This is a genomic window from Magnetospirillum sp. UT-4 (assembly GCF_902729435.1).
Lineage (GTDB): Bacteria > Pseudomonadota > Alphaproteobacteria > Rhodospirillales > Magnetospirillaceae > Magnetospirillum.
In genome coordinates, this window is the sequence record NZ_CACVCG010000046.1 from 1 (window position 1) to 221,049 (window position 221,049).

At 69.2% G+C, this 221,049-nt stretch carries 213 protein-coding genes, 5 tRNA genes, 1 other RNA gene and 1 riboswitch; of the genes, 95 read left to right on the forward strand and 124 right to left on the reverse strand.

The window, feature by feature from the left end:
* Window positions 1–65: 65 nt before the first annotated feature.
* From MTBUT4_RS05920 to MTBUT4_RS05940, 5 genes are all read right to left on the reverse strand, one after another.
* Window positions 66–2,243 carry a tetratricopeptide repeat protein gene (locus MTBUT4_RS05920; protein ID WP_173978748.1) on the reverse strand — a complete coding sequence of 726 codons (2,178 nt, stop codon included), beginning with the start codon at window positions 2,241–2,243 and terminating at the stop codon, window positions 66–68.
* Window positions 2,240–3,229: a hypothetical protein gene (locus tag MTBUT4_RS05925; RefSeq protein WP_173978749.1), complete on the reverse strand. Its 990-nt coding sequence runs from the start codon at window positions 3,227–3,229 to the stop codon at window positions 2,240–2,242. The genes MTBUT4_RS05920 and MTBUT4_RS05925 overlap by 4 nt, the downstream gene beginning before the upstream one ends.
* Before the next feature lie 102 nt (window positions 3,230–3,331).
* Complete coding sequence (locus MTBUT4_RS05930) at window positions 3,332–3,778, reverse strand: helix-turn-helix domain-containing protein (protein ID WP_173978750.1); 447 nt, start codon at window positions 3,776–3,778, stop codon at window positions 3,332–3,334.
* Between the two features lie 79 nt (window positions 3,779–3,857).
* Entirely contained in the window at window positions 3,858–4,517 is a 660-nt protein-coding gene (locus tag MTBUT4_RS05935; protein WP_371737607.1) for an RluA family pseudouridine synthase, read from the reverse strand.
* A 23-nt stretch (window positions 4,518–4,540) separates the two neighbouring features.
* Complete coding sequence (locus MTBUT4_RS05940; RefSeq protein ID WP_173978752.1) at window positions 4,541–5,665, reverse strand: SPOR domain-containing protein; 1,125 nt, start codon at window positions 5,663–5,665, stop codon at window positions 4,541–4,543.
* A 230-nt stretch (window positions 5,666–5,895) separates the two neighbouring features.
* Between MTBUT4_RS05940 and MTBUT4_RS05945 the strand changes: the two genes are divergently transcribed.
* Together MTBUT4_RS05945 and MTBUT4_RS05950 are read left to right on the forward strand one after the other, a co-directional pair.
* A complete protein-coding gene (locus MTBUT4_RS05945) occupies window positions 5,896–7,008 on the forward strand; it encodes a class I SAM-dependent methyltransferase (RefSeq protein WP_254434760.1) in 1,113 nt (370 codons plus the stop codon).
* A gap of 48 nt (window positions 7,009–7,056) precedes the next feature.
* On the forward strand, window positions 7,057–8,553 hold the full coding sequence (locus tag MTBUT4_RS05950; protein WP_173978753.1) for an ATP-binding protein: 1,497 nt from the start codon (window positions 7,057–7,059) through the stop codon (window positions 8,551–8,553).
* Between the two features lie 421 nt (window positions 8,554–8,974).
* On the opposite strand, the gene arsA is transcribed toward MTBUT4_RS05950, so the two are convergent.
* The 10 genes from arsA to carA form a co-directional block, all read right to left on the reverse strand.
* A complete protein-coding gene (gene arsA, locus MTBUT4_RS05960; RefSeq protein ID WP_254434761.1) occupies window positions 8,975–11,500 on the reverse strand; it encodes an arsenical pump-driving ATPase in 2,526 nt (841 codons plus the stop codon).
* 7 nt (window positions 11,501–11,507) lie between these two features.
* Window positions 11,508–11,873, reverse strand: coding sequence for an arsenite efflux transporter metallochaperone ArsD (arsD, locus tag MTBUT4_RS05965; protein ID WP_173978754.1), 366 nt, complete (start codon window positions 11,871–11,873; stop codon window positions 11,508–11,510).
* The gene (gene arsB, locus MTBUT4_RS05970; protein WP_173978755.1) at window positions 11,870–12,952 is read right to left on the reverse strand and encodes an ACR3 family arsenite efflux transporter; all 1,083 of its coding nucleotides are present in this window, start codon (window positions 12,950–12,952) and stop codon (window positions 11,870–11,872) included. Before arsB ends, arsD begins: the two co-directional genes overlap by 4 nt.
* Window positions 12,952–13,410 (reverse strand): arsenate reductase ArsC, encoded by a 459-nt coding sequence (locus MTBUT4_RS05975; protein ID WP_173978756.1) that lies wholly within the window; start codon window positions 13,408–13,410, stop codon window positions 12,952–12,954. Before MTBUT4_RS05975 ends, arsB begins: the two co-directional genes overlap by 1 nt.
* Window positions 13,411–13,414: 4 nt before the next feature.
* Window positions 13,415–13,915 (reverse strand): arsenate reductase ArsC, encoded by a 501-nt coding sequence (locus MTBUT4_RS05980; protein ID WP_173978757.1) that lies wholly within the window; start codon window positions 13,913–13,915, stop codon window positions 13,415–13,417.
* Window positions 13,912–14,337 carry a helix-turn-helix transcriptional regulator gene (locus MTBUT4_RS05985; protein ID WP_173978758.1) on the reverse strand — a complete coding sequence of 142 codons (426 nt, stop codon included), beginning with the start codon at window positions 14,335–14,337 and terminating at the stop codon, window positions 13,912–13,914. Before MTBUT4_RS05985 ends, MTBUT4_RS05980 begins: the two co-directional genes overlap by 4 nt.
* A 489-nt stretch (window positions 14,338–14,826) precedes the next feature.
* Window positions 14,827–15,300 (reverse strand): transcription elongation factor GreA, encoded by a 474-nt coding sequence (gene greA, locus MTBUT4_RS05990; RefSeq protein WP_173978759.1) that lies wholly within the window; start codon window positions 15,298–15,300, stop codon window positions 14,827–14,829.
* Window positions 15,301–15,350: 50 nt separating this feature from the next.
* Entirely contained in the window at window positions 15,351–18,602 is a 3,252-nt protein-coding gene (gene carB / locus MTBUT4_RS05995; protein ID WP_173978760.1) for a carbamoyl-phosphate synthase large subunit, read from the reverse strand.
* Window positions 18,603–18,675: 73 nt separating this feature from the next.
* Complete coding sequence (locus tag MTBUT4_RS06000) at window positions 18,676–19,053, reverse strand: GxxExxY protein (RefSeq protein ID WP_173978761.1); 378 nt, start codon at window positions 19,051–19,053, stop codon at window positions 18,676–18,678.
* A gap of 223 nt (window positions 19,054–19,276) precedes the next feature.
* Entirely contained in the window at window positions 19,277–20,461 is a 1,185-nt protein-coding gene (gene carA, locus MTBUT4_RS06005) for a glutamine-hydrolyzing carbamoyl-phosphate synthase small subunit (RefSeq protein WP_173978762.1), read from the reverse strand.
* 315 nt (window positions 20,462–20,776) lie between these two features.
* Between carA and MTBUT4_RS06010 the strand changes: the two genes are divergently transcribed.
* The 6 genes from MTBUT4_RS06010 to MTBUT4_RS06035 all read left to right on the forward strand — a co-directional run bounded on the left by MTBUT4_RS06010 (window position 20,777) and on the right by MTBUT4_RS06035 (window position 26,080).
* Window positions 20,777–21,235 (forward strand): GatB/YqeY domain-containing protein, encoded by a 459-nt coding sequence (locus tag MTBUT4_RS06010; protein WP_173978763.1) that lies wholly within the window; start codon window positions 20,777–20,779, stop codon window positions 21,233–21,235.
* 27 nt (window positions 21,236–21,262) lie between these two features.
* Entirely contained in the window at window positions 21,263–23,101 is a 1,839-nt protein-coding gene (gene dnaG, locus MTBUT4_RS06015; RefSeq protein ID WP_173978764.1) for a DNA primase, read from the forward strand.
* Window positions 23,102–23,203: 102 nt separating this feature from the next.
* A complete protein-coding gene (gene rpoD, locus MTBUT4_RS06020; RefSeq protein WP_173978765.1) occupies window positions 23,204–25,180 on the forward strand; it encodes an RNA polymerase sigma factor RpoD in 1,977 nt (658 codons plus the stop codon).
* Window positions 25,181–25,253: 73 nt separating this feature from the next.
* A tRNA-Ile gene (locus MTBUT4_RS06025) sits at window positions 25,254–25,329 on the forward strand.
* 62 nt (window positions 25,330–25,391) lie between these two features.
* Window positions 25,392–25,465, forward strand: a tRNA-Gly gene (locus MTBUT4_RS06030).
* Between the two features lie 165 nt (window positions 25,466–25,630).
* Window positions 25,631–26,080 carry a hypothetical protein gene (locus tag MTBUT4_RS06035; protein WP_173978766.1) on the forward strand — a complete coding sequence of 150 codons (450 nt, stop codon included), beginning with the start codon at window positions 25,631–25,633 and terminating at the stop codon, window positions 26,078–26,080.
* A 96-nt stretch (window positions 26,081–26,176) separates the two neighbouring features.
* Here MTBUT4_RS06035 and MTBUT4_RS06040 read toward each other — a convergent pair whose 3' ends face one another.
* From MTBUT4_RS06040 to MTBUT4_RS06050, 3 genes are all read right to left on the reverse strand, one after another.
* Window positions 26,177–27,457: a type II toxin-antitoxin system HipA family toxin gene (locus MTBUT4_RS06040; RefSeq protein WP_173978767.1), complete on the reverse strand. Its 1,281-nt coding sequence runs from the start codon at window positions 27,455–27,457 to the stop codon at window positions 26,177–26,179.
* Window positions 27,411–27,731, reverse strand: a complete 321-nt coding sequence (locus MTBUT4_RS06045) for a helix-turn-helix transcriptional regulator (protein WP_173978768.1) — start codon at window positions 27,729–27,731, stop codon at window positions 27,411–27,413. The genes MTBUT4_RS06040 and MTBUT4_RS06045 overlap by 47 nt, the downstream gene beginning before the upstream one ends.
* A 135-nt stretch (window positions 27,732–27,866) precedes the next feature.
* A complete protein-coding gene (locus tag MTBUT4_RS06050) occupies window positions 27,867–28,016 on the reverse strand; it encodes a hypothetical protein (protein WP_173978769.1) in 150 nt (49 codons plus the stop codon).
* Window positions 28,017–28,097: 81 nt separating this feature from the next.
* Between MTBUT4_RS06050 and MTBUT4_RS19680 the strand changes: the two genes are divergently transcribed.
* Together MTBUT4_RS19680 and MTBUT4_RS06055 are read left to right on the forward strand one after the other, a co-directional pair.
* Entirely contained in the window at window positions 28,098–28,229 is a 132-nt protein-coding gene (locus tag MTBUT4_RS19680) for a hypothetical protein (RefSeq protein WP_256367221.1), read from the forward strand.
* Window positions 28,230–28,315: 86 nt separating this feature from the next.
* A complete protein-coding gene (locus MTBUT4_RS06055; RefSeq protein WP_254434762.1) occupies window positions 28,316–28,678 on the forward strand; it encodes a nucleotidyltransferase family protein in 363 nt (120 codons plus the stop codon).
* Here the strand turns inward: MTBUT4_RS06055 and MTBUT4_RS06060 are convergent.
* Window positions 28,663–30,201: a hypothetical protein gene (locus MTBUT4_RS06060; protein ID WP_173978770.1), complete on the reverse strand. Its 1,539-nt coding sequence runs from the start codon at window positions 30,199–30,201 to the stop codon at window positions 28,663–28,665. The two genes, MTBUT4_RS06055 and MTBUT4_RS06060, sit on opposite strands and share 16 nt — an antisense overlap.
* Window positions 30,202–30,520: 319 nt before the next feature.
* Window positions 30,521–30,597 (reverse strand) — tRNA-Pro (locus MTBUT4_RS06065).
* A 94-nt stretch (window positions 30,598–30,691) separates the two neighbouring features.
* Here MTBUT4_RS06065 and MTBUT4_RS06070 point away from each other — a divergent pair.
* Window positions 30,692–30,910, forward strand: coding sequence for a GDCCVxC domain-containing (seleno)protein (locus MTBUT4_RS06070; RefSeq protein ID WP_173978771.1), 219 nt, complete (start codon window positions 30,692–30,694; stop codon window positions 30,908–30,910).
* 9 nt (window positions 30,911–30,919) lie between these two features.
* On the opposite strand, the gene MTBUT4_RS06075 is transcribed toward MTBUT4_RS06070, so the two are convergent.
* From MTBUT4_RS06075 to MTBUT4_RS06085, 3 genes are all read right to left on the reverse strand, one after another.
* Entirely contained in the window at window positions 30,920–31,750 is an 831-nt protein-coding gene (locus tag MTBUT4_RS06075) for a hypothetical protein (protein ID WP_173978772.1), read from the reverse strand.
* A 108-nt stretch (window positions 31,751–31,858) separates the two neighbouring features.
* The gene (gene glnA, locus MTBUT4_RS06080) at window positions 31,859–33,271 is read right to left on the reverse strand and encodes a type I glutamate--ammonia ligase (RefSeq protein WP_173978773.1); all 1,413 of its coding nucleotides are present in this window, start codon (window positions 33,269–33,271) and stop codon (window positions 31,859–31,861) included.
* A gap of 67 nt (window positions 33,272–33,338) precedes the next feature.
* Window positions 33,339–33,677, reverse strand: a complete 339-nt coding sequence (locus MTBUT4_RS06085) for a P-II family nitrogen regulator (protein WP_173978774.1) — start codon at window positions 33,675–33,677, stop codon at window positions 33,339–33,341.
* 201 nt (window positions 33,678–33,878) lie between these two features.
* Here MTBUT4_RS06085 and MTBUT4_RS06090 point away from each other — a divergent pair, with 201 nt between their 5' ends.
* Window positions 33,879–35,045 (forward strand): aminotransferase, encoded by a 1,167-nt coding sequence (locus MTBUT4_RS06090; RefSeq protein WP_173978775.1) that lies wholly within the window; start codon window positions 33,879–33,881, stop codon window positions 35,043–35,045.
* Between the two features lie 543 nt (window positions 35,046–35,588).
* On the opposite strand, the gene MTBUT4_RS06095 is transcribed toward MTBUT4_RS06090, so the two are convergent.
* The gene (locus MTBUT4_RS06095; protein ID WP_173978776.1) at window positions 35,589–36,482 is read right to left on the reverse strand and encodes a phosphoribulokinase; all 894 of its coding nucleotides are present in this window, start codon (window positions 36,480–36,482) and stop codon (window positions 35,589–35,591) included.
* A 184-nt stretch (window positions 36,483–36,666) separates the two neighbouring features.
* Here MTBUT4_RS06095 and MTBUT4_RS06100 point away from each other — a divergent pair.
* Together MTBUT4_RS06100 and MTBUT4_RS06105 are read left to right on the forward strand one after the other, a co-directional pair.
* Window positions 36,667–36,743 (forward strand) — tRNA-His (locus tag MTBUT4_RS06100).
* 307 nt (window positions 36,744–37,050) lie between these two features.
* Window positions 37,051–37,764 carry a response regulator transcription factor gene (locus tag MTBUT4_RS06105; protein WP_173978777.1) on the forward strand — a complete coding sequence of 238 codons (714 nt, stop codon included), beginning with the start codon at window positions 37,051–37,053 and terminating at the stop codon, window positions 37,762–37,764.
* Window positions 37,765–37,803: 39 nt separating this feature from the next.
* On the opposite strand, the gene MTBUT4_RS06110 is transcribed toward MTBUT4_RS06105, so the two are convergent.
* From MTBUT4_RS06110 to MTBUT4_RS06120, 3 genes are read right to left on the reverse strand one after another with little or no spacing between them, the layout of a single operon-like run.
* On the reverse strand, window positions 37,804–38,181 hold the full coding sequence (locus MTBUT4_RS06110) for a hypothetical protein (RefSeq protein ID WP_173978778.1): 378 nt from the start codon (window positions 38,179–38,181) through the stop codon (window positions 37,804–37,806).
* Between the two features lie 60 nt (window positions 38,182–38,241).
* Window positions 38,242–38,964, reverse strand: coding sequence for a helix-turn-helix transcriptional regulator (locus MTBUT4_RS06115; RefSeq protein WP_173978779.1), 723 nt, complete (start codon window positions 38,962–38,964; stop codon window positions 38,242–38,244).
* Window positions 38,961–39,266: a hypothetical protein gene (locus MTBUT4_RS06120; RefSeq protein WP_173978780.1), complete on the reverse strand. Its 306-nt coding sequence runs from the start codon at window positions 39,264–39,266 to the stop codon at window positions 38,961–38,963. The genes MTBUT4_RS06115 and MTBUT4_RS06120 overlap by 4 nt, the downstream gene beginning before the upstream one ends.
* A 310-nt stretch (window positions 39,267–39,576) precedes the next feature.
* On the opposite strand from MTBUT4_RS06120, the gene MTBUT4_RS06125 reads away from it, so the two are divergent.
* Complete coding sequence (locus tag MTBUT4_RS06125) at window positions 39,577–41,463, forward strand: PAS domain-containing protein (RefSeq protein WP_173978781.1); 1,887 nt, start codon at window positions 39,577–39,579, stop codon at window positions 41,461–41,463.
* On the opposite strand, the gene cobD is transcribed toward MTBUT4_RS06125, so the two are convergent.
* From cobD to MTBUT4_RS06170, 9 genes are all read right to left on the reverse strand, one after another.
* Window positions 41,444–42,424, reverse strand: a complete 981-nt coding sequence (gene cobD, locus MTBUT4_RS06130; protein WP_173978782.1) for a threonine-phosphate decarboxylase CobD — start codon at window positions 42,422–42,424, stop codon at window positions 41,444–41,446. The genes MTBUT4_RS06125 and cobD overlap by 20 nt on opposite strands.
* Window positions 42,415–43,527 carry a CaiB/BaiF CoA-transferase family protein gene (locus MTBUT4_RS06135; protein WP_173978783.1) on the reverse strand — a complete coding sequence of 371 codons (1,113 nt, stop codon included), beginning with the start codon at window positions 43,525–43,527 and terminating at the stop codon, window positions 42,415–42,417. Before MTBUT4_RS06135 ends, cobD begins: the two co-directional genes overlap by 10 nt.
* Window positions 43,528–43,588: 61 nt before the next feature.
* Window positions 43,589–44,380 (reverse strand): enoyl-CoA hydratase-related protein, encoded by a 792-nt coding sequence (locus tag MTBUT4_RS06140; RefSeq protein ID WP_173978784.1) that lies wholly within the window; start codon window positions 44,378–44,380, stop codon window positions 43,589–43,591.
* 74 nt (window positions 44,381–44,454) lie between these two features.
* Window positions 44,455–45,129 carry a response regulator transcription factor gene (locus MTBUT4_RS06145; RefSeq protein ID WP_173978785.1) on the reverse strand — a complete coding sequence of 225 codons (675 nt, stop codon included), beginning with the start codon at window positions 45,127–45,129 and terminating at the stop codon, window positions 44,455–44,457.
* 261 nt (window positions 45,130–45,390) lie between these two features.
* Entirely contained in the window at window positions 45,391–46,164 is a 774-nt protein-coding gene (locus MTBUT4_RS06150) for an endonuclease/exonuclease/phosphatase family protein (protein ID WP_217424116.1), read from the reverse strand.
* Window positions 46,165–46,173: 9 nt separating this feature from the next.
* Window positions 46,174–48,312 carry a VTT domain-containing protein gene (locus tag MTBUT4_RS06155; protein WP_173978786.1) on the reverse strand — a complete coding sequence of 713 codons (2,139 nt, stop codon included), beginning with the start codon at window positions 48,310–48,312 and terminating at the stop codon, window positions 46,174–46,176.
* 61 nt (window positions 48,313–48,373) lie between these two features.
* Entirely contained in the window at window positions 48,374–49,066 is a 693-nt protein-coding gene (locus MTBUT4_RS06160) for a peptidoglycan-binding protein (protein WP_173978787.1), read from the reverse strand.
* 80 nt (window positions 49,067–49,146) lie between these two features.
* Window positions 49,147–49,923, reverse strand: a complete 777-nt coding sequence (locus MTBUT4_RS06165) for a DUF2189 domain-containing protein (protein ID WP_254434763.1) — start codon at window positions 49,921–49,923, stop codon at window positions 49,147–49,149.
* Between the two features lie 286 nt (window positions 49,924–50,209).
* On the reverse strand, window positions 50,210–50,482 hold the full coding sequence (locus tag MTBUT4_RS06170) for a hypothetical protein (protein WP_173978789.1): 273 nt from the start codon (window positions 50,480–50,482) through the stop codon (window positions 50,210–50,212).
* A 176-nt stretch (window positions 50,483–50,658) separates the two neighbouring features.
* Between MTBUT4_RS06170 and MTBUT4_RS06175 the strand changes: the two genes are divergently transcribed.
* Window positions 50,659–52,866, forward strand: coding sequence for a M10 family metallopeptidase (locus MTBUT4_RS06175; protein WP_173978790.1), 2,208 nt, complete (start codon window positions 50,659–50,661; stop codon window positions 52,864–52,866).
* Between the two features lie 61 nt (window positions 52,867–52,927).
* Here the strand turns inward: MTBUT4_RS06175 and MTBUT4_RS06180 are convergent, their stop codons facing one another.
* The 6 genes from MTBUT4_RS06180 to MTBUT4_RS06205 all read right to left on the reverse strand — a co-directional run bounded on the left by MTBUT4_RS06180 (window position 52,928) and on the right by MTBUT4_RS06205 (window position 57,419).
* Window positions 52,928–53,263, reverse strand: a complete 336-nt coding sequence (locus tag MTBUT4_RS06180) for a flagellar biosynthesis regulator FlaF (protein WP_173978791.1) — start codon at window positions 53,261–53,263, stop codon at window positions 52,928–52,930.
* A gap of 66 nt (window positions 53,264–53,329) precedes the next feature.
* Window positions 53,330–54,343 (reverse strand): GDP-mannose 4,6-dehydratase, encoded by a 1,014-nt coding sequence (locus MTBUT4_RS06185; protein ID WP_173978792.1) that lies wholly within the window; start codon window positions 54,341–54,343, stop codon window positions 53,330–53,332.
* A complete protein-coding gene (locus MTBUT4_RS06190; protein ID WP_173978793.1) occupies window positions 54,340–55,071 on the reverse strand; it encodes a nucleotidyltransferase family protein in 732 nt (243 codons plus the stop codon). Before MTBUT4_RS06190 ends, MTBUT4_RS06185 begins: the two co-directional genes overlap by 4 nt.
* Window positions 55,072–55,073: 2 nt before the next feature.
* Window positions 55,074–55,598 (reverse strand): dTDP-4-dehydrorhamnose 3,5-epimerase family protein, encoded by a 525-nt coding sequence (locus MTBUT4_RS06195; protein ID WP_173978794.1) that lies wholly within the window; start codon window positions 55,596–55,598, stop codon window positions 55,074–55,076.
* A 12-nt stretch (window positions 55,599–55,610) separates the two neighbouring features.
* Window positions 55,611–56,888 (reverse strand): DegT/DnrJ/EryC1/StrS aminotransferase family protein, encoded by a 1,278-nt coding sequence (locus tag MTBUT4_RS06200; protein WP_173978795.1) that lies wholly within the window; start codon window positions 56,886–56,888, stop codon window positions 55,611–55,613.
* 3 nt (window positions 56,889–56,891) lie between these two features.
* Window positions 56,892–57,419, reverse strand: coding sequence for an NUDIX hydrolase (locus MTBUT4_RS06205; RefSeq protein ID WP_173978796.1), 528 nt, complete (start codon window positions 57,417–57,419; stop codon window positions 56,892–56,894).
* 139 nt (window positions 57,420–57,558) lie between these two features.
* On the opposite strand from MTBUT4_RS06205, the gene MTBUT4_RS06210 reads away from it, so the two are divergent.
* The 15 genes from MTBUT4_RS06210 (at window position 57,559) to MTBUT4_RS06280 (ending at window position 76,953) form a co-directional block, all read left to right on the forward strand.
* Window positions 57,559–58,548: a kinase gene (locus MTBUT4_RS06210; protein ID WP_217424117.1), complete on the forward strand. Its 990-nt coding sequence runs from the start codon at window positions 57,559–57,561 to the stop codon at window positions 58,546–58,548.
* Window positions 58,549–58,563: 15 nt separating this feature from the next.
* On the forward strand, window positions 58,564–59,724 hold the full coding sequence (locus MTBUT4_RS06215; protein WP_173978798.1) for a 2-isopropylmalate synthase: 1,161 nt from the start codon (window positions 58,564–58,566) through the stop codon (window positions 59,722–59,724).
* Between the two features lie 10 nt (window positions 59,725–59,734).
* A complete protein-coding gene (locus tag MTBUT4_RS06220; protein WP_173978799.1) occupies window positions 59,735–60,637 on the forward strand; it encodes a thiamine pyrophosphate-dependent enzyme in 903 nt (300 codons plus the stop codon).
* A complete protein-coding gene (locus tag MTBUT4_RS06225; protein WP_173978800.1) occupies window positions 60,601–61,506 on the forward strand; it encodes a transketolase C-terminal domain-containing protein in 906 nt (301 codons plus the stop codon). The genes MTBUT4_RS06220 and MTBUT4_RS06225 overlap by 37 nt, the downstream gene beginning before the upstream one ends.
* A gap of 8 nt (window positions 61,507–61,514) precedes the next feature.
* Window positions 61,515–62,480, forward strand: a complete 966-nt coding sequence (locus MTBUT4_RS06230) for an NAD(P)-dependent oxidoreductase (protein WP_173978801.1) — start codon at window positions 61,515–61,517, stop codon at window positions 62,478–62,480.
* Entirely contained in the window at window positions 62,477–63,226 is a 750-nt protein-coding gene (locus tag MTBUT4_RS06235; protein ID WP_173978802.1) for an SDR family NAD(P)-dependent oxidoreductase, read from the forward strand. Before MTBUT4_RS06230 ends, MTBUT4_RS06235 begins: the two co-directional genes overlap by 4 nt.
* Before the next feature lie 137 nt (window positions 63,227–63,363).
* Window positions 63,364–64,740, forward strand: a complete 1,377-nt coding sequence (locus MTBUT4_RS06240) for a radical SAM protein (protein WP_173978803.1) — start codon at window positions 63,364–63,366, stop codon at window positions 64,738–64,740.
* A 2-nt stretch (window positions 64,741–64,742) separates the two neighbouring features.
* Window positions 64,743–66,581, forward strand: a complete 1,839-nt coding sequence (locus tag MTBUT4_RS06245) for a B12-binding domain-containing radical SAM protein (RefSeq protein ID WP_173978804.1) — start codon at window positions 64,743–64,745, stop codon at window positions 66,579–66,581.
* An 11-nt stretch (window positions 66,582–66,592) separates the two neighbouring features.
* Window positions 66,593–68,005 carry an oxygen-independent coproporphyrinogen III oxidase gene (gene hemN / locus MTBUT4_RS06250; protein WP_173978805.1) on the forward strand — a complete coding sequence of 471 codons (1,413 nt, stop codon included), beginning with the start codon at window positions 66,593–66,595 and terminating at the stop codon, window positions 68,003–68,005.
* Entirely contained in the window at window positions 68,002–69,981 is a 1,980-nt protein-coding gene (locus tag MTBUT4_RS06255) for a B12-binding domain-containing radical SAM protein (protein ID WP_173978806.1), read from the forward strand. Before hemN ends, MTBUT4_RS06255 begins: the two co-directional genes overlap by 4 nt.
* Before the next feature lie 8 nt (window positions 69,982–69,989).
* Window positions 69,990–70,970, forward strand: coding sequence for an aldo/keto reductase (locus MTBUT4_RS06260; protein ID WP_173978807.1), 981 nt, complete (start codon window positions 69,990–69,992; stop codon window positions 70,968–70,970).
* Complete coding sequence (locus MTBUT4_RS06265) at window positions 70,967–72,163, forward strand: pyridoxal phosphate-dependent aminotransferase (protein ID WP_173978808.1); 1,197 nt, start codon at window positions 70,967–70,969, stop codon at window positions 72,161–72,163. The genes MTBUT4_RS06260 and MTBUT4_RS06265 overlap by 4 nt, the downstream gene beginning before the upstream one ends.
* Complete coding sequence (locus tag MTBUT4_RS06270; protein ID WP_173978809.1) at window positions 72,160–74,187, forward strand: sulfotransferase domain-containing protein; 2,028 nt, start codon at window positions 72,160–72,162, stop codon at window positions 74,185–74,187. Before MTBUT4_RS06265 ends, MTBUT4_RS06270 begins: the two co-directional genes overlap by 4 nt.
* Before the next feature lie 3 nt (window positions 74,188–74,190).
* Entirely contained in the window at window positions 74,191–75,846 is a 1,656-nt protein-coding gene (locus MTBUT4_RS06275) for a hypothetical protein (RefSeq protein WP_173978810.1), read from the forward strand.
* Between the two features lie 123 nt (window positions 75,847–75,969).
* Entirely contained in the window at window positions 75,970–76,953 is a 984-nt protein-coding gene (locus MTBUT4_RS06280) for a TauD/TfdA family dioxygenase (protein WP_173978811.1), read from the forward strand.
* A 21-nt stretch (window positions 76,954–76,974) separates the two neighbouring features.
* Here the strand turns inward: MTBUT4_RS06280 and MTBUT4_RS06285 are convergent, their stop codons facing one another.
* From MTBUT4_RS06285 to MTBUT4_RS06400, 24 genes are all read right to left on the reverse strand, one after another.
* Window positions 76,975–78,165 carry a hypothetical protein gene (locus MTBUT4_RS06285; RefSeq protein ID WP_173978812.1) on the reverse strand — a complete coding sequence of 397 codons (1,191 nt, stop codon included), beginning with the start codon at window positions 78,163–78,165 and terminating at the stop codon, window positions 76,975–76,977.
* Window positions 78,162–79,391: a tetratricopeptide repeat protein gene (locus MTBUT4_RS06290; RefSeq protein WP_173978813.1), complete on the reverse strand. Its 1,230-nt coding sequence runs from the start codon at window positions 79,389–79,391 to the stop codon at window positions 78,162–78,164. The genes MTBUT4_RS06285 and MTBUT4_RS06290 overlap by 4 nt, the downstream gene beginning before the upstream one ends.
* A gap of 2 nt (window positions 79,392–79,393) precedes the next feature.
* Window positions 79,394–79,741 (reverse strand): flagellar biosynthesis regulator FlaF, encoded by a 348-nt coding sequence (locus MTBUT4_RS06295; RefSeq protein ID WP_173978814.1) that lies wholly within the window; start codon window positions 79,739–79,741, stop codon window positions 79,394–79,396.
* A gap of 172 nt (window positions 79,742–79,913) precedes the next feature.
* Complete coding sequence (gene lpxC, locus MTBUT4_RS06300; RefSeq protein ID WP_217424122.1) at window positions 79,914–80,843, reverse strand: UDP-3-O-acyl-N-acetylglucosamine deacetylase; 930 nt, start codon at window positions 80,841–80,843, stop codon at window positions 79,914–79,916.
* A gap of 300 nt (window positions 80,844–81,143) precedes the next feature.
* Window positions 81,144–82,931: a cell division protein FtsZ gene (gene ftsZ / locus MTBUT4_RS06305; RefSeq protein ID WP_173978816.1), complete on the reverse strand. Its 1,788-nt coding sequence runs from the start codon at window positions 82,929–82,931 to the stop codon at window positions 81,144–81,146.
* 56 nt (window positions 82,932–82,987) lie between these two features.
* Window positions 82,988–84,226, reverse strand: coding sequence for a cell division protein FtsA (ftsA, locus tag MTBUT4_RS06310; protein WP_173978817.1), 1,239 nt, complete (start codon window positions 84,224–84,226; stop codon window positions 82,988–82,990).
* Window positions 84,227–84,243: 17 nt separating this feature from the next.
* On the reverse strand, window positions 84,244–85,218 hold the full coding sequence (locus MTBUT4_RS06315) for a cell division protein FtsQ/DivIB (RefSeq protein ID WP_173978818.1): 975 nt from the start codon (window positions 85,216–85,218) through the stop codon (window positions 84,244–84,246).
* Window positions 85,206–86,120, reverse strand: coding sequence for a D-alanine--D-alanine ligase (locus tag MTBUT4_RS06320; protein WP_173978819.1), 915 nt, complete (start codon window positions 86,118–86,120; stop codon window positions 85,206–85,208). The genes MTBUT4_RS06315 and MTBUT4_RS06320 overlap by 13 nt, the downstream gene beginning before the upstream one ends.
* Before the next feature lie 139 nt (window positions 86,121–86,259).
* Window positions 86,260–87,180 (reverse strand): UDP-N-acetylmuramate dehydrogenase, encoded by a 921-nt coding sequence (gene murB, locus MTBUT4_RS06325; RefSeq protein WP_173978820.1) that lies wholly within the window; start codon window positions 87,178–87,180, stop codon window positions 86,260–86,262.
* A 142-nt stretch (window positions 87,181–87,322) separates the two neighbouring features.
* Window positions 87,323–88,747 carry a UDP-N-acetylmuramate--L-alanine ligase gene (gene murC / locus MTBUT4_RS06330; protein ID WP_173978821.1) on the reverse strand — a complete coding sequence of 475 codons (1,425 nt, stop codon included), beginning with the start codon at window positions 88,745–88,747 and terminating at the stop codon, window positions 87,323–87,325.
* Window positions 88,744–89,853 carry an undecaprenyldiphospho-muramoylpentapeptide beta-N-acetylglucosaminyltransferase gene (gene murG, locus MTBUT4_RS06335; protein ID WP_173978822.1) on the reverse strand — a complete coding sequence of 370 codons (1,110 nt, stop codon included), beginning with the start codon at window positions 89,851–89,853 and terminating at the stop codon, window positions 88,744–88,746. Before murG ends, murC begins: the two co-directional genes overlap by 4 nt.
* Entirely contained in the window at window positions 89,850–90,974 is a 1,125-nt protein-coding gene (gene ftsW, locus MTBUT4_RS06340) for a putative lipid II flippase FtsW (RefSeq protein WP_173978823.1), read from the reverse strand. Before ftsW ends, murG begins: the two co-directional genes overlap by 4 nt.
* Complete coding sequence (gene murD, locus MTBUT4_RS06345; protein WP_173978824.1) at window positions 90,971–92,314, reverse strand: UDP-N-acetylmuramoyl-L-alanine--D-glutamate ligase; 1,344 nt, start codon at window positions 92,312–92,314, stop codon at window positions 90,971–90,973. Before murD ends, ftsW begins: the two co-directional genes overlap by 4 nt.
* A 4-nt stretch (window positions 92,315–92,318) precedes the next feature.
* The gene (mraY, locus tag MTBUT4_RS06350) at window positions 92,319–93,407 is read right to left on the reverse strand and encodes a phospho-N-acetylmuramoyl-pentapeptide-transferase (RefSeq protein ID WP_173978825.1); all 1,089 of its coding nucleotides are present in this window, start codon (window positions 93,405–93,407) and stop codon (window positions 92,319–92,321) included.
* A 5-nt stretch (window positions 93,408–93,412) separates the two neighbouring features.
* Window positions 93,413–94,804 carry a UDP-N-acetylmuramoylalanyl-D-glutamyl-2,6-diaminopimelate--D-alanyl-D-alanine ligase gene (locus MTBUT4_RS06355; protein ID WP_173978826.1) on the reverse strand — a complete coding sequence of 464 codons (1,392 nt, stop codon included), beginning with the start codon at window positions 94,802–94,804 and terminating at the stop codon, window positions 93,413–93,415.
* Window positions 94,801–96,246, reverse strand: coding sequence for a UDP-N-acetylmuramoyl-L-alanyl-D-glutamate--2,6-diaminopimelate ligase (locus tag MTBUT4_RS06360; protein WP_173978827.1), 1,446 nt, complete (start codon window positions 96,244–96,246; stop codon window positions 94,801–94,803). Before MTBUT4_RS06360 ends, MTBUT4_RS06355 begins: the two co-directional genes overlap by 4 nt.
* Window positions 96,227–97,978, reverse strand: coding sequence for a penicillin-binding protein 2 (locus MTBUT4_RS06365; RefSeq protein ID WP_173978828.1), 1,752 nt, complete (start codon window positions 97,976–97,978; stop codon window positions 96,227–96,229). Before MTBUT4_RS06365 ends, MTBUT4_RS06360 begins: the two co-directional genes overlap by 20 nt.
* The gene (locus MTBUT4_RS06370; RefSeq protein ID WP_173978829.1) at window positions 97,975–98,598 is read right to left on the reverse strand and encodes an energy transducer TonB; all 624 of its coding nucleotides are present in this window, start codon (window positions 98,596–98,598) and stop codon (window positions 97,975–97,977) included. Before MTBUT4_RS06370 ends, MTBUT4_RS06365 begins: the two co-directional genes overlap by 4 nt.
* On the reverse strand, window positions 98,595–99,557 hold the full coding sequence (gene rsmH, locus MTBUT4_RS06375; protein WP_173978830.1) for a 16S rRNA (cytosine(1402)-N(4))-methyltransferase RsmH: 963 nt from the start codon (window positions 99,555–99,557) through the stop codon (window positions 98,595–98,597). Before rsmH ends, MTBUT4_RS06370 begins: the two co-directional genes overlap by 4 nt.
* Complete coding sequence (locus MTBUT4_RS06380; protein WP_173978831.1) at window positions 99,554–100,021, reverse strand: division/cell wall cluster transcriptional repressor MraZ; 468 nt, start codon at window positions 100,019–100,021, stop codon at window positions 99,554–99,556. The genes rsmH and MTBUT4_RS06380 overlap by 4 nt, the downstream gene beginning before the upstream one ends.
* 356 nt (window positions 100,022–100,377) lie before the next feature.
* An RNA gene (gene rnpB / locus MTBUT4_RS06385) (RNase P RNA component class A) lies at window positions 100,378–100,791 on the reverse strand.
* A gap of 158 nt (window positions 100,792–100,949) precedes the next feature.
* Window positions 100,950–101,288, reverse strand: a complete 339-nt coding sequence (locus MTBUT4_RS06390; RefSeq protein WP_173978832.1) for a phasin family protein — start codon at window positions 101,286–101,288, stop codon at window positions 100,950–100,952.
* 170 nt (window positions 101,289–101,458) lie between these two features.
* Window positions 101,459–102,214, reverse strand: coding sequence for a protein phosphatase CheZ (locus MTBUT4_RS06395; protein WP_173978833.1), 756 nt, complete (start codon window positions 102,212–102,214; stop codon window positions 101,459–101,461).
* 25 nt (window positions 102,215–102,239) lie between these two features.
* Window positions 102,240–102,656 carry a bacteriohemerythrin gene (locus MTBUT4_RS06400; protein WP_173978834.1) on the reverse strand — a complete coding sequence of 139 codons (417 nt, stop codon included), beginning with the start codon at window positions 102,654–102,656 and terminating at the stop codon, window positions 102,240–102,242.
* 173 nt (window positions 102,657–102,829) lie between these two features.
* Here MTBUT4_RS06400 and MTBUT4_RS06405 point away from each other — a divergent pair, with 173 nt between their 5' ends.
* A complete protein-coding gene (locus tag MTBUT4_RS06405) occupies window positions 102,830–103,825 on the forward strand; it encodes an endonuclease/exonuclease/phosphatase family protein (protein ID WP_254434765.1) in 996 nt (331 codons plus the stop codon).
* A gap of 271 nt (window positions 103,826–104,096) precedes the next feature.
* On the opposite strand, the gene MTBUT4_RS06410 is transcribed toward MTBUT4_RS06405, so the two are convergent.
* Window positions 104,097–104,783, reverse strand: a complete 687-nt coding sequence (locus MTBUT4_RS06410) for a pirin family protein (RefSeq protein WP_173978836.1) — start codon at window positions 104,781–104,783, stop codon at window positions 104,097–104,099.
* Window position 104,784: 1 nt separating this feature from the next.
* Entirely contained in the window at window positions 104,785–105,387 is a 603-nt protein-coding gene (wrbA, locus tag MTBUT4_RS06415; RefSeq protein WP_173978837.1) for an NAD(P)H:quinone oxidoreductase, read from the reverse strand.
* Between the two features lie 314 nt (window positions 105,388–105,701).
* Here wrbA and MTBUT4_RS06420 point away from each other — a divergent pair, with 314 nt between their 5' ends.
* The gene (locus MTBUT4_RS06420) at window positions 105,702–106,046 is read left to right on the forward strand and encodes a DUF1491 family protein (protein WP_173978838.1); all 345 of its coding nucleotides are present in this window, start codon (window positions 105,702–105,704) and stop codon (window positions 106,044–106,046) included.
* A 55-nt stretch (window positions 106,047–106,101) separates the two neighbouring features.
* Here MTBUT4_RS06420 and MTBUT4_RS06425 read toward each other — a convergent pair whose 3' ends face one another.
* Window positions 106,102–106,734, reverse strand: coding sequence for a cation transporter (locus tag MTBUT4_RS06425; RefSeq protein ID WP_173978839.1), 633 nt, complete (start codon window positions 106,732–106,734; stop codon window positions 106,102–106,104).
* 108 nt (window positions 106,735–106,842) lie between these two features.
* Between MTBUT4_RS06425 and MTBUT4_RS06430 the strand changes: the two genes are divergently transcribed.
* Entirely contained in the window at window positions 106,843–107,220 is a 378-nt protein-coding gene (locus MTBUT4_RS06430) for a RidA family protein (protein ID WP_173978840.1), read from the forward strand.
* Window positions 107,221–107,290: 70 nt separating this feature from the next.
* On the opposite strand, the gene MTBUT4_RS06435 is transcribed toward MTBUT4_RS06430, so the two are convergent.
* Window positions 107,291–109,126 (reverse strand): sensor histidine kinase, encoded by a 1,836-nt coding sequence (locus MTBUT4_RS06435; protein WP_173978841.1) that lies wholly within the window; start codon window positions 109,124–109,126, stop codon window positions 107,291–107,293.
* Between the two features lie 103 nt (window positions 109,127–109,229).
* Complete coding sequence (locus MTBUT4_RS06440) at window positions 109,230–110,000, reverse strand: class I SAM-dependent methyltransferase (protein WP_173978842.1); 771 nt, start codon at window positions 109,998–110,000, stop codon at window positions 109,230–109,232.
* Between the two features lie 107 nt (window positions 110,001–110,107).
* Between MTBUT4_RS06440 and MTBUT4_RS06445 the strand changes: the two genes are divergently transcribed.
* From MTBUT4_RS06445 to MTBUT4_RS06455, 3 genes are all read left to right on the forward strand, one after another.
* Window positions 110,108–110,776, forward strand: coding sequence for an SDR family oxidoreductase (locus MTBUT4_RS06445; RefSeq protein WP_173978843.1), 669 nt, complete (start codon window positions 110,108–110,110; stop codon window positions 110,774–110,776).
* A 20-nt stretch (window positions 110,777–110,796) separates the two neighbouring features.
* Window positions 110,797–111,399 carry a 2-hydroxychromene-2-carboxylate isomerase gene (locus MTBUT4_RS06450; RefSeq protein WP_173978844.1) on the forward strand — a complete coding sequence of 201 codons (603 nt, stop codon included), beginning with the start codon at window positions 110,797–110,799 and terminating at the stop codon, window positions 111,397–111,399.
* 81 nt (window positions 111,400–111,480) lie between these two features.
* Window positions 111,481–111,921, forward strand: a complete 441-nt coding sequence (locus tag MTBUT4_RS06455; protein WP_173978845.1) for a flagellar biosynthesis repressor FlbT — start codon at window positions 111,481–111,483, stop codon at window positions 111,919–111,921.
* 10 nt (window positions 111,922–111,931) lie between these two features.
* On the opposite strand, the gene MTBUT4_RS06460 is transcribed toward MTBUT4_RS06455, so the two are convergent.
* Genes MTBUT4_RS06460 through MTBUT4_RS06480 form a run of 5 tightly spaced genes read right to left on the reverse strand, consistent with a single transcriptional unit; the run spans window position 111,932 to window position 118,279 of the window.
* On the reverse strand, window positions 111,932–113,479 hold the full coding sequence (locus tag MTBUT4_RS06460; RefSeq protein WP_173978846.1) for a flagellin: 1,548 nt from the start codon (window positions 113,477–113,479) through the stop codon (window positions 111,932–111,934).
* A gap of 13 nt (window positions 113,480–113,492) precedes the next feature.
* Window positions 113,493–116,309 carry a flagellar hook-associated protein FlgK gene (gene flgK, locus MTBUT4_RS06465; RefSeq protein WP_173978847.1) on the reverse strand — a complete coding sequence of 939 codons (2,817 nt, stop codon included), beginning with the start codon at window positions 116,307–116,309 and terminating at the stop codon, window positions 113,493–113,495.
* Between the two features lie 24 nt (window positions 116,310–116,333).
* A complete protein-coding gene (locus tag MTBUT4_RS06470; protein WP_173978848.1) occupies window positions 116,334–116,771 on the reverse strand; it encodes a flagellar protein FlgN in 438 nt (145 codons plus the stop codon).
* Between the two features lie 3 nt (window positions 116,772–116,774).
* Complete coding sequence (locus MTBUT4_RS06475) at window positions 116,775–117,092, reverse strand: rod-binding protein (RefSeq protein ID WP_173978849.1); 318 nt, start codon at window positions 117,090–117,092, stop codon at window positions 116,775–116,777.
* Window positions 117,092–118,279, reverse strand: a complete 1,188-nt coding sequence (locus MTBUT4_RS06480; protein WP_173978850.1) for a flagellar basal body P-ring protein FlgI — start codon at window positions 118,277–118,279, stop codon at window positions 117,092–117,094. The genes MTBUT4_RS06475 and MTBUT4_RS06480 overlap by 1 nt, the downstream gene beginning before the upstream one ends.
* A 254-nt stretch (window positions 118,280–118,533) precedes the next feature.
* Between MTBUT4_RS06480 and MTBUT4_RS06485 the strand changes: the two genes are divergently transcribed.
* From MTBUT4_RS06485 to MTBUT4_RS19785, 3 genes are all read left to right on the forward strand, one after another.
* The gene (locus MTBUT4_RS06485; protein ID WP_173978851.1) at window positions 118,534–118,968 is read left to right on the forward strand and encodes a flagellar assembly protein FliX; all 435 of its coding nucleotides are present in this window, start codon (window positions 118,534–118,536) and stop codon (window positions 118,966–118,968) included.
* A gap of 127 nt (window positions 118,969–119,095) precedes the next feature.
* Window positions 119,096–119,512, forward strand: a complete 417-nt coding sequence (gene dksA / locus MTBUT4_RS06490) for an RNA polymerase-binding protein DksA (protein WP_173978852.1) — start codon at window positions 119,096–119,098, stop codon at window positions 119,510–119,512.
* 308 nt (window positions 119,513–119,820) lie between these two features.
* Window positions 119,821–120,864 (forward strand): methyl-accepting chemotaxis protein, encoded by a 1,044-nt coding sequence (locus MTBUT4_RS19785; protein ID WP_173978853.1) that lies wholly within the window; start codon window positions 119,821–119,823, stop codon window positions 120,862–120,864.
* 75 nt (window positions 120,865–120,939) lie between these two features.
* Here MTBUT4_RS19785 and MTBUT4_RS06500 read toward each other — a convergent pair whose 3' ends face one another.
* From MTBUT4_RS06500 to MTBUT4_RS06515, 4 genes are read right to left on the reverse strand one after another with little or no spacing between them, the layout of a single operon-like run.
* Entirely contained in the window at window positions 120,940–121,740 is an 801-nt protein-coding gene (locus tag MTBUT4_RS06500; protein ID WP_173978854.1) for a division plane positioning ATPase MipZ, read from the reverse strand.
* Entirely contained in the window at window positions 121,737–123,806 is a 2,070-nt protein-coding gene (locus MTBUT4_RS06505) for a molybdopterin-dependent oxidoreductase (protein WP_173978855.1), read from the reverse strand. The genes MTBUT4_RS06500 and MTBUT4_RS06505 overlap by 4 nt, the downstream gene beginning before the upstream one ends.
* 39 nt (window positions 123,807–123,845) lie before the next feature.
* Window positions 123,846–124,229, reverse strand: a complete 384-nt coding sequence (locus tag MTBUT4_RS06510) for a type II toxin-antitoxin system VapC family toxin (RefSeq protein ID WP_173978856.1) — start codon at window positions 124,227–124,229, stop codon at window positions 123,846–123,848.
* Complete coding sequence (locus tag MTBUT4_RS06515; RefSeq protein WP_173978857.1) at window positions 124,226–124,453, reverse strand: type II toxin-antitoxin system Phd/YefM family antitoxin; 228 nt, start codon at window positions 124,451–124,453, stop codon at window positions 124,226–124,228. The genes MTBUT4_RS06510 and MTBUT4_RS06515 overlap by 4 nt, the downstream gene beginning before the upstream one ends.
* Window positions 124,454–124,604: 151 nt before the next feature.
* Between MTBUT4_RS06515 and MTBUT4_RS06520 the strand changes: the two genes are divergently transcribed.
* Window positions 124,605–125,711 (forward strand): NAD(P)/FAD-dependent oxidoreductase, encoded by a 1,107-nt coding sequence (locus MTBUT4_RS06520; RefSeq protein ID WP_254434766.1) that lies wholly within the window; start codon window positions 124,605–124,607, stop codon window positions 125,709–125,711.
* A gap of 14 nt (window positions 125,712–125,725) precedes the next feature.
* Here the strand turns inward: MTBUT4_RS06520 and MTBUT4_RS06525 are convergent, their stop codons facing one another.
* Complete coding sequence (locus tag MTBUT4_RS06525) at window positions 125,726–126,106, reverse strand: type II toxin-antitoxin system HicB family antitoxin (protein WP_173978859.1); 381 nt, start codon at window positions 126,104–126,106, stop codon at window positions 125,726–125,728.
* A gap of 12 nt (window positions 126,107–126,118) precedes the next feature.
* The gene (locus MTBUT4_RS06530; protein WP_173978860.1) at window positions 126,119–126,235 is read right to left on the reverse strand and encodes a type II toxin-antitoxin system HicA family toxin; all 117 of its coding nucleotides are present in this window, start codon (window positions 126,233–126,235) and stop codon (window positions 126,119–126,121) included.
* Window positions 126,236–126,311: 76 nt separating this feature from the next.
* Between MTBUT4_RS06530 and MTBUT4_RS06535 the strand changes: the two genes are divergently transcribed.
* The gene (locus MTBUT4_RS06535) at window positions 126,312–127,550 is read left to right on the forward strand and encodes a hypothetical protein (RefSeq protein WP_173978861.1); all 1,239 of its coding nucleotides are present in this window, start codon (window positions 126,312–126,314) and stop codon (window positions 127,548–127,550) included.
* Between the two features lie 2 nt (window positions 127,551–127,552).
* On the forward strand, window positions 127,553–129,205 hold the full coding sequence (locus MTBUT4_RS06540) for an AMP-binding protein (protein ID WP_173978862.1): 1,653 nt from the start codon (window positions 127,553–127,555) through the stop codon (window positions 129,203–129,205).
* 4 nt (window positions 129,206–129,209) lie between these two features.
* On the opposite strand, the gene infA is transcribed toward MTBUT4_RS06540, so the two are convergent.
* The 7 genes from infA to MTBUT4_RS06575 form a co-directional block, all read right to left on the reverse strand.
* Window positions 129,210–129,485, reverse strand: coding sequence for a translation initiation factor IF-1 (gene infA / locus MTBUT4_RS06545; RefSeq protein WP_173978863.1), 276 nt, complete (start codon window positions 129,483–129,485; stop codon window positions 129,210–129,212).
* Between the two features lie 194 nt (window positions 129,486–129,679).
* On the reverse strand, window positions 129,680–129,886 hold the full coding sequence (locus MTBUT4_RS06550; protein WP_173978864.1) for a cold-shock protein: 207 nt from the start codon (window positions 129,884–129,886) through the stop codon (window positions 129,680–129,682).
* Window positions 129,887–130,051: 165 nt separating this feature from the next.
* Window positions 130,052–132,877: a tetratricopeptide repeat protein gene (locus tag MTBUT4_RS06555; protein WP_173978865.1), complete on the reverse strand. Its 2,826-nt coding sequence runs from the start codon at window positions 132,875–132,877 to the stop codon at window positions 130,052–130,054.
* The gene (locus tag MTBUT4_RS06560; RefSeq protein WP_173978866.1) at window positions 132,874–134,232 is read right to left on the reverse strand and encodes an amidase; all 1,359 of its coding nucleotides are present in this window, start codon (window positions 134,230–134,232) and stop codon (window positions 132,874–132,876) included. Before MTBUT4_RS06560 ends, MTBUT4_RS06555 begins: the two co-directional genes overlap by 4 nt.
* A gap of 19 nt (window positions 134,233–134,251) precedes the next feature.
* Window positions 134,252–135,439, reverse strand: coding sequence for an N-acetyl sugar amidotransferase (locus MTBUT4_RS06565; protein ID WP_173978867.1), 1,188 nt, complete (start codon window positions 135,437–135,439; stop codon window positions 134,252–134,254).
* A 2-nt stretch (window positions 135,440–135,441) separates the two neighbouring features.
* Window positions 135,442–135,999, reverse strand: a complete 558-nt coding sequence (locus MTBUT4_RS06570) for a GNAT family N-acetyltransferase (protein ID WP_173978868.1) — start codon at window positions 135,997–135,999, stop codon at window positions 135,442–135,444.
* Window positions 135,996–137,045, reverse strand: coding sequence for a hypothetical protein (locus MTBUT4_RS06575; RefSeq protein ID WP_173978869.1), 1,050 nt, complete (start codon window positions 137,043–137,045; stop codon window positions 135,996–135,998). Before MTBUT4_RS06575 ends, MTBUT4_RS06570 begins: the two co-directional genes overlap by 4 nt.
* Window positions 137,046–137,213: 168 nt before the next feature.
* Here MTBUT4_RS06575 and MTBUT4_RS06580 point away from each other — a divergent pair, with 168 nt between their 5' ends.
* From MTBUT4_RS06580 to recN, 16 genes are all read left to right on the forward strand, one after another.
* Window positions 137,214–138,119, forward strand: coding sequence for a hypothetical protein (locus MTBUT4_RS06580; RefSeq protein ID WP_173978870.1), 906 nt, complete (start codon window positions 137,214–137,216; stop codon window positions 138,117–138,119).
* 80 nt (window positions 138,120–138,199) lie between these two features.
* The gene (locus MTBUT4_RS06585) at window positions 138,200–139,114 is read left to right on the forward strand and encodes a flagellin (protein WP_173978871.1); all 915 of its coding nucleotides are present in this window, start codon (window positions 138,200–138,202) and stop codon (window positions 139,112–139,114) included.
* Window positions 139,115–139,379: 265 nt separating this feature from the next.
* Window positions 139,380–139,793, forward strand: coding sequence for a flagellar biosynthesis regulator FlaF (locus tag MTBUT4_RS06590; protein ID WP_173978872.1), 414 nt, complete (start codon window positions 139,380–139,382; stop codon window positions 139,791–139,793).
* 57 nt (window positions 139,794–139,850) lie between these two features.
* Window positions 139,851–141,755 carry a glycosyltransferase family 41 protein gene (locus MTBUT4_RS06595; protein ID WP_173978873.1) on the forward strand — a complete coding sequence of 635 codons (1,905 nt, stop codon included), beginning with the start codon at window positions 139,851–139,853 and terminating at the stop codon, window positions 141,753–141,755.
* 13 nt (window positions 141,756–141,768) lie between these two features.
* Window positions 141,769–143,745 carry a motility associated factor glycosyltransferase family protein gene (locus tag MTBUT4_RS06600; RefSeq protein WP_173978874.1) on the forward strand — a complete coding sequence of 659 codons (1,977 nt, stop codon included), beginning with the start codon at window positions 141,769–141,771 and terminating at the stop codon, window positions 143,743–143,745.
* Window positions 143,746–143,763: 18 nt separating this feature from the next.
* Window positions 143,764–144,777 carry a UDP-N-acetylglucosamine 4,6-dehydratase (inverting) gene (gene pseB / locus MTBUT4_RS06605; protein ID WP_173978875.1) on the forward strand — a complete coding sequence of 338 codons (1,014 nt, stop codon included), beginning with the start codon at window positions 143,764–143,766 and terminating at the stop codon, window positions 144,775–144,777.
* Entirely contained in the window at window positions 144,774–145,964 is a 1,191-nt protein-coding gene (gene pseC, locus MTBUT4_RS06610; RefSeq protein WP_173978876.1) for a UDP-4-amino-4,6-dideoxy-N-acetyl-beta-L-altrosamine transaminase, read from the forward strand. The genes pseB and pseC overlap by 4 nt, the downstream gene beginning before the upstream one ends.
* On the forward strand, window positions 145,961–146,695 hold the full coding sequence (locus MTBUT4_RS06615) for a cytidylyltransferase domain-containing protein (protein ID WP_173978877.1): 735 nt from the start codon (window positions 145,961–145,963) through the stop codon (window positions 146,693–146,695). The genes pseC and MTBUT4_RS06615 overlap by 4 nt, the downstream gene beginning before the upstream one ends.
* A gap of 20 nt (window positions 146,696–146,715) precedes the next feature.
* The gene (gene pseG / locus MTBUT4_RS06620; RefSeq protein WP_254434767.1) at window positions 146,716–148,125 is read left to right on the forward strand and encodes a UDP-2,4-diacetamido-2,4,6-trideoxy-beta-L-altropyranose hydrolase; all 1,410 of its coding nucleotides are present in this window, start codon (window positions 146,716–146,718) and stop codon (window positions 148,123–148,125) included.
* Window positions 148,122–149,201, forward strand: a complete 1,080-nt coding sequence (gene pseI, locus MTBUT4_RS06625) for a pseudaminic acid synthase (RefSeq protein ID WP_254434768.1) — start codon at window positions 148,122–148,124, stop codon at window positions 149,199–149,201. The genes pseG and pseI overlap by 4 nt, the downstream gene beginning before the upstream one ends.
* A gap of 2 nt (window positions 149,202–149,203) precedes the next feature.
* A complete protein-coding gene (locus MTBUT4_RS06630) occupies window positions 149,204–149,935 on the forward strand; it encodes a cytidylyltransferase domain-containing protein (RefSeq protein ID WP_173978879.1) in 732 nt (243 codons plus the stop codon).
* Window positions 149,913–151,025 carry a Gfo/Idh/MocA family protein gene (locus tag MTBUT4_RS06635; RefSeq protein ID WP_173978880.1) on the forward strand — a complete coding sequence of 371 codons (1,113 nt, stop codon included), beginning with the start codon at window positions 149,913–149,915 and terminating at the stop codon, window positions 151,023–151,025. Before MTBUT4_RS06630 ends, MTBUT4_RS06635 begins: the two co-directional genes overlap by 23 nt.
* Window positions 151,022–152,347 carry a DegT/DnrJ/EryC1/StrS aminotransferase family protein gene (locus tag MTBUT4_RS06640; RefSeq protein ID WP_173978881.1) on the forward strand — a complete coding sequence of 442 codons (1,326 nt, stop codon included), beginning with the start codon at window positions 151,022–151,024 and terminating at the stop codon, window positions 152,345–152,347. Before MTBUT4_RS06635 ends, MTBUT4_RS06640 begins: the two co-directional genes overlap by 4 nt.
* Window positions 152,347–153,297 (forward strand): hypothetical protein, encoded by a 951-nt coding sequence (locus tag MTBUT4_RS06645; RefSeq protein WP_173978882.1) that lies wholly within the window; start codon window positions 152,347–152,349, stop codon window positions 153,295–153,297. The genes MTBUT4_RS06640 and MTBUT4_RS06645 overlap by 1 nt, the downstream gene beginning before the upstream one ends.
* Before the next feature lie 133 nt (window positions 153,298–153,430).
* Window positions 153,431–154,261, forward strand: a complete 831-nt coding sequence (locus MTBUT4_RS06650) for an outer membrane protein assembly factor BamD (RefSeq protein ID WP_173978883.1) — start codon at window positions 153,431–153,433, stop codon at window positions 154,259–154,261.
* 10 nt (window positions 154,262–154,271) lie between these two features.
* The gene (gene recN, locus MTBUT4_RS06655) at window positions 154,272–155,936 is read left to right on the forward strand and encodes a DNA repair protein RecN (protein WP_173978884.1); all 1,665 of its coding nucleotides are present in this window, start codon (window positions 154,272–154,274) and stop codon (window positions 155,934–155,936) included.
* Window positions 155,937–155,985: 49 nt separating this feature from the next.
* Here the strand turns inward: recN and MTBUT4_RS06660 are convergent, their stop codons facing one another.
* The 3 genes from MTBUT4_RS06660 to MTBUT4_RS06670 form a co-directional block, all read right to left on the reverse strand.
* Complete coding sequence (locus MTBUT4_RS06660) at window positions 155,986–156,642, reverse strand: STAS domain-containing protein (RefSeq protein WP_173978885.1); 657 nt, start codon at window positions 156,640–156,642, stop codon at window positions 155,986–155,988.
* On the reverse strand, window positions 156,623–157,882 hold the full coding sequence (locus MTBUT4_RS06665; RefSeq protein ID WP_173978886.1) for a PP2C family protein-serine/threonine phosphatase: 1,260 nt from the start codon (window positions 157,880–157,882) through the stop codon (window positions 156,623–156,625). Before MTBUT4_RS06665 ends, MTBUT4_RS06660 begins: the two co-directional genes overlap by 20 nt.
* 104 nt (window positions 157,883–157,986) lie before the next feature.
* The gene (locus MTBUT4_RS06670; RefSeq protein WP_173978887.1) at window positions 157,987–158,397 is read right to left on the reverse strand and encodes a bacteriohemerythrin; all 411 of its coding nucleotides are present in this window, start codon (window positions 158,395–158,397) and stop codon (window positions 157,987–157,989) included.
* 139 nt (window positions 158,398–158,536) lie between these two features.
* Between MTBUT4_RS06670 and MTBUT4_RS19685 the strand changes: the two genes are divergently transcribed.
* Genes MTBUT4_RS19685 through cyoE form a run of 3 tightly spaced genes read left to right on the forward strand, consistent with a single transcriptional unit; the run spans window position 158,537 to window position 159,955 of the window.
* Window positions 158,537–158,671: a hypothetical protein gene (locus tag MTBUT4_RS19685; protein WP_256367225.1), complete on the forward strand. Its 135-nt coding sequence runs from the start codon at window positions 158,537–158,539 to the stop codon at window positions 158,669–158,671.
* Window positions 158,672–158,674: 3 nt separating this feature from the next.
* Window positions 158,675–159,094 carry a DUF420 domain-containing protein gene (locus tag MTBUT4_RS06675; protein WP_173978888.1) on the forward strand — a complete coding sequence of 140 codons (420 nt, stop codon included), beginning with the start codon at window positions 158,675–158,677 and terminating at the stop codon, window positions 159,092–159,094.
* A gap of 9 nt (window positions 159,095–159,103) precedes the next feature.
* Complete coding sequence (gene cyoE, locus MTBUT4_RS06680) at window positions 159,104–159,955, forward strand: heme o synthase (protein ID WP_173978889.1); 852 nt, start codon at window positions 159,104–159,106, stop codon at window positions 159,953–159,955.
* A gap of 4 nt (window positions 159,956–159,959) precedes the next feature.
* On the opposite strand, the gene MTBUT4_RS06685 is transcribed toward cyoE, so the two are convergent.
* The 5 genes from MTBUT4_RS06685 to MTBUT4_RS06705 are packed head-to-tail and all read right to left on the reverse strand — an operon-like array spanning window position 159,960 to window position 164,937.
* On the reverse strand, window positions 159,960–160,430 hold the full coding sequence (locus tag MTBUT4_RS06685) for a hypothetical protein (protein WP_173978890.1): 471 nt from the start codon (window positions 160,428–160,430) through the stop codon (window positions 159,960–159,962).
* A 58-nt stretch (window positions 160,431–160,488) separates the two neighbouring features.
* Complete coding sequence (locus MTBUT4_RS06690) at window positions 160,489–161,403, reverse strand: site-specific tyrosine recombinase XerD (RefSeq protein WP_173978891.1); 915 nt, start codon at window positions 161,401–161,403, stop codon at window positions 160,489–160,491.
* Complete coding sequence (locus tag MTBUT4_RS06695) at window positions 161,400–163,073, reverse strand: tetratricopeptide repeat protein (protein WP_173978892.1); 1,674 nt, start codon at window positions 163,071–163,073, stop codon at window positions 161,400–161,402. Before MTBUT4_RS06695 ends, MTBUT4_RS06690 begins: the two co-directional genes overlap by 4 nt.
* Window positions 163,074–163,079: 6 nt before the next feature.
* Window positions 163,080–164,816, reverse strand: coding sequence for an antifreeze protein (locus MTBUT4_RS06700; protein ID WP_173978893.1), 1,737 nt, complete (start codon window positions 164,814–164,816; stop codon window positions 163,080–163,082).
* Window positions 164,797–164,937, reverse strand: a complete 141-nt coding sequence (locus MTBUT4_RS06705) for a hypothetical protein (RefSeq protein ID WP_173978894.1) — start codon at window positions 164,935–164,937, stop codon at window positions 164,797–164,799. The genes MTBUT4_RS06700 and MTBUT4_RS06705 overlap by 20 nt, the downstream gene beginning before the upstream one ends.
* 169 nt (window positions 164,938–165,106) lie before the next feature.
* Here MTBUT4_RS06705 and MTBUT4_RS06710 point away from each other — a divergent pair, with 169 nt between their 5' ends.
* The 5 genes from MTBUT4_RS06710 (at window position 165,107) to MTBUT4_RS06730 (ending at window position 168,738) form a co-directional block, all read left to right on the forward strand.
* Window positions 165,107–165,667, forward strand: a complete 561-nt coding sequence (locus MTBUT4_RS06710; RefSeq protein ID WP_173978895.1) for a shikimate kinase — start codon at window positions 165,107–165,109, stop codon at window positions 165,665–165,667.
* Entirely contained in the window at window positions 165,664–166,767 is a 1,104-nt protein-coding gene (gene aroB, locus MTBUT4_RS06715; protein ID WP_173978896.1) for a 3-dehydroquinate synthase, read from the forward strand. The genes MTBUT4_RS06710 and aroB overlap by 4 nt, the downstream gene beginning before the upstream one ends.
* A gap of 3 nt (window positions 166,768–166,770) precedes the next feature.
* Window positions 166,771–168,051, forward strand: a complete 1,281-nt coding sequence (locus MTBUT4_RS06720; RefSeq protein WP_173978897.1) for an HlyC/CorC family transporter — start codon at window positions 166,771–166,773, stop codon at window positions 168,049–168,051.
* Window positions 168,052–168,097: 46 nt separating this feature from the next.
* On the forward strand, window positions 168,098–168,391 hold the full coding sequence (locus tag MTBUT4_RS06725; protein WP_173978898.1) for a nucleotidyltransferase family protein: 294 nt from the start codon (window positions 168,098–168,100) through the stop codon (window positions 168,389–168,391).
* Window positions 168,392–168,462: 71 nt separating this feature from the next.
* Window positions 168,463–168,738 (forward strand): DUF86 domain-containing protein, encoded by a 276-nt coding sequence (locus MTBUT4_RS06730; RefSeq protein WP_256367227.1) that lies wholly within the window; start codon window positions 168,463–168,465, stop codon window positions 168,736–168,738.
* Between the two features lies 1 nt (window position 168,739).
* Here the strand turns inward: MTBUT4_RS06730 and MTBUT4_RS06735 are convergent, their stop codons facing one another.
* The gene (locus tag MTBUT4_RS06735; protein ID WP_173978900.1) at window positions 168,740–169,015 is read right to left on the reverse strand and encodes a BolA family transcriptional regulator; all 276 of its coding nucleotides are present in this window, start codon (window positions 169,013–169,015) and stop codon (window positions 168,740–168,742) included.
* 129 nt (window positions 169,016–169,144) lie between these two features.
* Here MTBUT4_RS06735 and MTBUT4_RS06740 point away from each other — a divergent pair, with 129 nt between their 5' ends.
* From MTBUT4_RS06740 to cobT, 3 genes are read left to right on the forward strand one after another with little or no spacing between them, the layout of a single operon-like run.
* Complete coding sequence (locus tag MTBUT4_RS06740; protein ID WP_173978901.1) at window positions 169,145–169,717, forward strand: J domain-containing protein; 573 nt, start codon at window positions 169,145–169,147, stop codon at window positions 169,715–169,717.
* A gap of 36 nt (window positions 169,718–169,753) precedes the next feature.
* Window positions 169,754–170,755, forward strand: a complete 1,002-nt coding sequence (gene cobS / locus MTBUT4_RS06745) for a cobaltochelatase subunit CobS (protein ID WP_173978902.1) — start codon at window positions 169,754–169,756, stop codon at window positions 170,753–170,755.
* Between the two features lie 10 nt (window positions 170,756–170,765).
* On the forward strand, window positions 170,766–172,652 hold the full coding sequence (cobT, locus tag MTBUT4_RS06750) for a cobaltochelatase subunit CobT (RefSeq protein WP_173978903.1): 1,887 nt from the start codon (window positions 170,766–170,768) through the stop codon (window positions 172,650–172,652).
* Window positions 172,653–173,258: 606 nt separating this feature from the next.
* On the opposite strand, the gene MTBUT4_RS19885 is transcribed toward cobT, so the two are convergent.
* From MTBUT4_RS19885 to MTBUT4_RS06765, 3 genes are all read right to left on the reverse strand, one after another.
* Window positions 173,259–173,480, reverse strand: a complete 222-nt coding sequence (locus MTBUT4_RS19885) for a helix-turn-helix domain-containing protein (protein ID WP_173978904.1) — start codon at window positions 173,478–173,480, stop codon at window positions 173,259–173,261.
* A gap of 98 nt (window positions 173,481–173,578) precedes the next feature.
* The gene (locus MTBUT4_RS06760) at window positions 173,579–174,295 is read right to left on the reverse strand and encodes a hypothetical protein (protein ID WP_173978905.1); all 717 of its coding nucleotides are present in this window, start codon (window positions 174,293–174,295) and stop codon (window positions 173,579–173,581) included.
* A gap of 152 nt (window positions 174,296–174,447) precedes the next feature.
* Complete coding sequence (locus MTBUT4_RS06765) at window positions 174,448–176,427, reverse strand: protein meaA (RefSeq protein WP_173978906.1); 1,980 nt, start codon at window positions 176,425–176,427, stop codon at window positions 174,448–174,450.
* 232 nt (window positions 176,428–176,659) lie between these two features.
* Here MTBUT4_RS06765 and ccrA point away from each other — a divergent pair, with 232 nt between their 5' ends.
* The 3 genes from ccrA to MTBUT4_RS06780 all read left to right on the forward strand — a co-directional run bounded on the left by ccrA (window position 176,660) and on the right by MTBUT4_RS06780 (window position 181,181).
* A complete protein-coding gene (ccrA, locus tag MTBUT4_RS06770) occupies window positions 176,660–177,949 on the forward strand; it encodes a crotonyl-CoA carboxylase/reductase (protein ID WP_173978907.1) in 1,290 nt (429 codons plus the stop codon).
* A 91-nt stretch (window positions 177,950–178,040) separates the two neighbouring features.
* Window positions 178,041–179,519, forward strand: a complete 1,479-nt coding sequence (locus MTBUT4_RS06775) for an ATP-binding protein (RefSeq protein ID WP_173978908.1) — start codon at window positions 178,041–178,043, stop codon at window positions 179,517–179,519.
* 3 nt (window positions 179,520–179,522) lie between these two features.
* Window positions 179,523–181,181 carry an acyl-CoA dehydrogenase family protein gene (locus MTBUT4_RS06780; RefSeq protein WP_173978909.1) on the forward strand — a complete coding sequence of 553 codons (1,659 nt, stop codon included), beginning with the start codon at window positions 179,523–179,525 and terminating at the stop codon, window positions 181,179–181,181.
* 756 nt (window positions 181,182–181,937) lie between these two features.
* On the opposite strand, the gene MTBUT4_RS06785 is transcribed toward MTBUT4_RS06780, so the two are convergent.
* The 11 genes from MTBUT4_RS06785 to MTBUT4_RS06835 all read right to left on the reverse strand — a co-directional run bounded on the left by MTBUT4_RS06785 (window position 181,938) and on the right by MTBUT4_RS06835 (window position 189,380).
* Complete coding sequence (locus tag MTBUT4_RS06785; RefSeq protein ID WP_173978910.1) at window positions 181,938–182,207, reverse strand: hypothetical protein; 270 nt, start codon at window positions 182,205–182,207, stop codon at window positions 181,938–181,940.
* A 29-nt stretch (window positions 182,208–182,236) separates the two neighbouring features.
* Window positions 182,237–182,743, reverse strand: a complete 507-nt coding sequence (locus MTBUT4_RS06790) for a hypothetical protein (RefSeq protein ID WP_173978911.1) — start codon at window positions 182,741–182,743, stop codon at window positions 182,237–182,239.
* Between the two features lie 85 nt (window positions 182,744–182,828).
* Window positions 182,829–183,287, reverse strand: coding sequence for a 23S rRNA (pseudouridine(1915)-N(3))-methyltransferase RlmH (rlmH, locus tag MTBUT4_RS06795; protein WP_173978912.1), 459 nt, complete (start codon window positions 183,285–183,287; stop codon window positions 182,829–182,831).
* A 1-nt stretch (window position 183,288) separates the two neighbouring features.
* Window positions 183,289–183,657, reverse strand: coding sequence for a ribosome silencing factor (rsfS, locus tag MTBUT4_RS06800; RefSeq protein WP_173978913.1), 369 nt, complete (start codon window positions 183,655–183,657; stop codon window positions 183,289–183,291).
* Between the two features lie 38 nt (window positions 183,658–183,695).
* Complete coding sequence (locus MTBUT4_RS06805; protein WP_173978914.1) at window positions 183,696–184,322, reverse strand: nicotinate-nucleotide adenylyltransferase; 627 nt, start codon at window positions 184,320–184,322, stop codon at window positions 183,696–183,698.
* 123 nt (window positions 184,323–184,445) lie between these two features.
* Window positions 184,446–185,708 carry a glutamate-5-semialdehyde dehydrogenase gene (locus tag MTBUT4_RS06810; RefSeq protein ID WP_173978915.1) on the reverse strand — a complete coding sequence of 421 codons (1,263 nt, stop codon included), beginning with the start codon at window positions 185,706–185,708 and terminating at the stop codon, window positions 184,446–184,448.
* Complete coding sequence (gene proB, locus MTBUT4_RS06815; protein WP_173978916.1) at window positions 185,705–186,811, reverse strand: glutamate 5-kinase; 1,107 nt, start codon at window positions 186,809–186,811, stop codon at window positions 185,705–185,707. The genes MTBUT4_RS06810 and proB overlap by 4 nt, the downstream gene beginning before the upstream one ends.
* A complete protein-coding gene (gene obgE / locus MTBUT4_RS06820) occupies window positions 186,801–187,979 on the reverse strand; it encodes a GTPase ObgE (RefSeq protein WP_173978917.1) in 1,179 nt (392 codons plus the stop codon). Before obgE ends, proB begins: the two co-directional genes overlap by 11 nt.
* A gap of 252 nt (window positions 187,980–188,231) precedes the next feature.
* Complete coding sequence (rpmA, locus tag MTBUT4_RS06825) at window positions 188,232–188,498, reverse strand: 50S ribosomal protein L27 (RefSeq protein WP_173978918.1); 267 nt, start codon at window positions 188,496–188,498, stop codon at window positions 188,232–188,234.
* A 25-nt stretch (window positions 188,499–188,523) separates the two neighbouring features.
* A complete protein-coding gene (rplU, locus tag MTBUT4_RS06830; protein ID WP_173978919.1) occupies window positions 188,524–188,826 on the reverse strand; it encodes a 50S ribosomal protein L21 in 303 nt (100 codons plus the stop codon).
* Between the two features lie 107 nt (window positions 188,827–188,933).
* The gene (locus tag MTBUT4_RS06835) at window positions 188,934–189,380 is read right to left on the reverse strand and encodes a host attachment protein (RefSeq protein WP_173978920.1); all 447 of its coding nucleotides are present in this window, start codon (window positions 189,378–189,380) and stop codon (window positions 188,934–188,936) included.
* Between the two features lie 193 nt (window positions 189,381–189,573).
* Here MTBUT4_RS06835 and MTBUT4_RS06840 point away from each other — a divergent pair, with 193 nt between their 5' ends.
* Window positions 189,574–189,849 carry a hypothetical protein gene (locus MTBUT4_RS06840; protein ID WP_173978921.1) on the forward strand — a complete coding sequence of 92 codons (276 nt, stop codon included), beginning with the start codon at window positions 189,574–189,576 and terminating at the stop codon, window positions 189,847–189,849.
* On the opposite strand, the gene MTBUT4_RS06845 is transcribed toward MTBUT4_RS06840, so the two are convergent.
* Window positions 189,818–191,323 (reverse strand): PAS domain-containing sensor histidine kinase, encoded by a 1,506-nt coding sequence (locus MTBUT4_RS06845; protein WP_173978922.1) that lies wholly within the window; start codon window positions 191,321–191,323, stop codon window positions 189,818–189,820. The genes MTBUT4_RS06840 and MTBUT4_RS06845 overlap by 32 nt on opposite strands.
* A 242-nt stretch (window positions 191,324–191,565) precedes the next feature.
* Window positions 191,566–192,366, reverse strand: a complete 801-nt coding sequence (fabI, locus tag MTBUT4_RS06850; protein ID WP_254434769.1) for an enoyl-ACP reductase FabI — start codon at window positions 192,364–192,366, stop codon at window positions 191,566–191,568.
* A 167-nt stretch (window positions 192,367–192,533) separates the two neighbouring features.
* A riboswitch (SAM riboswitch) is annotated at window positions 192,534–192,612 on the forward strand.
* 55 nt (window positions 192,613–192,667) lie between these two features.
* On the opposite strand from fabI, the gene metZ reads away from it, so the two are divergent.
* From metZ to MTBUT4_RS06875, 5 genes are all read left to right on the forward strand, one after another.
* A complete protein-coding gene (gene metZ / locus MTBUT4_RS06855; protein ID WP_173978923.1) occupies window positions 192,668–193,864 on the forward strand; it encodes an O-succinylhomoserine sulfhydrylase in 1,197 nt (398 codons plus the stop codon).
* A gap of 101 nt (window positions 193,865–193,965) precedes the next feature.
* A complete protein-coding gene (gene apaG / locus MTBUT4_RS06860) occupies window positions 193,966–194,358 on the forward strand; it encodes a Co2+/Mg2+ efflux protein ApaG (protein WP_173978924.1) in 393 nt (130 codons plus the stop codon).
* Between the two features lie 59 nt (window positions 194,359–194,417).
* Window positions 194,418–195,092, forward strand: a complete 675-nt coding sequence (gene folE, locus MTBUT4_RS06865) for a GTP cyclohydrolase I FolE (protein ID WP_173978925.1) — start codon at window positions 194,418–194,420, stop codon at window positions 195,090–195,092.
* 244 nt (window positions 195,093–195,336) lie between these two features.
* The gene (locus tag MTBUT4_RS06870; RefSeq protein WP_173978926.1) at window positions 195,337–196,788 is read left to right on the forward strand and encodes a TrkH family potassium uptake protein; all 1,452 of its coding nucleotides are present in this window, start codon (window positions 195,337–195,339) and stop codon (window positions 196,786–196,788) included.
* 1 nt (window position 196,789) lies between these two features.
* Complete coding sequence (locus MTBUT4_RS06875; RefSeq protein ID WP_173978927.1) at window positions 196,790–198,238, forward strand: TrkH family potassium uptake protein; 1,449 nt, start codon at window positions 196,790–196,792, stop codon at window positions 198,236–198,238.
* 18 nt (window positions 198,239–198,256) lie between these two features.
* Here MTBUT4_RS06875 and MTBUT4_RS06880 read toward each other — a convergent pair whose 3' ends face one another.
* From MTBUT4_RS06880 to MTBUT4_RS06895, 4 genes are all read right to left on the reverse strand, one after another.
* On the reverse strand, window positions 198,257–198,853 hold the full coding sequence (locus MTBUT4_RS06880; protein ID WP_173978928.1) for a hypothetical protein: 597 nt from the start codon (window positions 198,851–198,853) through the stop codon (window positions 198,257–198,259).
* 61 nt (window positions 198,854–198,914) lie between these two features.
* On the reverse strand, window positions 198,915–199,844 hold the full coding sequence (locus MTBUT4_RS06885) for an Hsp33 family molecular chaperone HslO (RefSeq protein WP_254434771.1): 930 nt from the start codon (window positions 199,842–199,844) through the stop codon (window positions 198,915–198,917).
* Window positions 199,841–200,776: an ornithine carbamoyltransferase gene (gene argF, locus MTBUT4_RS06890; RefSeq protein WP_173978929.1), complete on the reverse strand. Its 936-nt coding sequence runs from the start codon at window positions 200,774–200,776 to the stop codon at window positions 199,841–199,843. Before argF ends, MTBUT4_RS06885 begins: the two co-directional genes overlap by 4 nt.
* A complete protein-coding gene (locus MTBUT4_RS06895) occupies window positions 200,773–201,945 on the reverse strand; it encodes an aspartate aminotransferase family protein (protein ID WP_217424118.1) in 1,173 nt (390 codons plus the stop codon). Before MTBUT4_RS06895 ends, argF begins: the two co-directional genes overlap by 4 nt.
* A 29-nt stretch (window positions 201,946–201,974) precedes the next feature.
* Between MTBUT4_RS06895 and MTBUT4_RS06900 the strand changes: the two genes are divergently transcribed.
* Window positions 201,975–202,385, forward strand: a complete 411-nt coding sequence (locus MTBUT4_RS06900) for an addiction module protein (RefSeq protein WP_173978930.1) — start codon at window positions 201,975–201,977, stop codon at window positions 202,383–202,385.
* Window positions 202,385–202,675: a type II toxin-antitoxin system RelE/ParE family toxin gene (locus MTBUT4_RS19890; RefSeq protein WP_173978931.1), complete on the forward strand. Its 291-nt coding sequence runs from the start codon at window positions 202,385–202,387 to the stop codon at window positions 202,673–202,675. The genes MTBUT4_RS06900 and MTBUT4_RS19890 overlap by 1 nt, the downstream gene beginning before the upstream one ends.
* Before the next feature lie 14 nt (window positions 202,676–202,689).
* Here the strand turns inward: MTBUT4_RS19890 and MTBUT4_RS06910 are convergent, their stop codons facing one another.
* Window positions 202,690–203,499 (reverse strand): ABC transporter permease, encoded by an 810-nt coding sequence (locus tag MTBUT4_RS06910; protein WP_173978932.1) that lies wholly within the window; start codon window positions 203,497–203,499, stop codon window positions 202,690–202,692.
* A gap of 9 nt (window positions 203,500–203,508) precedes the next feature.
* Between MTBUT4_RS06910 and MTBUT4_RS06915 the strand changes: the two genes are divergently transcribed.
* On the forward strand, window positions 203,509–204,081 hold the full coding sequence (locus MTBUT4_RS06915) for a regulatory protein RecX (protein ID WP_254434772.1): 573 nt from the start codon (window positions 203,509–203,511) through the stop codon (window positions 204,079–204,081).
* On the opposite strand, the gene MTBUT4_RS06920 is transcribed toward MTBUT4_RS06915, so the two are convergent.
* Window positions 204,071–205,048, reverse strand: coding sequence for a mechanosensitive ion channel family protein (locus MTBUT4_RS06920; RefSeq protein ID WP_173978933.1), 978 nt, complete (start codon window positions 205,046–205,048; stop codon window positions 204,071–204,073). The two genes, MTBUT4_RS06915 and MTBUT4_RS06920, sit on opposite strands and share 11 nt — an antisense overlap.
* 109 nt (window positions 205,049–205,157) lie before the next feature.
* On the opposite strand from MTBUT4_RS06920, the gene arsC reads away from it, so the two are divergent.
* Window positions 205,158–205,502 carry an arsenate reductase (glutaredoxin) gene (gene arsC, locus MTBUT4_RS06925; protein ID WP_173978934.1) on the forward strand — a complete coding sequence of 115 codons (345 nt, stop codon included), beginning with the start codon at window positions 205,158–205,160 and terminating at the stop codon, window positions 205,500–205,502.
* A 99-nt stretch (window positions 205,503–205,601) separates the two neighbouring features.
* On the forward strand, window positions 205,602–205,889 hold the full coding sequence (locus MTBUT4_RS06930) for a hypothetical protein (protein WP_173978935.1): 288 nt from the start codon (window positions 205,602–205,604) through the stop codon (window positions 205,887–205,889).
* A gap of 304 nt (window positions 205,890–206,193) precedes the next feature.
* Here the strand turns inward: MTBUT4_RS06930 and MTBUT4_RS06935 are convergent, their stop codons facing one another.
* On the reverse strand, window positions 206,194–206,973 hold the full coding sequence (locus tag MTBUT4_RS06935) for an alpha/beta fold hydrolase (RefSeq protein ID WP_173978936.1): 780 nt from the start codon (window positions 206,971–206,973) through the stop codon (window positions 206,194–206,196).
* 11 nt (window positions 206,974–206,984) lie between these two features.
* On the opposite strand from MTBUT4_RS06935, the gene MTBUT4_RS06940 reads away from it, so the two are divergent.
* The 7 genes from MTBUT4_RS06940 (at window position 206,985) to MTBUT4_RS06970 (ending at window position 214,119) form a co-directional block, all read left to right on the forward strand.
* Window positions 206,985–208,232, forward strand: a complete 1,248-nt coding sequence (locus tag MTBUT4_RS06940; RefSeq protein ID WP_173978937.1) for a glycosyltransferase family 4 protein — start codon at window positions 206,985–206,987, stop codon at window positions 208,230–208,232.
* Window positions 208,229–209,152, forward strand: coding sequence for a glycosyltransferase family 9 protein (locus tag MTBUT4_RS06945; RefSeq protein ID WP_173978938.1), 924 nt, complete (start codon window positions 208,229–208,231; stop codon window positions 209,150–209,152). The genes MTBUT4_RS06940 and MTBUT4_RS06945 overlap by 4 nt, the downstream gene beginning before the upstream one ends.
* Before the next feature lie 7 nt (window positions 209,153–209,159).
* Window positions 209,160–210,092, forward strand: coding sequence for a metallophosphoesterase (locus MTBUT4_RS06950; RefSeq protein WP_173978939.1), 933 nt, complete (start codon window positions 209,160–209,162; stop codon window positions 210,090–210,092).
* A 76-nt stretch (window positions 210,093–210,168) separates the two neighbouring features.
* Window positions 210,169–212,085, forward strand: coding sequence for a threonine--tRNA ligase (gene thrS, locus MTBUT4_RS06955; protein ID WP_173978940.1), 1,917 nt, complete (start codon window positions 210,169–210,171; stop codon window positions 212,083–212,085).
* A gap of 112 nt (window positions 212,086–212,197) precedes the next feature.
* Window positions 212,198–212,719, forward strand: coding sequence for a translation initiation factor IF-3 (infC, locus tag MTBUT4_RS06960; RefSeq protein ID WP_173978941.1), 522 nt, complete (start codon window positions 212,198–212,200; stop codon window positions 212,717–212,719).
* 105 nt (window positions 212,720–212,824) lie between these two features.
* A tRNA-Ser gene (locus MTBUT4_RS06965) sits at window positions 212,825–212,914 on the forward strand.
* Between the two features lie 152 nt (window positions 212,915–213,066).
* Complete coding sequence (locus tag MTBUT4_RS06970; RefSeq protein WP_173978942.1) at window positions 213,067–214,119, forward strand: Fic family protein; 1,053 nt, start codon at window positions 213,067–213,069, stop codon at window positions 214,117–214,119.
* 321 nt (window positions 214,120–214,440) lie between these two features.
* On the opposite strand, the gene MTBUT4_RS06975 is transcribed toward MTBUT4_RS06970, so the two are convergent.
* Window positions 214,441–215,349 carry a XamI family restriction endonuclease gene (locus tag MTBUT4_RS06975; protein ID WP_173978943.1) on the reverse strand — a complete coding sequence of 303 codons (909 nt, stop codon included), beginning with the start codon at window positions 215,347–215,349 and terminating at the stop codon, window positions 214,441–214,443.
* A 4-nt stretch (window positions 215,350–215,353) separates the two neighbouring features.
* The gene (locus MTBUT4_RS06980; RefSeq protein WP_173978944.1) at window positions 215,354–216,580 is read right to left on the reverse strand and encodes a DNA cytosine methyltransferase; all 1,227 of its coding nucleotides are present in this window, start codon (window positions 216,578–216,580) and stop codon (window positions 215,354–215,356) included.
* A gap of 270 nt (window positions 216,581–216,850) precedes the next feature.
* Here MTBUT4_RS06980 and MTBUT4_RS06985 point away from each other — a divergent pair, with 270 nt between their 5' ends.
* Entirely contained in the window at window positions 216,851–217,789 is a 939-nt protein-coding gene (locus MTBUT4_RS06985) for a histone deacetylase family protein (RefSeq protein ID WP_254434773.1), read from the forward strand.
* A 2-nt stretch (window positions 217,790–217,791) separates the two neighbouring features.
* Window positions 217,792–218,238, forward strand: a complete 447-nt coding sequence (locus tag MTBUT4_RS06990; RefSeq protein WP_173978945.1) for a bacteriohemerythrin — start codon at window positions 217,792–217,794, stop codon at window positions 218,236–218,238.
* A 9-nt stretch (window positions 218,239–218,247) separates the two neighbouring features.
* Here MTBUT4_RS06990 and MTBUT4_RS06995 read toward each other — a convergent pair whose 3' ends face one another.
* A complete protein-coding gene (locus MTBUT4_RS06995) occupies window positions 218,248–218,523 on the reverse strand; it encodes a hypothetical protein (protein ID WP_173978946.1) in 276 nt (91 codons plus the stop codon).
* An 83-nt stretch (window positions 218,524–218,606) separates the two neighbouring features.
* Between MTBUT4_RS06995 and MTBUT4_RS07000 the strand changes: the two genes are divergently transcribed.
* Window positions 218,607–219,194, forward strand: a complete 588-nt coding sequence (locus tag MTBUT4_RS07000; protein ID WP_173978947.1) for a HupE/UreJ family protein — start codon at window positions 218,607–218,609, stop codon at window positions 219,192–219,194.
* Window positions 219,195–219,316: 122 nt separating this feature from the next.
* A complete protein-coding gene (pgi, locus tag MTBUT4_RS07005; protein WP_173978948.1) occupies window positions 219,317–220,939 on the forward strand; it encodes a glucose-6-phosphate isomerase in 1,623 nt (540 codons plus the stop codon).
* Window positions 220,940–221,049: the final 110 nt, after the last annotated feature.

The window sequence follows — 221,049 nt, forward strand, 5'->3', positions numbered from 1 at the left end:
GGACCCCCCGCCTTCGCGGGGGTGACGGATCAGAGGGTGGCAAGCAGAGTATTTCCGCACCCTGCTCAGGCCGCCTGGGGAATGGTGCCGGGGGGGTTGGCCTGGCGCAGCAGGGCGTCATGGGCCAGGGTGGCGAGATCGAGGGCCGCGTCGCGGCCGTCGAGGTTGCGGGCCACCTGCGCCTTGAGGAAGGCGCCGCCCTCGTCGCCCTGGCCGGCCGGCCGGCGAATCCAGGCCTCCAACTCCGCATCGGGCGAGCCCTTGGCCAGCCCGGCATGGACCAGGGCGATCAGGCCCTTGTCCTCGGGATCGGTGAAGGCGGCGCGGACCTGCTCCCAGTCCTCGTCGGGGCTGGCGCCATCGGCCAGGGCCGCCAGGCGCACCGGCAGCAATCCGGGGAAGCGGTGCAAGCGCTGGCGCAGGTCCTGGCGGAACCCGTCATCGCCCAGCGCCATCACCGTGGTGGCGAGAACGTCGTCGGCATCGGCGGCCAGGGCCTGCCCGGCCACCGCCGTCGCCGTCGCCCGGTCGCCGAGGCGAAGGTACAAATCCGCCTCGGTCCCCCAGGCCGCCCGCCGCAGCAGCGGCGCCTCGGCCGCTTCCGCCGCCAGGGCGGCGGCGGCCGCCTCATGGTCGAGGGGGAGACTGGTTTCGGTCGCGGTGTGCCGTTCGGCGAGGAGAGCCCGCACCTGATCGACCCCGCGCGGCCCGGCCTCCAGCCAACGGGTCAAAGTGCCTGCGAAATTATTGTTGCCGAACCGCTCGACATAGCGGTCCCTCACCGCCCGCGCCGCCACCGCTTGGCCTTCGGCGATCAGGATTTCGGCAAGCGTATACAGCGCTGTCGGATTATCGCGCCGTTCCGCCGCCAGGCGGCGGGTGAAGGACCGCAGTCGCTCCACCGCCTCGTCGCCCTGCCCGCCGCGCCACAGCAGACGGGCGAGGTCCCCTTCGGAATGCTCGTGGTCTGGATCACGCTCCAGCGCTTCCCGCAGCAGCCGTTCGGCGGCGGCATCGGCGCCGCGCCCGGCCAGCAGCCGGGCCAGTTGATGGCGGAGCGGCGCGCGGTGCGGCAGGCGGCGGATCGCCTCCCACAGCACCGCCTCGGCCTCGTCGCGACGGCCAAGGCGGGCCAGGCAGTCGGCGCGCAGGCTCCAGGATTGTTCGTGGAAGGGTGACCACCTGGAGGCCCGCCGCATCCATGCCAGCACATGGCCGGGCGCCCCGTCGCGCACCGTCCGGCCGAGATTGCTGCTGCTGGTCACCAGGAAATGGGCATCGCCGGTGGCGACGGCATAGCGTTCCAGAAGGGCGAGCAGGTCCTGCATCTCCGCCAGCAGCCCCGGGCTTGGGGCTTTCCGCCAGGCTGCGCTAAACGCTTTGACCTCGTACTCGACGCTCGGCGGCAAGGTCGGCACTTTGGCAGTTCCAACGCCCGGCTTCTGCAACTCCGGCCACACCGAGCACACCCAATCGCGCACATGCGGCGCCGTCCGCTTGCCGGCCAGGATGGCGCCCCAGCGGTCGAGCCAGAAGTCCCGCGACTGGGGGAAGGCGGCCTTCAGCTGGCGCACCCTGCGGATGAATTGCTGCTGCGCCCGGTGGTCGTTTTCGCCGTCCATGGCGCCGCCCCAGCGGGCGAGGCCGACCAGCACCTCCTGGCGCGGCATGGGCTCGGGTCCGGGCATGGAGGCGACGCCCAGCAGGGTGGCGTCGATGCGGTGGCGCAGGCGGCGATTGGCCGAGGCCTCGCAGGCGCGCAGCCACTCGAACCGGAAGCGGTCGTCGGTCTGGACGTTGGCGGCGGCCCCCAGCACCAGATCGGCCAGGTCGAAGGCGGAATTCTCGACGAAGCGTTCGGCCCAGGCGGCCTCGTCCGGCCAGGCCGAGGCCAGCCAGGCGGCGCAGCGGGCCAACTCGAGGCGATGGACGGCGCGGTACGCCTCGCCCGCCTCGGTGATGAAGCGGCGCACGCCGCCCGGGCGTTCGATCAGGGTGTCGGCCCGCCCCTTCAAACCCTTCAGCCAGTCCAGCAGGGTCTCGTCCAGCAGGTCCCACAGGGTGGGCGCCGGAGAGCGCGGCAGGTCGCCGAACATCACCTCCAACGCCTGGCAGGGCGTGGCCCGCTGCAGGCCGGGCAGATAGGCCTCGCCGGCCAGCAAATCGGCCAATGCCGCCGCCGGCTCGGCCGCGAAACGGTCCAGCCAGGGATGGGGGACGGGCTGCAGCGCAGGGGCGCTCATGGCGTGCCGAAATCCTTCCGCCCTTGCGGGTCGCGGCGCAGACATTCCAGGTGTTCCCGCCGCACGGCCTCGGGATCGGCGAACGCCTTGGCGTCGGCCTTGCCGATGAAGCCGATGGCGTGAATATGCTCCGGTTTGTAGGGCACCCGCAAGCTCAACACTTCGGCTATCTTGGCGGTGCAATCGGCATCGCCGTCCAACTGCAGGGTCCGCCCATAGGGCAGCCCGGCCGGCGACGGGAAGAACCATTCATAAAGGTCGCCGTCCAGCACCGTCGGCACCGCCAGCGGGAAGGCGGCCCGGAGCTTCTTGCCCACCGCATCGACATCCTTGACCGCATAGGTCATGGCCAGCACCGGAATCTGGGGCTTGGCGGCGGTCGGGCGGTAATGGCCGAGGCCGAGGCGGTCGCGCAGCCGGTCGGCCCAGTCCGGGCTGTCCAGGTCGGCGGCCATGCGGTCATCGACGAAGCCCATGAAGCGCGGACGATAGGAATGGCCGCCGTTCAGCTTCTCGCACAGGGCTTCCAGGTCGCCGTCGATGTCGTCGCGGGTCACATCGGTGGACGGATCGGGGGTGAAGGCCCGCCGGCCGCGGACGATGTCCACATAGTCCTTCAGCACGTCCAGCGGCTTGGGTAGCAGGCTGTGCTCGACCGCGTAGTCCAGGGATTCGATGCGCACCAGCCTGTGCTTCTTGCCCAGCCCGCGCACCGCGTCGTCGAGGCTGGCCAGATCATTGGCGGGGGTGAAGGTCTCGGGCAGGTCGGGACCATAGATCCGGCCCTGCAGGAAATTGGCATGGGCCTTCTGCCAGCTTTCGGGGTCGGCGGCGCAATCGCCGGCCACCTGGTCCTCGTAGACGCGCTGGCGTTCCGCTGCCGCCCGCTCTTCCCACAGGTAGTTCTCGGCGCGCGCCCGAGCCGCCCAGTCCTGGCGGCGATAGGCATCGAGGGCGGTGCGGAAGGGGGCGAGAATCGGCGTCATGCCCGGACAGGGAAAGCTGGTGGGCGACCACCATGCCACCATCCCCGTTCGGTTGCAATATGGCGCGGTGGCACCAGCCCGCCGGGTTCGGCGCGTCCCCCCCTACTCCACCGGCTCGCCGTTGAGGCGGGTGGCCAGCATCTTGGTCAGCTCGTAGACGCCGCGGCGGATGTATTCGTCGTCGATGCGGCGGTAGTTGCGCATCATCTCGAGCCCCTCGCGGCCGTAATCGGGCAGCAGCGGCGGTGCCGGGTCCTCGCCCAGGCCGCCGGAATTGCGCGGCATGTCGTCGAAGAAGAAGCTGACCGGGACGTCAAGCGCCTCGGCGATGTGGTAGAGCCGGCTGGCGCTGATGCGGTTGGCGCCGCTTTCGTATTTCTGCACCTGCTGGAAGGTCAGCCCCACCGCCTTGGCCAGTTCGGTCTGGCTCATCCCCAGAAGGGTGCGGCGCAGGCGCAGGCGCGCCCCCACATGCATGTCCACCGGATCGGGATCACCGGATTCGGTGCGGGCCCGGTAGATTCTTTTTGTATTGGTTTTCCCAGCCATCGTGCGCCATCGTCCGCGAGTGTTCGTGCATACAATACTCGCCCAGGTAAATGTATGCAAGGCGGCGCAGGCGGGAAGGTCACTCGCCGCCCCAGCCGCAGGCGGCGAGCAGGTCGCGCATGTGGGGCGGCACCGGGGCGGTGGCGGTGATTGGCGGCTTCCCGGAATGGATGGGGACCGACACCGCGCGGGCGTGCAGGTGCAGGTTCGGGGCGACCAGGTCGGCGGTGCCGCGGCCATAGGTGGAATCGCCGATGATGGGGCAGCCGATGGCGGCCAGGTGGACCCGGATCTGGTGGGTGCGGCCGGTGCGCGGCCGCGCCTCGATCCAGCTCAGCCGGTCGGTGCCGCCCAGCACCCGGTAGTCGGTGACGCTGGGCTGGCCCCTGGGATCGACCACCACCCGCCAGCCGTGGCGGCGCTCCAGCTTCAGCAGCGGCTTGTCGATGGTGCCGGATTGGGCCGGCGGCCGGCCGACCGTCACCGCCCAGTAGACCTTCTCCACCCGGCCGCCGGCGAACAGCTCGCCCAGCCGGGCCAGCGCCTTGCGGTGGCGGCCCAGCACCAGGCAGCCCGAGGTGTCGCGGTCGAGGCGGTGGGCCAGCTCCGGCGGACGCGGCAGGCCGAACCGCAGCGCCCCCAGCAGCTCCATCAGATGGCCGCCCTTGCCCGGCCCGGCATGCACCGCCAGCCCCGCCGGCTTGTCGATGACCAGCATCATCCCGTCGCGGTGAAGCACGCGGGCGACCAACTCCTCGGGACTCATTGCGGAAACGGCGTCGGCGTACAGGTCTGGCCCTTGCCCTTGAGGGCGGCGCACAGCTTGTCGGCCGCCGCCTGGTCCAGCGGGCCGGCGATCAGGCGGTAGGTGGCGCCCAGCTCGCCGAGATCGGCCTTGGCCACCTTGAAGGACAGGGTTGCCAGGTCGGGGAACTCGGTCTTCAGCGCTTCCCACGCCTTGTCGCCGTGGGTGGCCGAGCCCATGGACAGCAGATGCACGCCGACCGGGCCGCCGAACCCGGCCGGCAGCTTGGGCGCCTCGACGCCGGGGGGCGACGGGATCACCTCCAGCCGGCCCGACACCCCGCCTTCCATGCGCTGGCCGCGCCCCGCGCCGGCGGCGGTCTTCTTCTTCGGCTTGGGCTTGGCCACCACCTGGGGCGCCGGCGGCGCCAGCACTTCGGGCAGGGCTTCGCTGGCGATCAGGCCTTCGAGGGCGAGCAGTTCGCCGTCACGTTCGCTCGCGGTGATGAGACCGGCATCCTTCAGCCGGCCGGTGCGTTGGGCGACCTTGCGCGCCGAAGCGACGTCGGGCGGCGCCAGCGCCTCGCGCCGGGCCGGCGCCGCCGGCAGCAGCTGGTCGAGCATGAAGCCGCGCTCGGCCGCGCCCCCGCCCCTGTCCTTGTCCTTGCCCCGCCACAGCCGGTCGAAGCGGTCCGCCACCTCGGCCACCGGCGGGATCGGGCGATCCAGCCCCGCCGCCGGCGGCTGCGGCGCGGTCAAGGGCAGCAGCGCCCCCAGATTGGCATCGCGGCGCACCGCCGCCTCGGACGGCGGAACCAGGCCGCGCTGGGCCAGTTCCTTCAGCGCCAGGAAGCGCAGCGCCATGGGATCGCCGGCCAGCAGGCGCTCGGCGGCGGCGAGGTCGATGGATGCCGAGGGGAACGGCGATGCCGCATCGGACAGCGGCATCGGCACCGGCGGCGGCGGCTCCATGGCGTCCGGCTGGGGCGTGGGCAGGTTCTCCAGCCCGGGGCGGACCATCTTGCGGTCGAGCTGGAGTTGCGCCTCCAGCAAATCGGCCTCGGAACGGGCGATGACGTCGGTGCAGGCCGCCGCCAGGGGAAGCAGCGCGACCAGTGCGAGGACGGAGATGGGACGGCGCATGGACCCTGCTCGGCGGCGATGAAGGCTGGCCCATTTTCACAGACCGGCGCCGAAGCGCAACAGTTTCGCGCAAGCCCGGAACAGCGGCTATGCTGAGCGCCGGAAAAAAGAACGGCCCGCGCGGGGCGGGCCGTGAAGTTCGACAGGGAGGATGCCGGAATGCGGTCCGACACCCAAGTCAACGGCAGCCTTCTACCCCGTCCGGCGAAGGCTGGCATTGAAGATCGTCAATGACCGACGCCGACCAGCTGATTTCACACGCCCGTAGCGAAATGGCATCCAGCCGCTTCGCCTCCGCCTGCGCCCTGCTGGAGCGGGCGGCGGCGCTGGACCCGGACCATCCCGGCCTGCTGGCGGCAAGGGCCGCCGCCTGCCGCCGCGACGCCCGCTACGCCGAATGCATCGCCCTGGTCGCGGCGGCGGGAGCGGCGGCCGGCGTGCAGCCGCTGTATGAACGGGCCATGAGCCTGGCCCATCTCGGGCAGGCCGAGGCGGCCCTGGCCGGCTTCGACGCGGTGCTGGAGCGCGATCCCAACCGCGCCGCCGCGTGGTTCGGCAGTTTCGGCCCGGCGCTGGAGGTGGCCGGCATGGACTCCGCCCTGGCCCGCCTGCGCCGCGCCGCCGCCTGCCCCGGCGCCAACGGCAAGTACTGGGGCGTGCTGGCCGCCACCCTGCGCCTGGCCGGGCGGGCGGACGAGGCCGCCGCCGTCCACGCCCGGGCCCTGGCCCGCCATCCCCGCCGCCGCGCCATGTGGGACGGGGTGGCGGCCATCGCCGCCGACCTTGCCCCCGCCTGCCGCCTGTTCGGCCTGTCGGCGCCGCTGCTGCGCCACGCCCTCGACGCCGCCACGGTGCCCGGGCTGGTGCTGGAATTCGGGGTGAGGCGCGGCACCTCGCTCACCCACCTGGCCGAGGCGGCGGGGCAGACGGTGCACGGCTTCGACTCCTTCCAGGGCCTGCCCGCCGACTGGGGCGGCGAGACCGCCGGCGTGCTCACCACCGGCACCGAGCTGCCCGTGGTGCCGGCCAATGCCCGCCTGCATCCGGGGTGGTTCGAGGACTCCCTGCCCGACTTCCTGGCCGACCATCCCGGCCCGGTGCGGCTGGTCAACATCGACAGCGACATCCATGCCTCGGCCCGCACGGTGCTGTGGCGGCTGGCGGACCGGCTGGTGCCGGGCAGCGTGGTGGTGTTCGACGAGTTCATCGGCAACCGCACCTGGGCCGCCGACGAATTCCGCGCCTGGAGCGAATTCACCGAAGCGTTCGGGGTGCGGGCCACCGTCTTCGCACTCTCCACCGCCACCAAGCAGGTGGCGATGGCGATCGCCCATTCTCCTTGACAGCGGCGCCGCCATGGCGAGAGTCGGGCTCCTTGCACGGGGAGGCACATGACGGTCGGCATCGAGATGGGGACGACGACGACGGGCGCGCCGGCGATCCTCGACCTCGAGGAATTGCTGGCCACCCGGCTGCTGGTGCAGGGCAATTCCGGCTCGGGCAAGTCGCACCTGCTGCGCCGCCTGGCCGAGCAGAGCGCCCCCTACGTCCAGCAGGTGGTGGTCGATCCCGAGGGCGACTTCGTCACCCTGGCCGAGCAGTTCGGCCACGTGGTGGTGGACGCCGCCGCCCATGCCGAGGCGGCGCTGCAGCAGGTGGCGGCCCGGGTGCGCCAGCACCGGGTGTCGGTGGTCCTCAACCTGGAGAACCTGGAGACCGAGCGCCAGATGCGCCACGCGAGCGCCTTCCTGGGCGGGCTGTTCGACGTCGAGCGCGATTACTGGTTCCCCATGCTGGTGGTGGTCGACGAGGCCCAGCTGTTCGCCCCGGCGGCGGCCGGCGAGGTCTCGGACGAGGCCCGGAAGGCCAGCTTGGGGGCCATGACCAACCTGATGTGCCGGGGCCGGAAGCGCGGCCTGGCCGGCATCATCGCCACCCAGCGCCTGGCCAAGCTGGCCAAGAACGTCGCCGCCGAGGCCTCCAACTTCCTGATGGGGCGCACCTTCCTGGACATCGACATGGCCCGCGCCGCCGACCTCTTGGGCATGGAGCGGCGCCAGGCCGAGATGTTCCGCGACCTGGCGCGCGGCCATTTCGTCGCCCTGGGTCCGGCCCTGTCGCGCCGCCCGCTGCCGATCCGCATCGGCGAGGCCAGCACCAATGGGCGGGCCGGCAATGCCCGGCTGCTGCCGCTGCCCGCCACCGCCCCGGCCGATGCCCGCGATCTGATCATGACCGCCTCGGAACACGAGCCGGCGCGGGCGCCGGTCAGCCGGCCGATGGCCACCGCCGACATCCTGGCCCAGCTGGCCGCCACAAGGCCGCCGCCGCCCCCTGGGGAGGTTCTGGCGGGCGAGCTGGCGGCGCTGCCCCGCCCCGCCCCGCCGGCCCGGCCCAGCCACGAGCAGGTGCTGGCCGAGGTGCTGGCCGATCCCGAGGCGATGTTCCGTTCGGTCGCCCAGATCTACCAGGATTTCCTGGTGCGCTGCCGCCAGCACGGGGTCAACGGCCGTGCCCTCGACCTCGCCCAGTTCCGCCGCAAGCTGGCCACCGTGCGGGCCGGAATCGATGCCGAGACCGCCGACACCCCGGAATGGGAGCAGGCCCTGACCCTGTCGGCGGCCATGCCCGAGGATTTGCAGGCGGTGTTCCTGATGCTGGCCCGCGCCGCCCACGACCGCGCCGCCTGCCCCTCCAACGCCCAGATCGCCCGGGCGCGCGGCTCGCGCAGCCCGCGCCGGGCGCTGGGCCTGCTGGAGCACATGGAGGGGCGCGGCCTGATCAGTATCCGCACCGACGCCTTCGGGCGGCGGGTCATCGCCATCCCGGCCCTGGCCTGGGAGACCGAACCGGGCGACGCCGACGCAGCGGACGACGAGGTGGCGTGAGCGCCAATGCGTCGAGCCTGAAACCTGCAACACCCGCCGTCGTCATGACCACTTCTGTCCGGTTTAATTCTCGGCTGGCAATTGCCCCCCCTCGCCCGCTTGCGGGAGAGGGGGGCGAGCGTCAGCGAGCCGGGGTGAGGGCGGCGCGCGTCGGCGCGCCCAAGACCTGGAGAAACCAGCGCTTTCGCTGTCGCGAAGCGCACCTCGCGGCGCGCCCCCTCTCCCTCCCGTCGCTGTCGCGACGGGTCCCTCCCTCTCCCGCAAGCGGGAGAGGGTAATCCTGTCTACTTCGGCCAGCGTCACCCTGGACGCAGCCGTCACCAAGGGCTCCAGACGGCAGTCCGAGAATTAAACCGGACAGCCGTGCGTCATGACCGGGCATGACGAAAGGGGAGCTGTTGCAGATTTACGGCTCGCCGGGTTAAGGCTTCCGGGCCTCGATGGTGGCCGAGACCACGTAGTTCTCGATGCCGGTGCCGGGAGCCCAGTCCTTGATGAGGTCGCGGCTTTCCGGCTTTTCCACGATGCGGATGTCGGTGAAGCCGGCCGCCGCCAGCCAGGTTTCCATCTCGGAGCGGGCGGCGGCGCCGGCGACGCAGCCGCACAGCAGCTTGGGGTCGCTGGCCAGGGCGTCGGGCAGCCGGGTCATGTTGACCACGTCGGAAATGGCCACCCGGCCGCCGGACTTCAGCACCCGGAACGCCTCGCGCAGGACCTGCGGCTTGTCGGGCGACAGGTTGACCACGCAGTTGGAAATGATGACGTCGGCGGTGTTGTCGGCGATGGGCAGGTGCTCGATCTCGCCCAGGCGGAACTCGACGTTGGCGGCGCCCACCTTGGCGGCGTTGGCGCGGGCCTTGGCCAGCATCTCGTGGGTCATGTCGACGCCGATGACGCGGCCCGAGGGCCCGACCTGGCCGGCCGCCAGGAAGCAGTCGAAGCCGGCGCCGCTGCCGAGATCGACCACCACCTCGCCGGGCTTGAGGGCGGCGATGGCCTGGGGATTGCCGCAGCCCAGGCCGAGATTGGCGCCGTCCGGCACCATTGCCAGCTCGCTTTCGCCGTAGCCCATGCGCAGCGCCATGTCCTCGGCCGCCGGCTTGGCCGCCGGCGCGCAGCACGACGACGACGAGGCCGGGGCGGGGGCGCAGCAGCCGGATTTCTCGCCGACGGCGATGGCGCCGTAATTGCGGCGGACCGCGTCCCTGATCTCAACCTTGTCCATGGGGGTCTCCGTCTTCACGAGTGGCCGCTCCTGCCAGGGGATGAGGGCCGAGCGGCGCCCGGCCTCGCCGCTCACCCGGCGGATGAAGGGAATTTCGGCGGCGCCGCGCCGGCGCAGCAGGGGATGAATGGTGCCGCTGGCGAACAGGCTCTGGTTGATGACCCAGGCGAAGGGAAGGATGCCGGCCCGTTCCAGGTCGCGGGCCAGAGCCTCGGCCTCGTGCACCGGGGTGGCCTCGGCCAGGGTGACGATGATGGCGCGGGTGTAGCCGGGATCGCGCAGGCGCGGCAGCAGGCCGCGCACCGCCTCGGGCATCTCGGCCTGGGTGCGCAGCACCTCGCGGTGATAGGCCTCGGCGGCGTCCAGCAGCAGGATGGTGTGCCCGGTGGGCGCGGTGTCGAGCACCACGAAGCGGTCGCGGCCCTGATCGACGGTGCGGGCGAAGGCGCGGAAGACGGCGATTTCCTCGGTGCAGGGCGAGCGCAGGTCCTCGTCCAGCATGGCGCGGCCGGCGGCATCGAGGCCGGCGCCGGCCTTCTCCATCACCTCGTCGCGATAGGCGGCGACCTCGGCTTCGGGGTCGATGCGGGTGACCTCCAGGCCGGAGACCTTGCCCTCGACCGCCTGAGCCACATGGGCCGCCGGATCGGTGGTGGACAGCGTCACCCGGTGGCCCATGCCGGCCAGGGCGACGGCGATGGCGGCGGCGACGCTGGTCTTGCCGACGCCGCCCTTGCCCATGGTCAGCACCACGCCGCTGCCGGAAGCGGCGATCTCGGCGACCAGAGCGTCCAGCCCGCCGGGCAGATCCACCGCCTCGGCCGCCGGCGGCGGCGCGTCGGGCACGACCGCTCCGTTCAGGCGGCGCAGCGCCGCCAGGCCGACGGTGCCGACCGGCATCAAGGCGGTCTCGCTGCGCGGCAGGGCGGCGAGGCCGGCCGGCATGCCGGCCAAAGCGGCGCGGCCGCGTGCGGTCATGGCATCGGCGATGGCGTCGCCGCCGCCGTCGAACACGCCGTTGAGGGCGAGGCGCAGATTGGCCACCCCCAGCTCGGCCAGTTCGCCGCGGGTGCGCTCGGCCTCGCGCAGGGCCGAGGCCTCGGGCCGGCTGACCAGCACCACGGTGGTGGTGGCGGGGTCGGACAGCCGCGCGACGGTGGCGGCGTACAGGGCCTTCTGCCGCTCCAGCCCGGCCAGCGGCCCCAGGCACGAGGCGCCGCCGGTGGACGAGGCGATGAAGCCGCTCCACGCCGAGGGCAGGGTCAGCAGGCGCAGGGTGTGGCCGGTGGGGGCGGTGTCGAAGATGACGTGGTCGAAGCCGGCGGTGGTGTCGGCATCGCCCAGCAGCTTGGCGAACTCGTCGAAGGCGGCGATCTCGACGGTGCAGGCGCCGGAGAACTGCTCCTCCATGCTGGCGATGGCGGCGGCCGGCAGCACGCCGCGATAGGGGGCCACCATGCGCTCGCGATAGGCCCGCGCCGCCGCCTCGGGGTCGATGTTGAGGGCGAACAGTCCCGCCGCCCCGGCGATGGCGGTGGGCTCGCCGCTCAGCCGGGTGCCCAGCACCTCGTCCAGGTTCGAGGCCGGGTCGGTGCTGACGATCAGCACCCTCCGCCCAGCATCGGCCAGGGCCAGGCCGGCGGCGCAGGACAGCGAGGTCTTGCCGACCCCGCCCTTGCCGGTGAAGAAGGCGTAGCGGGTGGCGAGCGGCGGCAGGGTCATAGTGTCCTCAGCAGCACCCGGATTTGGGCGAGCAGCACGAGGAAGCCGGGGCCACGGCGAGCTGCACCGGGGCGGCCAGCCCCAGCTTGGCGGCCAGCTGGGCGCGCGACAGATACACTCCGGTCGAGACGATATGGCCGTCGATGGCGATGAGGGGGAGGCGGTCCATGCCGGCCTCCATCTCCTTGACCACCGCCGCATTGGCGGCGAAGGCCTGCGGCTCGGTGCCGAGGTTGTGGCGCTGCACCGCCACCCCCTGCTCCGCCACCCAGGCGAGGTCGGCGGCGAAGGCCACCAGCACCGGATCGACCTGGGGGCCGCACACGCCGGTCGAGCAGCACATGGCCGGGTCGTACACGTCGAGTTTCTTCATGGGGATCCTCCCGCTTTGGCTTCGTACCAGCCCTTGCTGGCATTGACGATCCTGACCACCGACAGCATCACCGGCACCTCGATCAGCACGCCGACCACGGTGGCCAAAGCGGCCCCCGACTGGAAGCCGAACAGGGCGATGGCGGCGGCGACGGCCAGCTCGAAGAAGTTGCTGGCACCGATCAGCGCCGACGGGCCGGCGACGCAATGGGCGACGCCCAGCCGCTTGTTGAGCCAGTAGGCCAGGCCCGAATTGAAATAGACCTGGATGGTGATGGGCACCGCCAGCATCAGGATCACCAGCGGCTGGGCGATGATCTGCTCGCCCTGGAAGCCGAACAGCAGCACCAGGGTGGTCAGCAGCGCCACCAGCGACGCCGGTCCCAGCACCGCCAGCGTGCGGGGCAACGCCTCGGGACCCTTGGCCAGCAGCGCCTTGCGCCAGACCTGGGCGACGATCACCGGCACCACGATGTACAGGACCACCGACAGGAACAGGGTGTCCCACGGCACGGTGATGGAGGACAGCCCCAGCAGCAGCCCGACGATGGGGGCGAAGGCGAACACCATGATGAGGTCGTTGACCGCCACCTGCGACAGGGTGAAATGGGGCTCGCCGTCGCACAGGTTCGACCACACGAACACCATGGCGGTGCAGGGGGCGGCGGCCAGCAGGATCAGGCCGGCGATGTAGCTGTCGATCTGCTCGGCCGGCAGAAACGGGCGGAACAGCGTGCTGATGAAGATCCAGCCCAGCAGCGCCATGGAGAACGGCTTGACCGCCCAGTTGATGAACAGGGTGACGCCGATGCCCCGCCAGTGCTCGCGCACCTGGTGCAGGGCGCCGAAATCGATCTTCAGCAGCATGGGGATGATCATCGCCCAGATCAGCACCGCCACCGGCAGGTTGACCTGAGCCACCTCCATGCCGCCGATGGCCTGGAAGGGGGCGGGCAGGAAATGCCCCAGGGCGACGCCCGCGACGATGCACAGGGCCACCCACAGGGTCAGGTAACGCTCGAACACACCCATCGGAACCCGGGCGGCCGTCTTGGCCGCCACCTCGCACTGCGCCGACATCACACCTCCCCGGCCCGCTCCGGACCCAACTCGATGAGGCGGCGGATCTTGGCCTCGATCATGCCGTAGACCTCGCGGAACACCGCCAGGCGCTCCTCGTGCGTGCCCTCGGCGTCGGCGGGGTCGGGAAAGCCGATATGGACCTTGGACGGGTGGCCGGGCCACACCGGGCAGACCTCGCCGGCGGCGTTGTCGCAGACGGTGATCACCAGGTCCATCTTGGGCGCGCCGGGCAGCCCGAACTCGTCCCACGACTTGGAGCGCAGGCCCTCGACCGAGTGGCCCTTCTCCTTGAGGATCTCGATGGAGAACGGATTGACCCGGCCGGTCGGCTTCGAGCCGGCGCTGTAGGCCTTCCACTTCCCCTTGCCGAGATCGTTGATCAGGCATTCGGCCAGCACCGAGCGGGCGGAATTGCCGGTGCACAGGACAAGGACGTTGATGGGCGAATCGGTCATGAACTCAAACTCCGGAGGTACCGATATTGTCGAGGTGCGTCTTCAGCGTCAGGCGGTCGAGGGACGCCAGCGGCAGCGAGGTGAAGATGCCGATGCGGTTGTTCAGCATGCGCATCACCTCGCCGCAGAAGGCCGCCTTCTCGGCCTCGGGGCCGGTGAAGCCGGCCGGGTCGGGCACACCCCAATGGGCGGTCATGGGCTGGCCCGGCCACACCGGGCAGACCTCGCCGGCGGCGTTGTCGCAGACGGTGAAGACGAAATCCAGCTCGGGCGCGCCGGGAGCGGCGAACTCCTCCCACGACTTCGAGCGCAGGGACTGGGTCGGGTAATTGGCCTTCTTCAGCAGCGCCAGCACGGTGGGGTCAAGCTCCCCCTTCGGCTTGCTGCCGGCGCTGAACGCCTTGAAGCGGCCGCTGAGATCGCCGTTCAAGATGGCCTCGGCCATGACGCTGCGGGCCGAATTGCCGGTGCACAGGAACAGCACGTTGTAGATCTTGTCGGTCATGGCGATGCCTCGCAACAGGTGGAATCCGCGGCGCCTGGCGCCAGTTCATCGTCAAGGGCGGCAGCCCCCCGTCCGCACAGCACCGCCAAAGGCAGGGCATTGACGCGGACCAGACGCTGCCGGTCGTCGGCAATGGTGGGATCATCGGCCAGCGCCTGCCCGGCCAGGGCCAGGAAGGCGGGGGCATAGGTGTTGAGCGACCGGTCGGCGAGGCGGTAATAGACCCACTTGCCCTCGCGCCGCTGCTGCAACAGGCCGGCGGTCCGCATCATGCCCAGATGCTTCGACACCGTCGCCGGAGCCAGCGCCAGCACGGCGGTGACTTGGCACACGCACAATTCGCCGCTTTCCAGCAGCTTCAGGATGCGCACCCGAACCGGATCGGCAACGGCCCTGGCGACGGTCTCGAACGTCTCAAGCATGGGGGCATGCTAGCATCATTTCGTCAGATTGGAAAATGACAGATATGAGACGGCGAGGGGCAAGAGCCGCGCGGCGCGGCCAAGCGATTGCCGGACAGCGCTTTCCTGCGGAAACGCGGGGATGGCCGCGTCAGGCACACTTCTGTCCGGTTTAAATTTCGGAGAGCCTTCGGGAGCCCTTGGTGTCGGCCACGTCCAGGGTGATGTTGGCGGAAGCGGACAGATTACCCTCGCCCGCCTGCGGGAGAGGGAGGGACCCGTCGCGCCAGCGACGGGAGGGAGAGGGCGCGCGCCGTCAGGTGCGCTTCGCGACAGCGAAAACCTCTGCGTTTTCAGGTCTTGGGCGCGCCGACGCGCGCCGCCCTCACCCCGGCTCGCTGACGCTCGCCCCCCTCTCCCGCAGGCGGGCGAGGGGGCATGGGCCAGCCGAGAATTAAACCGGACAGCCGTGCGTCAGGCACGGCCATGACAAGGAAGGGGAAAGCCCGCCTACACGAACTTGACGTCGACGATCTCGTACGACTTGGAGCCGCCCGGGGTGGTGACCTCGACGGTGTCGCCGATGTTCTTGCCGATCAGGGCGCGGGCCAGCGGCGAATGGACCGACATGCGGCCGGCCTTGATGTCGGCTTCGTGGGCGCCGACGATGGTGTAGGCGACCTCGTCGTCGGAATCCTCGTCGGCCAGGGTGACGGTGGCGCCGAAGCGGACCTGGTTGCCCGACAGCGTGCTGATGTCGATGACCTGGGCACGGCTGATGATGTCCTCGAGCTCGGCCACCCGGCCCTCGATGAAGCTCTGGCGCTCGCGGGCGGCGTGGTACTCGGCGTTCTCGGACAAATCGCCGTGCTCACGCGCCTCGGCGATGGCCTTGATCACCGCCGGCCGCTCGACGATCTTCAGAGTTCTCAGCTCTTCCTCCAGCTGGGCCAGGCCCGGCGGAGTCATCGGAATTCTTTCCATCCCGGAATGCCCCAGTCGCGATGGGCGGGGAGGGCACGCCCCCCTTCCCCTTAGAACGAACTCTTAAAATACGATTGCAGCGGCGCAACATCAAGCGCGCCGGCGCGCAGCGCCTCGATGGCCTCGACCGCTGCCCTGGCTCCGGCGACGGTGGTGTAGTGCGGGATGTTGTATTGCAGTGCCGAACGGCGGATGGAGAAGGAATCCTTCACCGCCTGGCTGCCTTCGGTGGTGTTGACCACCAGGTGGATGTCGCCGTTGGTCATCAGATCGACGCAATGGGGGCGGCCTTCCAGCACCTTGTTGACCACCTCCACCGCCAGGCCGTGCTCGGCCAGGGTGCGGGCGGTGCCCGAGGTGGCGACCAGCCGGAAGCCCATGGCCAGCAGGCGGCGGCCGACCTCGACCATGTGGTCCTTGTCGCCTTCCCGCACCGACAGGAAGGCGGTGCCCTCGGTCGGCAGGGTGCAGCCCGAGCCCAGCTGGCTTTTGGCGAAGGCCCGCGCGAAATCGCGGTCGATGCCCATCACCTCGCCGGTGGACTTCATTTCCGGCCCCAGGATGATGTCGACCCCGGCGAAGCGGGCGAAGGGGAACACCGCCTCCTTCACCGCCACGTGGTCGCAGGCCGGCTTCCGGATGTCGAAGCTGGCCAGGGTCTCGCCGGCCATCACCCGGGCGGCGATCTTGGCGATGGGAATGCCGGTGGCCTTGGCGACGAAGGGCACGGTGCGGCTGGCCCGGGGGTTGACCTCCAGGATGAAGATCTCGCCGTTCTGCACCGCGTACTGGACGTTCATCAGGCCGACCACGTTCAGCGCCTTGGCCAGCATGGTGGTCTGGCGCTCCAGCTCTTCCTGCGTGGCGGCGTCCAGCGAATAGGGCGGCAGCGAGCAGGCGGAATCGCCGGAATGGATGCCGGCTTCCTCGATGTGCTGCATGATGCCGGCGACATAGACGTCTGTGCCGTCGGCCAACGCGTCCACGTCCACCTCGATGGCGTCCTTCAGGTAGTAGTCGATCAGCACCGGATCGTCGCCCGAGACCCGCACCGCCTCGTGCATGTAGCGCTCCAGCGCCTCGTGGTCGTAGACGATCTGCATGGCGCGGCCGCCCAGCACGAAGCTGGGACGGATCACCACCGGATAACCGATGCGCTCGGCCACCGCGATGGCCTCCTCGAGCGAGCGGGCGGTGCCGTTGGGCGGCTGCTTGAGGCCCAGTTCCTTGAGCAGCTGCTGGAAGCGCTCGCGGTCCTCGGCCAGATCGATGGAATCGGGGCTGGTGCCGAGGATGGGGATGCCGGCCTGCTCCAGCGCATGGGCCAGCTTCAGCGGGGTCTGGCCGCCGAACTGGACGATGCAGCCCAGCACCTTGCCGTTGGACTGCTCCTTGCGCACCAGCTCGATCACCGTCTCGGCGGTCAGCGGCTCGAAATACAGGCGGTCCGAGGTGTCGTAATCGGTGGACACGGTCTCGGGGTTGCAGTTGACCATGATGGTCTCGCGCCCGGCATCGTCGAGGGCATAGGCGGCGTGGACGCAGCAATAATCGAACTCGATGCCCTGGCCGATGCGGTTGGGTCCGCCGCCCAGGATCACCACCTTCTCGCGGTCGCTGGGCTCGGCCTCGCACTCGGCCGGATTGACGCCGTCGCCCTCGTAGCAGGAATACATGTAGGCGGTCGAGGACGGGAACTCGGCGGCGCAGGTGTCGATGCGCTTGAACACCGGCTTGACGTTCAGCACCTCGCGGCGGAACGCCGTCTCGGTCAGGGTCTTGCCCGACAGCTGGGCCAGCCGCTGGTCCGAGAAGCCCATCTTCTTCAGGCGCAGCAGGCCGGGGGCGTCGATGGGCAGGCCGTTCCGGCGCACCTCCTCCTCGGCATCGACGATGGCCTTGATCTGCTCGAGGAACCAGGTGTCGTAGGCGCAGGCCTGGTGCACCTCGGCCACCGTCAGGCCCTGGCGGAAGGCCTGGCCGATGACCAGCAGGCGGTCGTGGCGCGGCTTGGCCAGGGCGGCCTTGATGGCGTCCTTGGAATCGCCGGCCGAGGCGCCGGGGATCTCCACCTCGTTGAGGCCGGTGAGACCGGTCTCCATGGAGCGCAGGCCCTTCTGCAGGCTCTCCTGGAAGGTGCGGCCGATGGACATGGCCTCGCCCACCGACTTCATGGAGGTGGTGAGGTTGGGATCGGCGCCGGGGAACTTCTCGAAGGTGAAGCGCGGAATCTTGGTGACCACGTAGTCGATGGTCGGCTCGAAGCTGGCCGGGGTGACGCCGGTGATGTCGTTGGCCAGTTCGTCCAGGGTGTAGCCCACCGCCAGCTTGGCCGCCACCTTGGCGATGGGGAAGCCGGTCGCCTTCGAGGCCAGCGCCGAGGAGCGCGACACCCGCGGGTTCATCTCGATGACCGTCATGCGGCCGGTCTTGGGGTTGACCGCGAACTGCACGTTGGAGCCGCCGGTATCCACCCCGATCTCGCGCAGCACCGCCAGCGAGGCGTTGCGCATGATCTGGTATTCCTTGTCGGTCAGCGTCAGGGCCGGCGCCACGGTGATGGAATCGCCGGTGTGAACGCCCATGGGGTCGATGTTCTCGATGGAGCAGATGATGATGCAGTTGTCCTTCCTGTCGCGGACAACCTCCATCTCGTATTCCTTCCAGCCCAGCACCGATTCCTCGACCAGGACCTCGTGCACCGGGCTGGCGGACAGGCCGCCGGCCACGATCTGCTCGTATTCCTCGCGGTTGTAGGCGATGCCGCCGCCGGTGCCGGCCAGGGTGAAGCTGGGCCGGATGATCGCCGGCAGGCCGACGAAATCCAGGGATTCGCGCGCCTCGGCCAGGGTCTTGACCACCCGCGACTTGGGGCTTTCCAGGCCGATCTTGTCCATCGCCTGGCGGAACAGCAGGCGGTCCTCGGCCTTGGCGATGACGTCGCGCTTGGCGGCGATCATCTCGACGCCGAACTTCTCCAGCACCCCGTCATCGGCCAGCCGCATGGCGGTGTTCAGCGCGGTCTGCCCGCCCATGGTCGGCAGCAGCGCATCGGGGCGCTCCTTCTCGATGATGCGGGCGACGATCTCGGGCGTGATCGGCTCGATATAGGTGGCGTCGGCCAGGCCCGGATCGGTCATGATGGTGGCCGGGTTGGAGTTGACCAGGATGACCCGGTACCCCTCCTCCTTCAGCGCCTTGCAGGCCTGCACCCCGGAATAGTCGAACTCGCAGGCCTGGCCGATGACGATCGGCCCGGCGCCGATGATCAGGATGGAGCGGATATCTGTACGTTTGGGCATGGGTCACTTCACTCGTCGGCAAGCGTCATTGCGGGCGGAACCGGGGGACAAACCACGGCGTCACGGAGACTTTTCATCTGACCAGTCTCCGGACGCCATCCTTCAGCACCGGCACATTGAAATTGATCAGCAGCCCCTTGGGGTAGCCGCCGACCCTGAGATAGGTCAACACCTGAGCATCGTGCAATCGGGTCAGCGCCTCCACGGCCTTCAACTCGATCACCAGGGACTCCTCGACCAGCACGTCGATCCGATAGGCGCAATCCAGCTTCACCGCCTTGTAGGCCACCGGCAGTGGAACCTGCCGCTTGAAAGCGATTTCCGCCTCATGCAGATCGTAGCAAAAGCATTCCTCGTAAGCGCTCTCCAATAGCCCGGGACCGAGCGCCCGGTGGACTCCGATGGCGATGCCGATGACCTTCTCCGTCAAGGGATCGCGTTCGGTGGTCACGTCTTATCCTTCGTATCGTCAACAGCGTGTCAGACGACGCCGGTGGATTTACCACAGAGACACAGAGACACAGAGAAGGCACAGAGAAAAACATAAAATAACAAATTCACCGTCGGGCCGAAGCCCCCCTCAATCTCATATTTTTTCCTCTGTGCCTTCTCTGTGTCTCTGTGCCTCTGTGTTTAACTCACCCTTGAGCCCCCCTCACCCTTGACGTCACGCGTCACTTCGTCCCCTCCATCATCTCCACGAACCGATGGAACAGGTAATGGCTGTCCTGCGGGCCGGGGCTGGCCTCGGGGTGGTACTGGACGGAGAAGACCGGCTTGTCCTTGACGCGGATGCCCTCGACCGACTTGTCGAACAGCGAGCGGTGGGTGACCTCCACATGGGCCGGCAGGGTCGCCTCGTCCACCACGAAACCGTGGTTCTGGCTGGTGATCTCGACCTTGCCGGTGGCCAGGTCCTTGACCGGGTGGTTGGCGCCGCGGTGGCCGGTATCCATCTTGTAGGTCTTGGCCCCCAGGGCCAGGCCCAGCATCTGGTGGCCCAGGCAGATGCCGAACAGCGGCTTGCCCGAGTCCAGCACGCCCTTGATCATCGGCACCGCGTATTCACCCGTGGCGGCCGGGTCGCCGGGGCCGTTGGACAGGAACACGCCGTCGGGGGAAAGGCGCAGCACGTCCTCGGCGGTGGCGGTGGCGGGCAGCACGGTGACCTTGCAGCCGGCCGAGGCCAGGCAGCGCAGGATGTTGCGCTTGGCGCCGAAATCGACGGCGACCACGTGGAAGCGCGGCTCGGCCTGGCGGCCGTAGCCGACGCCCAGGGTCCATTCCGCCTCGTCCCAGGAAAACTGCTGGGTACAGGTGACGTCCTTGGCCAGGTCCATGCCCTCCAGGCCCGGCCAGGCGCTGGCCTCGGCCCAGGCGGCCCTGAGGTCGAACCTGCCGTCGGGGGCGTGCACCAGCACGCCGTTGGGGGCGCCCTTGTCCCGGATGCGCCGGGTCAGCGCCCTTGTATCGATTCCGGCCAGGCCGACCATGCCATAGGATTTCAGCCAGGCGTCGAGATGACGCGCCGCGCGCCAGTTGGCAGGATCGGTGACGTCGGCGCGGACGATCAGGCCGCGGGCGGCGGGAGTGACGGTCTCGATGTCCTCGGCATTGGTGCCGACATTGCCGATGTGCGGGAAGGTGAAGGTGATGACCTGGCCGGCATAGGAGGGGTCGGTGAGGACCTCCTGGTAGCCGGTCATGGAGGTGTTGAACACCACCTCGCCCACCGACATGCCGGCGGCGCCGATGCCCTTGCCCCACAGCACCGTCCCGTCGGCCAGCACCAGGGCGCCGGTGGCCCCGGGGGGGAGGGGGAGGTCGAGGGCGGGCTCCGTCCGGTCGAACTGCGGCATGATTGTCCTTACGTGTCGGCCCCCGGCCCCGGAAGGGCGGACGGCGAGATGGCGGCGCCGGGCCGCAAGAAACCCCGAGGACTCGAACCCGGCGGGGGTGCGACGTCCTCCGGCGGGGGCTTCCACCCCTGAACGCGGCAGGCAAATTGGGCGTGGTGTAATGAAAAGCGCAGCCGGTGTCAAGCCTTCCCGCCCCCGCGACAATCCCTTGATTTTTCAATTCGTTAGACGCCAAGAGAGTCTTTGCCTTGGCGACCGTTTTGGAGTAGCCTGACCCCTTTCCGACACCCCGTCCCCGCTTGATCCGGAGGCCCCATGCTGCGCCAGCAGCTGAACGACGCGCTGAAAACCGCCATGCTGGCCAAGGATACCCGCGCGGTGTCCACCGTGCGCCTGATCCTGGCGGCCCTGAAGGACCGCGACATCGCCGCCCGCGGCCGCGGCGTCACCGACGGCATCGGCGAGGACGAGATCCTGTCCATGCTGCAGTCCATGATCAAGCAGCGGCGCGAGAGCATCTCGCTGTACGAGCAGGGCGGCCGCCTCGAACTGGCGCAGCAGGAAGCCGACGAGATCACCATCATCGAGCGCTTCCTGCCCAAGCAGATGAGCGAGGCCGAGACCGACCAGGCGGTGCGCGACGTGATCGCCGAGATCGGCGCCGGCGGCATCAAGGACATGGGCCGGGTGATGGCGGCGCTGAAGGAACGCTTCGCCGGCTCCATGGACTTCACCAAGGCCAGCGGCATGGCCAAGAAGGCGCTGGGCGGCTGATGCCGGCTTGGCGCGGGTAAGGCGGTCATGGCCTTCCCGCCGCGATTCCTCGACGAACTGCGCACCCGCGTCTCGCTGGTCGGCGTGGTCGGCCGCCGGGTCAAGCTGACCCGCAAGGGCCGCGAGCATTCCGGCCTGTGCCCCTTCCACAACGAGAAGACCCCCAGCTTCACCGTCAACGAGGACAAGGGCTTTTTCCACTGTTTCGGCTGCGGCGCGCATGGCGACGCCATCGGCTTCGAGATGCGGGCCAACCACCTCTCGTTCACCGAGGCGGTGGAGAAGCTGGCCGGCGAATGCGGCCTCGAGGTCCCGGTCGCCACCCCCGAGGAACGCCGCCAGGAAGCCCGCCGCGCCGGCCTGCACGACGCCATGGAGGCGGCCTGCCGCTTCTTCGAGGCGCAGTTGCGCGGCACCGGCGGGCGCGAGGGCATGGCCTATCTTCGGGGCCGCGGCCTGGACGCCGAAACCATCGCCCGCTTCCGCCTGGGCTGGGCGCCGGACAAGCGCGACGCCATGAAGAATGCGCTGATGAGCGAGACCATGCCGGAATCGCTGCTGACCGAGGCCGGGCTGCTGAAGAAGCCCGAGGACGAGCGCGCCGCCTTCGACTTCTTCCGCGGCCGCGTCACCTTCCCGGTCACCGACCGCAAGGGCCGCATCATCGCCTTCGGCGCCCGCACCCTGGGCGACGGCCAGCCCAAATACCTCAACTCGCCCGACACGCCGCTGTTCCACAAGGGCTCGACCCTCTACGGCCTCGCCCTGGCGCGCGAGGCGGCGCGGGACAAGGGCCTGGTGCTGGCGGTCGAGGGCTACATGGACGTCATCGCCCTGCACCGCGCCGGCTTCGACTATGCCGTCGCCCCCCTGGGCACGGCACTGACCGAGGCCCAGATCGAGGAGATGTGGCGGCTGGCCGACGAACCGATCCTGTGCTTCGACGGCGATTCCGCCGGCCAGCGCGCCATGGCCCGCGCCGCCGACCGCGCCCTGCCCATCCTCAAGCCCGGCAAGTCCCTGCGCTTCGCCGTGCTGCCCGCCCCCGAGGACCCCGATTCGCTGATCAAGGCCAGGGGCGCGGCGGCCATGCAGGCGGTGCTCGATGCCGCCCGGCCGCTGTCCGAGGTGGTGTGGGAGCTGGCGGTGGCGGGCCGCCCCCTCGATACCCCCGAACGCCGCGCCGCCCTGGAGAAGGAGCTGAAGGACAAGGCCTTCGGCATCAATGACGAAACGGTGCGCTGGCAGTACCTGGGCAGCTTCCGCGACCGGATGAAGGCACTGACCCGGCCGCAATGGAAGCCGGCGGGCCGCAGCCCCCAGGGCCAGGCCAAGCGGCGTTTTCCCAACGATCCGCCGCTGCGCGGCCCCGACGGGCGGCTGCCGGGGGCGGGCCGCCCGGCCCCGCCTCCCTCGCCCGGGGAACGCCAGGAGCGTCTGCTGCTGGCCATCCTGGTGGTGCACCCCCCCCTGCTGGAAGAGGTCGGAGAACGGCTGGGGGAGACCCCCTTCTCGGATTCCGGGCTTGACAACCTGAGGAGGGGGATTCTAAAGCACCTTGATATCGCCCGCGACCTTGACTCCGAGGCGATGCGGAGCCATTTGAGGGCCGACGGGTTTTCCCGAGTGTTGGACTCCCTGGTGGATGCGAACGCTCAAGCCATCGCCCGGCCCGACGCCATTCACGAGGCCAGGTCGCTTTGGGAACATATTTTCACCCTCTATTCGCGCAAGGAGCTGGCGGCCGATGTCGGTCACGCCGTTGAGGCCTTCGCGCGGGACCCGTCGGAAGCGAATTTTGACTACCTGGCCGCTCTGGTGTCCAGCCGCGGCCGCGGTTTGAACGAGGATGACGGGCACGACTGACCGTGCCCGGGACGGCAATGAACGGGCCGGCCGGCACCTTCCCGGGGGGGGACGGTGCAGGGCCGGTCGTAATCGTACAGAGTTTCGAGGAGCGGTGGTTTAATGGCGACCAAATCCCAGAACACGGCGGAAGTGAACGAAGGCCAGGAAGAGAATCTGGACGGTCCGCTGCTCGACTCGCTTGGCGTGGCGGTCAAGAAGATGGTCACTCGCGGACGCGAGCGCGGCTATGTCACCTATGACGAGCTGAACGCGGCGCTGCCGCCCGACGAGGTCTCCTCGGAGCAGATCGAGGACACCATGGCCATGCTGTCCGAGATGGGCATCAACCTGGTCGAGAACGAGGACGGCGAGGAAGCCGCCCAGCCCGAGAGCGAGGAGGAGGAGAGCGAATCCTTCGCCGGCGGCAACGTCGACGAGGAGGACCTGGGCCGCACCGACGATCCGGTGCGCATGTACCTGCGCGAGATGGGCTCGGTCGAGCTGCTGAGCCGCGAGGGCGAGATCGCCATCGCCAAGCGCATCGAGGCCGGCCGCGAGATGATGATCGGCGGCATCTGCGAAAGTCCGCTGACCATCCGCGCCGTGGTCGAATGGCACGACGCCCTGCAGGGCGGGCGCATGCTGCTGCGCGACATCATCGACCTCGACGCCACCTACGGCGCCGGCGAATTGTCCGAGGAGGAACTGGAGCGCGGCCCCGATGCCGAGGAGGGCGCCGCCGAGGGCGAGCGCGCCGAGGGCGAGGGCGAGGAAGAGGAGCCCGGCGCACCCGAGGGCGAGGGCGAGGAGGAAGGCGACGCCGAGGATCCCGGCATCTCGCTGGCCGCCATGGAAGCCCAGCTGATGCCCCAGGTGCTCGAGACCTTCGAGGCCATCGCCGCCACCCACCAGAAGCTGGAGAAGGTGCAGAAGGACCGCCTCGCCACCCTGTCCAAGGGCGAAGCGGTCTCGGCCAGCGTCGAGAAGAAGTACGACAAGCTGAAGCACGAGATGGTCCGCCTGATGGACGGCGTGCACCTCAACAACGCCCGCATCGAGCATCTGGTCGAGCAGATGAACGGCCTCAACAAGCGCCTGATGGGCATGGAGGGCCGCCTGCTGCGTCTGGCCGAATCCTGCCGGGTCAAGCGCCAGGACTTCCTCGACACCTATTTCGGCAGCGAACTCGACCCCAACTGGGCCGAGACGGTGGCCGCCAAGTCCAAGCACTGGAAGGACTTCGCCGAGAAGCACGGGCGCGAGGTCGCCGATCTGCGCGGCCGCATCGCCGTGGTCTCGGCCGATGCCGGCCTGCCCATCAGCGAATTCCGCCGCATCGTCCAGACCGTGCAGCGGGGCGAGCGCGAGGCGAGCAAGGCCAAGAAGGAAATGATCGAGGCCAACCTGCGCCTGGTCATCTCCATCGCCAAGAAATACACCAACCGCGGCCTGCAATTCCTCGACCTGATCCAGGAAGGCAACATCGGCCTGATGAAGGCGGTGGACAAGTTCGAATACCGCCGCGGCTACAAGTTCTCCACCTATGCCACCTGGTGGATCAGGCAGGCCATCACCCGCTCCATCGCCGACCAGGCCCGCACCATCCGCATCCCGGTGCACATGATCGAGACCATCAACAAGCTGGTCCGCACCTCGCGCCAGATGCTGCACGAGATCGGCCGCGAGCCGACCCCCGAGGAACTGGCCGACAAGCTGAACATGCCGCTGGAGAAGGTCAGGAAGGTCCTGAAGATCGCCAAGGAACCCATCAGCCTGGAAACCCCCATCGGCGACGAGGAGGACAGCCACCTGGGCGACTTCATCGAGGACAAGAACGCGGTGCTGCCGCTGGATGCCGCCATCCAGGCCAACCTGCGCGAGACCACCACCCGCGTGCTGGCCAGCCTGACCCCGCGCGAGGAACGCGTGCTGCGCATGCGCTTCGGCATCGGCATGAACACCGACCACACCCTGGAAGAGGTCGGCCAGCAGTTCAGCGTCACCCGCGAACGCATCCGCCAGATCGAGGCCAAGGCCCTGCGCAAGCTGAAGCACCCCAGCCGGTCGCGGAAACTGCGCAGCTTCCTCGACACCTAGGACGAAAAAGAGCAGCGAGGGGACTCGTCCCCTCGCGCTCCCCCATCCCTTCCGCTATCTTCCCGTTCCGGTGGGGCCTGTAGCTCAACGGTTAGAGCCGGCCGCTCATAACGGTCTGGTTGCAGGTTCGAATCCTGCCGGGCCCACCAACTCCCCCCAACCGAGCCCCTTGCCAGCCCCCCCGCCGACCCCTTATATTCTGGCCCCCGGCGCGGGTGTAGCTCAATGGCAGAGCAGAAGCTTCCCAAGCTTACGACGAGGGTTCGATTCCCTTCACCCGCTCCAATGATTTCAAGGGCTTAGCGCAAGGCGCTGCCTTCAAAAGCGGCCTCTACGGAAAATTTACGGAAAAATCGTTCGCGGATATGCGCGGACGGTGATGGCCGATTTGCGCGTGCCGGTTGGGCGTGGCACGATGATGGTGGTCCTTAGTTAGTATGGGTATCCGCCATGGCGTCCAACCGCACGAAGGTGCTGAGGCATCAGCATCCTCTCGATCCCTCTCTCGTTAAGGTGCTTTCTTCCGAGGAGCGGGAGCGGCTGCGCGCGTGTCTGCCCAGCCATGTCACCAGAGACAGTGCTGAAATTGCCTGTGACGAGCTTGAGCGCGCGTTCGCCATTTATCGTTCTGGCCTCGCCAACCGGGTCAGCAAGCGGCCGGATGAGATCAATGCCGACCTCGACGGTATCGAGGGGTTTATGCGGAGTGAGCTAGGAAGTGAGGACCCTTGGTGGGATGATTTTGCCGATCTTGCACTATCTCGCGTCGGGGCGCACGACCCAAAATCCGTCGAATTGCAGAGTGCGATTAGCAGCGCGATGTCAACTCTCGAATATTACAAGGATAGATCGGTGGATGTACCCTGGATGGCGCAGCAGCTCGCTGATGCTAAGCTATAGCTGTCGAAGTCGTTCGAGTTCTTGCTCGCTGGAGTAGGTATTAACCTGATGGGGTGGGCGGCCCTGGGCCGATGGAGACGGTGTCACCGTCGAACGTTAAGGCGCCGGCGTCTTGATGCCAGGCGGGTTGAAGGCAAGCGGCATCAATCCGGCGACCGTACCCCTGTCCTTCGCGCTGACTTCGTGGCGATCAAGAAGTTCGGGCAGACTGGCCAGCCCCTCCACGAGGTCGGAATAGATCTCCACGGCTTTGCCCCGGTCCAGGCCGAACGCGCCGCTGGTGTCGAGCATGGCCACCGGGTCGGGAATTGCCGCCACGCCTCGCGCCGGGGCGAGGGCATGGGACGGTCGGTTGCACGGCACCAGGTCGAAGGCGGGTGACAGTGTCCACTTGCCGTCGATGCGGCGAAAGCCGTGGTTCCGCAGATGGTCGTCGGTATTGTGGATGAAGGCGTTGAACAGCATCCGCCGGAAGATGGATTCCTCGCACGGCTCGATGCCGGAGCGACGAGCCTTGGCGGCGACGTCGGCATAGGTGACGTTGGTCTGATAGGTCGAGGGCGAAGCCTGCACCAGCGTTCCGGCGCTCATGTATCCTAGCCTGGAATCGCCCTCCCGGTCGAACCGCTGCACGAGAAGGACCGAACGCCCAGCGACATCGACCAGCCGATGAGGCGGTACGTCGATCCCACATTTGTCGGCCAGGTCCAGGCAGACCGTTTCGATTTTGGGGTCGTCGAAGGCGTCTCCCCAGGTCCGGAACTTCGCGATCCACTCCTCGCCATCGATGCGCAGACGGGCCTTGGGCCGAGCGCCGCCCGTGTCGGCGGAGGAACGGAACAGTTTGCGCAGATGGGTCACGGTGGCTTCGCCGGCATCCACAGCCTCTGCCGCTTCCACGAGTTCCTGAAGGCTTTCCGAAGCGTCGGGAAGGGCAAAGAGCGGATCGTCGTGGGGAACCCACTGCATGGGACCGGATTCGGGCGCGGGGCCGAATCTCAAATCGCCCGTACGGTCATCGCCCGCGGCGGCGAGGAATTCAGCCATCCCGAAAACCTGTCGGGCGAAGGCCGCCGTCAGGATGCTGCGACCCCAACCGTCGGGGGCGGCGTCGTAGAACGGCAACGGAAGCTCGTAGGGGGCGCTGACCGTGGCCTTGGCCCGGAGAGGCAGGATGGGGGAGATGGGGAAGCCGCCATCAAGCCACGAGCGGGCATAGGCGAAGCGCGACTGCCGGACAGCCCCCTTGCCCTCGACAGTGATGGCGCCCACGGGAACGGGCTGTCCGTCCACGGTGACGTAGACGACCAAGCGGTCAATGCGTCCGTCTTCAGAAATCTTCCACATCGCGCCGAACTCCAGCCCTCTTGCGTCCATGGACCTGTTCGAGATCTTCTCCGATGGGGTCGGCCTCCAGTAGTCCGGCGATCCTGTCGGGGTAGCCAAGCACGGACATGTAACGAACCAAGGCGGCGATGCTGACGCCTGGCTTGCCGGCTTCGAGGTCGATGCAGGTCAGGCGGCTGATGCCGGCACGTTCAGCCACGTCGGCCTGCGTCAGGTTTCGACGCAGTCGTGCAAGCTTCAGCCTTTTGCCGAGAGCCTCGACGGCGGCGGCTTCGTCACTCGCCAGCGGGATAGAGCGCCGCATAGATATCTGCCTTAATAGACGTAAACCGCTATAATGTAGGTTATTTCATACACTGCCTCAAGGTGTGAATGGGCAATTCGCCATGGGTTGGGAATGGCTGGCCACGTCAATCCCCAAGATACGGTTGGGACGGTGTCACCGAGGGGCGGTTCCCAGGCTCTCCTGCATGCGCCGCCTCACCACCTGATCCGCCTTTGTCGGGCGGCCGGGCTTGCGGACTTCCTCGACCATCTGGGCATCCAGCCAGGCTTCGATGTCCCGACGCCGATAGATGACCTCGCCCATGGCCGCTATTTCGTGGTGTGCCCGGAAACACTGCGGCGCTGGGTTGGTGATTCTGTCTCCCCGGTCTGCCTGGGGGCATGGATGCGCGACCACGGTCACCTCGTCACCACCAGCCGCAACCTCCCCACCCGGCAGGTCATGGTCTCGGGAAGCAAGGGGCGGCGCACCTATTACTGCATCCGGGCCAAGTCGGTCGAGGAGGCGACTTGTTGAAAAATGTGTATTTCACACTGACTTCCCTCCACATGATGGCCGGCGTGGAGGGAAAGAGATGACCCCGCGCGGCCCGATGGCATGATGTGGGGCCGGTCGATGTACCGGGCAGCAGCGAGGGCATGATGGCAACGGCGAGTGCGGTTCCGGATCGGTTGTTGAATCAGGAGGTGTCGGTGTTTCACCCCCGCCGGGTCATCCTGTTCGGCAGCCGGGCGCGCGGCGATGCTCGCGAGGACAGCGACATCGACCTCGTGGCGGAACTGGACGACGATGCACCGCCCGAGATGATGTCGGTCAAGGTGATCCACTCCGCCCGCGCCGGTTATCGCGAGCCGGTCGATATTTTGCCCTGCCGGGAAGGCGTGCTGAAGGAACGGGCACGCGCCATCGGCTCTTTCGCCCATACCGTTCTGACCGAGGGCGTGGTGGTCTATGAGCGGCCCTGACCGCGCTTGCCTCCGCCCCGGTGCTTCCACGCCTCGACGCTGGCCCAGGCGATGCGGGCCATGACGGGGATTTCGGCCAGGGGACGGTCGCCCCGCAATTCGGCGGCAACCAGGGCGAAGGCCGGCCAGTCCTCGTTGGCCTCCTCCTGACGCAGCAGGGCTGCCGTCCAGCCGATGATCTCGGCCCAGCGCAGCCGCCGGGCGGGCAGGATATCGGCCAGCAGCAGGTCCATCCGTTTGGCGTCGCTCATGCGCTTCTTGGCCGATAGTGCCTGGTTGACGTCTTCATCGTCCTCGAACCAGTGGTCGGTGAAGGCGTAATCCTCGGCCCACAGGGCACTGGCCTTCACCGCCTTGTTGGCCGAGGCGGGCTTGCGACGGGCCGGCGGAATCGCCTCCAGCAGCGAGCCGATCAGGCCGTCAACGGACACCCGCCCGGGATTGACCGCCGACAGCCCCGCCGTCTCGACGAAGTCCAGCAGGCCGAAGGGCGGCGCCTTGCCAGCCTCCAGCCCGATGGCGAGAAAATGGGCCAAAACGGCGGCGAGGTGGGGAGCCGAGGCGTCGAACAGCTCCACCTCTTGCTCGATGCGCATGAGGAAGGCATCCGCCTCCCGCTTGCTCAGGCCGTGCTGGACCCAGGCATCGGGAATGCCAGCGCCGAACTTCACCAGCAGCGAAGCCACCGCGTGCTTGCGCCCCTCCTTGACCAGCACGAAGAAACTCTGGGCGCCAGCCCCGTCGATCCCCGATGCCGCTACGTCCACGATGGTGGCCTGGGGAAGAGGCGCGCAGGTCACGTCCTTGCGGCGGCACGTCTGGACCACCGCGTCGAGGCCGGGGCGCTCGCCCTCCGGCAGCCAGTTGCGCAGGAAGATCAGGCGGCGCAGCATCACCGGGCTGATGGCACCGTTTTCCGCCAGACCAGCCAGCGAATCCAGGGCGGCGGCGCGGACCATGGCGCCTTCGTCCAGCAGCCAGCCGATGCCGGCCTCGCGCATGGCCGCTTGCTCGGCATTCAGCCCCGCGTGGGCCATGGCTGTCCGGTGCTCCTCAGGCAAAGCGTGGCCGAACCGGGCCATTTCTCCATGGATGAGGAAGGGATCGCCGCCGGTCTCGCGCACCAGGTCGGCGAAGTGCGCCCCAGGCCCCGCGCCGGGCTGCGGCTGCCGGCCGAATTCCTCCGCCCGCTCCATCAACCCGGCCATCAATTCCCGCAGGCCGTCCCCGGGCGGCAGTTTGGCCGCGCCGTAGTGTTGCAGCACCACCAGCAGCAAGGCGGGGTCCAGCCTGCCCGCCCGCCCCATCTCAAGCAGGCGCCGCTCCAGTTCCGCCACGGTGGCGGCGGCATCGGGCGAGGCGCGATCCAGTCCATAGCGCAGGACCTCGATGCCCTGTCCCAGCATGAAGCCAAAGGCGGTCAGCAATCCCTGGTTGGGACGCTTCTTGCCGTTCTCCGCCACCATCAGGTCCGGCAGGTCGAGGGCCAGTTCCGGGGCCTGCTCCATGATTGCGGATGCCATCCTCCACATCTCCCCGGCCTCGCCACGCGCCAATTCCTTGGGATTACGGTGACGCTGCACTAAATTGACCGCCTGCTCCTGATCCCCAGCCTGCCGCCCCAATGGCCGGTTTCCAGCGTCACACTCAACTCATTGGATGCCCACCTTGCGCGCGAATCAGTCCTGAAAAGGGCCGGTTCCTTAAAGGCGGGTTCGGGAGACGGGGGCGGGAAGGCGGACCGTCGAATTGAGTGCCGGCTCGCCCCCCCCTTCGAACCCACCCCGCACAAACGAAAAACCCGTCAAGCCTTGCGGCTCGACGGGCTTTCGTACCAGAAGATGGTCGGAGTGAGAGGATTCGAACCTCCGGCCCCTGCCTCCCGAAGACAGTGCTCTACCAGGCTGAGCTACACTCCGGTCGCCTGAGAGCGGCCCTTATAGCGCCATCCGCCTTGGGCTGCAAAGGGATTTTGCGGCGGCGGCGGGGCTGGCGGCGGGGTAGGATAGGGCCATGATCTGGTTCACCGAATGCACAATCACCTGCCCGGCCTGCGGCGCCCGCCGCCGGGTCGAGATGCCGGGGTCGCTGTGGCGGCTGGACTGCCCCGCCTGTGGTGCCGCCATGGTCACTCCGGCGGGCGGCTGCTGCGTGTTCTGCGCCTTTGGCGACCATCCCTGCCCCGATGTCCAGGCCTCGTCGTCGTGCTCGTGCGGGGCCGAGGGAGGCTGACCCGCCCCCCTACTTCGCCTGCATGGCGAGGCGGGCGAGTTCCAGGAAGAAGGGGTTGAGCATCTTCTCGGGCGCCATGTTCCAGCGCTTGCTGAACTCCCTGAGGCGGGTCGAATCGAAGGTGTCGATGCGCAATGCGGCGAACAGGGCGTCGAGCACGCGGGCCATGTGGCCCTCGGTGAAGGCCAGCTTGGCCCGTTCCTCGGGCGGCAGCGGGGTGAAGGCGGTGGAGCCCAGCGAGACCGCCGACGGCGTCGCGTTCAGCACCACCAGGAACCAGTCGCGGCGGGCATCGAAGCGCTTGAAGCTGCGGGCGATGCCGACCAGCACGTGCTCGCGGACCAGGGCGGCCTCGGGATCGCCATGGAAGGCCGGCCAATCGACCATGCCGGCCTCGCGGTGGCGCTTCGCCATCTCGGCGGCACGGACGCGCAAGGCTTCGTATTCCTCTTCGCCCAGCATCATGCGGATGGCCAGGAACAGCTGGCCCAGCCGGCGCCGCTCGATGCCGGTGGGAACGTCGAGCAGCGGCTCCAGCGGCTCGGCGATCAGGCGCCCCAGCGCGTCGTGGCGCTGGCGCTCGATGGCGACGCGGCTGAAGGCGGCCTCGCAGCCCAGGCCGGTGTTGCGGTAGACGGTGGCGATGGGACCCTCGCTGCCCAGCACCGCCTCGGCCACCCGCTCGGCATCGGCCAGCGCCACCTTGCCGTCCACCGCCAGCTCGCGCAGCAGGTCGAGCAGGACCCGGACGGCGACGCCCGAGACCTTGCGGCATTGCGCCCCATGGTCGATGCGCGGGCGCTCGTCCTGCCCGCCGTCACTGTCGTCCGCGTCAGCCACGTCCCGAACCTCCCGACAACGCACAGCTATACGCCCGGGCGCGGAAAAACGAAACCCCCGCCGGTGACCCGGCGGGGGCTTGCTGGTTTGAACCTGATGCGGTCGGTCTTAGACCGAGTAGTACATCTGGAACTCGACCGGATGCGGGGTGTGCTCGAAGCGATAGACTTCTTCCATCTTGAGCTCGATGTAGCTCTCGATGAAGTCCTTCGAGAACACGTCGCCCTTGCACAGGAAGTCGCTGTCGGCCTTCAGGGCCTCGAGGGCCTCGCGCAGCGAACCGCACACGGTCGGGACCGCCTTCAGCTCTTCCGGCGGCAGGTCGTAGAGGTTCTTGTCCATGGGATCGCCGGGATGGATCTTGTTGGCGATGCCGTCCAGGCCGGCCATCAGCATGGCGGCGAAGGCCAGGTACGGATTGGCGCCCGGATCGGGGAAGCGGATCTCGACGCGCTTGGCCTTGGGGCTGGTCGCGTACGGGATGCGGCAGGAGGCCGAGCGGTTGCGGGCCGAGTAGGCCAGCAGCACCGGAGCCTCGAAGCCGGGGATCAGGCGCTTGTAGCTGTTGGTCAGCGGGTTGGTGAAGGCGTTCAGCGCCTTGGCGTGCTTGATGATGCCGCCGATGTAGTACAGCGCGGTGTCCGACAGGTCGGCATAGCCCGAACCGGCGAACAGCGGCTTGCCCGACTTCCAGATCGACTGGTGGACGTGCATGCCCGAACCGTTGTCGCCGTAGATGGGCTTCGGCATGAAGGTGGCCGACTTGCCGTAGGACGCGGCCACGTTGTGGACCACGTACTTGTAGATCTGCATGGAATCGGCGGCCTTGACCATGGTCTGGAACTTGCAGCCCAGCTCATGCTGCGAGGAGGCGACCTCGTGGTGGTGCTTCTCGATGGGCAGGCCCATCTCGCCCATGATGGTCAGCATCTCGGCGCGCATGTCGACGTGGCCGTCCACCGGCGGCACCGGGAAGTAGCCGCCCTTGACGCCCGGGCGGTGGCCCAGATTGCCCTCGGCGAAGTCCTTGCCCGACGATTCCGGGCCGTCCTCGGCCGACAGCTCGTAGTAGCCCTTGTTCATGCCGCACGAAATCTTGACGTCGTCGAACACGAAGAACTCGGCCTCGGGGCCGAAGAAGGCGGTGTCGCCGACGCCCGACTCGACCACATAGCGCTCGGCCCGCTTGGCCACGGCGCGCGGGTCGCGGTCGTAGAGCTGGCCGGTGGCCGGCTCGACGATGTCGCAGGTGATGATCATCTGGCCCTGGGCGGCGAAGGGGTCCATGACGGCGGAGGAGCAGTCCGGCATCAGGATCATGTCGGACTGGTCGATGGACTTCCAGCCGGCGATCGAGGAGCCGTCGAACATGATGCCTTCGGTCAGCATGCCCTCGTCGATGGTGGAGACGTGCTGGGCAGTGTGCTGCCACTTGCCGCGCGGATCGGTGAAGCGGAAGTCGACGTACTTAACGTCGTGCTCCTTGATCATATCGAGGACTTTCTTGACGTCGTCGGCCATGGTCAAAGTTCCTGTTTGCGAGTGGAAAAAGGAAAAGGGAGGAAGAAAAGGAAAAGGTGCGCCGCCCTCAGATGGCGTCGCTGCCCCGTTCACCGGTGCGGATGCGGATCGCCTCCTCGACGGTGGAGATGAAGATCTTGCCGTCGCCGATGCGTCCGGTGTGGGCGGCCTGCTGGATGGCTTCGACCGCGCGCTCGACGAGGGCATCCTCGATCACCAGCTCGATCTTCACCTTGGGCAGGAAGTCGACCACGTACTCGGCGCCGCGATACAGCTCGGTATGGCCCTTCTGCCGGCCGAAGCCCTTGGCCTCGGTCACCGTGAGGCCCTGGAGGCCGACCTCGTGCAGGGCCTCCTTCACCTCATCGAGCTTGAAGGGCTTGATGATGGCTTCGATCTTCTTCATGAACCGCGTCTCTCGAAAAAGCGTGGGACCAGCGCCGTGCGCGGGTCCTCATTTAGCACGCCTCGTGCCAGTTCGGCCATCGGGAAAACTGCGTGAACATCGGCGCAAGGCCTTGAAAAACTGCCTTTGATTCGGGCAGTTGCGCCTAATCCTTGGGCATGGCCATGGGCCATCGGCAAGCCGTTCGGCCTGTGCTATTGGTTGGGCATGGCCAATTCCGTCTTCGCCGCCTGCGGCACCACCATTTTCGAGACCATGTCGCGCCTGGCCCAGGCCCACGGCGCCGTCAATCTCGGCCAGGGCTTCCCCGAGGGGCTGGAGCCGCCGGCGCTGATCGAACGCCTGGCCGCCGCCGCCGCCGAGGGGCCGCACCAATACCCGTCGATGATGGGACTCCCCGAGCTGCGCGCCGCCATCGCCGCCCACGAGGCCGCGCACTGGGGCCGCGCCAACGGGGCGGAGGCGGTGCCCGAGGCGGTGATGGTCACCTCGGGCGCCACCGAGGCGCTGGCCGCCTGCCTGTTCGCGCTGATCGAGCCGGGCGACGAAGTGGTGCTGTTCGAGCCGCTCTACGATTCCTACCTCCCCATCATCCGCCGCGCCGGCGGCGTGCCCAGGCTGGTGCGCCTGGAGCCGCCGCACTGGTCGCTGCCGCGCCAGGCCCTGGCGGCCGCCTTCGGCCCGCGCACCCGGGTGGTGGTGCTGAACAGCCCGGGCAACCCCTGCGGCAAGGTATGGGAGGAAGACGAGCTGAGCTTCCTCGCCGGCCTGATGGAGGCCCACGACGCGGTGGCCGTCTGCGACGAGGTCTACGAGCACCTGGTCTACGGGGACCGCCGCCACCTGGGCCTGGCGGGACTGCCGGGCATGGCGGCGCGCTGCGCCAAGATCGGCTCGGCCGGCAAGGTGTTCTCGCTCACCGGGTGGAAGGTGGGATGGGTGGTGGCCGAACCGGCCCTGCTGACCCCCATCGCCAAGGCGCACCAGTACCTCACCTTCACCACCGCACCGGCGCTGCAACGGGCGGTGGCGTGGGGGCTGGAGCACCAGCGCGACTATTACCAAGGCCTGGCCGGCGTGCTGCAGGCCCGCCGCGACCGCCTGTCGGCCGGGCTGGCGCGGCTGGGCTTCGGCGTGCTGGAGACGGCGGGCAGCTATTTCCTGTCGGCCGACATCCGCCCCTTGAGCGGCGGCGGCGACGACCGCGCCTTCTGCACCCGCCTGATCGAGGAGGCCGGCGTCGCCGCCATTCCGGTCAGCGCCTTCTACGATTCCGCTCCGCCCACCCACCTGGTCCGCTTCTGCTTCGCCAAGACCGACGCGATGATCGACGAGGCGCTGGCGCGGCTGGGTCGGGTGTTCGGGTAAAATTCGGCGAGGGCCTGGACGCGGCGGAAACGTCCAGCGTCCATGGCCCTCCGTGGGACGGAACTCGAATACGCGTCCCCTCACTCGTCATCGCCGGGCTTGACCCGGCGATCCACGTGGCGCGGCCTAACTCATTGTTTCATAGGGCGTCCGGGCGGGCCCACGGTAGATGCCCGGGTCAAGCCCACGGCTGTCCGGTTTAATTCTCGGCTGGCAATTGCCCCCTCGCCCGCCTGCGGGAGAGGGGGGCGAGCGTCAGCGAGCCGGGGTGAGGGCGGCGCGTGTCCACGCGCCCAAGACCTGAAAACGCAGAGGTTTTCGCTGTCGCGAAGCGCACCTGACGGCGCGCGCCCTCTCCCTCCCGTCGCTGGCGCGACGGGTCCCTCCCTCTCCCGCAGGCGGGCGAGGGTAATCTGTCCGCTTCCGCCAACATCACCCTGGACGCGGCCGACACCAAGGGCTCCCGAAGGCTCTCCGAAAAATAAACCGGACAGAAGGGGGTCAAGCCCGGGCATGACGGAGAAGGGGGAAAGCGCGCGCCCCCTACGCCGCCTTCCTCGCCCGGTTCTCCATCATGCGGCGCAGGATGGGGGTGAAGATCAGCTCGATGGCCAGGTCGACCTTGCCGCCGGGGACGACGATGGAGTTGCGCCGGCTCATCCACGCGTTCTGGATCTTGTCCATCAGCCAGGGGAAGTCGACGCCCAGGTCCTCGGGCTTGCGGAAGCGGATGACCACCACGCGCTCGTCCAGGGTGGGAATGTCGCGGGCGATGAAGGGGTCCGAGGTATCGACCACCGGCACGTGCTGGAAGTTGATGTCCGAATGCTTGAACTGCGGCAGGATGTAGTGAACGTAGTCGTACATGCGGTCGAGGATGTTGGCGGTCACCGCCTCGGTCGAATAGCCGCGCTTGCCGGTGTCGCGGTGGACCTTCTGGATCCATTCGAGATTGATGATCGGCACCACACCGATCTTCAGATCGACGTGGCGGCCGAGGTCGAAGCCGTCGCCGCGCACCGCCCCGTGCAGGCCCTCGTAGAGCAGCAGGTCGGTGGCGGGCGGCAGGTCCTCCCACGGGGTGAACTCGCCGGCCTTGGCCTCGGGATAGCCCCAGCGGGCGCCGTCCTCGGCCGAATGCAGGTAGAAGCGGCGCGTCCCGGTGCCGTTGGCGCCGTAGGACTGATACAGCTTCTCCTGCTCGTCGAACAGGTTGGCGTCGGGGCCGAAATGGCTGAAGTGGCGGTTGCCCTCGGCCAGGGCCGCGGCCGAGGCCTGCTTGAATTCGGCCCGGTTGTGGCGGTGGAAGCTTTCGCCGGCGACGTAGGCGGCGGTCAACCCTTCTCGCACCAGCACGCGGTTGAAGACGTCACGGACCGACTCGCGGCCGGCGCCGGACGCCCCGGTCAGGGCGATGATGGGATGGTTCCTGGACACGGCTGCGCCTCCCTGGGCCTGGGGGGGCGGTTCATCCGCTCTCTCCCGCATTTCCGAACCATAGCGAAAAACACACCACTCGCGCTTCACCCGCGGGGGATGGCGCGGCACTGGCCCAAGGGGTAGGGAAGATCGGGTCTTGACGGCGTGGCCGCGGTTTCGGTACACATGCGGCCTCCCGGTGGCGGGTGTAGCTCAGTTGGTTAGAGCGCCAGGTTGTGGTCCTGGATGTCGTCGGTTCGAATCCGATCACTCGCCCCACTCCCCCCTTCTCGGCCTGCTTCCGCCCAGCCGCTCCGCGGCTTTGCGTACTGCCGCCCTGCGGCTTTGCACCCGAATTCCCCGCGGCCTTCCCCCCTCGTATTCGGTAGGGCGCCGCGCGAACGGGGCGCGGCTACCGAAAATGCACGTCGCGCTACCTCGTTCAGAAGGTGGGAGCCGGGGCGCCCCATCGGATAAAACTCGCGTCAGAAGATGACACCGGCGGCACACCGCACTGCCTTTCGCGTGAATACCGCGACGCGTCATGCCGTCTACGCGCCGGCTTCCAACCGATGGGGACCGAAACATGCAGAACGTCGATATGCTTCTGATTGATGCCAACAAGCTGTTCCGCGAAGGGCTGAAAAGGCTTCTCGACGGTTCGTCCTTCGTCATCGCCGAGGAGGCCGACAGCATGACCGAGGGGATGCAGAAGCTGGAAGGCGGATTGAAGCCACGGATCGCCCTGGTGGAATTCGACGCCAGCGCCGAGGACATTTCGGTGCTGCAGCAGATGCGCGAGAAACACGCCGACCTCAAGCTGGTGGTGCTGGCCGCCAGCACCCGCAACATCCACAACCTGGCCCGCTGCTTCGAGGCCGGGGCCGACGCCTACCTGCTGAAGAACATTTCGCCCGACGCGCTGAAGCAGTCGCTGAAGCTGGTCCTGCTGGGCGAGAAGGTGTTTCCCACCCGGCTGGCGGCGATGCTGATCTCGGGCCAGGTCGATACCCACCGCCCGGCCGCCGCCTCGCCCGACCTGGAGGGCCTGTCCGAGCGCGAGATCCAGATCCTGCGCTGCCTGCTCAACGGCCACCCCAACAAGGTGATCGCCAAGAAGCTGTCCATCACCGAGGCGACGGTGAAGGTGCACCTGAAGGGCGTGCTGAAGAAGATCAACGCCGCCAACCGCACCCAGGCGGCCATCTGGGCGCTGAACAACGGCCTGTCGGCGGACAACGCCCCGATGACGCCGCGGCGTGGCGCCGCCGGCAATCCGGCGGTGGAGGTGAATGTGTAGGAAGCCTTCTCCCCTCCCCTCGCGGGGAGGGGCAAGGGTTCACTGCAACGGCTTGAGGGTATCGACCATGGCGGTCCATGAATCGATGGCCGCCGAACCGCCGACTCCGCCGACGCCGAACCGCAGCCCGGCAAGGGGTACCGCGGATGACGGGCCGGCCAGCACGTTGGGTTCGCGTTCGGCCAGGAATGCCTGGTTGTCGCGCTCGATCACCCGCAGCAGCTGGCCGTCGCCGGAGCGCACCAGATTGCGCGGCCGCGAGCCGAACAACTCGGCATCCATGATCGCCTGGCGGGCGGCGGTGCTCATGCCGGCGCCGCCGCCGCCATAGGACCAGGGCCGGTCGTTCCATTGCGCCGCGGCCGGTTGGGCCAGAGCCAGCAGCGCCGCGCCGGCAACAAGAAACTTGGCATCCATCAGGCATCTCCCGGACGGTTCATGACCGCGCATGCATCTAGGCCGCTCGCCGGCCGGCGGTCAGTGGGGCAACACCTTATCTTCGGGGTCCACTCCCTTTTCCTTGCCCTTTCGCGCTATGGCCTGGCGGATCAGTTCGTTCTGGCGGGCGGCGAACACCGCCGCCTCGGTGCGGTTCTGGAACTTCAGCGCCTTCAGGATGGCGCGGACCTTGGTCTTGACGTTGGCCTCGGTGAGCCCGAGCGAGCGGGCGATGGCGCGGTTGGTCTTGGCCAGCCGCACCTGATCCAGGATCGACAGCTCGACCGGCGACAGCCGGCCCAGGGTGTCGCAGCGCAGCCGGTCGGTGACGATGTCCATCACCGCCGCCGAGGGCAGGATGGAATAGCCGGACTTGGACAGCTGCAGGATCTCGCGCACCCTCTGCATGGTGGCATCGGCGAAGATGACGCCGTCGACGAATTCCAGGAAGCCGATGGAATCCAGGAATTCCGGGCTGCGGATCAGCAGCACCGCCTTGTTGTTGCGGCAGAACTCGGCCAGTTCGTCGCGATGGAACTTGGCCAGCTGGCGCATCACCGGGAACGAGATGATGGTGACCTCGCCGGGCGATTCGTCGGGATGCTCGATCAGGCTCCGGGGGTCGTCGAGGACCTTGACGTCGTGGCGTTCACCGGGCTCGAAGCGCCCGACGATCTCGCTCACCATGTGGGTGTCCTCCACCGCCAGGGCCACCTGCGGCGGCGTCGCCCCGTGGGCGGAACTCATGCCGGGATCGCTCATTGCACCCTCCGTTGGGAGTGGGCGCATTCGCTCGTCTTCGCCTGGGCCATGGGACGGTCTCCCTGGTTGACGCTGTAGCGGCTGGTGTAGCGGCGCTCGAAGCGGTCGAATTCCTCGTCGGAAAGGGTGTCCAGGACCACCCGCAGGCGGTCACGGCAGTCCGGCTCGCACAGGAATGAACACAGGTCGAGCCTGTCGATCAGGGACAGCAACACCGCCGTCCGGACGTCGGGTTCCGCCCCGGCGGGTCCGGCCCGGCGGATTGGACGGCTTTCGGCTACGCGTTCCCTGCTGTGCGGCATGGTGTTCCTCCCGGCGGTGTTTTGTTCGTTGCTGGGCGACCCGCAAAGCCCTTGGACATACAGACCGGAGGCGAAAATACGGACGGAATTTATACACTGTCCATGCCGATTGTAAGACGGCTCACCGGTGGTATGACTATTTGCTGAATTGGTGCGCGGACGGATTATGGCATTCTGCGGTTGCCGAACGGTATTCTTCATATCCAACTGGAACAAATACTTTGATGCCACTAGCCGCATGCGTCACACCAACAGCTGAGCAGTGGACTATGATCCCCGTCAGGCGATGTCCAATGCAGCCAGAGATGCCATGCCGCCCCACCTCTCCGAGCTCCTCCGCCGCGCCCTCGACGCCGCACCCGTCGGCATCGTCGTGACCGATCCGCACCGCGCCGATCATCCCGTCCTCTATGCCAACCGGGCCATGGCCGACATCACCGGCTACCCGGTGGCGGAACTGGAAGGCCGCAATCTCCGCCTGCTGCAGGGGCCGGGCACCAACCGCGACGTCGCCGCCGCCCTGCGCACCGCCATCGCCGAGGGCCGCGCCGCCAGCGCCGAGCTGCTGAACTACCGCAAATCGGGCGAAAGCTTCTGGATGCTGGTCGACATCCGCCCGGTCCGGGACGAACACGGCGCCGTCATCGCCTTCGTCGGAACGCTCACCGACGTCACCGCGCGACGCCGGGCCGAGGATTTGCTGCGCGAGAGCGAGCAGCGCCTGCGCGCCTTCACCTCGGCGATTCCGCTGCCGACGCTGACGGTCGGCATGGACGAGCGCATCATCGACGCCAATCCGGCGGCGCATCAGGCCCTGGCGGCGGAGCCCGGAACCCTGGCCGGCAGCAGCATCGACGAATTCTCGTCCGCGGTGCCGCGCAGCGACGATCCGCTGTGCCGCGCGCTGGAGCTGCACGGCTTTGCCGAGCGGATCGAGATGCGGGCGCGGCGGCGCGACGGCCAGCCGTTGTGGATCCTGGCCTCGGCCGCGCCCTTCGCCATCCACGGCGAGACCCGCTTCGTGGTGGTGTTCCAGGACGTCACCCGGATCAAGGAGAAGGAACGCCAGCTGGTGGAAGCCAACGAGGACGCCGAGCGCGACATCCGCGCCCGCTCGCGCTTCCTCGCCGCCGCCAGCCACGACCTGCGCCAGCCGTTGCAGGCCATGGCCCTGTTCGCCGCCGCCCTCGACCACCACGTCGCCGATGCGCAGGGCAGGTCGGTCCTGCAGTCGCTCGAGGCCTCGCTGCGGGACATGGAATCCATGTTCAACTCCCTGCTCGACCTGTCCAAGCAGGATGCCGGCGTATTGCGCGCGGAGGTCCGGGTGTTCATGCTGAACGACGTCTTCGAACGCCTGGAGACCTCGTTCGCGCCCCAGGCCGCCGCCGCCGGCCTGACCCTGCGGGTGGTGCCCACCAGCCTGGCGGTCCGCAGCGACCCCGGCGTGCTGGCGCGCATCCTGTCGAACCTGCTCACCAACGCCATCCGCTACACCCGCGAGGGCACCGTGCTGCTGGGGGTGTTCCGCCGCGGCGCCCAAGCCCGGGTGGCGGTGGTGGACACCGGCCCCGGCATCCCCGACCACCGCCGCCTCGAGATCTTCCGTGAATTCCGCCAGCTCGGTTCCCCGGCGGCCGGGCCGGGCGGCGGCTCCGGTCTGGGGCTGGCCATCGTGCAGCGCCTGGCCCGGCTGCTGAACCACCGCATCGACGTGCAATCGGTGGTGGGGCGAGGCTCGTGCTTCTGCATCGACATTCCACTGGCCGAGGACGCCCTGCCGGCGGCGCAGGACGGCGACGGCGAGGAGGAAAGCGCCCCCGTGCTGGCCGGGCGGACGGTGGTGGTGGTCGATGACGATCCCGACATCCAGCTCGGCCTGCGGCTGATCCTGGACGACTGGGGCTGCCGCGCGGTGATCGCCGCCAGTGCCGGCGAGGCGCTGGCGGCCCTCGACGGCGCCGGCGCCCGGCCCGACGTGATCCTCGCCGACCTGCGCCTGGGCGAGTACGGCGGCGGCATCGGCGCCGTCGATGCCATCCGCCGCCACACCGGGGTCGAGGCCCCCGCCCTGCTGTTCACCGGCGACACCGAGGCCCCCGACAGCGGCGCCGGCATCCGGGTGCTGCGCAAGCCGCTGGACCCGCGACGGCTGAAGGCGGAACTGGCCGACCTGCTCAGGGCGGCGGCGGAGTGAGGGCGCCAGCCAGCCGCTCCAGCCCGCCCTCATCCCCCGGCAGGCCGAAGCGCAGCAGGGTCGGGCGGGCGGGAAAGGCGCGGACCAGGATGCCGGCACGGCCCAGGCAATCGTAGAGGGCGGCGGCATGGTCGTGGGCGGCCAGCCGGAACAGGCCGGTGCCGCCCACCACGCGCAGCCCCGCCGCCGCCAGCACGCCGTCCAGGGCCGCCGCCCGGGCCTCCAGGCGCGGCCGCATGGAATCGGCCCAGGACTGGTCCGACAGGGCTTTGGTCCCCACCGCCAGCGCCGGCCCGGACACCGGCCACGGCCCCAGCTGCGCCGCCACGGCGGCGATCACCGCCGGATCGGCGATCAGGAAACCGAGGCGCAGGCCGGCCAGGCCGTAGAACTTGCCGAACGAGCGCAGCACCGCCAGACGGGGGCCGACCCGGCCGGCCACCGACAGCTCCGGCGCCACCTCGCCGAACGCCTCGTCCACCAGGGTGAAGCCGGCCCGCGCCGTCAGCATGGCCGGCGCCACCCTGCGGCCGTCGGGATTGTTGGGATTGACCACCAGCGCCACGTCGGCGCCCTCGGCCTGCTCCAGGCCCGTCACCTCGCGCACCGCATGGCCGGCGGCGGTCCAGGCCGGGGCGTGCTCGCCGTAGGTCGGCCCCACCACCGCCACCGTGCCGGCGGGCAGGCAGCGGGGCAGCGCCCGGATCAGGGCGCCGGTGCCGGGCGCCGCCAGCACCTGGCCCGGGTCGCAGCCGTAATGGCGGGCCGCCGCGTCGCGCAGCCCCGCCTCGGCGGCGGCGCCGGGCAGCCGGGTCCAGGCCTCGGGCGAAAGGGCGGGCAGCGGATAGGGCCACGGATTGATGCCGGTCGAGAGGTCGAGCCAGCCGGCGTGCGGCCGTCCCCAGCGCGCCTCGGCGGCGGCGAGGTCGCCGCCATGGACGGGCAGCGGGTCTAGCGCCATCCGGCCAGCACCTCCTCGGGCGAGCAGCGCTTGAACGGGCGCCGGTGCAGGGCGCGGGCGCCGTCCAGCAGCACCGGCAGCAGCACCTCGACCACGTCGTCCCTGTCGATGCCGGCCTGCACCAGCCCGCGCGCCTTCCATTGCGGATGGTGGGCGACCTCGGCCGGTTCCAGCACCGGCTCGAAACAGCAATCCACGGGGGCCAGCAGCGCCGTCCAGGACTCGCGGTCGCGGCCGGCGAACAGCGCCTCCAGCTCGGCGATCAGCGCCGCCTGCGGCATTGGATCGGACTGGCGGCCGATCCAGTCGGGCCGCTCCACCGCCGCGCAGAAGCGCCGCCAGAACTTGTCCTCCAGCGCCGCCAGGGCGACGAAGCGGCCGTCCCGGGTGCGATAGACGCGGTAGCAGGCGGCGCCGCCGTTGATGATGGCGTCCTCGCGCCCGCCGTCCCCGAACCGTCGGGCCTGGGTCAGCACCCCGCCCATCCAGGCCAGCGCCGCCTCGGACAGGCTGACATCGACCTGGCCGCCCTTGCCGGTGGTGCCGCGCCGCACCAGCGCCGCCAGCACCGCCACCACCACCATGGCGGCGCCGGCATGGTCGGCCAGCGGCGGAAAGGTCATCACCGGGCGCTCGCCGGTGCCGCTGGCCCACAGCCCGCCGGTCAGCGCCACATAGGTGAGGTCGTGCCCGGCCACCGCCGCATGGGGGCCGTCCTGGCCGTAGCCGGACAGCGAGCAATGGATCAGGCGGGGATTGAGCTTGCCCACCGTTTCGGGGCCGAAACCCAGGCGGGCCAGCACGCCGGGGCGGTAGGCCTCGACCAGCACGTCGGCGGCGGCCAGCATCTTGGTGAACACCCGCCGGCCGTCCTCGTCCTTGAGGTCGATGGTCACCACCGCCTTGTTGCGGTTGGCCAGCTTGTAGAACACCGAGGTGCCGTCGCCGTCCAGCGGCCCCATGGTCGCCATGGGATCGCCCGCCGGCGGCTCGACCTTGACCACCTCGGCGCCCAGGTCGGACAGCCACTGGGTGGCGAAGGGGCCGGGAATGTACTGCGACAGGTCCAGAACCCGGATGCCGGCGAGACATTCGGCAAGCATGTGGAGACCTCCGATACGGAACCGTCGTCGCTCCCGCCGACGCGGGGACGACGCTCTGAAATCACCACTGCCACGCCGGCTTGCGCTTCTCGACGAAGGCGTCCAGGCCCTCGCGGCCCTCGGCGCCGGCGCGCTGGTCGGCCAGGCGCTGGGCGGTCAGGCGCATCAGATCGGGGCCCGCCTCGGCGTCGGCCAGCACCCGCAGCAGCTCCTTGGTCGCCGCCTGCGCCCCCGGCGCGCCCTTCAGGCAGGCCTCGACCACCCGGTCGCGGGCTTCGGCCAGGCGGTCAGCGGCGATCACCGCATGCACCAGGCCGAGGCGGGCGGCCTCGCGGGCATCGAAACGCTCGCCGGTCAGGCAGTAGCGCCGGGCCGCGCGCAGGCCGATGGCGTCCACCAGCTGGCGGCCCATCAATCCGGGTTCGAGGCCCAGGCGCACCTCGGGCAGCGAGAAGAACGAATCCTCGGACGCCAGCACCACGTCGCAGGCGGCGGCCAGCCCGGCGCCGCCGCCCAGCACGGCGCCGTGGACGATACCGATCACCGGCTTGGGGCAGCGATCGACGGCATCGGCCATCACCGCCAGCTGCATGGCGTCGCGCAGATTGTCCTCGTGCGGCAGCTGGGCGGCCCGGCGCATCCAGGTGACGTCGGCGCCGGCGCAGAAATCCTTGCCCTCGCCCTCCAGCACCACCACCCGCACCACCTCGGCCACGCCCAGCTTCTGGAAGGCCTGGGCGAGGGTGCCGATGAGGGTTTCGTCGAGCGCGTTGCGCACCTCGGGCCGGGCCAGGGTCACGGTGGCGACCGGCCCCGCCACCTTCACCTTCAGACACGTTCCGGCGTCGCTCATGTTCCCCCCCTCGGCAGTTCCGCCGCCAGGATGCGCCGATCCGGGCGGCTTGTCACCGGGGGAGCGGAGTGCCGCTACATGTTGACCGGGGACTGCCGGGTGAAGCTGCGGTTGGCGGCGATGGCCGCCTGGGTGCGGTTGTTGACCCCCAGCTTCTTCATGATCGACTTGACGTGGACCTTGACGGTCCCCTCGAGCATCCCCAGCGAGCGCGCGATCTCCTTGTTGGAATAGCCCAGGGTCAGCAGCTTGAGCACCTGGGTCTCGCGCGGGGTCAGCGACTTGAAGTCGGGATTGAAGTCCCCGGCCTCGTCCAGCGGCGATCCCTCGTAGCCTTCGGCCGCCTCCTCGTTGGCGACCGCCTGGGCCGGCACGTAGAGTTCACCCGAAAGCACCAACGGCAGCACATGCTTCAAAATCTCGCCGTTGGACGATTTCAGCACATACCCCCGGGCGCCGCATTCGATGGCGGACCGGATGGTGGAGCGCTGGCGGGACCCCGAAACGATCACCACCGGAACCGGCGGCAGCGTGTCGATGAACTTCTTGAGATCCGAGATGCCGTTCAGCCCCGGCATCATCAGGTCGAGAAGAATGAGGTCCAGCCCCTTGGCCTCTTGGGCGATGCGCCGGGTTTCCTCGGCACTGCTCGCCTGCAGGATGGTCACGTCCTTGCCGTACAGGCCCTCAAGCGCGAGCGAGATGCCATAGCGGAACAAGGCGTGGTCGTCGGCAATAAGCACTATCATTTCCACTGCCTCTCAAAAGGCTTCGGCGACCGCTCCATGTATAAAGAGAACGAGGCCGTCCTATAACCTTTCTTTTGGGATTTACCACTCAGTCGGTACAGTGTTGGAGGTACGACCTTCAGATATGTTTTTTAACCCCTGTGTACTGAAGATGAGCCATGTCATCAGTTTTCGTGCCACGCCGGGTATTTAATTATCGCCGGGCCGGTTTCAATCGCGCCGAATTCCGTGAAACGGCCGGTTTGCCTGGGCGCCCGGCCATCACACGTTGGTGATAGGAATGCTGTCGCGCCAGCCGCCCGGCAGCTCATGGGCATCCCAGGCCACATCCGCCCTCAAGGGCAGGTGGTCCGAGGTGATGCGCGACAGCGGCGTGGCGTAGACCGCCAGACGCTTCAGCCCGTCCTCGGGCCATACCCAGATGCGGTCCAACGGCAGGAACGGCAGCCGCGACGGGAAGGTGCGGGGTCTCAGCGAGGTGCCGAAACGGCGGTCGAGATGGCGCAGCGGCCCGCGCGTCGGCTTCCATTCGTTGAAGTCGCCCATGACGATGGTGGGCCGGTCCGCCCCGCCCGGCTCGAGGGCCAGCATCAGGCGGCCGACCTGATGGCGGCGTTCCCGCGGATTGAGGCCGAGATGGGTGACCACCACCCGCATCGGCCGCCCCTCGATCTCGATCTCGGCGATGATGGCTCCGCGCGGCTCGAAGTGCCGGATGGTGAGGTCGACCCGCTGCACCGAGGCCACCGGCCAGCGGGTCAGCAGCGCGTTGCCGAACTTGCCCCGGCGGCCCTTGATGTTGGGGCCGTCGACGGCATGCATGCCCAGCGTCGCCGCCAGGTAGTCGAGCTGGGCGCGGCCGTCCACCAGCAGCCGCATGTCCACCTCCTGCAGCCCGACGATGTCGGCGTCCAGCGCTTCCAGCACCTCCACCGTGCGCTCGGGCGCATAGCGCCCATCGGTGCCGAAGCAGCGATGGATGTTGTAGCTGGCCAGGGACAAGGCCAGTCCGGGGCGGGCGGCATGATCGAGCACAGCGTCTCCTCAGGGTCCGGCGGCCGGCCCCACGCGGCCCAGGCGCCGCATCAGCCCCAGTTGCAGCCCGATCACCAGCAGGGTGGCCAGGGCCAGCACCGCGATGTTGGGCACCGAGGGGTTGCGTAGCACCGCCAGCAGGCGTTCGCCCAGCACGCTCATGGCTAGAATGGCCGGCGCCATGCCCAGCACCGTGCCGGCGACGAAATCGCTGAAGCGCACCCCGGCCGCGCCGGCCACCAGGTTGACCACCGGGAACGGCGCCATGGGCACCAGCCGCAGCAGCAGCACGGCGAGCAGACCCTGGCGGACCAGCCGGCGGCTGACCCGGTTGACCTTCCAGCCGGCGGTGCGGCGGACCCAGGCGCGCCCGGCGGCGCGGCCGAGGGCGTAGGACAAAGCGGCCGAGGCCAGCGTGCCCGCCGCCGCCGCCGCCATGCCCGCCCCCGCCCCCAGCACCGCTCCGGTCAGCAGCACCAGCGGGGCGAGCGGCAGACGCGCCAGCCCGGCGGCGACGAACAGGGCGATGGCGGCGGGCAGCGTCCACGGCCGGCCCGGCAAGGCGGGCAGCAGGGCCAGCCAGGGGGCGGCGGCCCACCACCAGTCCGGCGGCGCCCAGCGCCACATCGTGGCGGCCACCGCCATGGCGCCCAGGCCCAGCATCAGCCCCCCCAGGCGCAGGCGCAGCGGCCGCCGCGCCGGAGCCGGCAGGGCGCTGTCGAGCCAGTCCAGGGTTTCCACCGGTTCCTCGGGATCGGGAAAGGCGCTGTCGGCCATCAGCCGCACCACCGGGCCGGTCTCGACGCCGGGGACCGGGGCCAGCCGGCGCTCGCCCGTGCCCAGCGCCTCGACCGCCGCGAACAGGCCGCCGGCCGCCGCCTCGATTTCGGCCACCCGGGCCGGCGACACCCCCAGATGCTCGGCCATCAGATCGCGGCGGAAGGCGCGGATGCCGGCGGCGACGGCCGCGTCGCCGGCCGCCTCGACCATCAGGTCGCACTCGCTGTCCAGGCCCATGGAGCGGTTGTTGAGGTTGGACGAGCCGATGCGCAGCACCTGGTCGTCCACCACCATCACCTTGGAATGAACCTTGACGTCCGTTCCCGCCACCGCCGGATAGACCAGCCTCAGCCGTCCGAAGCGGTCGGCCTCGGCGAGGCGGGCGGCGAGGCGGGCGCGGGCCACCCCCATGGTCGAGCGTTCCAGCAGGCTGACCGATTCGGCCGGCAGCACCAGCAGGATCTCGGGGCAGTCGGGCCGCGCCAGCCGTTCCGCCAGCGCCTCGCCCACCTGCCGCGAGGCGAGGTACTGGTTCTCGGCATAGATGAAGCGCCGGGCGGCGGCGATCATGTCGCAGTACAGCCGCTCGACCTCGCGCACCGCCGGCGCCCCGTCCCAGGGCGGCAGGGTGCGGGCCAGCGCCACCTCCACCGGCCCCAGCAGGGGCGCCAGCCAGGGCGGCCACAGGGCGTCGCAATCGCCGGCCGCCACCGGGGTCAGGAATTCGCCGGTGGCGGCGTGCCAGCGCGTCCGCGCCAGCGCGCCCAGCGCCGCCGCCGCCGGACCGCTCACCACCGCCATCACGTCGTGGAACGGCGGATAGGCGGGAAAGCCGGGATCGTTGCGGCGCGGATCGGCGGGCAGATGGGCGCGGCTGTCCCAGCGCTGGCTGGTGATGTCGAGGCCGCCGGCGAAGGCCAGCGCCTCGTCCACCACCACCACCTTCTGGTGATGGCAGGCGCCCAGGGGATGGCTGTCGTCGAGGCGGAAATGCAGGCGCGGATGGGTCAGCCAGTCCATCTTGACCAGCCCGGCGAATTCGCGGTTGACCGCGTAGATCAGCGCCGAATCCCAGATCAGCAGCCGCACCGTGAGGCCGGGCCGGGCCCGCACCAGGCGGTCGAGCAGCGGCCCGATCCGCCGGGCGCCGGCATCGCGGCCCAGCCGGGTGCGGCTGTCGAACTCCCAGCCCAGCACCAGCACCGAGCGCCGCGCCCGCCTGAGGGCGTGCTCGAGGGCGCGGAAGTACTCGGCGCCGTCCACCACGGCGGCGAACCGGTTCGCCCGCGCCATCCGCCAGCAATTGACGCCGGGGCGCGCCAGCCGGGGCCGCGCGACCTCCGCCGGGCAAAGGTCGGGGACGTTCATCTCCCGCACATGGTCCGCCCCGCCGGCCGTTTCCGTTCCCCGCCGGAGGTAGCCCCGAAATTCAGCGCCCGGCCTGCTGGACGTCCACGCCCAGCAGCGACACCGTGGCGCGGTCGGCGGTGGCGGTGACGGCAAGGCCGGTGTCGCGCTGGAAGGCGGCCAGGGCGGAGCGGGTCATGGGGCCGATGCGGCCGTCCTCGGGGCCGGCGCCGTAGCCCAGCAGGTTGAGCTCGTGCTGCAGCGCGCGCACCGTGGCGGCGGAATCGGGGTCGGCGAGCAGGTAGCCCTCCTCGGTGGCGCCGGGGGCGGACAGGCGGGCGGGGGCTCGACCCCGCGGGATCACCACGCTCATCCGCGGCTCGACCGCCGCCACTTGGGCCGGCGCCGGCGCGGGTGCGGGTGCGGGTGCGGGAGCGGGAGCGGCCAGGGCCAGCGCCTGACGCCGTTCGGTGGCGGTCAGGATCTCGGCCAGGTTGTCGCGGGCGATGGCGGCCTCCTGGTGCCCGGACCGCGCCGCCAGATCGAACCAGGCCCAGGCGCGCGGCCAGTCCCGGGGCACGCCGTCGCCCAGGGAATGCAGCCGGCCCATCATGTACTGGGATTCGCGGTCGCCGGCCTGGGCGGCGGCGGAGAACTGCCGGGCGGCGGCGGCGAAGTCGCCGTGCCCCCACGCCCGCACCCCGGCCGCATAATCGGCCAGGGCGGGCAGCGCCGTCACGGACAGGACGGCGGCGAAGGCAAGGCGGCGAAGCATGGCGGCGTCCCGGAGCGGTGTCCGTCCCGCCATGTCGGGTCCCGACCCCGGCGCGTCATCCCTGCCGGAAGGGGGAAACCTTATTCGACCAGGTCACGGTAGGCGTGCCAGCTGGCATGGCCGATCAGCGGCAGCGTCACCATCAGGCCGACGAAGAACAGCGCCAGGCCGGCCAGGGTGAGCGAGGCGATCAGCCCCGCCCACAGCATCAGCGGCCGCCAGTTGCGCTGGACCGCTGCGACGCTGGTCAGCATGGCGGTCATGGCATCGGTGTCGGGGCGGTCGATCAGCATCGGCACCGCCACCGCGGTCATGGCGAACACGCAGGCGGCCAGCACCGCCCCCGTCGCCATTCCCACCGCCAGGAAGGGCAGGCTGACGTCGGACAGGAACAGCGCCCCGACCAGATGGTCCAGCGAGGGCGGCGCGGCGCCGTAGAACAGCATGAACACCAGCATCGCCATGCGCACCCAGGCGATGAAGGCGATCAGCAGGAAGGCGCCGACCAGGGCGATCTGGGCGCCGTTGCGGCCAAAGGCGGCGAGCAGACCGGCGATTCCGGGCGTCTCCCCGGCGGCGAGGCGACGGCTGGATTCGTACATCCCCACCGCCGCCACCGGCCCGACCAGGGCGAAGCCGAAGCCCAGCGGCAGGATCAGGTATTCCATGTCGTAATGGCCGAGCCAGAACAGCAGCGCGAAGCCGATGGCGGCGAACACGCCGCCATACAGGAAGCTGATGCCCGGCACCGCCGCCATGTCGGCCCAGCCGGCGGCCAGCCATTGCCAGGGATGGTCCAGGGTGACGCGGCGGATGGCCGCGGGGCGGTGGGCTTCACCGGCACCGGTGGTGGTCATGAGCGGCATCCCCTTCCTCCGTCGATGGGATGGGTACTGTGCCTTCAGTTGGTAAGGGGCGTCGCGGACGTAAAGGGGGTAGTCCCGAGGTCCGTCACGGCCGCGCCCGACCTGCGGGTGGGGACATTCACACACTTTGTTCCAACGTCCCAACCATAGCCGTCATGGCCGGACTTGATCCGGCCATCCACGTGGTGCCGCAAGACCGGCGATCGAGGTGCGAAGAGGCGTGGATGCCCGGGTCAAGCCCGGGCATGACGGTATAGAAGGCCGAACCCGGCCGCCCCTAATGCCCGCAGCCGCAGCCGCCGTGGCCGCAGCCGCCGGTGTCCGCGTCGGGTTCGTCGCCGGGGCGGAAGATGGCGCCGGGATAGATGTGGGCCGACTTGCCGTCGCAGGCCACCGCCACGTAATTGGCGCCTTCGGCATCGGTCAGCAGTTCCATTTCCAGGCGGCCCTGCTCGATGGCGGTCACCACCTCGGTCTCGCTGGTCTCCAGGGCCTTGGCGACGGCGCCGATGAGGGCGGTGATCTCGTCGTACATCTCGCGGTCATCCATCGGGCGCCCTCGCTTTCGGCGGTTGGAGCCCCGGAGATACGCCCTCGCGGGGGAAAAAGGCAAGCGCCCAACTATGCCCCATTCTCGCCTCATCCTTGCCCCGTTGGCCTTAAACGCCGCTTAGGCCCGGTTGGGTAGCGTCCTCCCACATCCGGACACAACCTCTCGGAGGACGAATGACCATCCTCTCCAATCCGCTGTCGTCGGGCTCGTGGAGCACCGAAACCACTCCCGTCGAACATTATTACGGCTGCGCCTGCATCGAGTGCGCCGCCGCCTTCCAGTCCTTGCGCACCCGCGTGGTGATCGAGGACCCCGCCCAGGCCCAGCCCGACCACGTCGAGGCCGCCGCCCTGCCCTATTACACCAGCGCCCTGCTGTACCCGTCGGACTGGCGCTGGAACGCCGATTCGTCGCACGGCACGGCGATCACCGTCAGCTACAGCTTCATGTCCTCCAACCCCGGCACCTACGGCGGCTTCCGCGCCTTCTCGGAGGCCGAGAAGGCGGCCGCCCGCGATTCGCTGGCGGAATGGGCCTCGGTCTGCAACGTCACCTTCAAGGAGGTCGCCTCGGGCGGCCAGATCGCCTTCGGCAACGCAAATGTCGGCGGCGCCTCGGGGATGACCCTGTGGCAGGGCACCAGCGGGCGCGATTCGGGCATGAAGACCACCCATGCCGACATCTACATGAGCAGCACCCAGTCCCTGAGCTACGGCGACGGCACCTTCGGCACCCGCGCCCTGCTGCACGAGATCGGCCACGCCCTGGGCCTCAAGCACACCTTCGACACGTCGGGAACCACGTTGTCGGGCGTCGAGAATACCGCCCAGTACAGCGTCATGAGCTACGACAACCCGCCCTCGACCCCCAATTCCCAGCCCTACACGCCGCAGCTCTACGACATCGCCGCGGTGCAGTACCTGTACGGCGCCAACACGGCCGCCAATGCCGGCGACACCCTCTATCAGTGGTCGTCGTCGAAGGCCGAGGTGATGACCATCTGGGACGGCGGCGGCAGCGACACCATGGACGCCTCGAACCAGTCGGCGTCCTGCACCCTCGACCTGCGCGAGGGCAAGTTCTCCAGCCTGGGGGTCTATAACGGCCAGGCCGCCAAGAACAATGTGGCGGTGGCCTTCGGCACGGTCATCGAGAAGGCGGTGGGCGGCAGCGGCGGCGACACCATCACCGGCAACGACGCCGCCAACGTCATCTTCGGCGGCGCCGGCGCCGACCGGCTGACCGGCGGCGGCGGAAGCGACGCCTTCTGCTACCGCGCCGTGGCGGAGGGCGGCGACACCATCCTCGACTTCCTGTCGGGCAGCGACCGCCTGGAGTTCTCGGCCTCGGGCTTCGGCCTCGCCGCCGGCACCCTGGCGGCATCCGACTTCGCCACCGTCTCGGGCAGCTACGGCGGCACCGCCGATGCCCGCTTCGTGTTCGATTCCACCGGCGCGCTGTGGTTCGATGCCAACGGTTCCGCCACCGGCGGCGCCACCCGCATGGCGACCCTGTCGGGCGGCAGCGTCTCCGCCTCGGACATCAAGTTGGTGGGCGACTTCACCACGCCCGACCCGACCCCCACCCCGACACCGGACCCGACGCCGACACCGACGCCGACGCCCACCCCGACGCCGAGTGTCGTCACCGGCACCACCGGCAACGACACCCTGTCGGGGGCCGGCGGCGACGTCACCATGAAGGGCGGGCTGGGCAACGACACCTACATCGTCGATTCCCTGGGCGACACGGTGGTGGAATATTCCAGCCAGGGGGTGGACACGGTGCAGAGCGCGCTGTCCTACCGCCTCGGCGCCTACGAGGAGAACCTGACGCTGACCGGCAGCGGCAACACCTTCGGCGTGGGGTCGTCCTGGCACAACCAGATGACCGGCAACAACGCCGCCAACGCCCTGTCGGGCATGGCCGGCAACGACACGCTGAAGGGGATGGGCGGCAACGACATCCTGGTCGGCGGCTCGGGCCGGGACCAGTTGACCGGCGGTGCGGGCGCCGACACCTTCAAGTATCTGTCCACCGGCGACCTCGCCTGGCATGCCGGCAACGGCACCAAGGGCGGAATCGCCAACGACACCATCACCGACTTCGCCGCCCGTTCGGACACGCTGTGGTTCGACGACGCGGTGTTCCAGATGGCGGCGGGGACGGGCCGGAACGGGACCAACGTCTCCGAGATCGCCAGCGCCTACAACGGCAGCAACGCCGGCGGCTCCGACTTCCTGGCCGGCAAGGCCAGCCTGGTGATCGACGGCACCGGCACCGTCTACTACGACCCCAACGGCAAGGCGGCCGGCTATTACGTGGTCGCCACCCTGCAGGCGGGCGCCAACGTCCACGCTTCCGACATCGTCATCGCCTGACGCGCGACGGGGCACGGGAGATGGTCTCCCGTGCCCCGCCATCGCCGGCGAAGGGATGCGGTCAGGCCTTGGCGCCTTCCAGCATGCCCTCGGAAATCTGCAGGTTGATGTTGACCAGGCTGCGGATGCCGTCGTCGGAAAGCTTCTCGACCCCTTCGAAGGTCTTGGCGGCGACGAATTCCGACAGCTTCTTCAAATTGTCCTTGGTCTCGGCGGTCAGCGAGCAGTCGCCCGCCATCACCAGCGAGCGGATGGCCACCCAGACCTCCAGGTTGTCGTTGAGGGCGGCGACCAGGACACCCAGATCCTTGGCCTCGCGCGCGTTGTCCAGCGCGATGGCGCAACGGGAAAGCTGGAAGGCCTGTTCCTCGACCAGCGACAGAGACGTATCGTCCATTCCCGGATCCTCCCTTTCAAAACTGATGCAACTATGTACAAAGGCGCGGATGCGCGCAAGTCGCCATCACCGGTTCGGGCAGACGTCGCCGGCCGCCACCCGGCCGCGCCAATACTCGAGCAGGTCGGCCATGGTCGTCTCGAACGAAATTTCGGGCCGCCAGCCGGTATGGGCTGTGAATTTGGCGGTGTCGGGCACCTGCAGGTCGGCATCCACGGGGCGCAGCCGCTCGGGATCGGTTTCGACCCGGATATCCCGGCGGGTGGACAACGACAGCAGGTACCTCAGCATGTCGCCCACCGAACAGCTGAAGGTGCCGCCGATGTTGTAGTATTCGCCCGCCACCGGGTTGACGGTGACCAGCATGTGATAGGCGCGCACGGCGTCGCGCACGTCCGACCAGGTGCGCAGCGACTCGAGGTTGCCGGTGCGCAGCGCCGGCTCCTGCCGGCCCGCCTCGATCATGGCGATCTGCTTGGCGAAGGTGGATTCGGCGAAGACGTCGCCGCGGCGGGGGCCGGTATGGGTGAACATGCGGGTGGTCATCACGCACATGCCGAAGGCCTCGGCGTAGTAGCGCCCGACCAGATCGGTGCCGACCTTGGAGATGGCGTAGGGCGAGGCCGGGTGGAAGGTGCATTCCTCGTTGATGGGCAGCTTGTCGCGGGCCACCCGGCCGAACACCTCGGACGAGGCGCAGACATGGACCACCGGCGTCGCTCCCTCCTGCACCTCACGCAGGGCCTCCAGCAGGCGGGCGGTGCCCAGGATGTTGGTGTCCAGGGTGTCCAGCGGCGAGGTGAAGCTGGTGGAGGGATAGCTCTGGGCCGCCAGGTGGAAGACGTAGTCGGGACGGACCTTGCGCACCATGGCGCGCAGCGACACCTCGTCGCGCAGCTCGGCGTAGATCAGGTGTACCCGGTCCTTGGCGTCGATACGCGGGATCAGGTGGCGGATGTTGTCGAGCGGGCTGCGCCAGCGGCACTGGCCCCACACCTCCCAGTCGGTGGTGGCGAGCAGGTGGTCGGCCAGATGGGAGCCGACCATGCCGGTGATGCCGGTGATCAGGGCGCGGGTCATGGCGAAGCCTCCTGTGCCTGGCCGGCGGAATGGAACACGGGAACCAGCGTTTGCGCCCGGGCCAGGTCCTCGGGCACGCCGATATCGATGAAGAAGCCGTCGAAGACCATGCCGTGCAGGCATCCCTCGGCGGCCAGGGCGGGGAAGATGTCGGCCTCCAGCGAGCAGGGCAGCGCACCGACCCGCTCGACGATGCGCCGCTCCAGCACATAGACGCCGCCGTTGATGAGGCCGGGCCGGCCCGCCTCGCCGCGCTGGGCGAAGCGGGTGATGCGCGTTCCCTCCAGTTCGACCACGCCGGAACGCCCGGTATCGGCCAGCGGCCTGAGGGCGATGCGGCCCAGGCAGCCGGGTCCGGCCGGCAGTTCGGCCAGCGCGCCAGCGTCGCAATCGAACAGGCTGTCGCCGTTGGCCAGGACGAAGCTGGGGTGCAGATGGTCGCGCGCCGCCACCAGCGCGCCGCCGGTTCCCAGCGGTGCCGGCTCGGCGACGCAAGCCACCCTGGCGCCGCCGATGACGCGCCCGTGGTAGCGGTCGCGGAACTGGTCGGCCAGGTAACCGCACAGCAGCAACACCTCGCGCGCGCCCCGGGCGGCGGCGCGTTCGATCAGGATGTCGAGAAACGGCCGCCCGCCCACCTCCAGCAGCGGCTTGGGCACCGCGTCGGTCAGCGCCCCCAGCCGGGTGCCGCGCCCGCCCACCAAGAAGACGGCCTGTTCGGGGGACACGGCTATTCCCGCCCCGCATCCCGCCTGGAGAGGATCGGCGGCCCCTCCAGCGGCCACGGAATGCCCAGCGCGGGGTCGTCGTACATCACCGTCACCTGCCCGGAGCGGTCGTAGAGGGCGTCCTGTTTGTAGTGGAAGATGGCGGTCTCGGTCTGGATGTAATGGCCGTTGATGAACTTGGGCGGGATCAACACCGCCAGGCGGTTCTCGGCCGACAGCTCGAAGGTCTGCCACTGGCGGTATTGCGGCGAATCCGGGTCCCAGTTGACCACCGCCAGGAAGAACTGGCCGTGATGGCACGAAATCAGCTTGGTGGTCACCGCATCGCCGTGCAGCCCCCGCAGCACCCCCTTGCGCGACACCGAGATATCGTCCTGGATGAAGTCGGTCATGATGCCGGCGGCGTGGAAAGCAGGGCGGTTGTAGTATTCCACGTACTCGCCGCGGAAGTCCTGGAAGCGGCTGACCGGCTCGATCAGCAGCAGGCCGTCGAGGCGGGTGGGCGTCACCTTCACCGGGTCGGTCATCTCCCCCTCTCCTCAGATGGTCGCCATGAAGCTGCGGAAGGCCTCGGCCACATGGGCCAGGGCGCCGTCGTCGATGGCCTGGTGGTTGCCGAACGAAAACGCCGCCTTCATCACGTGGCCGGCATGGGGCAGATCGCCCACCACCCGGTGCGCGTAGTATTTCATGGCCGGCTGGGCGGCGATGTTGCCGGCGATGATCGGGCGGTTCTCGATGCCGCGCGCGCTGAAATGGCGGCGCAGATCGGCCACCCCGAACGGAGCCCCCGGCTTCAGCGTCACCGGGATGCCGAACCACGACGAGCGCGCCTTGGGCGTCTCGCCCTGCATGGCCAGGACGTCGCCGTATTGCGCCAGCTCCTTCTGCCAGAAGGCGGCGGTGGCGCGGCGCCGATCGACGAAGCCGGGCAGCTTGGGCAGCTGGGCCAGGCCGATGGCGGCCTGCATCTCGGTGGCGCGCAGGTTGTAGCCGACATTGACGAACAGGAACTTGGGGTCGATGTCGGGATTGGCGTCCAGGTAGGGCTGGCGGTTCTCGACCTCGCGGATCCAGCCGTGCGAGCGCAGGATGCGCATGAGATCGGCCAGTTCCGCGTCGCTGGTGACGCAGATGCCGCCCTCCAGCGTGCTGATGTGGTGCGAGTAGTACAGGCTGAAGGTGCCGACCCGGCCGAACGAGCCCACCGCCTTGCCGTCGTAGAAGGCGCCCATGGATTCGCAGCTGTCCTCGATCAGGATCAGGTCGCGGCGGCGGCAGAGTTCGACCAGCGCGTCCATGTCGCAGGGATTGCCGTAGACGTGCACCGGCATCACCGCGCGGGTCCGGGGGCCGATGGCGCGCTCGATCTGTTCGGGATCGATGTTCAGCGTGACCGGGTCGATGTCCACCACCACCGGCACCAGCCCGCACTGGATGATCGGCCACACCGTGGTCGACCACGACAGCGCCGGCACGATCACCTCGTCGCCGGCCCGCAATCCGTCGGGGGTTGCCGGATTGGCCAGCGCCGCCACCGCCAGCAGATTGGCGGACGAGCCGGAATTGTTCATAACACCGTGGCGGCAGCCATAGGCGTTGGCGTAGTGCTGCTCGAACGCCTTCACCTTCGGCCCCTGGGTGACGAAGGTATCCAGCAGCACCTGCACCGCCGCGAAGATCTCGTCGGCGCCGTTGGTCGGCTCGTGCAGGCGGACCACCGGCGCCTCGGGATGGAACGAGAAATCGTGGTGGGCGTCGCAATAGGCGCGGATGCCGCCTTCGATCGCCTGCAGCAGGCCAGCTTTGTCGGACATGTCCTAATCCTTCTGCTTGGCGGCGTCGCGGAAGCGCTCGGCCATCCAGATGGCGCCGAAAAGGCACAGATCGTCGAGTTCGCCGGCCGCCGCCATCTCGCGGGTGCGGGCGGGCGAGGCGAGGACCACTTCGAACCCGTCCTCGCGGGCGCTGGCCAGGGGCCGGCAGTTCTTCGCCAGGAAGACGTGGTCCAGCACCGCGTAGCGGTTGGGCATCACCCGGATGGGACCCAGGTAATGCAGGCTGGCCGGAGCATAGCCGCTTTCCTCGGCCAGCTCGCGCAGCGCCGCGTCCTCCGGCGCCTCGCCGGGATCGACGTCGCCCGAGGGGAATTCCAGGGTGGAAATCCCGGCGGCGCGGCGGAACTGGCGCACCAGGATGTAGTCGCCCGCCGGCGTCATGGGCACCACCAGCACGCCGCTGGCCCGCACCACCCGGTACCATGGCAGGCCCGAAGCCGCATCGACGCTGTCCCCGATCTCCTCGATCGAGAACCAGGGGGTCGTGAACACGGTCCTGGGCTGGGTCATGAAGGCCGGTCGGAATGAGGCGGAAACGCGCCATCCTCGCGGCGGACGCTCTAACATTCCGTTAACCATAGCGGCACCACAATGGCGCCCGGCCATCCCGAATCCACAGAACCGGCGCGAGGACTTTCCGGCCATGAGAATGGCGATCAGCAGGACCCCGTACCGCGTCTCGTTCTTCGGCGGCGGCAGCGACTACCCGGCGTGGTACCTGCGCGAGGGCGGTGCGGTTCTGTCGTCCACCATCAACCAGTACTGCTTCCTCTCGTGCCGCACCATGCCGCCGTTCTTCAATTCGAAGTACCGCGTCATCTGGAGTCACATCGAGATCTGCAATTCCATCTCCGAGATCCTTCACCCGGCGGTGCGCGAAGGCCTGCGGGCCCTGGAATTCGACGAGTCCCACGGGCTGGAAATCCAGTACCAGGGCGATCTGCCGGCGCGGTCGGGCATGGGCTCCAGCTCGGCCTTCGCGGTGGGCCTGATCAAGTCGCTGCTGTCGTTGCGCGACATCGACGTCAACCGCCACGAACTGGCAATGCGGGCCATCGACCTGGAGCAGAACTGGCTGAAGGACAGTGTCGGCTCGCAGGACCAGGTGGCGGCGGCCTACGGCGGCCTTAACGTCATCCGCTTCCAGACCGACGGCAGGATACGGGTCGAGCCGATCGTGCTGCGCCAATCAGTCAAGGACCAGTTGGCCGCGCATATGGTTCTGATCTTCACCGGCGCCAGCCGCCTGGGCTCGGAGGTGGCCCAGACGGTCATCGGCAACCTGGACAAGAAGCCCCAGGTGATCCGCGAGATGCACGCCATGGTCGATCTGGCGGCCGACGCGCTGCTGGCCGGCGACATCGACTCGTTCGGGCGCATGCTGCACGAATCGTGGATGCTGAAGCGCTCCATCAGCGACATGATCAGCAACGACCACATCAACGAGATCTACGAGACGGCGCGCGCCCACGGCGCCACCGGCGGCAAGCTGCTGGGGGCGGGGCGCTCGGGCTTCATGCTGCTGTTCATCCCGCCCGAACGCCGCGACGAGGTTCTGAAGGCGCTCAAGCACTTCCTCCATGTGCCGTTCAATTTCGACGAATCGGGCTGCCAGATCATCTACCGCTCCCCCGAATAGGAAGGACCAGACCCGGTGCGCACGGTCCAGTTCAACGACATCACCCTGAGGGACGGCGAGCAGGCGCCGGGCGTCAACTTCTTCCCCGAGGAGAAGCTGGAAATCGCCCGCCAGTTGGTGAAGCTGAACATCCCCATCATCGAGGCCGGCTTCGCCGTCGCGTCAGAATCCGACTGGCAGGGCGTCAATCTGATCGCCCGCGAGCTGGGCGGGGCCGGCGGGCCGGTGATCTGTTCCATGTGCCGCGCCCACAGGAAGGACATCGACGCCGCCTTCGAGGCCCTGAAGCCGGCGGCGCGGCCGCGCATCCAGGTGGTGCTGGCGACCTCGGACCTGCACCTCGAGCACAAGCTGAAGATGACCCGCGAACAGGCGCTGGCCACCATCGCCGAGACCGTGGCCTATGCCCGCACCCTGGTCGAGCAGGTGGAATTCGCCGCCGAGGACGCCACCCGCAGCGATGTCGCCTTCCTGCACCACTGCCTGCGCGTCGCAGCCGAGAACGGCGCCAGCGTGCTGGAACTGCCCGACACCACCGGCTATGCGGTGCCGGAAGGCTATGCGGCCCTGGTCAGGGGGGTCATCGACGAGGTGGTGGCCGGCCAGCCGATCACCGTCTCGACCCATTGCCACGATGACCTCGGCCTGGGCACCGCCAACACCCTGGCCGGCATCATGGCCGGGGCGGGGCAGGCCGAATGCACCATCAACGGCATCGGCGAGCGGGCCGGCAACACCGCCTTCGAGGAGGTGATCATGGCGCTGAAGACCCGCCCCGGGCACTTCGGCGTCGATGCCGACATCAACACGCCGGAACTGGTGCCGACCTCGAAGCTGGTGGCGAAGCTGTCCAAGATCGCGGTGGCCTACAACAAGGCCATCGTCGGCTTCAACGCCTTCCGCCACGAATCGGGCATCCACCAGCACGGCATGCTGTGCAACGCCGAGACCTACCAGATCATCAAGCCGGAACTGGTGGGAGCCGAGCCGTTCCGGCTGGAGCTGGGCAAGCTGTCGGGCAAGCACGCCCTGGCCCAGCGGATCGCATCCCTGGGCTTCGACCTGACCGACGCCCAGTTCGACACCGTCTACCACCACTTCAAGGACCTGGCGGCGAAGAAGAAGCTGATCCTCGACGAGGACGTCGCCAACCTGGTCAAGCACCTGCTGGGCTGAAACGAGACCGATGACCGAACCGCGCTCTCCCGACTTCAACCTGATCGATGACCTGCACCACCAGGCCGGCCGCGACTTCTCGCTGGAGCTGTTCCGCCGCCTGTGCCTGTCGCGCGCCTTCGACACCCGCGTCCGCCAGGCCCAGATCGACAAGGACGTGCAGACCCTGATCTACCTGTCGGTGGGCCAGGAAAGCATCGCCGCCGGGGTGTCCATGCATCATCGCGGCGCCTGGGTGCTGCCGCAGCACCGCTGCCATTCCACCTATCTGTCCTTCGACGGCCGCCCCGAGCGGCTGGTGGACGAATTGCTGGGCCTGCCCTCGGGCTGCTGCGCCGGCATGGGCGGCTCGCCGCCGGCGGCCGATTTCGAGCGCCGCATCATCGGCCATGACGGCCTGATCGGCGACCACGTCCCCATCGCGGTGGGCGTGGCCATGGCCAAGCCCGAGGACAAGGTGGTGTGCTTCTTCGGCGACGGCGCGGCGGAGGAGGACTACGTGCTCGCCGCGCTGGGCACCGCCGCCAGCTGGAAAAGCCGCGTCCTGTTCGTCTGCGAGGACAACGACCTGTCGGTGCTGACCCCGACCCGGGACCGGCGCTCGTGGAACCTGGCCGAGGTGGCGCGCGCCTTCGGCCTGGATGCGGTGGACATCGCCGACGACCCCTGGCTGGTGGCCCACCACGCCGCCACCCTGACCCTGCCGGCGCTGATCAACGTCCGCACCTGCCGGGTGCTGTGGCACAACGGCACCGGCCAGGACGGCCCGCCCGAATGGGACCGCTTCGCCATCACCAAGGCCCGCATGGCCGAACTCGGCCTTGCCGCCGAGGCCGAGGCCATCGAGACCGAATGCACGACACAGGTGGAAGACCTATGGCAGTCACGGTTGCAGACACGATCCGGGAACTGACCCGCAGCCACATCGCCGAGACCAACGGCATGACGCTCGGGCAGTGCCTGACCGCCGTCGGCTGGGTGCAGAACACCGTCCCGGCCCAGGCCGAGGGCAACCACGAACTGCCCATGACCGACGTCGCCGGCGCCGGCATCGCCGTCGGCGCCGCCCTGATGGGGCGCCGGCCGGTCTTCGTGCTGCGCTTCCAGAGCCTGCTGTGGCTGAACGTCAGTCCCATCGTCAACTACGCCGCCAAGTCCATGGAGATCTGGGGGGTGCCCTGCCCGGTCCTGGTGCGCGCCATCGGCGTCGAGGGCGGCGGCACCGGCCCGATCCATTCCAACTGCAACCATTCCATGGTCATGTCCATGCCCGGCCTGCCGGTCTGCGCCCCCATGACGCCGGGCGAGTACCGCCGCATCTGGGACCATTGGATGAGCCACGACGACCCCGTCCTGGTCAGCGAGCACCGCCGCTCCTACCTGTCCGACCGCGAGCTGCCCGACATGGTGAAGGACGGCGCGGTGGCCACCATCTACGCCCTGTCGGCCGCCCGCTTCACCGCCGAGGAGGCGGTGGCCCGGCTGGAGGCCGAGGGCATCAGGGTCAACCTGGTCCACGTACTGTGGCTGAAGCCCTTCGACCGCTCGCCTTCGGTGCTGGCGCCGCTGCTGGCCTCGGGCCGCGGGCTGGTGGTGGATTGCGCCTATGAATGCGCCAGCGCCGCCCGCTCAATCGCCTACGAGCTGATGGAGGCGACCGGCAAGCCGGTGCGCGCCCTCGGCCTCGAGGAACGCTCGCCGGGGGCCTCGCGCCACCTGGAGAACGGCACGCCCTCGCCCGAGCGCATCGCCGCCGCGATCCGCGCCCTGATCGCCGTCTGACGCCGCCCATGGCCGGCCCCCGTCGCCTGACCGTCTGCGGCGCCACCGGCTTCATCGGCCGCAATGTCGCCGAGCACTTCGCCGGCCGCGACGGCTGGGCGGTCACCGGCACCTGCCACCGCCGTCCGCCCTTCGACCATCCCGCCATCCGCTGGATCCAGGCCGACCTGACCAACCCGGCCGACGTGGCGCGGGTGACGGCGGAATGCGACGTGCTGGTGCAGGCGGCCGCCGTCACCTCGGGCGCCAAGGACATCCTGGGCCGGCCGCAGATCCACATCGCCGACAACGCGGTGATGAACTCGCTGCTGTTCCGCGCCGCCTTCGAGGCCGGCATCGGGCACCTGGTCTTCTTCAGCTGCTCGATCATGTACCACAGCGCCGACACGCCGCTGGCCGAGACCGATTTCGACGCCAACCGGCCCATGCACCCGGCGTATTTCGCCGGCGCCTGGAACAAGGTCTATTTCGAGAAGATGGCCGAGTTCTACGCCGGCCTGGGCGGACCCCGCTTCACCGCGCTGCGCCATTCCAACGTCTACGGCCCCCATGACAAGTTCGATCTGGACAGGAGCCACGTCTTCGGCGCCACCGTGACCAAGGCGATGACCGCGGAGAAGACGCTGACGGTATGGGGCAGCGGCGAGGAGGCGCGCGACCTCCTGCACGTCTCGGACCTGTGCATGGCGGTCGAGGCCGCCCTGGCCCGCCAGCCGGGCCCCTTCGGCATCTACAACATCGGCGCCGGCAAGGCGGTGCCGGTGCGCGAGTTGGTGCGCAAGATCGTCGCCGCCTCGGGCCGCGATCTCGACATCGTCCACGACCTCGACAAGCCGACCATCAGGACCTCGGTGGCGCTGGACTGCGCCAAGGCCGCCGCCGAGCTGGGCTGGGCGCCCACGGTCGGGCTCGAGGACGGCATCGCCGCCACCCTCGACTGGTGGCGCCGGCATTACGGGAAGGACACGCCATGAGCCGCGGCACCATCGTCATCACCGGCGCCAGCCGCGGCATCGGCGCCGCCACCGCCCGCATGGCCGCCGCCCGGGGCTACGCCGTCTGCGTCAACTACCATTCCAACGCCGACCTGGCGGCCCGGGTGGTGGCCGACATCGAGGCGGCAGGCGGCCGCGCCATCGCGCAGCAGGCCCACGTCGCCGACGAGGCGGCGGTCATCGCCATGTTCGACCGCGCCGAGGCCGAGTTGGGGCCGCTCACCGCCCTGGTCAACTGCGCCGGCCTGTCGGGCGGGCGGCACGCCTTCGCCGATCTCGACATGGCCAATCTCGCCCACGTCTTTTCGGTCAACGTGTTCGGCGCCTTCCTGTGCGCCCGCGAGGCCATGCGCCGCATGGACCCGGCAGGCGGCGGCCAGGGCGGCGGCATCGTCAACCTGGGCTCCACCGCCGGCACCACCGGCGGCTTCCAGCTTACCGCCTACGCGGCGTCGAAGGCGGCTCTCAACACCTTCACCATCGGCCTGGCGCGCGAGGCGGCGCCCATGGGCATCCGCGTCAACATCGTCTGCCCCGGCATCGTCGATACCGACCAGCCGGAACTGCAGCTGGACCAGCCGGGCAAGCGCGAGGCCATCGAGCGCACCATCCCTCTGGGCCGCATGGGCCGCCCTGAAGAAGCCGCAGAGACCATCCTGTGGCTGCTGTCGGACGAGTCCTCGTACGTCGCCGGCGCCAACATCGTGGTGTCGGGGGCACGTTAGGAGGCTAACCCTTTCTTCACCGTTCCTCGTGGAAACTGGCCGACACTGTACCCACCTACAGGTTTGACTTCGCCGACGCGGCGGCGGAAGGTCCCGAAGAAGTCGGGGCTTGGACACCAGAACGAGGGTGAACTGCGATGAAGGTCGGCTTCATCTTTCCCAGCAGCGACTATCTCCACGACCCCTTCCGGGGCGATCCCCATACGCATTACCAGATCCTGACCGTCCTCGACGATCACTTCGGGGAACGAATCACCACGTCGCTGATCGATCTGCGCGGCATCAAGAAGGAATTCGCGCTCTACCACATCGAGCCGTGCGACGTGTACCTGCAATCGGTCTACACCCTGGACTACGAGGAGCAGGTGTCGCTGGTGAAGGGGCTGCGCGCCCTGTTCCCCGAGGCCATCCACATCGCCGGCGGGCCGCATGCCACCGTCTACCAGGAGGAGTGCCTCAAGCACTTCGACGCCCTGGTGCTGGGCGACGGCGAGAAGTCCATCATCCAGGCCCTCGAGGACCTGCGCGACGGCAAGCTGCGCCAGACCTACCGCATGGACGTGCGCATCGACATCAACGATTATCCCGTCCCGCGCCGCCACTGGCTGCCGGTCCAGGCCACCGCGCGCCCCAACATGGTGACGCTGAAGAACAAGCCGGGCTACGACAAGCTGCTGGGCACCACCGTCAACCTGAGCCGCGGCTGCCCCTCCAAGTGCTCGTTCTGCGCCATGACCTCCATCCGCGAGGAGGGCTCGCCCGGACTGCGCTACCGCGATCCCCACTGGGTCGAGGCCGAGCTGGAATACCTGAAGAAGGATTTCGGCATCCAGGGCATCAGCCTGACCGACGAGATCGGCATCCCGCTGTCCATGCGCCGCGCCGTGCCGCATCTGGAGGCCATCGGCCGCACCGGCATCGTCTGGCGCGGCCAGAGCCGCTGCGACGCGGTCAAGCCCGAGGTGATCAAGCTGGCCAAGGAATCCGGCTGCGTCGCCCTGGGCATGGGGGTGGAAAGCGTGTCGCAGGTCTCGCTGGACCTGATCCGCAAGGATCTCGACATCGAGACCGCCAAGCGCGCCATCGGCATCCTCAAGGACTTCGACATCGAGCCCCGGGTCTACATGATCATCGGCCTGCCCGGCGAACCGCCCGACATCGTCGAGCGGACCTGGCGCTTCATCGAGGAGACCGAGCCGTCGCTGGTCTACCTCTCGCTGTTCACCGTGCGCCCCGGCACCGAGGTGTTCGACAATCCCAAGCGTTTCGGCATCCGCGCCATCCAGACCGACTGGCGCAAGACCATGCACATGTACGGCCGCTACGACGACGAGATCCCCAGCCTGACCTTCGAGTACGAGCGCGACGCCCCCTGGGGCCGCGCCTTCAGCAACCGCGAGATCGTCGATAATTACCTGGAGCTGCAGGCCCGCCTGCGGAACAAGGGCCTGGCCTCGCTGACCCCGCACTACGTCGGCGCCGACGACAAGGACGCCCAGGTGGGGAGCCTGTAGCCATGGCCGCCCCCGCCGCCATCCTTGCCGACGATCCGGTCCGCGCCGCCCTGGCGGCGCGCGTGCGCGCGGTGATCCCCGCCGGATGCCGGCGCCTGCTGCTGGTGCAGCCACCGCCCATGGAGGAAGAGAAACTCGACCTCGGCACGGTGCGGCGGCGGCGCTACTACGCCTTCCCGCCCTATGCCCTGGGTGTTCTGTGCACCAACCTGGAGGCGCGCGGCTATTCGGTCGATCTGCTGGACCTGAATTACGAGGTGCTGGCCATGGCCCGCGACCTCGACGCCGCCGACCCCAAGGCGGCGCAGGCCGCCATCCGCGCCTTCTGGCGGCGCCGGCTGGAGGAGGAGATGGAGCGGGTGAGGCCGGACCTGATCGGCTTTTCCTGCGTCTTCACCATGACCCACGAGATCATGCTGCGCATGGCGCGGGCGGTGAAGGAGATCGCGCCCGCCATGCCGGTGGCGGCCGGCGGCGTCCACGTCACCAACGCGCCGGAAGCGGTGCTGCGCGAGGCCGGCGGCGCCATCGACCTGCTGGCCCTGTTCGAGAGCGACCGCGCCTTCGCCGACCTGCTGGACTTCGCCAACGGCAAGGCGGAGGCGACGGCGCTGTCGCAGCTGGCCGCCCTGGTCGATGGCACGATGATGTCGCTGGCGGCGCGCTGTCCGCCCAGCACCGCCGAGATCGAGATCGTGCCGCGCTATCCCGGCCTGCCGCTGGGCGATTACGCCGCCATGGGCGAGATCGGTACCTTCCGCCACTGGCGCGAGCCGGACACCCGCTGCGGCGCCGTGCTGTCGAACCGCGGCTGCCGCGCCAACTGCACCTTCTGCAGCGTGCGCCCCTTCAACGGTCCCGGCGTGCGCGGACGCAGCGTCGCCTCGGTGGTGGCCGAGATCGAGGACCTCAAGGACCGCTACGGCATCACCCACATCGTCTGGCTCGACGACGACCTGTTCTACGACGAGAAGCGCGCCATCGCCCTGTTCGACGAGATCGTCAAGCGCAACCTGGGCATCACCTGGGACGCCTCCAACGGCATCATCTGCTCGGCCGCCGCCGCCCATCCCGAACTGATCCACGCCGCCGCCGCCTCGGGCTGCACCGGCATGTATTTCGGCATCGAATCGGGCAACACCGAGATCCTGCGTAAGGTGCGCAAGCCGTCCAGCGTCAAGCACTACCTGAAGGTGGGCGAAATCATGCGGTCCTATCCGCAGATCTTCACCCGCGGCTTCATGATCATGGGCTTCCCCGGCGAGACCGTGGCGCAGATGAAGGACACCGTCACGCTGACCCGCGAGATGGATCTGGACTGGTACAACATGCAGCTGCTGACCCCGCTGCCATCGACCCCCATCTACCGCGAGATGGTCGAGGCCGGGCTGATCGAGGACGGCAGCCTGAACAAGGACGGCGAAAGCTTCACCCTGTTCATGGTGCGCGAATCCGAACGCCAGAAGGTGCGCGAGGAAAAGCAGGTCGGCCCGCTGCAGAGCTGCAACCTGGACGATTTCGAGGAATCCTACGTCCCCACCCTGGAAGAGCTGCACAATCTCTGGCTGGGCATGGATTACGAGGTCAATTACGGCCGCATCCTGGACCAGCACGACCCCGCCAAGCTGATCAAGGCGCGCCGCTTCCTCACCGATGTCTGCACCCGGATGAGCCTGGACAATCCCCTGGCCGCCCTGTTCCTCGCCCTGGTCTGCGAGCGCCTGGGCGACGAGGGGGAGGCGGCGCGGCGCCGGGCCGATGCCGACCGTTTCCTGGCCTCGCCCTATTGGCGGCAACGCTTCGACGCCCTGCGCCTCAACCATCTGGCCGGACACGCCTGACGGAGACGATCATGGCCCTCGCCGACATCCTCGACGACGTCAACCTGCTGAAGAAATACGACGTGGACGCCTTCGACTACGTCGAGTATCCGCACAAGTCCGCCTGGTCGTCCAAGGTCGGCCATGCCGACCTGGCCCGCTCGCTGGCGACCCTGCTGAAGACCCGGCCGCAGGCGCCGGTGCTGCTGTACCTGCACATCCCGTTCTGCGAGCAGCTGTGCCTGTTCTGCACCTGCCACCGCCAGATCACCCACGACTACGCCAAGGCCACCCGCTACCTGGAATACCTGTCGGGCGAGATCGACGTGCTGCGCCGGGTGTGCGAGCAGGCCGGGGCGATGCCCAACATCACCGACGTCTTCTTCGGCGGCGGCTCGCCCACCTTCTTCAAGGAACCCGAGTTCATCGCCCTGAAGGAGAAGCTCGCCACCATCGTCGATTTCTCGAAGGTGCGCGAGATGGCCATCGAGATCGACCCCCGCCGGGTCGATGTGGAGCGCCTGAAGTTCTACCGCCGCCAGGGGGCGACGCGGCTGTCCTTCGGCGTCCAGGACTTCGACCCCGACGTCCAGGTCGCCATCGACCGCATCCAGCCGCCCGAACTGATGGAAAACCTGCTCACCCCGGAAATCCGCGGCCTCTATCCCAGCGTCAATTTCGACCTGCTGTGCGGCCTGCCGCGCCAGACCAAGGCGACCATCGGGCGTACCATCGACCGGGTGATCGGCATGCGCCCCGACCGCATCACCCTGACCTACGTCCATTACAGCCCCAAGTTCCACCAGCACCAGGTGCGCATGAACAAGGACGGGCTGATCCCGGACTTCTACGAGCGCAAGGTGATCTTCGTCGAGGCCATGGGCCGGCTGCTGGAGGCCGGCTACATCCGCACCGGGTTCGAGCACCTGGCCTGGCCCACCGACAGCGTCGCCCAGGCCTTCCTGGCCGGCAAGGCCGACTACAATCCGCTGGGCGCCTATACCGGCGACTATGCCGACACCATCGGGCTGGGGCGCTCGGCCTATTCCTGCATCGGCGACGACTACTACCAGAGCACCTACGAGGCCGACGAATACGAGGCCGCCATCGGCCGCGGCGAGTTCCCGGTGTTCCGCGGCTGCACCGCCAGCCCCGACGACCTGCTGCGCCGCCAGTTGATCAAGACGCTGCGCACCTATTTCATCATCGACATCCCGGCGCTGGAGGCCAGCTTCGGCATCCGCTTCGCCGAGTATTTCGCCCCCGAGATCGCCACCTTGCGCGAATTCGCCGAAGACGGCCTGCTGACCCTGGACGGCGAGGCGCTGAGGCTGACCGAGAACGGCCGGCACTTCTCGTCCCTGGTGTGCAGCGTGTTCGACAAGTACACCGCCGCGCCCCGCTTCAACGCCGGCATCCGCCCGGCCTTCCGGGCAGCGGGATGAGCGCCGTCACCATCGGCCTGGCCCAGATCAACAACAGCTTCTCGGGCCAGAACTACCTGCCCTATTCGGTGGCGGTGCTGGAAAGCTATGTCCGCCGCCACGCGCCGAACCCCGACCGCTACCGCTTCCTGGCGCCGCTGTTCAAACGCATCCCCATCGACGCGGCGGTCGATCACCTGATCGACGCCGATGTGGTGGGCCTGAGCACCTATGTCTGGAACGCCCGCATCTCGGTCGAGATCGCACGGCGCCTGAAGCGGCGGCGGCCCGACATCGCCATCGTGTTCGGCGGCCCCCACGTCCCCGACCGCCCCGACGATTTCCTGCGCGAGCACCGGGGAATCATTGATTTCTGCGTCCACAACGAGGGCGAGTGCACCTTCCTGGCGCTGCTCGAAGCCTTCCCCGACCGCGCCGCCTGGATGGGCCTGCCGGGGGTGAGCCACCTTGGCCCCGACGGCACGGTCCAGCGCAATCCCAACGCGCCGCGCCTGCGCGACCTGTCCGAGCTGCCCTCGCCCTTCCTCGACGGCACCCTGGACCGGCTGATGGCCGACAACCCCGACGAATCCTGGATCGGGCTGTGGGAGACCAACCGCGGCTGCCCGTTCCGCTGCACCTATTGCGACTGGGGTTCGGCCACCGCCGCCAAGGTGGTGCAGGTCGACATGGAGCGCCTGAAGCGCGAGATGGACTGGTTCGCCGCCAGGCGCATCGAGTTCATCTTCTGCTGCGACGCCAATTTCGGCATCCTGCCCCGCGACGTCGATCTCGCCGCCTATGCCGCCGAGGTCCGCGCCCGCACCGGCTACCCCAGATCGCTGTCGGTGCAGAACACCAAGAACGCCACCGAGCGCGCCTACCAGACCCAGAAAATCCTGTCCGATTCGGGGCTCAGCAAGGGGGTGGCGCTGTCCATGCAGAGCCTGGACGCCCCCACCCTGGCCAACATCAAGCGCGACAACATCTCGCTGGACACCTTCCTCGAACTGCAGCGCCGCTTCACCCAGGACCGGGTCGAGACCTTCTCCGACCTCATCCTGGCCCTGCCCGGCGAGACCTTCGAAAGCTTCGCCGAAGGGGTCTGCCGCCTGATCGAATCAGGCCAGCACAACCGGGTGCAGTTCAACAACCTGTCGATCCTGCCCAACGCCGAGATGGCCGATCCCGAATACCGCGCCCGCTTCGGCCTGGTGACGGTGGACAGCGAGATCATCAACATCCACGGCACCCGCGTCGTCACCGCCGACGACGTGCCCGAATTCCAGGAAATGGTGGTCGGCACCGCCGCCATGCCGCCCGAGGACTGGCGCCGCACCCGCGCCTTGTCCTGGATGGTGGCGCTGGCCCATTACGACAAGCTGCTGCAGGTGCCGCTGCTGGTGTGCCACCACCGGGGCGGCATCGGCTTCCGGCCGCTGTTCGACGCCTTCATGGCGGCCGACGGCGCCCGCTTCCCGGTGGTCGGCGCCATCCGCGACTTCTTCCTGGCCGAGGCGGCCAACATCCAGGCCGGATTGCCCGAGTTCGTGTTCTCCGAGGACTGGCTGGGCATCTATTGGCCGGCGGACGAATACGTCTTCATCCAGCTGACCGCCGAGGGCAGGCTGGACGCCTTCTACGCCGAGGCCGCCACCCTGCTGGCCGAGACCCTGGCGGCGGCCGGCGCGGCGCTGCCCGAAGGCGCCCTGGCCGACGCCCTGCGCTTCAACCGCGCCCTGCTGAAGCAGCCCGGGGCCGAGGGCGACCTGCACCTGACCCTGGGCTTCGACCTGCCCGGGTTCTACCAGAGGGTACGCCAGGGCGGTGACGACCGGCTGGAGGCGGCCGTCACCGACATCCGCATCGACCGCACCACCCAGGTCTGGCCCGACCTCGCCACCTGGTGCCGCGAGGTGGTGTGGTGGGGCAACAAGAAGGGCGCCTATCTGTACGGCGCCGACACCATCGACCGCCGCCCGGCGGGCCATCATTGAGGGCGCCCATGCAGACCCGCCCGCTCGGCCGCACCGGCATCGACGTTTCCGAGATCGGCTTCGGCGCCTGGGGCATCGGCGGCGCCACCCCCGGCGCCACCTCCTACGGCGCCCGCGACGACGCCGAATCGCTGGCGGCGCTGGACCGCGCCCTGGCCGAGGGCATCACCTTCTTCGACACCTCGTCGGTCTATGGCTACGGCCACAGCGAGGCCCTGATCGGGCGGGCCTTCGCCGGCCGCCGCGAGCGGGTGGTGATCGCCACCAAGGCCGGCTTCACCCGCTACGACGCGGCCCCCGACCATTCACCGGCGAGCCTGCGCCGCTCGCTGGAGGGCAGCCTGGAGCGCCTCGGCACCGATCACGTCGATCTGCTGCAGCTCCACAACGCGCCCATCGAGCAATTGCGCCAGGACCCGGACATCCTCGCCACCTTGCAAGCCCTGCGGGCCGAGGGGCGCATCCGCGCCTTCGGCCTGTCGATCAAGACCATGGACGAGGGCGTCGCCGCCATCCGCGACTTCGCCGTTCCGGTACTGCAGCTCAACCTCAACATGATGGATCTGCGCGCCATCGACAGCGGCCTGCTGGAGCTGGCGGAAGCGACCGGCACCGGCATTATCGCCCGCACGCCGCTGTGCTTCGGCTTCCTGGCCGGCACGCTCTCGCCCGATGCCGAATTCGCCGCCGACGACCACCGCTCGGCCTGGCCGCGCGCGCAGATCCGGGCCTGGGCCGAAGGCGCTGCCCTGACCCTGGGCGCGGTGGCCGACCGGCCGGGCCAGAACGGGGTGGTGAAGGCGCTGCGTTTCTGCCTGTCCTACCCGGCGGTGTCCACCGTCATTCCCGGCCTGCTGCGCCCGGCGGAAGTGTCGGAGGCCGCCGCCGCCGGCCGTTTCGGCGCGCTGTCCCGGGATGAGCGCGCGTCAGTCGAAGCATTGAACAGATCATATGACTTCCTTGTCCGGCGCGCTAAACTCCAGCCATGACCAGCCTCGCCCCACCGCCACCCGCCGATATCGACGAATGCGACTTCTCGGCGCGGGCGCGGGCGCTGGTCGGGCAGGAGATGTTCAAGGTGCTGGACCGCGCCAAGGCCATCGAGGACGCGGGCCACCGCGTCTTCCACCTGGAACTGGGCAATCCCAAGGTCCGCCCGCCCGAGGATCTGATCCAGCGGGTCGGCTGGGAGGTCACCCACGGCAATACCGGCTACACCTATTCCGGCGGCCTGCCCGAGCTGCGCCGGGCCATCGCCGAGCGCTACGCCACCCCGGAGCGCCCGCTGGGGATCGCCAACGTCGTCGTCAGCCCGGCCAACCTGCTGATCAACCAGTTCCTCGATCTGTGCTGCGAGCGCGGCGACCGCGTCGCCCTGTTCTCGCCCGCCTTCCCCACCTACTGGGCGGCGGCCGCCCATATCGGCCTGGAGGCGGTGGCGGTGGAACTGGACCGCGGCATCGGCCTGCAATTGTCGTTCGAGGCGGTGGACCGTGCCGTCGCCGCGACCCCCAAGGCGATCATCGTCAATTCCGCCAACAACCCCACCGGCGCGGTCTATTCCCGCCCGGTGCTGGATTATCTGGTCGAGCAATGCGCCCGCCACGGCATCTGGATCCTGTCGGACGAGACCTACGGCGAGCTCACCTACGACCACCGCTTCCACAGCCTGGTCGGCAGTTCCTATCCCCGCCTGGTGGTGATGTCGTCGTTCTCGAAGGTGCTGTCGGTTCCGGCCTTCCGTGCCGGCTTCGCCATCGCCGATCCAAGGGTGGTGGACAAGCTGGTGCTGTCCAACTCGACCCTTTATTCCTGCCTGCCCGGCTTCGTCCAGGCCGGCCTGGTCGAGGCCATGAAGCGCATCGATGGCTACATCTACAACGTCGCCCGCCACTACCATGACGTCGCCCGCGACTGCGCCGAGGCCCTGCGGGAGAACCCCTGGATGGTGTTCACCCTGCCGCGCTCGGCCTTCTATTTCTTCATCGACATCGGCTTCACCGGAATGACCGACATGGACTTTTGCCGCCGCCTGCTGGAGGAACGCCACGTCGCCGTCACCCCCGGCAGCGCCTTCGGCCCCGCCCATCGCGACCAGGTCCGCATCGCCTTCTGCGGCCAGGCCGACGACGTCCGCGAAGGCATCCGCAGATTGGCCGACTTCGCGAGGCGCGAGACATGATCGAGATCGAGACACCCAACATCCTCGGCATCGAGTTCTGGTCGGGTTGCAATCTGCGCTGCACCTACTGCCCGGTCTCGGACCCCGGGCACAAGGCCGACGAGATGGGGGCGGATATGCTCGACCGCCTCTACGACTACGTCTATGCCCATCCGCCCCAGATCCTGTTCCTGCAATGCGGCGGTGAACTGACGTCGCTGAAGGACTGGGTGGGCAAGACCCAGCGTTTCATGGACCTGCAGATGCCCCATCCCACAATGCAACTGGGCATCACTTCGAACCTGCAAAAGCGGCTGGCCCCGGAGGAAGTGGCGGCCATCGCCCGCTTCAACTACTTCCTGGTCAGCATCGACGCCGCCGACGAGGACTTGCAGCGCGCCATCCGCCCGCCCGCCGAATTGCGCAACGCGGTGATGAACATCGCCAAGATCCGCACCCATTGCCTGGCCGCCGGAACCGAGCCGCCCATCTTCCGCATGAACTGCGTGGTCAGCGACCGCAACGCCCGCCAGCTCGACCGCGTCTTCGCCTTCGCCGCCGCGCTGGGGTTCAAGGAAGTCTACCTGCTCGACGTGGACGAGACGGTGCCGCACGGCGCGGACGGGCCGCGCGGCCTCCGGCACATGGACGACGAGACCTTCCTGGCGGTGCTGCAGCACATCCAGGCCGGCGTGCCGAAGCTGGCGGCCAACGGCATCACCTTCACCCCGGCCAAAAATTTCTGGCACACCCTGATGCTGCGGGCCAACGGTCAGGCCGCCGACCACCGCTTCGGCCCCGGCGAGACCAAGGTCTGCCTGGAACCCTGGACCTATGCCGGCTTCCTCGCCAACGGCACCGTCGCCTATTGCTGCGGCGGCATCCAGGATTCCGGCATCGACCCGGCATGGCCCATCGACCGCCAGGTCAACTGCGAAACGGTGCGGGCGGTGCGCGACGGGCTTCTGGCGGGCGGCGCCGCGGTGCCGGAGCGCTGCCGCACCTGCGCCTTTGCCGAAAAGGGCCATGTTCGGACATTGGCGGGGCAGGTCGCCGACCTTCCCCACATCCGTCCCGATTCCGACCGCCAGGCCCGTTCCATGACGTTTCCATGGACGATCATGCCCGACAGCGCCATTCCGTCATATCCCGACTTGCGCACAGAGCGGTTTCGCGAATTGGTTCCGGCGTCCCTCTTCACCATGCCGCGGTCCGGGACCTGGTATCTCTTTTATTTCTTTGAATTTCTGGATGCCTTGGTGTCGGGGCGGCCGTGGATCAAGACGATCCACGGCTTCGAGGACTATCCGTCGCTCGGCTTCTTCAAACTCCACATGCACGGTATCTACCCAGGCTTTGAATCGGCGGGCCATCCCGACTTCGTCGAGAAATGGCGAGGGATGAACCGCGACGATCCGGCAATCGACGCCAGCCGGGGAACGATCCAGCAATACCAGGACGTGTTCTGTCCCCACCTCAACGAGCGTGCGCGGGTGATCTACGTCTACCGCAATCCGCTCGACCAGATCGTGTCGGCGTTCCATCACAAGGCGCGCCACCGAGTAGAATTGGGAATCGACCGGGATCGATATCAGACGGCCCAGGTCGCATACCTGAACGAGTACGCCCGCACCGAGGGGATCGACCTTTTCCTGGCCCAGTTCATGACCTTTGACCACATGCGCCAGCGCGCGGGCGAGCACCTCCTCATGATACGCTACGAAGACCTGATGGCGGACCCCGCCACCATGTTCCGCCGGATGCTCGCCTTCCTTGGCGCGGACATGGATAGCCCCGAGCGGCAGGCGGCAATCGCCAGGGCCCTTGAAATCACCAGCCGCGATCAAATGCGGGAGTTCGAACGGATGCGAGGCCGGTCACTCGCTGGTGATCGCGGCGAAGCCGGACAGAGCCACATCCAGAGTGGCGCCAGCGGGCGATGGCAGGACGTGGTGTCCGCGGACACCATCGCCGCCATCCGTGCCCGCATGGCTGAATTCGGACTCGATCTGGACTCGTTCCTCGCGATTCCACAGGCTGAATAGCCCATGGCGTCGCCCAATCCCGAAGTCGACGTCATGCCGGTCCTGACCGGTGCCATCGACGCCTTGCGAGCGGGCCAGTTGGACCAGGCCCAGCGCCTGCTGTCCTCGCTCCTGGTCATGCCGGAGCGGCCGGAAGATGCCTTCGGCGTCGTCACCGGGCTTGCGGCCACGGCGGGCGCGGCGGACCCGGTCGATGTCCTTCGCCACCTGCTGGCGGATCAGCCAGCCGCATGGCGCATATTCCTCTGCCTGATCCCGTTTTTCGCCATCAACCGCCGGCTCGACCTTTCCTTCAAGGCGCTACGGTTCGGCCTGGTGGAGCGGACCACGGAATGCGAGAAGCTGGCGGTGGCGAGCCTGACCAAGGTCTTCGAGCTGGGCTTCGTCGAAACGGCGGTGGAGCTGTTCGACTATGCCCACGACCTAGAGCCGCAATTGCTGTCCTTCGGCTTCTTCCGCACCGCGCTCAGGGAATACCTGCACGACCATCCGGAAGCCGAGCGCCGCCGCCTGTACCGTGCCCTGGGCGACGGGCGGGCGGACCACCTGGCGCCGGAATCCAAGCCTTACCGCCTGGACCATCCCGAGCGGCCGCTGACCATCGGCTTCGTCAACGAATACGCCTCGCAGCTGGTGGCGACGCTGGTGCGCCGGCTCGACCCCAAGCGGTTCCGCGCCGTCGCCTATTTCGATCCCGGCCGCCAGGGCGTGGTGCGCCTCGATGACGTGCCCAATCTCGCCACCATCGACATGATGGGCTTCACCGCCCAGCAGATGTACGACCGCGTGGTCGCCGACGGCATCGACGTGCTGCTGGTGGTCGGCTGGGGCGTGCCCGCCCCCATCTATGACGCCATCGCCGCCCGGCCCGCCCCGATCCAGATCAACTGGGCCGACCTGGGGGCGCGCGGCAATCCCGGCATCGACGTATTCCTGACCGACGCCCACCATGTGCCGCCGGGGTGCGACGACGAATATGACGAACGCATCGTGCGGCTGCCGCGCACCAGCAGCATCTTCCAGCCCCTCGACGCCAAGGTGACGGCCAGCCCCCTGCCCTGCCTGGGTGGCGCCCCCTTCACCTTCGGCAGCCTCAACCGACCCAGCAAGATCAACGCCCGGGTGGCGGCGCTGTGGGCCAAGGCCATGCACGCGGTGCCGGACTCGCGCCTGCTGCTGGGCTTCTGGGTCTACGAGAAATTCGAGCCGCGCCAGCGGCTGCTGAAGCTCTTCGCCGCCCACGGCATCGCACCCGAGCGCGTCGAGTTCGTCCAGCAGGGCGACCACGGCAGCTTTCTCGACGCCTATCGCCGCATCGACCTGTCGCTGGACACCTTCCCCTTCAACGGCGGCATCACCACCCTGGAAGCGTCCTGGGCCGGGGTGCCGGTGGTTACGCTGCGCGGCGAGTTCTTCGGCGGCCGGCTGGCCGCCGGCATCCTGCGCGAGCTGGACCTGAACCATCTGGTCACCCACAGCGAGACCGAATACCTGGATCGCGCCGTTTCCCTCGCCCTCGACCGGCCGACCCTGGCCGAGCTGCGCCGCACCGTGCGCGCCCGTGCCGAGGCATCGCGGCTGTGGGACCCGGTCCCCTTCGCCGCCGAATGGAGCGAGACGGTTCGCAACCTGTGGCGCGACAGGGTCAGCCGCGGCTGAGTTCCGGAATGTATTGATGACAGTATTTACCAAAAATTCAACAATGGGCTGACACTGTATTGGCGGCTTTATGTCAGGCCACCCTCAGCGCGAACCAACGCATATCGTCGAGAGCGACCTAGAATGAGCCTGAATATTACACCGGTGCACCCCCATTTCGGCGGCGAGATCATCGACATCGATCTGCGCAAGCCGTTGGAGGCGGACGAGCTCGAAGCCGTTTGCCGGGCTATGGATCGCTACGGCGTGCTGGTGTTCCGCAATCAGGCGATGACCGACGAGGAGCACGTTGCCGCGTCACGTCAATTCGGCGACCTGATCGAGACGAAGACCGCGGGGCATCCCGAAGGGATCACCGTGATCAGCAACGTCGATGAGCATGGCCAGATCCTGACCCGGGATGCGCCCCGATACTGGCAGAATCTGGGCGCGCGTCTGTGGCACACCGACGGCACGTTCCGCACCACGTCGCCGACCTATTCCCTGCTCGCGGCGCACGTTCTGCCGCCAAGCCGCGGGCAAACCGAGTTCGCCTTCATGCCCGCCGCCTACGACGCCCTGGACGCGACAACAAAGGCGCTGGTCGAGGACATGGTGGTCGAGCATTCTCTGCTTTATCTCTGGATGCGTCTCGGTTTCGGCCATTTCACCGCCCAACAGCAACGGGATCATTCGCCGGCACGGCACAGACTGGTGCTTCAGAACACCTTCACCGAACGGCGGTCGCTGTATCTGTCCATGCATATCGGCAGTATCGTGGGTTGGACACTGCCGGAATCCCGTTGTTTCATCGATGATCTTCTGGCGCACGCGACCCAGACCGAGTTCTGCTACACCCATGATTGGCGGCCGGGCGATCTGGTGATGTGGGACAATCGCCAGACCATGCATCGTGGCAGGCCGTATGCCAACGCCCAGGATGTGCGGATATTGCACCGCACCACCATCAAGGGCTCGGCCCCGACCGCCGCCCAGCGCCCAGCCGGGGCGCCTGTTCCATGGCAGGTTTCCGGCGTCCTCAGCCGAACCAATTCCTTTCCCGGCATCGACTCCCCCCGGGAGGAAATGACGGACCACTCGGCCAGGTTCTGCATCGCCTCGACGTGAACGACGACAACCGGCTTGGCCTCACCGGGGAAGGGTGCTTTTCCCCATCTCCGTCAATGTCTCCGTCAGCGATCGGTGCTTCAGGCGATGGCGGGCCGCCTCGGACGCCGCTTCCAGCGCCGTGATGTCCTCCACCGCCCGGATGGTGGCCGCGGCCACCGAAGCGGCCGTTCCCTCGGTGAAGCAGACATGCCCGGCCCCCAGGCGGCGCGCCTCGCGCTCCATGAATCCTCCGGCCGGGATGATCGTCGGCCGGCCGGCGGTCAGCGCCTCCATGAACAGGCCCGACGAGACCTCGGGACTCTTGGTGATATAGGGCACCAGCACCAGGCGGCTGCGCTCCAGGCGGTCGTAATACTGGTCGCTGTCGGCCTCGCCCACCAGCAGATCGACGCGCGGATCGTCACGCATGGCGGCGACGCCGACCTCGAGCCAGGCCAGCATGGATTCGGGCCAGTGGGCGTAGTCGGGATTGACCTGGTAGGCGAAGGCGACGCGATCGCCCAGCGCCGCTCCCACCTCCCGGGCGATCGCCGCCAGCAGATGGGTGCCCTTCTCGACCCGCGAGTGGCCCTGCGAGCAGATGACCACCGGACCGGGCCGGCGCGGGCGTGACGCCAGGTCGAGCAGCCGGCGGGGGAAGATCAGCGGCAGCGCCGTGATGGGCGTGCGCCCGCCGTCCAGGGCCGCCAGCACCTCGGCGGCGGCGGCGTTCTCGGTCCACACCTTGAGCCGGCCGGGATCGAGATCGGCCACCAGATCGAGGAAGCGCCGGTAGGGCGGCACCAGCTCGGGATGCTGGAAATAGCCCAGGTTGCACACCGCGATGGCGCCGATGGGACGGTGAGGCAGGCTGGCGGCCAGCCACTCCCCCACCGCCATGGCCATGGTCGGAGCGATGGAATGGAACAGGACGATGTCGCCATCGGCGACCGACGGGGTCAGGAACTCGGCGAAGGCGGCGGCGAAATAGGTGTTGATGGGCTCCAGCACGCCCGCGCGGTCGAGCCCGTCATAGGGCGAGAACTGGAAGACCGGCCGTGCCCCAAGCTCGGCCTTCACAAGCCGGTCGGACAGGCCGGCATGGGCCAGCAACCGCATGCCCAGCCCGGCCTCCTCGGCCTGCTCGGCCACCGACAGGTCGAAGTGGTAGTGATGCCCGGTCCTGGTCCGCAGGCCGGGATCGACGACAAGGACCTTTCTGCCGGTCATGGGCCGGTCTCCAGTGCCGCCTTGACCCTGTCCATCACCCCGGCCCAGTCGCCGCGCCGGTCCTGCCGGAACAGAAGCAGGCTGTCGTAGAGCGGCGTACGCTCGCCCGCCGCGCCCCAGCGCCAGTCGGGGCTGAACGGCAGCAGCAGCCAGCACGGCACGCCGATGGCGCCGGCCAGATGGGCCACCGCGGTGTCCACCGAGATCACCAGGTCCATGGCCGCCAGTGCCGCCGCGGTCTCGGCCAGGTCGGTGAGGTGCGGCGACAGATCATTCAGCCCGGGGCACCCCGCGCCATCGCCGGCACGCGGCCCGACCTGCACCGAATGGAAGCTCATTCCGTCCAGCTCCAGCAACGGCGCCAGCAGTGCGAAGGGCAGCGAGCGGCGGGCATCGTTATCGAAGCGCGGATTGCCGGCCCAGCACAGCGCCACCTTGCGGCCCTCGCCCAGGCGCCGCCGCCACTGTTCGACCGCGTCGGCCGGCGGCACCAGATAGGGCGCGCCGCCGCCCGGCGGCTCCAGCCCCAGCCCGAGCAGGCGCGGCAGGCTCATCAGCCAGGCGTGACGCGCGGCGGCGGGGCGCGGTCCCGATCTGTCGGCGACCGTCACCCCCGGCAGCACCGCCGCCAGACGCATCAGGGCCGGCGGCACCAGCAAGATCACCTTGGCGCCGCGCCGCGCCGCTTCGGAGGCGTAGCGCAGGAAATGGATGGCATCGCCCAGGCCGCCCTCGGCCTCCACCAGCAGCGGCCCCGGCGTGCCGTCCCAGACCGGTTCCGGCGCCGGCGCCTGGCCCAGGGCCGGGTGGCGCCATTCGTATTCGGACCAGCCCTCGGCGGCGCGGCCGGCCAGCAGCAGGGTCAACGCCCGGTTGAAGCGCACCGGGGCATCGTCGGGGGCCAGCGCCAGCGCCCGGCCGTGGCAGACCAGCGACTCGTCGAGGCGCATCAGTTCCTTGCAGCAATTGCCCAGATTGTTCCAGGCCGGGGCGAGGTCGGGGGCCAGGATGACCGCCGAGCGAAAGCACTCGGCTGCCTCCTCGACGCGGTCCTGGCGGGCCAGGGCGCGCCCCAGATTGTAGGCGATCAGGGGGTGACCCGGCAGCAGGCGGCCGGCGCGGCGCAACGCCGTCTCGGCCTCGGCCGGGTCGCCCTGCTCGGCCAGGCGGGCGCCGTAATTGGCCAGGGCGACGGCCGCGGCCTGCTCCTCGCCCGCTCCCGTCATGCTCAGGCGCCGGCCCGCTTCTGCCCCTCGAGCAGGCCTTCCGAGATCTGCAGGTTGATGTTGATCAGGGTGTCCATGGTGGCGTCGCGCACCGCGCCGTTGATGCGCAGGGTCTGCTCGGCGATGAAGTTGCGCAGGCGCATCAGGTTGTCGCGCACCCCGGCCTCCAGCCCGCTGCCCGGCAGCGCCACCGCGACGGTGAAGGCGGTCCAGACTTCCAGGTTGTTGTCCAGCGCCGCCAGCATCACCGCGGCATCGTCGGCTTGCGAGCGGGCACGGTCGAGCGCGATGGCGGCCTCGGCCAGCTTGTAGGCCTGTTCCTCGATCAGCGTCAAAGTCGTATCGGTCATCGCCCCACCTTTTTCATGGTTTTCCCGATCATGGCACCCGAGGGGTTGCCCAAGGGTAAACACCCCGCGCGAATGGTGCGCCGGGCGACCCGATGCGTCAACTCCCACGCCAGAAAGCCACCGCCCCCGGGGAGACCGGGGGCGGAGCCGTTCGTTCAGGAGGAGGTGGAAATCAGCCGTTGGCGACGGCGCGCAGATCCGGGGCGGCCTGCTGGGCGGCGGCCGAGCCGGGCAGCACGCTGGTGTATTCCCAGGCGGTCTGGTCGGCGAACAGGGTGCGCAGCAGCAGGTTGTTCAGGGCGTGGCCGGAGCGGATTCCGTGGAAGCGGCCGATCAGGGGGGCGCCGGCCAGATAGAGGTCGCCGACCGCGTCGAGGATCTTGTGGCGGACGAACTCGTCGCCGTAGCGAAGGCCGTCGTCGTTCAGCACCTTGCGGCCGGTGCTGTCGATCACCACCGCGTTGTCCAGCGAGCCGCCGCGGGCCAGGCCGGCGGCGCGCAGCATGGTGACGTCCTGCTCGAAGCCGAAGGTGCGGGCGCGGGAAATCTCGGACTTGAAGGCGCCGCGGGTGAGCGCGACGGAAAATTCCTGGCGGGCGATGGCCTGGCTGGCGAAATCGATCTCGAACGTCAGCGAGAACCCGGCGCCCGGGATCAGGGTGGCCGACTTGTCGCCGTCCTTGACCGACACCCGCTTCAGCACCCGGATGGCGCGGCGCGGCGCCGAAAGCTCGACGGTGCCTGCGCATTCGACCAGGAACAGGAAGGGGGCGGCCGAGCCGTCCATCACCGGCACCTCGGCGCCGTTGATCTCGATCAGGCAGTTGTCGACGCCCGAGCCGGCCAGCGCGCTCAGCAGGTGCTCGACGGTGCCCACCGCAACGCCGTCCCCGTTGACCAGGCAGGTATTCATGCGGGTGTCGCCGACATTCGACCACAGAGCGGGAACGATGGCGCCGCGGCCGGCGATGTCGGTGCGCTTGAAGCGGATGCCGGTATCGGGATCGGCCGGGTGCAGCACCATGGTGACCTTGGCACCCGAATGCAGACCGATGCCGGTGCAGGCGATGGCGGTCTTCAGGGTACGCTGGCGGATGGCCATATGATCGGAAGAGTCGGGGGTGGCCTTGATGGTGGAAACCACGTCGGAGTTCGCGAACTTCACTGACTTCACCCCATGTCCGGCGGGAGGTGGGCTTACGGTTACCCGCGATGCCCGGTCGTTCCGGCCTGTTTCGACGCTTGAACACTAGCCCTGGGGGCGCAAGGCCTCAAATCAATCATTGTTTCGTTTTGTTACACCTGCGAAGGGGTTATTGCGCAGTGCAAAAAAAGGCGGCCCGGCGCCGAGGTGGCGGCCGGGCCGAAGTCGTTCAGCAACGCGAATTCCGGTCCCTGCGGGTCAGTTGGCCTGACGGCGCAGGAAGGCCGGAATGTCGAGGTCCTCGGAGGCGCGCGACACCGCCGGCTGGGCGGCCATGCGCGGCTGCGGGGCCGGCGGGGCCGAGGCCGCCTCCTGGCGGGCCGGCTGCGGCGCCGGCTGGGCCGGACGGCGCGAGGCGACCAGGCGCTCGAACAGCGAGCCGGTGCGGCGCGGCTCGGGTTCGGGCTGCGGCTGCGGCCGCGCCTGGGCCTGGGCCGGAGCCGGCTGTGCCGGACGGGCGGCCGGGGCGGCGGCCGGGGCCGGGTTGGCGCGATGCACCGCCGCGGCAATGTCACCCACCGCCTGGGTCAGCGCCGACATGTCCGGGGCCGGCGGGAATTCCGCCTCGGCTTCCGGCTGGCGGGCGAACGAGGGCTCCACCCGCTGCGCCGTCGCGGTTTCACCGCGCTGGCTGAAGCTCGGCTCGGGGCGGGTGAAGGCCGGCTCGGACCGGGCGAAGGCCGGCTCCGGGCGGTTGTTGAACGCGGGTTCGACCCGCTGGTTGAAGGCGGGTTCGACCCGCTGGTTGAAGGCGGGTTCGACCCGCTGGTTGAAGGCGGCCTCCACCCGCGGGTCGCGGGCCAGGTCGGGCTGAATCACCTTGGCGGCGGCGGCGACCGAGACGGTGGCGGTGCCGGCGCGAGCCACCACCGGCTCGGCGATGGCGGCCGCCTGGGTGGCGCCGGCGGTCACCACGCGGGGCTGGAACACCGGGGTGGCGGCCGGAGCGGCGGCGACCTTGGGCTGGGCCGGGGCGTTGCCGCCGACCAGCGAGATCATGGTCGGCCGGGGCTGCTGGGCCGCTTCCGAGGCGATGCCGGTGGCCACCACCGAGACCCGCATCTTGCCGGTCAGGTTCTCGTCGAAGGTCGAGCCGAAGATGATGTTGGCGTCGGGGTCGACCTCGTCGCGGATGCGGTTGGCCGCCTCGTCGACCTCGAACAGGGTCATGTCCGAGCCGCCGGTGATGTTGATCAGCACGCCCTTCGCCCCCTTCATCGAGGTGTCGTCGAGCAGCGGGTTGGAGATGGCGGCCTCGGCGGCGGCGATGGCGCGCTTGTCGCCGTCGGCCTCGCCGGTGCCCATCATCGCCTTGCCCATCTCGCTCATCACCGTGCGGATGTCGGCGAAGTCCAGGTTGATCAGGCCGGGCATGATCATCAGGTCGGTGACCCCGCGCACGCCGGAATACAGCACGTCGTCGGCCATCTTGAAGGCGTCGGCGAAGGTGGTGCGCTCGGTGGCGACGCGGAACAGGTTCTGGTTGGGGATGATGATCAGGGTATCGACGTACTGCGACAGCTCCTCGATGGCGCCCTCGGCGGTGCGCATGCGGTGGGCGCCCTCGAAGTGGAACGGCTTGGTCACCACGCCGACGGTCAGGATGCCTTGGTCGCGTGCGGCCCGGGCGATCACCGGCGCGGCGCCCGAACCGGTGCCGCCGCCCATGCCGGCGGTGATGAACACCATGTTGGCGGCGCCGATCTGGTTGATGATCTCCTCCAGGCTTTCCTCGGCGGCGGCGCGGCCGATATCGGGACGCGAGCCGGCGCCCAGGCCCTGGGTGACGTTGGTGCCCAGCTGGATGCGGCGCTCGGTGCGCGACTGGGCGATGGACTGGGCGTCGGTGTTGGCGACGACGAAATCCACGCCTTCCAGCTTCGAGGCGATCATGTTGTTGACGGCGTTGCCGCCGGCGCCGCCGACACCGACGACGGTGATGCGGGGCTTGAGTTCGTGGGTCGAGTCGGGATGGAAATTGAGCATCTTGTTACCTCCGCGCTGCTGTCGCCGGTCTTTGCCGGCAGTCTTGAAGGGGTTATCTAGAAATTGCGTTTGAGCCACTGTCCGAACCGTCCGAATCCTGAGCCGGCCTCCTCGCCGCCGCCGGCCTTGCGCCCGGCCTTGGCCGGGGGCGCGTGGGCCATGGCGTAGCGGATCAGTCCGGCGCAGGTGGAAAAGGCCGGGCCGCCGGTGGCCTCGGGCAGCCCGTGGAAGCCCACCGGGCGGCCCAGCCGGACCTGCTTGTCGAGCACCAGCCCGGCCAATTCGCGCACGCCCTGCATCTGGCTGGCGCCGCCGGTCAGCACCACGCGCCGCCCGGCCAGCTTGTCGAAGCCGCCATGCTCGAGGTGCGAGCGGACCAGCTCGAAGGTCTCTTCCAGCCGCGGCTGGATGATCTGGATCAGCATGGAGCGCGGCACCTGGTTGGCGGCGCCGTCCTCGTCCTCGCCGACCAGCGGCACCTTCAGCATCTCGCGGTCGTCGGCGGCCGAGGGGATGGCGCTGCCGTACAGGGTCTTCATCCGCTCGGCATAGGCCAGCGTGGTGGACAGGCCGCGAGCGACGTCGTTGGTGACGTGATGGCCGCCCACCGGGATGATGTCGGTGTGCACCAGCTGGCCGGCCAGGAACACCGCGATGGAGGTGGTGCCTCCGCCCATGTCGATGCAGGTGACGCCCAGCTCCTTCTCGTCCTCGACCAGGCAGGCCAGGCCCGAGCCGTAGGGGCTGACCACCCGGCTCTCGATGTCCAAGTGGCAGCGGTGCACCACGGTCTGCAGGTTGCGCACCGGGCCGATGGCGGCGGCGATGACGTGGATCGCCACGCCCAGGCGCTCGCCGTACATGCCGCGCGGATCCTTGATGCCCTCGTTGCCGTCGATGGTGTAATCCACCGGGATGGCGTGGATCAGCTCGCGGTCGGCGGTCTCGTTGTGGGCGCGGCCGTGATCGAGCATGCGGCGGATGTCGGCCTCGTTGACGGCGTGGCCGTTCATGGCCACCTCGACCTTGACGTTGGTCGAGGCGGGCGTGCCGCCGGCGACGTTGACCACCACCGACTTGACGCGCTCGCCGGCCATCTCCTCGGCGGCGTCCACCGAGGCGCGGATGGAATGCTCCAGCTCCTCCATGTCGACCACCGCGCCGGCCCGCATGCCGCGCGCCAGCTGATGGCCGATGCCGATGATGCGCGGAGAGCCGTCGTCCTGGACGCGCGCCAGGAAACAGCACACCTTGGTGCTGCCGACGTCGAGAGCCGCGATCAGTCCGCTACGCATTCCCCCCCGTCCCTCTTCTAGGCCCCGTTGTCCTTGCGCTTCACGGCATCCGCCGCGGCCGCCGGGCGCTCGGTCTTCAGCACCATGCGGTCGGGCACGCGCAGATCGACCATGTCGATCTGGCGCCCTGAAAGCCCCCGATTGCGTTCCACTTCGGCCAGGCGGTGCCAGGCCGCCTCGGCGCCCTCTTCCGGCAGCCGGACCTCCAGGCCGTCCTTGGAATCGTCCAGCATCACGTTCCAGCGGCGGTTGCCGACCCGCACCGCCGCCTTGACCCGCGCCGCCAGCTCCGGCTCGACGGCGATCAGCGCCAGCAATTCGGCGGCGCGCACCCCGGCGCCGTCGCCCACCACCAGCGGCAACCCTTCGAACCCGGCGATGGAGCCGGGAATCTGGTGGCCGTCGCGATCCACCAGGACATGGCCGCCGTTGTTCTGCCAGATGGCCACCGGCTGGCGCTCGGCGATGGCGAGGTGCAGGTTGCCCGGCAGCCGGCGCTCGACGGCGGCGGCCCGCACCGAGGGAATGGCTTCCAGCCGGTCGCGCACCGCCTCGATGTCGATGCCCAGGATGGGGGAGCCGTGGCGGGCGGACAGGGCCGACGAGATGTCGTCCAGCGAGGTTCGGCCGCGCCCGCTGATGGTCACGTCCGCGACGCGGAAGCCGGCCTCGGCGGTGGCGTCCAGCACCATGGCGAATGCGGTGCGGGCGGTCCGCTGCAGCACCCCCGAATGCCACACCACGGCGCCGCCGACCGCCAGGGCGGTGACGGCGACGCCGCCGGCCGCCAGCTTCTGCAGGGGCGTCAGGTCGAAGCGCGGCAGCACCCGCTTGCGCCGCGTCTTCTTCGGCTTCGGCTCGGCCTCGGCGCGCGGGCTTGGCGTGGTGCGCGGGCCGGGCGCAGTGCGGCGCGGCCGCGACGGCGCCGCCGCCGTGGGCTGGATGCGGTCGTCGGCGGTGACGACGATGTCGGTGTCGCTCAGGCGTCGCATGCGGCGTTCTCCACCATCCAGCGCACCAGCTCGGGGAAGGTGATGCCGCCATGGGCGGCGATCTCGGGCACCAGCGAGGTGGCGGTCATGCCCGGCTGGGTGTTGACCTCCAGCACCGCCAGACGGGCGGGCTGCCCGAGCCGGGTGTCGTCGTAGCGGATGTCGGTGCGGCTGACCCCGCGGCAGCCCAGCACCCGGTGCGCCGCTTCCGCCAGCCGGCAGCATTCGGCGGCGTCGGCGGCCGGGATGGGGGCCGGCATCAGGTGGCGCGAGCCGCCCGGCGCGTACTTGGCGTCATAGTCGTAGAAGCCGCGGTCCGAGGTGATCTCCAGCACCCCCAGGGCCTTGCCGCCCATCACCGCCACCGTCAGCTCGCGGCCGGGCACGAATTCCTCGACCAGCACCTGGGCGGCGGCGAACGGCCAGTCGGTCAGGGGATCGCGGTTGTCGCCCTCCTTGATGACGTAGACGCCCACCGACGAGCCCTCGTTCAGCGGCTTGACCACATAGGGGCGCGGCAGCGGCGCGGGCTCGCCCTTGGCCACCACCCGGCCGTCGGCGACCGGGATGCCGGCCTGGACGAACAGGGCGCGGGCGAAGGCCTTGTCCATGGCGGCGGCCGAGGCCAGCAGGCCGGAATGGGTGTAGGGGATCTCCAGCAGATTGAGCACGCCCTGGACGCAGCCGTCCTCGCCGAAGCGGCCGTGCAGGGCGTTGAACACCACATCGGGCCGGCTGGCGACGATCTCGCGCACCATGTCGCCGGGATCGCGGCCGACATCGAGCATGGTGACGGTGTAGCCGGCCTGCTCCAGGGCATGGCCGGCGGCCTTGCCCGAGTTCAAGGACACCTCGCGTTCCGCCGAGGCGCCGCCCATCAGTACGGTGACGCGCTTTACCATTGCTTCGCTCCGCTGCGTGGCCATGGCGTCGCTCCAATAATTCCGTCATGCCCGCGCAGGCGGGCATCCATGGCGCCACCCATGGGCTTCGTGGCCGGCATGGATCCCCGCCTGCGCGGGGATGACGGGATGAAGGCGGTCATGACCCGGCCCTCCCGATACGGCGGATTTCCCACCTGAGCTCGACGCCCGAGGTTTCCCGCACGCGGCGGCGCACCTCCTCGCCCAGGGCCTCGATGTCGGCGGCGGTGGCGTCGCCGGTGTTGAGCAGGAAGTTGCAGTGCTTTTCCGAGACCTGGGCGCCGCCCATGGCCAGGCCGCGACAGCCGGCCTGGTCGATCAGCTCCCACGCCTTGGCGCCTTCGGGATTGGCGAAGGTGGAGCCGCCGGTGCGGGTGCGGGTCGGCTGGCTGGCCTCGCGCGCCTCGCGGATTTCGGCCATGCGCCTGGCGATGGCAGCCTTGTCGCCGGCCGTGCCGCGCATCACCGCGCCGGTGAAGATCCAGTCCTCGGGGATGGCGCAATGGCGATAGCCGAAGCCCAGCTGCTCCAGGCCCAGGCTGTGCAGCGTACCGGACCGGTCCAGCGCGGTGGCGGACAGGGTGACGTCCTTCATCTCGCCGCCGAAGGCGCCGGCATTCATGCGCAGCGCGCCGCCGATGGTGCCGGGCACGCCGGACAGGAATTCCAGCCCGGCGATGCTGCGCTCCTGCGCCGTCATGGCGACGGTGAGGTCGAGGGCGCCGGCCCCGGCGGTCACCGTCTGGTCATCGACCGTGACGGCGGCGAAGGGGCCGGCCAGGCGGATCACCGCGCCCGGCACGCCGCCGTCGCGCACCAGCAGGTTGGAGCCCACCCCGATCACCGTCACCGGCACGTCCTGGGGCAGGCACACCAGGAACTGCGCCAGATCCTCGGCATCGGCCGGACGGAACAGCACCTCGGCCGGGCCGCCGACGCGGAACCAGGTGAGCCCGCCCAAGGGCGCGTCCAGGCTGATCCGCCCGCGCACCGGGGGCAGATCGTCACGCCAGTCGGAGCTGCGCCGCGCCGCCATCATCGGGCTCCTCCCATGCTCAAGCTCCCCTCCCCTTCATGGGGAGGGGTCGGGGGTGGGGTGAGGTCCGCGACAACGCCGACGCGGTTCGCCCCCCACCCCAGCCCTCCCCACCAGGGGGAGGGGGTATGCGTGCGGACGGCGATCATTCCGCGCCCTCCCGCTTCGGAAGCTTTTCCAGCTCACCCGGCAGCGCGTGCGCCCACTGGGTGACGGTGCCGGCGCCCAGGCAGACCACCATGTCGCCGGCGTGGGTCAGGTCGTTGACCATGGCCGGCAGCGCCTCGGGGGCGGGCAGCGCGAAGACGTGGCGGTGGCCGTGTTCCTGCAGGCCCTGCACCAGGGCGTCGCGGCTGATGCCCTCCAGGGGCTGCTCGCCGGCGGCGTAGACGTCGGCGACGATCACCGCGTCGGCGTCGTTGAAGCAGGTGCAGAATTCGGGGAACAGGCTGGACAGGCGGGAATAGCGGTGCGGCTGCACCACCGCCACCACGTTGCCGGTGGTGGCCGAGCGGGCCGCCCGCAGCACCGCCGCGATCTCCACCGGATGGTGGCCGTAATCGTCGATGATGGTGACGCCCTTGGCCTCGCCGGTCTTGGTGAAGCGCCGCTTGACCCCCTCGAAGCCGCCCAGGGCCTTGCGCACCACGTCGTTGGGCAGGCCCAGCTCGTTGGCGACGGCGACGGTGGCCAGCGAGTTGAGCACGTTGTGCTCGCCGTACATGGGCAGCCGCAGATCGTCGATCACCCGGGTGGCGCCGGTGACGCGGTCGGTGATGACCACGTCGTAGCGCGCCCCGCCGGGGCCGGTGCGGACGTTGGTGCCGCGGATCAGCGCCTGCGGCGACAGGCCGTAGGTGACGATCTTGCGGTCGGGCACGCGGGCGATCAGCGCCTGCACTTCCGGATGGTCGATGCAGCAGGCGGCGAAGCCGTAGAACGGGATGTTCTCGACGAAGGTGCGGAAGGCGTCGCGGAGCTTGTCGAAGCTGCCGTAATAATCCATGTGCTCGGGGTCGATGTTGGTGACCACCACGCAGGTCGAGGGCAGCTTGGTGAAGCTGCCGTCGCTCTCGTCGGCCTCGACCACCATCCAGTCCGAGGCGCCCAGGCGGGCATTGGTGCCGTAGGCGTTGATGATGCCGCCGTTGATGACGGTGGGGTCCAGCGCGGCGGCGTCCAGCAGGGCGGCGATCAGGCTGGTGGTGGTGGTCTTGCCGTGGGTGCCGCCGATGGCGATGGAGCTTTTCAGGCGCATCAGCTCGGCCAGCATCTCGGCCCGGCGCACCACCGGCACCATGCGCGAGCGCGCCGCCACCAGTTCGGGATTGTCCGGCTTGACCGCCGAGGACACCACCACCACGCGGGCGTCCTTGAGGTTGTCGGCGGTGTGGCCGACCGACACCGGGATGCCCTTCTTGCGCAGGCGGTCGACATTGGCGTTGTCGGCGATGTCCGAGCCCTGCACCGCATAGCCCAGGTTGAACAGGATCTCGGCGATGCCCGACATGCCGATGCCGCCGATGCCGACGAAGTGGATGGTCCCGATGGACAGCGACATCTTCCTCATCGGGCGGATTCCTTGTCGTGCAAGGCGGCGACCAGGTCGGCCAGGCGCGCCGCCGCGTCGGGGCGGCCGGCGGCGCGGGCGCACGAGGCGGCGCGGGCCAGGGTGCCGGGTTGGGTGAACAGCTGCTCCAGGCGGGCGGCCAGGATGTCGGGGGTGAAGCCCGGCTGCGGCATCAGCCAGCCGCCGCCGCAATCATCGACGGCGTGGGCGTTGGCGGTCTGGTGGTCGTCGATGGCGTGGGGATAGGGCACCAGGATCGACGGGCGGCCGATGCTGGTGAGCTCGGCCACCGTCGAGGCGCCGGCCCGGGCGATCACCAGATGGGCGGCGGCCAGGCGCTCGGGGACGTCGGCGAAGAAGCTGTCCAGGGTGGCGGCGATCCCGGTCCCCTGATAGGCGCGGCGCACCCCGTCCAGGTCCTCGGCGCGGCATTGCTGCGCCAGCTCGATGCGGGCGCGCAAGGGTTCGGGCAGGCGGGCCAGGGCGGCCGGCACCACCTCGGACAGCACCCGCGCTCCCTGGCTGCCGCCCAGCACCAGCAGGCGCACCGGCGAAGCCTCGTCGAGGGCGGGATAGGGGGAGTCGCGCAGGGCGGCGATGGCGGCGCGCACCGGCATGCCGGTATGCACCACCTTGGCCCGCACCGCGTCATCCACGTGGGCGACCTGGGCGTAGGAGGTGGCGACCCGGGCGACCCGGCCGGCCAGCAGGCGGTTGGCGCGGCCCAGCACGGCGTTCTGCTCGTGCAGGGCGGCCGGAATGCCCAGCAGGCTGGCCGCCACCACCGCCGGCACCGAGGCGTAGCCGCCGAAGCCCACCACCACCTGGGGCCGCTCGCGCTTGAGGATGGAGCGGGCCTGGATCACCCCCAGGGCCAGTTCGGCGATGCCCTTGAGGCGCGACGCCAGGCCGCGCCCGGCGATGCCGCCGGCGGCGATGCGGAAGGTCTCGATGCTGCCCAGGGTGCCGCCATAGGCGTGGCCGCGACGGTCGGTCATCAGGCCCAGCCGCCAGCCCTTGTCGATCAGCGCGCCGGCCAGCGCCTCGGCCGGGAAGACGTGTCCGCCGGTGCCGCCGGCCGCCAGCAATGCGAAGGGCTTGGTCATTGATCCAGGCCCTCCGTGCCGTAGCGCTTGCGGGTCAGCGCCAGCACCATGCCCATGCCGAGCGCCAGCGCCAGCATGGACGAGCCGCCATACGAGATGAACGGCAGGGTCATGCCCTTGGTCGGCATCAGCCGCAGGGTCGAGGCCATGTTGATGATCGCCTGCAGCCCGAACTGCACCAGCAGGCCGGCCGAGGCCAGCACCACGAACAGGTTCTCCTCCTTCATCAGCCGCGAGAAGCCGCGCAGCACGATGAAGGCGAACAGCGCCACCACCACCAGGCACAGGGCGATGCCGAATTCCTCGCCGGCCACCGCCAGGATGAAATCGGTATGGGCGTCGGGCAGCACCATCTTGACCCGCCCCTCGCCGGGGCCGCGGCCGAAGATGCCGCCGTTCTTGAAGGCGTTCAGCGCCGTCATCACCTGGTAGGCGTCGCCCGCCCCGGGATCGAGGAAGCGATCGACCCGGCTTTGCACGTGGCCGAAGGTGAAATAGGCGCCGATACCGCCGGCCAGGCCGAGCAGTCCCAGCAGCACCACCAGCACCATGGGCAGGCCGGCCAGGAAGAATTGGGTGCCCCAGATGGCGGCGACGATCAGGGTCTGCCCGACATCGGGCTGCAGCAGCAGCAGCAGCGCGGTCAGGCCGAACAGGGCGGTGGCCACCGCCTTGCCGGGGAAGCCGGGGTTGAGGCGGCTTTCCGCGAACATCCAGGCGGCGACCACGGCGAAGGTGGGCTTGGCGAACTCGCTGGGCTGGATCGACAGGCCGCCGAAGGAGATCCAGCGGGTGGCGCCCTTGACCTCGGGCCCCAGGAAAAGCACCGCCAGCAGCAGCACCGTCGAGCCGGCGAAGCCGATCACCCCCAGCCGCCGCACCTGGCGCGGCGACATCAGCGACACCGCCGTCATGGCCGCCAAGGCGGGGATCAGGAAGATGAACTGGCGGCGGATGAAGTGGAACGATTCGGCGCCGATGCGGTCGGCCACCGCCGGGCTGGCGGCCATGGTCAGCAGGATGCCGATGCCGATCAGCGAGAACAGCGCGGCGATGGTCCAGCGGTCGACCGTCCACCACCAGCGTCCGATTACGGAAGTATCGGTGCGGCCGAAAGTCATGCCAGCCCCCTCACCAATTGGCGGAAGGTGTCGCCGCGGTGCTCGAAGCTGCGGAACTGGTCCCACGAGGCGCAGGCCGGCGACAGCAGCACCACCTCGCCCGGGGCGGCGCGGTTGTGGGCGGCCGACAGCGCGGTGACAAGTTCGTGGCAGACGGTGAAGGGCACCTTGCCGTCCAGGGTGGCGGCGAATTGTTCGGCCGCCTCGCCGATCAGATAGGCGCGGGCGATGCGCGGGAACAGCGGCGCCAGCGCCGCGATGCCGCCTTCCTTGGCCTGGCCGCCGGCGATCCAGTGGACATTCTCGTAGCAGACCAGCGCCTTCTCGGCGGCATCGGCGTTGGTCGCCTTGGAATCGTTGACGTAGCGGACGCCGTTGATCTCGGCCACCAGCTCCTGGCGGTGGGCCAGGCCGGGATAGGTGGCGAGGCCGGCGACGATGGTCTCGGGCGCCAGCCCCAGGGCGCTGGCCATGGCATGGACGGCGCAGGCGTTCTGCCAGTTGTGGCGGCCCGGCAACTGCGGCAGTTGGGCCAGGTCGCAGATCTCGCGGCCCTCGTCGCGCAGGGTGCCGTCGGGGGCGGCGACGTGGGCGTCGTAATGCTCGACCGAGATTTCCGCCAGGTCGAGGCCGCGGGCCAGCAGCTCCTGAGCGATGGTGGTGCAGTGCTGGTCGTCGATGCCGATCACCGCCTTGCCATTGGGGCCCAGGAAGTCGAACAGCCGGCGCTTGGCCGCGACGTAGCCCTCGAGCCCGCCGTGACGGCCCAGGTGGTCAGGGGTGACGTTGAGCAGCACGGCGGCCGCCAGGGTCGGCGAGCGCACCAGCTCCAACTGGTAGCTGGACAGCTCCAGCACGTAGATCCCGCCCTCGCCCAACTCGGGCAAATCCAGGGCGGCGGTGCCGAGATTGCCGCCGGCCGCCACCTCCAGCCCGCCGGCCGCCAGCACGTGGGCCAGCAGGGTGGTGGTGGTGCTCTTGCCGTTGGTGCCGGTGACCGCCACGAAGCGGTTGCCCGGCCGGGCGCGGGCCAGCAGCTCGACGTCGCAGACCAACTCGATGCCGGCCGCCCGCGCCCGCTCGGCCACCGGATGCGGCTCGGGATGGGTATGGGGGATGCCGGGGCTCCACACCATCAGCGCGACCTTTGACAGATCGGCGCTCATCAGGTCGGCGATGGGAATGCCCGCCTCGGCGGCGGCGGCGCGGGCCGCCTCGGAATCGTCCCAGGCCAGCACGGCGGCGCCGCTGTCCAGCAGCGCGCGGGCGGTGGCGGTGCCGGAGCGGCCCAGCCCCATCACCGCCACCTGCTTGCCGTCGAGGAAGGGGACGCGGATCATCGGCCTACCTCAGCTTCAGGGTCGACAGGCCGACCAGCGCCAGGATGCCGGCGATGATCCAGAAGCGGATGACCACGGTCGGCTCGGCCCAGCCCTTCTTCTCGAAGTGGTGGTGCAGCGGCGCCATGCGGAACACCCGCTTGCCGGTCAGCTTGAAGCTGGCGACCTGGACGATCACCGAGACCGTCTCCAGCACGAACAGGCCGCCGACGATGGCCAGCACCAGCTCGTGCTTGGTCACCACGCTGATGGCGCCCAGCGCCCCGCCCAGGGCCAGCGAGCCGGTATCGCCCATGAACACCATGGCCGGCGGCGCGTTGAACCACAGGAAGCCGAGCCCGGCCCCCACCAGGGCGCCGCAGAACACCGCCAGCTCGCCCGAGCCGGGCACGTAGTGGATCTGCAGGTAGTTGGCGAAGACCGCGTGGCCGACCAGGTAGCTGATCAGGGCGAACACCCCGGCGGCGATCATCACCGGCACGATGGCCAGCCCGTCCAGCCCGTCGGTCAGGTTGACCGCGTTGGAGGCGCCGATGATGACGAACACCGCGAAGGGGAGGAAGAACCAGCCCAGTTGGATCAGCACGCTTTTCAGGAACGGCACCGCCAGGGCGCCGGCCAGCACGTCGCGCTGCACCGCGTAGATCCAGACCGCGGCGATGGTGGCGATGCCGATCTGGCCGGCCAGCTTGAGCTTGCCCGGCAGGCCCTTGGGGTTCTTCTTCGACACCTTGAGGAAATCGTCGAGGAAGCCCAGCCCGCCATAGCCCAGGGTCACCATCAGCACGATCCACACGTAGTGGGACCGCAGGTCGGCCCACAGCAGGGTGGCCACCGCCAGGGCGATCAGGATCAGGAAGCCGCCCATGGTGGGCGTGCCCTTCTTGGTCAGCAGGTGGCTTTCCGGTCCGTCGGCGCGGATCGGCTGGCCCTGCTTCTGCCATTTCCTCAGCCAGCGGATCAGGCCGGGGCCGATGACGAAGGCGACGACCAGCGCGGTGATCACCGCCCCGCCGGTCCTGAACGTCAGGTATTTGAACAGGTTGAAGACGGCGACGTCGTCGGCGAGGGGGAAGAGCAGATTGTACAGCATGCCTCTCAATTCCCCTCGAGCAAGGCTTTGACCACACGGCCCATGCGGCTGCCCGCCGAACCCTTCACCATCACCACGTCGCCCGGCCGCACCAGGGTCCTGACCAGCGGCGCCAGCGCGTCCGAATTGGCGGCGGTGGCGCCGCGCGTCTCGGGCGGCAGCGCGTCCCACAGATTGGCCATCAGCGGCCCGGCGGTGCACACCAGGTCGATGCGCCACGCCTCCAGCGCCTCGGCCAGGCCGGCATGCAGGGCGGCCGCGCCCTCGCCCAGTTCCAGCATGTCGCCCAGGACGGCGATGCGCCGCGCCCCCTTGCCCGGCCTGACCGCCGCCAGGGTGGCGATGGCCGCCTTCATGGAGACCGGGCTGGCGTTGTAGCTTTCGTCGATCATCTCGGCGGTGCCGCCGGGCAGGTGCAGCAGATGCCGCTCGCCGCGCCCCTTGGGCGGATTCATGCCGCCCAGCGCGCGGGCGGCGGCGGTGGCATCGGCCCCCAGGGCGCCGGCGGCCAGCACCACCGCCAGCGAATTCATGGCCCAATGGGCGCCCGAAACGCCGATGCGGTAGGCCAGCGGGTGCTCGTCGAACAGGGCGAAGACGCAGGTGTCCTCGGGATTGACGCCGCAATCGAGCAGGCGGGCATCGGCATCGATGTGGCTGCCGAAGGTCAGGATGCGCTCGGTTCCGGCGGCCCTGGCGGCGGTCTCGAGGCGGCGGAAATGCGGGTTGTCGCGGTTGAGCACCGCCGTCCCGCCCGGCTCGATGCCGGCGAAGATCTCGGCCTTGGCGTCGGCGATCTCCTCGACGCTGGCGAAATGGGCCATGTGCACCGCCTCGACGGTGGTCACCACGGCGACATGGGGGCGGACCATCCTCACCAGCGGGGTGATCTCGCCCGGGTGGTTCATGCCCAGCTCGAAGATGGCGAAGCGGCAATCGGCCGGCATGCGGGCCAGCGACAGCGGCACGCCCCAGTGGTTGTTGAAGCTGCCCACCGACCAGTGGGTCGCCCCCTGCGGCGCCAGCGCCACCGCCAGCATCTCCTTGGTGCCGGTCTTGCCCACCGAGCCGGTGACGGCGACGATGCGCGCCCACGACCGGGCGCGCGCGGCGATGCCCAGGGCCTGCAGCCCGGCCATGGTGTCGTCCACCAGCAGCAGCGGCAATCCGTCGCAGCCCTCGGGGACGCGGTGGACCAGGGCGGCGACGGCGCCGCTCTCGATGGCCGCCTGGACGTAGTCGTGGCCGTCATGGCTGGGGCCGGCCAGGGCGATGAACAAATCGCCCGGAGCCACCGTCCGCGAATCGATGGAGACGCCGTCGGCTTTCCAGCCGTCGGGGCCGGCGAGGCGGCCGCCGGTGGCGGCCCGGGCTTCCAGGGCGGTCCACAGGCTCATGGCGCCACCTCGGCCAGCGCCTTGCGGGCTTCCTCGGCATCGTCGAAGGGCAGCACCTGGGCGCCGACGATCTGCCCGGTCTCGTGGCCCTTGCCGGCGATCACCAGCACGTCGCCGGCCGCCAGCAGCGCCACCGCGTGGCGGATGGCGGCGGCACGGCCGTCGATCTCGACCAGGCCGGGGGCGCCGGCCAGCACCTGGGCGCGGATGGCACCGGCGTCCTCGGTGCGCGGATTGTCGTCGGTGACGATGGCGATGTCGGCCAGGCGGGCGGCGATTTCCCCCATCTCGGGCCGCTTGCCGGGATCGCGGTCGCCGCCGCAGCCGAACACCGCCACCAGCCGGCCCGAGGCATGCGGGCGCAGCGCCGCCAGCACGGTGGCCAGGGCGTCGGGGGTATGGGCGTAATCCACATAGACCGGAGCGCCCGCCGCCGCGACGGCGACCAGTTGCAGGCGGCCGGGCACGCCCTCGACCTGCTCCAGGGCAGCCAGGGCGTCGGCGCAATCGGCGCCGCAGCCGATGACCAGGCCCAGCGCCGCCAGGGCATTGGCGGCCTGGAAGCTGCCGGCCAGGGGCAGGCGCAGGGTGGCGGCGCGGCCCATCACCTCCAGCGCCAGGGTCTGGCCGTGTGCCTCGGGGCGGGCCGCCACCAGCCTGAGATCGGCGCCGTTGCGCCCGAAGGCGATGATGCGCTGGCCGCGGGTGGCGGCGAGCGAAAGCAGGCGGTCGGCCACCTCGCAATCGGCGTTGACCACCGCCGCGCCGCCCTCGGGCAGCAGCTCGGCGAACAGGCGCAGCTTGGCGGCGGCGTAGCCGTCCATGTCGCCGTGATAGTCCAGGTGGTCGCGGGTGAGGTTGGTGAAGGCGGCGGCCGACAGCCGCACCCCGTCCAGGCGATGCTGGGCGAGGCCGTGGCTGGAGGCCTCCATGCAGGCATGGTCGATGCCGGCATCGGCCAGCTCGGCCAGGATGCGGTGCAGGTCGGCGGCGTCCGGGGTGGTCAGGCTGGGCGAGGGCGGCATCCCGTCGGCGACCACCCCCAGGGTGCCCAGGGCGGCGGCGCGGTGGCCCAGGCGGCTCCACATCTGGCGGGCGAAGCTGGCGGTCGAGGTCTTGCCGTTGGTGCCGGTGACGGCCGCCATCACCTTCGGCTGGCGGCGGTGGAAGGCGGCGCAGGCGAGGGCGAAGCGGCGGCGCGGATCGGCATCGGCGACGACCGGGACGGCGCCGGCGTCGATCTCCACCCCCTCGGGGGCCAGCACGGCGGCGGCGCCGGCGGCGAGGGCGGCGGAAACGAAGGCGCGGCCGTCGGCCTTGGCCCCGGGCAGGGCGGCGAACAGGAAGCCGGGCGCGACCCGCCGCGAATCGCAGGTGATCCCTGCGATTTCGGGGTCGGCGGCCAGGGGGCGGCCCAGAAGTTCACTCAACCGCGGCAACATCTCTACTCCCGTGTGCGGTGGGGGTCCTGGCCATCGAGGCCGGGGCCGGAACCGCCTTCGGCATCAGTCCCATCAGCGGCGCGACCTGGGCCACGATGCGCCCGGTGGCGGGCGCGGCGGTCCAGCCCGCGGTGATGAAACCGTAGGTCTCCTTGGTCGCTTGCGGCTCGTCGATCATGACAAGGACCACGTAGCGGGGGGCATCCATGGGGAAGGCGGCGACGAAGGAGGACAGTACCGCCTTCTTCCTGTAGGAACCGTTGACGGCCTTCTCGGCGGTGCCGGTCTTGCCGCCCACCTCGTAGCCCGGAACCTCCGCCTTCTTGCCGGTGCCCTCGGTCACCACCATGCGCATCAGCTGGCGCACCTGCGCCGAGGTCCTGGCCTTCACCACCCGCTCGCCGGGGATCTCCTCGCCCTCGGGATGGGGCAGCAGGGTGGCGGGACGGAAGAGCCCGCCGTTGACCAGCGCCGCGACGCCCGAGACCAGCTGCAGCGGCGTCACCGACAGGCCGTGGCCGAAGGCGATGGTGATGGCGTTGATCTCGCGCCAGGGCTTGGGCACCAGCGGGGCGCCGATCTCGGGCAGTTCCAGGGTCGGCGTCGAAAGCATGCCCATGCGCCCGAGGAAGCTGCGCTGGAACTCCACCCCGGCCTCCATGGCCATGCGGGCCGAGCCGATGTTGGACGAGTGGATCAGGATCTCGGAGACGTTCAGCCAGCGGTTCTGGGCGTGGTCGTCGTGGATCTCGTGGTTGCCGTACTTCAAGGGCTTGGTGGCGTCGAAGGACGAGCCGATGTTGACCCGGCCGCTCTCCAGCGCCATCGCCGTGTTGAACAGCTTGAAGGTGGAGCCCATCTCGTAGGCGCCCTTGGTGGCGCGGTTGAACAGCGCCTCGGCCTGGCCGGCCGGCGGGTCGTTGGGGTCGTAGTCGGGCAGCGACACCATGGCCAGCATCTCGCCGGTGGCGGCGTCCATCACCATGCCGGTGGCGCCGACCGCGCGGAAGGTCTCGACGGCGCGCTGCAATTCGTTGCGCACCACCGTCTGGACCCGGATGTCGACGGCGAGGCGCAGCGGCTGCTGGCTGGAGCGCAGTCCCTGGTCGAAGCGGCGCTCGATCCCGGCGATGCCCTTGTTGTCGATGTCGGTCATGCCGACGATGTGGGCCGCCAGGGGGCCATGCGGGTAGACCCGCCTTTCGCCCTTCTCGAAGTACAACCCCGGAATCCCCAGGGCATTGACGTCGTATTGCTGGCGTGGGGTGAGGTTGCGCCGCAGGTAGACGAAGGGCCGGCCGCCGGCCAGGCGCGCCCGCACATCGGCCGGGTCCAGGTCGGGCAGCACCGAGACCAGCTTGGTCGCCGCCTCGCCGGCGTCGAGGACTTCGTTGGCCCGGGCATAGAGCGACACCGTCGGCAGGCTGGTGGCCAGGATGATGCCGTTGCGGTCGGTGATGTCGGCGCGCTCCATCTCGAGCCCGTCGGTGCGGGCCTGGGGCAGGTCGCGCGGCCGCGCCGGATTGGCGTCGAGAACCGCCACGTCGATCATGCGCACCCCGATCACCGCGAAGGCGACGAAGAAGCCGACGGCGGTGGCGATCAGACGCGAGCGGCCCGATTCCAGCGCCCGCATGCGCACGCCGTCCAGGCGCAGCGCCGCCGGCCCGTTCTGCAGGTCCTCGCCGGCATGGACGCCGGGCAGGCGCGGCTTGGGCGCGAACAGGCTCACCGCACCTCCCCGCCGGACGACTGGGACTGGGCGACGTTGGGCGACTGGATGACGATGGTCCGCGCCGGGGTTTGCGCGGCCTGGGCATTGGGCCGGATGGGGGCTTCGGCGACCACCGGGCGCGGCTGGAGCGGCGCCGGCTTGGCGGCGACTACGGCCTGCGGCGGCTTGGCGGCGACTACGGCCTGCGGCGGCTTGGCGGCGACTACGGCCTGCGGCGGCTTGGCGGCGACTACGGCCTGCGGCCGGGCAACCGGCTCGGGCTTCGCTGCCGATGCCGATGCCGCTGCCGCCGGCTTGGCGACGGCGATGGCGGCGACAGGTGCGGCAGCAGGCGCCTCGTCGCGGTTCAGGCTCTGCAGGGTGGCGACCTGGGCCGGGACCATCACCTTCATGCCGAGGAATCGCTCCGACAGGCTGCGCAGGCGGGCGGGATCGTTGAGATAGCTCCATTCCGCCTTGAGCACGTGGATGGCCTCGTGGCTGCGGCGGATTTCCTGGTTGAGTTCGGCCAGGCGCGCTTCCTGCTCCTTGACCTCGTGCTTGACGAAGAAAAGGCCGATGCCGGCGATGCCGGCCAGCAGGGCGAAAACGACGGTGCCGACCAGACCCTTGATCATCGGCCTTCTCCCTGGGGCCAGGCCGGATTGCCGGTGCGGATGGCGGCGCGCAGCTTGGCCGAGCGGGCGCGCGGATTGGCGTGGGTCTCGGCGGTGCCGGGGGCGACGGCGCGGCGGTGCAGCAGCGAGAAGGTGGCGGCGCGGCCGAGGGGGGCCGCCGGCAGGTGGCGCGACGGCGCCGCCTCGGCGCCCGAGCGGGCCTTGAGGAAGCGCTTGACCACCCGGTCCTCGAGGGAATGGAAGGTCACCACCGCCAGCCGGCCGCCCGGGGCCAGCACCCGCTCGGCGGCGGCGAGGCCACGCTCCAATTCGCCCAGTTCGTCGTTCACGTGGATGCGCAGGGCCTGGAAGGTGCGGGTGGCGGGATCGATGCCGTCGGCGGATTTCCTGACCACCCGGCGCACCACCTCGGCCAGTTCGCCGGTGCGCTCGAACCGCTTCTCGGCGCGGGCGGCGACGATGGCGCGGGCGACCCGGCGGGCCTGCCTCTCCTCGCCCAGATGGAACAGGATGTCGGCCAGCTCGGCCTCCTCCGATCCGTTGACCACGTCGGCGGCGCTGGGACCCGACCGCTCCATGCGCATGTCGAGCGGGCCATCCTTGGCGAACGAGAAGCCGCGTTCGGCCTGGTCGATCTGCATGGAGGAAACGCCGATGTCCAGCGCCACCCCGTCAACCTGGTTGACATTGCGGACAGCCAGCAAGTTCTCCATGTCGCCGTAGCGGCCCTCCACGATATCGAGGCGACCCGAGGCCGCCTGCGGCAGCGAGCGACCGCGCGCCGCCGCGTCGGGATCGCGGTCGATGGCGATGACGCGGCAATCGGCGCGCTCCAGCAGCGCCAGGGAATAGCCGCCGGCGCCGAAGGTGCCGTCGATGAAGACCTCGCCGTCCTTGGGCGCCAGGGCGGCGACCACTTCGGCCAGCAGGACCGGGATGTGGGGCTGGGCGGCGGTCATTGCGCCTCCCCGCCCTTGGGCTTCAGCGGCAGGGTCGGGCGGGCCTTCAGGGCGCGGGCGCGCACTTCCGCCTCGACCGCGCGGTAGGCCTCGGGCTCCCAGATCTGGAAGGTCTGGCCCTTGCCGACGAAAGCGGCGGCCTCGCCGATGCCGGCATGGGCCATCACGTCCTCGGGCAGCAGGATGCGGCCCTCGGGGTCCCAGGCGAGCTGGCGGGCATCGGCGAAGATCAGCGCCGACAGATCCTCCTGCTCGGCCGAGAAGGCGGCGAAATCCTGGGTACTGTCGGACAGGCGCTGCATGTAGTCCATGCCGCAGCCCTCGATGCAGGCGTTGGTGAACGAGCGATAGGCGACGATGCCGGCGAAGGGCTGGCCGGCCAGGGTCGCGCGGAAGCTCGCCGGGACGCTGACGCGCCCCTTGCGATCGACCTTGTTCACAAATGTGGAGAGGAACAGCCCCATCTCCGCTCGCCTTGCTGAATGCCCCAACCCCTGGCTCCCCCGCCCGAACGCCGCGCACAGTTCGCCTGTGGGCTGCCTTCAGTGGGTACTCATGGGATATCATGGGTCAACATGGGCGTCAATGGTATCGAATAGTAAAAGTGTGGGGAAATAGAGGTTTGGGACAAATTGCGAAAGTTTTTCCTAAAGTAGTCGAAGATACGGCCGTAGCGCATTGATTCCCAATGCGCTTTCGACGTTAGAAGGTAAATATGGCGTAAATACGTTCATGGGGCGTTCAGTGAACGCATGCGCGCCCATGCCATCCCATGGCGTGGGGCCGTTGCCGGGCGGGAACTGGGAAATCATGGGAAAAGTGCGCCAGATGGCCTGTAAGCCGGGTTCTGTCCCATGGTTTCCCATGGTGACGACCATTCATCTGGGACGCCCGTTACCGGGCGCCTCGCGCGACCGACCCGGGCGGCGACGCGGAAGCGCGTTTCGTCCCCGCGCGAACGCGAGGAACAGCCGCCCCTATTTGGTCTTGCTCCCGGTGGGGTTTACCGTGCCGTCCCCGTTGCCGGGGCCGCGGTGCGCTCTTACCGCACCCTTTCACCCTTGCCTGCCGGTGCCTTGCGGCGTCCTGCCTTGCGGCGGGCCGGCGGGCGGTCTGCTCTCTGTTGCACTTTCCCTGGGGTCGCCCCCGCCGGACGTTATCCGGCACCGTGCTTCCGTGGAGCCCGGACTTTCCTCCCCTCGCCGAAACGAAGGGCGGCCGTCCGGCCATCTGGCGCGGCGCCACTGTGGGGCCGCCGCCCGGGCGGCGTCAAGCCCGCAATCGGCGGGGCGAATACTTGCCGTTGTCTTGGACCAGAATAGGGGCTCTACCCGATGACCGCGGAAAAGACGCGTGCGGGGGGCGGTCGCGTTCCCCCCGCACGCGCTGGTGTCACCGCGGCAGCGCCATGACGCCCATGGCCTCGCCCGAGAGCTGGGTCATCAATTCGGCGATCTTGCGCGATTCCTCGACATACTGGTCGTAGACCTGACGGGTGAGGCGCATCTGCGCCTCGACCATCTCGGCCGGCGACTGGCAGTTGCGCAGTTCCTCGGCCGCGGCCAGGTTGTTGCGCATCGACGTCTGCGCGAGCGAGATGAGGCGACCGTTGACCTGGGTCCAGCCGTCCATCATCCGCACCGACATCCGGAACAGATCGCGGCCGGGCTGGTTGGCTGCCAAGTCCTCGCTCGCCGCGACCGCCTTCAATTCACTTCTCCGCTCGCTCATCTTCTTGTCTCCTTCCCTGGCATGGTCGAACCGGACCAGCGGAAACAAGGTAGCGAATTTGGGAAGACTTGCCGCCTGGGCTGGCGGTGTATGCGGGAGCGGCGGGGTGTTCCAGGCCGTTCGGCCGCCTTGGCCGTTGGTGTGATGGCTGTTGGTGGTGGCTGTCCGACTCAGCCGAACAGCTTGTCGATCTCGTCCTGGCTGATGCCCTGGTTCTCGAGCGCCGGGCCGTTGAGCAGCTTGGCGTCGTCGTCGCGGGTTTCGTCCGGCGGCTTGGGCACGATGTCGGCGATGTTCTCGGGGCCCCAGATGTCGATCATGTTGTTGATGCGGGCCTCGACGTATTGCAGCGTCTTCACCACCTTGGTGATGCGCTGGCCGGTAATGTCCTGGAAGTTGCAGGCCTCGAAGATGGAGACGATGGTCTCATTGATGTCCTCGGCCAGGCGGTGGACGTAGCCGTCGACGCCTTGCGATTGGATCTCGCGGGTCTTGCCCTCGATCCTCTCGGCCGCCTCGAGAATCGATTCGGTGGCGCCCTCGGTGGAATCGACGATGGCGTCGAGCTCGAAGGTCACCGTCATCAGACGGTCGTCCTCGCAATCCTTCGGCCGCAGCAGGGCGATTTCCTGCTTGGTCTGCTCGATGCAGACCGCCAGCGCCCGCAGCTCGGTCTTGAGCATCGAGACCTCGGCCTGCTTCTGGCTGATCACCTCCTCGATCGAGGCCAGTTGGGCCTGCACCGGCGGCGGCTCCTCGCCGCGGATGAGGTGCTCGATGTTGCGTATCTCGCCGCGGATCTCCTGCAGCGTCTTCATGACCTCGTCATTGGCGACGCCGCCCATGGATACGGCGGCACCGTCCTTGCCCGCCATCGCCTTCAGGCGCTGCAGCTCGGCGGTGAACAGCTTGCGTTCGGTCATCATGCGAGGACCCCCCTCCCCCGATCGGTCATAGCCCCCCCCCGGCCGACTCGATCCACGGCCGATATGCTTTATCGGCGCCAAGAATGTGTTCGGTCAACCACTTCTTCAGGAATGCCAGAACCTCGTCGCCCAGCACCTGCCGTTCGCCCGCGCCCCAGCGGTCGCGGATGGCGCGCACCCGCGATTCGAGGTCGCGATGCAGCCGCTCGTGCTCGGCCCGCCCGGGATAGCCGATCTCGGCCATCACCAGCTCCTCGCGGCGGAAATGATGCTCGACGTATTCGGCCAGGACGTTGATGACGCTGCCCACCACCTCGCGGCTCTGGCCGGTCTCCATGGCGTCGTGCAGCTGGCTGAGAAGGTCGAACAGGATGCGGTGATCCGAATCAAGCATGGCATTGCCGACGCCGAAGCTCTCGTTCCAGGTCAACAGCGCCGTCATACCGCCCCTGTCCGCAAAAGACCAATCTGGAATGAATACACCCTGAGGCGGGTACCGTACAAGACGGGGCCGGGGGATGGAGGCCGGGGCATTCGGTGTTATGCTCGCAATGGCCGGCGGGCCGACGCCCGGCCCGCCTTATGGTCTTGCGCAACCGATGCCCAGAGGAAACGGTGAAGCGTCTCAGGATCGCCACCTTCAACCTGGAAAGCCTGGACGACCGCCCGCAGCTGCAGGGCGATTTCGCCGACCGCGTGCTGGTGCTGCGGCCGCAGCTGCTGCGCCTTCGCGCCGACGTGCTGTGCCTGCAGGAGGTCAACGCCCGCGCCGTCTCGAAGCGCGGCCCGCGCGAACTCACGGCGCTGGACCGGCTGCTGGACGGCACCGAGTACCAGCACTTCCACCGGGTGGTGTCCATGAACCGCGGCGGCGCCCGCGCCGCCGACCGCCACAACCTGGTGATTCTCTCGCGCCTGCCGGTGATCGAGCATTGCCAGGTGTGGCACGACCTGGTGCCGCCGCCCGAATACCGCCCGGTCACCGCGCAGCCGCCGGCGCTGGCCCCCGAGGCGCAGGAATGGGACCGGCCGGTGCTCCATGCCGTGCTGGAGGCGCCGGGCGGGCGCCGGCTGCACGTGGTCAACGTCCACCTGCGGGCGCCGCGCGCCGCCTGGCTGCCGGGGCAGAAGGGCGAGCACGGCCGCTGGACGTCGGTCGGCGGCTGGGCCGAGGGCTTCTTCCTGGCCGCCATCAAACGCACCGGCCAGGCGCTGGAGGCCCGCCTGCTGGTCGAGCGCATCTTCGACGCCGAGCCCGACGCCCTGGTGGCGGTGGCCGGCGACTTCAATTGCGAGGACCGCGAATCGCCGCTACGCACCATCCGCGGCGACGAGGAGGACACCGCCAACGGCCACCTCGCCCCCCGGGTGCTGGTCCCGGTGGAACGCTCGGTGCCGGAAAGCCAGCGCTTCTCGGTGATCCATCACGGCCGCAAGGTGCTTCTCGACCACATCCTGGCGTCGCGGGCGCTGCTGGGCTGGTTCCTGGGCGCCGAACTGCACAACGAGGCGGTGGGCGACGAGATCGTCTCCCCCGCCGCGGTCTGGGCCAGCCCGAATTCCTTCCACGCCCCCCTGGTGGCGGAATTCGCCCCGCCCCGAACGGGGTGAGGGTCAGGCCGGCAGGTTCTGGGGTGAAAAAAATGGATTCACCACGAAGGGCACGAAGAGGGCACGGAGAAATAAGCATCCTTCTCTGTGACTTCTCTGTGTCTCTGTGTCTCTGTGGTTATTCCCCCGGCGGGTTCTGAGGGGGTGATGCCTCGTCGCGCGCAATCACCGTCGTCCCCGCGCAGGCGGGGACCCAGGGGGTGCACCGACAGCGTGTCCGCGACTCAATTCAACAATGGAGTGTCCTGCCTGCGCGGTAACGACGGAGGTGTCACGCCGTCTCCACCAGCACGAATTCGGCATCCTCGCCGGCGGCGATGGTCAGCTCGGTTTCGCCCTCGACCGCCACGCCGTCGCGCGGGCCGAGGTCCAGGCCGTTGACCGAAAGGGTGCCGCGCGCCGTCACCAGATAGGCGGGGCGGCCGTCCAGGCGGTGGCGGACGCGGTCGCCCGGGTCCAGGGTGGCGCCGAGCACGCGGGCATCGGCGTGGATCAGCGCCGCCCCCTCCTCGCCATGGCCCGAGGCCAGCAGTTGCAGCCGGCCGTGGGCGAGCGGGAACGGCCGGGTCTCCCAGCGTGGCGCCACCCCTTGCGCGCGCGGCAGGATCCAGATCTGGAACAGGGTGGTATCGACGGCCTCGCGGTTGAACTCGGCATGGCGGATGCCGGTGCCGGCGCTCATCACCTGCACCTGCCCGGCCTCGGTGCGGCCCTGGTTGCCCAGGGAATCCTCGTGGCTGATGGCGCCGGTGCGGATGTAGGTGACGATTTCCATGTCGCGGTGGCCGTGCGGGGCGAAGCCGGTGCCGGCGCGGATGGTATCGTCGTTCCACACCCGGACCTGCCCCACCCGCAGGCGCGCCGGATCGAAATAGTCGGCGAAGCTGAAATGGTAATGGGCGTTCAGCCAGTCGTTCTCGAAGGTGCCGAGGCGGGCGAAGGGGCGGTGGTCGAGCATGTCAGGGTCCCTTGAGGCGGGTGGCGATTTCGGCCAGGTGGCGGCCCTGGAAGCGGGCCATCTCCAGCTCCTCGGGGCTGGGCCGGCGCGAGCCGTCGGACCCGGCGATGGTGGTGGCTCCATAAGGGCTGCCGCCGGTGATCTTGTCCATGGCCGTCTGCTGGGTGGCGGAATAGGGCAGCCCCACCACCACCATGCCGAAATGCAGCAGGTTGACGATGGTGCCGATCAGCGTCGTCTCCTGGCCGCCGTGCTGGCTGCCGGTCGAGGTGAAGACGCCGGCCGGCTTGCCGATCAAGGCGCCGGCCTGCCACAGCTTGCCGGTCTGGTCGAGGAAGTTGCGCATCTGCCCGGCCATGTTGCCGTAGCGGGTCGGAGTGCCGATCAGCATTCCGTCGTAATCGGCCAGCTCGTTGGGGTCGGCGAGCGGCGCGGCCTGGCCGGTCTTGGCGTGGATCTGGGCCAGCACCGGGTCGGGGATGGTCTCGGGCACGCGCTTCACCACGCCTTCGGCGCCGGCCTGGCGCACCCCCTCGGCGGCGGCCTCGGCCATGCTCTCGACGTGGCCCCAGGTGGAATAATAGAGGACCAGGATTCGGGTCATGCACTCACTCCCGGCTATGCATCCCTGGCATATCGTCACGCCGGCCCGGCCCGGCAACCCAGTGTCCCGCCCCCGAAATTCGCATGGCGAAATTCGGCGATAAGCAGGCCACTACCTTTTTGAATTGTGTGGTGATTCCGATGCCCGCATTACGATGCGAATTTCAGAATCACCACACCAGGAGCATGGCGGCAACGGCGCCCTTGGGCCTATACTTCCGCCGAAGGTCTGAGATGGAGGAATGGCGTGTCGGCTTTGGCATGGTGCAGATCGCTGGTCGATGAGCTGCCCCTGGACGCCCCGGCCGACGCGGCATGAGCGAACCCAAGCTGAAGGCCCGGCTGTTCGTCCATGCCGCCATCCGCCGCTGCGACCTGCTGGGGATGTCGGCGGTGGTGGCCCGGCGCGGCGACGCCGATGCCGGCACCATCGTGGTCAAGGCGGTGCGCCGCGACGGCACCGCCGAGGTGTTCACCCAGGTGCGCGACGCCGAGGGCCGCCTGGCCTGGTTCCGCGCCACCGGCCCCGAACCGGTGCCCGAGGACCGGGCCGACGCCTATATCCGCCGCGCCGCCGACGTGGATTCCGACCTGTGGGTGATCGACGTCGATTGCCCCGACGGTCAGGTCCCCTTCATCGAAAGCATAGTCCGGGCCTGAGGTTCCTGCCCGATGACCCGGCGTCGGACGAGCGGCAGGACTGGCACCTGGCGCGTCAGGCGGCCTGAGCCAGCTCGCCGGCCGCCTGGCGGACGATGGTCACCGCCGCCGACAGCGGCAGCCAGGCCAGCACCACCGCCACCATCAGGTCGGGCCACGGCGTGTCGCTGGCCCACACCCCGGCGGCGGCGGCCAGCACCGCCAGATTGCCGATGGCGTCGTTGCGCGAGCACAGCCAGATCGAACGCATGTTGGCGTCGCCGGCCCGGTAGCGGTACAGCAGCAGTGCCACCCCGGCATTGACGGCGAAGGCCAGCAGGCCGATGGCGCCCATCACCTCGGCCTTGGGCAGGGTGCCGTTGGCGAGGTGCCACGCCGCGCTGCCGGCCACCCACAGCCCGACCGCGCCCAGCGACAGGCCCTTGAACAGGGCCGCCTGGGCGCGCCGGCGCGCCGACAGGCCCAGCACCGCCAGGCTGATGGCGTAATTGGCCGCATCCGACAGGAAATCCCCGGAATCGGCCAGCAGCGAGGCCGAGCGCCCGACCACGCCGCCGCCGAATTCGACCGCGAACATGATGGCGTTCACCACCAGGGCGAAGATCAGGATGCGACGATAGAGCGGATCGACGCTGGCCGTCGGCGGTCCGCCGCACCCACACCCGCCGCCGCCGCACGTTGCCGACATGCATCCCTCCGTTGCCGAACACTCCCGGCCGGGCAAGGCCGACCTTGCCCTCTCCGCCAATTTGTATAGAAGAGGGCTTCCGTCAATTCCAGCCGCAAGGACCTTGCCATGACCCGTCGACTGATCTCCTCCGGCTCCCCCTTCGAGGAAGTGGCCGGCTATTCCCGCGCCGTCGTCCAGGATCCCTGGGTGTTCGTCTCCGGCACCTCGGGCTTCAAGGACGGCCAGATCGCCGAGTCCGAGGTCGACCAGGCCGACCAGTGTCTGCAGACCATCGCCGCCGCGCTGGAAAAGGCCGGCGCCACCATGGCCGACGTGGTCCGGGTGGTCTGCTACATCACCGATCCCGGCTATTTCCAGACCGTCGGCCCGGTGCTGGGCAAGTACTTCAAGGTGACCAAGCCGGCCAACACCACGGTGGTGTGCGGCCTGGTCGATCCGCGCATGAAGGTCGAGATCGAGGTCACCGCGCTGAAGGCGGGCTGAGCCCTCACGCCCCCCGGGGGGCTCCGGATCAGGTTCGAGCCCGTTCGATAATCGGCCGGCTCGAACCGGTTCAGTCGGGCAACGCCACGCAGAAGGTGCTGCCGACGCCACCGGGGCCGTCCTCGACCCAAATGCGCCCGCCATGCAGTTCGACGATCTTCTTGGCGCTGGTCAGGCCGATGCCGGTGCCTTGGAATTCGTGGCGGGCGTGCAGGCGCTGGAACAGGCCGAAAATGGTTTCACGGTATTGGGGATCGATGCCGATGCCGTTATCGGCGACCCGGATGATCCATTCGCCGTCCCCGGGCTCCGCCTCGATCGTCACCCGAGGCGCGACGTCGGGGGCGCGATACTTGAGCGCGTTGCCGATCAGGTTCTGGAACACGCGGATCAGTTCCACCGGATTTCCGGACAATACGGGCAGTTGGCCGACGATGCGGACCTTGCCGTCGGTTTCGGTGGTGAGGGCCTGAAGGTTTTCGAGGGCTTCGCGCACCACCTGGCCCAGGTCGATCGCCACGTTCACGCGATCGTGCTGGCCAATGCGCGAGTATTCGAGCAGGTCCTTGATCAGATTGCTCATCCGGAAGGCGCCCTCACGGGCGAAGCCGATGAATTCCCGCGCCTCGTCGTCCAATCGGTCGCCATGACGACGTGACAGAAGATCGACGTAGGACACCACCATGCGCAGCGGTTCCTGGAGGTCGTGGGACGCCACATAGGCGAAACGTTCGAGTTCCCGGTTCGATGCCTCCAGGGCCTCGGTTCGCTCGGCCACCAGTGATTCGAGGTCGTGTCGATAGCGGTTCAGCTCGCTTTCCACCGCTTTGAGGGCCCGGCCGACCTCGACGGCCTCGGCGGGACCGCGGTCGAGAGCCACCACCGGGTCGCCCGATCCCAAGGCGAGCGCCGGCGCCGTCAGGTCGCGGACCGACCGACCGATCTGGCCGCCGATCATCCAGGCGGCGGCGACCCCAGCCAGCAGCAGCAGGCCCACCGTCCCGTAGAGCAGCGCGAGTGTTCCCAGCGTCTCGGTCAGCACCACGGTCCACGGCGTCGAGATTCCCACCGACCATCCGGTCTCGGTCGAGCGCGTGAAGGCGATGATGACCGTGAGACCTTCGAGCGTACGCGACTCGACGATGCCGTGGGTGTCCTTGGCCATGCGCTCGACCAGTTCCGGGATGCCCTTCTTGCCCACCAACTGATCGTGCAGGTGGGTCCGCGCGGCGATCACCCCCTGGCTGTCGAACACGGCGGCCATGCGGCCCTCGGGCAGATTCTGGTTGGCCAGCAGCCGCACCAGGGATTGCGGCAGGTAGCCGACGCTTAGCACATAGGCGACCTTCCCGGCCCGCCAGACCGGGACTTCGACGGTGACTACCGGCTTGCCGGTGACGCCGCCGATGTAGATATCAGACAGCAGCGGCTGACCGGACGCGGCCACCCGCTTCAACAGATCGATGTTGCCGTGTTTGGGCAAGGGCTCTCCCGGCGGACGCAACGTGTTGACCAATTGCTGGCCGGTCAGGTCGCTCAGGACGATGGTGAAGCCGGGAAACGGGGCGCCCAGGACGCTGCGGGCTTCGGCGTGGAAGGCCTGCATATTCCCTGACTGCAAGGTCGGCGAGGCGGCAAGCGCCCTGGCCACGCTCAATCCGACCATGAAGTCCCGGTCCACGGCCGCCGCCAGTGCGCGGGTGGTCTGGATCATGTCGATCTCGACCTGCGTCTTCTGGTTGGCGAACAGAAGATAGGCCAGAAGGCCCAGTGCGATGATCGGCGGCACAGTCGTCAGCACGACGACTGCGATCAACCGGGATCGGATACTGGGAAAAATCGACATTATCGCCTGAACCGAAAGCCCGAATATGGGCGCCCATATGGCCTGCGCGACGCGCAGCATGGCATGACACTGGGCGGTCCGGAAGGCGAAACGGCGTCGTCGAATTCGTCATCGGAGAAAAATCACCGACCTGAACGCCCCGATCAGCCGCTTCCGACGCCCCTCACGCCCCCGGCTTGCGGGCGATCACCGCCCACAGCCGGTGGGTCAGGGCCAGCGGTTCGGCGGGAAAGCGGCTGTCGAGCATGCGCCCGTGCTCGCGGTCGAAATCGGCGACCAGCTGCGGCGACAGACTGGCGGCGACGCCGGCGCTGGCACGGATGCGGGCGCGCCATTCGTCCCGCCCGCGCGGCAGGTCGAGGTCGTAGGAGAAGGTCTCCAGCCCGCCGAACCCCGCCATCGCCAGCTCGGACAGCCATTGCGGATAGATGCCGGTGCCGCCGCCCATGGGCCAGTCCGGGTTCCACTTGCGGATCAGATCCTCGGTGGCGGCGACCACGTTGCCCGGCAGCGGCAGCCAGTCGAAATGCAGCACCGCCAGCGATCCGCCCGGCCGCAGGATGCGCAACACCTCGGCCGCCGCGCCGGCGCGGTCGAACCAGTGCCAGCACTGGCCGGCCACCACCGCATCGACGGATTGGTCGTCCAGGCCGGTGGCCTCGGCTGTGGCGTGACGGTACTGGATGCAGAGCCCGGCCCCGGCATCGAGGCGGCGCGCGGCTTCCAGCTGCGCGGCGGCACGGTCGATGCCGGTGACGCGGCAGCCGGCGGCAGCGAACAGGCGCGCCAGCGGGCCGTCGCCGCAGCCCAGATCGACGACATCCTGCCCGGCCAGCCCCACATGGTGCGGCAGCAGGTGATCGAGCACGGTGGACGGGAAGCCGGCGCGGTAGACGCTGAAGTCGGCCGCCGCCTGGCGGAACCCGACGGTCATGGCCTTCCCCCAAGGTTGACGAGTTCTGCTATACCCTAGTTCTCCGGTGGAGGCTTGTGATTTCAAATCGCGGTCCCCATCACCATACCAATGAAAGGAGCTGGGCCATGCCAAACGTCCTGATCACCGGCGCCAATCGCGGCCTCGGCCTGGAATTCGCCCGCCAGTACGCCGCCGACGGCTGGCGCGTCTGCGCCACCGTGCGCGACCCGGCCAAGGGCAAGGCGGCGTCCGATGCCGGCGCCGAGGTCTATGTCGCCGACGTCGCCGACGCGGGCGCCATCGCCCGCCTGAAGGGCACGCTGGCCGGGGTGGCCTTCGATCTGGTGCTCAACAATGCCGGTGTCTACGGCGAGCGCCAGGCCTTCGGCTATGTCGACCCCGAGGAATTCCTGCGGGTGGTGCGCATCAACACCCTGGGGCCGCTGCTGGTGTCCGAGGCCTTCGCCGGCCAGATGGCCGGACGCAAGGTGATCGCCGCGGTATCCTCGAAGATGGGCTCCATCGCCGACAACAGCTCGGGCGGCTTCTATGCCTACCGCGCCTCGAAGGCGGCGCTGGACATGGTGGTGAAATCCATGGCCATCGACCTCAAGGCCCAGGGCGTGATCCCGGTGGCGCTGTCGCCGGGCTGGGTGCGCACCGACATGGGCGGCCCCAGCGCGCCGCTGGACGCGCCGACCGCGGTGGCCGGCATGCGCAAGGTGCTGGGCGGGCTGACCGCCGCCGATGCCGGCCGGTTCTTCCACTTCGACGGCAGCGAGGTTCCCTGGTAGGCTGGGCGGCGGAGGATGCCATGCCGTCGCCCATCGACTTCTATTTCGACTTCTCGTCGCCCTATTCCTACTTCGCCAGCTTCATGGTCGATCTGCTGGCCGACCAGCATGGCCGCAGCTGCGTCTGGAAGCCGATCCTGCTGGGGCCGGCCTTCAAGGCCTCGGGCAACCTGCCGCTGGCCGAGCAGCCGCTGAAGGGCGACTACGCCCGCCACGACTGGGAGCGCATCGCCCGCCTGATGGGCGTGCCCTACCGCCTGCCCGAGCCGTTCCCGGTGTCCACGCTCACCGCCGCGCGGGCCTTCTGGTGCCTGGAGGAGGCGGATTCAGGCGCCGCCCGCGCCTTCGCCGAAGCGGTCTTCGCCGCCTATTTCGCCGCGGGGCGCGACATCTCGCGGCCCGAGGTGGTCGGCGCGGTGGCGGGCGAGATGGGCATCGACGCCGAGGCCCTGCTGGCCGCCGCCGCCACCGACCGGGCCAAGGCGCGGGCGCGGGCCGAGACCGACGACGCCATCGCCCGCGGCGTGTTCGGCGCCCCCTTCCTGTTCGTCGATGGCGAGCCGTTCTGGGGCGGCGACCGGCTGTGGATGGTCCACCAGTGGCTGGAGCGCGGCGGCTGGTAGCCGGCAGCGGCGGGATTGCACCCGGCCGCCCGGAGGTATAAAGGTGGGTGCCTGTCCCGTTCCTGACCGAGGAGTCCCGCGTTGCCCCTGCTGATCGATCTCAAGCCCGGCGAGAAGGTGATCATCAACGGCGCGGTCCTGGAGAACGCGGGGGCCAACACCAAGCTGCGCATCTGCAACGAATCGGCCATCCTGCGCCAGAAGGAGATCATGAGCGATTCCGACGCGGCGACGCCGGCGGCGCGGGTCTATTTCTGCCTGCAATGCGCCTACATCTTCCCGGACCGGCGCGACCACTATCTCCAGCTGTTCGAGCGCTATCTCGCCGATTACGTCCGTGCGTGCCCCTCGGCCACGGAAATCGCCGACGAAGTGCGGTCGGAGGCCGATCTGGGCCACTACTACAAGGCGCTCAAGGCGTCGCGCAAGATCATCGCCCACGAGGGCGGGGTGCTTTCGCAGATGCAGGGCGTGGCCGAGGTGGCGACCGCGTCCGGCGAAGAAAACGAGGCCGGCGGCTGAGGCGCGCGCACTACCCCATATACTTCAGCAGCGACATCTCGCGCACCGTGGCCAACGCCTGGTAGGCCGCCTCCAGCGCCCGCTGGTCGTCCAGCAGGCGGGTGATCACCTCGGTCTTGTCGACGTTCTCGATGTCGATAATGCGCTGGTCGAGAAAGCCGATATAAGCGTTGTGCTTCTTGTCCTTGGTGGCGATCAGGTTGGCCAGCACGCCGATGCTGCTGCCGACCTGCGACAGATCGCTGCTTTCCTCCTCGACGGTCAGGCCGGTCGGCAGTTCGTTGTCGGCCGGGTGGTCGAGGGCGTCCCGGATCAGGAACAGCGCCTGGTCGAGGCGTTCGAAGTGGTGCTCGAGGCCGCCGGCGGTGCCGTACTGGCCCTGGGCGATGATGGACATGGCCCGGATGGCCTTCTCGAAAGCCGGGTCCGAGGCGTTGACGTTCAGTTCCACCGTGCGGTCGGTATCGACCCGGTGCTTCATGGTCAGGGAATCGCCCTTGTACCAGGATTCGGACTGGAGGGTGATGGTGCTGGCCGCCACAGCATCGACCACCTTGTTGCTGGCGATGGTGATGGTGTCGGGCGGACCGGCGACGATGCTTTCGACTTCGTAGACACCGTCGTTGCTGGCGGACCCCGACACGGTGAAGACCTGGCCTGCCGCAAATCCGGTGGAGACGGTGGAGACGATGGTGTCGGCCCCGGGCGCGAAGGTCAGCGTCGAGGCGATGCTGATGGTATCGCCCGGCGGATCGGTGGGATAGCTGAGGGTTGCCGCCACCGCCGCCTCGGTGGTCAGCGGGCTGACCTTCAGCGTGGTCCCGCCGGCGCCGATGGTGGCGTCGGCGGTCAGGGTGAAGACCTTGCCGTCGTTGGGTCCGGCGGCCGAGTCGGAAATGGTGATCTTGCTGCCCTTCTTGAGGTTCAGCGGATTGTCGGTGCTGCTGGTCAGCGACGCGGCGATGATGGTGCCGGTGGCGGCATCGAATTCGATGTCGCCGGTGGTGGTGTTGGTGGTGTCGAGGTCGAGCAGCGCCCCGGCCCGCGAGGTCGGATAGGTGACCTTGTTGCCGTCGAAGATCTCCTGGAAATCGGTGAGGCTGTCGGCGGCGAACCCGACCGGCGCGGTGGAGTTGCGGCCGCCCGAGAACAGGTACTGCCCGTCCACGTCCGAGGACAGGTAGGAATACATGTCCTGCATCGCGTTCCATGCCCAGGTCTGCAGCGCATCGAAATCCGACTGCGAGCGCGATTCGCTTTCATGGAATTCGTCAAGGCGATCGCGGAAGTTCTTCATGGTCTCATGGATGGCGCTCATGGCCGTGTCCGCCGCCTTCAGCCGGGTGGTCGCCAGGGCGTTGTCCGCGAGGAACTGATTGGCCCGCGCCCGTTCCGCCTCGAAGTTCAGCAGCAGGTTGGTGTCCTTGGCGATGCCGGCGTAATGGGGCGACTTCTTCTCGGTCGCGACCTGGACCTGTTCCTTGTAGGCGCGCTGCTGGATTTCCATCATGCGGGCCAGATAGGCTTGGCCGGAGCCGTAGGTGCCGATGCGGGTCATGGCGCGGACTCCCTTACTTGATCATCGAGGTCAGAACTTCCAGCATTTCCTGCAGCACCGTGATGACCTTGGCCGATGCCGAATAGGCCTGCTGGAAGTCGATCATGGCAGCCACTTCCTCGTCCATGTTGACGCCGCTGAAGGAAGTGTATTGGAAATCGAGGGCCTGGTTCAACTTGCTCTGATATTGGTACTGATCCGCCGAGTGGTTGGCCTGGGTCGAGACGATGCCGATGGCGGCGGCGGCATATTGCGAGAAGCTGTAGCTTCCCGCAAAGACGTCGCCGGCGGTTTCCATGGCGGCCCGGTCGCTCATGGCCGCCGCCAATTGCAGGGCGGTGCTGTTGTCGCCTTCGGACAGGTAGTACTGGCTGATGGTCGAGTTCCACTGCACGGCGCCGCGGCTGACCTTTTCCGGTCCGCCGAGCAGGTCCTCGCGCACCGCGATCGAATCGGCGGTGTTGCAGGCGCCGCGCTTCAGGCCCAGATCGGACAGCAGGTTCTTGCCCTGGCCGTCCAGGCTCGACGAGGCGTAAAGCTGGGCGTTGTCGGCATGGACGATGCGCAGGCGGTAGCCGGAGCCTTCGGGCACCGCCGCCGCCAGGATGCGCTGGCGCCCGGTGATGTCGAGCACGGTATCGAGGGTGCTGCTGCTGCCCGAGATGGCGCCGCCCGACACCGAAACCGTCAGTTCCTCACCGCGGGTGTCGAGCAGGCGCAGGCGATAGGACGTTCCTTCCTGCACCACCGATGCCGAGACGCTGGACTGGGTCAGGGTGCCGGCGATCTCCTCCAGCGTCAGCGCGCCGGCTGCGAAAGTCACCGGCGTGTAGATGTTGCCGCTGGAATCGGCGACCGTGAAGGTGGCGGCCGAGGTCAGGGTCCACGAGGCGTTGGCGGCGGTGAGCGGCGCCGATTCGTTGACGTGGCCGTAGCGGTTGATGGTGTCGGCGATGTCCTGCAGGGTCGAGCCCTGCGCGATCGACATGGTGATGCCGATCTGGCCGGTCTCGTCGTAGATGCTGAGGTCGCGGGTCTGCGGCGCCACGTATTTCGACGTTTTGATGCTGGAATCCAGGACCGACTGCGGAATTTCGGTGACGAAGAAATCGTTCAGCCCGAAGAAATTGGCGAAACCCGTGATGGTCTGGTCGGCAGCGCCGTCGCCGTTGACGTCGAAGGTGATGGAGACGTCCTCGGCATCGGAGCCGGCGGCGGTGGCGGTCTGGTCGCGGAATACCAGCGAGACCGCGGTGTCGCCCACGTCGATCTCCAGCTTGCCCTCGGAATTGAGGTTCACCGAGGCCGAGCTGTAGCCCTGCGACTTCAGCCACGATTCCACATGGGCGGTGACCGAGTTGATGCTCCAGTCGCCGTGGCTGGTGCGGTTGTCGAAATCGGTGATCGACCGGTTGGAGCCCGGCGTGCCGCCGTAAGCCACCTGGTAGTCGATCTGCATGATGGTGTCGAGGGTGGTGCGGAACAGCTCGTTGCCCGAGGTGTCGAAGGTGACGATGGCGACGTCGTCGCCGGCGGCCAGCTGCATGGTCTGCGGCGTGCTGACCTTCTCGACGGTGATCGAGGCGGTGCTGGTGAAGGCGGTCACCCGGTAGGTGCCATTGTTCTGGGTATCCTCGGCGCTGTCGATGCTGAACAGCGATCCGACGCCGAACGAGGCGGCGGGGAAGGTGCCGGCGGCGGCGGTCATGGTGGCGCGCCACGGATAGGTGGCGTCGGCGGCGATGACCAGGTTGCCCGGGGTTGCGCTGGTGCCGTTGTAGTACAGGCTCGCGCTGTCATCGTCGGCATTGGGGACGATGCTGGGCTGCTTGGCGAAGACGCGGGTGCCGGTGTAGGTGTCGGAGACGGCCGGCATCGCGGTGCCGCGGTTGTGCACCTGGTTCACCACCTCCTTCATCTGCACCGCCAGCTCGTCCAGCGTGGCCTGCAGGTTGGGGATCACCGTGTCGCGCATTTCGATATAGGCGACGATCTTGCCGCTGCGGATGTCGCCGCTGAGGTCGTCGTCGCCGCCTTCCACCGCGATCTTGCCGAAATGGCCGCCGGCCTGGGTCATCCACGCTTGCGCGGTGGTGGTGGCCGAGTAGTCGAGGTGCTGAGGTTCGTTGTCCAGCAGCATCTGGCCGGAATTGGTGTAGACCAGCACCGAGCCGTCGTTGCGCTTGAAATACTGGATGTCGATGTACTGGGCCAGCTCGGTCAGCGCGCGGTCGCGCTGGTCCTCGAGGTCGGCGGTGCCGGTGGCGATGGCCGAATTCTTCACGACCTTCTGGTTGAGGTCGAAGATGTTGTCGAGCTGCTCGTTGATCAGGTCGACATGCCGCTCGATCTCGCGGTCGGCGTTCAGGCGCAGCAGCTGCAGCTGTTCGGTCATGCTGCCCAGCAGGTCGGCGACGTCCTGGCCGGTCTGCACCGCGGTCCAGTGCACCGACGGCTTCTTGACGTCGGCGCCCAGCAGCTCGAACGACGCCGACAGGTCCGAAAGCTTGTGGGCGATGGAATTGTCGTCGGCCACCTCGCCGAACAGGTCGTCGATGCGTGGGTAGTATTCCTGCTCCACCTCCAGCTTGCCCAGGTTGGATTCCTGGCGCCGGATGTCCTTCAGCAGGCCCTCGTTGACCATGCGGGAAACCGAACCCACCTGGACGCCGGCGCCGACGCCCGCCAGCACCCGCGATTCCTGGTTCATCACCTTGCGGGTGTAGCCCTCGGTATTGAGGTTGCTCACGTTCTGGGCGATCACGTCCAGTCCGCGCTGGCCGGTCATCAGCCCCGAAAGGGCGGTATTCAGTCCGAGTGTGAGCGACATGGTGCGACTCCCGCCGTTCTGGCGTCAGAGGGACTTGTTGAAGGACAGCGAGTTGTTGTCGCCGGCGACCTGGTTTTCGAAGGCGCCGGCGCGGCCGTAATGGGTGGTGTTGGTGGAGGTCTGCTTCACCGCCGAGACCACCGCGTCCATGAACATCTGGGTGGCTTCCATTTCGGCCTTCAGGCGCCGCGCATTCTCCTCGACCAGCCCCTTGAGGCGATGGCCCAGGCCGTGCAGCTCTTCCTTCTGGTCGTCTTCCAGGGCATCGGCGAGCTCGGGCTTGTGCGCCATGGGGGCGACGGCCTGCTCGTAGATGCGGGCCAGCGCCGCCTTGTTCTCGGCCAGCTCGCGCACGGTGCGCGAATCATGGCGGGCCAGCGCGTCGTTCTCGAACTCGATGAGGTCGCACAGATTGGTGCAGGCCCACACGATGTCGTCATACGAAAGGGCGGTGGCGGACATGCCTCAAACCTCCTGATTGGCGAGCAGGGCGCGGGTGACCTGGTCGGCCAGGCCGATCCCGTTGCCGCGGGCGGCAACCATCTTACCGTACTCCTCGAGCAGCAGCGGGCGGAACATGGCTTCGGCATGGCCGCCGCCGAACATGCCGCCGTTCTCGTCCACCCCGGTGAACATGTGCTGCATCATCTGGGTGACGAACATCGCTTCGAACTTCTTGGCGACTTCGCGGGCCTGCTGCGGATCCGAGACCTTCGGCGCCACCTGCTTGGGCGCCAGCAGGGCGTTCTGCGCCTGGTCGAGCTGGGTGGTGGCGGCGTCCATCACATCACCTCGATGTCGGCTTGCAGGGCGCCGGCCGCCTTGATCGCCTGCAGGATGGCGATCATGTCGCGGGGGCCGATGCCGAGGGCGTTGAGGCCGTTGACCAGTTCCTGCAGGGTGACGCCGTGGGGCACCACCGTCAGCTTCTTCTGGCCGGTCTCCTCGACCTCGATGTCGGTGCGGTTGACCACTTCGGTGGAGCCGGTGGTGGAGAACGGCGAGGGCTGCGACACCTGCGGCGTCTCGGTGATGCGGATGGTGAGCGAGCCCTGGGCGATGGCCACCGTGCTGATGCGGACGTTCTCGCCCATGACGATGGTGCCGGTGCCCTCGTCGATGACGATCTTGGCGATCTGGTCGGGCTCGACCTTCAACTGCTCGATGTCGGTGAGCAGGCCGACCACGTTGCCGCGGTAGTCGTTGGGGACCGCCACCTGGACGGTGCCGGGATCCACGGGGCGCGACACTTCCTGGCCGAGGAAGGCGTTGATGGCCTGCGACACCCGGCGCGAGGTGGTGAAGTCGGGATTGCGCAGGCTGACCTTGACGCTTTCCATGTGCGACATCTCGAACGGCAGCTCGCGTTCGACGATGGCCCCGTTGGCGATCTTGCCGGCGGTGGGATTGTTCTTCTGGATGGTGGTCTGGCCGTTGGTGGCGCTTGCCGCGCCGCCGGCCTTCAGGCCGACGCCGGCCAGGCCGCCCTGGGCCACCGCATAGACCTCGCCATCGGCGCCGACCAGCGGGGTGACCAGCAAGGTGCCGCCCGACAGGCTGGAGGAATCGCCCAGCGCCGAGACCGAGACATCGACCTTGGTGCCCTGGCGGGCGAAGGGCGGCAGCACCGCGGTGACCATCACCGCGGCGACGTTCTTGGGCTTGACGGTGGCGATGGTGCCGCCCTGCTCGCGGATGTTGACGCCCAGGCGCTCCAGCATGCCGACCAGCGATTCCTTGGTGAACGGCGCGTTGGTCAGGTCGTCGCCGGTGCCCGACAGGCCGACCACGATGCCGTAGCCGACCAGCAGGTTGTCGCGGACCCCCTCGAATTCGGCGATGTCCTTGATGCGCGACGCGCCGAACGCGGTCTGCGGCATCAGCGCGATGGTCGCGGCGACCAGGCCTGCGGCCAGCACGAAGGCTCGCATTCCGGTGGCAAGGGCGACGGCGGTGGCGGTTCGGATCATGGCGTCCTCTGGGCGCAGGCCTGGATCGATATTCGGCAACCCCGTTGCGAGGGCCGTGCCAGTTGGCAAAATACAGTTAAAACAGTTAATTAGCCGTATGCGAGACGGGCATCGCGGCGTTTCCCCCCGGCAGAAACCGCCGCCACCGGGCAATTCCTGCCGGGCTTCGGCGTCGCCGAAATAGCGGCTTTCGCCCCCGCGCCCCAACGGCTAGAATGCCCAGGCACTTTGCAGACCTGGACATCGTAGGCGGCATGAAGGTTTCCGGCGTCGGGTCGGGTTCCCCGGTCGGGGGCACGCGGCGAGCCGACAAGACTGACGGCAAGAAGGGCGAGTTCAAGCAGGCGCTCGTCGATGCCATGGATTCCATGGAGGAGGTGCACGCCGCCGAGGCGCCCTCCGCCCTGGGCGCCATGGATGCCGTGCTGTTGGTCCAGTCGGTGGGCGACGCCCCCGAGCGCGAGGCCCGCCAGCGCATGATCCGTCACGGCGAACACATCCTCGACCGGCTCGAAGACATCCGCCACGGGCTGCTGCTCGGCACCGTGCCCGAATCCAAGCTGGTCGAGCTGGCCCAGATGGTGCGCAACCGCCGCGACACCTGCACCGATCCCCGCCTGGCCGCGCTGCTGGACGAAATCGAACTGCGCGCCGAAGTCGAGATCGCCAAGTTGTCGCGCGGGCGTTGACGGATCCTGTGGTGGCGTCCCGCCACGGCGGCACGTCTCCCCTTGCGGCATCCCGGCCCTCCCCATATATTCCGACGCAAAATTTGAATGCTGCGCGAATCCTCGCGCGACCAAGTTGGGGGAGCGGATGACCGTCACTCTGCCGCCGGATTACCGCCCGTCCGAGGACGAGCCCTTCATGAACGAGGTCATGAAGGAGTATTTCCGACAGAAGCTGCTGGCCTGGCGGGACGAACTGCTGCGCGAGTCCGACGAGACGCTGGCCCATCTCCAGGAAGGCGGCCTGCAGGAACCCGATATCGCCGATCGCGCCTCGGCCGAGGCCGACCGCGCCCTGGAACTGCGCACCCGCGACCGCGAACGCAAGCTGATCGCCAAGATCGACGCCGCGCTCGAGCGGGTCGCCGACGGCACCTACGGCTTCTGCGAGGAGACCGGCGAGCCGATCACCATCCGCCGGCTGGAAGCCCGCCCCATCGCGACGCTGTCCATCGAGGCGCAGGAACGCCACGAGCGGCTCGAACGCACCCACCGCGAAGACTAGAGCCGGATGCTATCAGGTTGAATCGCGAGGCGATCCAACCTGATAGCTGAATCCGCCTCTAAATCAATAAATTAGAGTGCGATTCAGACATTAGGTCGGCGCACCCCGTGCGCCGACCTAATGTCATCGCGCTCTAAGCCAGAAAACAACCCACCGGTAGTAATTCAACCGCGCCCGCCATCAGCGGGCGCGGTTGCTTGCGTTATTACGTTCATAGAGATTCTAACGTATTGCATCCCGGTTACGGGAATGCCTACAATATATTCAAATTATGTGAATGACGAAATAATGTGCACATGGAGGGGGCAATGGCCGAGCCGGAACGGATCCTGGACCTGACACGGGCGGTCTACGACCTCGCCAACGACAAGATACGCGCCATCAAGAAGGTCACCGGCACCACCCGCATCCTGTCCCTCAACGCCCTGATCGAGGCCACCCGGGCCGGCGAGGCCGGCAAGGGCTTCGCGGTGGTGGCCAACGAGGTCAAGAACGTCTCGCAAAACATCGACAGCATCACCCAGTCGCTGGAAGGCGATCTGTCGGCCACCATCCAGGACCTGATGACCCTGGGCGAGACCTTGATCCAGCAGATGCGCGGATCGCGCCTGGCCGATCTGGCCCTCAACATGATCGAGATCATCGACCGCAACCTTTACGAGCGGTCGTGCGACGTGCGCTGGTGGGCCACCGATTCGGCGGTGGTCGACTGCCTCGCCAACGGCTCCGAGGGCGCCGCCAGCTATGCCAGCCGGCGCCTGGGCGTCATCCTCGATTCCTACACCGTGTACCTCGACCTGTGGATCGCCGATGCCGATGGACGGGTGGTGGCCACCGGGCGGCCCGACCGCTATCCGCGGGCCATCGGCACCGACGTCAGCCGCGAGGGTTGGTTCCGCGATTCCATGGAGACCCGGGACGGCACCGAATTCGCCATGGCCGACGTGGCCGCGATCCCGGCGCTGGACAATTCCCTGGTCGCCACCTACGCCACCGCCATCCGCGAGGGCGGCGAGACCAACGGCCGCCCCATCGGCGTGCTCGGCATCTTCTTCGACTGGCAGCCCCAGGCCGGCACCGTGGTCAAGGGCGTGCGCCTGCGCGACGAGGAGAGGACCCACACCCGCTGCCTGCTGGTGGACCAGAACCTCCGGGTGCTGGCGGCGTCCGACGACCGCGGCGTGCTGTCGGAAGCCATCCGCCTCGACACCAGGAACGGCATCATGGGCGCCTACGCCGACACCGGCACCATCGTCGGCTACGCCCTGACCCCGGGCTACGAGACCTATCGCGGCATGGGCTGGTATGGCGTCATCATCCAGGAGAACGCCGAGGCCGCAGCATTGCATTAATTGTCAATTGCCCCTCGCCGGGCGCGGGCGTCCGCCCGCTTGGCCGCGCCCTCAATGGGCGCTGGAACCCCAGGTCTACGCCGCCAGCTTGTTCAGGCCGATGGCCTCGACCAGGGTGCGCAGTTCCTGGCGGGCGGCGATGTGGCTCATGCTGAGTTCGAAGCCGGGCAGGTCCTGGCGCAGATCCAGCAGGGTCAGCCCCTCCAGGAACATGGAGCGGTAGATCACCCGCTCGCCCAGCCCCGGCACGACGCGGAAGCCGATGCGCTTGGCCAGATCGGCCAGCAGCTTTTCCATCGCCTGCTTGTTGCGGGCGTCCAGGTGGGCCAGCCGGTTCCTCAGCACGATCCAGTCCACCACCGCCTTCTCGCCGCGGATGGCCCGGGCCTTCTTGGTGTCCCACACCATCTCGGCATAGTGGCTGGGGCGCAGGATGCGCATGGTCTCGGGATCGACCCGGGCCAGCACGTCCAGATCCACCAGGCTGTCATTCAGCGGCGTGATCAGGGTGTCGGCGAAGGAATGCCCCAGCCGCGACAGGTAATGGTCGGAACCGGGGGTGTCGAGCAGCACCACGTCATGGGCGGCGGCCAGGCCGGCCACCGTCTCGGCCAGCCGGGCCTCGTCGCCGGCGCGGTCGGCGGTGGGCGGCAGCGCCACGTGCTCGGGCCCGACAAGGCCAAGGCGGTCGGCATCCTTGCGCCCCAGCCGGTTCTGGATGTAGCGGGTCAGCGTCGCCTGGCGGGCGTCGATATCGACCGAGCCCACCGACAGCCCCATGCCCAGCAGGCTGACGATCAGGTGCATGGACACCGTCGACTTGCCGGTGCCGCCCTTCTCGTTGCCGACCACGATGATGTGCGCGCGTTTGGTCATGACACTGTCCCCCGGGGTTCCCGCCGCACCCACACGGCGGTGTCGTGGAAGGCGCCGCCGCCGGCCGGCGGGACCGGGTCGGAGCCGACCAGCAGGTTGATGCCGTTTCCCTCGGCGAAGGACTCCTCGTCCCAGATGCCTTCCACCGCCACCACGCCCCTGGCGATGCCGTCGGTGGGTGCCGCGTGCAGCAGCACCGAGCCGCGGGCATTGCCCAGGCGCACCGGATCGCCGGCGGCGATGCCCAGGCGGGCGCAGTCCTCGGCATGGATCAGCGCGGTCGGGCGCCCGGCCAGCCGGCGCGATGTGGGCGCCTTGGTGAAGCTGGTGTTGAGGAAATGCCGCGACGGCGGCGTGATCAGGCGGAAGGGATGCTCGGGCGTCGCCGCCTCGATATTGGGCACGTGGTCGGGCAGCGGCGGCAGCCCGGCATGGTCGGGGCCCTGCGCCGCCCAGTCGGGGGCGAAGCGGAACCGCCCGCCATGGCCGAAGCCGTCGAGGAAATGCTGGCGCTCGAAGGACAGGGCGCAGTCGATCCAGCCCTTGGCACACAACTCGTCCAGCCCAGACAAACCGGAGGCGGCCAGGCAGCCCTCGATCATCGCCGCCTCGTCCATGCCGAAACTGGCATGCCCGGCCCCCAGCCGCCGCGCCAGCTCGCCCACCACCCGGTGGTTGGAGCGGGCCTCGCCCAGCGGCGGAATGACGGCGCGCCCGGCCTGCAGGAAGGTGTGGCCGTAGGAGGAATAAAGATCGTCGTGCTCCAGGAAGGTGGTGGCCGGCAGCACGATGTCGGCGAAGCGGGCGGTGCGGGTCATGGTCTGCTCGTGCACCACCAGGAACAGGTCGTCGCGGGCCAGGCCGCGCTGCACCAGGCCGCTGTCGGGCGCCACGGTGGCCGGGTTCGAGGATTGCACCAGCATGGCGGTCACCGGCGGCCCGCCCTTCAGCGCGTCGGAATCGCCGCACAGGATGGGGCCGATGCGGCTCATGTCGAGCACCCGCACCTTGGGCTCGGGCAGGTCCAGCGCGTCCATCACCGTGCGGTCGATGGCGAAGGCGCCCGAGGTGGACAGCGCCGCGCCCCCCCCGGCTTGCGCCCACGCCCCGGTCAGCGCCGGCAGGCAGCTCACCGCGTGGACGTTGGCGGCGCCGTTCCTTTGCCGGCTCATGCCGTAGCCGATGCGCAGGAAGCTCTTGCGGGTCGAGCCGTAAAGGCGGGCGAACGCCTCGATGTCATCCGAGGGCAGGCCGCAGACGTCGCCGGCCCAGCCGGGATTGCGCAGCGCCAGATGGGCTTCCAGCCGCTCGGCGCCGTCGGTAAACCGGGCCATGTAGTCGCGGTCGACCAGGCCGTCGCGGAACAGCACGTGCATCACGCCGCAGGCCAAGGCGGCGTCGGTGCCGGGCAGCGGCATCAGGTGCAGGTCGGCCTTCTCGGCGGTGGGGCTGCGATAGGGGTCGATCACCACCAGCCTGGCGCCGCGCTCGCGCTTGGCCTGCATGATCAGGCCCATCAGGTGCATCTGGGTGGCGACCGGGTTGGAGCCCCAGATGACGATCACCTCGGACCCGGCCATCTCGGCCACGTCGACGCCCCACTTGGCGCCCACCCCGGCCATCCAGCCGGCGCCGGCGATGGTGGCGCAGATGGTCTTGGCCTGGCCGGAATAGCCCATGGCCCGGCGCAGGCGGTTGGTGGCGTTGTTCTGCACCAGCCCCATGGTGCCGGCGTAGAAATAGGGCCACACCGCCTCGGGCCCATGGCGGTCGGCGGCCTCGCCGAATTTCGCGGCGACGGTGTCCAGCGCCTCGTCCCACGAGACGCGGGCGAAACGGCCCTCGCCCTTGGCGCCGATCCGCTTCAGCGGATGCAGGACGCGCTCGGGGTGATGCACCAGCTCGGCGTAGCGCGACACCTTGGCGCAGATGGCGCCGTCGGTATAGGGCAGGGCGCCGCCGCGCACCTTGCCGATGCGGCCATCCGCAAGGCGTTCCACCTCGAGCGCGCAGGCCGAGGGGCAGTCGTGGGGGCAGATTGTGGCGTGGGTTGCGGCGGTCGTCATGGCCGGCACTCTAGCGGGGATTTCCCCAGCGGTCACGGGTCAGCCGCCGACGATCACCGCGCCTGCCCGCCCGTAATCGCGGATTTTCGCGTCGCGGCTGAGCAGCAGCAGATCCTCGGCCCGGGCCTGGGCGATCAGCATGCGGTCGAAGGGATCGCGGTGGATGGACGGCAGTTCGGCGATCAGCCGGCAATGCTCCGGCGCCACCGGCAGCAGCTCGAGGCCGCCCGGCAGGTCGTAGAGGCGTGGATCGTCCTCGATACGGCCGGCGCCGACCAGCAGGGCGATTTCCCAGAAGGTGACGGCGCTGACGTGGCGGCGCGGCGCCCGGTCGATCAGGCGCCGCTCGGTCGCGGTCAGCCGCCCGGGGTCGGCGCGCAGCCAAAGCACCATGTGGGTGTCGAGCAGGACGGCCTTGCTCATTCGTCGCGCTCGAAGGCCACCAGCACCTCGCCGGGCAGCGACAGATCCTCGTCCAGGCGCAGGCCGGCGAGATCGCCATAGGCGACCGGATCGGCCGGCAGGTGGGTCAGGCGCGCCACCGGCCGGCCGTTGCGGGTGAGGACGATGTCCTCGCCAGCCTCGGCACGGGACACCAGGGCGGCGAACTCGGCCTTGGCCTGGGCGATGGAGATTCGTGCGGTCATGGCTCTGGCCCTTTTTGACCATTCATGGTCATTATGGTCATTGTTGTGTCCGGATGCAATCACCGCCACCCCCGGCACCTTTCGCCGCGCCGGCCCCGGTGCTATCCTGCCGCCACATCTTGCGCAGCAACGCCGTGACAGGGGCAAGGCTTTGACGGACGGGGGGATCGAGCGGGTCGAGTGCGCGGTTATCGGCGCCGGCGTGATCGGCCTTGCCGTGGCCCGCGCCCTGGCGCTGTCGGGCCGCGAGGTGGTGGTGCTGGAGGCGGCGGGCGCCATCGGCAGCGGCATTTCCGCCCGCAATTCCGAGGTCATCCACGCCGGCATGTACTATCCGGCCGGCAGCCTCAAGGCGCGGCTGTGCGTCGCCGGCAACCGCATGCTGCGGGACTACGCCGCGTCGCGCGGAATCGACTTCCGCATGGTCGGCAAGCTGATCGTCGCCACCGACGCCGCCGAGGAGGCGAAGCTGGCCGACATCCTGGAGAAGGGCCGGGTCAACGGCGTCGAGGGGCTGGCCGCCATCACCGCCGCCGAGGCCATGGCGATGGAGCCGAACCTGTCCTGCACCGCGGCGCTGTGGTCGCCCGCCACCGGCATCGTCGACGCGCACGGCCTGATGCTGGCGCTGCAGGGCGAACTGGAGGCCCAGGGCGGTGCCGTCGCCCTGCACGCCCCGGTGACCGGCGGCCACGCCGGCGCCGACGGCATGGAGCTGGACATCGGCGGGCCGCACCCCCTGCGCCTGCAGGCCCGCCAGGTGGTGGTGGCGGCCGGGCTGGCCGCCTGCCCGGTGGCCCGTTCGCTGGGCCTCGCCGCCGTGCCGGCCGAGCGGCTGTGCAAGGGCAGCTACTTCACCCTATCCGGCCGGATGCCGTTCTCGCGGCTGGTCTATCCGGTGCCGGTGGCGGCCGGGCTGGGGGTGCATTACACCCTCGACCTCGGCGGCGGCGGGCGGTTCGGCCCCGACGTGGAATGGGTGGCGGCCGAGGATTACGCGGTCGACCCCGCCCGCGCCGAGTCCTTCTACGATGCCATCCGCCGCTACTGGCCGGGCCTGCCCGACGCCGCCCTGGAGCCCGCCTATGCCGGCATCCGCCCCAAGATCAACGGCCCCGACCAGGCGGCCGCCGATTTCCGCGTCGCCGGCCCGGCCGAGCACGGCACGGCGGGCGTGGTCGCCCTTTACGGCATCGAATCGCCGGGGCTCACCGCCTGCCTGGCGCTGGCGGAGATGGTGAAGGAGATGCTGGAATGAACCGGCTTCGCCCCTCAGCCGGTGCGGGCCAGGCGATCCCGCGCCGCTTCCGCCAGGAAGCCCGACACGTTGTTGGTGCGCGCCTCGATGCGAGCCAGCAGCGCCTCGTCGATGGTGATGTTGATGCGCTTGGCCCGGCGCGCCAGGCGGACCCCGACCAGGGCCAGCCGCAAATGGCCAGCGTCGTCGGGCAGATCCTCGTACCGGCTCGGTCCGGGGACCGCCTCGCCGTCCTCGATCATGCCGTCGACATGGAACTGAAGGGCCTCGCGGGCGTTGAGCAACGCCTCCTCCACCGAGGCGCCCGCCGTCACGCAGCCGGGAAAATCGGGGAACCACACCCCGATGGGGCCATCCGGCCCGAACTCGACGACGACGAAATACTGCACTTCCATGGCTTGGCCTCGTCACGTCAATTTGATGCCGGGCCGCTCGGGATGCTTGAACTGGGCATGGGAGCCGCGCCGCGCGACCTCGACCCAGCCCTCGGCCTCAATGCGCCGGATCACCTCCCGGCTGTTCATCCGCCCGTTCCCCTCACGGTCAATCCGAGTACATTATACACACCGGCCCTCCCGGTTCAAGGTGAGTGTGGATATGATGTGTAGTCGCAATCGTCTGACCGGCCGCCTCGCCACCCTGCTGGTGCTGCTGCTTGCCGCCCTGCCCGCCCGGGCCATGGACAAGCCGCGGGACTGGGTGCCGCCGGCCCCCGAATCGGTGCCCAACCACCGCGAGCTGTGGCGCAAGGTGGTGATCGGGCTGGCCGAGTACGCCAAGACCCGACGACCCGACTTCATCGTGCTGGTGCGGAACGGCGTCGAGCTGGCGGTGAAGGGCGAGCGCGAGGCCCGATGGGAGGACATCCAGGACCCCGCGGGGAGCACCTTCGAGAAGCGCCTGCCGCTGGGGGCGGTGTTCCGCCCCTACCTCAAGGTCATCGACGGCATGGTGGTGGACGGCCTCTACTGCAGCGACGATGCCTTCGGCAAGCCGCTGGCCGAGGCCATCAAGGACCGCCGCGAGTTGGACGCGATCATCGCCCGCGAGAAGGCCCGCGGCATCCAGCGCCCGCCGGTGCCGCAGCCGGTGGGTCCGTTCAGCATCGACCCGGCGGTCGAGCTGGCCCGCGCCGCTGAGGTGCGCCGCCAGATCGAGCGCGCCGAGCGCCAGCGCCGCCAGGTCTACGCCTTCGACGCCCTGCGCGCGGCCGGACGGTCCCTGTTCGCCATCGAATCCTGCCGCGACCAGAAGGCCGCCGGCGCCGCCTACAAGGACGCCGCCCGCGACCGCGTGGTCGCCTTCGCCACCACGCAGGAGGCCGGCCTCGACCGCCTGCCCCCGGGACGGCCGTGGGGCGAGAACGCCGACCCGGTGGTTTCGGTCGGCACCGTGCGCAACTGGCTGCCCATGCTGAAGGGCGACCGCTTCGGCAGCAAGGGCGAATGGGTGATCGCGCTGTCGAAGCAGAACCACGACATGCTGGTCATCGACCCCACCTGGCGCGGCGCCGAGCCGCTGACCAAGGAGGAGGTGCTGCGCCTGAAGTACAAGAACCTGGGGGCGCCGCGCCCCGTGGTCGCCGCCCTGTCGCTGGGCAAGGCGGCAGACACCCGCTGGTACTGGCAGAAGGGCTGGGAGGCCGGCAATCCGCCCTTCCTGTTCGCCCCCGACAGCGACCAGCCGGGACGCTTCATCACCGATGTCGATGACCCCAAATGGAAAGAGGCCCTGGGCAAGTTCCTGATCTGGATCATGGACCTGGGCTTCGACGGGGTGATGTTCGACGACCTCGATACCTATTTATGGTTCGAGGAGCTGATGCCCCTGGACGGCTGACCATGCTGAAAGCGGCGAAAAGCTACGAGGAAGCCTGCCGGACCTTCCGCTGGCGCATCCCCGAACGCTACAATCTGGCCTTCGACGTCTGCGACCGCCAGACCATGGGCGGCGCCGACGGCCACCGCACCGCGCTGATCGTCGAGAGCGCCGCCGGCACGGTGGAGCGCTACACCTTCCACGTCCTGCGCCTGCTGTCGAACCGCCTGGCCAACGTGCTGGCGGCGCGCGGCGTGCGGCCGGGCGACCGGGTGGTGGTGTCGTTCCCGCCCTCGGTGGAGGCGGCGGTGGCGCTGCTGGCGGTGCTCAAGATGGGGGCGGTGGCGGTGCCGGTGCCGCCCGGCCTGGGCGAGGAGCCGCTGTGCTGGCGCCTGGCGAATGCGGTGGCGCGGGCCGCCCTGGCCTCGCCCGACGCGGCGCGGCGGGTGCTGGCCGCCGGCGAGGTGGTGCCGGGGCCAGACCTGGTTCTGGCGCCGGGCGAGGCGCCGCCCGGCTGCGACGAGATGTGGGGCGCCATGCAGGCGGCCTCGGACGCCTTCTCGCCCGCTTTGTGCGCCGCCGAGGACCCGGCCTTCCTGTTCCACCCCAGTGCGGCCGGCGGACGGCCGCCGGGGGTGCTGCACGCCCATCGCGCCCTGCCCGGCTGCCTGCCGGCGGTGGAGTTCGCGCTGGATTTCTTCGCCCAGCCCGGCGACGTGTTCTGGACCTCGGCCGAGTGGATGAGCTACGAGGCCCTGCTGTGGGCGCTGCTGCCGGCCTGGCACCACGGGGTGCCGGTGGTCGCGGGTCCATTGGTGGCTGGGCCGTCGGACTCCGACCCGGCCCGGGCGCTGGCGCTGATGGCCCGGCACGGGGTGCGGGCGGCATGGCTGCCCGGGCACGACCTCGCCCGCCTGACCGCCGCCGCCGCCACCGCCCCCCATCCGCAATTGCGCGCCCTGGCCAGCGGACCGGTGCCCATCGACGACGATCTGCGGGACTCGGCGCGGCGCGCCTTCGGCACCGTTCCCAACACGGTGTGGGGCAGCGTCGAATGCGGCGCGGCGGCGGCCGGCAATGCCCAGGTGATGGAAGCCCGCGCCGGCTCGCCCGGGCGCGCCGCGCCGGGTGTGGTGGTGGAAGCCGCCGACCCGGAGACCGGCCGCGTCCTGCCGGCGGGTCAGCCGGGAATCCTGGCGCTGGCACCGAACACCCCCGGCGCCTGCCTGGGGCGCTGGAACGGCGCCGCCGGGCCGTGGCTACCCTCCGGCTGGGTGGACAGCGGCGTCACCGGCAGCCGCGACCTCGACGGCTATCTGTGGCCGGCGGCCGAGACGCTGGCGCCCGGCACCGTCCGCGTCGATGGCGCCCAGGTGGTGCTGGCAGAGGTGGAGGCCGCGCTCGCCACCCACCCGCTGGTCGCCGAAGCGGCGGTGACGGTGGTCGGTGGCCAGTTGAAGGCGTTCGTGGCGCCGCGGCCGGGGACCAGCGGCGACGCCGATTTCGCCCGCGCGCTGCAGAGCCTGGTGGCGACCCGGCGCGGGGCCGGCGAAGTGCCGAGACGGGTGGAATTCGTCGCGGCGCTGCCGCGCGGCGATAACGGGCTCGATCGCGAGGCGTTGAAAAGCCGCGCCGTCCGCCTCGACGCCCCCGACCCCGAGGACCGGATCCGGTAGGCGATTACCTGCGGCGCGGCGGCGGCCGGCGGGCCGGGCCGGGGCCGGTCGAAGCCCGCTCGTCCTTGTGGCGGAAATTGATGCGCGCCTTGGTCAGGTCGTAGGGGGTCATCTCGACGGTGACGCGGTCGCCGGCCAGGATGCGGATGCGGTTCTTCTTCATGCGCCCGGCGGCATAGGCCATCACCTCATGGCCGGTATCCAGCTGGACGCGGAAGCGCGCATCGGGCAGCACCTCGCTGACCACGCCGTCGAATTCGATCAGATCTTCCTTGGCCATGCGGCCCTCCGGGCTAGAGCCGATGGCATCGCCCCGGCGCACGGAATGCACCGGGCCGATGCCTGAATCGCACTCTAATTCTTTGACTTAGAGGCGGATTCAGCTGACGGATCGGATCGCCATGCGAGTCGATCCGTCAGCATCCGGCTCTGGAACCGGGCGGCGGGGCCGCCGCCCGGGATGCGATGCGGCGTCTACTCCGCCCGGAGGTTGACCGCCGACATCTTGCCGGTGCGGCCGCGCTCCAGTTCGAAGGACAGCTTCTGCCCCTCGGCCAGGTTGGACAGGCCGGCGCGCTCGACCGCCGAGACGTGCACGAACACGTCGGCCGAGCCGTCATCCGGCTTGATGAACCCGTAACCCTTGATGCTATTGAACCATTTCACGGTGCCAGTGGTCATGTGACCCTCCAATAAGGCAGGCGTAGCCCTCGCGCGACGTGCGCGAGCGCATCAAACTCAGAACTGGGGGGATGCCAAGTAATGCGCCATGACGACGCGACCGTGGGAAACGCCCAACGAATTCGATGGCAAACATATAGGACGTCAGGCGCTCCGGATCAAGGATTACGGGGCGGTAGGCGCGGAGGGCCAGCCTCCGGGGAAGACGCAAGCCAGCCAGGGATCGGCATCCTCGCGGCCGCCGGCCACGGCGTCGGCGACGGCGCGGCAGCGGGCGCCATCCAGCGGCGCGGCGGCCGGGACCGCCGCCGACGCTCCGGCCACATGACGGCGCTCCAGGCCCGAGGCGCGCACCGCGTGCCAGAAGGCGCGGTCGGCCACGTCGGACAACGCCGCCGGCAGCTTCGCCCACAGGCCGGCCAGTTCCAGCGCCGGGCCGCGCAGCAGGATGCATTCGGGCGGCGCGAATTCGTCGCCGTCCGCCTCGGGATCGGCGCTGCCGCCCGCCTCCAGCAGCAGCCGGCCGGTGGTGGCCACCGGCGTGCCGGCCTCGATCAGCCGGCCGAGATGGTCGGGCAGCAGGCGGGCGGCGGCGGGCGCGAACAGCAGCGCGTCGGCCCCCTGCTCCCGTGCCCGGGCGGCGCCTTCGGCCCAGTTGGGGGCGCTGATGGCCAGGCAGTCCGCCGATTGCAACGCAATGTCCTGGGCCAGGTGCGGCCCGATGGCGCCGGCCACCACCACAGCCGGGCGCCGCGGTGGCGCCAGGGGGGCCGTGTCCGGAACCTTCCGGTCCGCCCGCCCGTCCCACATCCGCCGGAGGGCGGCGTCGAAATGGCGGGCGAAGGCCGGACCGTCGCCCAGCGGCGAGGAGGCGACGCGGGCACGCAGGCCGGCGCGGATGGCCGCCAGCCCGTCGAGGTCTCCGGCCAGCGCAACGGCGCGGGCGACGAAGCCCTCGCCATCCTCGGCGATCCAGTCCGGCAGGCCGGCGGCGGTCAGGTGCCCGGCGGAATGGCGGCCGGCGAAGGAATTGCCGCGCAGGGTCACCACCGGCACCCCCATCCACAGCGCCTCGCAGGTGGTCAGCCCGCCGGCATAGGGCACCGGGTCGAGGGCGATATCGACGCGGTTGTAGGCCTCCAGCAGCTCGCCATGGGGGACGCCGCCTTCCAGCAGCAGCCGCGCGGGGTCGATGCCGTGGGCGGCGAAGTCGGCGCGGACCCGCTCGGCGATGCCGGCATCGTCGAGGCCGCGGGTCTTCAGCAGCAGCCTCGATCCGGGCACCGCCGCCAGCACCCGCGACCACAATGCCACGGTGGGCGGGGTCAGCTTGGCCAGGTTGTTGAAGCTGCCGAAGGTGACCGCCCCGTCCCTGGCGGCCGGAAGCGGACCCACGGCCGGCAGCGTATCGGGCGGCGCATAGGCGATATAGTCGTGGGGCAGGCGCATGACCCGCTCGACCAGGAAGCCGTCCTCGGCCTCGGGCATGTGGTTGGCATCGGCGATCACCCAGTCCATGGCGGCCAGGCCGGTGGTGCCGACATAGCCGGCCCAGCTGGCCTGCACCGGCGCCGGCTTGGCGGCGAAGACCGGCAGGCGGTTGTCGGCGGTGTGGCCGGCCAGATCGATCAGGATGTCGATGCCATCGGCGCGGATCTGCGCTTCCAGGCGGTCGTCGCTCCAGCCGAAACACTCGACCCAGCTTCCCGCCTGGGCCTTCAGTTCGGCGGTGATGGCATCGCCGCCGGCGCGGTCGTGATAGGCGACGATCTCGAAGGCGCCGCAATCGGCGTGACGGAACCACGCCAGGGTGAAGAAACCCACCGGATGGCTGGCGAAATCCGCCGACACCAGGCCGATCCGCAGGCGGCGGCCGCTGACCGCCGGAACCACGTGCGGTCGCGCCGATACGCTCATCACCGCGTCCCAGACGCGATGCAGCCGCCCCAGGCGCTCGGCGCCCAGCCCGGCGCCGTCGGGGCCGGTGACGAAATTCAGGGCATAGAGCAGGTTGCTGAACGGCTTGGCCCTGGCCGCCCCGCGCGACAGCAGCACCCCGGCGGCCAGGGCGACCAGAGCGGGGCCGAGGTCGCCGCGCAGCTGCAGGGCGGCCCCGAGGTTGCTGTACATCTCGGCGTGGTCGGGGGCCAGGGCGGCGGCGCGGCGGAAGCTGTCGGCCGCCGCCGCGATGCGGCCCAGCCGCGCCTGCGCCACCCCCAGATTGCCGGCCAAATCGGCGATGGCGGGATGGCGCCCGGACGCCCGCTGCAGCAGCTCGGCAGCCTCCGCGAAGCGGCCGCGGGTTATCAGGATCGACCCGATGTTGTTGTGCGCCTGGGGATCGTCGGGATCGAGGATGAGGGCGCGGCGGAACGACAGTTCCGCCTCTTCCGACTGGCCGTCCTGGAGCAGGGCGTTGCCCAGGTTGATGTGCACGGCGGCACTGGCCGGGTCGTAGAGCACGGCAGTGCGCAGAGCCTCGAGCGCCCGGGGCGTGTCGCCGGCCCGGCGCAGGGCCAGGCCGAGGGCGTTGTGGGCCTCGGCCGCCTGCGGCGCCAGCGCGACGGCGCGCCGCGCGGCGTCGATGGCCGCCGTCTGGTCGCCGGCCTCGGACAGGGCGGTGGACAGATTGACGAGGCCGCGCAGATGCCCTGGATTGAGGTCGACCGCCCGGCGGTGGGCGGCCACGGCGGCCCCGATGTGGCCAAGCCCGCGCTCGATCACCCCCAAATTGTTCCACGCCTCGGCATAACTGGAATCGGCGGCGACGGCGCGGGCGATCAGGTCGCGGGCCGCCGCCGCATCGCCCCGGCCGTGCAGGATCACCCCCTTGAGATGCAGGGCGCCGGGATGGTTGGCCATCACGCCCAGCACGGCATCGCACAGGCGCACCGTGTCGTCGAGATCGCCCGCCTGAAAGCGCTCCATGGCGAGGCGGAACGCCCCGTCCAGCTTGCCCAGCAATTCATCCACTTCGGGAGGCTGTGTCACGACCGCACCCGCGGGTTGGGGCCGGCGGGCAGGCAGCCACGGGCGACCAGATGATCGACCAGCCGGAACAGGCGATGGTCGTTGTAGCGGCGCGCCACCAGCTGGGCGCCGAAGGGCAGGCCGGTGGGGCCGGTGAAGGCCGGGGCGCTGACCACCGGCAGCCAGGTCATGGTCCACATCAGGGCCGGATCGCGGGTCTCGGTGACCTCGCGCGGCGGCGCCTCGCCGGCGGTGGACAGCGACACCATGGCGTCATAGCCGGCCAGCAGGGAGTCCATCTCGGCCGCCAGCCGGCTCTGCTCGGCCAGGCCGTCGCGGTAGGTCTGGTCGGGGATGCCCTGGCCGTAGGCGATGATCTCCTGCATGATCGGCGACAGCCGCTCGGTCGACTTGTATTCCTGCTGGAAATAATAGGCGAGGCAGCGGTGGTAGACCGCCTCGTGGATGTCGTGGCAGCGCTCCATGCCGGCCGGCAGGTCGATCTCGACCACCTCCACCTCGGCCTCGCGCGACAGCCTGGCCACCCACTCCTCCATGGCCGCGCGGGCGTAGCCGGGGGCCAGGTCCCAGGTATGGGTGCGGGCGAAGGCAACCTTCCACTTGCGCCCCTGGGGCACCGCCTGGCGGGCCGGGTCCTCCAGGGTTTCGTGCAACATGGGGTAGTCGCGGCCCGAGACCCGCACCGCGTCCAGCGCCAGACCCAGATCCTCGGCGTGGACCACGTAGAAGCCGATGCTGTCCAGGGTGTCGGTGGTCTTCAGCACGCCGGTGCGCGGAATCAGGCCGTAGGACGGCTTGCAGCCCCAGACGCCGCAGAAGCTGGCCGGCCGCACGATGGAGCCGGCGGTCTGGGTGCCCAGCGCCATGGGGGTGACCGCCAGCGCCGTCGCCACCGCCGAGCCGGTGGACGAGGTGCCGGGATTGCGCAGCACGTCGTGCGGATTGTAGGTGTCGGGCAGGTAGTGGACGGCGAATTCGGCGGTGGTGGTCTTGCCCGCCACCATAGCGCCGGCCCGCTTCAGGTTGTAGACGGCGCGGGCGTCGTTGCCCGGGGTGAAGCCGGCCCATAGCGGCGAGCCCATCTCGGTGGGATAGGCCACCGTGTTGAAAATGTCCTTGACCGCCACCGGCATCGCCTCCAGCGGCCGCACCGGCTTGCCGGCATCGAGGCGGTCCTTGGCCTCGCGCGCCTGGGCGCGCAAAACCTCGGGATCGAAGCCCGACCAGACGCGATAGGTGTCGCCGGCCGTCCGGGTCCGCTCGATCACCGCCTCGGCGATGTCCAGGGGAGCGAGGGCGCCGCGGCGCAGACCTTGCGTCAGCGCGCGCATGCTGGAATCGAAGAAGTCGGTCATGCGGGGACTCGGCACCGGCCTACTCCTTGCCGTCGCGGTAGCGTTCGAGCAGCCGCTGCATGTAGGGGCGCAACGGTTCCTCGTGCGGGCGGTTCTTCTGCCGCACCGGCACCTCGACGTCCTTCAACTGGGCCAGGCGGTGGCCCTTCATGATGTCGAGCACCTCGGCCTCGGTGTAGCCGGTGATCTCGCAGTAATAATCCATGATCGCCGGCCGTTCGGAATCGGTCTGGCGGGCCAGCTCGAACCCTTCCTCGCGGGTCAGCAGGCCGTTCCTCACGTCCATGGTGGCGTGGAAGGTGCCGCGCCCGTAGCCGCGCTTGAGGTAGCAGGTGAAGTCGTGCATGCCGGGCATCACGCACTCGGCCGACTTGTAGCACTTGTAGGTGCCTTCCATGGTGGTCTCGCGCCAGCCGTACTCGTCGCGCAGGAACTCGGTCTGGCGCTCGTCGTCCCAGAACATGTAGTCGCCGAGATAGATGCCCTTGATGCCGGCCGCCTCGCATTCCTCGGCCGAGGGCGGCTCGTACAGGACCAGGTCCTTCATGGTGATGCCGTCGCCCACCATCTCGGGCACCCGGCTCTTGGCCGAGATGCGGGTGAAGGTCTCGCGGTCGAAGGCCTGGGGGCCGTCGTCATAGGTGGCGCGGCCCGAGGATTCGGCCAGCGATTCGCCCCAGATCAGCAGCGGAATGCGGAACTTGGTGGCGATGTGCAGCGGGAACGAGCCGACCCCGGCATGGCAGTGCCAGCAGGTGTCGCCGATCTTGACCAGCGACTTGCGGGCCAACCGGTTCACCAGCTTGCGCGCCGGGGTGAACATGATGTGATCGACGCCGAAGGCTTCCAGGCAGAGCTGAAGATTGTACCAGCCCGTCTCGCTGTACCAGTTGTGGCTGTGGGTGACCGCCAGCGGCTTCATGCCGTAGACCTGGGTCAGCACGTGCATCTGGAACATGCTGTCCTTGCCGCCGCTGATCGGGATGATGCAGTCGTAGCCGTCACCGGCCTCGGCCTTGGCCTGTTCCATGATGCGGGCCAGCGCCCGCTCGCGCGCCGCCCAGTCGATGTGCATCTTGATCTCGGTCGAGCGGCACGAGCGGCAGATGCCCATGTCGTCGAAATCCACCCCCTCCTGGGTCTCCGGCATGCAGCAGCGCACGCAGTGCTTCAGGTGGGGAAACATGGGCCGACCGGTCTCGGTCATCGCTAACGGCTCCGGTTGAGGAATTCGTCCTTGAGGATGCCCCAGCATTCCAGGTCGGCATAGGCGCCGTCCACCAGAAGTGCCTGGCGGCGGGTGCCTTCGTGGGTCCAGCCCAGGCTGCGCATGGCGGCGTTGAAGGCGGGGTGGGGCGATTCGGCGGACAGCCGGCGCAGGCCCATGCTGGCGAAGGCGTGCCGGGTGGCCAGGGCGATGGCGTCCTTGCCGTAGCCCTTGCCGCGGGTGGCGGCCGTTCCGATCAAAATGGACAGTACCGCGCTGCCGTGCGGCCACTGGATGCGCTGCAGGCTGATGTTGCCGACATGCTGGGCGGTGTCGGTGACGCAGATGGCGAGGTGCAGGTCACCGGCCCGGCGCGCCGCCTCGGGGTAGGCGCGGGCCTCCTCGATGCCGGTGGGGAAGGCCTTGCGGGCGCTGTAGCGTAGCGTCTCGGGGTCGTTCAGCCAGGACAGATAGGTGTCGTTCACGTCCTCGGGGCGCGGAACCCGCAGGTAGACGCGCTCGCCCACGACGAAGGCCAGGGGATCGCCGCCGGGGGTCATGCCTTGACGGAGAACAGCGAGGCCGGATTGAATTGCAGCATGCCGGCCTTCCTGCCGCCCCTCAGCGCGCTCAGCAGCTCGGAATAGCCGGTCTGCTGCGCCGACAGGGCCATGGTGGCCAGGGCCTTCTGGCGCCCGGCCTCATCCTCGATCTTCTGCTGGGCGTCGGCGCTCTCGACGTTGACCGCCGTCTGTTGGTCGTAGAAGGCATTCAGCACGGTGTCGATGCGGGCCTGGTGGTAGCGCACCACGTCGGCACTGGAGGAATAGCGCCCGAACTCGTTCTTCAACTGGCCGCGCACGGCTTCCAGGTCGGCCAGCGCCCGGGTGCGCCCGGCTTCGGTGGACAAGGATTCGTAATACCAGGCATCCATCACCGGCAGGCCCGACGACACGATGGTGCCGGTGACCGTCTCGGGGCTGGCGGTGCCGGCACCGTAGATGAACGTCACCTCGCTGCCGGTGTTGCTGACGTATTGCAAGCCGTCGGCAAGGTTGCCCGACTGGCCCGACGGGGTGTCGGGGTAGTCGTCCCAACGCTTGATGGTGTCCATGCCGCGATCGACCACCCAGCTCCGCCCGGTGGTATCGTCGATGCGGTATTCGTTGCCGATAAAGCTGCCCTCGACGGTCGCCTCGGCGCCGTGGATGTTGGTCGGATAGGTCAGCGTGGCCCCCTCGCGCAGGCCGGTGAGGTTCGGAACCAGGCCGCTCGCGGTGGCTGTGTTGTGCAGGCTGCGCAGATAGGAATTGAAGGTGACCGCATAGGCGGAGGGGTTGTCGCTGCCGCCGGCGTTGTTGATGGTGCGGACCATGGCGTCGAGCATGTTGAGCATGCCCTGGACGCGCGACTCGATGGCGCCAAGGGTGTCGGCAGCCGCAGAAATCTTGGATTTGAACTTGTTCCACGCATCGGTCTGGGAGCGGATGTCGTGAAGCTTGGCATTGGTGGTATCGACCACCGCCTGCTTCTTGGTTTTCGCCTGGTTCAGAATCCCGACGGTGACGTAGCTGGTGACCTTGCTGACGGAAATCGGGTTCGACATCGCGGCTGCTCCCATTCTGGGGCCGAAGATTCGCTGGCTGGTCATTATACTAAACCATTTCCTAACCGAAGGTGAACCGGAAACGGCACCCTTTGACGAGCTCGCCCCTGTTCAGCCCCCCTTGCCTGGGATACAGTGTCGGCTCGGTCGATCCGGACTCGGCGGGCCATGGCGGAAGAAACCACACGGCAAAGCGATTTCCTGCGCAAATACTACGAAGTGTCGTGGCATTTCCGCTGGCAATGGATGAAGGCCTTCATGGCGTCGGGCCGCCGCCATCCGCTTGAGGTGGTCAAGGCGTTTTCCGGCCACGAGCGCCGCAACACCCTCTATTTCGACGATGGTTACAGAACCTATCTATGGAAGCCGCGCTACCCCGAGGCGCCCGGACAGGAGCTGCTGCCAACCGGCACGCCGGCCTTCCGCGACAGCTCGCTGCGCGGCCATGCCCTGACCATTCCCTTCCATGCCGGCACCGTCTATTCCGATTTCATCGTCGATTACATGGCGACCAACGGCCCCTTCGACCTGGTGGCCGAACTGGGATGCGGCTATGGCCGCAACCTGTTCGAGATCGCCTATGCCGGCCTTGCCGCTCCGCTTCGGCTGGTCGGCGGCGAGTTCACCGCCACGGGATGCGAGGCCACGGCGGCCATTGCCGCCCTCGACCCGGCGCTGGACATGACGGTGCTGCGCTTCGACCATACCCGCCCCGACCTGTCGCAGGTGGCGCCGGGACAGCGGGTCCTGGTCTTTACCTGCCATTCCATCGAACAGGTGGCCGCCATCGATTCCGGCTGGATCGACGCGGTGACGGCCCTGGGCGAACAGGTGACGGTCATTCACCTCGAGCCGTTCGGCTTCCAGTTCGACCCCGACCTGGGACCGGTCACCCGCGCCCATGCCCACGGCTGCCGCGAAAAGGAATGGAATCTGAACCTGGCCCAGGTGCTCAAGCGCGAGCAGGCGCGGGGCCGCATCCGGCTGTCGTACCTGGCGGCCGAGATATTTCTGCCGCTTGACGCCTATAATCCGACGTCGGTGGCCATATGGCACGCCGATAAACGAACTTGAAAGGTTTTCCGGCGTAAAGTAAGCTCATATTGATCGGCTCAGAACGAGCCGGATCGCGATCCCAGAACAGGAGAATTCCCATGGGTGAAGTCACTCTCTCAACAGCAGTCCGCAGCAACCTGCTCTCGCTGCAGAATACCGCCGACCTCGTCGCCCGCACCCAGAACCGCCTGTCCACCAACCAGAAGGTGTCCAGCCCGGTCGATGACGCGGTGAAGTACTTCCAGGGCAAGGCCCTGTCCGACCGCGCCGGCGACTTGTCGTCGCGCAAGTCCGGCATCGAGCAAGGCATCAGCTCGCTGAAGACCGCGACCGAGGCCCTCGGCACCGTCGAAAAGCTGCTGAACCAGATGAAGGGTGTGCTCGAGAACGCCCGTTCCGGTAACGACACGCAGCGCGTCGAGTACAACAAGCAGTTCGGCGAACTGGCGAACCAGATCCAGCGTCTGGTCACCGACTCGTCCTACGGCGGTCTCAACCTGCTGAACTCGTCGTCTTCGACCCTGAGCGTCCGCTTCTCCGACAAGTCGGATTCCAAGCTCGAAGTCACCGGCTACAATCTGAATTCCTCGGGCCTGTTCATCAACACCTCGAACACCGCCCTGGGCCTGACCAGCGCCTCGGTGGTGAGCTTGGCTGTGTCGGCCTTCGGTTTCACCCAGAACCTGTCCGAGTTCCAGGTGACCAACGCGTCCCAGCAGGCGTGCTTGAACTCCAACATCGACACCGCCCTGAAGTATCTCGACTCCACCATCTCGGACGTCCGCGCGAAGGCCGCCACGCTGGGTAACAACGTGGCCATCCTGCAGACCCGTTCGGACTTCACCACCTCCTACGTGAACCTGCTGAACGAAGGCGCGGGCAAGCTGACCCTGGCCGATCTGAACGAGGAAGGTGCGAACCTTCTGGCCCTTCAGACCCGTCAGCAGCTGGGCATTCAGGCCCTGTCGTTCGCCGGTCAGTCGGAGCAGGGCGTCCTGGGCCTCTTCCGCTAATCGTAAACGACGTCATGTTTCCGGAGCCCGGGGGCTTGCCCCCGGGCTTTTTTTGGTTCGGGGCCGCATCCGTGGCGGACGCCTTACCCCGATCCCAAGTGGCCGGAGGCGAATAACCAATTGTTCAGATTCTTCCTGCACGATCAAGTTGGTGCAGCCCTCGTTTGCGCACCGCCGCGTCTGTACGGATCGTGCGCCGATGCGCCGAGCCCGATGCGATCGCCCGTGATACGAAAGGTGCCTGATCATGCCCATGAAGGAACTGTTGAAGAACTACGCCCAGGCGCCCGAGCGCCAGGATGCCCGGATGATCGAGGCGTGGGGGCTCACTCAGGCGGCCCTGCAAATGAAGACCGCCGTCGAGGGCGGCGAGTTCGACGCCGTCGTCGCTTCGTTGCGGCTGAACTGGCGCCTGTGGACTATTTTTCAGGCCGAGCTGCTGGCGCCCGACTGCCCGCTGCCGGCGGACCTTCGCAACAACGTGCTGTCGCTGGCCGCCTTCGTCGACAAGCGGACCATGGATATCCTGGCCAATCCCGACCTCGCCGCGATTCAGGTCCTGATCAACATCAACCGTGAGCTGGCGATGGGTCTTTACGAATCCGTCGACAATCTGCCGCAGCGCCCGGAAGAAGCCGTTCCTGCCCCCGAGGGCGGAACGCTCGGCATTTCCATCTGATCCGGCCGGCCCGGCGACATTCAGAAGGACGTCGTAGTTTCAGAAAGGAACCCGCACGTGACCACCGCATCCATCGACATCGCCGCCTTCCTTGACGAGGCGTTCGCCCTGTTCCAGGCCAAGGATTACGCGGCGGCGGTCAAGCTTGCCGACGAAGCGGTCAAGGACGGCAGCGCACCCGCCGAAGGCCTGCTGGTGCGGTCCGTCGCGGCGTATCTTCTCGGCGACCTGGCCGAGGCCTCCCGCATGGCGGCACGGGCGCAGCAAGAGGCACCGGCGGAACGCACGCCCTCGGACATTCAGGCGGTCCTGCTGTCGCTGGCCGGCGACCTGGTCGGGGCGACGTTCGAGCGCAAGATCGCGGCCACCAAGTCGCAGAACCCCGACCTGCTCCGCTTCATCGACCTGCTGCCGGATTTCACCACCGTGTATCTCGGCATCGCGGAACGGCCGCTGATGGCCCGGGGACGGTCGGCGTTCTTCGACGGCGACCTCGACCTTGCCGAGGATTGCTTCAGCCAGCAGCTCCATTTCGAGCCCACCAACCGCGAGGCCCATCTCGCCCTGGCGCAATGCCGCAGCATGCGCGAGGACCCCTGGTCGGCCATCGATTACCTGCGCGTCGCCGCCCACCAGCTTCCCGGTGATGCCAGGGTTCTGGGCGCCCTGGGTTTGGCGCTTGGCGAGATCGGCCAGTCCTCCGAGGCGCTGGCGTGCCATCGCAGCGCCGAATCGGCGGCGCCCGACGATGCCCACCTCGCCGGAATGCACCTGCTCGATCGCCTGCGCGACCCCGCGCAGGCTCCGTCGTCGCTGGCGTCCGGCTTCGCACAGTGGGGGGCGCGATTCGCCTGGAAGACCGCCGATGCCCTTGCGGCCGCACCCCGGAAGACGCGCCGCACCATCGTCTACGTCGTCGGCTCGCGCGGCCTGTCGAGCTGGGGCCAGGCGCTGGCCGAGGTGATCGTCAACCATGATCCCCGCGCCTTCCGGGTCATCGGCTTCGGCCTGGGGTCGCTCAGCCAGCCCTACAACATGTCGTACCAGAAGTGCTTCGACCGCTGGCAGGACACCGCCGGACTGGAACCGCATACCGTCCGCGCCATGCTGAAGGCCGAGGGAGTGGACATCCTGGTCTATTGCGACGGCCTGCACGACCCCGAGATGCTTCGGCTGATGGGCACGCGGATCGCCCCGGTCCAGCTGCTGTGGGGCGACCTGCCCTATGGCTCCGGACTTCCCGCCATCGACGGCCTGGTGACCGACGCCTTCGTCGATGCCGGCGAGGGCAAGCCGCTGGAACCCGCGGCCTGCCTGGATCTTCCCGCCGGCCTTGCCAGGCTGCCCGACAGCTCCGCCCCACGGGCGACGGGCGAATCGGCTGACGCCGTCTTGTTCGCCGCCGACGCGACCATGCGGGAAATCAATCCGGTCACCGTCGAATGGTGGGCGGCTGCGCTGGCCGCGGTGCCGAACGCCACCCTTCTGCTCAAGGACAATGCCTTGAGCTCGCCCCGCGCCGTCGATCGCCTGCTCGGCCTGTTCGGCAATTTCGGCCTTACCCACCGGATCGACGTGATCTCCGGGCAGTCGCGCGCCGACCTGTTCGCCGATGTCGACCTGGTGCTGGGCGCCTTGCCGCTGAGCGGGGCGCAGGTGGCGGCGGACGCCCTGTGGGCGGGCGTTCCCTTCCTCTGCCCGGTGCCGGCCGGCCGCCACGGCCGCGAGGGTGGCGCCCTGCTGCAGGCGCTGGGGTACGGTGACCTGATGCTGGCCGACCGCCCGGCCGCTTTCGGCCGCCTGGCCGCCCACTGGATTGCCGACCAGCCCGGGCGCCGTGCCCTGGCGGCCGAAGCCAGGGATCGCCTGACCTCCGCCCCCGCCCTTGACCCCAGATCCATCTGCGCCGCATTCGAAAAGGCCGTCGACGGCCTGTGGAATGCGGCTGCGGCCAAGGTCTGACCCAGGTAGTCCCATGCGCAAGTCCGAGGTACCGGAGTTCACCCAGCGCAGCCAGCAGGCGCTTAAGGACCTTGTCCCGGGGTTCTGGGCGAAGTGCGAGGCCCGCGCCACCGATTCTCCGCTGATCCGTGACGGCGCGCGCGTCGCCAATATCGACCTCGGCGAGTTGACGCTTTATCCGTACAACGCCGACCTATGGAGCGAGGAGCAGGAGGCGGCCTACTGGAACCACCCGGACCGGCTGGTCTTTTCCGACCCGTGCCAGTGCAACCTGTCCGAGGTTTCCATCGGCCTGCTCAACGACATGATCGTCACCCTGCGCGGTTCGCCCAACGAGGTGTTGTCGCGCGAACCGGTGGTCGATGCCGGATACATGTTCGTGTTCGGTATCGGCCTGGGCTACCACATCCCGAAGCTGGTGGAGCGGGCCTGCTGCCACCGTCTGGTGCTGATCGAGCCGCTGCCGGAATTCGTCCACTATTCCACCGAGGCCATCGATTGGTCCGAGGTGCTGAAGCTTGCAGAAGAGAAGAAGGTCGATATTTCGTTCATAACCGGCGAGTCCCCGGCCGAAATCTGCAAACAGCTGGAAATGCTGGTCGATGAGAAGGGGAACACCTTCTTCGACGGGTCGTATTTCTATAACCACTATTATTCGTGGGCGCTGAAGGAATCCTTCACGCTGTTCAGCAAGGCCATCAAAAACTATTACCTGTCGACCGGATTCTTTGAAGACGAAATCGACATGATGTGGAACACCTACGGCAATTACGTCGCCCACGATTTCCGCATCATCGGGCTGCGGGAAAAGGTGCTGGCATCGCCCATACCCGCCTTCGTCGTCGGCTCCGGCCCGTCCATCGACAATGATATCGAGGATATCCGGCGTCTCAAGGACAAGGCCATCGTGATTTCCTGCGGCACCGGCCTGCGCGTGCTGATGGCCAACGGCATCCGCCCCGACCTTCATGTCGAGATCGAGAACGTCGAGGCCATCTACCGCGCCATCGAGGAATACAAGCGGACCTACGACCTGTCAGGGGTCATCCTGGTCGGATCGTCGACGCTGCGCCCCAAGGTCGCCGAGTATTTCGATGAATTGTGGATGTTCTACCGGACCGGCCTCAGTTCCTCGGCCATCCTTGGCAAGTTCGCCAAACCCATGGGCGGCTCGGCGCCCCTGGTGTCGAATTCGGGCCACGCTTTGGCGGTGTCCCTGGGGTTCCGCGACATCTATCTGTTCGGGGTGGATTGCGGCAAGCCGCGCCACGGCGAGGCGCACCATTCCCGCCACACCGTTTATTTCCAGGACAACTTCAAGGACCTGGAACTGTTGATGGCCGCCGATTTCGAAAACGACCGGGTGCTGCCCGGCAATTTCGGCGGCGAGTTCGTCACCGGCTGGGCCTACGACAGCTCGCGCCTGAACATGGAGCGCCTGCAGCGCCATTACCGCCGCAACCTGTTCAACTGTTCCAATGGCGTCCGCATCGAGGGCACCACGCCCCAGGTCGCGGCCGGCATCGACCTGTCGAATGTCACCACGCCGAAGGCCAAGGTGATGGAGCTGCTGCGTCAGCAACTGCCCCTGTTCGAGCGCGAGAAGTTCCTGCGCGAGCTGGATATGGAGGCCAATATCGGCCACTGCCGCGATTTCATCAAGGAATTCACCGAGTTGTGCGAGGCCGCCCGCACCGAGGACAAGGGGTTCCGCGACTTCAACGCCCGCGTCAAGGACTGGGTCAATCCCAACCTGGACCGCCTGCCCGGAATCCTGATGATGGTGCGCGGATCGCTGTTCTCGATGGTCCGGCTGGGCGCCTTCCTCGGCACTCGCATATGGGACCAGGACTCCCGCGAGGCGTTCTTCCAGGATTTCATCGGCCTCTATCTCAATCGCTGCCTGTCCATGGCCGAGAAAACCATCGCACTGTTCGAAGAGATGGACGCCCGGCGCAACGAAGAACTCGCCAAGCTGCAGCAGCACTGACCGGGAGTTAACGGGTTCATGACCACCCCCTATTATTCCAACTGCGCCGACGTCTCGGGCAAGTCCATCCTGGTCACCGGCGGCACCGGCTCGTTCGGCAAGCGCTTCATCAAGACGGTGCTGGAGCGCTATAGCCCGAAGCGGGTGGTGATCTATTCCCGCGACGAGCTCAAGCAGTACGAGATGGCCCAGGAGTTGGACCCCAAGCAGCATCGGGCCTTGCGCTATTTCATCGGCGACGTCCGCGACCGGGCGCGGCTCGAGATGGCCATGCGCGGCATCGACATCGTCATCCACGCCGCCGCCCTGAAGCACGTGCCGGTGGCCGAATACAACCCCACCGAATGCATCCACACCAACGTCAACGGCGCCGAGAACGTGGTGATGGCGGCCATGCGCGCCGGCGTGAAGCAGGTGGTGGCGCTGTCCACCGACAAGGCGGTCAACCCCATCAACCTGTACGGCGCGTCGAAGCTGGCCTCCGACAAGATCTTCGTCGCCGCCAACAACCTGTCGGCGGGCGAGACCCACTTCTCGGTGGTGCGCTACGGCAACGTGGTCGGCTCGCGTGGCTCGGTGGTACCCCTGTTCCGCCGCCTGGTCGCCGAGGGCGCGCCCAGCCTGCCCATCACCGACCCGCGCATGACCCGCTTCTGGATCACCATCCAGCAGGGCGTCGATTTCGTGCTGTCGTGCCTGACCACCATGCGCGGCGGCGAGGTGTTCGTGCCCAAGATCCCGTCCATGCGCATGCCCGATCTGGCCCGCGCCATGGCGCCGCACCTGCCGCAGCACACCATCGGCATCCGCCCCGGCGAGAAGCTGCACGAGGTGATGATCACCGAGGACCATGCCCGCGACACGGTGGAGCTGCCCGACCGCTACGTCATCGTGCCGTCGCCGTTCTTCTATACCCAGGGCGTGCTGACCGACGGCGCCCTGCCGGTCGAGGACGGTTTCCGCTATGCCAGCGACAACAACACCGAGTGGCTGGATACCGACGGCCTGATGGCCATGCTCGCCCAGCCATGACCGAAGGCGGGCCGCCCTTCCTTCCCTACGGCTGCCAGACCGTCGAGGAGGACGACATCGCCGCGGTGGCCGAGGCATTGCGCTCGGGCTGGCTGACCACCGGCCCCCTGGTCGGGCGCTTCGAGGCGGAATTCGCGAAGACGGTGCAGGCACCCCACGCGGTGGTCTGCGCCAACGGCACTGCCGCCCTGCACCTGGCCATGATGGCCCTGGGCATCGGCCCCGGCGACGCGGTCTGCGTGCCGGCCCTGACCTTCCTCGCCACCGCCAACTGCGCCACCTATGTGGGCGCCGAGGTGGCCTTCGCCGATGTGGATGCCGCCACCGGCCTGATGACGCCCGAGAGCTTCCGCGCCGTCCTCGACGGGCCGCGCGGCGCCCGCGTGCGGGCGGTGATCCCGGTGCACCTCAACGGCCAGGCCGCCGACATGGCCGGCATCGCCGCCCTCGCGCGCCAACGCGGCATCCGCGTGGTCGAGGATGCCTGCCACGCGCTGGGAACCGAGGGGATCGGCGCCTGCTCCCATTCCGACATGGCGGTGTTCTCGCTGCACGCGGTCAAGACCATCACCGCCGGCGAGGGCGGTGTGGTCAGCACCCGCGATCCGGCCCTGGCCGAGGCCCTGGCCCGCCTGCGCAGCCACGGCATGGTGCGCGATGCCGCCCGCTTCGAAAGCGCCGAACTGGCCATGGCCGCCGATGGCGGCGCCAATCCCTGGTACTACGAAATGCCCGAGCCGGGCTTCAACTACCGCCTGCCCGACATCAACTGCGCCCTGGCCCTCAGCCAATTGGGCAAGCTCGATCGCTTCCTCGCCCGCCGCGCCGACCTGGTCGGGCGCTACGATACCCTGCTGGCGCCGCTCGCCCCCAAGCTGCTGCCCATGGCGCGGGCCGGCGGGTCAGGGGCTGTGGGCTGGCACCTTTATGCCGCCCGCTTCGATTTCGACGCCATCGGCCACGACCGCGCCGCCGTGATGAAGGCACTGGCCGGGCGCGGCATCGGCACCCAGGTGCATTACCTGCCGGTCCACCTGCAGCCCTGGTACCGCAAGCGCAACCCCGATCTGGCGCTGCCGGGGGCGCTGGCTTATTACCGCCATTGCCTCAGCCTGCCGCTGTTCCCGAGCCTGACCGACGCCGACCAGGACCGGGTGGTGGCCGCCCTGGCCGAGGTGCTGGCATGACCACCGCGCTGGTGGTGCAGGCCCGCATGGGGTCGTCGCGGCTGCCGGGCAAGGTGCTGATGGACCTGGCCGGGCGCAGCTTCCTGTGGCATTGCCTGGCCCGCTGCGCCGCCACGCCCGGCATCGACGTGGTGGTCTGCGCCACCACCGACTCGCCCGCCGACGACGCGGTGGCCGAGGAGGCGGCGCGCTGCGGCGCCCAGGTGTTCCGTGGCTCCGAGACCGACGTGCTGGCCCGCTACCAGGGCGCCGCCGCCATGGTCGGGGCGAAGACGGTGATGCGGGTCACCTCGGACTGCCCGTTCACCGATCCGGAACTCAACGGCCGGGTGCTGGCGGCGCTGGCGGGTGCCGATTACGCCTGCAACAACATGCCGCCCGGCTGGCCGCACGGCCTCGACTGCGAGGCCTTTCCCTTCGCCCTGCTGCAGCGCGCCGCCGCCGAGGCCGACCAGCCCTTCCAGCGCGAGCACGTCACCCCCTGGATCAGGACCAACGAGACGCTGAAGCGGGTCAACGTGCCTGGTCCCGGCGGTGCCGCGGCGGCCCATCGCTGGACCCTGGACCACCCCGAGGACCGCGACTATTTCCGCGCCGTGCTGGCCCATCTGCCGCCGCCGCCGGCCCTGCCCGGCACCGAGGCGATCCTGGCGGTGCTGGCCGCCCATCCCGAGCTGTCCGCCATCAACGCCGCCCGCGCCGATCACGGGCGGCTGGCGCAGAGCCCGTGAGCCCCCAGGACATGCGCCCCTTGGCGGTCTTCCGCTGCGACGCTTCGGCCGCCATCGGCAGCGGCCACGCCGTGCGATGCCTGACCCTGGCGGCAGCCCTGGAGCAGGCCGGCTGGCGCTCCGCCCTCGCCACGCCGGCCGAGAGCCTGGGGGTGGTGCCCGCCCTTGGCCGCCATCCCCGCATCGACCCCGACGCATCCGCTCCCGCCGACTTGCTGGTGGTCGACCATTACCGCCTGGACGCCGCCTATGAGGGCACCGCCCGCGCCTGGGCGCGGCGCATCCTGGTCCTCGACGACCTTGCCGACCGGACGCACGACTGCGACCTGCTGCTGGACCAGACCCTGGGCCGCCATGCCGCCGACTACCGGCCGCTGGTTCCGCCCGGCTGCCGGGTGCTCACCGGCCCCGCCTTCGCCCTGCTGCGCCCCGACTTCGCCAGCCTGCGCGGGCAGGCGCTGGAGCGCCGCCGCGGCGTGCTGAAGCGGGTGCTGGTGGCCTTCGGCGGCACCGATCCGGGCAACGCCACCGGCCTCGCCCTGGCCGGCATCGCCGCCAGCGGCCTCGACCTCGCGGTGGACGTGGTGCTGGGTCAGGCGGCGCCGCACCTGGAGGCGGTGCGCGCCAGCCTGCCGGCCAACGCCACCCTGCACGTCGGCACCGCACGCATGGCCGAGCTGATGCTGGACGCCGACCTCGCCATCGGCGCCGGCGGCTCCAGCGCCTGGGAGCGCTGCTGCCTGGGGCTGCCCGCCCTGATGATGGTGATCGCCGACAACCAGCGGGCGGTCACCGCCGCCCTGGAGAGGGCGGGGGCCGCGCTGGCCCTGGGCGATGCCGCTTCCCTGTCCGCCGCGGCGGTGGCCGACGCCCTCGGCCACCTGGATGCCGGCGGGCTTGCCACCATGGCCGCCGCCGGCTTCGGCATCTGCGACGGAATGGGGGCCGGCCGCCTGGCGCGGGTGCTGGCCGGCGACGGCGCTGGCGTCCTGACGGTGCGCCCGGCCGAGGAGCGCGACGGCGCCATCCTGTATGGCTGGAAGAACGAGCCGGCGGCGCTGGCCAATTCCTTGTCGCGGACCCTGGTGCCCTGGGCCGACCATCGCGCCTGGTTCGTCGCCAGCCTGACCGGCGACCGCCGCCGCATCTTCATGATCGAGCGGGACGGCGCCGCGCTGGGCGCGGTGCGCTTCGACCTGGGCGATTGCCGCGCCGTGGTGTCGCTGGTGCTGGCCCCCGAAAGCCGTGGCCTCGGCCTCGGCGCCGAGGTGTTGCGGCTGGGGGTGGAGGCCTTCCTCGCCACCCATTCCCTGCCGCTGGACGCCCGGATCCGGATCGACAACGCTCCCAGCCTGAAGGTGTTCGCCCGCAACGGCTTCGTGCCCGGCGGCGATACCGACGGCGTCGTCACCGCTACGAGGTTGCCATGAGCCGCGCCTTGGCCGATTCTAGGGCGATGATCAGCATCGCCGGCCGCCCCATCGGCCCCGACCACCCGCCCTATGTCATCGCCGAAATGTCGGGCAACCACAACGGCGACCTGAACCGCGCGTTCGCCCTGATGGAGGCGGCGAAAGAGGCCGGCGCCGATGCGGTCAAGCTGCAGACCTACACCGCCGACACCATCACCATCGACCATGACGGCCCGGATTTCCTGATCCGCGGCGGGCTGTGGGACGGCAGGCGGCTGTACGATTTGTACCGCGAGGCCCATACCCCGTGGGAGTGGCATCCGGCGTTGTTCGCCAAGGGGCGCGCGCTGGGGCTGGCGGTCTTCTCCACCCCCTTCGACGCCACCGCCATCGACCTGCTGCGCGGCCTCGACGCCCCGGCCTACAAGGTGGCCTCGTTCGAGGTGATCGACACGCCGCTGGTCGCCCGCATCGCTGCGGAAGGCAAGCCGGTGATCCTGTCCACCGGCATGGCCAATCTGGGCGAGATCGAGGCGGCGGTGGCGGCGGCGCGCGGCGCCGGCTGCGCCGACCTGGTCCTGCTCCATTGCGTCAGCGGCTATCCCACCCCGCCCGACCAGGCCAATCTGCGGACCATGCGCCACCTGGCCCGCGCCTTCGGCGCCGTCCCCGGCCTGTCCGACCACACCCACGGCATCGCCGTGTCGGTGGCGGCGGTGGCCCTGGGCGCCTGCGTCATCGAGAAGCACTTCACCCTGCGCCGCGCCGATGGCGGCCCCGATTCGGCGTTTTCGCTGGAGCCCGAGGAGTTGAAGGCGCTGGTCCAGGGCTGCCGCGATGCCTGGGCCGCGCTGGGACAGGTGGATTATTCCCGCAAGGAGGCGGAGGCCGGCAACGCCATCTTCCGCCGCTCGCTCTACGTGGTCACCGACATGGCGGCGGGCGATGCCTTCACCGAGGCCAACCTGCGCTCCATCCGCCCCGGCTTCGGCCTGCCGCCGTCGCTGCTGCCCGAACTGCTGGGGCGCAAGGCGGCAAGGGACCTGAAGCGCGGCACCGCGCTGGCCCATGACATGATTTCGGCGAAGGAGTGAGGATGCGGACGCTTGCCACCATCGAGGCCCGCATGACCTCGTCGCGGCTGCCCGGCAAGGTGCTGAAGCCCTGCCTGGGCCGGCCCATGCTGGCGCTGATGGTGGAGCGGCTGCGACGGGTGCCGGCGCTGGACGGCATCGTCGTCGCCACCACCACCAACGCCACCGACGATCCCATCGAGGCGCTGGCGGCCGAACTGGGCATCGGCTGCTTCCGCGGCTCCGAGGACGACGTCATGGCCCGGGTGCTGGGGGCGGCGCAGGCGCACCATATCGACGTCATCGTCGAGCTGACCGGCGACTGCCCGCTGATCGACCCGGCCATCGTCGAGGAGTGCATCCTGGCCTACCGGGCGGCCGGAGTGGACTATCTCTCCAACGTGCTGGAGCGGACCTATCCCATCGGCATGGACACCCAGGTCTTCGCCACCCGGGTGCTGGCCGACGCCTTCGCCCGCACCGACGACCCGCAAGACCACGAACACGTCAGCCTGTTCCTCTACCGCCACCCCGAGCTTTATACGCTGAAGGGCCTGACGGCGCCGCCGGAGCTGACCGATCCCGAGCTGCGCCTGACCCTGGACACCGCCGACGACTACACCGTCATCACCGCCCTGTTCGAGCGCCTGCACCCCAAGGACCCCGCCTTCCCCTTGGCCGCCATGCTGGCCGAGCTGAAGGCTGACCCGGCCCTTCGCGCCATCAATTCCCATGTCCGCCACCGCTACGTCTGAGCCCCTTCGCGCCCTCGTCATCGGCTGCGGCGCGGTGGCCGGCGGCTATGACGCGGCACGCGGCCTGTCCCCCGATGGCGAGGTGCTGAGCCACGCCCGCGCCTACGGGCTGCATCCGGGCTTCCGCCTGGTCGCTTGCATCGAGCCCGATGCCGCGCGGCGGGCGGAATTCATGGCCGCGTGGGGCATTCCGCACGGATTCGCATCGCTGGCCGAGTGCGATGTTCCGTTCGACGTCGCCAGCGTCTGTGTGCCGACGGAGGCGCATGTGGAGACGCTGGAGCGGTTGCTGGCAGCCCCCCCACCCCAACCCTCCCCCGCGAGGGGGGAGGGGGCATTCTTTTCTTCACCCTCCCCCCTCGCGGGGGAGGGTTGGGGTGGGGGGGCCGCGCGCACCCTGCGCGCCGTCTGGTGCGAAAAGCCCCTCTCCCTCGACCTCGCCGCCGCGACCCGGCTGGTCGAGGCGTACCGCGCCGCCGGCGTGCTGCTGGCGGTGAACTACATGCGGCGCTGGGACCCCGACATGGTCGCCTTGAGGGACGACATCGCCAGCGGCCGGCTGGGCCGGCTGCAATCGGCCTTCGGGCGCTACACCAAGGGCATCGCCACCAATGGCAGCCACATGCTCGACCTGCTGGCGTTCCTCACCGGCGCCCCCCTGGCGCCGCTGGCGGTGCATCGCCGCCTCGACGACTTCTCCGCCGACGACCCGACCCTGACCGCCACCCTGGCCACCGCCGACGGCGCCCCGGTGCAGCTGGCCGGGCTGGACCGCGCCGCCTTCACCGTGTTCGAGCTGGATCTGGCCTTCGAGCGGGCGCGGGTGACCATCGAGGAGTCCGGCTACCGCATGCGCCGCCAGGCGGTGGTGGACAACCCGCGCTATCCCGGCTACCGCATGCTGGAGGCGGCCGAGTCCCGCCCCACCGGGCTGGGCCGCGCCTTCCTGTCGGCCGCCGACAACATCCACCGCGCCGTCACCGCCGGGGCGCCGCTGGCCTCGGACGGCGCCTCGGCGCTGGCGGTCCAGTCCCTGTGCGCCGGGCTGACCGGCATGGCCGCCCACCTGCCCTGGGGAGAAACCCGATGAGTACCCTGGCCCTGCTGGGCGGCACGCCGGTGCGCGACCGCCTGTTCCCCGCCTACAAGGTGATCGGCCCCGAGGAGGTCGAGGCCGCCAAGGCGGTGCTGGACAGCGGCATCCTGTCCAAGTTCCTGGGGACCTGGCACGCCGATTTCTACGGCGGCCCCGAGGTGCAGGCGTTCGAGGCGGAATGGGCGGCGGCGTTCAAGGCCGGCTTCGCGGTCAGCGTCAATTCCGCCACCAGCGGCCTTTATGCCGCGGTCGGCGCGGCCGGGGTGGGGCCGGGCGACGAGGTCATCGTCTCGCCCTACACCATGAGCGCCTCGGCGGCGGCGGCGCTGGTCTACAACGCGGTGCCGGTGTTCGCCGACATCGATCCCGCCACCTACTGCCTGTCGGCCGAGACCATCCGCGCCCGCCTGACCCCGCGCACCAGGGCGGTGGTGGTGGTCCACATCTTCGGCCAGAGCGCCGACATGGACCCGATCATGGCGCTGGCCGCCGAGCATGGCCTGACCGTCATCGAGGACTGCGCCCAGGCCCCCTTCGCCACCTACCGGGGCCGCCCGGTGGGCACGCTGGGCCACATGGGGGTGTTCAGCCTCAACTACCACAAGCACATCCATACCGGCGAAGGCGGGGTGGTCACCACCAACGACGAGCGGCTGGCCGAGAAGCTGCAGTTGATCCGCAACCATGCCGAGGCGGTGCTGGCGGCCAAGGGCGGGACTGCCGACCTGGTCAACATGATCGGCTTCAACTACCGCCTGGGCGAGATCGAGGCGGCCATCGGCCGCTCGCTGCTGAAGAAGGGTCCGGCCCTGATCGCCCAGCGCCGGGCCAACGTCGCCGCCATCGAGGCCGGGCTGGCCGGCATCGACTTCCTGACCATGCCCACGGTCGGGCCGGGCAACGAACACGTCTATTACGTCCACGTGCTGGGCTACGACGCGGCGCGCGCCGGAGTGAAGCGCGACACCTTCGTCCGCGCCCTGAAGGCCGAGCTGAAGCCCTGCGAGCTGCGCGAGGGCGAGGGTCCGCTGGTCGGCCAGGGCTACGTCAAGCCCCTCTACCTGCAACCCATTTACCAGCAGCGCATCGGCTATGGCACCACCGGCTGTCCCTTCACCTGCCCCCATTACGGCGGCACGGTGTCCTACGCCCCCGGCCTGTGCCCCAACGTCGAGCACGCCCACGCCACAATCATCACCCATGAGCTGATGCGCCCGCCCATCACCCAAGCCGACATCGCCGACGTGGTCGCCGCCTTCCACAAGGTGGCCGACAACCTGTCGGCCTTGCGCGACTGGGAGCGGGCGCAAGGCTGATGGCGACACTGCTGCTGGCCGCCCACGACCCCGGCGGCGCCCGCGTCCTGCTGGCGGCGGCGCCCGAGCTGCGGCGGCGCGGCCATGCCCTGGCGTTCCTGCCGGCCGGGCCGGCGGCGGCGATCTGGGCGTCGGAAGCCCTTGTGGCCGAAGCCGGTTCCGCCGACCTGCTGCTGACCGGCACCAGCTTCCATTCCGGCTTCGAGAAGGCGCTGTGGCGCTGGGCCGCCGAGCGCGGCATGCCCAGCCTGGCGCTGCTGGATGCCTGGACCAACCTGGACATCCGCTTCGACGACGGCCCCCCCGATTGCATCGGGGCCATCGACCATGGCCAGCGGGCCGAGCTGGTGTCGCGGCCGTGGTGCGATTGCCGGGTGTCGGTCACCGGCCAGGCCCATCTGCAGGCGGTGGCGGCGGGGCTGGCGTCACGGCGGACCGGGCGGCGCAACCAGCCGCCGCTGCTGGTCTATTTCAGCGAACCCGTAAGCCTGGATTACCCCGGCGCCGCCTCGCCCGGCTACGACCAGGTCTCGGTGCTGCGGGCCGTCGCCGCCGCCCTGCCGCCCTGCCGCCTGGTGGTGCGGCCCCATCCCCGCGACGATGTGGAGGCGTGGCGGGCGGCGCTGCCGCCGGGGGTGGAACTGGGCGGCGACACCGAGACCCTGCTGGCCGAGGCCGACGCGGTGGTGGGCATGCACACCATGGTGCTGATCGAGGCCGCCCTGGGCGGCATCCCGGTGCTGGCGGTGCAGCCCGGCCGCACCCGCCGCATCAACCCGGTGATCGAGGAGGCGGCCGCCATCCCGGTGGTCACCGCACCGGACGATCTCGCCCCCGCCCTCGCCCGCCTGCTCTCCGGCGCCCCGCCCGCCCCCTGCCCGCTGGCGGCGGCGGTGGCCGGCTCGGACCGCAAGGTGGCGGACGCGGTGGCCATGCTGACACCACTTTAACCCCCTCCCCCTGGTGGGGAGAGCCGGGGTGGGGGGCTACGGTCGGGGGCTGTCCCATGCCCCTCTTCCCCCCGTCCCCGCCCGTGCTATAGTCCAGCCGCAAGCGTGACCCGCGTCCGTTCCAAGGATCAGCATGACCCCTTCCCGTTCCGCCCCCCGCCTCCCGCGCCGCGGCGCGTTCGCGCTGGCCGTCCTTCTTGTCCTGGCCGCCTGCGCCGACAAGACCGAGGACTATGTCGAGCGCCCGGTGGAAGAGCTCTACAACGAGGCCATGGACTTCGTGGACAAGAGCGAATACTACAAGGCCGCCAAGGCCTTCGAGGAAGTGGAGCGACAGCATCCCTACTCGGTCTGGGCGACCAAGGCGCAGCTGATGAGCGCCTATGCCCTGTACGAGCGCAACAAGTACGACGACGCGCTGGTGGCGCTGGACCGCTTCATCCAGCTCCATCCCGGCAACAGGGACACCGCCTACGCCTATTACCTCAAGGGTCTGTGCTATTACGAGCAGATCACCGACGTCCACCGCGACCAGAAGATCACCGAGATGGCGCTGAAGTCGCTGCAGGAGGTGGTCGACCGCTTCCCCGCCTCGTCCTATGCCCGCGACGCCAAGCTGAAGGTCGACCTCACCCGCGACCACCTGGCCGGCAAGGAAATGGCCATCGCCCGCTACTACCATACCCGCAGCCAGTGGCTGGCGGCGCTGAACCGCTACAAGGCGGTGGTCGAGCAGTACCAGACCACCAGCCACGTGCCCGAGGCGCTGCACCGCATGGTCGAGATCTACCTGGCCATCGGCGTGCCCGAGGAGGCGAAAAAGGCCGCTGCCGTGCTGGGCCACAATTTCCCCGGCAGCGACTGGTACGAGGACACCTTCGCCATGGTCAATACCGGCAAGTCGGCGGTCAAGGCCAAGAAGGAGGCCGAGGGCTCGTCGGGCTGGTTCGGCTGGCTGTGGTGAGGGCGGCGGCGTGCTGCAACGGCTGGCGATCCGCGATGTCGTCCTGATCGAGAAGCTGGACCTCGCCTTCGCCCCCGGCTTGTCGGTGTTCACCGGCGAGACCGGCGCCGGCAAGTCCATCCTGCTCGATTCGCTGTCGCTGGCGCTGGGGGCGCGTGCCGATTCCGCCCTGGTCCGCCATGGCGCCGCCCAGGCCAGCGTGATCGCCGAGTTCGATCCCCCCGCCGGCCATCCCGCCCGACTCCTCGCCGCCGAGCAGGACATCGAGGTCGGCGGCGATCCCTTGCTGCTGCGCCGGGTGGTCACCGCCGACGGCCGCTCGCGCGCCTATGTCAACGACCAGCCGGTCAGCGTCGGCCTGCTGCGCCGCATCGGCGACGAGCTGGTGGAGATTCACGGCCAGTTCGAAAGCCACGGCCTGCTGGACGCCACCACCCACCGGCCGGTGCTGGACGCCTTCGCCGGGTCCGAGACCGGGCTGACCCGCACCCGCGCCGCGTGGCGCGAATGGCGGGCGGCGGCGGCATTGCGGGCCGAGGCCGAGGCCATGTTGAAGCGCGCCCGCGCCGAAGAGGACGAGCTGCGCCACGCCTTCGACGAGCTGGCCGGCCTGGCCCCCAGGCTGGGCGAGGAGGCCGAGCTGGCGGAGAGCCGGGCGATGATGCAGCACGGCGAGAAGCTGATCGAGGCCATGAACACGGCCAGCGCCGCCCTGACCCGCAGCGGCGAGGTGGAAGCGTCGCTGCGCAGTGCCCAGCGGGCGCTGGAGCGGGTCGCCGAGCGGGCCGGAGGACGCCTGGACGGGGTGATCGCCGCCCTCGAGCGCGCCGCCATCGAGGCCGCCGAGGCCAATGCCCTGCTGGAGCGCGCCTCGGCCGAGATCGACGTCGATCCCCGCCACCTGGAGCGGGTCGAGGAGCGCCTGTTCGCCTTGCGCGCCGCCGCCCGCAAGCACGGGACCGAAGTGGACGGGCTGGCCCGCCTGAAGGACGAGCTGGGCCGCCGGCTGGCCGCCCTGGACGGCGGCGGCGACGACCTCGCCCGCCTGGCCAAGGCCGAACAGGCCGCCCGCGCCGCCTATATGGAGGCCGCCCGCTCCCTGTCGGCCCGCCGCAGCGAGGCGGCGGGACGGCTGGACTCGGCGGTGGCGACCGAACTGGGGCCGCTGAAACTGGACCGCGCCCGCTTCGCCACCCGGGTCGAGGCCCTGGACGAGACCGCCTGGGGTCCCGACGGCCTGGACCGGGTCGAGTTCCTGGTCGCCACCAATCCCGGCACGCCGCCGGCGCCGCTGGGCAAGGTCGCCTCGGGCGGCGAGCTGTCGCGCTTCATGCTGGCGCTGAAGGTGGTGCTGGCCGGCACCTCGCCCATCCCCACCATGGTCTTCGACGAGGTCGATTCCGGCATCGGCGGCGCCGTGGCGGCGGCGGTGGGCGAGCGGCTGGACCGCCTGGGCGGACAGGTCCAGGTGCTGGTGGTGACCCACTCGCCGCAGGTGGCCGCCCGCGGCAGCAGCCATTACCGGGTCGCCAAGGGCGATGCCGGCGGCAAGGTGCTGACCAGCGTGGCGGTGCTGGGCGAGGCGGAACGGCGCGAGGAGATCGCCCGCATGCTGGCCGGCGAAACCGTCACCGACCAGGCCCGCGCCGCGGCGCAGTCGCTGCTGGGTGTCTGAGGGTCCAGCCCGTTTCCGCCGCAAGCGGAGAAGGGAGGCCGCGGACGGTTCAGCTGACCGGCATCACCAGGTCGACGGCGGCGATGCGCAGCAGGTCCTTGACGCGGGCGGTGGCGTTGACCAGCTCGACGGTGGCGCCGACCTGGCGGGCCTCGTCATTGGCCACCAGGATCAGCGACAGCCCGCCGGAATCCATATAGGTCAGGTTGGCGAGATCGATGATGAAGCGGCTGCCCGAGGCCAGCTCGGCGATGGACTTGATGACCACCAGGAATTTCGCCTGTTCGCTGACGGTGAAGCGGCCGCCGAGGGCGACGCCGTGCTGCGGCGACGGCAGCGGCCGGATGGACAGGTGGTCGGGGGCGCTGGCGGTGACGGCGTGGGTGGGTGCCCCGCTGGCCAGCGGCGGGTCGAACGGCAGTTCGGTCAGCAGCCCCATGTGCTCGAACAGGTCGCGCACCGGCTGGGCGGGACTGGCGAAGGTGAGGGGCACCCCGCGCCGCTCGGCCTCGTCCCGGGCCAGCAGCATCAGCCCGACACCGAAGGAATCCAGATAGTCCAGCCCGGCCAGGTTCAGCGTGATCGCGCCTTTCGCCTCCGCCATTCCAGCGACGATGCCGCTGAACGCTTCGTTGTCGCGAAAAGTCAGCCGGCCGATCAGGAAATAGGTCCGCCCCTTACCGTCCTCAGTGATCCGAAATTCCATCCACAACTCCCCCAATACGACCGACCCAAACCGCAGTCAGGTCGTCTTCCAGCGGCTGCACCACGGCATCTAAGAATCGCTCCAATATATCCTGAACCACGCCCCCCGTCCTCCCCATACTGAGGCCCACATGGGCGGCCAGGCGATCCTCGCCGAACGGCCGGCCGGCGCGGTCGTGGGCTTCGGTGAAGGCGTCGCTGTACAGGAACAGCGCGACACCGGCCGGGAAGGGCGAAGCGTGGGCGGTGTATTCCGCCCCGCCGCTCATGCCCAGCGGCAGCCCGCGGGTGTTCAGCCGCTGCAACTGATGCTCGGTGACCAGGAAGGGCGGCGGCGCCCCAGCCCCGGACCAGGTCAGGGTGTCGGCGGCGGTGTCGATGCAGCCGGCGAACATGGTGGCGAACTGCCCGCGGGGCAACAGCTCGACCAGCGCCTGGTTGAGGCTGTGCAGCAGCAGGGCGGGGTCGTCGGCAAGGTCGGCGTGGTGGCCCATCAGGGTATGCAGGCGGAAGACGTTGAGGGCGGCGCTGACGCCGTGCCCGGCGAAATCGAAGGAATACACCGTCACCCGCCCGCTTCCGGCGTTGAGCAGGCCCCACAGGTCGCCGCCGATGGAGGAGGAGGGCTGGAAATGGCTTTCCACCCTGAGCCCCACCGAGTCCAGCTGCGCCTTCATTTTGGGGCAGCGCGGCAGCAGGTCGAACTGCATGGCCCGGGCGGCGTCCAACTCGGCCTGGACCTTGTTGCGTTCCTCGGTCAGGCGGTCGAACAGCTCCTGACGCTCGACCTCGGCATGCTTGCGGGTGATGGCGTAGCGGATGGCGCGCACCACGGTGCCGCCGGCGTCGTTGCCCTTGACCAGATAGTCCTGGGCGCCGGCCTGAAGGGCGTGGTCGGCGAAGGCCGGGTCGTCGAGACCGGTCATCACCACGATGGGCAGGGTCGGCGCCGCCGCCTGCATGCGCGCCAGCGTGGTCATGCCGAAGGCGTCGGGCAGGTTGAGGTCGAGCAGCACCACGTCGTAGGTCTCGATGGCCAGCATGCCGAGCGCCGCCGCCAGACTTTCCACCGTCGACAGGGCGAAGCGGCCGCGCAGTTCCTCGGCCAGGGCGAGACGCATCAGCGTGGCGTCGCCCGGATCGTCCTCGACCAGCAAAATCCGCAGCTTGGCCTCGGAATCGAGGATTGCGCCGATGGCGTCGCGGGGCGCGACGGCCGGTGCGAGGGCTGCCTGACTCATACTCGACTCCGAAAATATGACGTCAGTATGCCCGTAACCGGGCCTTGCGTCCAGAGGGGGGCAAATAAACCTGGAGACGAAACCCATGGTTTTTCATGGGAGACTTAGCGGTTGCCTCTGGTGTTGAGGAAGGGGCCGTAGGCCTTGTCCATCTCCAGGGTGTGGGTGACGATCCAGCCGTGCAGGAACTCCAGCGCGTCGGCGCCGGGGCAGGCGGCGCGGCCGTGCTCGATCTCCTCGCGCATGCGCGACAGCCCCAGCACCAACTGGTCGTGGGCCGCCTCGTGGGCGCCGGTTCCGGGATAGCCGGCGGCGCGCATGGCTTCCTCCTCGCGGCGGAAATGGTCGTTGGCATAGGACAGCAGGCGATCGAGGACGCCCTTGACCTCGGCCGCTCCCGCCCCGGTGCCGCAGACGGCGAACAGTTCGTTGTAAAGGCCCAGAAGATGTTCGTGGTCGCGGTCGAACTCGTCGACCCCGACCGCCATCGACGGGTCCCAGTGCAAGGTCCTCATGCGGCCCCTCCCGGTGCGCTTGAGTGGTCCGCCCGCTCCAAGAACGAAGCATAGCGAGTCTAGGCTGGGTCAGGCCATAAAATCGACTCGCCGGAAGGCCGGGTTTCCCTGCCGCCGCGTCCCCCCATATGGCAGGGCGATGGAACCGCCCGCATCCGCTCCCTGCCGCCCTCCGCGCTGGCGCCTGCTGGCCACCCTGGCCGTGCTGGCGGCGGTGGCCGCGCTGGCCTACGCCGCCGCCCTGCTGCGCTTCGCCGCCATGCTGGGGAACTGAGCCGTGACCGCCCAGGACCTGCCGCACCTGACCGCCGGCCTCAACGCCCTGACCCTGGTGCTGCTGCTGGCCGGTCTGGCGGCCATCCGCGCCGGCCGGCGGGGTCGCCATCGCGGCTTCATGCTGGCGGCTGCCGCCGCCTCGGCGGCCTTCCTGGTGGTCTACGTGGTCTATCACCTGTCGGCGCCCATCTTCCAATTCCGCGGCGAGGGCATGCTGCGGCCGTTCTACTACACCCTGCTGGTCAGCCATGTGGTCCTGGCCGCATTGGTGGCGCCGCTGGCGGCGGTGACCCTGTGGCGGGGCTGGAGCGGCCAGACCAAGCGCCACCGCCGCATCGCCCGCTGGACGCTGCCGCTGTGGCTGTATGTCGGCGTCTCGGGGCTGGCGGTCTACGCCATGCTCTACCACCTCGTGCCATAGGAGCCGCCTTTGACCTTCCGCCAGGTTTCGGAACTGGTGAAGCTGCGCATCGGCATCATGATCGCCGCCACCGCGGTGACCGGCTACGCCGCCGTCGCCGACGAACTGCGGACGGCGCCGGCGCTGCTGCTGGCCCTGGCCATGCTGCTGGGCTCTGGCGCCGCGGCGCTGTTCAACCACGTCTGCGACCGCGACATCGACCGCCTGATGAGCCGCACCCGCGCCCGCCCGCTGGCCACCGGCCTGGTCCGGCCCGCCGACGCGCTGGGCCTGGCCGGGCTGCTGATGGCCACCGCCATGACGGTGGCGGTGCTGGCCTTCAACTGGGTGGTGGCGTTGCACCTGTTCCTCGGCGCCTTCGTCTACGGCATCGTCTACACGGTGTGGCTGAAGCGGCGCACCTGGCTCAACATCGTGGTCGGCGGCGCCGCCGGCAGCTTCGCCGTGCTGGCCGGCGCGGCGGCGGTCGAGCCGACCCGCTGGCTGCTGCCGGCGCTGCTGGCGGTGACCCTGTTCCTGTGGACGCCCAGCCATTTCTGGTCGCTGGCCATCCTGCTGGCCGACGACTACCGCGCCGCGCGGGTGCCGATGCTGCCGGTGGTGGCCGGCATCGGGCGCACCGCCTGGGCCATCCTGTTCAACTCGGTCCTGCTGGTGGCCTCGTCGCTGGCGCCGTGGCTGCTGGGCGTGGCCGGCCCCGCCTATGCCATCGCCGCCGGGGCGGCCGGCCTGCTGCTGCTCGGGCTCAACCTGGCGCTGGCGCTGCGGCCCGGGCGCAAGCTGGCGGGCTGGAACTTCGCCGCCTCGATCCCCTACCTGCTGGTGCTGTTCGCCGGAATCGTCGTCGATCGGCACTGGTAGGGGGTTACCGGGTTACCCGCTCCAGCCTGCCGCTTTCGACCAGGTCCGAGGTGGCGGCCGCCGCCCGCAGGAAGGCGCGCACCGCGTCCGGGCTGCCGCCCAGGCGGTCCACCGGGCCGGGGCGCAGCGCCACCCCGTGGGCCTTGGCCAGCCGCGCCGCGCCGTCCTTGCCCGGCATGTAGAACACCACCGCGTCGCCCTGCACCGCCGCCAGCAGGGCGATGTGGCGCCCGGCGGCGTAATCGGCCAGCAGCAGGCCGCCGGCCAGTGTCTCGACCCGCACCGTGCCGCCCTCGCCCAGCCGGTACAGCCCGGCGGTTTGGTCCCAGGCCAGGGTCACCACCTGGCCGTCGGCGCGGCGGTAGCTGCCGTCGGCGACGCCCTCGACCCGCCGGCCGCGCTCCACCACCGGCCCGTCCACCTCGTAGCAGGCGGCGAGCAGCAGGGTGACCAGCAGGGTGGCGAGGGCGCGCATGGCCGCCCTGATATCACCCGGCGGCGGCGCGCGACTTGATTTCGGCCAAGCGGCCAGATCAGGTGGTCTTGCGCCCCAGCCCGGCCAGCGGGTGATGCTGCTGCACCAGCCGCGTCTTGGGCTCGTCGAGGACGTGGGTATAGATCTCGGTGGTGGCGATGTCGGCGTGGCCCAGCAATTCCTGCACCACCCGCAGATCGGCGCCGTGGGCCAGCATGTGGGTGGCGAAGGCGTGGCGCAGCACGTGGGGCGACAGCCGGCGCGGATCGATGCCGGCCGTCATGCCGACGCGCAGCAGGCGGCGGGCGAAGTGCGAGCGGCTGAGATGCCCGCTCCGGCCGCTGCCGGGAAACAGCCAGCGCGAGCCGGCCTTGCCCAGCAGCGCCGCCCGCACCGGCTTCCACGCGGCGATGGCGGTGCGGGCGGGGTCGGACAGCGGCACCATGCGCTCCTTGTCGCCCTTGCCGCGCACCACCAGCACGTCGGGGTCGCGGGCCAATGCGGCGAAGGGCAGGCCGACCAGTTCCGACACCCTGAGGCCGGTGGCGTACAGCAGCTCCAGCAGCGCCGTCATCATCTCGCCGTACGGGGTGGCGAGGGCGCGGGCGGCCTCCAGCAGCGCGTCGACCTCGGCCTCGTCCAGCACCTTGGGCAGCGGCCGGCCCTTGCGCGGCGAATCCAGCTTCGAGGTGGGATCGTCGCCGCGCCAGCCCTCGGCGAAGGCGAAACGGTAGAACTGGCGAAAGGCCGACAGCCGCCGCGCCTGGGTCCGCGTCGCCATGCCGACATCGGCCAGGGACTTGAGATAGGCCGACAGATCCGCGGCCTCGGCATCCAGCGCCGTGCGCCCGCGCCGGGCCAGGAATTCCGCCAGGTCGTCCAGGTCGCGGCGATAGGCGTCGAGGGTGTTGGCGGCGGCGCCGCGTTCGACGCTCATCATTTCCAGGAAGGTGTCGATGGGGCGGGAAATCATTTCGTATTTCCCCCTCCCCCCGCGTGGGGGAGGGTCGTTTCCTCATCACCCCCTCCCCCCTCGTGGGGGAGGGTCGGGGTGGGGGGGGAACCGCGTCGGCGCCGGGGTTTGCGACTCCACCCCTCCCCATCAAGGGGAGGGGAGTTTTTCAGCCATCCCTGCAGCGCCGTCCTGACCTGGCGCAGCAGCGGCGGCCAGTCGCCGGGGGCGGGCTGGCGGAACAGGCGGGCCTGCGCGTACCACGGGCAGGTGTCGCCATCGAACCAGCGCCAGTCGGCGCCGTGGTGCAGCATCATCAGGCTGGGCACCCCCAGCGCCCCGGCCAGATGGGCCACCGCGGTATCCACCGTCACCACCAGGTCCAGGGCGGCGATGGCGGCGGCGGTGTCGGCGAAATCGGCCAGATGCGGTTCCAGGTCCATGGCCAGGCGCGTCACCGGCGCCTTCTCCTCCTCGCTCAGGCCCTTCTGCAGGCTGAAGAACCGCGCCCCGTCGATGCCCTCGACCACCGCCTCGGCGAACATGGCGGCGGGCAGGAAGCGATGGGGGTCAAGGCCTTTGCGGGTCGAGGACCAGCACAGGCCGATGCGCGGCCCGCCGCCTTCGACCCGGGTGAAGCGGCCCGGCGGCGGCGCCAGATAGGGGGCGGCAACCATGTGGTCGTCGCAGCCGACGAAGAACCCGGGCAGCGACATGACATAGGCGAAGCGGTCGGCGGCGGGCAGCTTGCGGTCGTCGCGCACCACCTCGATGCCGGGCAGGCTGGCGGCCAGCAGCTCGACCAGCGGAGGCTGGCAGGCGAACACCACCTTGTCGCAGCGTTCGGCGGCGCGCGGCAGGAAGCGGGCGAAATTGATGGAATCGCCGAAGCCGATCTCGCGGTGGACCAGCAGGGTGCCCTTGAACGGGGTGCCGTCCCACAGCGGCGCGGTGGCCGGCGGCTCCGCGAAGCGGCGGCGCTTCAGGCGCCATTCCCACTCGGCCCAGCCTTCGGTGAAGTGGCGCTGGTGCAGCAGCGTCCAGGCCAGGCCGTAATGGGCCTCGGCATAATCGGGCCACACCGCGATGGCGCGGCGGAAGGCAGCCTCGGCCTCGTCCAGGCGGCGCTGCAGCAGCCGGGTCGAGCCCAGATTGTTGAGGATCTCGGGATTGTCGGGCTGCAGCGCCAGGGCCTTGGCATGGGCCTTCTCGGCCTGCTTGAGGTCGCCCACCTGCTGCCACGCCGCCCCCACATAGGACCATGGCACCGGGTCCTTCGGGGTCAGGCGGGCGGCGGCGGCGAAGGCGTCCACCGCGGCGCGGCTCTCCTCCAGGTCGAGGCAGCAGACGCCCAGATTGCGGAAGTACGAGGGATGGGCGCGGATGGCCAGCGCCCGGCGCAGCAGGGCGGCGGCGGCGGCGGGGCGCCGGTTGTCCATCTCCAGCTTGGCCAGGTTGTAGAGCAGGTCGGGATTGGTCGGCGCCAGCGCCAGCGCGCGGTCATAGGCGGCCCGCGCCCCGGCCGGATCGCCCATGGCCTTGAGGGTGATGGCGATGGCGTTCAGCACCGCCGCATCGGGGCGCTGCCGGCGCACCTTCTCGAACAGCGCCAGGGCGCGGTCGTGGCGGCCGGCCTTGGCGTGGGCGACGCCTTCGGCGAACAGTCGCTCACGTCCGCCGGGGCCGGCCATGGGGGATCAGACCCCGTTGGCCAGCAGGGCCTCGACCGCCAGCCGGCGCGCCTCGTCGCCCAGGCCGACCACCGCCAGGGCGCTGACCGCCTCGGACAGGGTCAGCACGTCGAGGCGGTCCAGCGGCGTGTCGCCGATGGCCGCCAGCGCCGCCAGCACGGTGCCGCCCAGCCGGGCGTCAAGGGCCGCCGCCTGCAGCATGGCGAACAGGCCCGGCTTCGGTCCGCCGGTGGGCAGTGCCAAGGTGTCGAGCCAGGCGGCCTCGGGCACCTTGGCCCCCAGCCCGGCGAGCACGCCCAGCACCACCCCGGTGCGCCGCGCCGCGATTTCGGGCGGCAGGCCGGCCAGGGTGGCGCGCCAGGCGGCGAAGCCCTGGGTGCCGGCCGGCTGGCCGGGCATCGCGGCGGCCACCGCCGACAGCGGCCACAGCGCGTCGGCGGCCTTGGCGGCCGGGTCGGCGCGGGCCATGTCGAGCCACTTGGCCGCCGCCTCGGGCCGGTCGAGGGCATACATCGCCCGCGCCAGCGCCGGAGCCGGAGCGGCCAGGGCCGGGTCGGGCTTGATGGTCCACAGGATGGCCTCGAACACGCGGGCGGCGGCGGCGACTTCGCCCTTGGCCGCCGCCAGTTCCACCGCCTTGGCGGCGAATTTCGCCTTCAGCGCCGGATCGGGCTGGTCGGTGGCGGCACGGAACAGCAGCGCCCGCGCCCGCACCCCGGCGCCGTCGGCCTTGGTCAGCGGGGTGGCCATCTCGTCCGGCGCGAACACCATGTCCAGATACAGCTTGCGCAAGCTGTCGATGGGCAGCACGCCGGCCGCCTCGGCCCGCTCGGCGGCGGCCAGGCGCAGCTCGGGCGGGGCGCCGGCCTGCACCGCCAGCCTCTGCGCCACCGCCACCGGCGCCGCCGCCAGCGATTGCGGCGGCAGCGCCATGCGGGCGGCGGAGAAGGCGGCCATGTGCAGCGGCGTGGCCATGCTCAGCTGGATCTTGTCGGCCGGCACCGGCGGCAGCCCGGCCATGACCTCGGCGGCGGCGATGAAGGCCTGGTCGGGGTCCTTGCGCTCGCGCAGCAGATCGAGGCCGAGATTGCCCTGCAGCATGTTGCCGGCGCTGAAATGGCAGAACACCGACAGCTTCAGGCTGTCGGACTCGACGGCCGGCCCGGCGGTGCGGGCGGCATCGGCACAGGCGCCGGCGACGTCGCCGGCGACCAGCGCCGCCTCGGCCTTGAGCCTGGCCAGCAGCGGCCCGGTGGCGGAAGCCGGCACCGCCTTGGCCAGCTTGGTGGCATTCTCGGAATCGCCCATGGCCATCAGCCGCTCGGCGCGCAAGCCGACCAGGCTGGGCGTATCGGTCTCGCGCGCCCCCTCGGGCGGCGGCGCGGCGGTGAGCAGCAGGCGGCGTTCGAGGCCGCGCACCGTGGCCGAGGCTCCGGCGCCGGGCAGCAGCGGCAGCAGGGCGCGGGCGACCGGCGCCGGCGTACCGGCCCACAGAGTGGCGGGGAAGCCGCCCTGGGAGGAATCGAGCACGCCCGCCGCCTCGGGGTTCGGCGGCTTCAGCGCGTCCACCGCGATGGGGCCGGCCACCGACGACGCCGGCGGGTCCATGCGTTCCATGGTCTCGGGGTCGAAGGGGGTGACCGGCGGCAGCACCTGCCCGGTTCCCTGCGCCGCCGCGGAAGCGCCGGACAGCAGGAGGGCGGACAGGAAAAGGGCGGAAACTCTAGCGCGGCAGACGGTCATCGGGGATCACCTTCTCGACCGTCGCCAGGGGCGGCGGCAGATCGAACGTTGCGAGGAAGGCACCGCCGCCGACCACGACGGCGAGCAGCAGGACGACCAGGATTCCGGCGATCTTGCTCATGGGTTGGGATGAACCTTGCTTGAGGACGTTCTGGACACGCCCGGTGCCGGGCGGATAAAAGCGGCAGAAGCGCCCGTCTGGGCGCGTCACCAAGGCTAGGGTCCGACCATGGCGACTTTGGGGCAGTGTATCGGCCTCGCCCCGGCCGATCAACGGCGCACCACCGGCGATGACTAGTCCTCTGCCGGAAGGCGAGCCCGTCCGCCCGCCCCGCCCCATCGTCCTGATCGGATTGATGGGGGCCGGCAAGTCCTGCGTCGGCCGCCGGCTGGCGGCCCGGCTGGGGGTTCCCTTCCTCGATTCCGATGCCGAGTTCGAGGCCGCCGCCGGCTGCACCATCGCCGATTATTTCACCCGCTTCGGCGAGCCCGCCTTCCGCGACGGCGAGCGCAAGGTGATCGCCCGCCTGATGGAGGGGCCGCTTTGCGTCCTGGCCACCGGCGGCGGCGCCTTCTGCGACCCCGAGACGCGGGCCCGCATCCGCGCCGGCGCCGTCACCGTGTGGCTGCGCGCCGAGCTCGACCTGCTGGTCAAGCGCACCGCCGGGCGCGACCACCGGCCGCTGCTGAAGCAGGGCGACCCGCGCGAGATCCTGGCCCGCCTGATGGCGGCGCGCTATCCCGTCTACGCCGAGGCCGACATCGTCATCGACACCACCGACGAGCCGGCCGACGTCACCGTCGGCAAGGTGTACGATGCCCTGGCCGATTTCGCGGAGCACCACCGATGACCACCGATACGCTCACCCTCGACCTCGGCGAGCGCAGCTACGACATCCACATCGGCACGGGCCTGGTCGACCGCGCCGGCACCCTGATGCGCCCGGTGATGCGGGGCTCTCGCGCCTTCGTGGTCACCGACGACACCGTGGCGCCGCTGTATCTCGACCGCCTGCTGGCATCGCTGGATGCCGCCGGCATCACCCACGGCCACACCATCCTGCCGCACGGCGAGCACACCAAGAGCTTCGCCCACCTGGAAGCCCTGATCGAGGCCCTGCTGGACGCCCGCTGCGAGCGTTCGACCACGCTGGTCGCCCTGGGCGGCGGGGTGATCGGCGACCTGGCCGGCTTCGCCGCCGCCATCCTGCAGCGCGGCATCGACTTCGTGCAGGTGCCGACCACCCTGCTGGCCCAGGTCGACAGCTCGGTGGGCGGCAAGACCGGCATCAACACCCGTCACGGCAAGAACCTGGTCGGCGCCTTCCACCAGCCCCGCCTGGTGCTGGCCGATACCGGCGCGCTGGCCACCCTGCCCCGGCGCGAGGTGCTGGCCGGGTACGGCGAGGTGGTGAAGTACGGCGTCATCGACGACGAGGGCTTCTTCGCCTGGCTGGAGGCCGAGGGGACGCGGGTGATCGACGGAGACGAGGCGGCGCGCCGCCATGCCGTCGCCGTCTCGTGCCGGGCCAAGGCCCGCATCGTCGCCGCCGACGAGCGCGAAGGCGGAGTGCGCGCCCTGCTCAACCTGGGCCACACCTTCGGCCATGCCCTCGAGGCCGAGGTCGGGTTCTCCGACGAAGTGCTGCACGGCGAGGCGGTGGCCATCGGCATGGTGATGGCCATGACCCTGTCGGCGCGCCTCGGCCTCGCCCCCCAGGCCGACGTCGAGCGGCTGGCCCGCCATCTGGAGGCGGTCGGCCTGCCGGTCCGCCTGCCCGGCCAGCGGCGCTGGGATGCCGACCGGCTGCTGCACCACATGGCCGGTGACAAGAAGGTCAAGGACGGCACGGTCACCTTCGTGCTGGCCAGGGGAATCGGCGCCAGCTTCCTGACCCGCGAGGTGCCGGCCGAGGCGCTGCGGGCGATGCTGCTGGATTTCACGGGCTGACCCATGGACGACATCGCCTTTTCCCTCGCCGTCATCTTCGCCCTGCTGCTGATGTCGGCCTTCTTCTCTGGCTCCGAGACGGCGCTGACCGCGGTGTCGCGGCCCTACATGCACCAGCTCGAGGCCGAGGGCAGCCGCGGCGCCCGCCTGGTCAACCGCCTGATCGGCGCCCGCGACCGACTGATCGGCGCCATCCTGCTGGGCAACAATCTGGTCAACATCCTGGCCTCGTCGCTGGCCACCAGCGCCATGATGACCATGTTCGGCGAGGCCGGCATCGCCTATGCCACCGCCGGCATGACGGTGATCGTGGTGCTGTTCGGCGAGGTGCTGCCCAAGACCTACGCCATCTACCACGCCAACCGCGTCGCCCTGTTCGTGGCGCCGCCGGTGGCGGCGGTGGTCGGCCTGCTGTCGCCGGTGGTGCGCGGCATCGAGGTGGTGACCCGGGTGATCTTCCGCCTGTTCGGCGCCAAGTTCGCCACCGAGGCCTCCATCGAGACCGCCATGATGGAGCTGCGGGGCGCCATCGAGGTCCATACCTCGCAGGACGAGGTCAGGGAGGAGCGGCGCATGCTGCGCTCGATCCTCGAGCTGGGCGACGTCGAGGTGGGCGCGGTGATGACCCACCGGCGCAAGACCGTCACCGTGGATGCCGGCCTGCCCCCGGACGAGGCGGTCGACCAGATCCTGAAGACCCCCTACACCCGCATCCCGCTGTGGCGCGACCAGCCCGACAACATCGTCGGGGTGATCCATGCCAAGGACGTGCTGCGCGCCGTCCGCGCCCTGGGCGGCGAAGTGGCCCGCCTCGATCTCGGCGAACTGGCCTCGCCGCCTTGGTTCATCCCCGATTCCACCACCCTGCTGGAGCAGCTGCAGGCCTTCCGCGCCCGGCGCGAGCACTTCGCCCTGGTGGTGGACGAATACGGCGCGCTGATGGGGGTGGTGACGCTGGAGGACATCCTGGAGGAGATCGTCGGCGACATCGCCGACGAGCACGACGTGACGGTGGCCGGCGTCCATCCCCAGGCCGACGGCTCCTATGTGGTCGACGGCACGGTCACCATCCGCGACCTCAACCGCCAGCTGGAATGGCGCCTGCCCGACGACGAGGCCGCCACCGTCGCCGGCCTGGTGCTGCACGAAAGCCGCCAGATCCCCAATGTCGGCCAGGTGTTCCGCTTCCACGGCTTCCGCTTCGAGATCCTGCGCCGCCACCGCAACCAGGTGACCTCGCTGAAGGTGACGCCGCCCGCAGAGCCGGCCCGCGAGGGGGGCTGACGCCGGAGCGCCGGACTCGCTATATTCACCCGAGGAGGCAGCATCCATGCGCACCCTCGACGACATCCTGGTCCAATTGCGGGCGATCAAGCCCGAGCTGGAGCGCCGCTACCCGATCCGCGAGCTGGCGGTGTTCGGCTCGTATGCCCGCGGCGAGCAGACCGAGGACAGCGACCTCGACGTGCTGGTGCTGCCGGGCGAGGGGATGACGCTTATTGAGTTCGCGGGTCTGCAGCGGGAACTCAGCGAAAGCCTGGGTCTGGCCGTGGACCTTGTCAGCAAGAGAGCCCTTCGTCCCCGCATCGGCGAACGCATCCTGGCCGAAGCGACGGCCATATGAAGCGAACTGTCCTCGACTTTCTCGACGAGATGCTCGAATACGGCACCCGTGCTGTCAAATTCACCTAGGCCATCGAATTCGGCGAGTTCGAAGCCGACGTCAAGACGCAGATGGCTGTGTCAAAGGCCATGGAGGTGCTGGGCGAAGCTGCGCGCCGGATTCCGGATCACATCCGGGAGTGCCATCCGGACATTCCCTGGCGCGACATCGTCGGCATGCGCAACACCCTGGCCCACGCCTATTCCGGGGTGGATCTCCACATGCTGTTCGCGACGGCGCGGCAATCGGTCCCCCTGTTGCTGAAGGAACTGCCGGCCGTCATCGCCACCGCCAAGGAATTCGGCTGACCTACTCTCCCGGCGCCTTGGTGACCAGGGCCAGGGCATGGACCGGGCCGGCCAGTTCCTCGGCCAGCAGGGTGTTGACCATGCGGTGGCGCTCGATGCGGGACTTGCCTTCGAAGGCCGGCGACACGATCTCGATGGAGAAGTGGCTTTCGCCGTCGTGGCTGCCGTGGCGATGACCGGCATGGCCGGCGTGACGGGCGGAATCGTCGGTGACGGCGAGACGCGACGGAGCCAGCCCCTCGGTCAGTTTGCGCTCGATGCTGGCACGAACCTTCATTCTCCCTCCTCGTGGAACGGACCCATGGCGTTCCCCCGAAGTGGTATGGCCGAAGGCCGCCGTCAAGGTCCCGCAAACCTTGCCAGCGCGAACCTTGCCAGCGCAACCTCCAGCCCTCATTATGCCGGGATGAAGGCCTCCGGCACCAAGCGATCCTGGCGCGTCGCCTATGCTCCCGCCGAGCCCTCCGCTGCGACGCGCGCCTGCGACCACCCCGGCTGTACCCACGAGGGCGAGTACCGGGCGCCGCGCTCGCGCGACAACCTGAACGAATACTACTGGTTCTGCCTCGACCACGTGCGGGCCTACAATTCGGCCTGGGACTACTACAAGGGCATGACCCCCGAGCAGATCGAGGACGAGATCCGCACCTCCACCACCTGGCAGCGCCCGACCTGGCCGCTGGGGAGCAAGACCGGCAACCGCCGCTTCTCGTTCTCCATCCACGATCCCCTGGGCGTGTTCGCCGAGGAGGCCGAGGAGATGGCCAAGGCCAAAACCCGTCCGCCGACCCCGGAGGAGGAGGCCATGACGGTGCTGGAGCTGGTACCGCCGGTGACCGTGAAGGCGCTGAAGGCCCGCTACAAGCAGTTGGTCAAGCAGCACCACCCGGACGCCAACAACGGCGACAAGGACGCCGAGGAACGCTTCAAAGACATCAGCCGGGCCTATACCATCCTGCTCAACAGCCTCACCGCCTGAGCCCGCATCAGGCCATCCACTGGGACCTCGACCATCATGACCGCGACTTCCGCCAGCCCGCTCGCCTCGGACCACCCGCTCGCCATGCCCGACACCGAAGTGTCGGTGCGCGAGGCCTTCGGCATCGACGCCGACCTCAAGGTGCCCGCCTTCAGCGTCGGCTCCGAGCACGTGCCAGAGCTGGACCCCGCCTACCGCTTCGACCGCGACACCACCCTGGCCATCCTGGCCGGCTTCGCCTTCAACCGCCGGGTGATGGTCCAGGGCTATCACGGCACCGGCAAGTCCACCCATATCGAGCAGGTGGCGGCCCGCCTCAACTGGCCCTGCATCCGCATCAACCTGGACAGCCACGTCAGCCGCATCGACCTGATCGGCAAGGACGCCATCGTGCTGAAGGACGGCAAGCAGGTCACCGAGTTCCGCGAGGGCATCCTGCCCTGGGCGCTGCAGCATCCCTGCGCCCTGGTGTTCGACGAATACGATGCCGGCCGCCCCGACGTGATGTTCGTCATCCAGCGGGTGCTGGAGGTCGAGGGCAAGCTCACCCTGCTCGACCAGAACCGGGTGATCCGTCCCCACCCCGCCTTCCGCCTGTTCTCCACCGCCAACACGGTGGGCCTGGGCGACACCACCGGCCTCTATCACGGCACCCAGCAGATCAACCAGGGCCAGATGGACCGCTGGAACATCGTCGCCACCCTGAACTACCTGGAGCACGACGCCGAGGTCGGCATCGTGGTGGCCAAGCTGCCGGGCTGGGCCGACGACAAGGGCCGCGAGACGGTGGGCCGCATGGTGTCGCTGGCCGACCTGTCGCGCCAGGGCTTCATGAACGGCGACATCTCCACCGTCATGAGCCCGCGCACGGTCATCACCTGGGCCGAGAACGCCAAGATCTTCGGCGACGTCGCCTTCGCCTTCCGCCTCACCTTCCTCAACAAGTGCGACGAGGTGGAGCGGCCGGTGATCGCCGAGTACTACCAGCGCTGCTTCGGCGTCGAGCTGCCCGAGACGCCCGCCCGCGTGGCCATGTAGGAGCCCGCCCTTGGCCGCCGAGCGCAACGCCCCGTCCTCGTCCGCGCCGCCCGCCGGCGGCCGCGACGAGACGCCGGCCGATCTGCTGCGCCGCTGCACCACCGCCACCCTGCGGGCCATCGCCGGCCGCGCCGACCTGGAGGTCGGCTACGTCGCCGGCGGCGCCTCGGTGCGCGGCGCCGAGGTGCGGCTGCCGGTGCCGCCGCGGCAGGTGACCGAGGCCGATCTGGTGCGGCTGCGCGGCACCTCGGACGCCGTGGCGCTCCGGTTCCGCTACCACGACGACGCCCTGCACGCCCGGCGCATGCCGCCGGGGCCCGAGGCCCGCCGGGTCTACGAGGCGGTCGAGCAGGCCCGCATCGAGGCGCTGGGGGCGCGCCGCATGGCCGGCGTCGCCGCCAACATCGCCGCCGTGCTGGAAAGCCGCAGCCGCGCCGAGGGCCTGGACCGCGCGGCCAAGCGCGAGGACGTGCCGCTGGCCGAGGCCATGCGGCTGATCGCCCGCCAGCACTTCACCGGCCAGGAACCGCCGCCCTCGGCCCGCATCGCGGTCGAGCTGTGGCGGCCCTATGTGGAGGAGAAGGTGGGCGGCTCCCTCGACCGCCTGGGCGGGCTGATCGGCGACGAGGACGCCTTCTCGGGGGCGCTGAAGGACCTGCTGGGGGCGCTCGACCTGTTCTCGGACAACGAGCTCGAGGACCAGGAGAAGACCGAGCAGGAGGAGGGCCAGGAAGCCCGCGAGGGCGAGGCCCAGGGCGGCCGCGACGAGGAGAAGGATCGCCAGGGCGACGGGGCGAAAAGCGAAGGCCAGCCCCAGGCCGCCCCAGGCTCGGCCGAGGGCGACGGTGAGCAGGAGGGGCTGGAAAGCGCCGGCGAGACGGTGGTGGCCGGCGCCGGCACCGAGGAGCCGGGCGGCCCCAGCCGCCAGCGCCCGATGTTCGCGCCCAAGGGCGATGCCGTCGGCGACAAGCCCTACCGCGCCTTCACCACCCGCTTCGACCAGGTGGTGGCGGCCGAGGATCTGTGCGAGGCCGACGAGCTGGCCCGGCTGCGCGCCCAGCTCGACAGCCAGATGGCCCACCTGCAGGGGGTGGTGGCCCGCCTGGCCAACCGGCTGCAGCGCAAATTGATGGCGCAGCAGACCCGGTCGTGGGATTTCGACCTCGAGGAAGGCATCCTGGATACCGGGCGGCTCGCCCGCATCATCGCCAACCCCACCCATTCGCTGTCGTTCAAGGCGGAGAAGGAAACCGACTTCCGCGACACCGTGGTCAGCTTGCTGATCGACAATTCCGGCTCCATGCGCGGCCGCCCCATCACCGTGGCGGCCCTCAGCGCCGAGATCCTGGCCCGCACCCTGGAGCGCTGCGGCGTCAAGGTCGAGGTGCTGGGCTTCACCACCCGGGCGTGGAAGGGCGGCAGCGCGCGCGAGGCCTGGCAGGCCGAGGGCAAGCCGGCCAATCCCGGCCGCCTCAACGATCTGCGGCACATCGTCTACAAGTCCGCCGACGCGCCGTGGCGCCGGGCCCGGCGCAACATCGGCCTCATGCTGCGCGAAGGCATCCTCAAGGAGAACATCGACGGCGAGGCGCTGATGTGGGCGCACGACCGCCTGCTGGCCCGGCCCGAGCAGCGGCGCATCCTGATGGTCATCTCGGACGGCGCGCCGGTGGACGATTCCACCTTGTCGGTCAATCCCGGCAACTTCCTGGAAAAACACCTGCGCGACGTCATCGGCTTCATCGAGCAGCGCTCGGACGTCGAGCTGATCGCCATCGGCATCGGCCACGACGTCACCCGCTACTACCACCGCGCCGTCACCATCATGGATGCCGAGGACCTGGGCGGCACCATGCTGGCCCAGCTGGCCGCCCTGTTCGACGAGGGCGAGGGATAGGTCCTCTTTCCCCGTCCCCCCGGTTGGCTAGGGGTTTCACAAACCTTCCCCGCCTTTCCATTGCCCTGTCGTCATGGCCGGACATGATCCAAGGCTATCCGGTTTAATTTTCGGCTGGCAATTGCCCCCTCGCCCGCTTGCGGGAGAGGGGGGCGAGCGCCAGCGAGCCGGGGTGAGGGCGGCGCGCGTCGGCGCGCCCAAGACCTGGAGAAACCAGCGCTTTCGCTGTCGCGAAGCGCACCTCGCGGCGCGCACCCTCTCCCTCCCGTCGCTGTCGCGACGGGCCCCTCCCTCTCCCGCAAGCGGGCGAGGGTAATCCTGTCTACTTCGGCCAGCGTCACCCTGGACGCAGCCGTCACCAAGGGCTCCAGAAGGCAATCCGAAAATTAAACCGGACAGCCGTGGACATGATCCAAGGCTATCCGGCTCCGGTCGTTCGACCTCCTTTCCGTCATGCCCGGGCTTGACCCACGGATATCCGGTTAGAGTATCCGTGTTGATCAAGCGGTTTTTGGCATCCATGGACGCCCTGCCTTGAGCAGGGCGTTTGCCAAGACGATGAGCTTTCGCAGTCAGGCCGCTGCTGCTCGGCGGCGTGTGCTGTTCCTATTGAAGGTCATGCCGTGGCGTTCCAACAGGCGCCATACGGTGCGAGTGGCGGTCGCCGCCGAGAGGTTTGGGATCGGCAAGTCCGTCCCGGCGCCAGCGGCTCACCCATTTGATCGCCGTCGAGGCGGCCACCCCGAAACGCTTCGCTGCCGAGCGGCAGGATTGCCCATCCTCCACGGCGGCAATCAGGCGCTGGCGCAGGTCTTTGGAAAGCGGCACCCCGTGGGTGGCCGGACCAAGCCCGGCTATGCGAGCAACGCGTTGAAATATCCTGTAAAAATATGTGAGGCAGCAGGCAGGGCGACGAAAAAATGGGACTACACCACCACCCGCACCGTCTCCGGCATCGGCACCGGCGCTTCCGCCGGAGACTCCCAGCCGCGCGACGCCTCGCCGATATCGTCGCCGGACCTGGCAAAATCGCCGGCGATGTCGTCCAGCTCGCGGTCCTGGGCGTCCTTCTGGCGGGCCAGACGCAGGGCGAAGTCCATCAGCCGCTTCAGCTGCGCGTAAAGCTCGGACGCGTCGTCGAGGCCGGAGCGGTCGGCGATGGCGGCCTGGTTGCGCTGGTACCGGGCCAGGGCGACGTCGCGCATGGCCTCGCCCGGCGGCCGGGCCGCCACCACCTCGCCCAGCGGCCGGGCCGCCACCACTTCGCCCGCCGGCCGGGCCGCCACTTCGGGCGATGTCGCGTCCTTGGCGGGATCGGCCGGCAGCGGATCGGGGCCGGCGTCGCACCAGTCCCGCGCCGCGCCTGCGACCCGCCGCGCCAGGTCGCGGATCTGCCGCGCCGCCGCTTTGGGGTCGAGCATGCTGACCAGCGCCAGCGCCGCGATCTGGCGCTTCAGGGCGTCGAGGGATTGGCGGGCCAGCGCCTTGCGTCCGCGGGCAAGGTCCACCGCCAGCTGGAGCGGCCCGCGCGGAGCCTCGTCCAGCCGCTTCGCCACCGCCGCCGCCTGGGCGGTGCGTTCGGTCATGGGGATTTTCGCCAAGGCGCCCGGCCCCGCCGGCGCCGCACCGATTCTGGTCGTCATGTCCGCCTCCGTTCTGGAGCACCGGACCATTTTCGCGCCGATGGGCAACAAAAGGCAACCAGGACAGTACGGTGAGGGGGCAGCCACTTTCCCCGACGCCCCCTCACCGCGCCGCCGCTCGCGGGGCGTTGCCCGCGGCGGCGGTTTCCGGTTCAGGCGGCGGCCGCCCGGTCGCCGACCAGGGCGACGATGTCGCCCATGATGGCGGTGATGTCGTAATCCTTCGGCGTGTAGATGCGGGCGCAGCCGGCGGCCTGCAGCATGCGGGCGTCCTCGGGCGGGATGATGCCGCCGGCCACCACCGGGATGTCGGCCAGGCCGGCCTGGCGCATGCGCTCCAGCACCTCGGTGACCAGCGGCACGTGGCTGCCCGACAGGATCGACAGGCCGACCACGTGCACCCCTTCCTCCAGCGCCGCGTTGACGATCTGGGCGGGGGTCAGCCGGATGCCCTCGTAGACCACCTCCATGCCGGCGTCGCGGGCCCTGACGGCGATCTGCTCGGCGCCGTTGGAATGGCCGTCCAGGCCGGGTTTGCCCACCAGCATCTTGACCCGGCGGCCCAGCCGGGCCGACACCGCGTCCACCTCGGCGCGCACCGCGGCGATCTTCTCGCCCTTGGACTGGGCGGCAGCGCGGGCGACGCCGGTGGGGGCGCGGTATTCGCCGAACACCTCGCGCAGGGTGGCGGCCCATTCGCCGGTGGTCACCCCGGCATGGGCGGCGGCGATGGAGGGTTCCATCACGTTGCGCCCTTCGGTGGCGGCGGCCCTGAGGCCGGCCAGCGCCGCCGCCACCGCCTTGGCGTCGCGCGACGCGCGAAAGGCGGCCAGCCGCTCGATCTGCTCGCGTTCGGCCGAGGCGTCGACGGTGAGGATGGAGCCGTCACCGGTGGTCAGCGGGCTGGGCTCGGTCTCGGTCCACTTGTTGACGCCGACCACCACCTGCTCGCCCGATTCGATGCCGGCGATGCGCCGGGCGTTGGATTCCACCAGCTTCTGCTTCATGTAGCTGGTTTCCACCGCCGCCACCGCGCCGCCCATCTCGCCGATGCGGCCCAGTTCGTCGCGGGCGTCGGCCATCAGCGCCTCGACCTTGGCGGCGATCTCCACCGAGCCGTTGAAGATGTCGCCGTATTCCAGCAGGTCGGTCTCGTAGGCGACGATCTGCTGCAGCCGCAGCGACCATTGCTGGTCCCACGGGCGCGGCAGGCCCAGCGCCTCGTTCCAGGCCGGCAACTGCACCGCGCGGGCGCGGGCATCCTTGGACAGCACCACCGACAGCATCTCCAGCAGGATGCGGTAGACGTTGTTCTCGGGCTGCGGCTCGGTCAGGCCCAGCGAGTTGACCTGCACGCCGTAGCGGAAGCGGCGCAGCTTCTCGTCGGTGATGCCGTAGCGGTCGCGGCAGATCTCGTCCCACAGAGTGGTGAAGGCCCGCATCTTGCACAATTCGGTGACGAAGCGGATGCCGGCATTGACGAAGAAGCTGATGCGCCCGACCACCTGGGGGAAATCGGCCTCGGGCACCATCGGCTTGACGGTGTCGAGCACCGCCACCGCCGTGGCCAGGGCATAGGCCAGCTCCTGCTCGGGCGTCGCCCCGGCCTCCTGCAGATGGTACGAGCAGACGTTCATGGGGTTCCACTTGGGAACCTCGCGGTAGGTGAAGGCGATGACGTCGCCGGTCAGCTTCAGGCTGGGCTGCGGCGCGAAGATGTAGGTGCCGCGCGACAGATACTCCTTGATGATGTCGTTCTGGGTGGTGCCGTTCAGGCTGGACCGCGCCGCCCCCTGCCGCTCGGCGGCGGCGATGTAGAGGGCGAGCAGCCACGGGGCCGGCGCGTTGATGGTCATCGAGGTGTTCATCTTCTCGAGCGGGATGCCCTCGAACAGGGTCATCATGTCGCCGAGGTGGCAGACCGGCACGCCGACCTTGCCGACCTCGCCCTTCGCCAACACATGATCGGAATCGTAGCCCGTCTGCGTCGGCAGGTCGAAGGCGATGGACAGGCCGGTCTGGCCCTTGGCCAGGTTGGTGCGGAACAGCCGGTTGCTCTCCGCCGCCGAGCTGTGGCCGGAATAGGTCCGGAACAGCCAGGGCTTCTCGCGGGCGGGGATATGGTCGGTCATTCCGGCTCACCTTCCTTTATGATGCAGTGCAGCATAAGGCACTGAAATAGCACCACTTGCGACGTAAAATTACCCATCACCGGGGTTGCGCGAAACAAACTATCATTTTGTGCATTGCGAAGAAAGTCGGAAATCGCTACAACTCGGGTGCGGCCCCACGCTTGCGGAGAGGGGACAGCTACCCGCCGGGGCAAACCGGCGGCCTTTTGTTGCATTGCAAGGAGTGACTGGCATGAGCGAAGCGGCGAAGCTGGCCGATGTCCGGCCCGGACAGGTGGTCAAGGATCTCTACGAGATCGGCGAGATTCCGCCGCTCGGCCATGTGCCGAAGCAGATGTACGCCTGGGCCATCCGCAAGGAGCGCCACGGCACGCCCGACACCGCCATGCTGGTCGAGGTGGTCGAGACCCCCGAGATCGATCCGCACGAGGTGCTGATCATGGTGATGGCCGCCGGCGTCAACTACAACGGCGTGTGGGCGGCGCTGGGCAAGCCGATCTCTCCGTTCGACTACCACAAGGCGCCCTATCACATCGCCGGCTCGGATGCCTCGGGCATCGTCTGGGCGGTGGGCGCCAAGGTGAAGCGCTGGAAGGTCGGCGACGAAGTGGTGGTCCACTGCAACCAGGACGACGGCGACGACGAGGAGTGCAACGGCGGCGACCCGATGTTCTCGCCCAGCCAGCGCATCTGGGGCTACGAGACCCCCGACGGCTCCTTCGCCCAGTTCGCCCGCGTCCAGGCGCAGCAGCTGATGCACCGCCCCAAGCACCTGACCTGGGAAGAGAGCGCCTGCTACACCCTGACGCTCGCCACCGCCTACCGCATGCTGTTCGGCCACCGCCCGCACATCCTGCGGCCCGGCCACAACGTGCTGGTGTGGGGCGCGGCCGGCGGCCTGGGGTCCATGGCGATCCAGCTGATCGCGGTGGCCGGCGCCAACGCCATCGGCGTCATCTCGGAAGAGGACAAGCGCGACTTCGTCCTCGGCCTGGGCGCCAAGGGCGTCATCAACCGCAAGGACTTCGACTGCTGGGGCCAGCTGCCCGACGTGGACGGCGACCAGGGGGCGTTCAAGGACTACATGAAGAAGGTCCGCGAGTTCGGCAAGGCCATCTGGGACATCACCGGCAAGGGCAACGACGTCGATTTCGTGTTCGAGCACCCGGGCGAGGCCACCTTCCCGGTGTCGTGCAACGTGGTCAAGCGCGGCGGCATGGTGGTGTTCTGCGCCGGCACCACCGGCTTCAACCTGACCTTCGACGCCCGCTTCGTGTGGATGCGCCAGAAGCGCATCCAGGGCAGCCACTTCGCCAACCTGCTGCAGGCCGCCCAGGCCAACCAGCTGGTCATCGAGCGGCGCCTCGATCCCTGCATGTCCGAGGTGTTCAGCTGGGACGAGATCCCCGCCGCCCACATGAAGATGCTGAGGAACGAGCACAAGCCGGGCAACATGGCGGTGCTGGTCCAGGCCCTGAAGCCCGGCCGCCACACCGTCGAGGACTGCATCGAGGGCGAATAAGTCTCGCATTGAGCCGCCGGCAGGGTGCGCCTTGCCGGCGGCATCTTTTTAACGTAAAAATTTTTACGTTATTCAGAAAAGCCGCCTAACCATGCAGCAGAGCTGGGGATTTTACGGTCGAGCCCGTGAGATCGCCGAGATCCGGACCATCCTGGATCGCGGCCGCTGGTTCTTTTGCGCGATCTCGGGCCGCCGCCGCATCGGCAAGACATCGCTGATCAGGGAGGCATTGCAGGCATCAGGAAAGCCGGTCATTTACGTCCAAATTCCAGATAGCGACGAACGCGGTGTCATACAAGCGTTTCAAGACGCCCTGGAAAGTTCAGGCCACACTGAAAAAAGCGCCCATAGCGTACGCACGTTCCAGGATGTCGTTACGCTCATTGACTTATATTGCGACCTCGGCGTCGTCATTGTCCTTGATGAGTTCCAGTATTTTCACCGGAAAAGTATTTCGTCATTTCAATCCCTTCTCCAGGCCGAGGTTGACCAATTGCGCGATACCTCTGGGGGCGGCCTGTTCGTGCTGGGCTCCATCCACACCGAGATGTCGGCCATTCTGGAAGAGCGCAACGCCCCGCTGTTCAGCCGCATCACTGACCGCCTGACCCTGGAGCACTGGGATTTCGAGACCCTGTTCGAGATGTTCGCCGCCCACGGCATCGATGATCCCCATCACCAATTGTTCCTGTGGTCGCTGTTCGAGGGCGTGCCGAAATTCTACCGCGACGCCTTCGACCAGGGTGTGCTGATTCCCCATATCGACCATCGCCACCGCACCCTGCGCCGGCTGTTCTTCGAGGGCAGCTCACCGTTGCGGGACGAGGCCGACAATTGGTTCCTGCGGGAATTCCGCGGCCGCTACGACACCGTGCTGCGCCTGCTGGCCCGCCTGGGTCCCTGCAGCCACGGCCAACTGGCCGAGGAATTCGGCCGCGCCGGTACCGAGACGGAAAAGCAGCTGGGTGGCTACCTCAAGATTCTGGTCGACAACTACCGCATGGTGGAACGGCAATTGCCGATCTTCGCCGGCAGGAAGGACCGCAAGGGCCGCTATGCCATCACCGACAACTTCCTGATGTCGTGGCTGGGGGCCCTGGCCAAGAACGTTTCCGCCGCCCGCATCATGCCTCTGGAAAAGCCGCTTGCCGCCGCCGACGAGGCCCTGGCTGCCGTCGAGGGCTTCACCTTCGAAAGGATGGTCCGCCAGTTGACCGTCGAATGTTCGCGCAAGGGGCTGGGCGACTTCGCCTTGACCGAGATGGTCCAGGGCTACTGGAACAGCGCCGACATCGAGATCGATCTGGTCGCCATCGACGAAACGAACCGACGCATCCGTTTCGGCGCGTGCAAGCGCAACGCGGACAAGCACGATACCGGCGCCTTCGAAGGCCATGTCGGCCGCTTCCTGGACAGCAGGGAAGGCCGCCGTTTCCGCGACTGGACGGTGGAAAAGGCCTTGTACTCCCCGGCCTTCACCGGCTCCGCTCGAACTCATCTTGAGGCCAGCGGCTATCTCTGCCGCGACCTCGACGATTTCCGCCACCTGTTGTCCCCTCAGAAGGATTAGGCCATGACCATCCTGCTCCCCGACCTTCTCGCCACCTGCCGCGACGCGCTGGCCACCGTCAAGGGCCTGCACGGCGCCGCCAAGGAGGCGGTGACGGCGCTGGTCGCCGTGAACGGCAAGGTCGATGGCGCCAGGCTGGAGGCCAACCAGCAGGCCGCCCACGGCTATGCCTGGCTGACCACCTACGTGGCGGCGCTGGAGCAGATGCTGGCCTGGGCCGAGCGGCTGGAGGCTGCGGGCAGGTTCGGCGAACTGGAGCAGCTGATGGTCCAATCGGCCTTCGGCGAATACGTGGCGCAGATCTACGGCGGCATCCCCATGAGCCAGGGCGAGCTGATCCGCCCGGCCGATCTCGGCCTCGACGCCAAGGGCTGCCACCTGCACGCCTCGGCCGCCACCGGCACCCTGCGCCGCCAGGGCAATGCCGCCCCGGTGCGCATGCGCATCGCCGAGCTGATCAAGGACGGCCACCATTTCGGCGAGCCCGGCCTGGACGACGAGACCCTGGACCTGATCCGCGAGCAGTTCCGCCGCTTCGTCGAGGACCAGGTGGTGCCCTATGCCCATGACTGGCACCTCAAGGACGAGCTGATCCCCATCGAGGTGGTCGATGCGGTGGCCGAGATGGGCGTGTTCGGCCTGACCCTGCCCGAGGAATACGGCGGCCTCGGCATGGGCAAGACCGCCATGTGCGTGGTCACCGAGGAATTGAGCCGCGGCTATATCGGCGTCGGCTCGCTGGGCACCCGCTCCGAGATCGCCGGCGAGTTGATCCGCCTGGGCGGAACCGAGGAACAGAAGCGGGAATGGCTGCCGAAGATCGCCACCGGCGAGATCCTGCCCACCGCCGTGTTCACCGAGCCCAATACCGGATCGGACCTGGGCAGCTTGCGCACCCGCGCGGTCAAGGACGGCGACACCTACGTGGTGACCGGCAACAAGACCTGGATCACCCACGCCGCCCGCACCGACGTGATGACCCTGCTGGTCCGCACCGATCCCGCCACCAAGGACTGGAAGGGGCTGTCCATGCTGATCGCCCCCAAGCCGCGCGGCACCGAATCCGATCCGTTCCCGGCCGCGGGCATGACCGGCGGCGAGATCAAGGTGCTGGGCTATCGCGGCATGAAGGAATACGAGCTGGGCTTCGACGGCTTCCAGGTGCCCGCCGCCAACCTGCTGGGCGGGGTCGAGGGCCAGGGCTTCAAGCAGCTGATGGAGACCTTCGAATCGGCCCGCATCCAGACCGCCGCGCGGGCGGTCGGCGTCGCCCAGAACGCCATGGAGATCGGCCTGAAATACGCCAACGAGCGGGTCCAGTTCGGCAAGCCCATCTACGCCTTCCCGCGCGTCGCCTGCAAGATCGCCTGGATGGCGGTGGAGACCATGGTCGCCCGCCAGCTCACCTATTTCGCGGCGCGCGAGAAGGACGGCGGCCATCGCTGCGACATCGAGGCCGGCATGGCCAAGCTGCTGGCCGCCCGCGTCGCCTGGTCCAACGCCGACAACGCGCTGCAGGTCCACGGCGGCAACGGCTATGCCGAGGAGTACCAGATCAGCCGCGTCCTGTGCGACGCCCGCATCCTCAACATCTTCGAGGGGGCCGCCGAAATCCAGGCCCAGGTCATCGCCCGCGGCCTGCTGTCGGGCGGACGGGGATAATTCCGGTCACCCCCGGGCTTGCCCCACTTCTGTCCGGTTTAAATTTCGGCTGGCAATTGCCCCCCTCGCCCGCTTGCGGGAGAGGGGGGCGAGCGCCAGCGAGCCGGGGTGAGGGCGGCGCGCGTCGGCGCGCCCAAGACCTGGAGAAACCAGCGCTTTCGCTGTCGCGAAGCGCACCTCGCGGCGCGCACCCTCTCCCTCCCGTCGCTGTCGCGACGGGCCCCTCCCTCTCCCGCAAGCGGGCGAGGGTAATCCTGTCTACTTCGGCCAGCGTCACCCTGGACGCAGCCGTCACCAAGGGCTCCAGAAGGCAATCCGAAAATTAAACCGGACAGCCGTGGGCTTGCCCCGGGGGTCGATGGCGCCCTCGAACCTAAATGCCCGGGGCTGATGCTGCCGGGCGACCGCGAGAGCGTCGAGCCGATGGCGGCACGGATTGAGCCTAGAGCGCGATGACATTAGGTCGGCGCACGGGGTGCGCCGACCTAATGTCTGAATCGCACTCTAATTTATAGATTTAGAGCCGGATGCTATCAGGTTGGATCGCCTCGCGATTCAACCTGATAGCATCCGGCTCTAACAGGGTGCGGAAAAACCCCTGTTTTTCTTTCGTCATTCCCGCGAAGGCGGGAATCCATGCCTCAGCACACAATATATTGCGGCCAGAACGCCATATTGCCCCTGCATGGACCCCCGCCTTCGCGGGGGTGACGGATCAGAGGGTGGCAAGCAGAGTATTTCCGCACCCTGTTAAGCCTACGAATAGTCCCGCCCAAGCTGCCCGTAGGCGCGCAGGAACTGTTCGGCCCGCGCCTGCGCCTCGCCCAGGTCGGCGAAGCTTTCGCGGCAGACGATGCCGCCGCCCGGCAGTTCGATCTCCAGATGGAAGCGGTGGCGGGACAGGCGGTGGGGGCGGTCGGGCGGGATGGTCTCGGTCACGATGGTGCCGTAGGTGTGCTGCTGGAACTCGTCGGTGATGCGCAGCCGCCCGGCCATGGGCAGGAACAGAAGCGTCTCGCCCCGCATGTCCTAACGACCCTCGCCAGACGCGCGCATCAGCCCAGCAGCCCGTCGATTTCGGCCTGGTCCATGGTACGGGCGGTGCCGTGGATGTTGGCCGAGGCGCAGTCCATCAGCAGCTGGGCGGCCCGCGCCAGCGCGGTGCAATGCTCGCGCAGCTGGTCCTCGCCGGCGCCGGCGGCGATCTCGCGGTCGATGCGGTCGATGCCCTCGAGGATCAGGGTGTTGATCTGGGCGACGGTCTCTTCGAACGGGGCGCGGAACTTGGACGGCACCCGGTCATAGGCCTCGATGGCCAGCTGCTTGTCGCGGAAGGTGGAATCGGCGAAGTGGGCCTTGTAGTCCTTGGGCTGCCAGGCCTTGCATTCCTCGATCATGTCCGGCATGTCCGGCAGCATGTCGAACAGCATGACGATCTCGTTGAAGTGATTCAGGTAGTCGGTCGCCAGCAGGGTCTGGGGACTGATGTTGGTCCCCTCGACCATGGCGCGGTATTCCTCGAATGCCGCCAGTTCGTCCGCCGGAATGTCCCCGTCCACCATGATCCGCCCTGTCGCTTCCCCTGGCGCATCCTCGCAAGCCGGGGCCGGATATTCAAGAGCGGACTCAATACTTTGGCCGTGACGGCTAAACCCTGTGGTAGGGATGGCCGGCCAGGATGGCCTGGGCCCGCCACAATTGCTCGGCCAGCATGGCGCGCACCAGCATGTGCGGCCAGGTCAGGGCGCCGAAGGACAGCAGCAATCCGGCGCGCTCCCGCACCGCCTGGGCATGGCCATCGGCGCCGCCGATGAGGAAGGCGAGGTCGCCCACCCCGTCGTCGCGCCACCGCCCCAGCATCCCGGCGAAGGCCTCGGAGCCCAGGCTGCGCCCCCGTTCGTCGAGGGCCACCACCACCGCCCCGGCGGGGATGGCGGCCAGCAGCAGCTCGCCCTCGCGCGCCTTGCGTTCGGCACCGGGCAGCGGCCGCTTCTCCTCGACCTCGCGCAGGGTCGGCGGCGCCGTCAGGCGGCGGACGTACTGGTCATAGAGGTCGCGCTCGGGGCCGGCCTTGGCGCGGCCGACCGCCGCCAGCCACAGGCGCATGCTAGAGCGAGGCCGGGGCGGCCGGGCGGGCGCCGGACGAGATGGCGGCGGCGGCCTCGGCGGCGCGCGGAATGCCCCACATCTTTTCCAGGTTGTAGAAGGCGCGGACCTCGGGCCGGAACAGGTGGACGATGATGTCGCCGGCGTCGATCAGCACCCAGTCGCACTGGGGCATGCCCTCCGCCGCCACCCTCTGGCCGGCCGCCTTCAGCTTCTCGGACAGGTGGTCGGCCATGGCGCCGACCTGGCGGGCGGATCGGCCGGTGGCGATGACCATGTGGTCGGCCATGCTGGACTTGCCGCGCAGGTCGATGACGGTGATGTCTTCCGCCTTGCCGTCTTCAAGCGAGGCGGTGACAAGGTCGACCAAGTCTTCCGCGGTCGGGGAAGCGGGTCTAGATCGGGGTGTTATCGCGTCTCTCCTTTTGTCTGCCCAATGGCTGCCTGTCTTATGGCTGTCGCCGAGGCGGGATGCAGCCGGGTGTGGAAGAAGGTCCACACCGGCGGCGCCATCCCGGCCAACCCACGCGCCCGCCCCTCGGCCAACCGGTAGCGGCCCATGCGGCGGGCGGCCTTGGCGGCCATTGCCCTTTGAGAATAGGGAGAGCGGGCGAGAATCGCAACCGGAACGGCCGCGAAGATGCGGCGCCAGCGGTCCCAGCGCGCCATCTGCACCAGGTTGTCGGCCCCCATCAGCCAGACGAAGCGGGCGCGGGGGAAGCGGGTCGCCAGCCTGGCCAGGGTGTCGGCGGTGTAGCGGGTGCCGAGAGCGGTCTCGATGGCGGTGGCCAGCAGGCGCGGATGGCCGGCGCACACCCGGCGGGCCGAGTCCAGGCGATCGGCCAGCGGCGCCATGCCGGCGGCCGCCTTCAACGGATTCTGCGGACTGACCAGCAGCCACACCTGATCGAGGCCGAGCCGCGTCAGCGCCGTCTCGGCGACGAAGCGATGGCCGCCATGGGCCGGGTTGAACGACCCGCCCAGCAGCCCGATGCGGACATTGCGGCGGTCACCCCAGGGGTTGGGCGAGAGCATCGGCTTTCACCCGATCAATGCAACACGGATGAACGCGGATGGCCGCAGATGGACACGGATAGGACTCTCCCATCTGCGTCCATCTTGTTCATCTGCGTTCATCCGTGTTGCCATGGACAGCTCTCACCCGGGACGCACCTGTCCGGTTCCCAGCACCTTGTACTTGAAGGTGCACAGCTGCTCGACGCCGACCGGGCCGCGGGCGTGCATGCGGCCCGTCGAGATGCCGATTTCGGCGCCCATGCCGAACTCGCCGCCATCGGCGAACTGGGTCGAGGCGTTCCAGCAGACGATGGCGGAATCGCAGCCGTCGAGGAAGGTCTCGGCGGCGGCCGGGTCCTCGGCGATGATCGCCTCGGTATGCTGGCTGCCGTAGCGGTTGACGTGCTCCACCGCGCCCGCCACGCCGTCCACCACCTTCACCGAGATGATGGCGTCCAGGTACTCCGTCTGCCAGTCCTCCTCGGTCGCCGGCAGGACGCGGGGATCGGCGGCCTGCGCCGCCTGGTCGCCGCGCACCTGGCAGCCGGCATCGGCCAGCATGGTCACCAGGGGCTTCAGGTGGGTGGCGGCACAGGCCTGGTCGACCAGCAGGGTCTCGGTGGCGCCGCAGATGCCGGTGCGGCGCATCTTGGCGTTCAGCACCACCGTCTTCGCCATCTCCAGGTCGGCCGAGGCATCCACATAGGTGTGGCAGATGCCCTCCAGGTGCTGGAACAGCGGCACCTTGCTTTCTTCCCGCACGCGGGCGACCAGCGACTTGCCGCCGCGCGGCACGATGACGTCGATGTGGTCGGTCATGCCCAGCATCACCCCCACCGCCGCGCGATCGGTGGTGGGGACCATCTGCACCGCGTCCTCGGGCAGACCGGCGGCGCGGATGCCGGCGCGCACGCAATCCATGATGGCGCGCGAGGAATGGAAGCTTTCCGAGCCGCCGCGCAGGATGGCGCCGTTGCCCGATTTCAGGCACAGGGCGGCGGCGTCGGCGGTGACGTTGGGCCGGCTCTCGTAGATGATGCCGATCACCCCCAGCGGCACCGCGACGCGCTGGATGCGCAGGCCGTTGGGCCGGTCCCACGCGGCCAGGGTGCGGCCGACCGGGTCGGGCAGGGCGGCGACCTCCTCGAGGCCGCGGGCCATGGCCTCGATGCGCTTCTCGTCCAGCATCAGGCGGTCGAGCAGGGCCTTGGACAGGCCCTTGGCGGTGCCGGCCGCCATGTCCTCGCCATTGGCCCGCTCGATGGCGGCGACGCCCTGGCGCAGCGCCTGGGCGGCGGCCAGCAGCGCCCGGTTCTTGGCCTCGGCCGGCGCCAGCGCCAGCACGCGCGAGGCGGCACGGGCCTTGCGGCCGATCTCGGTCATCAGGTCGCGGATGTCGGTCATGATTCCATCACCAGATCGTCGCGGTGGATCAGTTCGTCGCGGCCGCGGTAACCCAAGGCGGCCTCGATGCCCGAGGATTTGCGGCCCATGATGCGCCGGGCCTCGTCGGCGGAATAGGCGACCAGGCCGCGGGCCAGGATGCGGCCGTCGCCGTTGGCCACCAGCACGCAATCGCCGCTGTCGAACTCGCCCTCCACCGCGGTCACCCCAGCCGGCAGCAGGCTTTTGCCCGCCGCCAGGGCCTTGGCGGCGCCGGCATCCAGGTGGAGGGTCCCGGCCGGCTTCATGGAGCCGAAGATCCACTGCTTGCGGGCGGTGCGCGCGCTGGCCGAGGGAACGAACCAGGTGGCCGGGGCGCCGTGCTCCAGCACCAGCAGGGGATTGAGCGGCTCGCCCTTGCAGATGGCCATGCGGCATCCCGCCGACAGGCAGATGCGGGCCGCATTCAGCTTGGTCACCATGCCGCCCGAGCCGTAGCCTGTGCCGGGATCGCCGGCCATGGCCTCGATCTCGGGGGTGATGTCGCGCACTTCCTCCAGCCGCTGGGCGGTCGGGTCCTTGCGCGGGTCGGCGGTGTACAGGCCGTCGATGTCCGAGAACAGCACCAGCGCGTCGGCCGAGACCATCTGCGCCACCCGGGCGGCCAGACGGTCGTTGTCGCCGAAGCGGATTTCCGCCGTGGCCACTGTGTCGTTCTCGTTGATCACCGGCACCGCGCCCAGGTGGAGCAGGGTCTCCAGCGTGGTGCGGGCGTTGAGGTAGCGCCGCCGGTCCTCGGAATCCTCGAGCGTCAGCAGCACCTGGGCCACGGTGATGCCGTGGGCCTCCAGCGCCTCCTGATAGGCGTGGGCCAGCCTGATCTGCCCCGTCGCCGCCGCCGCCTGCTTTTCCTCGAGCCGCAGCGGCGGGGTGAGTCCGAGATGGCGGCGCCCCACCGCCACGGCGCCCGACGAGACCAGAAGGACCTCCTGGCCGCGGGCGCGGCAGCGGGCGACGTCGTCGCACAGGGAATTGAGCCAGGCGCGGCGGACACGCCCGCTGGCCTCGTCCACCAGCAGGGACGAGCCGATCTTGACGATCAGGCGCTTAGCGTCAGCGATCATCCCCCTCTTCCCCCTCCTCGGCCTCCTGCTCGTACCATATCCATTCGCCGTCGGGACCGTAATGGCCCTCGTCCTCGTCCGCCGCCTCGGCGTCCTTCATGCGGCGGTAGAAGCCCTCGTTGCCCTTCTTGCCGACACCGGCGGCGGCCGACGCGGCCAGGATCTCGGGGTCCTCGGCCTTGGCCTCCTTGATGTGGCCCAGCAGCTCGCCCAGCACCGGCTTCAGGCCGATGCCGGAGACCGCCGACAGGGTGTGGACCGGGCGGCCGACCGCTTCCGCCAGCGCCTCCAGCTTGGCCTTGATGTCCTCGGCCGGCAAGGAATCGCACTTGTTCAGCGCCACCACCTCGGGCTTCTCGTCGAGGCCGCCGCCATAGGCCGACAATTCCCCGCGCACCACGCGATAGGCTTCGGCGACGTCGTCCTCGGTGCCATCGACCAGGTGCAGCAGGACGCGGCAGCGCTCGATATGGCCGAGGAAGCGGTCGCCGATGCCGGCACCCTCGTGGGCGCCCTCGATCAGGCCGGGAATGTCGGCCAGCACGAATTCGTCGCCGCCCAGATAGACCACGCCCAGATTGGGATGCAGCGTGGTGAAGGGATAATCGGCGATCTTCGGCCGCGCCCGGGTGACGGCGGCGAGGAAGGTGGACTTGCCGGCATTGGGCAGGCCGACCAGGCCGGCATCGGCGATCATCTTGAGGCGCAGCCACACCCACATTTCCTGGCCCGGCCAGCCGGGATCGCCGCGGCGCGGGGCCTGGTTGGTGCTGGTCTTGTAGTGCAGGTTGCCGAAGCCGCCGTCGCCGCCGCGCAGCAGCACCAGCCGCTCGCCGGCGGCGGTCAGGTCGGCCAGCACCTCCTCCTTGTCCTCGGACAGGATCTGGGTGCCCACCGGGACCTTCAGGACAACGTCCTCGCCCTTGCCGCCGGTGCGGTTGCGGCCCATGCCGTGATGGCCGCGCTCGCCCTTGAAATGCTGCTGATAGCGGTAGTCGATCAGGGTGTTGAGGTTGGCGACGCATTCGACCACCACGTCGCCGCCCCGGCCGCCGTCGCCGCCGTCGGGGCCGCCGAACTCGATGTACTTCTCGCGCCGGAAGCTGACCGCACCGGCCCCGCCATCGCCGCTCTTGATGAAAATCTTGGCCTGATCGAGAAATTTCATGGGACGGTCCGGGATAGATTCACCACAAAGACACAAAGATCACGAAGGAAAGAGAAGACGTCGTCATGCCCGGGCTTGACCCGGGCATCCAGCCGCCGTCCGACACGTGGATCGCCGGGTCAGGCCCGGCGATGACGGCAAGGTTTTCCTTCGTGGCCTTTGTGTCTTTGTGGTGAAAGACTCGAAAAAACAAAAAGGGGAACGGACGAACCGTTCCCCTTTCGCGAAATCTCTCCGTGGGAGAACGGCCGATTACTCGGCGGCCTCCGGCAGCGGGGCGATGTCGATGAAGGTGCGCTCGCCGCGATGGCGGAAGCTGACCGTGCCGGGGGCGGTGGCGAACAGCGTGTGGTCCTTGCCCATGCCGACATTGACGCCGGGATAGAACTTGGTGCCGCGCTGGCGCACGATGATGTTGCCGGGGATCACGAGCTCGCCGCCGAACTTCTTGACGCCCAGGCGCTTGCTTTCCGAGTCGCGACCGTTGCGGGACGAACCGCCAGCCTTTTTATGAGCCATGGTACTACTCCTTGCCCCGTCCGGTTCAGCCGGCGGCGATGTCGGTGATGCGCAGGATGGTGATGTCCTGGCGATGCCCGTTCTTGCGGCGCGAGCTCTGGCGGCGGCGCTTCTTGAACACGATCAGCTTCGGCCCGCGGGCCTGGGCGACCACGGTGGCGGTGACCTTGGCGCCGGCCACGGTGGGGGCGCCGATCTGGTCGCCGACCATCAGCACCTGGTCCAGGACCACTTCCGCCCCGGCCTCGCCGGCCAGCTTCTCGACGCGGATGACGTCGTCCTTGGCAACCTTGTACTGCTTACCGCCGGTCTGGATGACTGCGAACATCGGGGATCGTCCTACGCAAAAATGAACTGACGCGCCAAGGGGTGACCCGGCGCGAGAGGGCGCAACTATACTCGGGCGAACCCCGGAGTCAAGCGTCTGATGCGCCCTCAGCCCCGCAGCACGTCGCCCAGGTGGTCGCGGATGGCGTGGGCCGGCAGATGGGTGAGGTCCTTGCCGATCTCGGCGGTGACCATGCGCCGCACCGCCGGGTCGAGAGCGCGGCGCAGATCGCCCAGCATCTCGGGCGGCGCCACCAGCACCAGGCGGGCGAAGGCGTGGCGGCGGGCGGCCTCGGCCAGTTCGTCGGCGACGGCGCGGGCAAGCAGGGTCTTCTCGCCCGCCTTCCAGTCGGAATGGGGCTCGATGGCGTGGCGGCCCTCGCCGGCGCTGTCGAAGCTCCGCCCCGGGCGATCGCTGCCGACGTCGCGCGGATGGGCGCGAGTGGGCATGGCCAGATCGTGGTCGAGGGCGGGGATGAGGGCGGTCTTGTCGTCGCGATAGAACTGGGCGCGCGCACCGTCGGCGACCAGGACCCAGGTCGGCGTAGCAGCCATGTCGTCCTCCCGAAACTGTTCTTCCGGCCCATTATAGGCCGCCGCCGCCCGGTCATGCAGCGACGCCTCGGTGTAGGAGGGGCCGGATATTCGCCGGACCCACCCCTGCGAAATGGGCAGCGGCGCGCCCGGCTTCGCCCTGGCGCGATGGGCGTGATTGCAAAATTGTTCGTTTTATGTTCTAATGCCGGCCATGCTGACGCCCGACATTGAGCGCCGTTACGACGGCCCCGTCCCGCCCGCCGATCCGGCGCATCCGGCAATCCCGCCGGCCGCCGCCCGTATTCGCCTGTTCGACCGCCTGGCGGCCGAGGCGCGGGCCGGGGCGGCCCGCTGCCGCCTGGTGCGCGATTGCGGCGCCGACCGCCATGCCGGCGCCCTGGCCTGCTACCGGGCGCACGCGGTGGCGTGGCGGGGAATGGGTCCCGGAAGCCCGGTCACCGCAGCACCCGCCAGGTGGGAAAGGTGACGGTGACCGTGGTGCCGTGGCCGGGCTGGCTGTCCACCGCCAGGCTGGCGCCGTGCAGTTCCGCCAGGCTGCGGGCCAGCGGCAGCCCGATGCCGGTGCCTTCGTGCTTGCGGGCCAGCCCGGATTCGACGCGGCCGAAGCGGCTCATGGCCTTGGCGATGTCCTCGGTCGTCATGCCGATGCCGGTGTCGGTCACCGCCAGCCGCAACCCCCCGGCGGGAGTCAGGACGGCGGTGATCTCGACCCGCCCGCCGGCCGGGGTGTACTTCACCGCGTTGGAGGCCAGGTTCAGCACCACCTGGGTGAGCCGACGCTCGTCGCCGCGCAGCCGCGGCAAATCCGCCGGCAGGCTGGCGGACAGGGCGACGCCGCCGGCCTCGGCCTGGATGCGGAGCAGGCGCATCACCGCCTCGACCATCCCGTCCACCGCCACCGGACGGTCGTCCAGCTCGAGCCGGCCGGCCTCGATGGCGGACAGGTCGAGGATTTCGTTGATCAGCCGGAGCAGATGCTCGCCCGACGCCTTGATGTCGCCGAGATATTCGCGGTGGCGGGCATTGGCGACCTCGCCCAGCATCCCCGACAGCAGCGCCTCGGAAAATCCGATCACCGCGTTCAGCGGGGTGCGCAGCTCGTGGCTCATGTTGGCCAGCAGGTCGGACTTGGCCTGGCTGGCGATCTCGGCGCGATGGACCGCCTGGGCCAGCGCGTCGGTGGCGGCGCGGCGGGCGCTGATGTCGCGCACCACCGCCCACATGCCGACCGCCTCGCCCGCCGTGTCGCGCAGCAGGACGGTGCGCATCTCCACCGGAATGACGCTGCCGTCCTTGCGCCGGTATTCCTTCTCGTAGATGTCGGAATAACCGCGGCCCAGCACCTGGTCCCGCACGATGGCCGCCTCCATGGCGTGCCAGGGCGCCGGCGTCAGGTCGAGATAGGTCAGCCGGCGCAGCTCGTCGTCGTCATGGCCCAGCATGTCGCGGAAGAACGCGTTGCAGTCGGCGATGCGGCCGTCCAGGTCGACCTGGACGAAGGGATCGAACAGGTTCTCGCGGAAGGCGCGGTAGCGCGCCTCGCTGGCCTTCAGCGCCTGTTCCGCCCGCACCCGTTCGGTGACCAGCTCGGACAGGATGACCAGGCCGCCGACCTCGCCGTCGTAGCGCCGCCACGGCCGGATTTCCCAGCGCACCCATTCCAGCGTGCCGTCGGCGCGGGGAAAGGGGTCGGCATCGCTACGCTCGGTGTGGCCGTCGAGGCAGCGGCGGTGGATGGCCTGCCAGCGTTCGGGCAGATCGGGAAATATTTCGTAGTGGCTGCGGCCGATCACGGTCTGGCCGGTCAGGCCGTAATCCTTCATCCAGCGCCGGCTGGCGGCCAGATAGCGCATGTCGTGGTCGAACACCGCCATCCCCGCCGGCGCGGCATCCATGAACGCCGACCAGATGTCGCCGCTGAGGTGAAGATCGTCGCGCATCCCCTGGGCCACGCATGCGGATTGCTACCGCCTATAACGTGCTGGGCGGAACTCACGTGCGCAATATGCCCTGAGGTTGGGGGCCGGCCTGGGCCATCGTATGGCCCAGGCCGATTCGCCAAATTCATTCGACCCTCAGGCGCCGGGCAGGCTTCTCCGAAACCCTTGGCTTCCGCCGCAGGGGCAGCGCGGGCGCCTTGCGCCCGGCCAAACCCGATGGGCCGCGCCGACCGGCTTTGGCTTCACCCGACGATGTGGTAGCCGCCGTCGATGAACATGGTGGTGCCGGTCACCGCCTTGGCCAGGTCGCTGACCAGGAAGGCGGCATAGGCGCCGCAATCCTCGATGGTCGCCAGCTGGTGGGTGGGGGCGCGCGAGGCGGCGGCCTCCATCAGCTCGTCGAAGCGGTCGATGCCCGAGGCGGCGCGGGTCTTCAGCGGACCCGGCGACAGGGTGACGACGCGGATGCCCTTGGCGCCCAGCTCGGCCGCCATGTACTTGGTCGAGGCCTCCAGCGCCGCCTTGACCGGACCCATGACGTTGTAGTGCTCGACCACCTTGCGGCCGCCGTAGAACGACACCGTCATCAGGCAGCCGCCATCGACCATCAGCGGCTCGGCCAGCTTGCCCATGCGCATGAAGGAATGGCACGAGACGTCCATGGCCATCTGGAAGCCCTCGCGCGAGCAGTCGACGACGCGGCCGTGCAGGTCCTCGCGGTTGGCGAAGGCGATGGAGTGGATGACGAAGTCGAGGCGGCCCCAGGTCTTGGCGATCTTGTCGAACACCGCCTCGAGCTGGCCGTCCTCGCGCACGTCGCAGGGCTCGAAGATCTCGGCGTCCAGGCTCTCGGCCAGCGGACGGACCCACTTCTCGGCCTTGTCGTTGAGGTAGGTGACGGCGAGGTCGGCGCCGTAGGCGCGGCAATAGGTGGCGCAGCCATAGGCGATGCTCTGGTCGTTGGCGATGCCGACCACCAGCCCCTTCTTGCCGGTGAGGTCGAGCTTGGGCAGGGTCATGTACGGCTTGGCGATGGCGTCCATCAGGTCAACCTTTCGGGCAGGGTCTGCTGCACCGCAACATACACCGGTCGGGCAGGTCCGGGAAGCCACCCCGGCCCCATGCGCGCCGGATTTCCCCGATCCGTCACGAAGTGCCATATTCCGTGGGGTCTTTGCGGCCTTGACGCGGGAGGCGGTGGGCGGCTAATGGTTGGCTTCGTGGTGATTTGTCCGACCGGCTTGCGGCCACGTTAAACCAAGCGCTAAAGAGGTCCGGCCCCGAGGTCCGCCCGGGTTCCGGCCTTGTCAGGTCGGGGCAATCGTGGCGAAAGGACCGGCCCCCATGACGGATTGCGATACCCCGAAGCGGCCCCTGCGTCCCCGCACCCTGCAGGTGCGCGCGGGCCTGAACCGCAGCAATTTCAGCGAGACCTCCGAGGCGCTGTTCATGACCTCGGGCTACGTCTACGGCTCGGCCGCCGAGGCCGAGGCCAGCTTCGACGGCAGCCTCGACCGCATGGTCTATTCCCGCTTCAAGAACCCCACCGTCGCCGCCTTCGAGGAGCGCCTGGCCGCCGTCGAGGGGGCCGAGGCGTGCCGCGCCACCGCCTCGGGCATGGCGGCGGTGCATGCCGCCCTGGTCTGCCAGCTGAAGGCCGGCGACCGGGTGGTGGCGGCCCGCGCCCTGTTCGGCTCGTGCCAATGGATCATCGCCGATCTGCTGCCGCGCTTCGGCATCGAGGCCGTATTCGTCGACGGCACCGATCTCGCCCAGTGGGAAGCGGCGCTGTCGCAGCCCACCGCCGCTGTGTTCCTGGAAACCCCCTCCAACCCGACGCTGGAGATCATCGACCTGGCGGCGGTGGCCGAGCTGACCCACCGGGCCGGCGGCCGGCTGGTGGTGGACAACGTCTTCGCCACCCCGGTGCTGCAAAGCCCGCTGGCGCTGGGCGCCGACGTGGTGGTCTATTCCGCCACCAAGCACATCGACGGCCAGGGCCGCTGCCTGGGGGGAGCGGTGCTGGGCTCGGCCGCCTTCTGCAACGACGTGCTGGCGCCCTATCTGCGCCATACCGGGCCGGCGCTGTCGCCGTTCAACGCCTGGCTGCTGCTGAAGGGGCTGGAGACCCTGGATCTCCGGGTCGAGCGCCACGCCGCCAACGCGATGAAGGTGGCCCGCTTCCTGGAAACCCGGCCCGAAGTGGCCCGCGTGCTCTACCCCGGCCTGGAGAGCCACCCCCAGCACGACCTGGCGAAGCGCCAGATGAAGGGCTTCGGCGGCATCGTGGCGTTCGAGCTGAAGCAGGGCAAGGCGGCGGCCTACCGCCTGCTCGACGCCCTGCAGGTGATCGACATCTCCAACAATCTGGGCGACGCCAAGAGCCTGGCCTGCCACCCCTGGACCACCACCCACCAGCGCCTCGCCGCCGAGGCCAAGCTGGCCATGGGCATCGGCGAGGGAATGCTGCGCCTGTCGGTGGGGCTGGAAGATGCCGACGACCTGGTCGACGATCTCGCCGCGGCGCTGGGAGCCCCGTGACCTCGGCCGAATTCCGCGCTAGTATGACCCCGATGTGACGGCGGCGGCCGCAGGCCGGGCAGGGGCTGCCGTCATGGGATGGGAAGACCTGAGGTTCTGCCATGTACACCGAGACCACACGGGGCATCACCGTCACCGTCAAGCCGGTCTATCTCGATGACCAGTCCTCGCCTTCCGATGGCCACTACGTGTGGGCCTATCGGGTGCGCATCGAGAACAACGGCGGCGAGACGGTCCAGCTCAAGCGGCGCCACTGGAAGATCACCGACGCCATGGGCCGCATGCAGGAGGTCAAGGGCGCCGGCGTGGTCGGCGAGCAGCCGGTGCTGCGCCCCGGCGAGACCTACGAATACACCAGCGGCACGCCGCTGCCGACGCCGTCGGGCATCATGGTCGGCGCCTACCAGATGGAAGCCGAGGACGGCGAATGCTTCGACGTCGGCATCCCCGCCTTCTCCCTGGACAGCCCGCATCAGGCGGTCCGCCTGAACTAGCACCCTTGCAACCGGGACGAACCGGCGCCACATCCCGTTGGCGTTAGACCGAAGGGGGCATGCCGCCCCGAACGGGGGATGAGCCAGTGAAGAGCGACGACCAGATCACCCTGCCCCAGGAATTGCGGCCCGTTGCGCCGCGCCGCCCGACCCGCGAGGAAGCCGAGGAGGCGGTGCGCGTGCTGCTGCGCTGGGCCGGCGACGACCCCGGCCGCGAAGGCCTGGTCGGCACCCCCGACCGGGTGGTGCGCGCCTACGAGGAATTCTTCGAAGGCTATGGCCAGGACCCGGTGGAGATGCTGCAGCGCACCTTCGAGGAGACCGAGGGCTACGACGAGATGGTGGTCCTGCGCGACATCCGCCTGGAATCCCACTGCGAGCACCACATGGTGCCGATCATCGGCAAGGCCCATATCGCCTATCTGCCCGATCGCCGGGTGGTCGGCATCTCGAAGCTCGCCCGCGTCGTCGAGGTGTTCGCCAAGCGGCTGCAGATCCAGGAGAAGATGACCAGCCAGATCGCCAACGTCATCAACGACGTGCTGCAGCCCAAGGGGGTGGCGGTGGTGATCGAGGCGGCGCACGCCTGCATGACCACCCGCGGCATCCGGAAGCCCGGCGTCACCATGGTCACCAGCCGCATGCTGGGCGCGTTCCGCGACAACCCCGCCACCCGACGCGAATTCATGGCGCTGATCCAGGGCCAGCACGGCCCCGGCCTGTCGAACGCGTAGCCGGCCGCACCCCGGGCAGTCGGGTATTGTTCGTCACCCCCACGAAGGCGGGGGTCCATGGCGGGGGCAGTCGAAATCCCGGGTCGGCAACCGCACTTGCGGACGCATGGATTCCCGCCTTCGCGGGAATGACGACTCTTGGCAGGATCATCTCCCTGCTGCCGATTGCCCTGCGGCCACCCACCTTTCCCTTTACAGCCCCTCGGAAGCGCGCCATTAGAGTCCAGCTTCTGAGGGGGAGCGCGTGATCGATTTCCGGCCGGTCATTTTCGTCAACGGCATCCTGCTGCTGGTGCTGGCCGCCGCCATGGCGGTGCCGGCCCTGGTCGATCTGGCGTCCGACGATCTCGACTGGCAGGTCTTCGCCCTTTCGGGCATCGTCACCGCCTTCGTCGGCCTGGCCATGATGTTGGCCACCCGCCGCGACGACCGCCCGCCGTTTTCCACCCGCCAGGCCTTCCTGCTGACCACCTCGGTGTGGGTGCTGATGGCCGGCTTCGCCGCCCTGCCCTTCAGTTTCTCGGCCCTGGGAATGAGCTTCACCGACGGCTATTTCGAGGCCATGTCGGGACTGACCACCACCGGCTCGACGGTGATCGCCGGACTGGACACGGCGCCGCGCGGCATCCTGATGTGGCGGGCCCTGCTGCACTGGCTGGGCGGGGTGGGGATCATCGTCATGGCGGTGGCGATCCTGCCCATCCTGCGCATCGGCGGCATGCAGCTGTTCAAGATGGAAAGTTCGGACAAGACCGAGAAGGTCAAGCCGCGCACCTCGCAGGTGGCCAGCGGCATCGTGGTGACCTATGTCGGCCTGACCCTGGTCTGCGGCATCCTGCTGTGGTGGGCCGGCATGACGCCCTTCGAGGCGGTCTGCCATGCCATGTCGGCGCTGTCCACCGGCGGCTTTTCCACCTCGGACGGGTCGGCCGGGCATTGGTCCAGCCCGCTCGTTCACTGGATTCTGATCGTCGGCATGGCCGCCGGCGGCACCACCTTCGTGCTGTTCATCACGCCGTGGCGGCGCGGCCGCTGGGCGATCCTGACCGACACCCAGGTGCGCTGGTTCCTCGCCTTCCTGGGGTTCTTCTCCGTGGTGCTGGCGCTGTGGCAGTGGATCGTCAACGACATGGATGCCGGCGAGGCGCTGACCCACGCCAGCTTCACCGTGGTCTCGCTGGTCACCACCACCGGCTTCGCCTCGACCGATTACAGCCTGTGGGGCGGTTTTCCCCAGGTGGTGGCGTTCGTTCTGACCTTCATCGGCGGCTGCACGGGTTCCACCGCCGGCGGGGTCAAGGTGTTCCGCTGGCAGGTGCTGTTCCAGATGGCCGGCACCCAGTTGAAGCGGCTGCTGCACCCGCACGGCGTGTTCGTCATCGACTTCAACCGCCAGCGCATCTCGGACGCGGTCGTGGATTCGGTGCTGGGTTTCGTCGTCGTCTATTTCCTGACCTTCTCGCTGTTCGCCCTGGCGCTCACCGTCACCGGGCTGGACCTGGTCACAGCGGTGACCGGCTCGGCCCAGGCCATCAGCAATGTCGGCCCCGGCCTGGGCGACATCATCGGCCCGGCGGGCAACTTCAAGCCGCTGCCGGACGCCGCCAAGTGGCTGCTGTCGTTCGAGATGATGCTGGGCCGCCTCGAGCTGTTCACCGTCATCGTCCTGTTCTCGCGAACCTTCTGGCGGGTGTGAGATGATCGACTTTCGCCCCGTCCTGTCCATCGTCGGCCTGGTGCTGTGCCTGCTGGCGGCGGCCATGGCGGTTCCGACCCTGGTCGACCTGGCCGCTGGCGAGCCCGAGTGGCAGGCCTTCCTGACCGCCGGCGGCATCACCCTGGTGGTCGGGCTCGGCCTGGTGCTGGGCGCGCGAGGCCACACGGGCGCCCTGTCGGTGCGCCAGATCTATCTCGCCACCGGGCTGGCGTGGCTGGTCCCCTGCCTGTTCGCCGCCCTGCCCTTCGCGCTGGCGCCGCTCGGCCTGTCGACCGCCGATGCGGTGTTCGAGGCGACCAGCGGCATCACCACCACCGGCTCGACGGTGATCGCCGGGCTCGACCGCCTGCCCTCGGGCCTGCTGCTGTGGCGGGCGCTGCTGCAGTGGCTGGGCGGCATCGGCGTGATCGTGATGGCCATCACCGTGCTGCCGCTGCTGAACGTCGGCGGCATGCAGATGTTCCGCATCGAGGTGGTGGCGGCGCACGAGCGGGCCAGCCCGCGGGCGGCGCGGGTGGGATCGACCATCGTCACCGTCTATATCGGCCTCACCCTGGTGCTGGGGCTGGCGCTGTGGGGTGCGGGCATGGGCGGCTTCGACGCCATGGTCCATGCCATGAGCACCATCGCCACCGGCGGCTTCTCGACCCGCGACACCTCGCTGGGCGCCTTCGACAGCGCCATGGTGGAACTTATCGTCGGAATCGGCATGGTGGTGGGCGGCATGCAGTTCGCGCTGTTCTTCCACCTTGCCCAGGGCAACTGGCGCCGGCTTGCCTACGACCAGCAGCTGCGCTGGTACCTGGGGCTGATGGCGCTGGGCGGAGCGGCGGTGACGCTGTGGCTGATGGGCGAGCGCGGCCTCGACCCGCTATCGGCCGTCCGCTTCGGCTTCTTCACCGTCGCCTCGGTGATGACCGGCACCGGCCTGGTCACCATGGATTTCAGCGACTGGTCGGGACTGTCGGCGGCGGTGCTGTTCTTCCTCACCTTCGTCGGCGGCTGCGCCGGCTCGACCGCTGCCGGCATCAAGGTGTTCCGCTTCCAGTTCCTGTTCGCCGACGCGCTGATGCAGGTCCGCCAGCTGCTGCGGCCGCATGCGGTGATGTTCCCCACCTTCAACCGCAAGGCCATCCCCAAGGACGTGCTGGGCTCGGTGATGGGCTTCATCTTCGTCTACGCGCTGGCCTTCGCCGTGCTGGCCATGGCGCTGGCGCTGATGGGGCTGGACTTCGTCACCGCGCTGTCGGGGGCCGCCTCGGCCATCGCCAATGTCGGCCCCGGCCTGGGCGAGGTCATCGGCCCCGGCAGCACCTACGCCGCCCTGCCCGACGCCGCCAAGTGGCTGCTGGCGGCAGCCATGGTGTTCGGGCGGCTGGAGATGTTCGCGCTGCTGGTGCTGTTCGTGCCGGCGTTCTGGAAGCAGTAGGGCGCGGGGAACGCCCCCCTACATCACCCACTTGGCGAGATACGTCCGGATCAGGCCGTCCATCTGGCCGTCGACGTCGCGGATCAGCGCCTCGGAGATTTCGTGCATGGCGCGGTCGCGCTCGTTCAGGCTGGCCCCTTCCGGGATGGTGCGGGTGCGGGTGGCGCGCGCCACCACGTCGGCGATGGTGAAGCCGCGCTGGTCCTTGATCTCGATGGCGACGTCCAGCGCGCCGTCGTAGCGCTCCGCCTGCTCCTGCTTGAACAGGCCGGCGAAGCCGGTATCGGTCTTCAGCGGCACCTCGACCACGCGGGCGTCGCGGATGACCACCCGGGCCGAGCCCGAGCCGGCGCCGCCCATGGGCTTGAGGCGATCCTTGACCCAGCGCACGGTGGCGCCTTCGGGCGACACCGGCATCAGGTGCTCGACATTGGGCTTGCGCCCCGGCGGCTGGTATTCCGGCACGATCTCCAGCGACGCCACGTTGAGCTGGATCGGACGCTTGTCGGCGAAGCCGATGTCGGACAACTTCTGGGCCGCCGGCGGGCTTTCGCAGGCGGCGAGGCTGAGGGCGGCGAGAAAGGCCATCGCCAGGTGGGAAATGCGCACGGTCATGGGGCATCGGTCCGGAAAAGGTTGGCGGCCGGCGCCCATTCTGGCATGTGCGCCGTGCCCGTCAAGGCGCGTAGACCCGCTCCAGCTCGTCATCGCCGAAGGTATAGGCGGTGCGGCAGAACTCGCAGGTGATCACCACCCGCCCGGACTCGTCCTTCAGCCCGGCGATCTCGGCGCGCGGAATGCCGCGCAGCATGCGCGCCACCGCCTGGCCGGAACAGCGGCAGCGGGCCTCGAGCGGCTTCGCCGCCCAGACCGTCACGCCCTCCAGACGGAACAGGCGATCGACCAGCGCCTCGGGGGCCAGCGCGGAATCCAGCATCTCGGCGGCGGTGACGCTGCCGAGCAGGGCCCGGGCGGTGCGCCAGGCCTCCTGCGATTCGTCGGCGGTCAGGATCGGCGCCCCCGGCTGGCCGCCCGGCATGCGCTGGATCATCAGCGCCGCGGCGGCCCATTTCGGGTCGACGCGGGAGACCAGGACGATGTCCGTGTCCAGCTGCTCCGACTGGGTGAAATAGGTGCGGGCGCAATCGGCCAGGGTGGCGCCTTCCAGCGCCACGATGCCTTGGTAGCGGTCGACCTTCAGCCCCTGGTCGACGGTGAAGGCCAGGTGCCCCTTGCCCAGCAGCGTCGGCACCGGGTCGCCAGCCGGCGCCGCCGGCATCTTGTCGCCAGCCGGTGCTGCCGCCACCGCCTCGGCGTCGAAGCGGGCATAGCCGCGCAGGGCGCCCGCACTGGTGACGTCGGCCACCACCAGCGTCACCGGCCCGTCGCCCTGGGCCTGCAGGGTGAACACCCCCTCGTATTTCAGCGCCCCGGCCAGCACGGCAGCCAGCGCCAGGGTCTCGGCCAGCAGCGCGCCCACCGCCGGCGGATAGGCGTGGCCGCCAAGGATGCCGTCGAGCGCCGCATCGAGGCGCACCAGACGACCGCGCACCGCGCCGCCGCCGACCTGGAAGGGAAGGATCAGGTCGCCCGCAGGCAGACTCACAGCAGGCACCAGGTAAGGATGCCCTTCTGCACGTGCAGACGGTTCTCCGCCTCGTCCCACACCACCGAATGGGGGCCGTCCATGACCTCGTCGGTGACCTCTTCGCCGCGGTGCGCCGGCAGGCAGTGCATGAACAGGGCATCCGCCTTGGCCAGCGCCATCAGGCCGCCATTGACCTGGAACGGCATCAGCCGCCCGGCGCGGTCGGTTTCCTCGCAGCCCATGGAGACCCAGGTGTCGGTGATCACCAGGTCGGCCCCGGCGGCGGCGGCCCTGGGATCGTGGCCGATGGCGACGGCGGCGCCGTTGCCGGTGGCCCAGGCGACAACGCCGGCATCGGGCTCCAGACCGGGCGGGCAGGCCACCCGCATCTCGAAGCCGAAATGGGCCGCGGCCTGGATCCAGCTGGCACAGACGTTGTTGCCGTCGCCGCTCCACGCCACCACCTTGCCCTCGAGACTGCCGCGATGCTCCTCGTAGGTCATGATGTCGGCCATCACCTGGCAGGGATGGGTGTCGTCGGTGAGGCCGTTGACCACCGGCACGCTGGCGAATTCCGCCAGGCCGCACAGCTTGGCCGGGTCGTCGGTGCGGATCATCACGGCATCGACGTAGCGCGACAGCACCCGGGCGGTGTCGGCGATGGTTTCGCCGCGGCCCAGCTGGGTGTCCGAGCGGGTGAGCACGATGACGTCGCCGCCCAGCTGCTTCATGCCGGCCTCGAACGACACCCGGGTGCGGGTCGAGGGCTTCTCGAAGATCATCGCCAGCAGGCGGCCCGACAGCGGCTTGTCCTTGCCGAACGGCTTGTCGCCGCGCTTGTAGGCGGCCCCCAGGTCGAGGATGCGGCGCAGGGTCTCGGTGTCGAAGCGGTCGAGATCGAGGAAATGACGGACCTGCCCGGCGCGGGTCCGACCGGGAGTGACGGTCATGCGCTCACCTCGGAAAGGGTGCGTTCGATGATGCCAAGCGCCTCGGCGATTTCGGCCTCGCCGATCACCAGCGGCGGCAGCAGCCGCACCACGTTGTCGCCGGCGGCGATGGTCACCAGCCCATTGGCCAGCAGCCGCGCGATCAGCTCGGTGTTGGGGATGCGGGCCTTCAGCCCGATCATCAGGCCGATCCCGCGGACCTCCTCGATCACCGCCGGATAGCGACTGCACAGCGCGTCCAGCCCCGCCCGCAGCCTGGCCCCCATGGCGGCGCCGTTGGTGAGGAAGCCCGGCTCCAGCATGGCATCCAGCACCGCCTCGGCCACCGCCATGGCCAGCGGGTTGCCGCCGAAGGTGGAGCCGTGGCTGCCGGCGGTCATGCCCTTGGCCGCCGCCGCCGTGGCCAGGCAGGCGCCGACCGGAAAGCCGCCGCCCAACCCCTTGGCCAGCGGCATGATGTCGGGGGCGATTCCGCAGGCCTGGTGGGCGAACAGCGGGCCGGTGCGGCCCATGCCGGTCTGCACCTCGTCGAAGATCAGCAGCACGCCGAACTCGTCGGCGGCGGCGCGCAGGCGGCGCAGGTAGTCGGGATCGCCCGCCACCACGCCGCCCTCGCCCTGCACCGGCTCGACCAGGATGGCGGCGGTCTGCGGCCCGATGGCGGCGCGCAGGGCGTTGAGGTTGCCGTAGGGGACGTGGACGAAGCCCGGGGTCACCGGGTCGAAGCCCTTGAGGTGCTTCTCCTGGCCGCCGGCGGCGATGGTCGCCAGGGTGCGGCCGTGGAACGCCCCGGTGGCGCAGACGATCTCGCAGCGGCCGGGCTCGCCCGATTCGGCGTGGAACTTGCGCGCCATCTTGATGGCGCACTCGTTGGCCTCGGCCCCCGAATTGCAGAAGAAGACGGTGTCGGCGAAGCTGTTGGCCACCAGCTTGGCGGCCACCCGCTCCTGCCCCGGCGAGCGGAACAGGTTCGAGACGTGCCACACCTTGCCGGCCTGCTCGACCAGCGCCCGCACCAGCCGGGGATGGTTGTGCCCCAGCGAGGTCACCGCCACGCCCGACCCGAAATCCAGGTAGCGGCGCCCGTCGGTCGCCCACAAATGGGCGCCCTCGCCGCGTTCGAACGCGACGTCGGCCCGCGCATAGGTCGGCATGACGACAGGAAACACCGGCACTCCTCCCCCGTCGGAAAAGCCGGATGGCTTCGCCCCGGACGGACGAATTGGACCGGCGTGCGCTTGGGAAAGGCGGGAATATCCTCGCATCGACAGGGAAAGTCAACCGTCGCGCGGGGGGCTATGGCGAGGCGATCGCCTGCGCGGCCCGGCGTCTCGACAATGCCGGTGTGCCTTGCCATATTGGACAGGCGGAACACAGCCTGCGTGCAAGGTCCACTCCCATGCCATCCATCGACTTCAGCCACCTGTCGCGGCAAGAGCGCATCGACCTGATCGGCGATCTGTGTGAAAGCCTAGACGATGCGGCCGTGACGGTGACGCCGGCGCAGAAGGACGAGATCGACCGGCGCGTCGCGAGTTTGGACGAGGACGCCGGTCATGCCCGCGGCGTGGACGAGGTGGTTTCGCTGTTAAGACGCCGCTACCGCTGATGCGCGTCGTCCTTACCTCGGCTGCCGAAGCGGACTTGGCGGCTGCCCTGGAATGGTACGACGGCCGCAGCCCCGGCATCGCACCTCGCTTCCTTGAGGAATTCCAGGCGCTGGCCCACCGCCTCGCGGACGGCCTATGCCAGTTTCCACGGGTTTACGGCGAAACGCGACGTGCGGGCTTCCGCCGCTTTCCCTATGGTCTGTTCTTTCAAGTCAAAGGGGACAAGGTGGTGGTTTTCGCGTGCTTCCATGCAAGTCGCGACCCGGCCCGTTGGCGGAGCCGAAGCTAGGGTCCAGAGTCCCCTTACGCCTTCAGCTTGTACCCGGTCGCCAGCATGCGCCAGGTCAGCAGCAGCAGGCCCAGATCGGCCAATGCCACCACCGCCACGCCCACGCCCAGCGGGCCGTCGGCATGGCCGATGAAGCCGTAGCGGAAGCCGTCGATCATGTAGAAGAACGGGTTGGCCAGGGCGAACAGGTGGAAGCCCTCGGGCAGGCGCTCGATGGAATAGAAGGTGCCCGACAGGAACGACAGCGGCGTCACCACGAAATTGGTCACCGCCGCCATGTGGTCGAACTTGTCGGCCCAGATGCCGCCGATCATGCCCAGCAGCGACAGCATCAGCGAGCCCATCGCCGCGTGGAAGATGATGAAGAACGCCGAATGCAGGTGGATGCGCACGAACAGGGACATGGCGAGGCCGACCACCACGCCCACCAGCAGGCCGCGCGCCACCCCGCCCAGCGCCACCGCCGCGGTCTGCTCGGCGGCCGAGAGCGGCGGCATCAGCAGATCGACGATGTTGCCCTGGACCTTGGCGATGATGATCGAGGACGAGGTGTTGGCGAAGGCGTTCTGCACCATGGCCATCATGATCAGGCCGGGGGTGAGGAACTCGACGAACGGCACCCCGCCCACGTCGGCCGCCACCCGCCCCAGCGCCAGGGCGAAGACGGCCAGGAACAGCAAGGTGGTGACCACCGGCGCCATCACCGTCTGGAAATGCACCTTGAGGAAGCGGCGCACCTCCTTCAGGAACAGGGTGCGGGCCCCCAGCCAGTTGACGGCGCCGTAGCTGCGCGGGACCGGGGGAAGGGCGGCGGGCTGGGACATGGAAACCTCGTGCGGAACCGGCTAGGCTGGGGCATGCGCAAGGCGCCGCCCAAGATCACGCCATCATACCTGGAGAATGCCGCGCTGCATTACCTGGAACGCTTCGCCGCGTCCAGTGCCTCGGTGCGCCGGGTGCTGATGCGCAAGGTCGACCGCGCGCTGGAGCATTGGGGCGGCGAGCGATCGGAAGCGGCGGCCCAGGTCGATGCCACCATGGCCAAGCTGGCCCGGCTGGGCTATCTCGACGATTCCGCCTATGCCGCCACCAAGGCCCGGGCGCTCAACCGCCAGGGCCGCCCGGTGCGGGTCATCCGCGCCGCTTTGGCGACCAAGGGGGTGGATGGCGACACCACGGCGGCGGCGCTGGACGGCCTGACGCAGGAGCTGGCCGAGCCCGACCTGGCGGCCGCCATCCGCTTCGCCCGCAAGCGCCGGCTGGGGCCGTTCCGCAAGGCGGACGCCGCCGCCGATCCGCGCAAGGAGCTGGCCGCCATGGCGCGCGCCGGCTTCGACCTCGACACAGCGCGCCGGGTCCTGGCGGCGGCGGACGAGGAGGCGGCGGAGGCGCTTGCTACACCTTGACCGGCACCTGCACCTTGTCGCCGAACCACAGGGTGGTCTGGGGGAAGGGGATCTCGATGCCCAGCTCGTCGAAGCGCTGCTTCATGCGGCGGTTGAAGGCGCGGCCGATCTTCCACTGGCTGCCCGGCTGGGTCTTCAGGCGCACCCGCACCACCACCGCCGAGGCCTCGAAGCGGTCCACCCCCATCACCTCCAGCGGCTCCAGCAGCTCGGGGCCGAGTTCGGGATCCAGCGCCAGCTCGGCGGCGATGCCGGAGAGCACCTCGACCACCCGGTCGATGTCCTCGCGATAGGCGACGCCGGCGTCGATGAGGGCATAGCTGAAGTCGCGGGTCATGTTGACCACCGTGCCGACCGAGCCGAACGGGATGGTGTGCACCGCCCCGGTGATGTCGCGCAGGCGGATGGCGCGGATGGACATGCCCTCGACCACCCCGGCATGGCCGTCGAGCTTGACCACGTCGCCGATGGCGATGGTGTTCTCGAACAGGATGAAGGCGCCGGTGATGACGTCCTGCACCAGTTTCTGGGCGCCGAAGCCGATGGCGATGCCGACCACGCCGGCACCGGCCAGCAGCGGCGCGATGTTGATGCCGACCTCGGACAGCACGATCAGCACCACCATCACCACCAGCGCCACGAACAGCACGTTGCGGGCCAGCGGCAGCAGGGTGCGGGCCCGGGCGGTGCGATAGGCGCCGGCGCCCTCGCAGTCGAAGCGGGCCAGCCAGCGCTCGACCCCGCGCGAGGCCAGGTGCCACAGCACCACGGCGCCGCTCACCACCAGGGTGATGGTCACCGCCGACGACAGCACCCGCCGGCCGATGGGCGAGACCACCACCTCGCGCAGCTCGGTGCCCCAGCCGCGGACGGCGACCAGCAGGCCCTCGGGCTCGGCCGCCAGGGCGGCGGCGGACAGCGCCGACAGCAGCACGACAGAGGCGAGGACGAGGCGCAAGGGGGGCATTGCCGGCGGCACTCCGCAAGGGGAAGACGGACCGGGAATAACGGCCGACTTTGACGAAACTATGGCGTGCGCCTACCTTTGGGGCAGTCCCTGGCAACGGAACCCAGTCATGAACGACGTCACCGTCTACCATAACCCCCGCTGCAGCAAGTCGCGCGAGACCCTGAAGCTGGTCGAGGACAGGGGCGTCACGCCGCGCGTGGTGGAATACCTGAAGACCCCGCCCGACGCTGCCGAGCTGGCCCGCATCCTCGCCCTGCTGGGCAAGCGCCCGGCCGACATCCTGCGCCGCAAGGAGGCGGCCGAGGCCGGCATCGATTCGGGCGCGCTGACCGACGACCAGCTGATCGCCGCCATGGTCGCCCATCCGGCGGTGATCGAACGGCCCATCGTGGTGGCCAACGGCAAGGCGGCCCTGGGGCGGCCGCCGGAAAGCGTGCTGGCGATCCTGTAGAATTCCCTCCCCGTCCGGGGGAGCGCCCTATCCCCCAAGCATGGTTGCGCGGGCAAGCCGCCGCGGCGCAGGCTGATGCCGAAAGCGTGCGGAGGGCCGATGGGCCGGGACGCCTACCTCAACGGCATGGAGCAGGGCCTGCGCGATCTCTCGCTGAGGATCGAGGGGGTGCGCCTGCGCCTGCTCGATTCCCCCGATGGCGGGCTGAAGCGGGAGATGCTGCATCGCCTGGCGATGATGGAGCGGCGCCGCGACAGCATCCGCGACATGCTCGACGCGCTGACCGACGAGCCGGACGGCACCTGGGCGGACCTCAAGGCCGAGATCGACGGCGAATGGGACGCCCTGGTGGAATGCTTCGAACAGGACGTGGCCGGGTTGATGTGAGGGTGTCGCAGCCCTCCCGGCTTCGCCCCGCTTGCGCCCTAGGGTCCGTACTCAATTAGGGTGTGGCCTGCGCCGAGACGAATTGGCCCGCCTGGCAGGAAGGACGCGCAGCGCGATGTGGACCATCGCGCAAGCGGCCTGACGCACCGGGAGGGCCCACGTAGATCGCCGGGTCGTGAAGTTTACCGCCGGGCTGGCCGAGGGCCAGACCCGGTGGCCCGGCGATGACGAGTGGGGCGGGCGATTTCGAGTCCTTTCCAGCACAAGGCCATGGAAGCTGAAGGTTTCCGCGACTTTCATTCCCTCACCCCAGCAGCGCCTCGACCGTGCGGATCATCCGCGCCAGATCGGCGGGGCGGCTGAGGCGGTGCTCGCCGTCCTTGACCAGGGTCACCTCGACGTCGTCGCCGACCAGGCATTCGGCGATGCGCAAGGCGGTGCGCCAGGGAACGTCGGCGTCGTTCTGGCCGTGGATCAGCCGCACCGGGCAGTCCAGGTTGATGGCGTCGCGCAGCAAAAGGTGGTTGCGCCCCTCGTCGATCAGCAGGCGCGGGATCGACCATGGATCGTCGGGGTCGTAGCAATTCTCCATCATCACCCGGCCGGTCTCGCGCATCTCGCGCCGCTGGGCCTCGTCGAAGCCGGCCCACATCAGGTCCTCGGTGAAGTCGGGAGCGGCGGCGATGCCGACCAGGCCGGCGACGCGGCGCGGCCGCTCCAGTGCCGCCAGCAGGGCGATCCAGCCGCCCAGGCTGGAGCCCACCAGCACCTGCGGCCCCGCGGTCAGGGTGTCGATCACCGCCAGGGCGTCGTCCTTCCAGCGGCCGATGCAGCCGTCCTCGACCGCACCCGAGCTTTGGCCGTGACCGAACAGATCGAAGCGGAGGAAGGCGGTGCCCCGGGCGGCGCAGAAGGCTTCCAGCGCCAGCGCCTTGTCGCCCTCCATGTCGGAGTGGAAGCCATGCAGGAACACCACGCCCGGACCCGTTCCGGCGGCACGACGGTAGGCGATGGACGCGCCGTCCCCGCGTGCTAATATCCCGGCCCCGACGGGCAGGGTCCCGTCATTCGTTGGGTTCGTCATAGCATCCATCCATGTCCACCGAGAATTCCACCGCCATCGAAGCGCCTGCCGCCCCCGGCCGTCAACCCCCAGACCGTCAGGCCCCAGACCGTCAGGCCCCCGACCGTCAGCCCGTCGTCCTGCAGGTGCTGCCCGCCCTGGTCACCGGCGGCGTCGAACGCGGCACCGTCGAGGTCGCCCAGGCGCTGGTCGAGGCCGGCTGGACCAGTATCGTCGCCTCGTCCGGCGGCCCCATGGTGCGCGAGCTGACCCGCGTCGGCGCCGAGCACGTGGAGATGCCGCTGGCCTCGAAGAAGCCGTGGGACATGCGCGCCAATGTCGGCCGGCTGGAGGCGCTGATCCGCGAGCGCGGCGTCGATATCGTCCACGCCCGCAGCCGCGCCCCGGCCTGGAGCGCGCTGGCCGCCGCAAACCGCACCGGCGCCCACTTCCTCACCACCTTCCACGGCACCTACAACCTGGGTTGGTTCGGGCTCAAGCACGTCTACAATTCGGTGATGACCCGCGGCGAGCGGGTGATCGCCATTTCCGATTTCATCGCCGAGCACGCCCGCCGCATATACGGTGTCGATGCCGCCCGCATCCGGGTCATCCATCGCGGCGTCGATCTCAGGAAGTTCGACCCGGTGCGCGTCAGCCCCGAGCGCATCATCCAGCTGGCCCACCGCTGGCGCCTGCCCGACGGCTTCCCGGTGATCATGCTGCCCGGCCGCCTGACCCGCTGGAAGGGGCAGGAGGTGCTGATCCGGGCGCTGGCCGAACTGGGCCGCCACGACGTGCGCTGCCTGCTGGTGGGCTCGGACCAGGGCCGCACCGGCTATCGCCAGGACCTGGTGAACCTGATCCGCAAGCTCGACTTGGTGGACGTGGTGCACATCGTCGACGAATGCAACGACATGCCCGCCGCCTACATGCTGACCGACATCGCGGTGTCGGCCTCCACCGATCCCGAGGCCTTCGGCCGGGTGGTGGTCGAGGCCCAGGCCATGGGCCGGCCGGTGATCGCCACCGACCACGGCGGCGCGCGCGAGACCATCCTGCCCGGGCGCACCGGCTGGCTGGTCACCCCCGGCGATCCGTCGTCGCTGGCCTCGGCCCTGGCCCGCTTCCTGACCCTGACCGCCGAGGAGCGCGGCGACATGGCGGTGCTGGCGCAAAGCTTCGTGCGCGAGAACTTCACCCGCGAGGCCATGTGCGCCAAGACCCTGGCAGTCTACCGCGACGTGCTGGCGGGAGAGGCGGAGGCGGAGACCGATTGAGCGCCGAGCGCATCCTGGTGGTCAAGCTGGGCGCCCTGGGCGATTTCGTCCAGGCCTTCGGCCCCTTCGCCGCCATCCGCGGCCATCATGCCGGCGCCGAGATCACCCTGCTCACCACCCGGCCTTTCGCCGAACTGGCCGCCGCTTCGCCGTGGTTCGACCACGTCTGGATCGACGACAAGCCGAAACCGTGGCACTTCGCCCGCCTGGCCGGCCTGCGCGACCGCCTCAAGGGCGGGCGCTTCACCCGGGTCTACGACCTGCAGACCTCGGACCGCTCGTCGTCCTATTTCCGCCTGATGGGCGGTGGCGTCCAGTGGTCGGGCATCGCCCGGGGCTGCTCGCATCCCCACGCCAATCCGCTCCGCGACGCCATGCACACGGTGGACCGCCAGGCCGAGCAGCTGGCCATGGCCGGCATCGAGGCGGTGCCGGCGCCCGATCTGTCCTGGGCCGGCGCCGATGCGGCGCGCTTCGGCCTGCCCCGTCCCTACGCCCTGCTGTGCCCGGGCGGCGCCCCCCACCGCCCGGCCAAGCGCTGGCCGGCCGAGCGCTTCGCCGCCCTGGCCGGGTGGCTGGCGGCGCGCGGGGTGGCGCCGGTGCTGATCGGCACCGACAAGGAACGCCAGGCGCTGGGCACCATCACCGCCGCCTGCCCGCGGGCGGTGGACCTGGGCGGGCGCACCTCGTTCCCGGACATCCTGGGGCTGGGCCGGGGCGCCCTGGCGGCGGTGGGCAACGACACCGGACCGATGCACCTGATCGCCGCCTCTGGGTGTCCGTCGGTGGTGTTGTTCTCCCACGAATCGGACCCCACCTTGTGTGCACCGCGCGGATTGGTACGCGTGCTGCGCGTCCCCAGCCTCGACGGCCTGGAGAGCGCGGCGGTCGAAGCCGCCATCGCCGAACTGACGGGTTAGAACTCGCATGGGGCACGACGAACGGGTCCTGGCACGTGCCGCCTGGCGCGCCCAGCGCATCGCCTTCGAGCGCGACCTCGGCCGGCGCATCCGCCACGGTGTCGGCGGCCCGGCCCGCATCTCGTGGCGCGAGCCGCTGCTGATCGGCCTCGACCGGATGGCATCAAGGCTCGGCATGCGCCGGCTGGGGGTGCGGCTGGCCAGCGGCTTCGTCATCAGCCGCCACGACATCGCCGTGCCCGGCCTGCCGGCGCCGTTCGACGGCTATCGCATCCTGCACCTGTCCGACCTGCATGCCGACATCGTCCCCGGCGCGGTCGAGGCGGTGGCACGGCGGCTGGCCGGCGAAGCCTTCGACCTGGTGGCGCTGACCGGCGATTACCAGACCGACCACGGCCCGCCTCTGCCCGAGGTTTACGCCGGCATCGGCCACGCGCTGGCGATGCTGGCGCCGGTGGACGGGGCGTTCGCCGTATTGGGCAACCACGACCACCACGACACGCCCGAGGCGCTGGAGGCGCAGGGGGTGACCCTCCTGCTGAACGAACGGTCGGTGATCGGGCGCGGCGGCGCCTCGCTTTCCCTGGTCGGAACCGACGACGTCCATGCCTTCTGTTCGGCGGCGGCGCTGGCGCTGCTGGGGGCGCCCGCCCCGGGCCCCTCGGTCGCCCTGGTGCATTCGCCCGAGGCCGCCGACATCGCCGCCGCCGCCGGCCATGCGCTCTACCTGTGCGGCCATACCCATGGCGGCCAGATCTGCCTGCCCGGCGGCCGCCCGCTGGTGACGGTGCTGGAACGCCACCGCGACCTGGCATCGGGGCGCTGGCGGCTGGGCGGGATGCAGGGCTTCACCAATCGCGGCCTGGGCGCCAGCGTGCCGCCCATCCGCCTGAACTGCCCGGCCGAGGCGGCGGTGTTGACCCTGATCCGTCAATCTTGACTTGGCCCCCAAAGGCCGTAGAGTCCCGGATTCCCGTTTTTCCGCAAACGCGAACAGCAAGCGAAGGTCGCTCATCATGGTCGCCATCACGCTCCCCGACGGCTCGGTGCGCTCCTATCCCGGTCCGGTGACCGGGCTGGACGTCGCCAGGGACATCGGCCCCGGCCTCGCCAAGGCGGCGCTGGCCATCCGTGTCGATGGTGCCATGAAGGACCTGGCCACCACCCTGGACCGCGACACCAACCTGGCCATCGTCACCGCCAAGGACGGCGCCGACGCGCTGGAGCTGCTGCGCCACGACGCCGCCCACATCATGGCCGAGGCGGTCAAGGAGCTGTACCCCGAGACCCAGGTGACCATCGGCCCGGCCATCGAGAACGGGTTCTATTACGACTTCGCCCGCCCGGTTCCGTTCACCCCCGAGGACCTGGAAAAGATCGAGGCGCGGATGAAGGAGATCGTCGACCGCGACGAGGCCATCACCCGCGAGGAATGGGACCGCGACGAGGCGGTGAGGTTCTTCGACTCCCTGGGCGAGAAATACAAGGCCGAGATCATCGCCTCGATCCCGGCGGGCCAGCCCATCGGCCTGTATCGCCAGGGCCAGTTCATCGATCTGTGCCGCGGCCCGCATTTGCCGTCCACCGCCAAGCTGGGCAAGGCGTTCAAGCTGATGAAGCTGGCCGGCGCCTATTGGCGCGGCGATTCCCGCAACGAGATGCTGCAGCGCATCTACGGCACCGCGTGGTTCGACAAGAAGGACCTGGAGGCCTATCTCCACATGCTGGAGGAGGCCGAGAAGCGCGACCACCGCCGGCTGGGCCGCGAGATGAACCTGTTCCACCAGCAGGAAGAGGCGGTGGGATCGGTGTTCTGGCATCCCAAGGGCTGGACCCTGTACCGCGCCGTCGAGAGCTACATGCGCAAGCGCCTCGACGCCAACGGCTATGTGGAGGTCAAGACGCCGCAGCTGGTGGATTACTCGCTGTGGGAGGCCTCGGGCCACGCCGACAAGTTCTCGGAAAGCATGTTCACCGTGCGCACCCAGGACGAACGCCACCTGGCGGTCAAGCCCATGAACTGCCCCTGCCACGTCCAGATCTACCGCCAGGGCATCAAGAGCTACCGCGACCTGCCGCTGCGCATGGCCGAGTTCGGCTCGTGCCATCGCTACGAGCCGTCGGGGGCGCTGCACGGCATCATGCGGGTGCGCGCCTTCACCCAGGACGACGCCCACATCTTCTGCACCGAGGACCAGATCACCGCCGAGACCATCGCCTTCTGCGAGCTGCTGAAGACGGTCTACACCGATTTCGGCTTCACCGAGGTGCGGGTCAAGTTCTCGGACCGCCCCGAGAAGCGGGCCGGCTCCGACGAGGTCTGGGACAAGGCCGAAGGCGCGCTGAAGCAGGCGGCCGAGGCGGCCGGCCTGGAGATGACCCTCAATCCCGGCGAGGGCGCCTTCTACGGCCCCAAGCTGGAATTCGTGCTGAAGGACACCATCGGCCGCGACTGGCAATGCGGCACCTTGCAGGTGGACTTCGTCCTGCCGGAGCGCCTGGACGCCGCCTATACCGCCGAGGACGGCAGCCGCAAGCGCCCGGTGATGCTGCACCGGGCCATCCTGGGCTCGTTCGAGCGGTTCCTGGGCATTCTGATCGAGCACCATGCCGGGCGCTTCCCGCTGTGGCTGGCCCCCACCCAGGTGGTGGTGGCGACCATCGTGTCGGACGTCGATGGCTTCGCCGAGGAGGCGGTCAAGGCGCTGCGCGCCGCCGGCCTGCGCGCCGAGGCCGATCTGAGGAACGAGAAGATCAACAAGAAGGTGGCCGAGCATTCCCAGGCCAAGGTGCCGGTGCTGCTGGTGGTCGGCCGGCGCGAGGCCGAGAACGGCCAGGTCGCCATGCGCCGTCTCGGCAGCCCGGACCAAGAAATCGTTGCGCTGGATCAGGCGGTTGCTAAACTGACGGCGGAATCCGCGCCGCCCGGCTGAGCCCGGGCGAGCGCGCATTGCAGGAGCCGGACCGGAAAACACCGCGGGGGACAGGCGGCCGGTCCATTATCGAGTTCGAACCGATGGAGAGGTTTACATAGCCAGGCCACCCATGCAGACGCCGCCCAAGAACGACGGGCCGCGCGTCAACCGAGAGATCGACGCCCGTTCCATCCGCCTTGTCGGGCCGGAAGGGGAAATGATCGGAGTCGTGTCCCTGCGCGAGGGACTCACCATGGCGGAGGAAGCCGGCCTCGACCTGGTCGAGGTGTCGCCCAACGCCGACCCGCCGGTCTGCAAGATTCTGGACTTCGGAAAATTCAAGTACGAGGACCAGAAGAAGAAGAACGCGGCACGCAAGAAGCAGAAAGTCATCGAGGTCAAGGAGATCAAGCTCCGGCCCAACATCGATGACAATGACTACGGCGTGAAGATGCGCAACATGCGCAAGTTCCTGGAGGAAGGCGACAAGGTCAAGGTCACCCTGCGCTTCCGCGGCCGCGAACTGGCCCACCAGGATCTCGGCATGAAGGTGCTGGAGCGGGTGCGCGACGACCTCGAGGATCTGGGCAAGGTCGAGCAGATCCCCAAGATGGAAGGCCGCCAGATGGTGATGGTGATCTCGCCGCGCTGAGGCGCCGGCGACCCGTCACCTCACCCGTTTCGACGGGGTTGCGGAGACCGGCCCTTTGCGCTAGTCTCCGCGCCTTCCCGTCGATCGGGTGCTTCCTTTTCCTGCGGAGAGGTGCCAGAGCGGTCGAATGGGCCGGTCTCGAAAACCGGTGTGGGGGCAACCCCACCGTGGGTTCGAATCCCACCCTCTCCGCCATTCATCCGCCGACAGGAAAGTCCTGTCGCCTCGGGGCGGGGGCGGTGGTGCGTGATCCCCTGGTTCGCCGGCGCTTCCGCACCTGCTGCGTCCCGCCCTCCTCGGGTCTTCGTGCCAGCCTCTCCGATTGAGCTCGCTACGTTGGAACCGGAATGACGTCCTTCGCGCCTTCCTTTCTGACACACCTGGTGGTCCCGCCGCGTCTGTTGCGCATGGTGGCGGCCCTGACCGAGTACCGCGGCAAACAAAGCCTATGGGCGCAGACCAAGCCCGAGGTGCTCAAGCGCCTGCGCCAGGTAGCGGTTATCGAGAGTGTGGAGTCCTCCAGCCGGATGGAGAACGTCGAGGTCGGCCCCCACACCTTCGACCGCATCGTCCGAAATGCCGCCGATCCCGAGACCACCGACCGGTCCCAGGCCGAATTGGCCGGCTATCGCGATGCCCTGGCGTTGATCCATCAGAATGCCGCCGATATGCCGCCGACCGAAAACGTCGTTCGCCAACTGCATGGCATGCTGATGCGGTTCACTGCTGCGGGGGGCGGCACTTACAAGCTGGCGACCAACGACATCGTCGAGAAGGACGCCACCGGCGCAATCATGCGGGTGCGGCTCCGCACCGTCACACCGGCGCTGACCGCGGCAGCCATGACCGAACTGCACGAGGCGCTGGCCCGGGCACTCGACGAGGGCGAGATCGAGCCGGTCCTGCTGGTGCCGCTATATGTGCACGATTTCCTGTGCATCCACCCTTTCCCCGACGGGAACGGCCGGGTTGCCCGCCTGGTGACTCTGCTGCTGCTCTACCGCATGGGATACGAAGTCGGCCGTTACGTCAGCTTGGAGCGCCTGATCGAGGACAGCAAGGCTACCTATTACGACAGCCTCGCCCTATCCGACGTTCGCTGGGCGGATGGTGGACACAACCATGTCCCGTTCACCGAATATCTGCTGGGCACGGTGCTTGCCGCCTACCGCGAATTGGAGGAGAGCACCGCCATCGACCTTGACCATGGAGCCCGTACCCGGATGGTGGAGAGGGCGGTCATGGCTCTGCCGGCGCGGTTCCGTTTGTCCGACGTGGAAAAGATGTGCCCTCTGGTCGGGCGAGACACCATCCGAAGCGCCCTCGGCAAACTCAAGCATGACGGCAAGATCGTCAGCGACGGACGGGGACGGGCGGCCGGGTGGCGTCGTCTGGCGTGAGCGGATGGAACCGATCGCGCCTCGGCAAATGGATTAAATGGCAGCACTTTAATCCATTTAATGCCATTTGAGCCGTTTCCACCCGGGACCGGGCGCAATCCGCAGCCGGATTGGTAGGACGGGGGCGACGGCCCTCGTGGGGGTGGGAGTTGGGTGCACTGGCACCGTAATTCCGGGGCGGGTGCTGGGCGGAGGTGGGAGTTAGGTGCACTGGCACCGTAATTCCGGATTGGTAGGACGGGGGGCGGCCCTCGTGGGTGTGGGGGATGGGTGCGGTGACGCGTCATTCTCGCTGGCACCGTAATTCCGGGAGACCGGATCTCAGAACTGCCTGTCGAGCCACTCCGAGAAGGCGTCGAGTTGGTGCGACCAGAAAACATGGACCTTGGCGTCGATGAGGCGCTCCACATCCTTGGCGGCGATGACGCCCTCCAGCAGGGCGGCGGTCACCACGAAGCTTCCCCAATGGGTCTTCCAGGCCTCGGCCTTCTTCAGGACGTCGTTCACGCGCTTGACGGAATTCGTTTCGTCGTTGGTGACCTTACATTCCATCGCCAGGACGAGAGTGTCACGCAATCCGCAAGCCACATCCACCTCTTGGGGGGTGGTTGTCGCAGTCGCAAACCGCGTCTTATGCATGAAGTGCTTTTCGGGGACCGCAGCCCGCCGGTCGATGAGACGACTGGGACGGCGGGTCCACCCCTTCGCTTCCAGCAACTCAATGACGGCTTGTTCCTGCTTCGCCGCAAGGCGGTTTCGCCGAGTGGTCGCGAAGGTCTGCGCGGCGATCAACGGCGAAAGGGCCAGCAGCACCTCCCTCAATTCCACACGTGTTGGCTTGCGTCCAGCGTCAAGCCAGCGGGTCAAGTGACGGTCCCGCCATTGTGCGAACATTTCCGCTACAGCGACGGCCGGACCTGCGCCAACAGGCGAGCCACTCTTCTCGCTGGTCTTCGGCCAGGTCGGGCATAGCAATTTGAACTGATCCTGGCTGATGGGCGGGGCGAGGAAATGCCTCAGGGCCAGCATATGGCCGCCGCTCTCCATGAGGGCGACTGCGATGGTCGATAAGTAGTTGGAGGCCCGAAGCGCTTCCGCCAAGACATGGCGAGCCCCCCGTAGGGCCAGCTTCCAATCCGCGGCCCCTTCTTCCGGGTCTCGCGCCTCCTGGTACAGGCGCTTGGCTTCGGCCGCGTGCGCGGCGTGGATGGCCTTGAGGTCGTCGGCCATCAGGCTAGATCGCCGTCGTTCGCAGAACCGGAATCCTGGAAACGCGCCGGGGTGCCGCCGCCCTTCGGGACTGGCCGTTCCGAGCCTCTTCCTTGGCCGTGTAGCGAACGGCCTTCGCAAGCTCGTCCGGCAGCGGCAGGAGCGCCAGATGATGGACGGCCCCGCTCGTCGGTTGGGAGGCGACGTGGTCGAGGAGCGATTTCCCGACCAGTTCGGCGAGCCTGGGCGGAACCGCGTTGCCGATCTGCCGGTACTGGCTCGTCCGGTTGCCTGCGAACGCCCAGGTCGGGGGGAACGTCTGGATGGCGGCGCACTCTCTGGGGCACAGACGGCGGAGCCCCAGCACGGGGTCCTTCACCCAGTCCTGCTGCGCGCTGGCGGTAACCGTGCGCGCCGGAACGGCAAGGTCGGCCACGAAGGCCCCCTGCTTGTACCCCCAATGCCCGCCGGGACGGGTCGTTTCCGCCTTGCCCGGGCTTTTGACCCCCGACCCCGGTGACACCAGGGCCAGGTCGTGGGCCAGTTTCCCCGAGGGGCGGATCACCTCGTCCTCGGCCAACGGAGAAAGCGTGCTCAGGCACGCGCGCAGCGGCATCCAGGGCTTCAGCCCGTCAACCGGGTCCTTGCCGTGGGTCGCGACCGGAAACGGGGGAATGTCGCCGGCGCGGTAGCCGATGACGAACAGCCGGACGCGCCGTTGCGCAAGCCCGAAATCGGCGGCATTCAGCAGGGTGACCGCCGTCTGGAAGCCGGCGCTCAGCAACTTGGCGCGGATCAGCTGCAGTGCCGTGCCGGGGACACCGTCGGGACCGCGGGCCGTCAGCAGCCCTCGGACATTCTCGAACACGAGCCAACGAACATCCAGTTCGCCGGCAAGGCGCACGAAGTCCGCGAACAGTTGCCCTCGCGGATCCTCGAAACCATGCTGATGACCGGCGCTGCTCCAGGACTGGCACGGCGGACCGCCGGCGAGCAACGTGACGTCGCCCCGGCGGATGCCGCCCTTCGCCAGGATGTCCCGGCCCATGGAGTGCCGCACGTCGGCGCGTTCGACGAAGGCCTCGTTCAAGGCGACGGAGCGGGCCAAGCGGCGCCCTTTGTTGGCGGTCAGCGTCTCGACGGCGTCCTGGTCCAAATCGGAAGCGTAGTGACATACCCAGCCGGCCTCCTCGAGGCCGATATCCAGTCCGCCCGCACCGGAGAACAGCGAAACGAAGGAATTGCGCGCCATTTCTAACCGCCCCCTGCCTTTCGGCGGGAAGTCTAACAACTAACGGGGCGGACGCCAAGAGTTCTGTTTTTGTACCGGCGGATATGGGGGGGCAGATTCTGCGTCAGAGTCCAGCCCCCCACCCCCCATCCCAACGCATGCCCCCCGTGCTCTCCGGGCGGTTGATGGGGCATTTCGCGGCTCATACCTTTGGCGTACACTCGCGCCGATTCGGGCTGGTCGGGGCGTTCGTCGCGCGGCCGGCCGCCCTGGCTGCCGAGGAACCGCCCATTGTCATCGACGGTGATCTATTCCCATCCGGTGTGTCTCGAGCACGACACCGGCGAGTTCCACCCCGAATGCGCCGACCGCCTGCGCGCCATCGCCCACATCCTCGACCGCGAGGAGTTCATGTATGTCCCGCGCGAGGAGGCGCCGGCGGCCACCGTCGAGCAGATCCTGCGCGCCCATAGCCGGGTCCATTTCGACAATGTCATGGGGGCGATCCCCGACGACGGCTGCGTCGAGCTGGACGGCGACACCTTCGTCTCGCCGAAATCGGGCGATGCCGCTTTGCGGTCGGCCGGAGCGGCCTGCGCCGCCGTCGACGAGGTCGCCACCGGGCGCAGCCGCAACGCCTTCGTCGCCACCCGGCCGCCCGGCCACCATGCCGAGCGCGAGGCGGTGATGGGCTTCTGCCTGTTCTCCAACGCCGCCATCGCGGCGCTGCACGCCCGCCACGCCCACGGCTTCAAGTCGGTGGCGGTGATCGATTTCGACGTCCATCACGGCAACGGCACCCAGCAGGTGCTGTGGGACCAGCCAGGGACCTTCTACGCCTCGAGCCACCAGGCCGACGCCTTCCCCTATACCGGCCTGGCCGAGGAGACCGGCGGCCCCGGCGGGGCGGTGGTGGTCAACGTGCCGCTGCCGGCCGGCACCGGCTCGGAGCCGTTCCGCGCCGCCTATGTGGAAACCATCCTGCCGCGCCTGCGTGCCTTCGCCCCCGATTTCGTCATCCTCTCGGCCGGGTTCGACGCCCATGCCGCCGATCCCATGGCGCATTTCCGCCTGCAGGTGGCCGATTTCGAATGGGTCACCCGCGAATTGCTGGCGGTCGCCCGCGAGACCGCCGGCCGCCGCGTGGTGTCGCTGCTGGAAGGCGGCTACGAGACCCGAGCCCTGGCGGCCTGCGTCGCCGCCCATATCCGCGTCCTGATGGAAGGTTGATCATGCAGTTCATCGAGTGGACCACCGAGATGTCGGTCGGCGCCGAGACCCTGGACGGTCATCACCGGATGATCATCGACTGCCTGAACCGGCTGCATCCGCTGCTCGATGCCGAGGGCAACGACGCCGAGGTGAAGGCGGTGGTGGCGACGCTGGAGGACTTCGTGCTGGTCCATTTCAGCGAGGAGGAGCAGGAGATGAAGCGCGCCGGCTATCCCGACTGGCGCGCCCACAAGGAGCTGCACGACCGCATGTACGACGTGGTGTTCGCGCTGAAATCCGACGTCGAGCGCGGCGACACGGTGGACGGGCGGCGGCTGTTCGAGCTGATCGAGAACTGGCTGGTCACCCACATCCTGGGCGAGGACCGCAAATACGTCCCCTTCGTCGCCACCCACGCCGCCGCCCCGCTGGCGCAGTGGAAGCGCTCCAACGGCCGCGAGGTCTGAGACCGCCCATCAATGCGAATGGTCGTGGTCGGGCAGGTCGTCCGGCTCGTGGTGGTGCTCGTGCGGCTTCCAGCCGTGGCGCGGGTCGTCGTGGGCGTGCTCGTCCCCGTCGTGGCCATGGGGGTGGGAATGCTGGTGCAGGTGGTCGTGCTGGTGGGTATGGGCGTGGGCGTGGCTGTGGACCACCTCGCCATGGGCGTGGGGATGGGTATGCACGTGGGTGTGGGCGTGGCTGTGGTCGTGCTTGTGCTCGTGGCTTCGGTGGCCGTGATGGCTGCCGTGCATGGCCGACCCTTTCGCGCTTGCATGTGGCGATGACCCAGTCGCATAATGGCGGCCGATTTCGACCAATGCAAGGATCTCCCCCCATGAAGCTGCTTCGCCTGCTGCCGGCCGCCGCCATCGCCCTTGCCGCCCTGCCGGCCTTCGCCCATACCGGGGGCGCCCACGGCGCCGGCCTGGTGGCCGGCTTCGCCCATCCGGTGGGCGGCCTCGACCATCTGCTGGCCATGGTGACGGTGGGCCTGTGGGCGGTGCAGGCGGGCGGCCGCGCCGTGTGGCTGATGCCGCTGGCCTTCCTGGCGGCCATGGTGGCGGGCGGCGCCCTGGGCATGGCCGGCATCGGGCTGCCGGCGGTGGAACTGGCGATCCTGGCCTCGGTGGTGCTGCTGGGCACCGTCGTGGCGCTGAAGCTGAAGCCGGCCCTGCCGCTCGGCATGGCGGTGGTCGCCGCCCTGGCGATCTTCCACGGCCACGCCCACGGTGCCGAGATGCCGGCGGCCGCCGCCCCGGTTCTCTACGGCGCCGGCTTCCTGGTGGCCACCGGCCTGCTGCACGCCGCCGGCGTGTTCGGGTCGCTGGGCATCGCCCGCCTGGTGCGCGAGAAGGGCGAGCTGCTGGTGCGCGGCACCGGCGCCGCCATCGCCGCCTCGGGCGCGGTGCTGATGGTGGTCTGATCCCCGCCCCGCTCCACGGTATCGAGGGAGGCCCGCAGGGGCCTCCCTTTTTTCGTGCCCGGCGGGTGGCCGGGGCAGCGCCCCTCTGCTAGACTCCCGGGAAAACGAGGAGGGAGACGGACATGGCACATCCCACCGGCCTGCCGGCCTGGAAGCTGCTGGAGGCCCACGCCGAGGCCATGGCGCCCGAACACATGCGCGACATGTTCGCGCGTGATCCCGGGCGCGCCGATGCCTTCACCCTCCGCCTCGGCGACCTGCTGCTGGATTATTCCAAGAACCGCATCGCCCACCAGACCATGCCCCTGCTGGCCGACCTCGCCCGCCAGGCCGGGCTGGAGGAGATGCGCGCCGCCATGTTCGGCGGCCAGCCCATCAACGCCACCGAAGGCCGCGCCGTGCTGCACACCGCGCTGCGCAACCGCTCGGCAAAGGCGGTGACGGTGGACGGCCACGACGTCATGCCGGGCATCCGGGCGGTGCTGGACAAGATGAAGGACTTCGCCGGCCGGGTGCGGTCGGGCGCCTGGACCGGGGCGACCGGAAAGCCCATGGCCGACGTGGTCAATATCGGCATCGGCGGCTCCGACCTCGGCCCGGCCATGGTGGCCGAGGCGCTGACCCCCTACCAGCAGCCGGGGCTGCGGGTGCATTTCGTCTCCAACGTCGACGGCTCCCACATGGCCGAGGCGCTGAAGCTGTGCCGGCCCGAGACCACCCTGTTCATCGTCGCCTCGAAGACCTTCACCACCCAGGAGACCATCGCCAACGCCGCCACCGCCAAGGCCTGGCTGGTGGGCGCCCTGGGCGAGGCGGCGGTGCCGAAGCACTTCGTGGCGCTGTCCACCAACGAACCGGCGGTGCGCGCCTTCGGCATCGACCCGGCCAACATGTTCGAGTTCTGGGACTGGGTCGGCGGGCGCTATTCGCTGTGGTCGGCCATCGGCCTGTCCATCGCCGTCGCAATCGGCTTCGAGCGCTTCGCCGAGCTGCTGGACGGCGCCTTCGCCATGGACGAGCATTTCCGCACCGCGCCGCTGGAGGCCAACATGCCGGTGGTGCTGGCCATGCTGGGGGTCTGGTACAACAACTTCCTGGGGGCCCAGGCCTATGCGGTGCTGCCCTACGACCAGTATCTGCGCCGGCTGCCGGCCTACCTGCAGCAGCTGGACATGGAGAGCAACGGCAAGGGGGTGGCGCGCGACGGCGCGCCGGTGCACTGGCAGACCGGCCCCATCGTGTTCGGCGAGCCGGGCACCAACGGCCAGCACGCCTTCTACCAGCTGATCCACCAGGGCACCAAGCCGATCCCCTGCGACTTCCTGGCCGCCGCCAACAGCCACAACGAGCTGGGCGGCCATCACCTGATGCTGCTGGCCAATGCCCTGGCCCAGCCCGAGGCGCTGATGCGCGGCAAGACCCTGGCCGAGGTCAAGGCCGAGAACCCCAAGCTGAGCGACGCGCAGGCGGCGCACCGGGTGTTTCCGGGCAACCGGCCGACCAACACCCTGCTGTACCGGCAGCTTGATCCCCACACGCTGGGCATGCTGATCGCCCTTTACGAACACAAGGTGTTCGTCCAGGGCGTGGTGTGGGACGTGAATTCGTACGACCAGTGGGGCGTCGAACTGGGCAAGCAGCTGGCCAAGGTCATCCTGCCGGAATTGTCCACCGCAAGCCCGGCCGGGTGTCATGACGGCTCGACCGCCGCGCTGATCGACGCGGTGCGCCGGATGCGGGAGTAGGCGGCGGGGTGAGGGCCATAGGCGTCGAGTTTGGCCGGAACTCCGTCTCATTCGGGCCTCACCCTGAGGAGCCGCCGCAGGCGGCGTCTCTCGGGCGTGGCCCGCCTCAT

Bases quoted from the DNA above. Each gene is read 5' to 3' on its own strand.
- MTBUT4_RS06010 (WP_173978763.1), top strand. From the start codon at position 20,777: ATGCTGCGCCAGCAGCTGAACGACGCGCTGAAAACCGCCATGCTGGCC.
- MTBUT4_RS06420 (WP_173978838.1), top strand. From the start codon at position 105,702: ATGAGCGAACCCAAGCTGAAGGCCCGGCTGTTCGTCCATGCCGCCATC.
- MTBUT4_RS19685 (WP_256367225.1), top strand. From the start codon at position 158,537: ATGGAACCGCCCGCATCCGCTCCCTGCCGCCCTCCGCGCTGGCGCCTG.
- MTBUT4_RS06635 (WP_173978880.1), top strand. From the start codon at position 149,913: ATGTCCGCCACCGCTACGTCTGAGCCCCTTCGCGCCCTCGTCATCGGC.
- MTBUT4_RS06570 (WP_173978868.1), bottom strand. From the start codon at position 135,999: ATGACCCCCGGCGGCGATCCCCTGGCCTTCGTCGTGGGCGAGCGCGTC.
- MTBUT4_RS06285 (WP_173978812.1), bottom strand. From the start codon at position 78,165: ATGACCGGCAGAAAGGTCCTTGTCGTCGATCCCGGCCTGCGGACCAGG.
- MTBUT4_RS06535 (WP_173978861.1), top strand. From the start codon at position 126,312: ATGTGTAGTCGCAATCGTCTGACCGGCCGCCTCGCCACCCTGCTGGTG.
- MTBUT4_RS06645 (WP_173978882.1), top strand. From the start codon at position 152,347: ATGGCGACACTGCTGCTGGCCGCCCACGACCCCGGCGGCGCCCGCGTC.
- MTBUT4_RS06940 (WP_173978937.1), top strand. From the start codon at position 206,985: ATGTCCACCGAGAATTCCACCGCCATCGAAGCGCCTGCCGCCCCCGGC.
- ftsW (WP_173978823.1), bottom strand. From the start codon at position 90,974: ATGACTTTCGGCCGCACCGATACTTCCGTAATCGGACGCTGGTGGTGG.
- MTBUT4_RS06295 (WP_173978814.1), bottom strand. From the start codon at position 79,741: ATGACCGATACGACTTTGACGCTGATCGAGGAACAGGCCTACAAGCTG.
- MTBUT4_RS06845 (WP_173978922.1), bottom strand. From the start codon at position 191,323: ATGCGCGACGATCTTCACCTCAGCGGCGACATCTGGTCGGCGTTCATG.
- MTBUT4_RS05985 (WP_173978758.1), bottom strand. From the start codon at position 14,337: ATGCTTGAGACGTTCGAGACCGTCGCCAGGGCCGTTGCCGATCCGGTT.
- murC (WP_173978821.1), bottom strand. From the start codon at position 88,747: ATGAGGAAGATGTCGCTGTCCATCGGGACCATCCACTTCGTCGGCATC.
- MTBUT4_RS06840 (WP_173978921.1), top strand. From the start codon at position 189,574: ATGCTGACGCCCGACATTGAGCGCCGTTACGACGGCCCCGTCCCGCCC.
- MTBUT4_RS06045 (WP_173978768.1), bottom strand. From the start codon at position 27,731: ATGCGGCGCTCTATCCCGCTGGCGAGTGACGAAGCCGCCGCCGTCGAG.
- proB (WP_173978916.1), bottom strand. From the start codon at position 186,811: ATGATCGCTGACGCTAAGCGCCTGATCGTCAAGATCGGCTCGTCCCTG.
- infA (WP_173978863.1), bottom strand. From the start codon at position 129,485: ATGGCCAAGGAAGATCTGATCGAATTCGACGGCGTGGTCAGCGAGGTG.
- arsD (WP_173978754.1), bottom strand. From the start codon at position 11,873: ATGAAGAAACTCGACGTGTACGACCCGGCCATGTGCTGCTCGACCGGC.
- MTBUT4_RS06835 (WP_173978920.1), bottom strand. From the start codon at position 189,380: ATGGCTGCTACGCCGACCTGGGTCCTGGTCGCCGACGGTGCGCGCGCC.
- MTBUT4_RS06175 (WP_173978790.1), top strand. From the start codon at position 50,659: ATGACCATCCTCTCCAATCCGCTGTCGTCGGGCTCGTGGAGCACCGAA.
- MTBUT4_RS06525 (WP_173978859.1), bottom strand. From the start codon at position 126,106: ATGGAAGTGCAGTATTTCGTCGTCGTCGAGTTCGGGCCGGATGGCCCC.
- MTBUT4_RS06910 (WP_173978932.1), bottom strand. From the start codon at position 203,499: ATGTCCCAGCCCGCCGCCCTTCCCCCGGTCCCGCGCAGCTACGGCGCC.
- MTBUT4_RS06935 (WP_173978936.1), bottom strand. From the start codon at position 206,973: ATGACGAACCCAACGAATGACGGGACCCTGCCCGTCGGGGCCGGGATA.
- greA (WP_173978759.1), bottom strand. From the start codon at position 15,300: ATGGAAAGAATTCCGATGACTCCGCCGGGCCTGGCCCAGCTGGAGGAA.
- MTBUT4_RS06185 (WP_173978792.1), bottom strand. From the start codon at position 54,343: ATGACCCGCGCCCTGATCACCGGCATCACCGGCATGGTCGGCTCCCAT.
- MTBUT4_RS06585 (WP_173978871.1), top strand. From the start codon at position 138,200: ATGGGTGAAGTCACTCTCTCAACAGCAGTCCGCAGCAACCTGCTCTCG.
- MTBUT4_RS06400 (WP_173978834.1), bottom strand. From the start codon at position 102,656: ATGACGGCGCTGTTGACCTGGAACGAGAGCTTCGGCGTCGGCAATGCC.
- carB (WP_173978760.1), bottom strand. From the start codon at position 18,602: ATGCCCAAACGTACAGATATCCGCTCCATCCTGATCATCGGCGCCGGG.
- MTBUT4_RS06500 (WP_173978854.1), bottom strand. From the start codon at position 121,740: ATGACCAAACGCGCGCACATCATCGTGGTCGGCAACGAGAAGGGCGGC.
- murD (WP_173978824.1), bottom strand. From the start codon at position 92,314: ATGATCCGCGTCCCCTTCCTCGACGGCAAGCAGGTGGCGGTGATGGGG.
- MTBUT4_RS06515 (WP_173978857.1), bottom strand. From the start codon at position 124,453: ATGACCGCACGAATCTCCATCGCCCAGGCCAAGGCCGAGTTCGCCGCC.
- MTBUT4_RS06810 (WP_173978915.1), bottom strand. From the start codon at position 185,708: ATGACCGACATCCGCGACCTGATGACCGAGATCGGCCGCAAGGCCCGT.
- MTBUT4_RS06975 (WP_173978943.1), bottom strand. From the start codon at position 215,349: ATGGCCGACGACCTCAAGGCCATCCACGCCGCGCACGCGGCCGAAGCC.
- MTBUT4_RS06460 (WP_173978846.1), bottom strand. From the start codon at position 113,479: ATGACCCGCATCGGCACCTACGGCTCCGGCCAAGCCTATCTGGCCCGC.
- MTBUT4_RS06900 (WP_173978930.1), top strand. From the start codon at position 201,975: ATGGCTTCGCCCCGGACGGACGAATTGGACCGGCGTGCGCTTGGGAAA.
- infC (WP_173978941.1), top strand. From the start codon at position 212,198: ATGCAGACGCCGCCCAAGAACGACGGGCCGCGCGTCAACCGAGAGATC.
- flgK (WP_173978847.1), bottom strand. From the start codon at position 116,309: ATGTCGCTCACACTCGGACTGAATACCGCCCTTTCGGGGCTGATGACC.
- MTBUT4_RS06540 (WP_173978862.1), top strand. From the start codon at position 127,553: ATGCTGAAAGCGGCGAAAAGCTACGAGGAAGCCTGCCGGACCTTCCGC.
- MTBUT4_RS06120 (WP_173978780.1), bottom strand. From the start codon at position 39,266: ATGCCGCACAGCAGGGAACGCGTAGCCGAAAGCCGTCCAATCCGCCGG.
- MTBUT4_RS06740 (WP_173978901.1), top strand. From the start codon at position 169,145: ATGAAGGCCTCCGGCACCAAGCGATCCTGGCGCGTCGCCTATGCTCCC.
- MTBUT4_RS06270 (WP_173978809.1), top strand. From the start codon at position 72,160: ATGATCGAGATCGAGACACCCAACATCCTCGGCATCGAGTTCTGGTCG.
- MTBUT4_RS06650 (WP_173978883.1), top strand. From the start codon at position 153,431: ATGACCCCTTCCCGTTCCGCCCCCCGCCTCCCGCGCCGCGGCGCGTTC.
- MTBUT4_RS06035 (WP_173978766.1), top strand. From the start codon at position 25,631: ATGGCGTCCAACCGCACGAAGGTGCTGAGGCATCAGCATCCTCTCGAT.
- MTBUT4_RS06660 (WP_173978885.1), bottom strand. From the start codon at position 156,642: ATGGAATTTCGGATCACTGAGGACGGTAAGGGGCGGACCTATTTCCTG.
- MTBUT4_RS06695 (WP_173978892.1), bottom strand. From the start codon at position 163,073: ATGGCCGGCCCCGGCGGACGTGAGCGACTGTTCGCCGAAGGCGTCGCC.
- MTBUT4_RS06125 (WP_173978781.1), top strand. From the start codon at position 39,577: ATGCCGCCCCACCTCTCCGAGCTCCTCCGCCGCGCCCTCGACGCCGCA.
- MTBUT4_RS06670 (WP_173978887.1), bottom strand. From the start codon at position 158,397: ATGAGGACCTTGCACTGGGACCCGTCGATGGCGGTCGGGGTCGACGAG.
- pseI (WP_254434768.1), top strand. From the start codon at position 148,122: ATGAGCCGCGCCTTGGCCGATTCTAGGGCGATGATCAGCATCGCCGGC.
- MTBUT4_RS06950 (WP_173978939.1), top strand. From the start codon at position 209,160: ATGGGGCACGACGAACGGGTCCTGGCACGTGCCGCCTGGCGCGCCCAG.
- MTBUT4_RS06160 (WP_173978787.1), bottom strand. From the start codon at position 49,066: ATGCTTCGCCGCCTTGCCTTCGCCGCCGTCCTGTCCGTGACGGCGCTG.
- MTBUT4_RS05980 (WP_173978757.1), bottom strand. From the start codon at position 13,915: ATGACCGACAAGATCTACAACGTGCTGTTCCTGTGCACCGGCAATTCG.
- MTBUT4_RS06235 (WP_173978802.1), top strand. From the start codon at position 62,477: ATGAGCCGCGGCACCATCGTCATCACCGGCGCCAGCCGCGGCATCGGC.
- MTBUT4_RS06720 (WP_173978897.1), top strand. From the start codon at position 166,771: ATGGACGACATCGCCTTTTCCCTCGCCGTCATCTTCGCCCTGCTGCTG.
- MTBUT4_RS06060 (WP_173978770.1), bottom strand. From the start codon at position 30,201: ATGGCATCCGCAATCATGGAGCAGGCCCCGGAACTGGCCCTCGACCTG.
- MTBUT4_RS06315 (WP_173978818.1), bottom strand. From the start codon at position 85,218: ATGCGACGCCTGAGCGACACCGACATCGTCGTCACCGCCGACGACCGC.
- MTBUT4_RS06255 (WP_173978806.1), top strand. From the start codon at position 68,002: ATGAGCGCCGTCACCATCGGCCTGGCCCAGATCAACAACAGCTTCTCG.
- MTBUT4_RS06280 (WP_173978811.1), top strand. From the start codon at position 75,970: ATGAGCCTGAATATTACACCGGTGCACCCCCATTTCGGCGGCGAGATC.
- MTBUT4_RS06480 (WP_173978850.1), bottom strand. From the start codon at position 118,279: ATGATCCGAACCGCCACCGCCGTCGCCCTTGCCACCGGAATGCGAGCC.
- MTBUT4_RS06920 (WP_173978933.1), bottom strand. From the start codon at position 205,048: ATGCCCCCCTTGCGCCTCGTCCTCGCCTCTGTCGTGCTGCTGTCGGCG.
- murB (WP_173978820.1), bottom strand. From the start codon at position 87,180: ATGATGGCGGCGCGGCGCAGCTCCGACTGGCGTGACGATCTGCCCCCG.
- MTBUT4_RS06700 (WP_173978893.1), bottom strand. From the start codon at position 164,816: ATGACCGTCTGCCGCGCTAGAGTTTCCGCCCTTTTCCTGTCCGCCCTC.
- arsC (WP_173978934.1), top strand. From the start codon at position 205,158: ATGAACGACGTCACCGTCTACCATAACCCCCGCTGCAGCAAGTCGCGC.
- apaG (WP_173978924.1), top strand. From the start codon at position 193,966: ATGTACACCGAGACCACACGGGGCATCACCGTCACCGTCAAGCCGGTC.
- MTBUT4_RS06530 (WP_173978860.1), bottom strand. From the start codon at position 126,235: ATGAACAGCCGGGAGGTGATCCGGCGCATTGAGGCCGAGGGCTGGGTC.
- rlmH (WP_173978912.1), bottom strand. From the start codon at position 183,287: ATGCGCCTGTGGCTGGCGGCGGTCGGCCGCGCCAAGGCCGGCCCCGAG.
- MTBUT4_RS06245 (WP_173978804.1), top strand. From the start codon at position 64,743: ATGGCCGCCCCCGCCGCCATCCTTGCCGACGATCCGGTCCGCGCCGCC.
- MTBUT4_RS06145 (WP_173978785.1), bottom strand. From the start codon at position 45,129: ATGATAGTGCTTATTGCCGACGACCACGCCTTGTTCCGCTATGGCATC.
- MTBUT4_RS06980 (WP_173978944.1), bottom strand. From the start codon at position 216,580: ATGGCGCGCAATTCCTTCGTTTCGCTGTTCTCCGGTGCGGGCGGACTG.
- MTBUT4_RS06040 (WP_173978767.1), bottom strand. From the start codon at position 27,457: ATGGACGCAAGAGGGCTGGAGTTCGGCGCGATGTGGAAGATTTCTGAA.
- MTBUT4_RS06275 (WP_173978810.1), top strand. From the start codon at position 74,191: ATGGCGTCGCCCAATCCCGAAGTCGACGTCATGCCGGTCCTGACCGGT.
- MTBUT4_RS06875 (WP_173978927.1), top strand. From the start codon at position 196,790: ATGATCGACTTTCGCCCCGTCCTGTCCATCGTCGGCCTGGTGCTGTGC.
- MTBUT4_RS06230 (WP_173978801.1), top strand. From the start codon at position 61,515: ATGGCCGGCCCCCGTCGCCTGACCGTCTGCGGCGCCACCGGCTTCATC.
- MTBUT4_RS05920 (WP_173978748.1), bottom strand. From the start codon at position 2,243: ATGAGCGCCCCTGCGCTGCAGCCCGTCCCCCATCCCTGGCTGGACCGT.
- MTBUT4_RS06200 (WP_173978795.1), bottom strand. From the start codon at position 56,888: ATGTCCGACAAAGCTGGCCTGCTGCAGGCGATCGAAGGCGGCATCCGC.
- MTBUT4_RS06970 (WP_173978942.1), top strand. From the start codon at position 213,067: ATGACGTCCTTCGCGCCTTCCTTTCTGACACACCTGGTGGTCCCGCCG.
- MTBUT4_RS06410 (WP_173978836.1), bottom strand. From the start codon at position 104,783: ATGCTCGACCACCGCCCCTTCGCCCGCCTCGGCACCTTCGAGAACGAC.
- MTBUT4_RS06155 (WP_173978786.1), bottom strand. From the start codon at position 48,312: ATGAACGTCCCCGACCTTTGCCCGGCGGAGGTCGCGCGGCCCCGGCTG.
- MTBUT4_RS06210 (WP_217424117.1), top strand. From the start codon at position 57,559: ATGGCGATCAGCAGGACCCCGTACCGCGTCTCGTTCTTCGGCGGCGGC.
- MTBUT4_RS06180 (WP_173978791.1), bottom strand. From the start codon at position 53,263: ATGGACGATACGTCTCTGTCGCTGGTCGAGGAACAGGCCTTCCAGCTT.
- rplU (WP_173978919.1), bottom strand. From the start codon at position 188,826: ATGTTCGCAGTCATCCAGACCGGCGGTAAGCAGTACAAGGTTGCCAAG.
- MTBUT4_RS06380 (WP_173978831.1), bottom strand. From the start codon at position 100,021: ATGGGGCTGTTCCTCTCCACATTTGTGAACAAGGTCGATCGCAAGGGG.
- MTBUT4_RS06600 (WP_173978874.1), top strand. From the start codon at position 141,769: ATGCGCAAGTCCGAGGTACCGGAGTTCACCCAGCGCAGCCAGCAGGCG.
- MTBUT4_RS06780 (WP_173978909.1), top strand. From the start codon at position 179,523: ATGACCATCCTGCTCCCCGACCTTCTCGCCACCTGCCGCGACGCGCTG.
- lpxC (WP_217424122.1), bottom strand. From the start codon at position 80,843: ATGGCCATCCGCCAGCGTACCCTGAAGACCGCCATCGCCTGCACCGGC.
- MTBUT4_RS05950 (WP_173978753.1), top strand. From the start codon at position 7,057: ATGACGGTCGGCATCGAGATGGGGACGACGACGACGGGCGCGCCGGCG.
- MTBUT4_RS06320 (WP_173978819.1), bottom strand. From the start codon at position 86,120: ATGGTAAAGCGCGTCACCGTACTGATGGGCGGCGCCTCGGCGGAACGC.
- MTBUT4_RS06110 (WP_173978778.1), bottom strand. From the start codon at position 38,181: ATGGATGCCAAGTTTCTTGTTGCCGGCGCGGCGCTGCTGGCTCTGGCC.
- ftsA (WP_173978817.1), bottom strand. From the start codon at position 84,226: ATGCGTAGCGGACTGATCGCGGCTCTCGACGTCGGCAGCACCAAGGTG.
- pseB (WP_173978875.1), top strand. From the start codon at position 143,764: ATGACCACCCCCTATTATTCCAACTGCGCCGACGTCTCGGGCAAGTCC.
- MTBUT4_RS06360 (WP_173978827.1), bottom strand. From the start codon at position 96,246: ATGTTGCCGCGGTTGAGTGAACTTCTGGGCCGCCCCCTGGCCGCCGAC.
- folE (WP_173978925.1), top strand. From the start codon at position 194,418: ATGCCGCCCCGAACGGGGGATGAGCCAGTGAAGAGCGACGACCAGATC.
- MTBUT4_RS06930 (WP_173978935.1), top strand. From the start codon at position 205,602: ATGGGCCGGGACGCCTACCTCAACGGCATGGAGCAGGGCCTGCGCGAT.
- carA (WP_173978762.1), bottom strand. From the start codon at position 20,461: ATGCCGCAGTTCGACCGGACGGAGCCCGCCCTCGACCTCCCCCTCCCC.
- ccrA (WP_173978907.1), top strand. From the start codon at position 176,660: ATGAGCGAAGCGGCGAAGCTGGCCGATGTCCGGCCCGGACAGGTGGTC.
- obgE (WP_173978917.1), bottom strand. From the start codon at position 187,979: ATGAAATTTCTCGATCAGGCCAAGATTTTCATCAAGAGCGGCGATGGC.
- thrS (WP_173978940.1), top strand. From the start codon at position 210,169: ATGGTCGCCATCACGCTCCCCGACGGCTCGGTGCGCTCCTATCCCGGT.
- dnaG (WP_173978764.1), top strand. From the start codon at position 21,263: ATGGCCTTCCCGCCGCGATTCCTCGACGAACTGCGCACCCGCGTCTCG.
- MTBUT4_RS06785 (WP_173978910.1), bottom strand. From the start codon at position 182,207: ATGCGGGGCGAGACGCTTCTGTTCCTGCCCATGGCCGGGCGGCTGCGC.
- rsmH (WP_173978830.1), bottom strand. From the start codon at position 99,557: ATGACCGCCGCCCAGCCCCACATCCCGGTCCTGCTGGCCGAAGTGGTC.
- MTBUT4_RS06115 (WP_173978779.1), bottom strand. From the start codon at position 38,964: ATGAGCGATCCCGGCATGAGTTCCGCCCACGGGGCGACGCCGCCGCAG.
- MTBUT4_RS06265 (WP_173978808.1), top strand. From the start codon at position 70,967: ATGACCAGCCTCGCCCCACCGCCACCCGCCGATATCGACGAATGCGAC.
- MTBUT4_RS05930 (WP_173978750.1), bottom strand. From the start codon at position 3,778: ATGGCTGGGAAAACCAATACAAAAAGAATCTACCGGGCCCGCACCGAA.
- wrbA (WP_173978837.1), bottom strand. From the start codon at position 105,387: ATGACCCGAATCCTGGTCCTCTATTATTCCACCTGGGGCCACGTCGAG.
- MTBUT4_RS06105 (WP_173978777.1), top strand. From the start codon at position 37,051: ATGCAGAACGTCGATATGCTTCTGATTGATGCCAACAAGCTGTTCCGC.
- MTBUT4_RS06395 (WP_173978833.1), bottom strand. From the start codon at position 102,214: ATGATGACCGAACGCAAGCTGTTCACCGCCGAGCTGCAGCGCCTGAAG.
- pgi (WP_173978948.1), top strand. From the start codon at position 219,317: ATGGCACATCCCACCGGCCTGCCGGCCTGGAAGCTGCTGGAGGCCCAC.
- MTBUT4_RS06510 (WP_173978856.1), bottom strand. From the start codon at position 124,229: ATGAGCAAGGCCGTCCTGCTCGACACCCACATGGTGCTTTGGCTGCGC.
- MTBUT4_RS19680 (WP_256367221.1), top strand. From the start codon at position 28,098: ATGCGCGACCACGGTCACCTCGTCACCACCAGCCGCAACCTCCCCACC.
- MTBUT4_RS06355 (WP_173978826.1), bottom strand. From the start codon at position 94,804: ATGAGCCTGTGGACCGCCCTGGAAGCCCGGGCCGCCACCGGCGGCCGC.
- MTBUT4_RS06615 (WP_173978877.1), top strand. From the start codon at position 145,961: ATGACCACCGCGCTGGTGGTGCAGGCCCGCATGGGGTCGTCGCGGCTG.
- MTBUT4_RS05925 (WP_173978749.1), bottom strand. From the start codon at position 3,229: ATGACGCCGATTCTCGCCCCCTTCCGCACCGCCCTCGATGCCTATCGC.
- murG (WP_173978822.1), bottom strand. From the start codon at position 89,853: ATGACCAAGCCCTTCGCATTGCTGGCGGCCGGCGGCACCGGCGGACAC.
- MTBUT4_RS06260 (WP_173978807.1), top strand. From the start codon at position 69,990: ATGCAGACCCGCCCGCTCGGCCGCACCGGCATCGACGTTTCCGAGATC.
- MTBUT4_RS06725 (WP_173978898.1), top strand. From the start codon at position 168,098: ATGCGCACCCTCGACGACATCCTGGTCCAATTGCGGGCGATCAAGCCC.
- MTBUT4_RS06775 (WP_173978908.1), top strand. From the start codon at position 178,041: ATGCAGCAGAGCTGGGGATTTTACGGTCGAGCCCGTGAGATCGCCGAG.
- MTBUT4_RS06070 (WP_173978771.1), top strand. From the start codon at position 30,692: ATGATCTGGTTCACCGAATGCACAATCACCTGCCCGGCCTGCGGCGCC.
- MTBUT4_RS06475 (WP_173978849.1), bottom strand. From the start codon at position 117,092: ATGGACGCCGCCACCACCCAGCTCGACCAGGCGCAGAACGCCCTGCTG.
- MTBUT4_RS06050 (WP_173978769.1), bottom strand. From the start codon at position 28,016: ATGGGCGAGGTCATCTATCGGCGTCGGGACATCGAAGCCTGGCTGGAT.
- MTBUT4_RS05975 (WP_173978756.1), bottom strand. From the start codon at position 13,410: ATGACCGATTCGCCCATCAACGTCCTTGTCCTGTGCACCGGCAATTCC.
- MTBUT4_RS06640 (WP_173978881.1), top strand. From the start codon at position 151,022: ATGAGTACCCTGGCCCTGCTGGGCGGCACGCCGGTGCGCGACCGCCTG.
- MTBUT4_RS06225 (WP_173978800.1), top strand. From the start codon at position 60,601: ATGGCAGTCACGGTTGCAGACACGATCCGGGAACTGACCCGCAGCCAC.
- MTBUT4_RS06470 (WP_173978848.1), bottom strand. From the start codon at position 116,771: ATGTCCGCCACCGCCCTTTCGTATGACGACATCGTGTGGGCCTGCACC.
- fabI (WP_254434769.1), bottom strand. From the start codon at position 192,366: ATGGACGCCATCGCCAAGCCGTACATGACCCTGCCCAAGCTCGACCTC.
- MTBUT4_RS06765 (WP_173978906.1), bottom strand. From the start codon at position 176,427: ATGACCGACCATATCCCCGCCCGCGAGAAGCCCTGGCTGTTCCGGACC.
- rpmA (WP_173978918.1), bottom strand. From the start codon at position 188,498: ATGGCTCATAAAAAGGCTGGCGGTTCGTCCCGCAACGGTCGCGACTCG.
- MTBUT4_RS06445 (WP_173978843.1), top strand. From the start codon at position 110,108: ATGCCAAACGTCCTGATCACCGGCGCCAATCGCGGCCTCGGCCTGGAA.
- dksA (WP_173978852.1), top strand. From the start codon at position 119,096: ATGACCGTCACTCTGCCGCCGGATTACCGCCCGTCCGAGGACGAGCCC.
- MTBUT4_RS06165 (WP_254434763.1), bottom strand. From the start codon at position 49,923: ATGACCACCACCGGTGCCGGTGAAGCCCACCGCCCCGCGGCCATCCGC.
- MTBUT4_RS05945 (WP_254434760.1), top strand. From the start codon at position 5,896: ATGACCGACGCCGACCAGCTGATTTCACACGCCCGTAGCGAAATGGCA.
- MTBUT4_RS06995 (WP_173978946.1), bottom strand. From the start codon at position 218,523: ATGCACGGCAGCCATCACGGCCACCGAAGCCACGAGCACAAGCACGAC.
- MTBUT4_RS06990 (WP_173978945.1), top strand. From the start codon at position 217,792: ATGCAGTTCATCGAGTGGACCACCGAGATGTCGGTCGGCGCCGAGACC.
- MTBUT4_RS06140 (WP_173978784.1), bottom strand. From the start codon at position 44,380: ATGAGCGACGCCGGAACGTGTCTGAAGGTGAAGGTGGCGGGGCCGGTC.
- MTBUT4_RS19890 (WP_173978931.1), top strand. From the start codon at position 202,385: ATGCGCGTCGTCCTTACCTCGGCTGCCGAAGCGGACTTGGCGGCTGCC.
- MTBUT4_RS06735 (WP_173978900.1), bottom strand. From the start codon at position 169,015: ATGAAGGTTCGTGCCAGCATCGAGCGCAAACTGACCGAGGGGCTGGCT.
- arsA (WP_254434761.1), bottom strand. From the start codon at position 11,500: ATGACCCTGCCGCCGCTCGCCACCCGCTACGCCTTCTTCACCGGCAAG.
- MTBUT4_RS06560 (WP_173978866.1), bottom strand. From the start codon at position 134,232: ATGACCGACTTCTTCGATTCCAGCATGCGCGCGCTGACGCAAGGTCTG.
- ftsZ (WP_173978816.1), bottom strand. From the start codon at position 82,931: ATGCTCAATTTCCATCCCGACTCGACCCACGAACTCAAGCCCCGCATC.
- MTBUT4_RS06880 (WP_173978928.1), bottom strand. From the start codon at position 198,853: ATGACCGTGCGCATTTCCCACCTGGCGATGGCCTTTCTCGCCGCCCTC.
- MTBUT4_RS05940 (WP_173978752.1), bottom strand. From the start codon at position 5,665: ATGCGCCGTCCCATCTCCGTCCTCGCACTGGTCGCGCTGCTTCCCCTG.
- MTBUT4_RS06240 (WP_173978803.1), top strand. From the start codon at position 63,364: ATGAAGGTCGGCTTCATCTTTCCCAGCAGCGACTATCTCCACGACCCC.
- MTBUT4_RS06665 (WP_173978886.1), bottom strand. From the start codon at position 157,882: ATGAGTCAGGCAGCCCTCGCACCGGCCGTCGCGCCCCGCGACGCCATC.
- MTBUT4_RS06690 (WP_173978891.1), bottom strand. From the start codon at position 161,403: ATGATTTCCCGCCCCATCGACACCTTCCTGGAAATGATGAGCGTCGAA.
- MTBUT4_RS06220 (WP_173978799.1), top strand. From the start codon at position 59,735: ATGACCGAACCGCGCTCTCCCGACTTCAACCTGATCGATGACCTGCAC.
- MTBUT4_RS07000 (WP_173978947.1), top strand. From the start codon at position 218,607: ATGAAGCTGCTTCGCCTGCTGCCGGCCGCCGCCATCGCCCTTGCCGCC.
- metZ (WP_173978923.1), top strand. From the start codon at position 192,668: ATGACGGATTGCGATACCCCGAAGCGGCCCCTGCGTCCCCGCACCCTG.
- MTBUT4_RS06205 (WP_173978796.1), bottom strand. From the start codon at position 57,419: ATGACCCAGCCCAGGACCGTGTTCACGACCCCCTGGTTCTCGATCGAG.
- MTBUT4_RS06135 (WP_173978783.1), bottom strand. From the start codon at position 43,527: ATGCTTGCCGAATGTCTCGCCGGCATCCGGGTTCTGGACCTGTCGCAG.
- MTBUT4_RS06685 (WP_173978890.1), bottom strand. From the start codon at position 160,430: ATGCGCGCCCTCGCCACCCTGCTGGTCACCCTGCTGCTCGCCGCCTGC.
- mraY (WP_173978825.1), bottom strand. From the start codon at position 93,407: ATGCTGTACAATCTGCTCTTCCCCCTCGCCGACGACGTCGCCGTCTTC.
- arsB (WP_173978755.1), bottom strand. From the start codon at position 12,952: ATGTCGGCGCAGTGCGAGGTGGCGGCCAAGACGGCCGCCCGGGTTCCG.
- MTBUT4_RS06760 (WP_173978905.1), bottom strand. From the start codon at position 174,295: ATGACGACCAGAATCGGTGCGGCGCCGGCGGGGCCGGGCGCCTTGGCG.
- MTBUT4_RS06705 (WP_173978894.1), bottom strand. From the start codon at position 164,937: ATGAGCAAGATCGCCGGAATCCTGGTCGTCCTGCTGCTCGCCGTCGTG.
- MTBUT4_RS06170 (WP_173978789.1), bottom strand. From the start codon at position 50,482: ATGGATGACCGCGAGATGTACGACGAGATCACCGCCCTCATCGGCGCC.
- MTBUT4_RS19785 (WP_173978853.1), top strand. From the start codon at position 119,821: ATGGCCGAGCCGGAACGGATCCTGGACCTGACACGGGCGGTCTACGAC.
- MTBUT4_RS06370 (WP_173978829.1), bottom strand. From the start codon at position 98,598: ATGATCAAGGGTCTGGTCGGCACCGTCGTTTTCGCCCTGCTGGCCGGC.
- MTBUT4_RS06790 (WP_173978911.1), bottom strand. From the start codon at position 182,743: ATGGTGGACGGGGACATTCCGGCGGACGAACTGGCGGCATTCGAGGAA.
- MTBUT4_RS06505 (WP_173978855.1), bottom strand. From the start codon at position 123,806: ATGACGACCGCCGCAACCCACGCCACAATCTGCCCCCACGACTGCCCC.
- MTBUT4_RS06430 (WP_173978840.1), top strand. From the start codon at position 106,843: ATGACCCGTCGACTGATCTCCTCCGGCTCCCCCTTCGAGGAAGTGGCC.
- MTBUT4_RS06575 (WP_173978869.1), bottom strand. From the start codon at position 137,045: ATGTCGAACCCGATTTCCGTCAGCAAGGTCACCAGCTACGTCACCGTC.
- cobD (WP_173978782.1), bottom strand. From the start codon at position 42,424: ATGGCGCTAGACCCGCTGCCCGTCCATGGCGGCGACCTCGCCGCCGCC.
- MTBUT4_RS06290 (WP_173978813.1), bottom strand. From the start codon at position 79,391: ATGACGGGAGCGGGCGAGGAGCAGGCCGCGGCCGTCGCCCTGGCCAAT.
- MTBUT4_RS06805 (WP_173978914.1), bottom strand. From the start codon at position 184,322: ATGCTCTCGCCCAACCCCTGGGGTGACCGCCGCAATGTCCGCATCGGG.
- MTBUT4_RS06580 (WP_173978870.1), top strand. From the start codon at position 137,214: ATGGCGGAAGAAACCACACGGCAAAGCGATTTCCTGCGCAAATACTAC.
- MTBUT4_RS06710 (WP_173978895.1), top strand. From the start codon at position 165,107: ATGACTAGTCCTCTGCCGGAAGGCGAGCCCGTCCGCCCGCCCCGCCCC.
- glnA (WP_173978773.1), bottom strand. From the start codon at position 33,271: ATGGCCGACGACGTCAAGAAAGTCCTCGATATGATCAAGGAGCACGAC.
- MTBUT4_RS06435 (WP_173978841.1), bottom strand. From the start codon at position 109,126: ATGCTGCGCGTCGCGCAGGCCATATGGGCGCCCATATTCGGGCTTTCG.
- MTBUT4_RS06630 (WP_173978879.1), top strand. From the start codon at position 149,204: ATGCGGACGCTTGCCACCATCGAGGCCCGCATGACCTCGTCGCGGCTG.
- pseC (WP_173978876.1), top strand. From the start codon at position 144,774: ATGACCGAAGGCGGGCCGCCCTTCCTTCCCTACGGCTGCCAGACCGTC.
- MTBUT4_RS06195 (WP_173978794.1), bottom strand. From the start codon at position 55,598: ATGACCGACCCGGTGAAGGTGACGCCCACCCGCCTCGACGGCCTGCTG.
- MTBUT4_RS06550 (WP_173978864.1), bottom strand. From the start codon at position 129,886: ATGACCACTGGCACCGTGAAATGGTTCAATAGCATCAAGGGTTACGGG.
- MTBUT4_RS06450 (WP_173978844.1), top strand. From the start codon at position 110,797: ATGCCGTCGCCCATCGACTTCTATTTCGACTTCTCGTCGCCCTATTCC.
- MTBUT4_RS06425 (WP_173978839.1), bottom strand. From the start codon at position 106,734: ATGTCGGCAACGTGCGGCGGCGGCGGGTGTGGGTGCGGCGGACCGCCG.
- MTBUT4_RS06440 (WP_173978842.1), bottom strand. From the start codon at position 110,000: ATGACCGTCGGGTTCCGCCAGGCGGCGGCCGACTTCAGCGTCTACCGC.
- hemN (WP_173978805.1), top strand. From the start codon at position 66,593: ATGGCCCTCGCCGACATCCTCGACGACGTCAACCTGCTGAAGAAATAC.
- cobS (WP_173978902.1), top strand. From the start codon at position 169,754: ATGACCGCGACTTCCGCCAGCCCGCTCGCCTCGGACCACCCGCTCGCC.
- aroB (WP_173978896.1), top strand. From the start codon at position 165,664: ATGACCACCGATACGCTCACCCTCGACCTCGGCGAGCGCAGCTACGAC.
- argF (WP_173978929.1), bottom strand. From the start codon at position 200,776: ATGACCGTCACTCCCGGTCGGACCCGCGCCGGGCAGGTCCGTCATTTC.
- MTBUT4_RS06085 (WP_173978774.1), bottom strand. From the start codon at position 33,677: ATGAAGAAGATCGAAGCCATCATCAAGCCCTTCAAGCTCGATGAGGTG.
- MTBUT4_RS06390 (WP_173978832.1), bottom strand. From the start codon at position 101,288: ATGAGCGAGCGGAGAAGTGAATTGAAGGCGGTCGCGGCGAGCGAGGAC.
- MTBUT4_RS06485 (WP_173978851.1), top strand. From the start codon at position 118,534: ATGAAGGTTTCCGGCGTCGGGTCGGGTTCCCCGGTCGGGGGCACGCGG.
- MTBUT4_RS06565 (WP_173978867.1), bottom strand. From the start codon at position 135,439: ATGACCGAGACCGGTCGGCCCATGTTTCCCCACCTGAAGCACTGCGTG.
- rpoD (WP_173978765.1), top strand. From the start codon at position 23,204: ATGGCGACCAAATCCCAGAACACGGCGGAAGTGAACGAAGGCCAGGAA.